General features: G+C 53.4%; 158 protein-coding genes, 1 pseudogene and 2 riboswitches. Of the genes and pseudogenes, 122 read left to right on the top strand and 37 right to left on the bottom strand.

Going from position 1 to position 188,676, the window contains the following annotated elements:
- From TY09_RS18495 to TY09_RS00785, 5 genes are all read left to right on the top strand, one after another.
- Positions 1–337, top strand: a 337-nt coding sequence (locus TY09_RS18495) for a hypothetical protein (RefSeq protein WP_042430105.1), incomplete at its 5' end; no start/stop codon positions are given.
- An 18-nt stretch (positions 338–355) separates the two neighbouring features.
- Positions 356–1,060 carry an ABC transporter ATP-binding protein gene (locus tag TY09_RS00800; protein WP_042430102.1) on the top strand — a complete coding sequence of 235 codons (705 nt, stop codon included), beginning with the start codon at positions 356–358 and terminating at the stop codon, positions 1,058–1,060.
- Complete coding sequence (locus TY09_RS00795; protein WP_042430099.1) at positions 1,060–3,438, top strand: ABC transporter permease; 2,379 nt, start codon at positions 1,060–1,062, stop codon at positions 3,436–3,438. Before TY09_RS00800 ends, TY09_RS00795 begins: the two co-directional genes overlap by 1 nt.
- Before the next feature lie 40 nt (positions 3,439–3,478).
- Positions 3,479–4,726 carry an efflux RND transporter periplasmic adaptor subunit gene (locus TY09_RS00790; RefSeq protein ID WP_042430097.1) on the top strand — a complete coding sequence of 416 codons (1,248 nt, stop codon included), beginning with the start codon at positions 3,479–3,481 and terminating at the stop codon, positions 4,724–4,726.
- Between the two features lie 61 nt (positions 4,727–4,787).
- Complete coding sequence (locus tag TY09_RS00785) at positions 4,788–5,819, top strand: TolC family protein (RefSeq protein WP_042430094.1); 1,032 nt, start codon at positions 4,788–4,790, stop codon at positions 5,817–5,819.
- A 200-nt stretch (positions 5,820–6,019) separates the two neighbouring features.
- Here the strand turns inward: TY09_RS00785 and TY09_RS00780 are convergent, their stop codons facing one another.
- The 8 genes and pseudogenes from TY09_RS00780 to TY09_RS00750 form a co-directional block, all read right to left on the bottom strand.
- Positions 6,020–7,126: an FAD-dependent oxidoreductase gene (locus TY09_RS00780; RefSeq protein WP_242841411.1), complete on the bottom strand. Its 1,107-nt coding sequence runs from the start codon at positions 7,124–7,126 to the stop codon at positions 6,020–6,022.
- Positions 7,113–7,334 (bottom strand): annotated as a pseudogene (locus TY09_RS18770) (dihydropyrimidine dehydrogenase); the annotation flags it as partial. The pseudogene TY09_RS18770 and the gene TY09_RS00780, both read right to left, overlap by 14 nt.
- Before the next feature lie 97 nt (positions 7,335–7,431).
- The gene (locus TY09_RS00775) at positions 7,432–8,274 is read right to left on the bottom strand and encodes a sulfide/dihydroorotate dehydrogenase-like FAD/NAD-binding protein (RefSeq protein WP_042430091.1); all 843 of its coding nucleotides are present in this window, start codon (positions 8,272–8,274) and stop codon (positions 7,432–7,434) included.
- A gap of 39 nt (positions 8,275–8,313) precedes the next feature.
- Entirely contained in the window at positions 8,314–9,747 is a 1,434-nt protein-coding gene (locus TY09_RS00770; RefSeq protein WP_052335529.1) for an amino acid adenylation domain-containing protein, read from the bottom strand.
- A 277-nt stretch (positions 9,748–10,024) separates the two neighbouring features.
- Positions 10,025–11,047: an electron transfer flavoprotein subunit alpha/FixB family protein gene (locus tag TY09_RS00765; protein ID WP_042430088.1), complete on the bottom strand. Its 1,023-nt coding sequence runs from the start codon at positions 11,045–11,047 to the stop codon at positions 10,025–10,027.
- Between the two features lie 13 nt (positions 11,048–11,060).
- A complete protein-coding gene (etfB, locus tag TY09_RS00760; RefSeq protein WP_042430085.1) occupies positions 11,061–11,846 on the bottom strand; it encodes an electron transfer flavoprotein subunit beta in 786 nt (261 codons plus the stop codon).
- 14 nt (positions 11,847–11,860) lie between these two features.
- Positions 11,861–12,994: an acyl-CoA dehydrogenase family protein gene (locus TY09_RS00755; RefSeq protein ID WP_009066433.1), complete on the bottom strand. Its 1,134-nt coding sequence runs from the start codon at positions 12,992–12,994 to the stop codon at positions 11,861–11,863.
- 329 nt (positions 12,995–13,323) lie between these two features.
- Positions 13,324–14,280: an NAD(P)H-dependent flavin oxidoreductase gene (locus TY09_RS00750; RefSeq protein ID WP_042430081.1), complete on the bottom strand. Its 957-nt coding sequence runs from the start codon at positions 14,278–14,280 to the stop codon at positions 13,324–13,326.
- Between the two features lie 243 nt (positions 14,281–14,523).
- Here TY09_RS00750 and TY09_RS00745 point away from each other — a divergent pair, with 243 nt between their 5' ends.
- The 15 genes from TY09_RS00745 to TY09_RS00675 all read left to right on the top strand — a co-directional run bounded on the left by TY09_RS00745 (position 14,524) and on the right by TY09_RS00675 (position 31,051).
- On the top strand, positions 14,524–15,315 hold the full coding sequence (locus tag TY09_RS00745) for an SDR family NAD(P)-dependent oxidoreductase (protein WP_042430080.1): 792 nt from the start codon (positions 14,524–14,526) through the stop codon (positions 15,313–15,315).
- Between the two features lie 39 nt (positions 15,316–15,354).
- Positions 15,355–16,641: a CoA transferase gene (locus tag TY09_RS00740; protein ID WP_042430073.1), complete on the top strand. Its 1,287-nt coding sequence runs from the start codon at positions 15,355–15,357 to the stop codon at positions 16,639–16,641.
- 25 nt (positions 16,642–16,666) lie between these two features.
- On the top strand, positions 16,667–17,485 hold the full coding sequence (locus tag TY09_RS00735) for an SDR family NAD(P)-dependent oxidoreductase (protein WP_009066318.1): 819 nt from the start codon (positions 16,667–16,669) through the stop codon (positions 17,483–17,485).
- 47 nt (positions 17,486–17,532) lie between these two features.
- Complete coding sequence (locus TY09_RS00730) at positions 17,533–18,483, top strand: 3-hydroxyacyl-CoA dehydrogenase family protein (RefSeq protein WP_042430069.1); 951 nt, start codon at positions 17,533–17,535, stop codon at positions 18,481–18,483.
- 300 nt (positions 18,484–18,783) lie between these two features.
- Positions 18,784–20,178: a sigma-54 interaction domain-containing protein gene (locus TY09_RS00725; RefSeq protein ID WP_042430066.1), complete on the top strand. Its 1,395-nt coding sequence runs from the start codon at positions 18,784–18,786 to the stop codon at positions 20,176–20,178.
- A 418-nt stretch (positions 20,179–20,596) separates the two neighbouring features.
- Positions 20,597–22,117, top strand: coding sequence for a 4-hydroxyphenylacetate 3-hydroxylase family protein (locus TY09_RS00720; protein WP_042430062.1), 1,521 nt, complete (start codon positions 20,597–20,599; stop codon positions 22,115–22,117).
- Between the two features lie 74 nt (positions 22,118–22,191).
- Positions 22,192–23,046 (top strand): 3-hydroxyacyl-CoA dehydrogenase family protein, encoded by an 855-nt coding sequence (locus tag TY09_RS00715; protein WP_042430058.1) that lies wholly within the window; start codon positions 22,192–22,194, stop codon positions 23,044–23,046.
- Between the two features lie 12 nt (positions 23,047–23,058).
- Entirely contained in the window at positions 23,059–23,847 is a 789-nt protein-coding gene (locus tag TY09_RS00710) for an enoyl-CoA hydratase/isomerase family protein (protein WP_042430054.1), read from the top strand.
- An 11-nt stretch (positions 23,848–23,858) separates the two neighbouring features.
- Positions 23,859–25,442 carry an acyl CoA:acetate/3-ketoacid CoA transferase gene (locus tag TY09_RS00705; RefSeq protein WP_042430052.1) on the top strand — a complete coding sequence of 528 codons (1,584 nt, stop codon included), beginning with the start codon at positions 23,859–23,861 and terminating at the stop codon, positions 25,440–25,442.
- A gap of 9 nt (positions 25,443–25,451) precedes the next feature.
- The gene (locus tag TY09_RS00700) at positions 25,452–26,387 is read left to right on the top strand and encodes a Clp protease/crotonase-like domain-containing protein (RefSeq protein ID WP_042430050.1); all 936 of its coding nucleotides are present in this window, start codon (positions 25,452–25,454) and stop codon (positions 26,385–26,387) included.
- A complete protein-coding gene (locus tag TY09_RS00695; protein WP_042430048.1) occupies positions 26,384–27,559 on the top strand; it encodes a thiolase family protein in 1,176 nt (391 codons plus the stop codon). Before TY09_RS00700 ends, TY09_RS00695 begins: the two co-directional genes overlap by 4 nt.
- A 67-nt stretch (positions 27,560–27,626) precedes the next feature.
- Complete coding sequence (locus TY09_RS00690) at positions 27,627–27,938, top strand: NifU family protein (RefSeq protein WP_042430046.1); 312 nt, start codon at positions 27,627–27,629, stop codon at positions 27,936–27,938.
- A gap of 293 nt (positions 27,939–28,231) precedes the next feature.
- Positions 28,232–29,431, top strand: coding sequence for an MFS transporter (locus TY09_RS00685; protein WP_042430045.1), 1,200 nt, complete (start codon positions 28,232–28,234; stop codon positions 29,429–29,431).
- A gap of 194 nt (positions 29,432–29,625) precedes the next feature.
- Positions 29,626–30,468, top strand: a complete 843-nt coding sequence (locus TY09_RS00680) for an N-acyl homoserine lactonase family protein (RefSeq protein WP_042430042.1) — start codon at positions 29,626–29,628, stop codon at positions 30,466–30,468.
- A 34-nt stretch (positions 30,469–30,502) separates the two neighbouring features.
- The gene (locus tag TY09_RS00675) at positions 30,503–31,051 is read left to right on the top strand and encodes a DUF1097 domain-containing protein (RefSeq protein ID WP_009066389.1); all 549 of its coding nucleotides are present in this window, start codon (positions 30,503–30,505) and stop codon (positions 31,049–31,051) included.
- A 296-nt stretch (positions 31,052–31,347) separates the two neighbouring features.
- On the opposite strand, the gene TY09_RS00670 is transcribed toward TY09_RS00675, so the two are convergent.
- A complete protein-coding gene (locus TY09_RS00670) occupies positions 31,348–32,115 on the bottom strand; it encodes a FadR/GntR family transcriptional regulator (protein WP_042430040.1) in 768 nt (255 codons plus the stop codon).
- Between the two features lie 341 nt (positions 32,116–32,456).
- On the opposite strand from TY09_RS00670, the gene ilvD (TY09_RS00665) reads away from it, so the two are divergent.
- The 6 genes from ilvD (TY09_RS00665) to TY09_RS00640 all read left to right on the top strand — a co-directional run bounded on the left by ilvD (TY09_RS00665) (position 32,457) and on the right by TY09_RS00640 (position 39,522).
- Positions 32,457–34,172 carry a dihydroxy-acid dehydratase gene (gene ilvD, locus TY09_RS00665; RefSeq protein ID WP_042430037.1) on the top strand — a complete coding sequence of 572 codons (1,716 nt, stop codon included), beginning with the start codon at positions 32,457–32,459 and terminating at the stop codon, positions 34,170–34,172.
- Positions 34,173–34,283: 111 nt separating this feature from the next.
- The gene (locus TY09_RS00660; protein WP_042430034.1) at positions 34,284–35,570 is read left to right on the top strand and encodes an ABC transporter substrate-binding protein; all 1,287 of its coding nucleotides are present in this window, start codon (positions 34,284–34,286) and stop codon (positions 35,568–35,570) included.
- A 147-nt stretch (positions 35,571–35,717) separates the two neighbouring features.
- Complete coding sequence (locus TY09_RS00655; protein WP_042430030.1) at positions 35,718–36,602, top strand: carbohydrate ABC transporter permease; 885 nt, start codon at positions 35,718–35,720, stop codon at positions 36,600–36,602.
- Positions 36,603–36,811: 209 nt separating this feature from the next.
- Positions 36,812–37,444, top strand: a complete 633-nt coding sequence (locus TY09_RS00650) for a carbohydrate ABC transporter permease (RefSeq protein ID WP_242841410.1) — start codon at positions 36,812–36,814, stop codon at positions 37,442–37,444.
- 22 nt (positions 37,445–37,466) lie between these two features.
- Positions 37,467–38,384 carry a nucleoside hydrolase gene (locus TY09_RS00645; protein WP_042430024.1) on the top strand — a complete coding sequence of 306 codons (918 nt, stop codon included), beginning with the start codon at positions 37,467–37,469 and terminating at the stop codon, positions 38,382–38,384.
- Between the two features lie 352 nt (positions 38,385–38,736).
- Positions 38,737–39,522, top strand: a complete 786-nt coding sequence (locus TY09_RS00640; protein ID WP_042430021.1) for a hypothetical protein — start codon at positions 38,737–38,739, stop codon at positions 39,520–39,522.
- A 280-nt stretch (positions 39,523–39,802) separates the two neighbouring features.
- On the opposite strand, the gene TY09_RS00635 is transcribed toward TY09_RS00640, so the two are convergent.
- The gene (locus TY09_RS00635) at positions 39,803–40,981 is read right to left on the bottom strand and encodes an ROK family transcriptional regulator (RefSeq protein WP_042430018.1); all 1,179 of its coding nucleotides are present in this window, start codon (positions 40,979–40,981) and stop codon (positions 39,803–39,805) included.
- A gap of 311 nt (positions 40,982–41,292) precedes the next feature.
- On the opposite strand from TY09_RS00635, the gene TY09_RS00630 reads away from it, so the two are divergent.
- The 6 genes from TY09_RS00630 (at position 41,293) to TY09_RS00600 (ending at position 48,484) form a co-directional block, all read left to right on the top strand.
- On the top strand, positions 41,293–42,873 hold the full coding sequence (locus TY09_RS00630) for a glutathione ABC transporter substrate-binding protein (protein ID WP_042430015.1): 1,581 nt from the start codon (positions 41,293–41,295) through the stop codon (positions 42,871–42,873).
- A 229-nt stretch (positions 42,874–43,102) separates the two neighbouring features.
- Positions 43,103–44,023, top strand: coding sequence for an ABC transporter permease (locus tag TY09_RS00620; RefSeq protein ID WP_009066362.1), 921 nt, complete (start codon positions 43,103–43,105; stop codon positions 44,021–44,023).
- Positions 44,024–44,041: 18 nt separating this feature from the next.
- The gene (locus TY09_RS00615) at positions 44,042–44,944 is read left to right on the top strand and encodes an ABC transporter permease (RefSeq protein ID WP_042430009.1); all 903 of its coding nucleotides are present in this window, start codon (positions 44,042–44,044) and stop codon (positions 44,942–44,944) included.
- A gap of 79 nt (positions 44,945–45,023) precedes the next feature.
- The gene (locus TY09_RS00610) at positions 45,024–46,019 is read left to right on the top strand and encodes an ABC transporter ATP-binding protein (protein ID WP_009066470.1); all 996 of its coding nucleotides are present in this window, start codon (positions 45,024–45,026) and stop codon (positions 46,017–46,019) included.
- Positions 46,016–46,975 (top strand): ABC transporter ATP-binding protein, encoded by a 960-nt coding sequence (locus tag TY09_RS00605; protein WP_042430006.1) that lies wholly within the window; start codon positions 46,016–46,018, stop codon positions 46,973–46,975. The genes TY09_RS00610 and TY09_RS00605 overlap by 4 nt, the downstream gene beginning before the upstream one ends.
- A 66-nt stretch (positions 46,976–47,041) precedes the next feature.
- Complete coding sequence (locus TY09_RS00600; RefSeq protein WP_042430003.1) at positions 47,042–48,484, top strand: leucyl aminopeptidase family protein; 1,443 nt, start codon at positions 47,042–47,044, stop codon at positions 48,482–48,484.
- A 131-nt stretch (positions 48,485–48,615) separates the two neighbouring features.
- On the opposite strand, the gene TY09_RS00595 is transcribed toward TY09_RS00600, so the two are convergent.
- A complete protein-coding gene (locus TY09_RS00595; protein ID WP_042430000.1) occupies positions 48,616–51,147 on the bottom strand; it encodes a transglutaminase domain-containing protein in 2,532 nt (843 codons plus the stop codon).
- Between the two features lie 29 nt (positions 51,148–51,176).
- Entirely contained in the window at positions 51,177–51,923 is a 747-nt protein-coding gene (locus tag TY09_RS00590; RefSeq protein ID WP_042429997.1) for a copper homeostasis protein CutC, read from the bottom strand.
- Between the two features lie 354 nt (positions 51,924–52,277).
- Between TY09_RS00590 and TY09_RS00585 the strand changes: the two genes are divergently transcribed.
- From TY09_RS00585 to TY09_RS00525, 11 genes are all read left to right on the top strand, one after another.
- Positions 52,278–53,450 carry an ROK family transcriptional regulator gene (locus TY09_RS00585; RefSeq protein WP_242841409.1) on the top strand — a complete coding sequence of 391 codons (1,173 nt, stop codon included), beginning with the start codon at positions 52,278–52,280 and terminating at the stop codon, positions 53,448–53,450.
- Between the two features lie 131 nt (positions 53,451–53,581).
- Positions 53,582–54,541 (top strand): ROK family protein, encoded by a 960-nt coding sequence (locus TY09_RS00580; protein WP_042430134.1) that lies wholly within the window; start codon positions 53,582–53,584, stop codon positions 54,539–54,541.
- A 31-nt stretch (positions 54,542–54,572) separates the two neighbouring features.
- Positions 54,573–55,334 (top strand): glucosamine-6-phosphate deaminase, encoded by a 762-nt coding sequence (gene nagB / locus TY09_RS00575; protein ID WP_042429990.1) that lies wholly within the window; start codon positions 54,573–54,575, stop codon positions 55,332–55,334.
- Positions 55,331–56,623: an alpha-L-fucosidase gene (locus tag TY09_RS00570; protein ID WP_042429987.1), complete on the top strand. Its 1,293-nt coding sequence runs from the start codon at positions 55,331–55,333 to the stop codon at positions 56,621–56,623. Before nagB ends, TY09_RS00570 begins: the two co-directional genes overlap by 4 nt.
- Before the next feature lie 14 nt (positions 56,624–56,637).
- Positions 56,638–57,804 carry an N-acetylglucosamine-6-phosphate deacetylase gene (gene nagA / locus TY09_RS00565; RefSeq protein WP_042429985.1) on the top strand — a complete coding sequence of 389 codons (1,167 nt, stop codon included), beginning with the start codon at positions 56,638–56,640 and terminating at the stop codon, positions 57,802–57,804.
- A 131-nt stretch (positions 57,805–57,935) separates the two neighbouring features.
- Positions 57,936–58,559, top strand: a complete 624-nt coding sequence (locus tag TY09_RS00560; protein ID WP_042429983.1) for a TetR/AcrR family transcriptional regulator — start codon at positions 57,936–57,938, stop codon at positions 58,557–58,559.
- A gap of 16 nt (positions 58,560–58,575) precedes the next feature.
- The gene (locus TY09_RS00555; protein WP_042429982.1) at positions 58,576–60,948 is read left to right on the top strand and encodes a PEP/pyruvate-binding domain-containing protein; all 2,373 of its coding nucleotides are present in this window, start codon (positions 58,576–58,578) and stop codon (positions 60,946–60,948) included.
- Between the two features lie 957 nt (positions 60,949–61,905).
- Positions 61,906–62,916, top strand: coding sequence for an FkbM family methyltransferase (locus tag TY09_RS00540; RefSeq protein ID WP_042429974.1), 1,011 nt, complete (start codon positions 61,906–61,908; stop codon positions 62,914–62,916).
- 227 nt (positions 62,917–63,143) lie between these two features.
- The gene (locus TY09_RS00535) at positions 63,144–63,758 is read left to right on the top strand and encodes a TetR/AcrR family transcriptional regulator (RefSeq protein WP_042430131.1); all 615 of its coding nucleotides are present in this window, start codon (positions 63,144–63,146) and stop codon (positions 63,756–63,758) included.
- A gap of 60 nt (positions 63,759–63,818) precedes the next feature.
- Entirely contained in the window at positions 63,819–66,479 is a 2,661-nt protein-coding gene (gene ppsA / locus TY09_RS00530; protein ID WP_042429971.1) for a phosphoenolpyruvate synthase, read from the top strand.
- A 120-nt stretch (positions 66,480–66,599) separates the two neighbouring features.
- Entirely contained in the window at positions 66,600–67,202 is a 603-nt protein-coding gene (locus TY09_RS00525) for a uracil-DNA glycosylase family protein (RefSeq protein ID WP_042429968.1), read from the top strand.
- Between the two features lie 183 nt (positions 67,203–67,385).
- Here TY09_RS00525 and TY09_RS00520 read toward each other — a convergent pair whose 3' ends face one another.
- The 5 genes from TY09_RS00520 to TY09_RS00500 all read right to left on the bottom strand — a co-directional run bounded on the left by TY09_RS00520 (position 67,386) and on the right by TY09_RS00500 (position 74,068).
- On the bottom strand, positions 67,386–68,414 hold the full coding sequence (locus TY09_RS00520; protein WP_042429965.1) for a Bug family tripartite tricarboxylate transporter substrate binding protein: 1,029 nt from the start codon (positions 68,412–68,414) through the stop codon (positions 67,386–67,388).
- Positions 68,415–68,485: 71 nt separating this feature from the next.
- Positions 68,486–70,012 carry a tripartite tricarboxylate transporter permease gene (locus TY09_RS00515; protein ID WP_042429962.1) on the bottom strand — a complete coding sequence of 509 codons (1,527 nt, stop codon included), beginning with the start codon at positions 70,010–70,012 and terminating at the stop codon, positions 68,486–68,488.
- A gap of 20 nt (positions 70,013–70,032) precedes the next feature.
- Positions 70,033–70,542: a tripartite tricarboxylate transporter TctB family protein gene (locus TY09_RS00510; RefSeq protein ID WP_009066455.1), complete on the bottom strand. Its 510-nt coding sequence runs from the start codon at positions 70,540–70,542 to the stop codon at positions 70,033–70,035.
- 725 nt (positions 70,543–71,267) lie between these two features.
- Positions 71,268–72,464, bottom strand: coding sequence for a CaiB/BaiF CoA transferase family protein (locus TY09_RS00505; RefSeq protein ID WP_009066383.1), 1,197 nt, complete (start codon positions 72,462–72,464; stop codon positions 71,268–71,270).
- Positions 72,465–72,511: 47 nt separating this feature from the next.
- A complete protein-coding gene (locus TY09_RS00500) occupies positions 72,512–74,068 on the bottom strand; it encodes an acyl-CoA carboxylase subunit beta (RefSeq protein ID WP_009066464.1) in 1,557 nt (518 codons plus the stop codon).
- 193 nt (positions 74,069–74,261) lie between these two features.
- Between TY09_RS00500 and TY09_RS00495 the strand changes: the two genes are divergently transcribed.
- The 4 genes from TY09_RS00495 to TY09_RS00480 all read left to right on the top strand — a co-directional run bounded on the left by TY09_RS00495 (position 74,262) and on the right by TY09_RS00480 (position 78,985).
- Positions 74,262–75,185 carry a LysR family transcriptional regulator gene (locus TY09_RS00495; protein WP_009066309.1) on the top strand — a complete coding sequence of 308 codons (924 nt, stop codon included), beginning with the start codon at positions 74,262–74,264 and terminating at the stop codon, positions 75,183–75,185.
- A gap of 684 nt (positions 75,186–75,869) precedes the next feature.
- Positions 75,870–76,235, top strand: a complete 366-nt coding sequence (locus tag TY09_RS00490) for a DUF4180 domain-containing protein (RefSeq protein WP_042429959.1) — start codon at positions 75,870–75,872, stop codon at positions 76,233–76,235.
- A gap of 369 nt (positions 76,236–76,604) precedes the next feature.
- Positions 76,605–77,795: a GGDEF domain-containing protein gene (locus TY09_RS00485; RefSeq protein WP_009066373.1), complete on the top strand. Its 1,191-nt coding sequence runs from the start codon at positions 76,605–76,607 to the stop codon at positions 77,793–77,795.
- Between the two features lie 131 nt (positions 77,796–77,926).
- Positions 77,927–78,985: a YdcF family protein gene (locus tag TY09_RS00480; protein ID WP_052335528.1), complete on the top strand. Its 1,059-nt coding sequence runs from the start codon at positions 77,927–77,929 to the stop codon at positions 78,983–78,985.
- Positions 78,986–79,259: 274 nt separating this feature from the next.
- Here the strand turns inward: TY09_RS00480 and TY09_RS00475 are convergent, their stop codons facing one another.
- The 5 genes from TY09_RS00475 to TY09_RS00455 all read right to left on the bottom strand — a co-directional run bounded on the left by TY09_RS00475 (position 79,260) and on the right by TY09_RS00455 (position 85,769).
- Positions 79,260–80,363: a uroporphyrinogen decarboxylase/cobalamine-independent methonine synthase family protein gene (locus TY09_RS00475; RefSeq protein ID WP_042429956.1), complete on the bottom strand. Its 1,104-nt coding sequence runs from the start codon at positions 80,361–80,363 to the stop codon at positions 79,260–79,262.
- Between the two features lie 565 nt (positions 80,364–80,928).
- Positions 80,929–82,866: an ABC transporter ATP-binding protein gene (locus tag TY09_RS00470; protein WP_042429953.1), complete on the bottom strand. Its 1,938-nt coding sequence runs from the start codon at positions 82,864–82,866 to the stop codon at positions 80,929–80,931.
- A complete protein-coding gene (locus TY09_RS00465) occupies positions 82,859–84,610 on the bottom strand; it encodes an ABC transporter ATP-binding protein (RefSeq protein WP_042429950.1) in 1,752 nt (583 codons plus the stop codon). Before TY09_RS00465 ends, TY09_RS00470 begins: the two co-directional genes overlap by 8 nt.
- 6 nt (positions 84,611–84,616) lie before the next feature.
- Positions 84,617–85,066 (bottom strand): MarR family winged helix-turn-helix transcriptional regulator, encoded by a 450-nt coding sequence (locus TY09_RS00460; RefSeq protein WP_009066274.1) that lies wholly within the window; start codon positions 85,064–85,066, stop codon positions 84,617–84,619.
- A gap of 310 nt (positions 85,067–85,376) precedes the next feature.
- The gene (locus TY09_RS00455; protein ID WP_009066341.1) at positions 85,377–85,769 is read right to left on the bottom strand and encodes a pyridoxamine 5'-phosphate oxidase family protein; all 393 of its coding nucleotides are present in this window, start codon (positions 85,767–85,769) and stop codon (positions 85,377–85,379) included.
- A gap of 139 nt (positions 85,770–85,908) precedes the next feature.
- Between TY09_RS00455 and TY09_RS00450 the strand changes: the two genes are divergently transcribed.
- The 8 genes from TY09_RS00450 (at position 85,909) to trpA (ending at position 93,296) form a co-directional block, all read left to right on the top strand.
- A complete protein-coding gene (locus TY09_RS00450) occupies positions 85,909–86,247 on the top strand; it encodes a winged helix-turn-helix transcriptional regulator (protein ID WP_009066267.1) in 339 nt (112 codons plus the stop codon).
- 570 nt (positions 86,248–86,817) lie between these two features.
- The gene (gene trpE, locus TY09_RS00445) at positions 86,818–88,305 is read left to right on the top strand and encodes an anthranilate synthase component I (protein WP_042429946.1); all 1,488 of its coding nucleotides are present in this window, start codon (positions 86,818–86,820) and stop codon (positions 88,303–88,305) included.
- The gene (locus tag TY09_RS00440; protein ID WP_042429944.1) at positions 88,289–88,855 is read left to right on the top strand and encodes an anthranilate synthase component II; all 567 of its coding nucleotides are present in this window, start codon (positions 88,289–88,291) and stop codon (positions 88,853–88,855) included. The genes trpE and TY09_RS00440 overlap by 17 nt, the downstream gene beginning before the upstream one ends.
- A gap of 14 nt (positions 88,856–88,869) precedes the next feature.
- On the top strand, positions 88,870–89,895 hold the full coding sequence (gene trpD, locus TY09_RS00435) for an anthranilate phosphoribosyltransferase (RefSeq protein WP_042429942.1): 1,026 nt from the start codon (positions 88,870–88,872) through the stop codon (positions 89,893–89,895).
- On the top strand, positions 89,892–90,674 hold the full coding sequence (trpC, locus tag TY09_RS00430; RefSeq protein ID WP_042429940.1) for an indole-3-glycerol phosphate synthase TrpC: 783 nt from the start codon (positions 89,892–89,894) through the stop codon (positions 90,672–90,674). The genes trpD and trpC overlap by 4 nt, the downstream gene beginning before the upstream one ends.
- Positions 90,671–91,312, top strand: coding sequence for a phosphoribosylanthranilate isomerase (locus tag TY09_RS00425; RefSeq protein WP_042429938.1), 642 nt, complete (start codon positions 90,671–90,673; stop codon positions 91,310–91,312). Before trpC ends, TY09_RS00425 begins: the two co-directional genes overlap by 4 nt.
- 23 nt (positions 91,313–91,335) lie before the next feature.
- Positions 91,336–92,520: a tryptophan synthase subunit beta gene (trpB, locus tag TY09_RS00420; RefSeq protein WP_042429935.1), complete on the top strand. Its 1,185-nt coding sequence runs from the start codon at positions 91,336–91,338 to the stop codon at positions 92,518–92,520.
- A complete protein-coding gene (gene trpA / locus TY09_RS00415) occupies positions 92,517–93,296 on the top strand; it encodes a tryptophan synthase subunit alpha (RefSeq protein ID WP_042429932.1) in 780 nt (259 codons plus the stop codon). The genes trpB and trpA overlap by 4 nt, the downstream gene beginning before the upstream one ends.
- 178 nt (positions 93,297–93,474) lie before the next feature.
- Here the strand turns inward: trpA and TY09_RS00410 are convergent, their stop codons facing one another.
- The gene (locus TY09_RS00410; protein WP_009066283.1) at positions 93,475–94,665 is read right to left on the bottom strand and encodes an MFS transporter; all 1,191 of its coding nucleotides are present in this window, start codon (positions 94,663–94,665) and stop codon (positions 93,475–93,477) included.
- Positions 94,666–94,753: 88 nt separating this feature from the next.
- The gene (locus TY09_RS00405; RefSeq protein ID WP_009066472.1) at positions 94,754–94,960 is read right to left on the bottom strand and encodes a ribbon-helix-helix domain-containing protein; all 207 of its coding nucleotides are present in this window, start codon (positions 94,958–94,960) and stop codon (positions 94,754–94,756) included.
- Positions 94,961–95,134: 174 nt separating this feature from the next.
- Here TY09_RS00405 and TY09_RS00400 point away from each other — a divergent pair, with 174 nt between their 5' ends.
- The 18 genes from TY09_RS00400 (at position 95,135) to TY09_RS00315 (ending at position 114,415) form a co-directional block, all read left to right on the top strand.
- Entirely contained in the window at positions 95,135–95,347 is a 213-nt protein-coding gene (locus TY09_RS00400; protein WP_042429929.1) for a hypothetical protein, read from the top strand.
- A gap of 146 nt (positions 95,348–95,493) precedes the next feature.
- Complete coding sequence (locus TY09_RS00395) at positions 95,494–98,952, top strand: pectate lyase-like adhesive domain-containing protein (protein WP_042429924.1); 3,459 nt, start codon at positions 95,494–95,496, stop codon at positions 98,950–98,952.
- A 260-nt stretch (positions 98,953–99,212) separates the two neighbouring features.
- The gene (locus tag TY09_RS00390; protein ID WP_042429921.1) at positions 99,213–100,049 is read left to right on the top strand and encodes an aldo/keto reductase; all 837 of its coding nucleotides are present in this window, start codon (positions 99,213–99,215) and stop codon (positions 100,047–100,049) included.
- 116 nt (positions 100,050–100,165) lie between these two features.
- Positions 100,166–100,834: a methyltransferase family protein gene (locus TY09_RS00385; protein ID WP_042429918.1), complete on the top strand. Its 669-nt coding sequence runs from the start codon at positions 100,166–100,168 to the stop codon at positions 100,832–100,834.
- A 37-nt stretch (positions 100,835–100,871) separates the two neighbouring features.
- Complete coding sequence (locus TY09_RS00380) at positions 100,872–101,738, top strand: EamA family transporter (protein ID WP_042429915.1); 867 nt, start codon at positions 100,872–100,874, stop codon at positions 101,736–101,738.
- A 331-nt stretch (positions 101,739–102,069) separates the two neighbouring features.
- Positions 102,070–102,795 carry a GntR family transcriptional regulator gene (locus TY09_RS00375; protein WP_009066351.1) on the top strand — a complete coding sequence of 242 codons (726 nt, stop codon included), beginning with the start codon at positions 102,070–102,072 and terminating at the stop codon, positions 102,793–102,795.
- A gap of 155 nt (positions 102,796–102,950) precedes the next feature.
- Positions 102,951–104,177: a BMP family lipoprotein gene (locus tag TY09_RS00370; RefSeq protein ID WP_042429912.1), complete on the top strand. Its 1,227-nt coding sequence runs from the start codon at positions 102,951–102,953 to the stop codon at positions 104,175–104,177.
- A 37-nt stretch (positions 104,178–104,214) separates the two neighbouring features.
- A complete protein-coding gene (locus TY09_RS00365) occupies positions 104,215–105,762 on the top strand; it encodes an ABC transporter ATP-binding protein (RefSeq protein ID WP_042429910.1) in 1,548 nt (515 codons plus the stop codon).
- 2 nt (positions 105,763–105,764) lie between these two features.
- Positions 105,765–106,841, top strand: a complete 1,077-nt coding sequence (locus tag TY09_RS00360) for an ABC transporter permease (RefSeq protein ID WP_042430122.1) — start codon at positions 105,765–105,767, stop codon at positions 106,839–106,841.
- The gene (locus tag TY09_RS00355) at positions 106,838–107,752 is read left to right on the top strand and encodes an ABC transporter permease (protein ID WP_042429907.1); all 915 of its coding nucleotides are present in this window, start codon (positions 106,838–106,840) and stop codon (positions 107,750–107,752) included. The genes TY09_RS00360 and TY09_RS00355 overlap by 4 nt, the downstream gene beginning before the upstream one ends.
- A gap of 43 nt (positions 107,753–107,795) precedes the next feature.
- Positions 107,796–108,371, top strand: coding sequence for a cysteine hydrolase family protein (locus tag TY09_RS00350; RefSeq protein ID WP_009066371.1), 576 nt, complete (start codon positions 107,796–107,798; stop codon positions 108,369–108,371).
- Positions 108,358–109,311 (top strand): carbohydrate kinase family protein, encoded by a 954-nt coding sequence (locus tag TY09_RS00345; RefSeq protein WP_009066355.1) that lies wholly within the window; start codon positions 108,358–108,360, stop codon positions 109,309–109,311. The genes TY09_RS00350 and TY09_RS00345 overlap by 14 nt, the downstream gene beginning before the upstream one ends.
- Positions 109,312–109,338: 27 nt before the next feature.
- On the top strand, positions 109,339–110,097 hold the full coding sequence (locus TY09_RS00340; protein ID WP_009066401.1) for a nucleoside phosphorylase: 759 nt from the start codon (positions 109,339–109,341) through the stop codon (positions 110,095–110,097).
- Positions 110,094–110,888, top strand: a complete 795-nt coding sequence (locus TY09_RS00335) for a BtpA/SgcQ family protein (RefSeq protein ID WP_042429903.1) — start codon at positions 110,094–110,096, stop codon at positions 110,886–110,888. Before TY09_RS00340 ends, TY09_RS00335 begins: the two co-directional genes overlap by 4 nt.
- Positions 110,889–110,957: 69 nt before the next feature.
- The gene (locus TY09_RS00330) at positions 110,958–112,100 is read left to right on the top strand and encodes an iron-containing alcohol dehydrogenase (protein ID WP_042430119.1); all 1,143 of its coding nucleotides are present in this window, start codon (positions 110,958–110,960) and stop codon (positions 112,098–112,100) included.
- Between the two features lie 5 nt (positions 112,101–112,105).
- Positions 112,106–112,828 (top strand): tryptophan synthase subunit alpha, encoded by a 723-nt coding sequence (locus tag TY09_RS00325; RefSeq protein WP_042429900.1) that lies wholly within the window; start codon positions 112,106–112,108, stop codon positions 112,826–112,828.
- A 303-nt stretch (positions 112,829–113,131) separates the two neighbouring features.
- Positions 113,132–113,827: an MBL fold metallo-hydrolase gene (locus tag TY09_RS00320; protein WP_042429898.1), complete on the top strand. Its 696-nt coding sequence runs from the start codon at positions 113,132–113,134 to the stop codon at positions 113,825–113,827.
- Positions 113,828–113,914: 87 nt separating this feature from the next.
- Entirely contained in the window at positions 113,915–114,415 is a 501-nt protein-coding gene (locus TY09_RS00315; protein ID WP_042429895.1) for a nitroreductase family protein, read from the top strand.
- Positions 114,416–114,832: 417 nt separating this feature from the next.
- Here the strand turns inward: TY09_RS00315 and TY09_RS00310 are convergent, their stop codons facing one another.
- The 3 genes from TY09_RS00310 to TY09_RS00300 form a co-directional block, all read right to left on the bottom strand.
- Positions 114,833–116,044 (bottom strand): GNAT family N-acetyltransferase, encoded by a 1,212-nt coding sequence (locus TY09_RS00310; RefSeq protein ID WP_042429893.1) that lies wholly within the window; start codon positions 116,042–116,044, stop codon positions 114,833–114,835.
- Positions 116,045–116,064: 20 nt separating this feature from the next.
- Positions 116,065–116,895 (bottom strand): aldo/keto reductase, encoded by an 831-nt coding sequence (locus TY09_RS00305; protein WP_042429890.1) that lies wholly within the window; start codon positions 116,893–116,895, stop codon positions 116,065–116,067.
- 243 nt (positions 116,896–117,138) lie between these two features.
- Positions 117,139–117,957, bottom strand: coding sequence for a MerR family transcriptional regulator (locus TY09_RS00300; protein ID WP_009060414.1), 819 nt, complete (start codon positions 117,955–117,957; stop codon positions 117,139–117,141).
- Between the two features lie 122 nt (positions 117,958–118,079).
- Between TY09_RS00300 and TY09_RS00295 the strand changes: the two genes are divergently transcribed.
- From TY09_RS00295 to TY09_RS00240, 12 genes are all read left to right on the top strand, one after another.
- Complete coding sequence (locus TY09_RS00295; protein ID WP_035316397.1) at positions 118,080–118,853, top strand: YitT family protein; 774 nt, start codon at positions 118,080–118,082, stop codon at positions 118,851–118,853.
- 462 nt (positions 118,854–119,315) lie between these two features.
- Positions 119,316–119,882 (top strand): glycerol-3-phosphate responsive antiterminator, encoded by a 567-nt coding sequence (locus tag TY09_RS00290; protein ID WP_042429885.1) that lies wholly within the window; start codon positions 119,316–119,318, stop codon positions 119,880–119,882.
- Positions 119,883–120,073: 191 nt separating this feature from the next.
- Positions 120,074–120,589: a flavin reductase family protein gene (locus tag TY09_RS00285; RefSeq protein WP_009060416.1), complete on the top strand. Its 516-nt coding sequence runs from the start codon at positions 120,074–120,076 to the stop codon at positions 120,587–120,589.
- Positions 120,590–120,632: 43 nt separating this feature from the next.
- Entirely contained in the window at positions 120,633–122,123 is a 1,491-nt protein-coding gene (glpK, locus tag TY09_RS00280; protein WP_009060408.1) for a glycerol kinase GlpK, read from the top strand.
- Positions 122,124–122,156: 33 nt separating this feature from the next.
- Positions 122,157–122,864 carry an MIP/aquaporin family protein gene (locus TY09_RS00275; RefSeq protein WP_042429881.1) on the top strand — a complete coding sequence of 236 codons (708 nt, stop codon included), beginning with the start codon at positions 122,157–122,159 and terminating at the stop codon, positions 122,862–122,864.
- Positions 122,865–123,021: 157 nt separating this feature from the next.
- Positions 123,022–124,470 (top strand): NAD(P)/FAD-dependent oxidoreductase, encoded by a 1,449-nt coding sequence (locus TY09_RS00270; RefSeq protein WP_042429877.1) that lies wholly within the window; start codon positions 123,022–123,024, stop codon positions 124,468–124,470.
- On the top strand, positions 124,467–125,738 hold the full coding sequence (locus TY09_RS00265) for an NAD(P)/FAD-dependent oxidoreductase (protein ID WP_042429874.1): 1,272 nt from the start codon (positions 124,467–124,469) through the stop codon (positions 125,736–125,738). Before TY09_RS00270 ends, TY09_RS00265 begins: the two co-directional genes overlap by 4 nt.
- A gap of 3 nt (positions 125,739–125,741) precedes the next feature.
- Positions 125,742–126,107, top strand: coding sequence for a DUF1667 domain-containing protein (locus TY09_RS00260; protein ID WP_042429871.1), 366 nt, complete (start codon positions 125,742–125,744; stop codon positions 126,105–126,107).
- Positions 126,108–126,275: 168 nt separating this feature from the next.
- Positions 126,276–127,754, top strand: a complete 1,479-nt coding sequence (locus tag TY09_RS00255) for an MATE family efflux transporter (RefSeq protein WP_042429868.1) — start codon at positions 126,276–126,278, stop codon at positions 127,752–127,754.
- A 233-nt stretch (positions 127,755–127,987) separates the two neighbouring features.
- Positions 127,988–130,138: a methyl-accepting chemotaxis protein gene (locus TY09_RS17535; RefSeq protein WP_052335527.1), complete on the top strand. Its 2,151-nt coding sequence runs from the start codon at positions 127,988–127,990 to the stop codon at positions 130,136–130,138.
- Between the two features lie 408 nt (positions 130,139–130,546).
- The gene (locus tag TY09_RS00245; protein WP_042429865.1) at positions 130,547–131,128 is read left to right on the top strand and encodes a nitroreductase family protein; all 582 of its coding nucleotides are present in this window, start codon (positions 130,547–130,549) and stop codon (positions 131,126–131,128) included.
- Between the two features lie 47 nt (positions 131,129–131,175).
- The gene (locus TY09_RS00240) at positions 131,176–132,099 is read left to right on the top strand and encodes an RluA family pseudouridine synthase (RefSeq protein ID WP_042429862.1); all 924 of its coding nucleotides are present in this window, start codon (positions 131,176–131,178) and stop codon (positions 132,097–132,099) included.
- A 77-nt stretch (positions 132,100–132,176) separates the two neighbouring features.
- Here the strand turns inward: TY09_RS00240 and TY09_RS00235 are convergent, their stop codons facing one another.
- The 3 genes from TY09_RS00235 to TY09_RS00225 are packed head-to-tail and all read right to left on the bottom strand — an operon-like array spanning position 132,177 to position 135,117.
- On the bottom strand, positions 132,177–133,181 hold the full coding sequence (locus TY09_RS00235) for an ATP-binding cassette domain-containing protein (protein ID WP_009060383.1): 1,005 nt from the start codon (positions 133,179–133,181) through the stop codon (positions 132,177–132,179).
- Positions 133,178–133,879 (bottom strand): GTP-binding protein, encoded by a 702-nt coding sequence (locus tag TY09_RS00230; protein WP_042429859.1) that lies wholly within the window; start codon positions 133,877–133,879, stop codon positions 133,178–133,180. Before TY09_RS00230 ends, TY09_RS00235 begins: the two co-directional genes overlap by 4 nt.
- Positions 133,876–135,117, bottom strand: coding sequence for an ABC transporter substrate-binding protein (locus tag TY09_RS00225; RefSeq protein ID WP_042430113.1), 1,242 nt, complete (start codon positions 135,115–135,117; stop codon positions 133,876–133,878). Before TY09_RS00225 ends, TY09_RS00230 begins: the two co-directional genes overlap by 4 nt.
- A gap of 439 nt (positions 135,118–135,556) precedes the next feature.
- Here TY09_RS00225 and TY09_RS00220 point away from each other — a divergent pair, with 439 nt between their 5' ends.
- Positions 135,557–136,174 (top strand): hypothetical protein, encoded by a 618-nt coding sequence (locus TY09_RS00220; protein ID WP_042429855.1) that lies wholly within the window; start codon positions 135,557–135,559, stop codon positions 136,172–136,174.
- 61 nt (positions 136,175–136,235) lie between these two features.
- Here the strand turns inward: TY09_RS00220 and TY09_RS00215 are convergent, their stop codons facing one another.
- Entirely contained in the window at positions 136,236–136,727 is a 492-nt protein-coding gene (locus TY09_RS00215; protein ID WP_242841408.1) for a hypothetical protein, read from the bottom strand.
- A gap of 91 nt (positions 136,728–136,818) precedes the next feature.
- On the bottom strand, positions 136,819–137,664 hold the full coding sequence (locus TY09_RS00210; RefSeq protein ID WP_042429852.1) for an Mrp/NBP35 family ATP-binding protein: 846 nt from the start codon (positions 137,662–137,664) through the stop codon (positions 136,819–136,821).
- Positions 137,665–138,083: 419 nt separating this feature from the next.
- Between TY09_RS00210 and rpoB the strand changes: the two genes are divergently transcribed.
- From rpoB to TY09_RS00080, 26 genes are all read left to right on the top strand, one after another.
- Positions 138,084–141,806 carry a DNA-directed RNA polymerase subunit beta gene (rpoB, locus tag TY09_RS00205; RefSeq protein ID WP_035316396.1) on the top strand — a complete coding sequence of 1,241 codons (3,723 nt, stop codon included), beginning with the start codon at positions 138,084–138,086 and terminating at the stop codon, positions 141,804–141,806.
- A gap of 14 nt (positions 141,807–141,820) precedes the next feature.
- Positions 141,821–145,366 (top strand): DNA-directed RNA polymerase subunit beta', encoded by a 3,546-nt coding sequence (gene rpoC / locus TY09_RS00200; protein WP_009060400.1) that lies wholly within the window; start codon positions 141,821–141,823, stop codon positions 145,364–145,366.
- 297 nt (positions 145,367–145,663) lie between these two features.
- On the top strand, positions 145,664–146,095 hold the full coding sequence (gene rpsL / locus TY09_RS00195) for a 30S ribosomal protein S12 (protein ID WP_009060375.1): 432 nt from the start codon (positions 145,664–145,666) through the stop codon (positions 146,093–146,095).
- A gap of 146 nt (positions 146,096–146,241) precedes the next feature.
- Entirely contained in the window at positions 146,242–146,712 is a 471-nt protein-coding gene (gene rpsG, locus TY09_RS00190; RefSeq protein WP_009060427.1) for a 30S ribosomal protein S7, read from the top strand.
- A gap of 76 nt (positions 146,713–146,788) precedes the next feature.
- On the top strand, positions 146,789–148,870 hold the full coding sequence (gene fusA, locus TY09_RS00185) for an elongation factor G (RefSeq protein WP_009060379.1): 2,082 nt from the start codon (positions 146,789–146,791) through the stop codon (positions 148,868–148,870).
- A 99-nt stretch (positions 148,871–148,969) separates the two neighbouring features.
- Positions 148,970–150,175: an elongation factor Tu gene (tuf, locus tag TY09_RS00180; RefSeq protein WP_009060439.1), complete on the top strand. Its 1,206-nt coding sequence runs from the start codon at positions 148,970–148,972 to the stop codon at positions 150,173–150,175.
- Between the two features lie 207 nt (positions 150,176–150,382).
- A riboswitch (FMN riboswitch) is annotated at positions 150,383–150,512 on the top strand.
- Between the two features lie 78 nt (positions 150,513–150,590).
- Positions 150,591–151,163 (top strand): ECF transporter S component, encoded by a 573-nt coding sequence (locus TY09_RS00175; RefSeq protein ID WP_009060418.1) that lies wholly within the window; start codon positions 150,591–150,593, stop codon positions 151,161–151,163.
- Between the two features lie 118 nt (positions 151,164–151,281).
- Positions 151,282–151,383: riboswitch (SAM riboswitch) on the top strand.
- 70 nt (positions 151,384–151,453) lie between these two features.
- Positions 151,454–152,635 carry a methionine adenosyltransferase gene (metK, locus tag TY09_RS00170; RefSeq protein ID WP_042429846.1) on the top strand — a complete coding sequence of 394 codons (1,182 nt, stop codon included), beginning with the start codon at positions 151,454–151,456 and terminating at the stop codon, positions 152,633–152,635.
- Positions 152,636–153,163: 528 nt separating this feature from the next.
- Positions 153,164–153,517 carry a glycosyltransferase family 2 protein gene (locus tag TY09_RS00165; protein ID WP_009060403.1) on the top strand — a complete coding sequence of 118 codons (354 nt, stop codon included), beginning with the start codon at positions 153,164–153,166 and terminating at the stop codon, positions 153,515–153,517.
- A 49-nt stretch (positions 153,518–153,566) separates the two neighbouring features.
- On the top strand, positions 153,567–155,783 hold the full coding sequence (gene recD2 / locus TY09_RS00160; RefSeq protein WP_042429843.1) for an SF1B family DNA helicase RecD2: 2,217 nt from the start codon (positions 153,567–153,569) through the stop codon (positions 155,781–155,783).
- The gene (locus TY09_RS00155) at positions 155,773–156,465 is read left to right on the top strand and encodes a ComF family protein (RefSeq protein ID WP_042429840.1); all 693 of its coding nucleotides are present in this window, start codon (positions 155,773–155,775) and stop codon (positions 156,463–156,465) included. The genes recD2 and TY09_RS00155 overlap by 11 nt, the downstream gene beginning before the upstream one ends.
- Before the next feature lie 98 nt (positions 156,466–156,563).
- Positions 156,564–157,589: a rod shape-determining protein gene (mreB, locus tag TY09_RS00150; RefSeq protein ID WP_042429838.1), complete on the top strand. Its 1,026-nt coding sequence runs from the start codon at positions 156,564–156,566 to the stop codon at positions 157,587–157,589.
- A 134-nt stretch (positions 157,590–157,723) separates the two neighbouring features.
- A complete protein-coding gene (locus TY09_RS00145) occupies positions 157,724–158,380 on the top strand; it encodes a pentapeptide repeat-containing protein (RefSeq protein ID WP_042429836.1) in 657 nt (218 codons plus the stop codon).
- Positions 158,381–158,418: 38 nt separating this feature from the next.
- The gene (locus tag TY09_RS00140; RefSeq protein WP_042429834.1) at positions 158,419–158,778 is read left to right on the top strand and encodes a hypothetical protein; all 360 of its coding nucleotides are present in this window, start codon (positions 158,419–158,421) and stop codon (positions 158,776–158,778) included.
- A 167-nt stretch (positions 158,779–158,945) separates the two neighbouring features.
- Complete coding sequence (locus tag TY09_RS00135) at positions 158,946–160,115, top strand: ABC transporter substrate-binding protein (protein ID WP_042429832.1); 1,170 nt, start codon at positions 158,946–158,948, stop codon at positions 160,113–160,115.
- Between the two features lie 75 nt (positions 160,116–160,190).
- The gene (locus TY09_RS00130) at positions 160,191–161,063 is read left to right on the top strand and encodes a branched-chain amino acid ABC transporter permease (RefSeq protein ID WP_042429830.1); all 873 of its coding nucleotides are present in this window, start codon (positions 160,191–160,193) and stop codon (positions 161,061–161,063) included.
- A 13-nt stretch (positions 161,064–161,076) separates the two neighbouring features.
- A complete protein-coding gene (locus tag TY09_RS00125) occupies positions 161,077–161,967 on the top strand; it encodes a branched-chain amino acid ABC transporter permease (protein WP_042429827.1) in 891 nt (296 codons plus the stop codon).
- Positions 161,954–162,718: an ABC transporter ATP-binding protein gene (locus TY09_RS00120; RefSeq protein WP_042429825.1), complete on the top strand. Its 765-nt coding sequence runs from the start codon at positions 161,954–161,956 to the stop codon at positions 162,716–162,718. Before TY09_RS00125 ends, TY09_RS00120 begins: the two co-directional genes overlap by 14 nt.
- 9 nt (positions 162,719–162,727) lie before the next feature.
- Positions 162,728–163,426: an ABC transporter ATP-binding protein gene (locus TY09_RS00115; RefSeq protein WP_042430108.1), complete on the top strand. Its 699-nt coding sequence runs from the start codon at positions 162,728–162,730 to the stop codon at positions 163,424–163,426.
- A gap of 40 nt (positions 163,427–163,466) precedes the next feature.
- Positions 163,467–165,128 carry a dihydroxy-acid dehydratase gene (gene ilvD, locus TY09_RS00110; RefSeq protein WP_042429822.1) on the top strand — a complete coding sequence of 554 codons (1,662 nt, stop codon included), beginning with the start codon at positions 163,467–163,469 and terminating at the stop codon, positions 165,126–165,128.
- A gap of 68 nt (positions 165,129–165,196) precedes the next feature.
- Positions 165,197–166,204, top strand: coding sequence for a LacI family DNA-binding transcriptional regulator (locus TY09_RS00105; RefSeq protein WP_009060166.1), 1,008 nt, complete (start codon positions 165,197–165,199; stop codon positions 166,202–166,204).
- Positions 166,205–166,217: 13 nt separating this feature from the next.
- Complete coding sequence (locus TY09_RS00100; protein WP_042429819.1) at positions 166,218–167,066, top strand: sugar phosphate isomerase/epimerase family protein; 849 nt, start codon at positions 166,218–166,220, stop codon at positions 167,064–167,066.
- Between the two features lie 103 nt (positions 167,067–167,169).
- Positions 167,170–168,546 carry an oxidoreductase gene (locus tag TY09_RS00095; protein ID WP_042429816.1) on the top strand — a complete coding sequence of 459 codons (1,377 nt, stop codon included), beginning with the start codon at positions 167,170–167,172 and terminating at the stop codon, positions 168,544–168,546.
- A 15-nt stretch (positions 168,547–168,561) separates the two neighbouring features.
- Positions 168,562–169,590, top strand: coding sequence for a zinc-dependent alcohol dehydrogenase (locus tag TY09_RS00090; RefSeq protein ID WP_042429813.1), 1,029 nt, complete (start codon positions 168,562–168,564; stop codon positions 169,588–169,590).
- 36 nt (positions 169,591–169,626) lie between these two features.
- On the top strand, positions 169,627–170,394 hold the full coding sequence (locus tag TY09_RS00085; protein WP_042429810.1) for a 3-ketoacyl-ACP reductase: 768 nt from the start codon (positions 169,627–169,629) through the stop codon (positions 170,392–170,394).
- A 65-nt stretch (positions 170,395–170,459) separates the two neighbouring features.
- Positions 170,460–172,427 (top strand): FAD-binding protein, encoded by a 1,968-nt coding sequence (locus TY09_RS00080; protein ID WP_042429807.1) that lies wholly within the window; start codon positions 170,460–170,462, stop codon positions 172,425–172,427.
- A 334-nt stretch (positions 172,428–172,761) separates the two neighbouring features.
- Here the strand turns inward: TY09_RS00080 and TY09_RS00075 are convergent, their stop codons facing one another.
- Positions 172,762–173,505, bottom strand: coding sequence for a GntR family transcriptional regulator (locus TY09_RS00075; RefSeq protein WP_042429804.1), 744 nt, complete (start codon positions 173,503–173,505; stop codon positions 172,762–172,764).
- Positions 173,506–173,837: 332 nt separating this feature from the next.
- Here TY09_RS00075 and TY09_RS00070 point away from each other — a divergent pair, with 332 nt between their 5' ends.
- The 6 genes from TY09_RS00070 (at position 173,838) to uxuA (ending at position 180,850) form a co-directional block, all read left to right on the top strand.
- Positions 173,838–174,869 carry a zinc-dependent alcohol dehydrogenase gene (locus tag TY09_RS00070; protein ID WP_207739139.1) on the top strand — a complete coding sequence of 344 codons (1,032 nt, stop codon included), beginning with the start codon at positions 173,838–173,840 and terminating at the stop codon, positions 174,867–174,869.
- A gap of 86 nt (positions 174,870–174,955) precedes the next feature.
- Positions 174,956–176,029 (top strand): TRAP transporter substrate-binding protein, encoded by a 1,074-nt coding sequence (locus TY09_RS00065; protein ID WP_042429798.1) that lies wholly within the window; start codon positions 174,956–174,958, stop codon positions 176,027–176,029.
- 68 nt (positions 176,030–176,097) lie between these two features.
- The gene (locus tag TY09_RS00060) at positions 176,098–176,676 is read left to right on the top strand and encodes a TRAP transporter small permease (RefSeq protein WP_042429795.1); all 579 of its coding nucleotides are present in this window, start codon (positions 176,098–176,100) and stop codon (positions 176,674–176,676) included.
- A complete protein-coding gene (locus TY09_RS00055) occupies positions 176,673–177,971 on the top strand; it encodes a TRAP transporter large permease (RefSeq protein ID WP_042429793.1) in 1,299 nt (432 codons plus the stop codon). The genes TY09_RS00060 and TY09_RS00055 overlap by 4 nt, the downstream gene beginning before the upstream one ends.
- 81 nt (positions 177,972–178,052) lie before the next feature.
- Positions 178,053–179,666: a mannitol dehydrogenase family protein gene (locus TY09_RS00050; protein ID WP_042429789.1), complete on the top strand. Its 1,614-nt coding sequence runs from the start codon at positions 178,053–178,055 to the stop codon at positions 179,664–179,666.
- A 110-nt stretch (positions 179,667–179,776) separates the two neighbouring features.
- Positions 179,777–180,850, top strand: a complete 1,074-nt coding sequence (uxuA, locus tag TY09_RS00045) for a mannonate dehydratase (protein WP_042429786.1) — start codon at positions 179,777–179,779, stop codon at positions 180,848–180,850.
- A gap of 399 nt (positions 180,851–181,249) precedes the next feature.
- Here the strand turns inward: uxuA and murC are convergent, their stop codons facing one another.
- A complete protein-coding gene (gene murC / locus TY09_RS00040; protein WP_042429783.1) occupies positions 181,250–182,641 on the bottom strand; it encodes a UDP-N-acetylmuramate--L-alanine ligase in 1,392 nt (463 codons plus the stop codon).
- Between the two features lie 237 nt (positions 182,642–182,878).
- On the opposite strand from murC, the gene TY09_RS00035 reads away from it, so the two are divergent.
- Together TY09_RS00035 and TY09_RS00030 are read left to right on the top strand one after the other, a co-directional pair.
- Entirely contained in the window at positions 182,879–183,736 is an 858-nt protein-coding gene (locus TY09_RS00035) for a dipicolinate synthase subunit DpsA (RefSeq protein ID WP_009060159.1), read from the top strand.
- A gap of 5 nt (positions 183,737–183,741) precedes the next feature.
- The gene (locus TY09_RS00030; RefSeq protein WP_009060153.1) at positions 183,742–184,320 is read left to right on the top strand and encodes a dipicolinate synthase subunit B; all 579 of its coding nucleotides are present in this window, start codon (positions 183,742–183,744) and stop codon (positions 184,318–184,320) included.
- A 680-nt stretch (positions 184,321–185,000) separates the two neighbouring features.
- Here the strand turns inward: TY09_RS00030 and TY09_RS00025 are convergent.
- Together TY09_RS00025 and TY09_RS00020 are read right to left on the bottom strand one after the other, a co-directional pair.
- Positions 185,001–185,324 carry a hypothetical protein gene (locus TY09_RS00025; RefSeq protein ID WP_009060132.1) on the bottom strand — a complete coding sequence of 108 codons (324 nt, stop codon included), beginning with the start codon at positions 185,322–185,324 and terminating at the stop codon, positions 185,001–185,003.
- 1 nt (position 185,325) lies between these two features.
- Positions 185,326–185,625, bottom strand: coding sequence for a DUF2089 family protein (locus tag TY09_RS00020; RefSeq protein ID WP_009060155.1), 300 nt, complete (start codon positions 185,623–185,625; stop codon positions 185,326–185,328).
- A gap of 513 nt (positions 185,626–186,138) precedes the next feature.
- Here TY09_RS00020 and TY09_RS00015 point away from each other — a divergent pair.
- The gene (locus TY09_RS00015; protein WP_042429775.1) at positions 186,139–186,822 is read left to right on the top strand and encodes a TetR/AcrR family transcriptional regulator; all 684 of its coding nucleotides are present in this window, start codon (positions 186,139–186,141) and stop codon (positions 186,820–186,822) included.
- A gap of 82 nt (positions 186,823–186,904) precedes the next feature.
- Positions 186,905–187,996, top strand: a complete 1,092-nt coding sequence (locus TY09_RS00010) for an Acg family FMN-binding oxidoreductase (RefSeq protein ID WP_242841407.1) — start codon at positions 186,905–186,907, stop codon at positions 187,994–187,996.
- Positions 187,997–188,275: 279 nt separating this feature from the next.
- Here the strand turns inward: TY09_RS00010 and TY09_RS00005 are convergent.
- The coding region (locus TY09_RS00005) for a peptidoglycan-binding domain-containing protein (RefSeq protein WP_042429768.1) at positions 188,276–188,676 on the bottom strand (401 nt) is incomplete at its 5' end.

Raw genomic sequence — 188,676 nt, 5'->3', positions numbered from 1 at the left:
AAATTCCCGCCGCAAAAACAGCAGCAGCGAAACATTTAAAATTTTGCTGCATTCCATCGACGTATCCAGGCAGGGGATGCGGGAGTTAGGGATCGACGAGACGGAGATTGAACGGCAGCTTATCAAGGCCATCTTTTTTGCAAGCCTGCCGGTGTTCACTTATACCACCCTGGGGGATAGGCTGGCGGAGGATTATGGGCTGAAAAAGGAAATGATGCAGGAAGTTTTTACGCAGCAGATCTATCACTTTTCGGAAGAATACGTGGAATTCATCAAGGAGTACAACCAGGGGGCCAAAAGCGCCGGGGAACAGGGGCTTTCTTCTTCCGGCGGCTGATAAAGGGAGGAATCGCATTTGGAACCGATCATTTCCATCAAGGACGTCGTAAAAGAGTATGTGATGGGGGAAGTGAAAATCCGGGCCGCAGACGGTGTTTCCTTTGAGGTGAACCGGGGGGAGCTGGTGATCGTTCTCGGGCCCAGCGGCGCCGGGAAAAGCACGGTTCTCAATATTTTGGGCGGTATGGATTTTCCCACCTCGGGGGAGGTATGGGTCAACGGAAAGGATATTTCAAAGTTCAATAAAAATGAGCTGACGATGTACCGGAGAAAGCATGTCGGCTTTGTGTTTCAGTTCTATAACCTGATGCCGAATCTGACTGCTTTGGAAAACGTTGAAATCGCCGCCCAAATCTGCGACGATCCCATGAATTCCACCACAGTGTTAACGGAAGTGGGGCTGGGGGAAAGAATGGCCAACTTTCCGGCGCAGCTTTCCGGCGGCGAGCAGCAGCGGGTTTCCATCGCAAGGGCGGTTGCCAAGAATCCCACGCTGCTCCTTTGCGACGAGCCTACCGGCGCGCTGGATTATATGACCGGAAAATCCATTTTAAAGCTGCTGCAGCATGTGAACCGCGAGTTTGAGAAAACCATAATGATCATCACTCACAACAGCGCGCTCGCCCCAATGGCGGATAAGGTGGTCAGAATCAAAAACGGGAAAGTAGAAGCGGTGGAAAGGAACGAAGCCCCGGTTCCGGTAGAAAGGATTGAATGGTAATGTGGATTTTTTTGAAAAAATTCTACCGCGATCTGGGGGAATCGAAGGGGCAGTTTCTGTCCGTTCTGGCTGTGGTCATGATCGGCGTCATGTTTTATACCGGGATGAATACCGCGCTGATGGGCGTTGAGGGAGCCGGGGAAAAATATTTCAGCGAATACCGATTGGCGGATATCTGGAGCACCGTCATCCGCGCTCCGGAAGGGGCGGTGGATCGGATTCGGTCGATCCCCGGGGTGAAAACGGCACAGGGCAGAGTCGTGCGGGATGCGAGAATCGACATTCAGGACAGAAACGCGATCGTCAGGCTGATTTCCCTTCCCGAGCAAAGAGGGGAAATCCTCAATGATATCCTGCTGACCTCTGGCAGCTATTTCTCGCCGGAAGCCGGAAACCAGTGCATCGTATCAGAGAAATTTTTCAAGGCCAACGGCCTTGTGATGGGGCAGACGATCGAACCAATCATCAATGGCAGCCGCGTCAAGCTGCGGGTGGTGGGCACGGCGAAAAGCCCTGAATATACCTATGAGCTACGGGAAGCCGGCGATCTGATCCCCGACCCCAAAAAATTCGGCCTGGTCTATGTGAAAAAGTCCTATCTTCAGACCGTGCTGGATATGCAGGGCACGGTCAACGACATCAATGTGATGCTGGATCAGAACGGTGACGCAAAGGCCGTAAAGGAAAAAATGAAAGAGATGCTCAAACAGTATGGAGAGAGCAGCACAATAGAAAAAAAGGATCAGCTCAGCTACAGCATGTTCAGCTCCGATGTAGATGGATTCAAGTCGATGGGAACGAGCTTTCCCATGCTGTTTTTCATCGCGTCGGCGGTGATCATCTATATCACGATGACAAGAATGATCGAGAACCAGAGAACGCTGATGGGGGTTCTCAAAGCGCTTGGCTACAGCGATTGGGACATCATGCTCCACTACGAAACGTATCCTCTCATGGTCGGGCTTCTGGGGAGCGTGATCGGGTCGCTGATGGGGATTTTTGTGGTCGGCAGCGCCATGATGGATCTTTACAATACATACTACAATCTCCCGATCGGCGATGCCGTGATCCACTGGGATCTGGTGCTGCCGGCCTCTTTGCTGGCCCTGTTTTTCTGCGTGGTGGCGGGCTACAACGCGTGCAGAAAAGAGCTGCGGCTGATGCCGGCCGAATCCATGAGGCCCAAAGCCCCCGCTTCCGGCAGAAAGATTCTTCTGGAAAATTGGAAGCTGTTCTGGAAGAGCATCAATTTCAGCTGGAAAATCATCATCCGGAACATTTTTCGGTATAAAAAGCGCTCCGCGATGGCCTCTGTAGGAATCATCTTTTCCACCGTGCTGATCCTGATGGCGATGGGCTTTCAGAATTCCGTCGATTACCTGATGGATATCCAGTTTCGGGAAATTCAAAAATTTGATCTAAAAGTCAGCTTTTCAAAAATATTGGATGCCAGCGCACTGAATGATGTGCGGAGCATCGAACACATCAAATCGGCAGAACCGGTTCTGGAAAGCGGGATGGAGATCACCAGCGGGTGGAGAAAAAAGGACATCGGCATCATTGCACTGGACAGCGGGTCACAGTTGTATGGGGTTCTGGATGCCGAGGGCAGGCGGGCGGTCATTCCAAAGGAAGGGATTTTGTTGCCGAAGCGCCTGATGGATACGCTGGGAGTGAATGTCGGGGACGGGGTGTTCCTGCGCTCGTTTTACCCGGGCAAGAATGAAGAAATCGACAAACGGCCGGTGATCATCCGGGGAAACACCATGGAGCTGCTGGGACAAAGCGCGATCTGCAGCACGGAATATCTGGATTACCTGCTCCGGGAAGGGACTGTGATCAATGCGGCATATGTCCGGCTGGAGGATCTGGAGCATGAAAAAGAGGTCGTGCGGGAGTTGAAGGACAGGATGAACGTCAACACCGTGCAGTCAAAGGCGGAGATCGTTTCCAATATGGAGCAGACCATGGGCACCATGAACAGTATGATTCTCATCATGATCTTAGGTGCGGGCGTTCTGACCTTCGCGGTGATTTACAACATTACTAATATCAATATTTTTGAGCGCAGGCGCGAAATCGCGACACTTTCGGTCTTGGGCTTTACGACGGGCGAACTGAAAAGCCTGGTGTTTTATGAGAATTTCTTTCTCAGTGCTTTCGGCGTTCTCGTCGGTCTTTTGCCGGGGAAGCTGCTGACCCAAGCAGTCCTTAACATGTCGGCCACTGAAACGATGTGGTTTCCGGCGGTTTTGAATCCCTCCAGCTATTTCATCACCGCGCTGCTGGTCGGCATTTTTACACTGACGGCCAATTTACTGCTGGGGAAAAAGGTTCGGGATATCGATATGGTGGAATCGCTCAAGAGCGCGGAATAAATGGATGGGATCATCTCACTGTGTAGGGGGTTGGGAAATCATGAAAAAGAAAAAATTATTACTGTTAGGGATCGGCGTTGTGGCGGCTGCAGCTTTGTCGGCGCTGTATTTTTCCGATCAGGGCACCGAAGTACCTGTCGCAGTCGCTCAAAAAGCGGATATCCGCAAATATGTGGAGGATATCGGCACCGTAAAATACAAGGAGCTTCGGAACGCCAGCGTCGAGGGGAGCGGCCTGATTCAAGAGATTCCCGTCGATGTGGGGCAGCAGGTCAAGCGGGGAGACCTGCTTTTGTCCATGGAGAAAGCAGATTTACAGCTCCAGCTCGAGAATCAGGACGCAAGGATCCAGGAGATAAAAGCTACCTTTCAGGGCAGAAGCGAAGTAAAAAATTACGCGAGCAGCATTGAAAAGCTGAAGCTCGCGGTCACGGCGGCGGAGGATGCGTATGCGCTGGCGACAGACGACTATCATTATGCAAAGCTTCTTGCGGATCAGGGTGCGTTGAGCGCAAAGGAGCTGAAGGCGAAGGAAACGGCCATGAAGAGCGCGCAGGCTCAAATTGAGGGCGCCAAAATCGATCTGGAGCAGATGCAGGCGAATACCCCCGCAAGCGTAAAGGCGGTTTATAACGCGCAGCTGCAGCAGGCGGAGCTGAGCCGGGAAAGCCTATCCCGCAGTCTGGAAAAGCAGGAAATCAGATCGCCCATAGACGGGGTGATACTGGAAAAAAAGGTGGAAGTGAATACGGTCGGCGCCCCGGGAACCGTTGCGTTCGTGATTGCGAATGTAGATAAAATGGAGCTGGAAGCCTATATTTTGGCGGATGATGCGGTCAATATCCAGCTGGGGGATGAGACCGAAATCATCGACAGATCAGAAAACAGGCAGACGACGACAGGCAAGGTGGCGGCAATCGCGCCGAGCGCCGTGGAGATGACCTCTTCCCTGGGCGTCAATCAGAAAAGGGTGAAGGTGACCATAGAACCATCCGGCCCACTCCCGCAGATGAAACAAGGGTATGAGGCGGATATCCGAATCATTACCCAAAAGAAAGACGATGTTTTGACAGTGCCGCTCGCCGCCGTATTCGACTATGAGGGCAAAAGCTGCGTCTTTGCCATACAGGACGGAAAAGCAGTGATCAGGGCAGTGAAAAAAGGCATTCAGGATCAGGAATCGGTGGAAATTCTGGAAGGGCTGAAGGAAGGGGAAACGGTGCTGTCGGAACCGGATGTCAGCATCAAAGAAGGGATGAAGGTAAAGCCGAATCCATCTAAAACCTAAACGCTTTTGCAGGAACAGTGCCGGAAAGAAACGGCCAAAGTGATTTCGGGAGGGAAAACACATGAAAAAGTGGATTGCATTTCTGCTGACAGCTGTTTTGGCAGCGAGTTTGCCGGTCACCGCTTTTGCGGAGGAAGCGGCACCGGCCGCGCCGAATCCGGCGGCGGAGGTTTCCATGAATACGATTCAGACCATTATGGAGGATTACAGCCTGGAGCTGCAAAACCTGCTGAACAACCTCAAAATTGCCAAGGAGAAAAAAGAAGATCCGGATTACTACAATCTGTCGGAGGACGCCGCGAAGTACCAGTATAAATTGGCGCAAAAAGAGTACGACAGTAAGGTGCAAAATACGGTGCTGAACGCAAAGCTGGCTTACCTTGCCTACTGCGCGGACAGCGAGCGCCTTACCGAGGCGCAGACGGCCGCGGACAACGCTCAAAAAGCGTGGGGTACCGCACTGCAGGCGTTTTCTTTGGGCTATACTTCGCAGAAGGAGGTCGACTCCCTTCGGCAGCAGGCAGATCAGGCGAAGAGCACGCTGACCCAGCTGAGCGATCAGCTCACGCAGAAAAAAGCGGTCCTGCGCATGCTGCTGAATCTGCCGAGGGATATTCCGATGAATGTCAGTCCTCTTTCAGCCACGGATCTGGATTTTAAAGAGATTGCGGCCGTTGATTATGGTGCAGACGTGATCGAGATGTGGAGAAACAGCGAGAAAATCAAGGCGGCAAGGCTGACCTATGATTATACAGAGGAAAATTACGATACGGATTATGAGCTGGACAACGCGGAGATCGCGCTCCAGCAGGTGCGGGCCTCCGAGCAGGTGACATTTCAAAAGCTGTACGATGCACTGAAAAATTCCTACACGGTTTATCAGCAGAATCTCATCAGTGTACAGCAGAAGGGAAACGAACTTGCGCTGGAACAGCAGGCCTTTTTGCTGGGTTACTCCAGCCAGAAGGCGGTGGACGGAAAGACACAGGGATTAAGGGCGCTCCGCAGTGCTCTTGCTGATAGCCTGAGCGCGATGCTTTCCAATTATTTGAGCTATACCAATATGAAAAACGGCTATTCAGCGGGAAACTGAACTCATAAAGCCAAAGCAGGGAAAATGGAAAGGTGTCACAGGCGGCATATGACCTCCTGTGGCACCTTTTGGGCAAAAAGAAAGACATCCGGATTTGTTGGCCCGGATGTCTTTCTTTTTCTATAGAGGAGATAAGATGGCGAAATCTGTTTTGTCCCATCAACACAAAGAATACAAATGCACCCGGCAAAGCGTATCGCTCAATTCAGGCTGTTTGATTCCACGGGATTCTGCTGTATGTATTGGTCCATTGCTTCCGCCGCTTTTCTTCCGGCACCCATAGCGAGAATGACCGTGGCAGCGCCGGTAACCGCATCCCCTCCCGCGTAAACACCCTTTCGGCTTGTTTCACCCGTTTCTTCCTGGGTGATGATGCAGCCGTGCCTGTTTACCTCAAGACCATCCGTCGTTTTTCGAATCAGGGGATTTGGAGAGGTTCCCACCGCAATGATTGCAGTGTCGATGTCGAGGAAAAACTCGCTTCCCTTCTGCGCGACAGGCCGGCGGCGGCCGGATGCGTCGGGTTCCCCAAGCTCCATTTTGACGCACTCCACACCCCTCAGCCAGCCGTTTTCATCCCCGATAAAACGAACCGGATTGGTCAGCAGATTGAACTGTACACCTTCTTCCATAGCGTGCTCCACTTCTTCCTGCCGGGCCGGTATTTCTTCCATGCTGCGGCGGTAGATGATGGATACGGACTCCGCACCGATTCTCAGCGCGCTTCTCGCGGCATCCATCGCGACATTGCCGCCGCCCACAACAGCCACGGATTTTCCTTTCAGAATGGGAGTTCCATAATCCGGAAGATAAGCCTTCATCAAATTGATTCTGGTCAGGTACTCATTAGCGGAATATACTCCGTTCAGACTTTCTCCCTCGATCTGCATAAAAGAGGGCAGCCCTGCCCCAGAACCGATGAACACCGCCCGCATTCCCTGCTCAAACAGCTCATCCACAGAGATTGTTTTGCCAATGACAATATCTGTCTGAATCTTTACTCCCAATTTCTTCAGATTTTCAATCTCGTACGCCACGATCTTTTTCGGGAGCCGAAACTCGGGGATGCCGTAAATCAGTACGCCGCCCGGCTGGTGAAGCGCCTCGAATACCGTGACCTCATATCCTCTTTTTGCCAGCTCGCCGGCACAGGTCAGGCCGGAAGGCCCCGCCCCCACAACAGCTACCAGAATGCCGTTCGACTCTACGGCCTCTGTTTCTTCTGAAAAGTGCTTGCATGTGGTAATCTGCCGCAAACCGTTCCAGACGCCCGATCGCGACCGGTTCCCCTTTGATGCCCCGCACACATTTTGCTTCACATTGCGACTCCTGGGGGCAGACCCTGCCGCAGACAGCGGGGAGCGCGTTTGTCTCGCGAATGGTCTGATAGGCGGCCTCGTATTCGCCGCTTTTTAATTGACTGATAAATTCAGGGATTTTGACGCCGACGGGACAGCCGGCAATGCATGGCTTGTGTTTGCAGTTCAGACATCTCTGCGCTTCTTCCAGGGCCATTTCTACGGTGTATCCCAAAGCGACCTGTTCAAAATTGTTTTTCCGGATATCCGGGGCCTGAACAGGCATCTCTGTTTTTTTTATTGTGACCGGCATCTTACTGAACTCCTTTCATCAGACGGCATTCCATCGCATGCGACCGTTCCTTTTCCTCGCCGGAATACAGCTTGCTGCGGCGAATCGCCTCGTCAAAGTCCACCAGATGCCCGTCAAAGTCGGGGCCGTCCACACAGGCGAACTTCGTTTGGCCGTCCACCGCGATCCTGCATCCGCCGCACATGCCGGTGCCGTCGATCATGATCGGATTCATGCTGACAATGGTTTTGATGTGATATGGCCTTGTGACGGCACATATCGCCTTCATCATGACCAGGGGGCCAATGGCGATCACGGCGTCATACTGATTTCCTTCCTCGATCAGCCGACTGAGCACATCGGATACAAATCCTTTTGTTCCATTGGAACCATCATCTGTTGTACAGAAATATCTGGTGCTGGCCTTTTTGAACTCCTCTTCCAAAATAATGAGCTCCTTGCTGCGAAAGCCGGTCACCACATCTACATGGGCCCCCAGCCCGAACAGCTTTTTTGCCTGAGGATAAGCAATCGCGCAGCCGACACCGCCGCCGATGACCGCGACTTTTCCCAGACCCTCCAGATGAGACGCGGTGCCAAGGGGACCTACGAAATCTGCCAGATGCTCGCCCTCCTGCTTCTGTGCGAGGAGTTTGGTGGTAGCCCCTACGATCTGGAAAATGATCGTGACCGTACCCAGCTCCCGATCATAATCCGCTATGGTCAACGGGATGCGTTCTCCCGTGTCGTCTACTCTCAAAATGATAAACTGCCCGGGCTGTGCTTTCTTTGCCACCAATGGAGCATCGATGACCAAAAGTACCACAGTAGGATTTAACACCTGCTTTTTGACAATTTGATACATGGGTATTCCTCCAATGACTGTAACAGTGATTTGCGGTAATCAATTGATTTCCGGCAAAAGACTCTTGTCTGTTTTATTGTTATGATTGCGCGGGAAGCTGTCCAGCTGCAGCATTTTTAAAGGGACCATATAGTAGGGCAGATGTTTTTTCAGAAATGCTTTCAGGTCCTCTATTTCTATTTTGCAATTTGCGGTAAAATATCCACATAGGATATTGGTTCCGCCGCAATCGGTACACGCGGTAACGGCCGCTTCGGTGATCCCGGGATATTTCAGCATCGACAGCTCTACTTCATGGGATTCCACGCAATAGCCCCTGATTTTCAGCATCCAGTCTTTGCGGCATACAAATTGGAGATTGCCGTCCGGAAGCTGTTTGACCAGGTCATTTGTTTTATACAGAATTCGATAGGGTTCTTCCTGAGTAAATGGATTTTGAATGAACTGCTCCGCGGTTTTTTCGGGATCGTTCAAATACCCTCTGGAAACCTGAGGGCCGGAAATACAGAGCTCTCCCGCTTCTCCTTCGGCAACCTCCTGGTTGTTCTGATCCATCACATAGTACTTTAAGGAGCTTTTGATTTTTCCGATCGGGTAGCACACGGCTTCTTCCGTGATCACATAGCTGGAAACAAAGCTGCACAATTCGGAGGAAGCGTAGATGTTCCGTATCTGATACCGCCGCGGCTGAAGGTTGCGCGCCGCCTCGCTGCCCACAAGCAGGGTTTTCAGCGTCGTGTTGTCGGCGTCCAATTTTATGTATTTTGCCGCCATATGGGGCGGTAAAAAGGTGATGGTGATTTGATGCTCGATGTAATATTTCGCCAATGCCCGAATGTCTTTCCGAATCTCATCCGGAACAATGTCTACGGTGGCCCCCAGTGCCAAAGGGGTAAAAATATCATTCAGAGCGGCCACAAAGCAAAAGTTTGCAAAGGCCCCGAAAATATCATTTTCATCCATTTCCAGCTCCGCGTAGCTGTTGATTAAGGCGGCCAGATTTTTGTGCTCGATCATAACCCCTTTTGGATTTCCCGTTGAGCCGGAGGTATAGATGATCACCGCCAGGTCTTCCGGGGTGTGAGGAGGCGGGACACGGCGTTCCATGGCATCCAGGTGATCCATAAAATCTTCGGTGAGGATCAGGGGACATCGACAGTGTTCCGTTATGTATTCCAATCTTTCCGCCGGGTATAAGGAATCCAAAAACACAAAGGCGGCGCCGGCTTTTAAGACGCCGATCATAGCGGCGATGGAATCAATGGAACGTCCCATTTGAATCGCTACGATATCTTCATGGCCCACGCCTTTTCCTGCAATACACTGTGCAACCAGAGTGGATTTCTCATCCAGCTCCCGATAGGTCAGGGCTTGTTCCTTCCACACAACGGCTGTTTTATTCCTGTGTCTGGTTACCGCATCTTGAAACAGCTCACAAAACATCGGATCGCTTTTGTAATAAAAAGCTCCCAATTCTAATCTTCCTTTCTGTTTCAAATTTTGCGGGTCAGGCATGTCACTCGGACATGCCCGTTTTGTTCCCCGCAGTTCACCTGAGAGCAGCATCTTGAAAAAGTGCCGGAAATATCGTTTGATATAAAGTTCCGTATCCCTTTGGGCAATCCGTTTGCAATATTTCCGCCCCTGCCGGCCTTTTGTGCGGAAAAGCGTCGTCGCCCCGGCACAAAAGAAAGGAGGGCAGAGGGCTGTCTGATTTTATTTTACATATCCGTCGGCGGCAAGAAAAGCCTTAAGCAAATTCTTTTTCCCCGTTGTATTGCGTAAAGGCCTCGATCAGCATGGGAACCACTTCGTTTACGTCGCCGACAATACCGTAATCTGCGATGTCGAAGATCGGGGCCATCGGATTTTTATTGATCGCGATGATGATATCGGATTCGGACATGCCGGCCAGATGCTGAATCGCACCGGATATTCCGCAGGCAAAATAGATGGTGGGCTTGACCGTTGTTCCCGTTTGCCCGACCTGATTTGCGTGGTCGATCCAGCCGGCGTCCACGGCTGCTCTGGAAGCGCCTACCGTGCCGCCCAGAACCTCCGCCAGCTGCCGGAGCATGGCAAAGCCGTCCGCGCAGCCCAATCCTTTTCCGCCGGAAACGATAAAGTTGGCGTCTACCAAAGAAACCATGTCTTTTTTATGCTTTACGATCTCGATGACCTCGGTTCTGATATCGGCCGGTTCCAATTGCATATCGACCTGAATGACGGAACCCTTGTTATCACTGTTTCTGGCTGCCTTTTCCATGACTCCCGGCCTTACGGTGGACATCTGCGGTCTGTGATCCGGGCAGACAATGGTTGCCATCAGGTTTCCGCCGAAAGCGGGACGCGTCTGCATTAATTTTTTATCCTCCGGGTCCACTTCCAGCTTTGTGCAGTCTGCGGTCAGCCCGGTATTGACTCTGGCCGCGATTCTCGGCGCAAGGTCTCTTCCGATATGGGTCGCGCCGTAAAGCACGATTTCGGGCTTGTATTCCTTGATCGCATCGGACAACACTTTCGCATATCCGTCTGTTGTATAATACTCCAACAACGGACTTTCCGCCAGGTATACTTTTTCGGCGCCGTATTCGATCAGCTCGCCGGCCAGCGAAGCCACATTGCTGCCGATCAGAAAAGCGCAGAGCTCAGAGCCGGTCTTTTCGGCGATCTTTTTGCCTTCGCCCAACAGCTCATAAACAACGGGAGTGATCGCGCCTTGTCTTTGTTCCGCGTATACCCATACATTTCGGTACTCATTTCTGTTTTCCATACGTAAGCCTCCGCTATATAATGTGTTGTTTCTGCAGGTTGTTGATCAGGTTGGCAACCTTTTCCCTGGCTGGGCCCTCAAGCATGACGCCTTTTCCCTTCGGGGCTGGAGTAAAGGACCGAAATACCTTCGTCGGGGATGCCTTGAGGCCGACAACCTCTTTCTCTACCGGGATGTCGTCGATGCCCCATACGGGAATCTCTTTTTTGTAGGCGTCGTAAATCCCTTTTACATTCATGTACCGGGGCTGATTCAATTCTTTCACCGCAGTGAGAAGCACGGGGGTTTTGACCCGGATTACCTCGTATCCATTCTCCAGCTGCCGTTGAACGGTCACGGTGTCTCCGTCAAGCTCAAAGCTCTGTACGTATGTAATCTGCGGCAATCCCAGCTTTTCAGCGATTTGAGGGCCTACCTGCGCGGTGTCTCCATCGATCGCCTGACGCCCGGCAAAGATGATATCAAAGCTGCCCGCTTTTTTGATCGCCGCGGAAATGGTGTTAGAGGTTGCCCAGGTATCGGCGCCGCCAAAAGCCTTGTCGCTGACGAGAACAGCTTCATCCGCCCCCATGGCAAGGCATTCCCTGAGCATGTCGTCTGCCTGGGGAGGCCCCATGGACAAAACCGTCACTTTGACGTCCTCGTATTGATCCTTGAGCCGGAGCGCCTCTTCCAGCGCGTTGGCGTCGTCCGGATTCAGAATGCTCTCCACGCCTTCCCGAATCAGAGTCCCTTTCACCGGGTCGATTTTGACCTCGTTCGTATTGGGCACCTGCTTTGCGCAAACTAATATATTCATGTCGTTCCTCCTGTTTATTTCCCTAAAATATGCCCTGAAATAACCACCTTCTGGATTTCGGACGTGCCCTCATAGATCGATACGATTCTTGCGTCGCGGTACATTCTTTCAATATCGTAATCCTTGATGAATCCATATCCGCCGTGCAGCTGCAGGGCCCTGTAAGTCACATCATTACACAAATCCCCGCAGTAATATTTGGCCATGGCCGCTTCTTGGGAATAAGGCTTTCCCGAATCCTTTTTCAGGGCGGCGTCATAGACCAGCAGTCGTCCGCATTGGATTTTGGTGGCCATGTCGGCAATCTCAAACTGCGTGTTCTGCAGACGGGAAATCGGCTTTCCGAATTGGATTCTTTCCTTTGTAAACTTTACGGCCTCATCGAGCGCTCCCTGGGCGATCCCCAGCCCCTGCGAGGCAACGGTGATTCTTCCCGAATCAAGGGTGGCCATGCAGATTTTAAAGCCCTGGCCCTCTCTTCCCAGAAGGTTTTCTTTGGGGACCCTGACGTTCTCGAGAACGATGTCACAGGTTTTTGAGCCCCTGATTCCAAGCTTATCCTCAACCTTGCCCCGGGAGAAACCCTCCCAGGCTGCCTCTACGATGAAAGCGCTGATTCCGCTGACGCCCTTCGCTTTGGTATCGGTTTTTGCAAACACGGTAATGAAGTCGCAGACAGGGCCATTGGTGATGAAGCATTTTCTGCCGTTTAAAATATAATCATCGCCGTCTTTTTCCGCTGTGGTCACGATCGACGCGGTGTCGGACCCCGCTCCCGGCTCCGTGATCCCAAAGGAGCCGATCATGGTTCCTTCCGCCATGCCTCTCAAATATTTCTGCTTTTGCTGTTCATTGCCGAACAGCATCAAAGGTGTGCCGGAAAGCGAGTTCGGCATAATCTGTGACACAGAAGAAGCGCATACCCTTGCAATTTCTTCTGTTACAATCGCATTGGATCTTGTGTCGCCGCCGCATCCGCCGTACGCTTCCGGAATGGTGACGCAATGAAACTTGCACTCAATGATTTTTTTCGCAAGTTCTTCGGGATAATGGCCCGTTTGGTCAATTTCTTTTGCGTAAGGAGCAATTTCATTTACGGCAAATTCCCTGACTAATTTTCTGAGCAGCTCGTGCTTTTTTTCAAACATATCCTTTCCTCCGTCCCGAATTCGCTGATTTTTGAAGCTGTGTGTACCTTGTTTCGAGCATTGTGTTTTCCTCCGTACCTTGTTGTGATAAATTCCCCTCGGTTGGATCAATCTCTTTTATTAGCAATAGATGTGCCAAATGGAAAACACGCTGAAACAGGCCGGAATCCCTGTTTTTGGGAGGAGCTAGAAAAGGGTTGTATATTACATACACATTAAACCGGACGCATCTTTCGAAAACTATATATTAAGTATACACGAAAGTGCCCTGCCCGTATATGTAACTGTGAGACAGCGTGCCGGGTTGTCCCGCGGCAAAAAATTTGTTGTCAAGGTTTAAGCTTTTTGAGACAAGCCTCATACTGGATGATGACGGTATCGATCAATTCCTTGCAGGAAACGATGCGGTTGATTAACCCGCTCGCCTGGCCGATCGGGATCAGAATGTGGTCCGCGTCGCCTTCCCGGTAACCGTTTCTCGCGTGGGATTTTTTCAAATAATCAAAGATAGCTTCAGAGGGAGCGTTGTTTTTTTCAAGCTCCATGATTTCAAAGGCAAAGTCGTTTTTCAGGCAGCGAAAGGCGTTTCTGACCGACTTGAACAGCACCACAGTGTCTGTTGCACTGGCCTGCAGGATTTTGTTTTTGATATTCGGATGATAAGGGGATTCTTCTGTCATCGCAAAGGCGGTGCCCATCAGGATTCCCTCTGCTCCCAGCAGAAAAGCAGCGGCCATGCCCTCTCCCGTGCAGATTCCGCCCGCGGCGATCACGGGGATCTTTACGGCACGTACCGTTTCCGGTAAATTGACAAACAGTCCCACTTCTTCCATGCCGGGGTGCCCGCCCGCTGCGTATCCCACCAGTATAATGCCGTCGGCTCCCGCCGCTTCCGCTTTTTTGGCGTGCCTGGCGGTCACCGCTTTATGGAGCACCGTGACCTTTGCTTCTTTCAGCCGCTTGATATATTCCGCCGGGTTATTCCCGGCAGTTTCCACAACGGGGACCTTTTCCTCCACGATGACGTCGATGTAATTGTGGGTGAAATTTGTTTTGGATTCCGCCAGAAGAGAAATGTTTACGCCAAAGGGCTGGTTTGTCAGCTTTTTTGTCTGCCGGATCTGTTCCCGAAGGGCCTCTTTACTCCCCAGATGGTTGGAAGATAAAAAGGCGAAACCGCCCGCGTTGCACACGGCGGAAACCAGCTCTGCTTCAGAAAGGCCATACAGGCCGCCGCAAAGGATCGGGTATTTGCTCCCCAGCATTTCCGTGATTTTTGTTTCCATAAAAGCACCTCCTGTTGTTTCTGTGCTTTGTATATAGCAAAAACCGTACCATGCTGAAATGGGATAGGAACCAGACCGTTTTTTCACAGAGCAGGCAAGCCGAAAACAAGTGCTTCCGGGAGGCGTTTTGAAAAGGGAAAGGGAGATAGGTTGGCATGAATTTTGCTATATCATCCGAGTGAAAAAGGTTCCCCTCGGTAAGTTTCGTTGTACTAAAATTGATTTATTAAAGGAGGTATACAAATGAACGAAAATGCAAAATTGCCGTTTCCAATGCCCAATTACGATCTAACCGGAAAGGTGGCCATTGTAACAGGCGGCACAAAAGGGCTTGGATACGGCGTCGTAATGGCACTGGCGTACTATGGCGCGAAGGTAGTCATTACCAGCAGGCATCAGGATGACTGCGACAGGGTGGCGAAAGAAGTTACGGAGCTGGGCGGCGAAGCGATCGGGATCAAAACCGATGTTCAGGTGAAGGAAGAGATCGATTCGCTGGTGGCAAAGACAGTTGAAACCTATGGAAAACTGGATATTATGGTGAACAACGCGGGCGTGGCCATCACCAAGTCAATGCTGGAGATGAGCGAGGCGGAGTATAGTACCGTGATGGATTCCAATTTGAAAAGCGTGTTTTTCGGTTCTGCCGCCGCCGCAAAGGAAATGATCAAACAGGGCACCGGCGGAAGGATCATCAACATGGCCTCGATCGGCGGACTGATCGGCACCAAGAACATTTCTACATACGGAGCCTCCAAGGCCGCTGTTTTGAACCTGACAAAGGGCATGGCGATTGAATTCGGCAAATACGACATCACGGTGAATTCTGTTTGCCCCGGCTATGTGAAAACGGCGCTGAACGCAGAAGCGCTGGAGAATCCACAGTACCAGGAAAAAATGTTTAAAAAAATCCCGCTCAGAAGATGGGGAAAAGTCGAAGAGGTCGCGGCCATCGTGCTGTTCCTCGCGTCGGATTTTTCAGGGATCATGACAGGCTCCTATATCGTGGCAGATATGGGCACCACCAGCGGCTGATTGTTTTTTCTATTTTAAAATTTAGGGAGGATTTCGATTGTGAGCAGATGGGAAAAAATCGAACGCAAGCCCGCACCGCTTCTGATCCCCGCATTTGGGCCGCTGAGCGGGATTCGGGTTTTACTCAACGGAACCGTGGTGGCGGCGCCTTTTTCCGCCACGATGATGAGCGATTTCGGAGCGGAAGTGATCGCTCTGGAGCGGCCGAAGGTGGGCGGAGACCCGGCAAGACATCAAAAGCCGCAGATCACGTATGGGGACAAATCCATCAGCGGCTCGTGGATGCAGAACGCAAGAAACAAGCTCAGCGTCTCACTGGAAACGAATTTGAATGTTCCCGAATCCAAAGAGATCTTTTTGTCCCTGATCAAAAACTCGGATGTCTGGATCGAGAATATGGTCTGGCTGAATAAGCTGGGGATCAGCGATGAGATATTGCTTGAGGTGAACCCCAAGCTGGTCATCTGCCATATCAGCGGGTTCGGCACCTCCGGCTTTGGCGGCGAGGAAAAGCACATCAACCGGCCGGGCTATGATCCCCTGGGACAGGCCGAATCCGGGTGGAGCCTGCTGCAGGGCTGGCCGGATCGGGAGCCGTATTACGCCCAGCAGTATGTGGGGGATTATTTGAACGGACTGTTTGCGGTCAACGGCATTTTGATGGCATACATGAACGCTCAGAGAACCGGCAAGGGCCAAAGCGTTGAGGTCAGCCTCACGGAAGGCTGGATGAGGGTAATGGACGACAACTTTACCCTCTGGACGGAGAAGAAGCTCCTAAAGCAAAGACAGGGGATCAAGCAGACCACCTATCAGCCCGGCGGCATCTTTCCGACCAAGGACGGAAAATACATCAATCTGGGGTCTTATGGCAAGGCCGCGTATGAGAAGGTTCTGAAAGGCTTCGGTATAGACACCGAGAAATTCAGCTACGAAAAGGCGGGCGGGAATGCCGAAGCGGTAGCCAGTCCGCTGGGGCAGGAGCTGGACGCCACGTTCCAGAAATTTTTCCTGGAGCATACCGCCGACGAAGCGCTGGAAATCTGTATCGCCAATAAAATCGGCGCGGCCGTCGTGCGGGATGCCGGGGATGTGTACGAACAGACCCATTGGCGCGAGAGAGGGGATTGGATCAAATACACAGACCAGACGCTGGACAAGGAAATCGAAGCGTTTGGCTTTGTGCCGAAATTCTCTGAAACGCCGGGGCAGGTATGGCGCGGCGCGCCCGCTTTGGGGCAGGATACGGAACTGGTTCTCAGGCAGCTTCTGGATTACAGTGAAGAGGAAATAGCAGCGCTGAAGGGAAAAGGCGTTATCGACTGAAATTCATGGATTAGGAGGAAAGGTCATGGGAAAATTATCGGGCAAAAATGCAATCGTAACGGGCGCGGCAAGAGGGCTTGGCAGAGAATACGCATTGCGGCTTGCGTCCCTGGGTGCCAATGTAGGGGTTATCGATATCAATCTGAAATCCTTTGAGGAATACACGGCGGAAAAAGAACTGCTCACAGCAGATACCGTGATGGATGAAATCAAAGCGCTGGGGGTCAATTCGGTCGGGGCAGTGGCCGATATCGGAAACCGGGAGCAGGTTTTCGCGGCGGTCGAAACGATCGCCAGGGAGCTGGGGGATATCTCTATCCTGGTCAGCAATGCCGGCGGCGGAATGGGCCCGATGGATGGGAACAAAGCCTCTCAGCTCAATTGGGAGCAGTTTCACGCCGTTGTGGAGAGAAACTTTTTTGGGACCGTCTATACCTGCAACGCCGTTGCCCCCATCATGAAAAAGCTTGGGTACGGAAAAATAGTGAACGTGGCCTCTGTGGGCGGGCTGATGGCAAACAGTGACGGCAGCTATTCTCACTATGCTTCTTCCAAGGCTGCCATTATCCATTACACCAAATTGCTGGCACAGGAGCTTGGCCCGTACAATGTCACCTGTAATGTCGTCGCTCCCGGATTTATTTCAACCGCGCGCCTGGTGGCGGGATATCAGGCCGTAGGCGAAGAAAAATTCACCCGCAATATCGCTCTGGGCAGATTCGGCACCCCCGAGGAATGCGCCAATGCCGTCGAGTTCTTGGCGACGGATTTATCCTCCTACGTCAGCGGAGCGGTTTTGGAGGTAACGGGCGGCACCGTGGGCCGTATTCTGATGAATCAGTGACCGAAAAAGAATAGGATAGAATGGCCGTTCGCCGAAAGGAGTAAAACATGGAAAATCGCTGGAATATTTTGATGGTAGGCGCAGGTACGATGGGGCGCGGAATTGCCGAGGTATTTGCCTCCAAAGGGATTCCGATCACCCTTTACGATGCCTTTCCCGAGCAGCTGCCCAAGGCAAAAAAACTGATTGAAACCGACATGCAGTATTATCAGGAGGAGGGCCTTGTCACACCGGAAGAGATCGAGAATACCAGGAGTCTGGTGTTTTATGAGGAGGATTTGGAAAAAATCGTTCCCAAGGTCAACCTGGTGATCGAAGGCGTGTTTGAAAAGGCTGATATCAAGCGGGATATTTTCAATAAGCTCGATCAGCTCTGCCCGCCGGACTGTATTTTCTGCAGCAATACCTCTGCCTCCAATATTTTTGAAATCGCGCAGATCCAAAACCCGGAGCGCCTGCTGATCACGCACTTCTTTAATCCGCCCTATGTCATGCCCCTGGTCGAAGTGGTGCTGGGGCCGAAAACCTCTCTGGAGGTTGCGGAGCAGGTGCGGCAGCTGCTGATTTCAGCGGGCAAAGAGCCTGCGGTTATCAAGCATTACATCCCCGGCTTTATTGTGAATCGTCTCGACAACGTACTCTGCCGGGAAATCGGGTACATGATCAAACAGGGCTGGACCACCGCGGAGGATGTGGAGCGGGCCATCCGCTATACAAGCGGAACAAGGTATTCCTTTGAGGGGCCGTTGTCCCTGCACGATGTGGTGGGATGGGACCTGACGAATACCGTTTCCGGCGATGTCTACAAAACCCTTTGCAATGACACCGGAGAGGATCAATTCGGAAAAGAACTAGTCGACAAGGGCCACCTGGGCATCAAAACCGGAAAAGGCTGCTACGATTACAGCGGAATCGATATTCCGAAATTTATGAACAAAAGGTCCCATCGGATCATCAAAATGTTAAAGGCAATTCGAGCTTTGGACGATCCCGAATAAATCCGAACATAAATTTTTGGCATCGTGGGTTCGGCTTCTGCCGCATTCCATAAAAGGCGTCCCAAATGTTGTGATGGATTCAACATTTGGGGCGCCTTTGTGATTGCCGGGGGAAATCGGGTAGTCCGGATCACCCGCACGGTTCTGAACGCGAGCGATTGTTTCCTTTCTGCACTATGGACCAAAAAACTGAATAAATTTTTTGGATCAAAAAAATAAAAAGTAGACACAATATACTTGTTGGTGAAGATGGCCCGTGATACAATGTATATATAATATACATAAGGGGTAACTGTGATTATGGAGAAACATAAAGCAATTACGACCAAAACGATTCAAAATTGGGACAAGGAATTTCTGTTCGATATTTTAGAGAATATCTCGGACGCGGTGATGATAAACGACGCAGATACCACCATCGTTTATGTGAATCACGCGTATGAAGTGATCCTTGGGACACCTGCGGAAAAAGCCGTCGGCAAAAGGCTGAGGGATATTGAACCGGATGCGATCGCGATCAAGGTGATCGAGACAGGGAAGCCGTCTCACAACATTGTGGATTATCTGCGGACCGTGAACATCCACGCGGTCGGGATGAGCTTTCCTATTTATAAAAACGATGCGGTTTCCGGCGCCGTTTCTATTTTTAACGATGTGTCGGAGATCGACAAGCTGACAAAGGAATTGCAGAGAACGCGGGAAATCAACAAGTATTTTCAGCAGGAGCTGGAAAAGAAGCATCTACCCCAGTCGTTTTCAGAATACATTTATTCCAACAATAACATTAAAGACATGCTGTTCCTTGCCTCTAAGGTGGCGAAAACAGACGCTACCGTTTTGATCCGGGGAGAAAGCGGTGTGGGAAAAGAAGTGCTGGCCCGGGCCGTTTATAAAGAAAGCAAGCGGAATAAAATGCCCTTTATCAAAGTGAACTGTGCCTCTATCCCCGAAAATCTTCTGGAAAGCGAATTGTTCGGCTATGAGGACGGCGCGTTTACAGGGGCGAAGCGGGGCGGGAAAATCGGCAAATTTGAGCTTGCTCAGGGCGGAACGATCTTTCTGGATGAAATCGGGGACATGGCGTTCAGCATGCAGGCCAAAATCCTGCGGGTGCTTCAGGAGAGGGAGATCGAACGGGTGGGCGGCACGAAAACCATCGCTTTGGATGTAAGGGTCATCGCGGCGACGAACAAGAATCTGGAAGAGATGATCGAGCAGGGAACCTTTCGAAGCGACCTGTATTACCGGCTGAATGTGGTTCCTCTCAACATCTCCCCTTTGAGGGAGCGGAAGGATGATATCATTTTGCTTTCCAGAAGCCTGCTGGAAAGGCTGAATAAAAACAGCGAGGAAAAAGTGTCCCTGTCCTCAGACGTGATCAAGGTGCTGCAAAAATATAACTGGCCCGGCAACATCAGAGAACTGCAGAATGTGCTGGAGCACGCGAATATCATCAGGACGGGCAATCAGGTGGAAGTAAAGGACCTGCCGAAGTACATCGTTCCAAAAGAACACAAGCTGGATGTGAAGCATTTGGAAACATTCAACCTGAAGTCCAATATTGAAATGATGGAAAAAGAGCTGATCCGGGAATCCCTGCTGAGAAATCATAACAATAAAAGCAGGGCGATCAACGAGCTTGGCATATCGAGAAGGACATTCTATGAGAAGCTGAGCAAATATGGATTTGAATAATGAGCGGAAGAGGTAATTCCCCGAAAAGAACCGGCAAGCAGTGCTTGCCGGTTCTTTTCGTCTTCGAACGCCCGGATGCCGTTATTACAAACAATTGGTCTCTTCGTCGTCGGCTTTTTTGAAAGTATAGAATCTATACAATCTTTTTCAGGCTGCGGCGAAATGTTATTTATACTTTATACACCGTCCGGCACCGCGTTCTCAAGAAAGGATTCGCGGTGCCGGATTTGCCTTTTTAAGGTCATTTCTCTGTTCACGATATGGAACAGGCGCGGCATTTGTCCGGTTCATGGAGGAAAAACGACAAAGGTCTGGGAATCATTGTCTTTTCCGGGCCGATTGGCACGCCAATTGCTTATCTATCCATTGAACGATGGGGAACAAAGCCTTTATTACAGAATCGAAAGGAGTAAATAAAATGCCAGTAGGAACATTTGAGCAATACCACGAAAGGCTGTTGAAAATGCGGCCTAACATTTATGTAGGGGGGAAAGTGATCGACCGTTCCAGTCCGTTGATCGATTCGGGCCTGTATGTGATGCGGCAGACCTTTGATTGTGCCCATGACGAGAGGTACAGGGAGTTCTGCACCGCCACCTCTCATCTGACAGGGGAAACGATCAACCGGTTTACCCATATTCACCAGACCGAGGATGACCTGTTAAAGAAGCAGAAGATGACAAAGCTTTTGTCGCACAGAGTGGGCGGATGTATTCAGCGGTGCATGGGAATCGATGCCCTGAACGCATTGTCCGTTGTTACTTACGAGATGGATCAGGCTTTGGGAACCACATACAACGAGAACTTTTTAAAGTATCTGGCATGGTGTCAGGAGCACGATATCGTCGCCAACTGCGCCCAGACGGATGTGAAGGGCGACAGAATGAAACGACCCTCCGAACAGGCGGACCCGGATATGTACCTGCGCATTGTGGAAACGAGACCGGACGGAATCATTGTCAGAGGGGCCAAATCCTGTAACTCTTCGGCTCCCTATGTGGATGAGATCATCGTGACGCCCACCCGCTTCATGGGGCCCTCCGATAAGGACTACGCGGTGTCCTTTGCGATCCCCGCGGACTGGGAGGGGGTCAAACTGGCGGCTCTTCCGGGCGTAAGGCACAAGAGAAACTATATCGATGCGCCGATCGCGCATGTTGGCGATATGGAATCCCTGACCATCTTTGACGATGTTTTTGTTCCGACCGACCGAATCTTCATGAACGGCCATGCAGACCCCAGGCAGACGCCCTACGCCGGATTTTTGGCGCTGATGTTCGCCCACTTCCACCGGCATTCCTATACGGGCTGCAAGCCCGCCACTTCGGAGGTATTGGCAAGCATGTCCGCGCTGGTCGCCGAGTACAACGGGATCGAAAAGCAGTCCCATGTCAAGGGAAAGCTGGCGCACATTATCGGGATCGCAGAGGTGGTTTTTGCCTGCGGAATCGCAAGCGCCATCAAGGGCCAGAAATCGCCCTCCGGAACCTATATCCCCGATGAAATTCTGACGAATGCCGGCAGAAAGCTTGCCGGTGAAGAAATTTACAACGAGAATAAAATCCTTGCGGATCTGGCCGGCGGCCTGATCGCGACGATCCCGATGGAAGCGGAGTACTATTCCGATGAGGTCGGCGAGCTCCTGAACAAATATATTATGAGAAATCCCAATATCTCTGCGGAAAATGTCCACAGATGCTTCCGGATGATCGAGGATCAGATGCTCTCTGAATTCGGCGGCGGCATGATCGTCGCGGGTCTGCACGGCGGCGGGTCCCCCGTGATGGAAGAAGTGGCGATGATGTCCAGATATCCGCTGGAGGAACTGAAAGGCATCGCGAAGTACCTTGCGGGCATCGAGCCGGAAATTCCTGTGTTTGACAGGCAGTATGTGACACCCAGAAAAATGCTGGAGAAATTTGCGAAGTATACCAAGTAAGCCAAATGAAATGAGATTGTTTTGAGCGATATATAAAGTCTTTATATATCGCTCAAGCACTATGGAGGCAACGTATGGAAATGAAAACGATAGGAGTCGTTGGCGCCGGCACCATGGGGACCGGGATTGCCCAGACAGCGGCTGTCATGGGTTATCACGTCATCCTGAGAGATATTGAAATGGAGTTCGTCAACGCTTCTGTAAATAGAATGGATCAATATTTTACGAAATCGGTCGCAAAGGGCCGGATGACCGATGAGCAGAAGGAAGAGGCGTTGGGGCGGCTTACAAAGACCGACCGGCTGCAGGATCTGGAAGAGGCCGATCTGGTGATTGAAGCGGTACTGGAGAATATGGAACTGAAAAAAAGCGTCTTCCTGGAGCTGAATCAAATCTGCAAAAAGGAAACGATCTTTGCGTCGAATACCTCCTCTATGTCGATCACGGAAATCGGGAAAGAATCGGGGCGTCCAGACCGGTTCTGCGGAATCCACTTTTTCAATCCGGTTCCCGTAATGAAGCTGGTAGAGGTGATCCGCGGACTCAATACGTCCGATGAAACGATGGAAACCGCGCTGTATTTCGCGCTCTCCCTGGGGAAGACCCCGGTGGAAGTCAAAAAGGATTCCCCGGGCTTTATCGTCAACCGGCTTTTGCTGCCTTATCTGAATGAAGCGGCCAAAATGCTGTCGGAGGGGGTGGCAACCGTCGAGGATATCGATACCGCGGTCCGGCTGGGGCTGAATTATCCGATGGGCCCCTTCCAGATGATCGACTTTGGCGGGATGCAGCTGACGGTGGATGTTCTGAATTATTTCAAAGAGGAATTCAACGACAATTCTTATGCTCCGCAGCCCCTTTTAAGGCAAATGGTCCGTGCGGGAAAGCTGGGGCCGAAAGCGGGAGAAGGCTTTTACAAATACGAATAGGGGCGAACTGTCATGCAAAAAAAATTTGAGAATGTGATTTTGAACCTCGATGAGGGGATCGCCACCATCATGCTGAATCGCCCTCAGGCAATGAACGCCTTGTGTGATGCCCTGAATACCGATCTGCTGGAAGCAATCCGTTCTGTCTATGCGGACGGCATGGTAAGAGCATTGATCATCACCGGCAGCGGCAAAGCGTTTGCGGCCGGCGCCGACATCAAAGAAATGATGAACGCAAATCAGTTCGATGCGGAACGAACGGCGAGAAAGGCCCATTCGATCAACGATATTTTGGAGGCTCTCCCCATCCCGGTGATTGCCGCGGTGAACGGGCCCGCACTGGGGGGCGGCTGTGAAATCGCGCTGTCCTGTGATTTTCGGGTCGCGGGCGAAAGCTCGGCGTTTGGCCTGCCCGAGGTGGGCCTTGGGATCATCCCCGGGGCCGGCGGGACGCAGCGCCTTACCAAAATCGTCGGCCCTGTCAAGGCAAAAGAAATCATAATGGCCGGCAAAGTCGTGAAGGGGAAAGAAGCGTATGAAATCGGCCTGGTGACAAAATGTGTTCCCGATGAAAAGGTTCTGGAGGAGGCTTTCGCGCTGGCGGAAAAAATCAGTCAGAAACCGGCGGCCGCCCTTCAGTATGCCAAGTCGGCGATCAACTACGCGGTGGACAACAATGTCCATACGGGCAGCCAATACGAGAAATCCTTATTCTCTCTCTGTTTTGAAACGGAGGATCAGAAGGAAGGAATGAAAGCGTTTATCGAAAAAAGAAAACCCGATTTTACCAATAGAAGATGAGGGGAATCAGGATGAAACAGATCATTCAGTCCAGCGAAATCAAGAATTATGTCAAAGACGGAGATACGCTGTTTATTACCGGTATCACCCTTGGGGGATATGCGGATGAGGCGGTCAAGGAAATCGAAAAAAGCTTTTTGGAAACGGGGCACCCGAGAGATTTAACGGCATATTGGACTTCGTCGATCGGGGACAGAGATACCACCGGAATGGCACACCTGGCCCACGAGGGACTTTTGAAAAGGGGAGTCGGGGGCCATTTAAAGGGCTGCGGGCGCAATATGGTGAACCTGACGGCCTCGAATAAAGCGGAAATCTTCAATTTTCCCCAAAGCGTTACCGCGACGATGGCGAGGTATATCTCTGCCAAAAAACCCGGCGTCATCACCAAAATCGGCTTGGGCACGATGATGGACCCCCGCATGGAGGGCGGCGCGATGAACGACAGGGCGAAAAATGCCGAGCCGCAGGTGGAGCTGATCGACATTCACGGCGAGGAATGGCTGCTTTACAAGCTCCCGAAAGTGAATGTCACCTTGATCCGGGGCAGCGTTGCGGATGAAAAGGGCAACATCTCTATCTATCGGGAGGGCTACAAGCTCAACCAGCTTTCCGCCGCTTCGGCGGCAAAAGCCTGCGGCGGCATCGTGATCGTTCAGGTGGAAAGAATCGTGAAGGCCGGGAGCATCGCGCCAAAAGATGTGGCGGTTCCGGGCGTCATGGTGGATTACATATTTTGCGCCAAACCGGAAAACCACTGGCAGACAGGAAAATCGTACTATAACCCGTCGTTCAGCGGGGAATTCAGGGTACCGCTGGAAAGTGTGGAAAAAGAAATGCTGAGCGCGCGCAAGGTCATTGCCAGAAGAGCCGCGATGCTGATGCGCAGGGGGGATGTCTGCAATTTGGGGGTGGGAATCCCGGAGGCCGTGTCTTCCGTTGCCGCGGAAGAAGGTGTGCTGGACGAAATCACCCTTACCACGGAAGCCGGGAATATGGGCGGCATGCCGGCAAACAAGCACGACTTCGGCTGCTGCTGGAATCCGGAAGCGACCATAGAAATGGCGGATAATTTTGATTATTACGACGGCGGCTGTCTCGATTACGGCTGTCTTGGAATTCTGCAGATAGATGCCGACGGGAACGTCAACGCCAGTAAATTAAATGGCGGGGGAATCGGCGTGGGCGGATTTATGGATGTTGCGGCCGGCTCCAAAACGATCGTCTTTACCACCATCTTTGTCGGCGGTGTGGAGGTCGAGATCAAAGACGGGAAACTGAAAATCCTGAAAGAAGGGAATATCCGAAAATTCCTGTATAACATTGAACAGGTTTCCTTCAATGGGGAGCTGGCCCTAAAAGATGATAAACAGGTGTATTACGTCACAGAAAGGGCTGTGTTCCGGCTGATGCAGGAAGGACTTGAGCTGATCGAAATCGCTCCGGGGATCGATCTGCAGCGCGATATTCTGGACCAAATGGATTTTGAACCGATCATGAGAGATGTTCAGATGATGCCGTCAGAGCTGTTCAACGAGCAATGGGGCGGGCTTGCCGAAAGTATGGAAGGCAGCCATCAGAAAAAGGAAGGGTGAGAAAAACAGATGCATCAGGACAAATGGAAGGAGAACTATCCTGTTCTTGCCCAAAGCGAGGGGGCCTTTTTGCTCGATTTGGGGGATGGGATCGCCGCTCTCGGCTTTGCAGGGCAGGACGACCGGATCTGTTCCGAAACAGCGGGATGGGCGGCAGAAATTTTAAAGGAAGTAGAAGCAGAATGCAGCGGCGTCGTGGTGTTTGGTGCTGGTGAGAATCTTTGCTGTGGGAATACCGCGGAATCGGCTGAAAATTTAGCCGATATTTCAAAGGCCTTTCAAAGCCTGACGACAACGATCCGGCATTATAGCAAGCCGGTCGTCACATTGCTGACGGGCCAATCCGTCGGCTTTGGCTATGAGGTCGCGCTGAACAGCCATGCCGTTATTGCAAGCCCTGCCGTCACCAGGTTCGGGTATGATTTCTCTCAGGGCCTGCCGCCCATGGGCGGCGGCCTGACGGCGCAGATTTTAGATGTCTATTCCATCGGGGACAACGTCCCCGGGCACGATATCATACCGTTTTTAAAAGCTTTGCTGAATACGGTATATGTCCCTAAAAAATACGAGAATCTATTCGAAGCGAAGGCAAAGGGACTCCTTCCCCAAAACGCCGCGATCCTTGCGGAGGGGGAAGATATTCTGGAAAAAGGGAAGCAGAAGGCGCTTCATCTGTATCAGGAAGGATTCTGCAAAACAGAAGAAAAGCTTGTGGCCGTTTCCGGAACCACTGGCCGGGCCGCTATGGAAATCACCATCGTGAACGGCTATGAAGGACTGTTTGTGTCTCAGCAGATGTACCCGATCGCTCTGAAGATTGCGGGGATCATAGGGGGCGGGAATGTTCCCAAAAAGACTTTCGTTGCGGAAAAGCAGTTCCTGGAGCTGGAAACGAGGGCCTTTGTTGAAATGGCGGAGCAGAAGAGAAACGGGGGAAGCATATGAGAGAAGCAGTCATTGTCAGTTATGCGCGCTCCGCGGTCGGAAAAGCGCCGAAAGGGAGCCTGAAAAACACAAGGCCCGAAGATTTGGCGGCTCAGACCCTGCGCGGACTGATGGCCAGAACGCCGCAGGTTTCTTACGGGGATGTGGAAGACATTATTATGGGGAACGCGTTCTCTGAGGCGGAGCAGGGCCTGAATATTGGCAGAACGGCCTCCGGCCTTGCGGGTTTTCCAAACGAGGTTCCCGCGCAGACGGTCAACCGGTTTTGCTCCTCAGGGGTTCAGACCATCGCGACGGCCAGCAACGCCATACTGGCCGGCAACATCGATATCGCCATCGCGGGCGGAGTCGAGAGCATGAGTACCATTCCCGGCGGCGGAAATATGCATTTTCCCGAACCGAATTTGTTATGGTCCAACCCGGGACATTATCTTTCCATGGGGATCACGGCTGAAAAGGTGGCGGAAAAATTTCAGATCAGCCGCGAAAAGCAAGACAAACTTGCTTTGAGAAGCCACCATCTGGCGGAAGCCGCACAGAAAAACGGGTATTTCGCCGAGCAGATCGTAGGGATTCAGGCGACCAGGGCGCTGGAGGACGGTACGGGTCAGGAGACCTTTTTGTTCGATCAGGACGAAGGAATCCGATACGGGCAAACCATCGAAGCTTTGCAGGGCTTGAAGCCTGTCTTTAAAAAGAACGGTACGGTAACGGCGGGCAATTCCTCCCAGACCAGTGACGCGGCGGCGTTTTTGCTGCTGATGACAAAAGAAAAGGCAAAAGAGTTTGGGCTCAGGCCGATCGCGAAGGTCAGGGGATTCACGGCTGTGGGCGTGGCGCCGGAAATTATGGGGATTGGGCCGATGTTTGCGATTCCCAAGGTATTGAGGCAGACGAATCTGACCATCAAGGATATGGATTTGATCGAACTGAACGAGGCGTTTGCCTCACAGGCAATTGCGTGTATGGAAGGGCTGAATTTGCCGGAGGAAATCGTCAATGTCAACGGCGGAGCCATTGCGTTAGGTCATCCGTTGGGCGGGAGCGGGGCATTTTTGACCTGCAAAATGCTCAGTGAACTCAGGAGGAGAAAACAGACGCTGGGATTGGTCAGCATGTGTATCGGCGGGGGCATGGGGGCGGCCATTGTATACGAAATGCTGGAATCATAGAATGGGCCTTTTCAAAGCCGAAAGCAGAAAAGAAAAACAGTGATACTATTACGAAAGGAGGGGTATTATGGCTGAAATGGGACGCGAGCCGTCAGAAGAAATGGAAGAACAGGTGCGCAGCGTGATCGAAAATACGATCAATCCGGAGCTGTTAAAGCACAATGGGTGGATTGAACTGGTACAGGTCACGGGGGATACTGTCTGCGTCAGGTATCGGGGGGCGTGCAGCGGGTGTCTGTCTATTTATGAGACGCTGGATGCGATCGTGAAACCGAAGCTTATGGAGAAGGTGAAGGGAATACGGGATGTGATGGTTTCAGATGAAGTCAGCGAGGAACTCATTGAATTTTCCCGCAGTCTATTTACTCATCAGAAATGATCTGCAGAAAGACCGGTTCCGTTTTAGGACCTTTATGCTCAGAGCGCCGCGGGCGGCGCATCAGAAGACGATGTGCCTCATTTCAGATGGTCTTTCAGACATGCGGGAAGAATCGCCGGAATCCATTGCAGCAGCCGAACTCAAATGTGTTCTGCGTCCAGCAGACGGCAAGCAATCACCGCTCTTTCCGGATCTGTGGCTTTGGTTCCCATTCGGTACGAAACCGACAGCGCATTCATTGCTTTCAGGTAAAACATTCAGTCAACAAATCGTAATGAGGAGGAGAGTCATTCATGGATGTTAAGGAAAAAAGGGCCAATCGAATCGCAATTGTATCCGGCTCGGTCATGCTGATGTCGTCGCTGATCATTTCTTCGATTTTGGCAGATATTGCAGAGGTTTACCCCAATGCAAGCGTTGACTCCGTTCAGATGGTGTTAACGATTCCAAGCCTTATGGGGATGCTGTTTGCTTTTATTGCGGGGCCTCTGTCCATCAAGTTTGCTCAGAAAAATCTGCTGCTGGGGGGAATGTTCCTGGGTCTTATCGGCGGCCTGATCGCGTTCTTTTTCGGTGCAAAAAGCCTGACTATTTTATACATATCCAGCCTGCTGATCGGAATCAATCAGGGGATGAACGGAGCATTGACAAAATCGCTGGTCTCGGAATTTTTCGACGGGCAGGAGAGAAACGACATGATGGGGTATCAGGCTTCCTCCTCCACCGGGGGCAGCATGGTCATCACATTTTTTGCCGCAATCCTCGCCGGAATCGCCTGGAATTATTCTTATCTGATTCTGCTGCTGTTTATCCCCGCGCTGATTCTCGTAAACAAAAATCTGACCTATGTCGCTCCCACACCGCTGCAAAAGGATGACAGGACGGGCACGAAAGACAGACTCAATGGTGCGGTGTACTTTACCGCCGCAATCATCTTTTTTACGTATTTGTTCCTTTATACCTATCAGCTGAATATCGCCATGTTCATCAAGTCCACCGGGCTGGGCAATGCCACTGTCAGCGGATATGTCAACACCGTTTTCCCGATCACGGGGATGCTGACGGGCTTTGTCTTTGGAAAATTCAGAAAAGTTCTGGGGTATAAAACCATACAGCTGGGGCTGCTGGTGCTGGCGGCGGGCTTTATGGCGCTGAATATTTTCGGAACACTTCCCGCGGCATTTTTCGCCAGCTTATGTACAGGCGTCGCGCAGGCGTTCCTGATCTCGAGCTGCATGCTTGCCACCTCGGAGTATGCTCCCGCCTCCCTGAGAGCGACGGGCATTTCCCTCGCGATGGGGATGCTCAATTTGGGAATGTTCTGTTCTCCGTTGGTCATCAACAGAATTTTCAACGCGTTCGGCGCAAGCGAGGTTGCGTTCAAATTTATGATTTCGGCAGTCGGACTGATTTTATTGGCGGTTGCTTATACGGTGCTGAGTCCTGTATTCTATAAAAAGAAGAAGGAAAACGCAGAAAATGCACCCGCGTAAATTTACCGCTTGGTTTTCGATTTTCGAATTGTTTTTACAGGAAACCGATTGGCACGATAGTTCCGTTTATCGCTTGCTTGCGGAAATACAGTCGAATACAAAGGGGTGCATGCGGGCCTGCGGCTGACCGGCCTTCCCGGCAAATGAATCAAAATAACGGTTCTCCCCAAAATCAGGATTAGGAGGCTTTTCTTATGAATCGGTATTCCATACAAATTTTAGAGTATGCAAACACAGACAGCGCTCCTGTTTCCGGTCAAATCGCAAGCGCCCACAATGGCGGCTTTATGAATTTAACCATGTCTTATCAGTTGATTGAGGGCAACGGCCATAAGATATTGGTTGATTGCGGCGTGAATTACGAAGAGCCCGCTTCAAAGGGCATTTGCGAAGCCTACGCGTTTCAGAATACGAAAATGCCGAAAGAGGTGTTAGCGCGGGTCGGCCTGACGCCGGAAGACATTGATACGGTTATCGTAACCCATTGCCATTTCGACCATATGGGCGGGCTGAAGCTTTTCCCCAACGCGCATTTTTATATTCAGAAGGATGAATTGCTGAACTCGCTGGCAGCGTTATCTCTGCCAAAAAAATTCAATCGAGCGAAAAATGCGTTTCTGCCCTGCGACATCAAGACCGCCTGCGAATATGTCTGCGACGGCAGAATGACCTTACTCGACGGTGATCAGCAAATATTTGACGGCATACGGGTGGTCGCTCTTCCCATGGGCCATTCCTACTGCGGCCAAATCATATTGGTAGAGGTGGAAGAGGACGGCAGGAAAGTCGAGAAGATTTTAAGCGGCGATGTTGCCTACGTTCAGGAAAACGTACTCGGCCTGAATAACGACGGCGTTTATGTCCCGTTTACGGCGGTAGGCTCCCCCGTCACGGTCGTCGAGCAGATCGACAAAGCGTATGCCTTGGCCGGATACGACATCAAGAACCTGATTTTTAACCACGAGGTAAGAAACTATAAGACATATGAATCCACAACGTATGAAGATGGACTCCATGTTGCCACTGTCGTTCGTTAAATCATCCGGAGTATATAGGAAATGAGGTTTTGATATGGGAAAGGCATTGTGGCTGTTCAGCCTTTGGGTTTCGTTTACCTGTGCCGTTTTCTTTTTCCTTTATGGTTTCACAGGCCTTCAAATCGGTTGGATGAGTTTTGTCATATTAGCTGTCTTTTTTGGAATGGGAGCGAAAACGAAAGATGTACCGGCGATTTTTTGCAGCATTCTGGCAGGCCTGATTTGGGGACAGCTGAATTTCGCTTTCCTGAATTGGGAGACCGCGATCGGTATTCCTGCCCAAGCCGCCATGTTCATCGCAATTACTCTGCTGACGACCGTTACAATGGGTCTGCACCTCACGGTGCTCGGCAAGACTCTGTTTAACAGGCTGCCGTTCATTTTTGCCGGCGTCGCGTTGACCTTCTCTCAAGGGGGGGAGAATGAGCTCGGGCTGGCGTTTACTCTCGTAGCCGGTTTATTGCTGGCCTTTGTTTGCGGCTTGGGAGAAACCTTTATATTCGCACACTTTGCAAAACAGCAGCCCACGGAAGCTCCCAAAACACAGGAAGAGGCCGAAAAGCCCCTGGAGTATGTGGAGTGACAGCATGTAAAATTCCCTGCCGTTCCGTCGGGTGGAGAACAAGCGAAGAGATCGATTCATTACAATGTCCGGAATGCGATCCCATGGGATTGCACCTCAAAATTTGCGAGAACCCCTGAGTGATACAAAAGATCAAAGGCGTCGGAAGTTTGATTCCGGTGCCTTTGATCTTTTCTAATTTTTAAAAATTTTAACATCGCTGCTGCCAGGCCGATTCCCTTGCCCGGAATGCTCGCGTTTACGCCGCGGCATCGCAGCACCGCAGAACAGGGCAATCTTCCAAGGTCCGTCGGCAGTCAAATGTTTTTTTCTTCGGGGGGAAGTCCCTGCGGCCGCATGGCCTGTTCGGTGTCCATATGGCGGAGCCGAATATCCCTGCGGTTGTAAATCAGATGCAGTACCATGGCGTCCCGTGCAGCAATACTGTTGTGCTCTTTGATGGCATTGAAGATTTCACGGTGTGTTTCAATCGTTTCCTGAGCGAGCTGACGGCGCGTCAGATCCATAAAAATTTGAATGGAAGAATTTATAATGGGGATCAAATTAGCTACAACAGTGTTACGGCTGCATTCCGCTATTTTATTATGAAATTCAATATCTTTTTCGGTGTGATCCTGGTTGCTGTAAATTAAATCTTCAATGCTGGCGCAAAGATGTTCCAGCTCGGCGATATCCTCCGGCGTGGAATAACGAGCCGCCATGGCGGCGATATCGGGCTCGATCATCATTCGAACCTGCACCAGATCCATGGCCAGCTTATATTTGTCCTGCATGAACGCAAACCCCAGCGGATCCGATTCCATTCCGTATTTTCGCACAATAAAGGTGCCGGCGCCCCTGCGGATCGTAAGGATTCCTTTGGCAATCAAAAAGCGCACGGCTTCCCGCACGGTTCCTCTGCCTGTTTGCAAAAGAGCCACCAATTTGTTTTCACTGGGGATTCTTTCGCCTACCTCCAGATTATGGTCGGCAATATACTGCAAAATTTCTTCAGCCGCTTTCTCCACAAGCGGCTTTTGATTGTATTCTTCTGTGTTCAAAGCCGATGACTCCCATCTTTCCATTTACAGCAGCTCCCGTTCGAGCGGCTGCGCAGGTGTAATAAAAACAAATCAAAAACAAGCTTGTGACGGTTTTATTCTATTATAAATTCCATTAGATTGCAAGGCAAAACACAAGGGCGCCTGCTCATCCTGAAAGGAAAAGACAAATATCCTCTTTATTAAGATACACATCATATGTCAATTGGACAAAACTTACATTAAATTATATTTGAAACAAAAAATTTATTATAATATTGACTTCGATACGGAGATATACTATAATAAAAATCAAAAATACATCATACGTGTAAGGTCTCCAAGATCAAAGGCCTTTTCATGATTGTACATATGGAGGATAATGCATGATTAGTCAGGAGATTCGTAAAATCGCACCGGAAATGGATCCTCTGCGGCTGGGAATGGGATGGATGCCGGAGGACCTGGAAAAACCGCAGATTATCATTGAGAGCACCTTTGGCGACAGCCACCCGGGCAGCGTTCATCTGCTGCAGCTGTGCGACGATGCCGTCGGCGGAGCAACAGCGGCCGGAGGAAAAGCAAGCCGCTTTTTTGCCACGGATATTTGCGACGGTATGTCACAGGGCCACGACGGAATCAATTATTCTCTGGCCTCCCGCGACAGTATCTGCAATTTGATCGAGATCCACGCCAATGCCACCCCGTTTGACGCAGGCGTTTTTATCACAAGCTGTGATAAAGGTGTTCCTGCGCACCTGATGGCGATTGGAAGAATCAATATTCCCTCTGTTATGGTGACCGGGGGCGTCATGAAAGCGGGGCCAGACCTGCTGACTCTGGAGCAAATCGGCATGTACAGCGCCATGCAGCAGCGCGGTGAAATCACAGATGAACAGCTTACCTATTATAAAAATCATGCCTGTCCTTCCTGCGGAGCCTGTTCTTTTATGGGAACGGCTTCCACCATGCAGATCATGTCGGAATCCCTGGGACTGATGCTGCCCGGCAGTGCTCTGCTTCCCGCAATCTGTGAGGATTTGAAGGACATCGCCCGCGCGGCGGGGCGGCAGGCGGTTCAATTGGCACGTATGGGGCTCAAGCCCAGGCAAATCGTTACAATGGATTCTTTTGAAAATGCCGTTATGGTTCACGCGGCTATTTCCGGCTCTACCAATGCCCTGCTGCATCTGCCGGCGGTCGCCCACGAATTTGGAATCGAGATGGATGCCGATACCTTTGACCGCCTGCACCGCGACGCTCATTATCTGCTGGATGTCCGTCCGGCAGGGCGCTGGCCCGCCGAGTATTTTTACTATGCCGGGGGCGTGCCCAGGATTATGGAAGAAATCAAATCCATGCTCCATCTGGATGTTTTGACAGTGACGGGAAAAACGCTGGGTGAAAATTTAGAAAACCTGAAGAGCAGCGGATTTTATGAGCGCTGCGAAGGATATTTAGTGAAAACGGGTCTGAAACGCACCGATGTTATCCGTAATTTTAAAGATCCGATCGGCAGGAATGGAACGGTCGCTGTCCTGCGCGGCAATCTGGCTCCGGACGGTGCGGTGGTAAAGCACAGTGCTGTACCCAGGGAAATGTATCGGGCTGTTTTGCGCGCAAGACCTTATGACTGCGAAGAGGACGCCATTTCGGCAATTCTAAATCACCAGATACAGCCCGGGGACGCCGTCTTTATCCGATACGAAGGCCCCAAAGGCAGCGGAATGCCGGAAATGTTTTATACCACAGAAGCGATTGCGTCTGATCCGCAGCTGGGAAAAAGCATCGCTTTGATTACCGACGGCCGGTTTTCCGGAGCATCCAAGGGTCCGGCAATTGGACATGTATCGCCCGAAGCCGCTTCGGGCGGCCCCATTGCGTTGGTAGAACAGGACGATCTCATCCAGATCGATATTGAGAACCGCGTGCTCGCAATCGTTGGGATCAAAGGGGAGAGGAAGTCCCCCGGTGAAATCGACGCCATCCTGAGGGAGCGCCGGACGCTCTGGATTCCTCCGGAACCCCAATATCATTCCGGCGTGTTAAAGCTGTTTTCGCAGCACGCCGCAGCTCCAATGAAGGGAGGATATATGGAATAGCATTGGTTCCTGTGAGATAATCAGACCCCAAAAGATTTATTCAGGCTACCGCATCCGCGGCGGTTTGATTAGATGAATACATACTAAAATTATATTTTGGGAGGATTTACAATGAAAAGGTTAGCAGCAGCAGCCCTTGCAGTCCTGATGCTTGGAACCTCATTGGCGGGGTGCGGGAATCCTCAGCCAGCGGCTTCCGGCGGCGATTCCAGCGCAGCGGACAGCGTGATCGAACTGACCTTCTGGCAGGAAGCGGGACGGGCCGCCTGGGCCGAGGAAGTCCTGAAGATTATGGAGGAGAAATACCCGAACATCAAAATCAACATGATTACCAACAGCACCACAGACCAGAAAAAGAATTTGAAGATCGCGGCGTCGTCCGGCACATTGCCCGATATCTGGTACAACTGGGGCGGAAGCCTCGCTTCCTATTATCCTGAAAATGACCTGTGCTACGATTTGACCAGCTATGCCAAAGAAAATAACTGGTCTGAAAAGTTTTCCGAACAGTGCCTGAAGCTGGCGACCTTCGACGGCAAGCTGGCCGGCTATCCTACCAGCATCACCACAATGGGCGTTATTTTCCGCAAAGACCTGCTGGATCAGGTCGGTGTCAAGGTGCCCACTACTTTTGAGGAATTTGAGAACGCCTGCGCCAAAATCAAGGAAGCGGGCCTTACCCCGCTGGCTTTGGGCGGAAAAGGCGGCTGGCATACGATGCGCCTGGTGGAAATTTTAATTGAAATGTATGCCGGTTCCGATAAACACGATTCCCTGAATTCCTTTGAAACGCCCTGGACAGATGAGGCGGTAGTAAAAGCGTTCGCGAAATATAAGGAATTCGTAGACAAGGGTTATTTCCCCGACGGCTTCGTTTCGCTGGAGCCCAACGACGCCCGTATGCTGATGTACAACGGCAGCGCGGTCATGACGCTGGACGGTCCCTCTCTGCTGACCGCGATGCTGCAGGATGGACAGGATATTTCGATGTATGATTACTTTAAGCTTCCCACCGTCGGCGGCGGAGAGCGGATGTCCTCTTTCATCGACATGATGCAGTTCCGCAGCGATTTGAGCGACGAAAAGCTGGATGCCGCAATCAAATTTGTAGAAACCTACATTTCTGATGAAACCATTCAAAAGCTGGGGAATCTGGTCAAACAGCCCCGTGCGTACAAGGACATGACCGTAATCGGCGAGGCTCCGTCCTATGTTCCGAATATGATGTCCGATATGAGCAAATTCGGCAGCTTCACCATTTCCGATCAGGCATTGCCGCAGGAGGTTGTAAACTCCCTGTTCTCCGTTCAGGATTCCGTCGCGCTGGGAAGCATGACGCCCCAGCAGGCCGCGCAGGCTATGCAGAGCGCCGTGGATTCTTATAAGGCAGCCGGCTGATAAAATCCGGCTGATCGTCTCGACCGATTCTCCGGCGCTGTTCCGAAAGGACGCCGGAGGATCGGATCAATGCCGAAGGCTGCGGGAATTACGGCGGATATCCGGCGCGGATTTTGACCGCACATTTCAGGAAAAGAGAGTGGACGAATGAAGACAAAAAGGCTTGAAGCACCAGGCGGTATATTCCGGTATTTGTTTTTGTTGCCTGCCGCCGTCATCTATTTGAGCGTGATCGTATTTCCCGCCTTCTACTCGTTTTATCTGAGCTTTTTTAAATGGAACGGGATTAACCCCAACAAAATATTTGTTGGATTCCAAAACTACATACAGCTTTTTACGCAGGATCAGGTGTTTCTTACTGCGCTGCGCAACAACATCATATGGATTGTGCTCACGGTCTGTGTGACCGTAACCATTTCTCTGCTGCTGGCCCTGCTGGTGAATCAGCAGTTTAAAGGGAGAACGGCGGTAAGGGGCATTTTATATTTTCCTTATATTTTGTCGGGAGTCATGGTGGCCATCATTTGGTCCTGGGTATATCAGCCGCAGCTGGGCCTTCTGAAAGGTCTGATGGATGCCGTTGGCATTGCGAACATATCCACCGCCTGGCTTTCGAACCCGTCTACCGCGTTGCTGGCCGTGTTTTTTGCGGCTCTCTGGCAAGGGGTGGGCGGCCCTATGACATTGTTTTTAGCGGGTCTGCAGACCATTCCCGCCGATTTGAAGGAGGCCGCGTTCATTGACGGTGCAAGTAAAATCCAGACCTTTTTCAAAGTTACGCTGCCCATGCTCAGAGAAACCCTTGTCATCGTGCTTGCTACGCAGATCATCGCTTCGATGAAGGTGTATGACGTCATCTATGCAATGACTGGGGGCGGGCCGGCAAACAGTACGCAGACTCTTTCTACATGGATGGTGTCCCAAACCTTCACCTTCTCTAACTTTGGTATGGGCACGGCCATCTCCACCATTATGGTTGCGGTCATGATGATTATCATCGTACCCTATGTGTCGCTGATGTCTAAGGAGTAAGGAGGAGAAAAATGCAGTCTAATAAAATAATTCAAAAAACAACTTTCTATTTTTTTCTCCTCATTCTGTTGTGTATCTGGGTATTCCCGCTGCTGTTTCTTCTTTTTTCCTCGCTGAAAACCCGGCAGGATTTTTTCGGGAATCCCGCACTTTCTCTTCCGACTTCCTGGTTCTGGGAAAATTTTAAAGAGGCATGGGCGAGAGGAAACATGCACACCTATCTGAAAAACGGCGTGATTATCTGCGGACTGAAGGTACCTCTGGGAATTTTGATCGAGGCCCTTGCCGCGTTTGCGATTACCCGCTTGAACATACGCCACAGCAACAAAGTATTTATGATCTTTTTGATCGGGATGATGCTGCCGATGCAGGCGGCTCTCGTTCCCATCAATCTGGCGATGAGCCGGCTGAATCTGACCAACACCTATTTCGGATTGTTCTATGTCTATCTGGGGTTTGGCATCCCGTTCGGAATTTTGATATTGCGGGGATTTTTCCGCAGCATACCAAAAGAAATCGATGAAGCAGCCCGCATTGACGGATGCACCAACTGGAAGCTATTCTGGAACGTGATCCTGCCGATCTCGAAACCGGCCATAGCCACACTGGTCATCCTGGACTTTCTGTCCACCTGGAACGAGTTTTTACTGGCGAGCCTTTTGATCACCGAGGACAAGATGCGCACGGTGCCGGCGGGGCTGATGAACTTTTTCGGGGACCACGGCGCGGATTACCCGCTGCTTTCTGCCGGCGTTTTGATTTCTGTTATCCCTATTTTTATTGTATATCTCGTTTTCCAGAAATATTTTGTAGAAGGAATGTCGGGCGCTGTTAAGGGCTGACAGGCGGAAAGGAAGTCTTTTCATGAGGTACACAGATTATCGATTCAGAATCCCCCCAGGGAAGGAAATCCGGGTCATTACAGACACGGATGCCAAAAACGAGGCAGATGACCAGTTTGCGATCGTACACGCGCTGCTCAGCCCCCGGTTCGACAACCGCGGGATCATCGCGGCGCACTTTGGCACGGAAAAGTCCGCTACCAGCATGCAGGACAGCTATGATGAAGTAGTGACCATACTGAACTACATGGATTTTGACAAAAGCATTTTGCGCCACGGGGCGCCCCATGCGCTGACCTACGCTTCTGTGCCGGTAGAATCCGAAGGCGCTCGGCTGATTATAGAAGAAGCCATGAAGGACGATGACCGCCCGCTGTACGTTACCTTTTTAGGACCCTTGACGGATATGGCCTCCGCCCTGCTGATGGAGCCAAGAATCGCCGATCGCCTGACCTGCATATGGATCGGGGGCGGTACATATCCCTCCGGCGGCAGCGAATACAATTTGAGCAATGATATTATCGCCGCCAACGTTGTTTTTGAATCTCAGGTACCCGTTTGGCAGGTGCCGCGCAATGTTTATCAGGAGGTCATTGTGTCCCTAGCGGAGCTGGAGCTTCGGGTATATCCCTGCGGCGAGCTGGGCAGATATTTATTTGAACAGCTTGAAGAAAACGGCCATACCTCGGAGGCTCTGCGAACCACCAGAACCGGTGAATATTGGTGCCTGGGCGATTCCCCTGCCGTCGGTTTGCTGCTGTTCCCGCATCCTCACACCTTTGACTGGGTGCCCGCACCGCACATCACGGACGAAATGTTTTATGTACAAAATGGAACCAATCGCCCCATTCGGGTATACCGGCATCTCGAGGCCCGGTTCATTTTAGAGGATTTTTACGCCAAGCTGCAGCTATTCACACAGAAGCAGCGAAAACAGTAGTCTCCAAAACTTTGTTTTTCAATATTCCTCCCATAGCTTTTGAACCATATTTTGAAATAGGCCGGGGCAGTACCGCTTTTCAATAGCGGAGCCCCGGTCTGCTTCATTTGATGAGTTAAAAGCGGCGGCTTTTCTTGATTCATAACGGTTTCATCAAAACAAACTGTAAAGCAAATCAAATCTTGCTCTTTAGGCATTAAAGAACCAACATGGAACAGGCGTGCAGAAGCGCTTGTTTCCGGTTGACTGATACGGTATACTGAATTCATTCGATCATTTCAAACTGAGACTGCACAGGGAAGTATACTGTTAAGGCAGTAAAACAGACAGTGGGAAAGGTGGTTTTGAGAATATGAAGGTAGAAAGAGACGGCGAGGTTATCCGCTATCAGGATGATCAAGAAAACATAGCGGGAGTGATTGCACCGCTTGTCGCTGTACAAACAATAGATGAAGAAATGTTGGATCATTACTGGGAGTATTGCGCCGGCATCATCAGGCCCGGCGGGCATTCCATTCAGGACGCAATCAAGTGGCTTGAGGAAAACTGGGATTTGGAGCCCCTGTCATCCGATGATAGGCAAATGATTGTCCAGCGGGCCAATATAGCGGCAAACAAATTTCCAGATCAATATGGAACTCCGGACATCTTTCAGGAAATGGAGGATGAGGAAGTAGAACAGCGGATCAGGGAGGGACATATCCGGCAAAAAGCGGCGGAAGAAACAACAGATGAGCAGTTGGGGATTCGGCTGCGTGGATATCACATTCCGTATACGGTGCGCAACCAGTCGTTCTATGATGAGGGTTATGCGGAATTTGAAAAGCGTATGTCAGAGCATCGTCGTTGGATGCAGAAGAATCATCCGGATCACAGTACTCCGCCTCTGCCAAGCGCAGCTCGAGAGAAGCGCAAGGCGAATGCCTACCTGTTCATCGAGGAAATAGAAGCGCACATATTCGGCAGCGGAGTGGGCGCGGAGCCACTGTGCAGGAAGCTGAGAAAATATATCGGCATCTCAAAAGAGGACATTGAAACCCGTTCGCATCGATTCATGGGCTATGTGCATTGCATGGCCGAGGAAGGTGAGCTCCCCACGTTGCAGGAGTTTTGCGCCACAAATTCCCCCGATAAATGAATCCCCATGATAGGGGTTCTCAGCATAATTTCAGCTTTCTCAAAGATTGCGTGCTGATGACGGAACGAGTCTTTACGCTTCCATTTTTAAAATAAAATACTGAAAATTTGAAATCAGCTAAGAAAGTGTTCGACTTCCCTTAGCGGGCTTCCTTTTCTATAAACACAGAACTGCAAACAAGGACCGTCATTTTAAAAAATGACGGTCCTTGTTTATTTTATAATTGTGAAAAAGAATTGAAATGTAAGCGGCGTGCAGCCTTTCCCGATGCTGAAACCCTTTACGTACTGACTGCAAGACGATCCAGAATCGCCTCGCAGGAAAGGGAAAGCAACCCCTGCAGGGCGGCGTCCTTCCCCAGCGAAGAACCGACAACGGGGACGGGATCGAAGGCTTCTTGCAGAAGAATCCTGCGCAGGATGTCCAGAATCTGCGTCTGGAAAACCAGATATTCCCCGCCGAACACCACCCGTTCGCTGTTCAGCACGGATACCAGTGCGGCTGCCATTTTGCCCAGCGCGACCGCAATATCGCGGATGCAGCTGCGCGTGAACGGGTCCCCGGCCCGCCAAAGCCGGACGACATCCTCAAAATTCAACTGCTCGGCGGGTTTCCAGAGCGCGCGCCGGGTCGCCTCGGGTGCCTGGGTCCGTATTTTCTGCAGCAGGGCGTTCATTTCCACGCGGGTCCGCAGGGGATCGCTGATTCCCGGAATCGGTACCCGGGCAATTTCACCCGCACTGCCGGAGGTTCCCGAATAAAGCCGGCCGTTCAGAACGATTCCTGCGCCCACGCCGACTCCGCAGCTGAGATAAACTATGTTGCGAAAGCCCCTCGCTGCGCCCTGGTGCAGTTCCCCCAGTGTTGCGGCTTTTACATCGTTGATCATCATGACCTCGGTTTCAAAACACCTGGCCAAATCCTCCCGCAGATGGGAAAAATCCCAATCCTCAAATTCGGGATTCAAAAGATAGACCCCTTCGTGTCTGCTGTAAGCGCCCGGCGAAGCCAGCGCGATCACCGCCAGACGATCCCGGCCGATTCCTCCGCGCTGTAAAAGCTCGTCGATTTTCTCGCATACCGCTTTCAGGCGCTCGGTGTAAGAGGCGTCTTCGGCAACGGAGAGCGTCAGTCTGTGCAGAATACGCCCTTCCAGGTCCGCCAGCGCAAAAAGCGGCGCCCGAAAGCCAAGCTCAATCGCGACAATGTAGCTGTACGCTCCGTTGAGCTTGAGCAGAACCGGGGGCCTGCCTCCCAATGACTGCGAAAGGCCCACCCCAACCTCCTGTACAATGCCTTCGCGGAGCAGGGGGGTAATATTGTCTGTTACGGTCGATTTGCTCAGGTGCAGTTCCTGTGCGAGCTGCACCCGGGAAACAGGGCTTTCCTGCCGGATTTTTTCCAGCAGCGCCCGCCGGTTCGATTCGCGGATCCACTCATCAGCACCACAGTTTTGCATTGTACCTCCTTGTGATTTCGCCAGATATTTTTCACCCCCGCAACTGCTTGCAGGGGCTTGTCTTGTGATTTATCATAGCATGGATAATGGATGAATTCAACAAAAAATTAGAAAAAGCGAGAGGATTTGTTTTGAAATCGATGAAATTTTATTGACAACCCACAAAGCGAATGCTATACTAATTCTAAATTTCAGACGTAGGTTCGGCAGCAGAACAAACCTGCTCCAAAGCAAATTCACTCTTGCCGCCGACCCTGATCTGATTCTGTTTTCGGGATTCAACATAAAGAAAAGGGAGGAATTCTTGTCGTATGAAAAAGAAAATCATCGCGTTGTTTCTTGCTGCGGCGATGTCCCTGTCGCTGGCAGCCTGTGGAGGCAATGCTCCCGCATCATCTGCTGCGCAGGAGGGGAGCGCGGCATCCGGGCAGACGCAGACCGCTGCGCCGGATCAGGACCTTGTGGTCGGCTTTAACCTGGATATCCAGTCTCTGGATCCGCATCAGGTTTCCGACACGCTGTCCATGTCTGTACTTGGCACCATGTACGAGCAGCTCGTGACATTTGATGAAAATCAGAAGATCGTTCCAATGCTTGCGGAAAGCTGGAAAGTCGATCCGGATAACCTCACCTATACCTTTACCCTTCGCAAGGGAGTCAAATTCCACGACGGAAGCGAATTCAACTCGGCCGCCTTCAAAGCGAATTACGACCGCTGCATGAAGGATGAGAAGCTGCGCCAGTACCGCACCGTTTCCAAATGGGAGTCGGTAGAGACGCCGGACGATTCCACTGTGGTCATTAAATTAAAGACCCCCAACGTTACCTTTATCAATAAGGTGGCCTTATTCTCCATCGTGAGCCCGAAAGCGCTTGAGCAGGGCGCCGCTGCTCTGGTAAAGAATCCGGACGGCACGGGTGCTTATCAGTTTAAAGAGAGAGTGGAAGGCGATCATGTGACGGTCGTTCCCTTCGCCGATTACTGGAACGGCAAACCCTCCGTCAACAGCGTTACCTTTAAAGCGGTGCCGGAGGACGGCGCGCGCGTCGCAATGCTGCAGACCGGCGAAGCCGACTACATTTATCCCATGCCGGCCACACAGGCTCCCACCGTTGACGGAACGAAGGACATCAAGGTCGTTACCGCTCCTTCCGCCATCATGCGCTATGTGACCCTGAACACCAATTTGCCCCAGCTCAAAGACGCGCGGGTGCGCCAGGCCATGAACTACGCGATCGATAAAAAAGCCTACATCAAAACGATCTTTAACGGCTACGCGAGCGAGGTGCATTCCTGCTACCCGTCCACCGTGCAGTATTACAGCGAGCAGACCCCTTATGATTTCAATCTGGAAAAGGCAAAGTCCCTGATGAAGGAAGCCGGCTTTGAAAACGGCTTTGAGCTTACCCTTTGGGGCGATAACACCACCAACGAAATGAAGGGCATGCAGTTTGTCCAGCAGCAGCTGGCGCAGATCGGCATCAAGGTTGAGGTTGTGCCCATGGAGCCCAACACGCTGAGCGGCATGATCTATGTGGAGCCGGATAAGGCGAAGATCAACATGTGGTATGTCAACTGGTCTCCTTCCTCCTTTGATGCGGACGGTGCTGTGCGCAATATTCTTTCTTATCCCATGATTCCGCCCACCTCCGCAAATACTGCGTATTACAACAACCCGGAATTTGACAAGGCTTTGGATGAAGCTCTTGTCACAACCGATACCGCCAAGCTGACCGAACTCTACGCAAAAGCGCAGAAGATGGTCTGGGAGGATTCCCCGTGGCTGTTCCTTGGCAGCGACCAGGTGATCGCCGGTGAGAAGACCTATGTCGGCGGCATCTACCTTGGCCCGGACGGCAAGCTGGATCTGACAAAGGTAAAGCTGTCCTGATGCTCTGTTGTTTCCTTGCGGAGTCCGCAGAAGAAAAACGGGCTGCCGCTCTGAAACGGAGCTGTATCAAAATAGTGCAGGCGGATCCGGCAACAGCCAGGCTGCTGCCGGATCTTGTTATCAAAACCGCTTTTATCACAGCTTTTTACCAGATCCGGATTCTGAACTTCACGTGGAAACTGTTTTAGCATAAGGGAATTGTTTCCTCGCGGCAAAGGAGGCTGAAATTTTGGGCCGTTATTTTGTAAAGCGGGTATTGGGCACCATCCCGATGATGTTCGTCGTTTCGATTCTGATTTTTTTGTTTCTCCACATGATCCCCGGCGACCCCGCGCGGCAGATGGCGGGAAAGGAAGCCACCGAGCAGGAGCTGGTGCAGATCAGGCAGGAGCTTGGCCTGAACGACCCGCTGCCCAACCAGTACATAAATTACATGGATGATCTGTTCCATGGGGATCTCGGCACTTCCTACAAGACGGGCCTGCCGGTATCGGAAATGCTGCTGGGGCGGCTGAAGCCCACGATCCAGCTGATGTTCAGCGCGATGATATGGTCGGTACTGCTCGGGATCGCCATCGGTGTTCTGTCTGCCGTCAAGCGAGGAAAGGTCGCCGATTACGTGGGAATGTTCCTTGCCATTTCCGGCATCTCGATCCCGGGGTTCTGGCTCGGGCTTGTGCTGATCCAGATTTTTTCCGTCAACCTGGGGCTTTTGCCCACCGGGGGGCTGGATAGCTGGCAGAGCTATATTCTGCCGTCGCTGACGCTCGGGTGCGGCATCATGGCGGTGCTGGCGCGCTTTTCCCGATCCTCCATGCTCGAAACCATGCGGGAGGATTATGTGCGAACGGCCCGCGCGAAAGGGCAGCGGGAGTGGCTGGTGGTACTGAGGCACGCGTTCCGCAACTCGCTCGTGCAGGTGGTGACGGTGGCGGGCCTGCAGATCGGCGGTCTGCTGGCGGGCTCCGTGCTGGTGGAAACCGTCTTTTCCATTCCGGGAATGGGTCGGCTGCTGGTGGATTCCATTGCGTTCCGCGATTACAAGGTGATTCAGGCGGAACTGCTGTTTTTCTCTTTGGAATACATCGTCATCAATTTGATTGTCGATCTCCTTTACGGAGTGTTGAACCCCAAAATACGCTATCAGTGAGAGGAGTGGAGTTTACATATGCCGGAATGGAAAGAGACGGTGCGCGCGCCGGAAGAAGAGGCGGAAGGCCCCGTTGTTCAGGCGCAGAGCAAATCAAAGGCATTTTTCAAAAAATTCATGCAGCGAAGGACTGCGGTTGCGGCCGCTGTGTTTCTGCTGATTCTGCTGATTATCACAGTCGTCGGCCCGGAGCTGGCGCCCTATGACCCGTCCGCGCCCGATTATGACAACCTGCTGAGCGGCCCAAGCCCGGCGCATGTGCTCGGAACCGATGAGTATGGCCGCGATGTGCTGAGCCGGCTGATGGCCGGCAGCCGCCTGACGCTCGGCGTTTCCTTAAGCTCGGTGATCATCGGCGCGGCGATCGGCACCTTTTTGGGCGTTCTGGCCGGCTACTACGGCGGCATTCTCGAAACCCTCGTGATGCGCGGTTCCGATGTGCTGTTTGCTTTCCCGGATATTCTGCTCGCCATCGCCATCGTCGCAATGATCGGCCCCGGCATCATCAATGTTGTGATCGCGGTGGCTGTTTTCACGGTACCCTCGTTTGCACGCATCATGCGCAGCGCGACCCTGTCTGTAAAGGAATCGCTTTATGTGGAGGTCGCGCGGTCCATCGGGTGCAAAAACGGCCGAATTCTGAGCATGTATATCTTTCCGGGAACGATGCAGGCGATGATCGTCAACTTTACCATGCGCGTCGGCACCGCGATTTTGGCGGCGGCTTCGCTGAGCTTTCTCGGCTTCGGCGCCAACGTGACCGAGCCGGACTGGGGGGCGATGCTCTCTTCCGGGCGCAACTATATCGGCGTCGCATCCCACCTTGTGTACTTTCCGGGGCTTTTGATTTTCCTTACTGTGCTGGCCTTTAACCTTTTGGGCGACGGCCTGCGGGACACGCTGGACCCGAAAATCAAATAGGGTTCGGCCTGTATTTCGATCTTTTATTTTCATACGACAGAATTCCCAAAGGGGTTCGATCGAAAAGGAGGGTATCAAAATGCCTGAGAAACTGCTCCTTGACGTGCGCCATCTGCGCACGGAGTTTACACAGGGGAAAAAGGGTTCGGTAGTGGCTGTGAATGACGTCACATTTCAAATTGAAAAAGGAGAGATTCTGGGGCTGGTGGGGGAGTCGGGCTGCGGGAAATCCGTGACGGCGCTTTCCATCATGAGCCTGCTGAAGGATACTCCGGGCAAGATCACGGACGGAGAGGTTTACCTGGAGGGCAATAATCTGCTCCGGTGTTCCGAAGAGGAAATGCGAAAAATCCGGGGAGAAAACGTCTCGATGATTTTTCAGGAGGCCATGTCGTCCCTGAATCCGGCAATGCGCGTCAACGCCCAGCTGGTGGAGGCGATCCTCCTGCATACGGACAAAACCAAGCGCGAGGCGGAGGAGCATGCCCTGAAAATGCTGGGGCAGGTCGGTATTCCCGACCCCGCGCGCGTGGGCCGCAGCTATCCCCATCAGCTTTCGGGCGGCATGAGCCAGCGGGTGATGATCGCGATGGCAATGTCGTGCGATCCGCATCTGCTGATTGCAGATGAGCCGACGACCGCGCTGGATGTCACCATTCAGGCGCAGATTCTCGATTTGATGCGGAAAATCCAGCGGGAGATTCACACCGGGATTCTGCTGATTACGCACGATCTTGGCGTTGTGGCGGAAATGTGTTCCCGGGTCATTGTGATGTATGCCGGCCGGATTGTGGAAGAAGCGCCGGTGCAGCACCTGTTTTATGAGCCGATGCACCCGTATACCAAAGGGCTGATCGCCTCTGTACCGAAGCTCGGTTCGGGGGTGACGAGCCTTCCGTCCATCCCCGGCAGCGTGCCCGATCTTTCGATGATGCCGCCCGGGTGCAAATTCGCGCCGCGGTGCCGCTATGCGCAGGACCGCTGCCGCGAGGAGGAGCCGCCGCTTGTGGAACTGAGCGGAGGACGAAAATGCCGCTGTGTGCTGGTACAAGACAAGGAGGCGACTGTGGAATGAGCCCGTTGGTGCAGGTCAAAAATGTAACCAAAACCTTCTCCGCGGGGAAGAAGCTGCTCGGGAAAAAGAGTGTGGTGCACGCGGTCAACCGTATCTCGTTTGACATGGTTCAAGGGGAGACCTTTTCGATCGTGGGGGAATCCGGGTGCGGAAAATCCACCACGGCGCGTCTGGTCAACCATCTTCTCACGCCGGGCAGCGGCGAAGTCTGGTTCGACGGAAAACAGATTTCCGCGATGAATGAAAATCAAATGCGCCCGCTGCGGGCGGATATGCAGATGATCTTTCAGGACCCGAACGGTTCTTTGAACCCGAGAATGCGGGTAGAGGATTTGGTTGCCGAGCCGCTGCTGGTACATACAAATCTTTCCGCACAAGAGCGGCTGCGGCAGGCCCGCGAGCTGCTGGAGATCGTCGGTCTGAGCGCAAAGCATGCGCGCCGCTACCCGCACGAGTTTTCCGGCGGGCAGCGCCAGCGCATCGGCATTGCGCGCGCGCTGACGGTGCGGCCGAAGCTGATCATTGCCGATGAGCCCGTTTCCTCGCTCGATGTATCGATTCAGGCGCAGGTGTTGAACCTGATGCAGCGTCTTCAGGCGGAATTCCAGCTCACCTATCTTTTCATTTCGCACGACTTGAGCGTTGTGGAAATGATCTCGGACCGCATCGCGGTGATGTATCTTGGCTGTATCGCGGAAATCGCGCCCAAAGCGGAGCTGTACAGCAATCCGCGGCACCCGTATACAAAAGCGCTGCTTTCCGCCGTTCCGGTTCCGGACCCCGCCGCCAAGCGGGAGCGCGTGCTGCTGCAGGGCGATATTCCAAGCGCCGTCCATCTGCCCGAGGGGTGTCTGTTTCACGCCCGCTGCCCCCTCTGCACGGATATCTGCCGTCAGCAGATCCCGGAGCCGCAGGACCTTGGGGGCGGGCATGTGGTCGCCTGTCATCATATCTGATCCCGCGGGAATGCTTCCGGCCATCTGCCGGGGCGTTCCCGTTTGTCTGAAAAGGAGTATTTTCTAATGAATATCTGTGTTTCAAACGGGGAAGCCGTTCAGTTCGAGCTTCGCTTTGCGTGCGAGGGGAAAGTGCAGGAAGACGTTCCCTTTACAGGCGAATTCCTTTCCAAGTGGATTACCTTTGACGGCGGAATACCGGTTTTGCTGATGGGACTTGGAAAGCGCGCCGAGCTGGACCGCAAACGCGCGCGCCGCGCTGCCGCAAAGGGGGTAAGCACCCTTATAGAGATGGAGGTTTCCTCCATTGGGATTGATGTTTCTCTTATTCTGGGTGTGTTGGGGGAAGGGAGTCTGCGGGCGGTTGCCGAAAGCGCTCTGCTTGCCCTGTATCGGCTGCCCGGCTGGCATTTTGAGGAAAAGGCCCGGCGGGAAACCGCGCTTTTCATCAAGGGGGCAGAAGAGATCACGGACGCGCAGGAGCAGCTGGAAGAGGCTCGTCGGCTGGCAGAGCAGGTCTGCCGCGCACGCGATTTGGTCAACGCGCCCTCCAATCTGCTTTACCCGCAGACAATGGCGGAGGAAATGGTCCGCCTTGGCCAAAAAGTTGGCCTTTCCATGTCTGTGCTGGATGAAAAACAAGCGGCGGAATTGGGCATGGAAGCCTTTTTGACTGTCGGAAAGGATGCCGCCCAGCCGCCGCGCTTGATCGTTGCCCGCTATGACGGCGACCCGGAGAGTTCGGAGCGGATCGCGCTGGTCGGCAAGGGGATTACCTGCGACACCGGCGGCTACTGCCTGAAGCCCGCCTCCTCCATGGGTGGGATCAAGGGGGATATGGCCGGCGCGGCCGCTGTGTTCTGCGCTTTGTGCGCGTTGGCCGAAAGCGGGGCCAGGGTAAACGCCACGGTGGTGATTCCCGCGGCGGAAAACCGCATTGCCCCCGGCAGTTTTCTGCCCGGGGACATCATCGGCTCAATGTCCGGTAAAAAAATCGAGATCGGCAACACCGACGCAGAGGGGCGTCTTGTTCTGGCCGATGCGGTGACTTACGCCATTCGCCGGGAGCACGCCACCGCTGTTTTGGATATTGCGACCCTGACCGGTGCCGTTGTCAGCATGTTTGGCTTTACTACTGCCGGTCTGCTCTGTGACGATGAGGAGATGTGCGCTGATTTCCTGCGGGCGGCGGAGCTTTCGGATGAACAGTACTGGCGGCTGCCGATTTTCCCTGAGTACGAAAGGATGATCGACGGCAAGCTCTCCGACGTCAGCAACGTCAGCACGGACGGGTGCGGTACCATTACTGCGGGGCTTTTTATTCGCCGGTTTGCCGAAGGGCTGCCCTGGATGCACTTGGATATCGCCGGAACCGCCTGGACCGATCCGCCGCGCTGGGAATATCAATCCAAAGGGGCCACGGGCGCGGGCGTCACGACGATCTATCATTTTTGCAGGCGATGGGGTGAGGCGCACAGAAACAGCGCGCAATCAGGTGCCGAGAACTGAAATTAGTATCGTTTGAATTCTGCCGCCACTTGCCGGTTGTTTTGTTCTGTCCGTCCACTGCTTTGCAAAGCGGGGTATAAAAAAACCGGAAAACACTGCCTTCCGGTTTTCTGATATGTTGCATGCGGCTGTCAGCAGTCCGCGATTTGCAGAAGCAGCCCCGCCGTGCCGACATTGTAATTGGAAAAGGCGAATCTTGCGTGCATGCTCTTCTCCAGTACGGCGGCAAGCGGAAGCCTGCGGTCACCGAGCTGTAAATCGGCGCAGAGCCGTTCCTCGAATTCCCGTTCATCGCAGGTAAACAGCCGAATCGAAGGGATTACCTTCAGGGTGTGCCGAAGCGTTGGATTGTCCGTGCCAGGGGAAGGAACGATCAGGATCGTGTTTTTGTCCCGGTAGGAATCGCGAAGCTCGATCATCTCATTGAGCAGGTGCTCGGTTGGCTCGGCGCCGGGCTGCAGTGCCGCAAGAATCGTTGTGGGAGCCTGCACCGCGAGAGCACTGAGCGGAACGTGCCCGCCATCTGGGGCCGTGAGCAGATATTCCCCGATCGGCATGTGCCGCAGACGAGAGGCGATCTGGCTTTCGCGCAGGCGCACGGTTTTTTCTGCGGTTTCGTTTGCAGAAAGCCGCACCGTTTCTGCCCGCAGCAGAACGGAGCCGTCGATCTGCCGGTTCGCGGTCAGAATGCGGTATTCGCCGGGTGGAAGCTCCATCCGCAGCGCTTTGCCATTCCAGTTCGTGCCGTATTGGAGCGTTTGATAAACGCCGCCGCACAGCCTTGCCACGGTGAAATGTTCGCCGTAGCGGAGCGGTTCACCGCCCGCGCTCTTTAGCAGCAGCACGGCGCTGTCGCTGTTTTCAGGCTGGCCTCGGCGGGGATCGGCCCAGACGGAGCCGGTGTAAAACTGGGGCTGACCAAAGACCGGATCAAGCCGCGCGGGGATGCCGAGCGTGCGGCAAATGGCTACAAACAGAATGTTTTTGGAGCGCTTGGAGCCAAAGCCCATTTGCAACAGCCCGCGCGGGTCAGCGGAAAGCGCGCTGTAATCCCAATCGCCGCAGTCGGCGATCTGCTCGTCGATGGCTTTTTGAATCAGCGCGGGGCTGCGGCGGAATTCCTCTTTGGTTTTGGTGCTGAAAAAGTCCGTGAGAAATGCCCGGTAGGGGACGATCCGTTCGTTTTCAATCCGCGGGCAAAGTACATAACGCCGGAAGAGTTCGGCGTCGGTTTCCCGCTCAAACGGCTCCGCATAGCGCAGGTGTTCGAGCAGCGTATCGGCGTTCAGGTCGGCCAAATCCTTTTCGCTCAGTGTTTCAAGCATGCGGACTTTCAGTTCCGACGGTTCGCCATCGCGCAGAAAGCGTTCTACCTCCCGCCGGTTGCCCCCTGCCTTTTGCAGAAAATCGAGGACTTCATTCTGGAATAAGGGGTACCTCTGCGCTGTTTCTTCCGCTTTTTTGCGGACGAAATAGCCCGCACATCTGTTTTCCCGCGCGGCCGCGGCTTGATTCAGCTTTGCCTGATGGACGCTGCCTGTTTCTTCAGACAGTAAGGGTTCCGGGCGGATCATCCCCTCCGGCGGGAAGAAGTCGGCTTCCCATTCCTTTGGCAAATCATCGGCGGATCGCAGAGTGACAGTCACGCTGCCGCTGGAGCACAGGTCTGCCCGCTGCCAGCCAAACAGGCTGCCGCGGCTTGCGAACACCATCAGGCAGCCTTTTCCGGTCGTGAAAAATACCCGGCCGCTGTCGTCGGTGGAAAGAGCGGCAATCGGGTAAAGCTCTGCGCCGTTCGGAACCTGAAACTGCACCTGCGCGCTTGCGGCAGGCTGGCCGTTCTCGTCGAGTACCGTAACGGTCAGGGGTGTTGTTTCCGCATAGGAGGCCAAGTGATTGATTTCCGTTACGCAGCCGCTGCGCCCCGTGATTTCCCCGCCGGAAAGCAGGGGTGAAAACACCCGGGAATGAACCAGCATTGCCTTGCTGGCCGCGTAGGTGAACCAGCCTTTGTCCAGCACAGGTTCTGGTTCGCACGCACCGAGATAATGCCAGCGCCCGTCCACCCAGATTTCCACCCAGGCATGGTTGTCGTCGCAGTGCGACCATCGCGGTACATAGCATTGCCGCGCGGGAATCCCGGCACTGCGAAAGGCGGTGACAGCCAGGGTCGATTCTTCCCCGCAGCGTCCGAAGCACCTGCGCACTACGGTCGAGGGCGAGGCCGTGCGGTCATCTGTCGGGCGGTAGGTCGCCTGTTCAAAGCACCAGTAGTTGATTTCCAGCGCGGCCTCGGCCATGGATTTTCCGGAGATTCTCTCTTGCAGCTCGCGGTAAAATTCCTCCCGGCAGAATTCAATCGCCTCGTTATTAACGCGATAAGACAGTATGTAGTTCAAAAACAAATCGTCCGGAATCTGCTTTCCCCACGGTGTGTTTTCTCGCAGGAACAGCGCGTGCCGCACAAATTTCAGCAGCAGAGTGCTGTCATAGCTTGCGATATCGCTGGCAGGCAGCGACGCGGCCAGAAACTTCATGCAGAAGAGTTCGTCTCCGCTCAGAGTTTCCATCGGCCCTAAAAAGGCGTCCGCTCTCTTTCCCATCCGCTGGGTTGCCTGATGAAACGCCTGCTCGATAAAAGCTTGCTCCGCTTGATTCAGCATGGATTTTTCCTCTTTTCCTTCCGATTCGTTCAGTCCGCGCAGGCAAGGCTGCGCATCTTTTCAAATTCATCCGCATCAAGGATTTGGTAGCGGTCCTCATGCGAGCCGGGCAGGCCGAAATGGATTTCTGGGTTCCCCAAAGCGGAGGGATCAAGGCAAACCCGATGAGGGGAAATGTGAATTTGGGTACAGCCGGTTTTGGAGACGATTTCCCGCACGTTGTGCGTGCGAATCCCACCCCCGGGCAGGATTTCGATTCTGCCGTGCGCGTAGCGGATCATCTCGGCCACCGTGGCCGCTCCGTCAAAGACGGATGCGCGCTGCCCGCTGGTCAGAATCCTTGTTACGCCAAGCTCGCAGAGCAGATCAACTGCCGCCCGCCAGTCGGGCACGACATCGATGGCGCGGTGAAATACGGTCTGGCTTTTGCCCGCAAGGCGCAACATCTCCCGGCAGCGGCCTGCATCGACCGTGCCGTCTGAGTTCAGAAAGCCGAATACGATTCCGTCTGCGCCGTTTGCCAGCAGCGCCTCCGCGTCCAGCAGTGCAGTGCGAAATTCGGCGGCGGTGTAAAGAAAAGCGGACTCCCGCGGGCGAACCATCGCCATGATGGGAAGCCCCGTCTCTGCCTTTGCAGCCTTCAACGTGCCGAGGGAGGGAGTCAGCCCGCCCAAAGAGAGGTTGGAGTTCAGCTCCACGCGGTGTGCGCCCGCTTTCTGCGCCTCAATCACGTCGTCTGCAGAGCCGCAGCAGGCTTCTACGATTAGTTTGGGCATGGAATATCCATCCTTTCCGTCTTGTTATGAATGGAACAGTACCGTCCCCACAGTTCGGGAAGCGAAAACGGTACGGCCCGCTTTTTCGCCCGATCTTTCCTTTTTGGTTGACTTTACCGCCCATATCTGCTATAACGAAATTATTAACATAAGTATAGTAAATTGGAAGTAAATCATAATGATTCTATCGAAAAAACGGAAATAAATTTCTAATAAAGGAATTTAATTTCTGAAATCACTTGATTTCAATCACATGATGTTAATAATGAAAAGATAAAAATCATCTGCCTGTTTGGGTAGCAGATAAAACAGTGGATTGATGGTATGATTTCCAATGGAGAGAAAGGCGAATCGATGGCAAACACGAGCGGCAAGCTGGATAAATTTATTATGAAACGGCTGAACCAACGTCTGGTTTTTTCCATTATTCTGCGCGGCGGCTCCGTTTCGCGGCAGCAGATTGCTGCGCAGAGCCGCATGAGCCAGATGTCGGTCGGGCGGATCATAGAGGAACTGGAAAAACTCGGAATTGTGGCGGAAGAAAATGGGGATGAACCGGATGCGGGGCCGGGCCGCAGGGCGAAACGGCTTCGGGTTTCTTCCACTGTTTTCTTATGCGTCGGGGTCGAGATGCACCGCGACGGCATCAATGTCGGCATTATCAACCTTCACGGCCGGGTTCTGCGGCAGATTCAGCACAGAAAGGATCTGAGCGCCTGTCCGCCCGGGGAGGTGATCACTCTTATCGGTACTTTGATCGGCAGAATTCTTTCCGAAAATGCAGACCTGTCTGTGGAACCTTTTGTCGGCATCGCGTGCCCGGGGCTGATTGCGGACGGGGTGATCCGCTTTTCGTCGCAGCTGAAATGGAAAAATGTAGAGATTCTTCCGGCGCTGCAAAAGCAGACCGGAATTCGGAATATCTTTATTGAAAACGAGGTCAAAGCCCGCGCGGTGGCTGAAGACCTGTTTGGGGCCGGCAGGGATTATGAGCGCAGCATTGTGCTGAGCATCGGTTCCGGTGTCGGTTCGGCGGCCGTATTCTGCCACGAGCTGTACCGCGGCAAGCTGAATATGGCCGGTGAAATCGGGCATATCTGCGTCAGCCCCGGGGGAAATATGTGCGAATGCGGGCGCAGAGGATGTCTTCAAACCTACATTGCCGACTGGGCGATCCTGCGGGAGGCCAGAACCGTGCGCGAAGACATCACGATGCAGGGCCTGCTTGAGGCGAACGCGAACGGGGAACCCTGGGCGATCAATCTGATGAACCGGGTTCTGGAATACGTTTCGATCGCCATCAGCATTCTGGCGAACACATACGCTCCGGATGTCATCATCCTGTGCGGAAGGCTCATTGAAGAGTACAGTACACTGAGGGACCTGATTCTGAAAAATTACAAAAGGGAGATCAGCGATTATGTGCTGAGTTCCTTTGATTTAAAAGCCTCTGATTTCGATTCGGACGGCACTTTGGTAGGGGCAGGCACGCTTGCCGCCTATCGGCTGCTCGACGAGATTTTGTAGGCATTTCCCCGGCGAGCCGGGGAGCGGGGCGCGATGCCCCTGAACAAATAAACAGCCGGGGCCAATGGCGGTGACCGAAAAGAGTTTTCTGGGAGAAAAGCGCCGTTTGTCCTGTGGAAAAGGTGGATGCGATGTATTATCTTGGAATCGATCTTGGAGGCACAAACATCGCGGCGGGCGTTGTCGATAGCGACGCCCGGCTGATTGCGAAGGCCAGCCGAAAGACACAGGTTTTGCTCGGCCCGGAAGGGATTTGCCGGCAGATGGCCGAGGCCGCCGGCGAAGCGATGGAAAAGGCCGGTGTTTCGGAGCAGGATGTTTGCGGGATCGGCGTCGGGACGCCCGGTACAGTAGAGCGGGATTCCGGAATCGTACGGTTTTCGAGCAACCTGAACTTTAAAGATGTCCATCTGCGGGAGCTGATGGAACGGCAGACGGGAAAACCCGTCCGTGTTGAGAACGACGCGAATGCGGCGGCGTATGGGGAATACCGCGCCGGTGTGCTGAAAGGGGCGAAAAACGCCATCGCCATCACGCTGGGAACGGGAATCGGCAGCGGCATTCTCATCGGCGGAAAAATCTATGCGGCAAGCAACTCGGCCGGCGGGGAATTCGGGCACACGGTTATCGCGTTTGGCGGCCGCCCGTGCCCCTGCGGGCGGTGCGGCTGCTGGGAAACCTATGCTTCCGCAACCGGGCTGATCCTTACGACAAGAGAGATGATGCGCGAGGGCAGCCGGGATTCCCTTTTGTGGCAGCTCGCGGATGGAAATCTGGAAAACGTAAACAGCCGGATGGCCTTTACCGCGATGCGCGCGGGGGATCCTTTGGGGAAAGCGGTTGTAGATCGGTATATCGCGCATTTGGGATGCGGGCTTGTCAACTGCATCAATATTTTTCAGCCGGATATCCTGTGCATCGGCGGAGGGGTCAGCGGCGAGGGGGAAGCCCTGCTGCGGCCCCTGACGGAATATGTGGACAAAGAAGCAAACCCGATGAATGTGGGGAATAAAACGCTGCTCTGCCTCGCAAAGCTCGGCAACGACGCCGGAATCATCGGCGCGGCGCTGACAGGGGAGCAGGAACCGTAACAGAACATCAGCAAACGGAGGGACAGTAGCCTTGAAAATTCTGCAAACATCCAATTATGAAGAGATGAGCCGCAAAGCGGCAAACATTCTGGCGGCGCAGGTGACCCTGTTTCCGCAGAGTGTGCTGGGGCTTGCAACAGGCGCTACGCCGCTTGGCATCTACCGGGAACTTCTTTGCCGGTATAAAACGGGGGAACTCGATTTTTCCGGGGTTCGCAGCGTCAATCTGGATGAATACTGCGGGCTTTCCGCCGAGGACCCAAACAGCTACCGGGAATACATGAGAAAGAACCTGTTCAGCCACATCAATATCCGGCCGGAAAACGTACATATTCCCGACGGAATGGCTGCGGACGCACAAGCGGAATGCCGGCGCTACGACGAGTTGATCTCCGCGCTGGGCGGGATCGACCTGCAGCTTCTCGGCCTTGGGATGACTGGGCACATCGGCTTTAACGAGCCGAACGATTCCTTTGACCGGCACACGCACAAGGTGCGCCTCAGCGAAAGGACGATCGCGGCGAACGCCCGCCAGTTCCGCAGCATCGACGAGGTACCGCGCACAGCGTTTACGATGGGGATCGGTGCGATCATGCAGGCGAAAAGAATCCTGCTGGTGGTCAGCGGCAGACACAAGGCGGCTATTCTGAAAGAGGCGCTGTTTGGCCCGGTCACACCGCGGGTGCCGGCGTCGATTCTGCAGTTCCATCCGGACGTCACCGTTGTGGCGGATGAGGAGGCGCTGAGTTTTTCGGTTGGGTTGTGGAACGGGCAGAAGGAGGAAGTGCTGTGACGGCACCAGATCGGCTGACGGGATTTTTAAACGACCGCTTCGGCCTGTTCCTCCATTTCGGGCTGTACTCGATTCCCGCGCGCGGCGAGTGGGTGCAGAGCAACGAGCGGATCACCGCCGAGGAGTACCGCCGGTATTTCGAGCAGTTCAACCCCAGGGAATACTGCCCGCGGGAATGGGCAAAGCTTGCGAAAGAATGCGGCATGCGGTACGCGGTGATGACCGCGAAGCACCACGATGGATTCTGCCTGTTCGATTCCAAGCTAACCGATTTCAAATCCACAAACACCCCCGCCGGGCGCGATTTGATCCGCGAATATGTAGAGGCGTTCCGAGCGGAAGGCATCCGGGTGGGGCTGTATTACTCCCTGCTTGACTGGCATCATCCGGATTACCCTGCCTACGGCGATAAACAGCACCCGATGCGGGATGAGGAAGTGTACCGCGGAATCCCGCAGGATTTTTCGAATTATCTGCGGTACTTTCACGGGCAGGTGCGCGAGCTGCTGACGAATTATGGGAAAATAGATTTGATGTGGTTTGATTTTTCCTATCAGGATTCTATCAACGACATGACGGGCGAGAAGTGGGGCGCGACGGAATTGATCCGGATGATTCGCTCGCTCCAGCCGGATATCGTGCTCAACGACCGCATGGGCGGGCACACCGGCTCGATCCACCCCACCCTGCAGTACGGCGATTTCGTTTCGCCGGAGCAGTACCTGCCCCCAAAGGGGATGACGGATGAAAACGGCAGCCCGATTCCATGGGAAGCGTGTGTTACCCTGAACGATCACTGGGGCTACTGCGCGGCGGATCGGAATTACAAGCAGCCAAAGGAAATCATCCGCGCGCTCGTGGAATGCGTCAGCAAAAACGGAAACCTGATTGTGAACGTGGGCCCGGACGCACAGGGTGTGATCCCGGAGCCCGCCGCCGACATTCTCCGCAGAGTCGGAGCGTGGATGCGGAAAAACGGAGAAAGCATTACCGGCTGCCGCGCAGCGGAGTACGAAAAGCCGGAGTGGGGAAGATTTACTCAGGGCCGGGATCGGCTGTATGCGCATATTTTCGACAGGGGAATTGGCCCGGTAATTCTGCCGGGAATGGCGGGCAGAATCCGTTCGGCGCGCCTTCTGTGCGATGGATCGGAGGTCAGCGTCGCCCGGCCGTGGAACCAGCCGGACAATGACTCGGATGCGTTTCTGAATCTGCCCAGCAGCCCTTTGCCGGACGAAAGCGATACCGTTGTTGTGCTGGAACTGGAAAAAGGCGAAAGCCTTTTGTAAAGGAGGGAATCAGCTTGATTTTAAAAAATGCAAAGCTCTTTAACGACAGCTTTGAGGTCATACGGGCCGATGTTGAGACAGACGGGGAGAAAATTGCGCGGATCGGCCCCGAACTGCCCGGGACCGGGCACAGTATCGACCTGAGCGGGTGCGTGATCCTCCCGGGTCTTGTGGATATCCATATCCACGGCTGCGCGGGGGCGGATACCTTCGACGGTACGCGGGACGCCATCGAGCGCATGGCCGCGCATCTGGTGAAAAAGGGAGTGACCGTCTTCTGCCCGACCACCATGACGGGCAGCTCTGAACAGATCGCCGCCGCGCTTTCCGCTGTTCGGGATTGTATGGATCGCCCGCCGCAGGGCGCGGCCGTTCTCGGCGCGCACATGGAAGGGCCCTATCTCTCCGCGGGGAAAAAGGGCGCACAGCGGGGCGATGCGCTCCGTTTGCCGGATTTTGCGGAATTCCTGCGGCTGTATCATGGCTGCGGCGGTGCCATTCGCTTGGTGGACGTTGCCCCGGAATGCGAAAATGCCCGCGATCTTATCACCCGGGCCTCTGAGTTCTGTACGGTGTCCGTTGCCCATTCTGAAGCGGACTACGATACGGCGATGCAGGGCTTCCAGTGGGGGATCACCCACGCGACGCATCTGTTCAACGCGATGACAGGCTTTCACCATCGGCAGCCGGGGATTGTCGGGGCTGTGTTCGATTCCCCGGATGTCCGCGCGGAGCTGATCTGCGACGGGCTGCATCTCCATCCGGCGGTGCTGCGCACGGCCTTCCGTCTGCTGGGGGAGAAGCGGAGCATCATCGTCAGTGATTCCATGCGTGCGGCGGGCCTGCCGGACGGGGAATCGGAGCTGGGAGGGCAGAAGGTTTTTCTCAAAAATGGAGAGGCCCGCCTGGCGGACGGAACGATTGCGGGTTCTACGACAAACCTGCTGGACGAAATCAAAAACCTGGTGCGGTTTGGCATTCCGCTTCGGCAGATTGTGCGGTCGGCTACGATCAACCCCGCCGCCGCAATTGGAATGGACGGCGAGATCGGCTCGATCCGGGAAGGAAAACGGGCGGATTTTACCGTTCTGAACGAAGCGCTGAATCTGCGGCTGGTTGTTGTCCGCGGAAAAGTCGCTTATGAAGCGCCGCCTGTCGGTGCCGTTTCAGTGGGTGACTGAAAAAATCCCGCGTCCAATAAAATAATCTGAAAATAAGTATTGACTATTCTGGTCAATTGCGTTAAAATGCCAATTGACCAGAATAGTCAATTTTGTTTTGTGTTCACTTCATTAAAATGGAGGATCGATTTATGTTTTCAAAATTTCAAAGCCTGAAGCCCGAAAAGCAGCAGAGAATCTTAAACGCGGCACTTCGGGAGTTTGGGGAAAAAGGGTATAAAAAAGCGGCGACGGACAACATCGTTCGGGAAGCTGAAATTTCAAAAGGTGCGCTGTTCCATTATTTTAACAGTAAAAAGGATTTATTTCTGTTTTTATATGATTATACCTTAGAGACGGTTATGAAGGGGTTCTTCGATAAAATCGATTTAGAGGAAACAGATCTTTTGAAAAGGCTGCGGCAGGTTTTATTGATTGAATTCATGCTGATCGAAAAGCACCCCGATATGCTGCACTTCATTCAAACCGCCAACGCGGAAAACTGTGATGAAATAAAACATGATCTGGAGTCCCGGAATGCGGACTACATTACCGATGGCTACCGTAAGGTACTCAGCGGTTTTGATATCACTCAATTCAAAGAGGGAACGGACATCGAAAGAGCCGTGAATATCATCATTTGGTCGATGGAAGGCTTTGCGGCGAAAGAACAGGCAAAGCTGAAGGCGCATTCTGTCACCGAACTCCATTTTAATGAAATATTATCAGAAATGGATCTTTATTTTGAACTGCTAAGAACCTGTTTTTATCGGTAAAGAGGAGGGGAAAATCATGAAAAATACGGTCAGACATTTTAAAGACTTGCCCCCGGAGCTGCAGGCGTTTGCAGGGGGGAAGGGCGGCACGCTCGCAAAACTGTTTCAGGCGGGGTACCCGGTGCCGGAAGGTTTTGTAGTGCTTTCATCCGCATTTGAGCGGAACCAATTGGATGATGCGGCCTGGGATGAGATCAGGGCACATCTGAATGCCATCCGAAAAAACCATGCAGGAGCGTTGTTTGCGGTAAGATCCTCCGCTTTGAGTGAGGATTCGGCGCAGGTCTCTTTTGCCGGGGAATTTGAAACCGTTCTGAACGTGAAGACGGACGAGGAAATCCGGAAAGCAATCGACACGGTTTTTCGGTCAAGAGAGTCTAAAAGGGTAAAGGCGTACAGTTCCGTTCAGGGAATGGAACAATCCCATCAGATCTCCATTGTCATCATGCTCATGGTTCCCTCTGATATTTCGGGGGTCTTGTTTACGGCCGACCCGATCACCGGCAGCCACAAAAGCATGGCGGGCAATTTTGTCTATGGTCTGGGGGAGCAGTTGGTATCGGGAGAGGCGAACGCGTATCCTTTTCAGCTGACGAGGCCAAAGGGCAGCTATGAGGGGCCGGAGAATTTTCGGCGCTATGCCGCAAAGCTGTATCAATATGCCTCCAGGCTTGTGGAGGAACTGGGCGGCCAGCAGGATATTGAATGGGCTGTTGCCGAGGGAAAGCTGTATCTCCTTCAGGCAAGGCCCATTACGACCCTGAAAACCGGCAACCCGGACACCTATGAATGGAACGATACCCTGGACGGAGATTACCTCTGGAGCAATACCAACGTGGGGGAAGCGATGGCCGATGTTTTTACGCCGCTTAGCTGGTCCGTCCTGCGGGCTATTGATGAGGAACAAACGGTGATTCCCGGATATTATTTATTTTCCGGCAACGTCTGTGGAAGAATGTACTCGAATATCAGTCTGGCGCTGTCCATCTATCCGGCTTTCGGTAAGGATTATCAGCCTGCGCTGAAAAAGATGAACGAAGTATTCGGAGCAATGCCTGAGAAAATGGAGATCCCCATCTACCCGTATTCGGGGCTGAAATTGGTGAAAGCAATGCTGCCGGGTATCAGAAAGACCTCGAAAAAATCGAGAGAGGCCATGAAGGCGGCGCCGGGCTATCTGAAAGATGCGTCCGACTGGTGCAGGGGAATGAGAGAGCGCGTTCGGGGAGCGGAGACGGGCAAAGAATTGCTGAACCTGTGGAAAGAAGAGCTTTGGCCGCGCAACTGCAAAGCTTTTTGGGTGAACCGCTTTGCTCCGAGAAAAAAACTGATGGCATTATTCAAACTCAATCAGCAGCTTCCGAAAATTCTGAATCAGGAAGACGCGACTGCACTGCTGTCAAATTTAAGAGGAAGTGGCGGGCTGGAAAGTCTCGGCCCGGTCGTCGGTATCTCAAAAATTGTCAGAGGGGAAATGAGCCGGGAAGAGTACCAAATGAAGTACGGCCACCGGGGCCCTCATGAATTCGAGCTGTCCATCCCCGACCCTGCGGAGGATGATACCTGGCTCGAAAAGCAGATCAAAGAGTTTCAGGAGTCGGGTGTGGATACGGAAGAACTGTTAAAGAAGCAGCACGCCCGCTTTGAAAGCGCTTTCCAAAAACTGGAGAAGCAGGCTCCGGAAAAAGCGAAAAAGATGAACCGGCTGATTGCAGAAGCTTCGGAAGGCAGCCGTCTCAGAGAGGCTTTCCGTTCCGAATGGACCAGAGTTTTCCGGGTGAACCGCGCTTTTGCGAAGAAAGCGGGGGAACTCACGGGAATTGGAGACGATGTTTTTTTCCTTTACCTGGATGAGGTTTTGAATTTGCTTTCCGGGGAGAAAGCGGCGCTGCAGCATATTCCGGCCAGACGCCGGACTTTTGAAAAATATCAATCGTTGCCTGCGCTGCCGTCCATTATCCGCGGCAGATTGAATCCGTTTCAGTGGATGCAGGATCCCAACCGAAGAGCGGACTATTACGATCCCTCTTTAACGCTCGAAGGCGCGCAAGACTCCGAAGCGCTAAAGGGCTTTGCCGGCGCGGCGGGCCGGGTGGAAGGCATTGTGCGTGTTTTGAACGGCCCTGAGGAGGGGGAAAGCCTGAAAACGGGTGAAATATTAGTGGCGTCAACCACGAATATCGGCTGGACCCCTCTTTTTCCCAGAGTCGCGGCAATCGTGACCGACATTGGGGCGCCTTTGTCCCATGCCGCCATTGTCGCAAGAGAGCTTGGCATCCCCGCGGTTGTTGGCTGCGGCAACGCGACCGCGCTGCTTAAGACCGGAGACAAAGTCCTTGTTGACGGCGGTCAGGGGATTGTGCGCATTTTGCCTCGTGACTGTCCCTGAATAAGAGAAAGAACTTGCCGGATCTTTCCGCAAGTGTGCGGAGAGTGCCGGCAGTTCTTTTTCTTTTGTCCCATGCATGAGATGAAACACGGTTGGTCCTCTTTACGGCATCATGGAGGATAATGTCATTCGGGCAGATATTATGGTGCGGCGGCTTTATCACAATGTGGTGGATGCGGCGTACCGTTGGCTTGCGTGGTTGGCCAACTATATTGATTCTCTCTTTTTCGATCTTGCGGATTTCCTCGATAAGAGAAAGAACGACGCGTATTGCGGTTTTTATTGCAAAAAATAAGTTTTTTGCTGAATTTTAGTGCATCGCAGTCCGAGATTGAGCGCACGATACGGGTCGGCAATGTAGGTGAAATCTGCCAAAAAGATTATTGCGCCATGCTGGAGGCCCGGGCTGCAATTTTCGATATTCTGCGGCCCGTGTTCTCTTTAAAGAGCTTTCTTTTGCGGCTGCGAATGTGTTTTTCTTCGCATGGGTTTGAAAACATCCTGCCCGGCCGGTTGGGCATGGAATTGAAAATTCGGCCAATGAATTTTCTTCCCTGGCACACAGCAGCAAGCTGGAGCTTGCCCCGGTATGGCAATTACAGTAAAACTGGACTGATGGATAAGAACTGACGGTATTCGGACAGCGTACTGATGACGGAAACGGCGATGAAACCCTGACGCAACTGGATGCAGGATATCTTAAAGATACAAAGTGAAGAGATATCGGCCGCGCGATGGGAGGGCTGACATTTTTACGTGTCGGATATGATTTGAATCAATACACTGAACTGCCGCGGATAGTTATTTTGCTATTCGCGGCATATATTTTACAGCGCGTCAATTCTGACAGAAATATAGCATAGTCCATGCCGCCTTCCATCAAAACCGCGCCACACCATTTGCTTCAAAGCCACATATGATAACAAGAATACACAATTTTAAGGAGAATGATAGAGAATGTCCACTCAGTCAGAATCTTCAGCAGCGAATGATTTTAACGATATCGATCATGCTTCCTCACCGGAAACACCGAACCAAATCGATATGGAATTTGAAAGCCTGATGGAGTTTATGGAAGGAAAAGACGTTTCTCAAATGGCGGAGGCCATCAAACGAAATTTAAAGTATTTCAGCACAACAAATAACCGGGTATACAATAACACGGTCAACTTTATTAATGAGCATAAGCTCTGGGGGACTTATTACCCGGAGCAGGAAGATTATGAGCTTGCAGAAAACAGAGCCCATGCCTTTGTGGAGCACAGGGAGGATTTCAAATGGCTTTATCAAATCCTGAACGATTATCGCTCCAAACGGATACTTGTCAATATCCTTTACTACTGGCTTATGTCAGATCCCAAAAGAATCGATCAGATATATGACAAAACCTTTTCCCAGTATTTTGATCTCGATATTGTAAAATGCAGCAAAGATGAGGTCTTTGTAGATGTCGGGGGATTTATCGGAGATACCCTCGTCAGTTATGTACAGACTTTCGGAAATGACTGCTATAAAAAACTGTATTGCTACGAGATAGCGCTCGCAAATATTGAATATATCGAAAAGAATATCGAGCTTTTCCATATTGATCATGTTGAGATCAAAGAAAAAGGCGCGAGCGACAGAAACGGTACGATGTATCTTTCTTCCAACGAGCTGTCTTCCATCAACCAGCTTTCTGAAAGCGGAGAGATGACCGTCCCGATTGTAAAAATAGATGATGATATTGAGGAAGACATAACCTTCATTAAAATGGATATTGAGGGCGGGGAAGAAAAAGCCCTTTTGGGATGCTTGGAAAAAATAAAGAAAAATCATCCGAAGCTCGCGTTAAGCGTGTACCACAATCACAAAGACCTTTGGAAACTGACACGCATGATTTATGAAGCCGACCCATCCTACCATTTTTATTTACGTTACTATGGGTCGCCGGTGTTTCCCACCGAATATATTCTGTACGCAGTTTAGGCAAATTCTTTGCCATGGAAAGAAGCAGAGAATAAATGCTTCAACTGCTTTAAGGCCCTATTACTTTCCCGTAATCATCAAGCGGATGCAAGTGGGGGAAAGAGAACGAAATAGCATCACAACAAATACAAAAATATTTTTATCAAATCCATTGACCGAATCGGTTTATAGTGCTATCTTTAGCATTATAAACCGATTCGGTCAATTGTGTTTGGGGGTAAATGGATTTGGAACGATTTTTTTGTTTGCCGGAAGAAAAACAGAATAGTATCATTGATGCGGCGCTCAAAGCGTTTGGCATCAATGGATATAAAAAAACTTCCGTCAGTGATATCGCTGCCGCGGCGAGGATTTCAAAGGCGATGGTATTCCATTATTTTGGCACAAAGAAGGCGTTATATCTGTACCTGGTCGAGCTGTGCGGCAAGACGATGATGGCTGAGATCGATCGTCATTTCGACAACAGCGTTACGGATTTTTTTGACAGAATGAAGATATCGTCGAACATTGAATTTTCGGTGATGAAACAGCATGCTGCGATGCCTGCTTTTTTAGCCGGTATGTATTTTGAAAACGACGAAGAAGTAAAGGCCGATATCAAGAATATCATTGACGGCGGGGAAGACTTTAGAAATAGAATCGTTCTTGAGGGCGCGGACGTTTCAAAGTTCAAGGATACCGTAAACCTGAAATCTTTGATCAGGATGCTTCAATGGATTGCGGACGGCTTTACAAAGCAGCTGAACGTGTCGGAGCCTGATTTTAACAAATTTGAAAAAGAATTTGATGAATGTCTGGATATGCTCAGAAACAACTTTTACAAAGAAGAATATGTGGGCTGAACGTAAGTCACTCTGCGGAATCCACATCGCTTTCCGCCGGTAATCGTGAGGAGCATCTGTATGAAATCATATGTATTCAGTTTGAAAGACATAGATAAAACGCAGCTGGCAGTAGCCGGCGGTAAAGGCGCGAATCTGGGGGAGCTGTCAAGAGTCGAGGGGATTCAGGTTCCCGAGGGCTTCTGTATCACCACCGACGCCTATGTCCGTGCTGTAGAGAGCAGCGAGGAATTCAATGCTTTGGTGGGGGAGCTGTCAGCCCTCAGCGCCGGGGAGCTGGTAAAAGTAAGCGAGATGAGCGGGAAAATCCGCGGATTGATCGAAGCCCTCCCGATCCCCGCGGAGATAGAAGAAGAGATAACGGCATTTCTTGAAAAGTTTGGGGAGAAGAACGCCTATGCGGTTCGTTCCAGCGCAACTGCGGAGGATTTGCCGACCGCTTCTTTTGCGGGGCAGCAGGATACTTATCTGAACATCATCGGCAGGGACGAAATCTTAAAGCACGTAAGCAAATGCTGGGCCTCTCTCTTTACGGACCGCGCGGTGATTTACCGCATGCAGAATCAGTTCGATCACCGTAAAGTATCTCTTTCTGTGGTGATTCAAAAGATGGTTTTTCCGCAGGCTTCGGGAATTCTGTTCACGGCAGACCCTATCACGATGAACAGAAAGGTCACGTCCATCGATGCGAGCTTCGGGCTTGGCGAAGCATTGGTTTCCGGTCTCGTAAACGCAGATAACTATAAGGTGCGTGACGGCAGGATCATTGATAAGAAGATACCCACTAAGAAGCTGGCGATCTATGCCCTAAAGGAAGGCGGCACGGAGGAGAAAAAGGTCGCGGCCGAAAACCAGAACCGGCAGACGCTGACAGACCAGCAGATTCTGGAGCTTGAGAAAACGGGCAGACGGATCGAGGCCTATTTCGGCCGTCCGCAGGACATCGAATGGTGCCTGTATGAGCATCAATTCTTTATCGTCCAAAGCCGTCCCATCACCACGCTGTACCCCGTTCCGGACAGAAAGGACGGGAAAAACCATGTCTATATGTCCTTCAGCCATCAGCAGATGATGACCGATGCCATGAAACCATTGGGACTGTCCTTTTTCCAGTTAGGGTTTCAGGATAAGCCGGAGAAAAAGTCCGAAGAGGCTTTGTTCCTTCCAATCGGCGGGAGGCTTTATTTCGATCTGGCACACGATTTGTCTTCTCCCGCAGGACGAAAAATTGTGCTCGCCTCTATGGGCAAGATCGACCCTCTCGTGCTGAATATGCTCAAGAGCCTGGTGAAACGGAAGGATTTTCTGAAATCATTGTCGCGCAGCGGGAAAGGGTTCTTCAGCATGGGCACAGGGTACTTTTCCTGGGGGCTGGTCGTTCAGTCGATCAAGATATCCCGCGACAACGATGCATCCATCGTTCCAACATTAATGTCTCAAAATGAGGCATCTATCAGAGAATTGCAGCACAGGATGGAAAGCCTATCCGGAGAAGAATTGTTTGCCGCTGTTATAAGAGAGCTCAAGCACATGAAAGAAGCGGTGTGCGACCCCAAAAGCATGGGAGCGGTTTATGCCGGAACATTGGCGTCCAGCTGGATCAATAAGAACATGGAAAAGTGGCTCGGTGAAAAAAATGCTGCGGATTCTCTTTCCAAATCGGCAGCCAACAACATTACTTCCGAAATGGGTCTGGAGCTGCTGGATGTGGCGGACGTCGTTCGGCAATCCCCGGCAGTGATGGAGTATTTGGGGCACGCGAAAGATCAAACCTTTTTTGAGGACCTGAATGGGCTGGAAGGCGGAGACGCCGTCAGTAAATCCATACAGGCGTATCTTGAAAAATACGGCATGCGCTGTCCGGGCGAGATCGATATTACCAGACCTCGTTTCAGCGAACAGCCGACCGCCCTCGTCCCTTCCATTCTCAGCAACATCAAAAACTTTGGGCCGGGCGCTCATAGCACCAGAACGGAACAGGGCCAACTGGAAGCAAAACGGAACGAACAGGATCTTCTGAACCGCTTGGAACAATTGCCCGGCGGAAAACAAAAGGCCAAGAAAGCCAGGGAGAAGATCAGCGTTTTGCGCAACTTCATCGGCTACAGGGAATACCCGAAGTACCTGATGGTCAGGTATTACTGGATTATTAAACAGGCCCTGCTGAGGGAGGCCGATAAACTCGTGCAAAAGGGCGTGCTCCGGGAAAAGGAGGATATCTACTATCTGTCTTTTGAGGAACTTCGTGAGGCCGTTCGTACCAACCGGGTGGATTACGATATCATCACGGAGCGGAAAGAGGAATACGAAACCTACACAAAACTGACGCCGCCCCGCGTCATGACTTCCGAAGGAGAGGCGCTGTCTGGTGAATACGATACCGGGAATATCCCGAAAGGGGCTTTGGCAGGCATTCCCGCTTCCTCCGGAACCGTGGAGGGACGGGCGCGGGTTGTTCTGAAAATAGAGGATGCCCACATGGAGGATGGCGATATTCTGGTCACGACGTTTACCGACCCAAGCTGGACGCCGGTGTTTGTGTCCATCAAGAGTTTGGTGACAGAAGTGGGCGGGATGATGACCCATGGTTCCGTGATTGCCAGAGAATACGGTCTGCCCGCGGTTGTGGGTGTGGAAAACGCTACTAAGCTGATCAAAGACGGGCAAAGAATCCGGGTAAACGGAACAGAGGGATACGTGGAAATTCTATCGCAGGAATGAACCAATATTGAGAGAAGCCCGAAATCCCGGCGTTCAGAGATCGATTTTCTATTGCCGGTGCCGAAGAACTTCAAACGATCTGAAAGCATTGCTTATTTTTAAGAGAGAAAGAGGAAAGAGATGGAGCAAAAAGGAAATAAAAACAAGCTGATTCACTTGCAAAATCAAATCTTGCAGTGTCGCTCGTGTCAGAACGTATTCGGGTTCGAACCGCATCCCATCGTGCAGGGAAACCACAACGCCAAAATCATGCAGATCAGCCAGGCTCCGTCCAAAAGTGTGCATGAAACAGGCAGGCCGTTTAATGATGCCAGCGGAAGAAGGCTGCGCGGGGAATGGTACCGCATATCGGACGAGGATTTTTATAATCCGGATCATTTTTACATTGTGTCAATGGCACATTGTTATCCCGGCAAGGCTCCGGGCGGCGGAGACCGTCGTCCGCCCAAGATTTGCTCTGAACAGTGGCTGTTGCGGGAGATGGAGCTTGTCGATAACGACATTTATATTATCATCGGCGGAATCGCGGCAGAGTTTTTCTTCCCTCGTGAAAAAATTACTGCATTGGCTTTTGAAGATAAACAGATCAACGGGAAGCCTGCCTATGTACTGCCGCATCCGTCCCCGCTGAATATGAAGTGGTTTAAAGACTATCCCGAGTTTACAGAGAAAAGAATTTTCGAGGTGCAGAAAGAAGTGCATAGGGTACTGGGGATTTCATAATAAAGAGCCCGGATCCTCAGGGACGTAATGCCGCGGTATTCAAATTGAGAATAGAAAAAGCTAATTGGAGTGCTTCAAAAGAAGCACTCCAATTAGCTTTGCAGGGAATCTTCCAATAATGGGGGAAGGACAGAACGAAGAGAATCTGTTTTCCATCTGAGCTTAAGAGTATAGAGCGGAGGATTACTTCTTTACCAGGCTCAGGTAAGTGGTGTACTTCTCTTTCAGTCCGTTGGAAAATTCGGCATATTGTTTGTAGTCCATAAAGGAGTTTGTCATATTGTTGCTGTTGATGAACTGCTTCCAATCCTCGGTCTCTGAGACGCGCCTGAACAGGTCGGAATAGTAGGCCTGAACGTTCTCGTCCAAATCTGGGTTCATTACGATACCGCGGCTCTGCTGATGATTCATGTCGACACCCAGTTCAAGGAAGGTCGGCACATCCGGCAGAAGCGACAGGCGTTCATCTGCAGAAGCGGCGTGCGGTGTTAAGGTCCCGCTTTTCATATGCTCTATAGATTCTGCGGGCGTGAGCACGGCCAGCTCCACTTGCCCGCCCAGCAGCGCAGTGAGCATTTCCCCGGCGGAATCATAGGGCACATAAACCAGATTGATATCGTACAGGTCGTTGAGCATCGCCATGATGATTGCGTCGTCGGAGGCAATCCCGGTACCGGCATATTTCAGCTCGCCGGGGTGTGCTTTTGCATAGGTCACAATATCGTCCAGGGATTTGAAGCCGAGGGAAGCGACAGAAGTCAGCACAACGGGGTCCTTGCACAGGTGCGCCACGAAAGAGAAGCTTTTTTCATCCGGGGTAAAGGGGGAGTTGCCGGTCAGGGGTTGGGTGTAAAAGCTGGCGGATGTCGAGGCCAGCGCATACTCATAGCCCTTGCCCTTTGAGGACAGATAGGTATAACCGACCACGCCGGATCCGCCGGGCTTGCTGACGGGAACAACATTCACGGGGCACAGTTTGTTTCTTTGAATGATATCAATGATCTTTCGCACCATAATGTCGTTGCCGCCGCCGGCAGCGAAGGGAATTACAAACTCGATGTCTTTTGTGGGAACCCACTCCTCAGCGGTACTTGCCTCCGCAGCCTGTGAGCCGCCGCTTTGATTTGCAGTCTGAGCACCGCCGCAGGCAACCAAAGACAGCATCATGGAAACAGCCAGCAGTAAAAGTAACCCTCTTTTTATCCTTTTCATCTTTGACTCCTCTCCTTTGTAGGGGACAAATTTTTTATATACACAGTTAGAAATCAAACTGTATATAGCGTTCAGGAATGGACGGCATTTTTATTCTTGCGATTCAAAAACAGGTTTTTCAGGGGAGCACTGAAGGCCATGAGGACAACGAGTACCAGAATGACGGCCGTAATCGGGCGGGAGAGCATGTTCAGGAAATTGCTGTCGGCGATAATCAGCGCGCGGCGCAGGCTGGATTCGGTGAGGGCGCCCAGTACCAGCGCAAGAACCATGGGGGCTGCAGGAACACCCAGCTTCTTCATAAAATAGCCGAGGACGGAGAAAAAGACGGTCAGCCCTACTGTGAACATGGAGTTCTGCAGTGTATACGCGCCGATCAGGATAAAGGCGAGAACAACCGCGTTGAGCGTATGGGGCTTGACGTTGAGGATCTTGACGAACAGACCCAGGCAGACGCAGGCCAGAACGACCATGATGATGTTGCCGATATACATCGAGGCGATCAGTCCCCAGGCGGTTTCGGGGTGATCACTGAACAGAAACGGACCGGGCGTTACATTCATCATCATCAGGGCGCCCATCAGAACCGCGGTTGCAGCGGAACCCGGGACGCCAAGCGTCAGCATGGGGATCAGGGCGCCCGAAACGGCGGAATTGTTGGCGGCTTCCGGTGCTGCCACTCCCTCAATGCAGCCGGTGCCGAACTCTTTGCCCCGGTGCGAGGTGCGCTTGGCAAGATCATACGCAAGAAATGAGGCGACGGTGGCGCCGTTGCCGGGGATCATACCGAGGCCAAAGCCCAGAAACGTGCCGCTCATGATATGCGGCATACAGATCTTCCACTCTTTCTTATTGGGGAACAGGTTCCGAATCTTGAGTGTCGCTTTGTCCACGTCGATGTGGATTTCGTCCGCCTTGCTGGTCAGCATCAGTTCGGTCATGCCGAACACGCCCATGGCCAGGGGAATGAAGTCGATGCCGGAATAAAGGTTGACGTTCCCGAAAACGAACCTTTGCTGGCCGGTAATCAAATCCAGACCGATGACGGAAATGAACAGGCCCATCAGCGCTGCCAGAAACGCTTTGGAGAGGGACTTGCCCGCCATGCCGGCAACGGAAGTCAACCCCAGAAGCATCAGTGCGAAAAACTCAGACGCACCGAAGGTCAGCGCATATTTGGCGATGAAAGGCGCAAGAAACATGAACATAATCGTTCCGATGGTGCCCGCGATGAAGGAAGAAAACGCCGACATGCCGAGCGCCTTGCCGCCTTCGCCTCTGCGGGCCATCGGGTAGCCGTCCAGCGTCGTGCAGACGGAAGCCGCGTCGCCGGGAACGTTGATCAGAATAGCGGTGATGGAGCCGCCGTACATAGCGCCATAATAGATGCCGCACAGCATGATGATTCCGGAGGTAGGGTCCATGCCGTAGGTGGCCGGCAGCAGGATGGCAATACCGCAGGATGGGCCAAGGCCGGGCAGGGCGCCGATGAAAGCGCCGAGCACAACGCCGGCGAAGCAGTAAAGCAGGATGATGGGGTCGGCCATGAGCTGGAAGCCCATGCTCATATTGGAGAAGACTTCCGATATGTAGTCCATTTCATAAACCTTCTTTCTCTTTATATTCCGATAAGGCTATTCGGCATGGGAATGTTCAGCCCAACCACAAAGCACAGATAGAAGGCAATCAATGTGCCCGCAGCGACAAGGAGGGACTTCTTCCATGTCTCCTTGCTCAGAAACCGGCAGACCACCAGTACCACAACAAACAGGCAGACAAGCAGGCCGATCCATCGGTAAGCGATCAGCGTAAAAACAGAGAGGCCGGTCACAAACAAAAAGTTTGTCAGCTCGTTTTCATCAACAAGATTCTTTTCCAGCTCTGGGTCCTGCGCTCTGATGCGCCGCAGCGTGTTGACTAGGATGCCGATCCCGCACAGGGTGATGGCCGCACCGCACAAAACGGGGAAGAATCCGGCCCCGGGCAGTCCTTTGCTGAACAGGCTCAGGCTTTGAAACTTCGTAAGGATCAGGATCACGCAGCCACCCAGCATGGCAACGATACTCAGAGCAAGGTTTCCGGTCTTTGCAGTGACCTTCAACTGGATTTTTGGTACTTCAAATTTCATAGTGCCGCCCCCTTTTTTTGATTGGGCATGAGGTGAAAGCTCAAAACCATGTTGAGGGATGCTTTCATTATGTAACTCATTTTTGCATCAATCTCCTTTCTCCTTATTTTCCGCTGCCAGGCAAAAAGTGGATATCACCGCATAAGCATCTGTCACGCCCCCATAGAATAAAAATCAAAATCCAAGAAATATGTTTCTAAGACAGGAGCAAGCGCAGCCATCCTTTGCTCAAATTGAGAATCAAGACAATGTCCGGTTGCCGCAGATGTTCTCTGCTGTCAGCGAAGCTGCCGCAAGCGCACGGTATCTGGTCGTAGTCAGCCGCCGCCAAGGGTAAGAACCGTTGAAACAAGCTTTCTAAGATTTAAACAGATCCTTCGAAAGCTGGACAGGGCTTGGAAAACGATGCGGAGAAGCAGCGTATCAGGGGGATTCCAAGCCCTGTCTGAGCAGGCGACCGCATACCAAATTATGTACAGCCTACCCTTCTGAAAAATGGAAGCGTTGTGCTTTTTTAAAATGCTTTCATTCGGCAGGTATCCAATCGTTTCGCCGGTTTTCTTCATCTTAATCGGGAAAAACTTACCTCGTCAATCAGTTTTTTCATATCGGGGTTACCAATTTTTTTCTGTATCCACGCTTTCGTCTTTTTACGCAAATTGGCTTGCCCAAAAACCGCAGGTGCTTCCGTCAGGCGATGTCCCTTTCGGGAAAGATCGTGCGATTTATTTGCACAAAGGCTGATGACCGGCCAGCAGGTCGTCAATTTCTGCCTGCGGCATGTGCAGATACTCAGTGAGAACCTGACGGGTATGCTGACCCAGCGTAGGGGCCGGCCCATATTGAGTTAGCGGGTACTGGCTGAATTTGATGGGGTTGCCGGCCATTCTATATTTGCCTGCCACGGGATGCTCCGCCTCTACAATCATTTCCCGTGCAGCGATCTGTGGGTCGGCGCAGATCATGGTCATCGTGTTGATGCGGCCGTTGGGTACATCGAATTTCTCCAGCATTTTCTCGCATTCATCCAATGTGTATTGGCTGGTGATTCTGCTGATCTCCTCGGTCAGCTGCGCCCTGTTTTGCCGGCGGGCTTCCGCTTTGGAAAAGCGCGGGTCGTCAATCATATCCTCGCGGTTCAGGGCTCTGCAGAGGTCATAAAATGCGGCATCGCGCGAGCAGGTGATGATGATCTCACCATCCAGAACGGGAAAGGTGCCGAACGGAACGCTGGTAGGATGACTGTTGCCCACCCGTGTGGGATTTTTACCGGTGATGCAGGTGTTGATTACGGCGTTTTCCAGACAGGAGAAGGTTGCGTCCAGCATCGCTACATCGATAAACTGACCATTGCCGGTCTTTTCCCGGTCATACAGGGCGGCCGCCATGGCCCCGAAAGCATACAGACCGCTGACCACATCGCTGATGGAGGTTCCGCAGCGCATGGGGCGGCCGTCCGGCTCGCCGCTCAGGCTCATCAGGCCGCTCATGCCCTGGATCACCATGTCCAGCGCACCCCGCTCACGGTATGGCCCTGTATAACCAAAGCCGGAAATCGCCATGTGGATGATGCGGGGATTGATGGAGGATACCACATCATAGCCGAAACCCATCCGTTCCATGGTGCCGGGCTTAAAGTTTTCTACCAGAATGTCCGCCTGACGAATCAGCTTCATCAGGACGCGTTTGTCCTTTTCCGCTTTCAGATTTAAGGTGATGCTTTTCTTGCTGCGCTGGATGGACAGGTCGTAGATCCGCTCGCCGTTCAAAAACGGGCCGCTGGCTTTTGGGCGGTCGGGACGTTCGATCTTGATGACCTCGGCGCCCAAATCCGCCAGGATCATCGTGCTCAGGGGGCCGCTCAGGAACTGTGTTAGATCCACCACCGTAATGCCACTGAGCGGGCCGTGTTTTCCAGTCATAAGGATTCCTCTTTTCTGTATCGGTTTCTTCTGCTTGCGCAGTGCTTTCACAGGGGAATGTTGCCGTGCTTGCGTGCCGGCAGAACAACTTTTTTGTTGCGGAACATCTCCAGCGCACGGATGATGATGTGCCGGGATTGTGCCGGCTCAACGATATCTTCGAATTTGCCGAATTCCGCCGCCTTATAGGGGTTGACGAACTCCCGGGTATATTCTTCAATATACTGCCGGCGCAGGGCGTCCACGTCCTCTCCGGCCTCCCGCGCGGCTTTCAGCTCCTTTTTGCGGCAAATATCCACGGCACTTTCTGCGCCGACCACGATCATCTGCGCGGAAGGCCACGCAAAAATGATGTCCGGATGCAGCTCCCACGAGCACATGGCTGGGCGTGCACCGCCGACGACCTTGCCCACCGCCATAACGATTTTGGGAACTGTGGCCTCAGACCACGCGTAGAGCATCTTGGCGCCGTGGCGGATGATGCCGCCGAATTCCTGATCGATGCCGGGCAGAAAGCCGGGTACGCTTACGATGGACAGCAGAGGAATATTGAAGCAGTCGCAGGTGCGGATAAATCGGGCCGCCTTGTCAGAGGCGTTGATGTCGATGCAGCCTGCCAGACTTTGCGGCTGGTTTGCCACAACGCCTACGGATTTTCCGTTCATACGGATAAAGCCGGTGACAATGTTGGTGGCATACATGGCCTGTCTTTCAAAAAAATCGTGGTTATCGGCGATCTCCAGAATAATATCCTTGATATTGTAGGTTTTTCTCTCGTTGTCTGGAATAAAGGTATTGAGCATCTCGCAGCGGCGGTCGGGAGCGTCGGTACAGGGATAGGCCGGCGGCGGCTCCCGGTAGTTGGGGGGCAGATAGCTCAGCAGAACCTTGATCTGTTCAATGCAGTCGACGTCGTCCTCGCAGAAATAGTGGGAAACGCCCGAAAGTGTGTTGTGCGTTCTGGCGCCGCCCAGCGTTTCCTCGTCCACGGTTTCGCCGGTCACGTTTTTGATCACGGAAGGGCCCGTAAGAAAAGAGCGGCTGGTCCTGTCTACTGAAAAAACGAAATCCGTCAGGGCGGGGGAATAAACCGTGCCGCCTGCGCAGGGGCCCATAACAGCGGATATCTGTGGGATCACACCGGAGGCCATCACGTTGTTGTAGAAGATCGCGCCGTAAGAGGTGGCGGGGCCTTCCTGAATGCGGCCGCCGCCGGAATCGTTCAGACCGACGAAAGGGACGCCGGCATCCAGCGCCAGCTCCTGTATGCGCTTGACCTTCATGCCCTGCATTTCTCCCATAGCGCCGCCCAGAACGGTAAAGTCGTGCGCAAAGGCAAACACGCCGCGGCCATTGACCAAGCCGTATCCGGTCACAACGCCTTCGGCGGGTGTGTCGACCTTTTCCATTCCAAAATCATGGCAGCGGTGCTTCATGAAAATGTTGTATTCCTGAAAAGTGCCGGGGTCGAACAACAGGTCCAGGCGTTCCCGGGCGGTCAGCTTTCCGGCGGCGTGCTGCTTTTGAACGCGCTGCGGACCCCCGCCCTGCATGATTTTCGCTTTTTTTTCCAACATTTCCTGAATCCTGGTTGTGTTTTCCATATGTAAGCAACTCCTTTGCGGCAGTTCATCTTCCGGATCATTGCTGCAACTTCAGCAAGAAACCAAGGAATCTTTTTGCATTTTTATTATAAATAACGGTTTGATAAGTTGCAATTTCAATTTTCTTATATTACAATAACGTCAAAGTTATCAATTCGAACATCAGATAAAGTACTATGAGGGGTGCTATCCAATGGAATTGACGCAGCTACGCTATTTTCAGGTTGTCGCGCGCTATCAGCACATGACTCGGGCAGCGGCGGAACTAAACATCTCTCAGCCGGCGCTGAGCACCGTGATCGCACGACTGGAGCAGGAATTGGGAATACCGTTGTTTGATCGCAACAGCCGGGCCATTTTCCTCAATCAAAATGGGGAAGCCTTTTTACGCCGTGTCAATCGCATCCTTATCGAGGTGGACGATTCCAAGCGCGAATTGCAAAACATGGCGCAGGATTCGGACATGCTCATCTCTTTGGCGGTGACCAGCCCGCAGTTTTTGCAGGGGATGGATGTCTTTATCCGGCAGCATCCTGATTTCAAATGGCAGCAGCGAGTGGAAGAGATTCAGAATATCCGGTTCATGCTGCTGAGCGGCCAGATCGATCTGGCCGTGTCATCCCCCGGAATTTACGACGAGGACTTGATTTCTACCCTGCTGCTGCGCGATAAATTCATGATCGCCGTGCATCCGGATCATCCCTTGGCCAATCGTAAAAGCGTCTGCCTGACAGAGATCGCCAACGAGCGTTTTATCATGCTGCAAAAGGGGCTGCCCTTTCGCACGCAGACAGATCAGCTGTTCGCTGACCTGGGGATCACGCCCAACTATATCATGGAATGCGACCATCTGCTGCGCAGGGAGCTGATCAATGCCAATGTCGGCATCGGCATTGCCTCCAGTTCAGCTCAATTCCGCCATCTGTACGATCCGCAGGTCCGCTTTTTGGAGATTGAGGACGTACGACGCACCCGCAACGTGGTCTTGACCTGTCGAAAGAACAAATATATGACCAGGGCCGCCCGCGAGTTTGCCGCTTATCTGCAAAATAAATTTCAGGGTTACCGTAAACAGTCTCTGCAGCAGTTTCAAACGGAAGAGGAAGCATCTTTATGACAGATTTGGCGCGCGCTGTTTGAAGCAGTTTAATAACTTTCAAGTTATGGATTCATTTGAAAAACCAGATGAAATTCAGGTTTGTTTATGTCATAGCAATGCATAAAAATAAGTTTGTCAGTACCTGATGGCACCGGCAAACTTATTTTTATACCTTCTTATCTGTTTTTCGCAATGCAGCCCAATATAGAGCTCTCTGACTGGGGGCATCCTATCTCTGGCTATTTCTATCGATTTGACCCCGTCGGGTTCTCAGCTAATTCGATCGGTGAAACCCATTGGTTCTTGATGTCATCTGTCATTTATCCGCTGAGGACGGATATCAGAAAACCGGATTAAAAAGGATTCGTTATACCCGCCGTGGCTTGAATCCCGCTCTGCTCTGCCAGAAAGCTTCTGCTTTCCAATTTGTCATCCCCATTTTTATCACTGTTTTATGATTTTGAAACTGCGTTTTTGAAATAAACAGCGTATTTCCTCCCGCAATTGACTTTACGCGAAAAAAGTGACATGATAAAATCATCCTACCAATTTGCGCGGCAGGGCCGGAGACAGCCCGTACTTGACCAAGAAATCGATGTGCTCTAGGGGAAGCTCAGCAGTGGGCCAAGGAATTCTTTCCTCATGAGCCGAAGAAAGCCTTTGGCGCAGGAGCAAAAAAAGTTATAAATCAAAGGAGAAGTTATGAACATTCAAAGAAAAGAGCTTAACGGGCAGGACTATGCCCTGATTAATTCACAAAACCAGCTGATTTCGGATGTGCAGTCTGCGCTGGACCTGATGATGACGGTACAGTACGAGACCGGGTGTAACCGTATCGCAATCTCGAAAGAAGCCTTCCCGGAAGAGTTTTTTCAGCTCAGCACCCGTCTTGCCGGGGAGATTCTTCAAAAATTTGTCACCTACCATATCCAGATCGCGATCATTGGTGATTTTTCAAAATATACCAGCAAGGCCTTAAGGGATTTTATTTATGAGAGCAATCAGGGCCACAGTGTCTTTTTCGTCGCGTCGGAGGAAGAGGCGGCACAAAAGCTGTGCAGAGTGTAGGTTTGTGTGCTGCTATGCTCTCGCATTTTATTGATCAATTATTATTTTCTGGAAATTTCTGGAATAAATGAAGATTAACAATCGATTTTCTGTTGAAAATTTGGAAAATAATGGATATAATAAGAATCGGTTTTATTTCTCTTTCCAAAGGAAGAATTTGCATCATTTGCTGCTGCAAAGTGCAGAGCAGGCTTTGAATCTGACCTTAGACCGGTGAAGGTGATTCGCGGTATGAAAGACAGTGGTGCACAGCGCCATCAGGCGGCAGCCGGATCAGAAAACAGCCTTCCAAAAACGCAGCACAGGCTGCTGAAACGCATGTTCAGATGAGAGCGTGCGGTTTTCAGGGCCTGGCCGGGAGGGAACAAAGTGGGGACACGTTTTTTGCCATATGGGCAGGAAGAGAAGCAGGATAGATCGAATATAGAAGAAATCAAAAAAGAATACTCGAAGGTGGACCATGACTGGCTTTTGCTGCACTATCAAATTTCCTTTGCGCTTGTGGTGTTCGCAATGCTTTGTGAGTGTGCGGCGGGTGTGATCTTGTTCCATTACGACCTGATTTCGATTTCTGTGCAGCGCTATGTCTACAAGTATGTCGTTTTGCCCAGTGCGGCGAACCTTGCCTTCATTGTACTGGAGACAGTGGTGGTAAGGTCAGAGAAAATTTCACAGATCAAGAAAATCTATACGGTGTCGCTGACGTATGTTGCGATTTCGTTTGTTCTGTATACGGTGCACTGTGTCTTCCCGGCAATGTACTACACCTTTGCGGGCGCCATTATGCTGACCATCATTTATGCCCGTTACCGCGTAACCGTGGTCACGGCGGTCGTGGGAATAGGTTGCTTTGTGTTTTCCGAATTCTTTACGGAATGGGACCCGGATAAGGTCAATGCTCTTTCAGACTCCTCACGGATGGGCAATGTTTTGACCGCTCTTTTCGTTCTGCTGGCGTTTTCCGCCGTGTGCATGGTGACGATTCGTTTTGAAAAGGAACGGAACCAGATCAGCATCCAGAATTCGGTGGAGCGTTACCAGCTTTGGGAGAGCGTGCGCACCGATGATATGACGGGGATTTTTAACCGCAAGGCGCTGCACAATGCGTTTAAGGACATGGAGGACAGCACGGAGGAAAAGGTCTATATTCTGGCTGTGGTGGATATTGACCATTTCAAGCAGATCAACGACTGCTGGGGGCACCGTGTCGGCGATAATGTTCTGGTCAGCTTTGCAGAGGTGCTTCGGGAAAACTGCGGGCCCTCCACGCCGTTTCGCTACGGCGGGGATGAATTCTGCCTCTTGTTCTGCGACGTCAGTATGACGGAAGCGGTAAACACCTGCAAAAAGATACAGGCAATGCTTGATCAGATGCCCTTTCCCGGTCATCCGGAATTAAAGCTGACGGCCAGCTTTGGCTTGGCGCCCTATTCTCTTCATATGGATGCGGTGCGCCTGTTTCTCAATGCGGATTATGCACTGTATGAGGCAAAAAAGAAGCGTGATTCCATTCATGTATACGAGCAGAGCAGCGATCATTCCGGCCGCTTTTTTGAATGACCGGTGAAATAGAAAACCGACGGGGAATACTATATTATTTGGACTTTTGCTGTCGCGGCGGACCGTTTTGGCCGCCGTGATTTTAGGTTAGAGCGGTGGTACGATGTGGACCGCTGGACAAGGAGACTTTTATGGATACCAGACTGATTCTTCTGCTCCCGATTTTGCTGGCTGCCGCTGCGGGAACGGCGTGGTTTTTGTGGCAGTACCGAAAGGAAAAGAGAAGCCTTTGGCTGGGGATTTCCTTTCTGGCGGCATTGCTGCCGGTATTGGGGCTGTGCGCCGTCATTTTACTGATGCTGGAGAACCAGCCGTTTGCATGGGGAATTCTTGTCATCGGCGGGGTTGCGTTTTTGGCGGCAATTTTGCTGTTCCCGTTTGCGCTGATCACCACTCTGCTGATTTCCGGCATTCAGCTGATCCGCAGGGAGGGCTTTTCTCTTTCTCATCTGCTTTCGCTTGGATTTGGGGTGTGCTACATTGCATACCTGGTGGGTTGGCCCATGCTGAGCGATATTCGAAAGGATGATTTTTGGAACTTTCTGTACGCCTATCTTTCGTTTGTATTCTTTGTCACCCTTTCGATTTTTGCGCTGTATACGATCAGCAGCTTTTTGAATTTGCTCCGAAACCGCCGGAAAACATACCGGTATATCATCGTGCTGGGCTGCGGATTGATGAACGGCACCGAGGTAACGCCGCTTCTGGCAGGCCGGATCCAAAAGGGGATAGAGGCATACCGTCAGAATCCCGGCAGCCGGCTGGTATTTTCCGGAGGAAAGGGAAGCGACGAAGCTCTCCCGGAGGGAGAGGCGATGAAGCGCTATGCTATGGAGAAAGGCATTCCGGAAGAGGATATTCTGGTGGAAGACCAGTCTGTAAACACCAGAGAGAACCTGCAGTTTTCTGATCAGCTGATTCAGAAGGACGCACAGGGGGATACGGGGAACCTGCTGGTGGTCACAAACCGCTACCACGTGTTCCGCGCGCTGCTTTTGGCCAAGCACCTGGGGATTCCCTGCGATGGGCGCGGCTCACGCACGAAGCTATATTTTGCGCTCAATGCCTTTATCCGGGAATGGATCGCTTATCTGGTATTCTGGCGCAAAACATATGTTACTGTTCTGGGTGTTTCTTTTTTTGCGCTCGGTGCAGGCTATCTGCTGAGCTGGTATCTGCGGCACCTGTAACCGTATGGAAGAACAACAAAAATTCTGTTTTAAGACTTTAGAACAAAAAGATTAGGAAGGCATCTGCCTTCCTTTTTTGCTGGGAGAGATGAAGCTTCCCCTGAACGCATTTCTGCCGCTGTGATATAGAAAATGCCGTACATACGCTTTGAGGGATGCGTCAAAAAAAACGCGGGGTCTTTCCGAAAGGAAGAGACCCCGCGTTTGTTACTGCACTTTTGGTTTGTTCCAGCTCGAATGTATCGCTGAAAAATCGATCATGCGTTTCAGAAAATTATAAGAAATCCTTGCAGGAAACGAGCAGGTCTATCTTTTTCCACTGCGTTTCCTCGTCGATACAATTGCCTTCCTCAACAGAAGCAAATCCGCACTGTGGGGATAAAGCGATATTGTCGCCCACAACGGCCTTTGCCTCTAAATATCTTCTTTTGATGTCATCGTAGCTTTCCAAAACGGGATTCTTTGTGGAAATCAGACCCGCTACAAAGGTGGCGCCAGTTCCCTTCAACACCGACCAGGGGGCAAAGGAGCCGGAACGCTCGTCGTCATACTCGACGAAAAAGCCGTCATAAGGAATCTGACTGATAATCGGCGCCACGGAATCGTAAAAACCATTAAAGAGCGGATGCCCTTTAAAATTGCCTTTACAGAAGTGATTGGCAATGATCATGTCGGCGGGCTTTCCCTCAAGAGCTTTTGTAGACACGCGCTTGAACCACTCCAGAACCTCCGCCTTTTCATACCCCAGAGAAGACACTTTCTTTAAGAAGTTTTCATCAATCATATAGGTCCAGGAGGTATCGTCGATTTGCAGATATCTGCAGCCATGCGCATATAGATCCTGAATGGCGCACTGATAGGCGAGGGCAATGTCCTCAATGAGCGCATCGATGTTGCTGCCGTAGTATGGAACTTCTTTGATGCCCATCTGCAGGTAATTATCGACGAGGATCATGTTGGGGCCGGAAATGCATTTTTTTGCTGTGACGCCCGGGTACTTCTTTGCTTCCTGAGCCAGGAAGTCGAAGGCTTCAATCTCTGCGTGAGCGCGTTCCGCATTATAAGAAATCTTTCCGTTAATATAGCCCAATTCAATGTGATTGATAACGCCGTTGCGCTCTTTTTCCAAGTGCTGGGTGGTAAAGCCCTCGAACTCCTTGAGCCAGTCCAGGTGCCACCACCTGCGCCGGTATTCGCCGTCGGTTACAAATTTCAGGCCATGGGCAACTTCTTTGGCAACCAGCTCCGCAATCGCCGTATCCTCAACCTTTCGCAAATCTGCCAAAGAGATTTCTCCGCTCGCAAATTGGGATCTTGCCGTTTTAATCTGCGCAGGTCTTAAAAAAGAACCCACGATATCGTATTTGATGTTTAACATAAGTACCCCCTGTATTTGATCTTCTTGGGTCATGATAAAAGAGAAACTGCCGGAGCGGCTTACCCGCGACCGGGAGCTTCCAATCGCTTTCTCAACGTAGCTTTTATTGTTATTCATTATATCATAGAGAGATGATTTCACGGTAATACAAATAAGATATGGATAGATATAGTTTTATGCTTTATAGGAACGAGCGGCGAAAGTGCAGCACCCCTGCCGCCGCAAGGGAGAAAGAGGCTGTAAGACTTCTTTTCCCCTCATCGTAATCCCGCAGTATTTCGTTGGAGCCGAAGATGTCCCTGGAATCATTGGAAAGAGCGTCCCCCGAATCGCTCCCGAACCGGATTCCGTCACTGGACGGGAGACGGCAGGGAATAGATCATCAATGGGCCGGTTTCTGTCAGGGATGGAAAACAACCTGCGCAGCGCCAGCTGCTGCCGGAAAAAGCACAGACTGAGCCACTGCTTCAGCTCCTCCGAACAATAATATATTCTTATAACGCGATATGCAAAAACCGGGGCCGCTTCTAAGGGAAGCGGCCCCGGTTTTTTTTCTATGTGTGCTTTATTCCAGCTCGAATGCACCGGTGTAAAGCTGATAATATTTGCCGCGTTCGGCAATCAGCTGATCATGGCTGCCGCGCTCAATGATGCGGCCGTGCTCCAGCACCATGATCACATCGGCGTTCTGAACGGTGGACAGACGGTGGGCAATGACGAACACCGTGCGCCCCTTCATCAGGGCATCCATACCCTTTTGCACAATGGCCTCGGTTCGGGTGTCGATGGAGGAGGTCGCTTCGTCCAGAATCATCACGGGCGGATCGGCCACCGCGGCGCGCGCGATGGAAATCAACTGCCGCTGCCCCTGCGAAAGACCGCTGCCGTCGCTTTCCAGCACGGTCTGGTAGCCCTTCGGCAGCATCCGGATAAAGCCGTCCGCGTTCGCGAGCTTCGCGGCCGCGATGCATTCCTCATCCGTCGCATCGAGCTTGCCGTAACGAATATTCTCCATCACGGTGCCGGTAAACAGGTTGACGTCCTGCAGAACAATGCCGAGCGAACGGCGCAGGTCTGCTTTTTTGATCTTGTTGATATTGATGCCGTCGTACCGGATCTTCCCGTCGGCAATATCGTAAAAGCGGTTGATCAGGTTGGTGATCGTCGTTTTACCGGCGCCGGTCGCTCCAACGAACGCCACCTTCTGGCCGGGCTCCGCATATAGCGTGATGTTGTGCAGTACCGGCTTGCCCTCTTCGTATTCAAAATCCACGTCGTAAAAGCGGATATCGCCGTTCAGGGGAGTGTAGGTGATGCTGCCGTCGCTGTGCGGATACTTCCAGGCCCACATTTCGGTGCGCTCGCTGCATTCGGTCACCTCTCCGTCAGTTACGCAGGCGTTCACGAGCGTAACGTACCCGTTGTCCTGCTCGCTTTCTTCATCCATCAGCTCAAAAATACGGGAGGCGCCGGCCAGCGCCATGATGACCATGTTGAACTGCATCGAAATCTGGCCGATGGGGTTGATAAAGCTGCGGGAAAGGGTCAGGAACGAAACGATGGTACCGATCGTCAGCACATTGACCCCGGCCAAGCTCAGGTTCGGCAGACCGGCGATTCCCGCCGCGCCGCCGATCACCGCCAGCAATACATAGAGCATGTAGCCCATGTTGCCGACAACGGGCATCGTGATGTTTCCGTATTTGTTCGCTTCGGTTGCGCAGTAGCGCAGCTCGTCGTTTCTAAGGTCAAAATCTTCTTTTGTTTTGTCCTCGTGGCAGAATACCTTGATGACCTTCTGCCCGTTGATCATTTCTTCAATGTAGCCGTTTACATTGCCCAGCGCCTGCTGCTGCTTGACAAAGAACGTACCGCTGCGCCCGACCAGGGTTTTGATGACCTTGAGCAGGAGCACGGCGAATACGGCGACAAACGCGGTCAGACCCACGCTGAGGTACAGCATGGAGAAAAACGCCGCGGCAACGGAAACGACAGAAGAAAGCATCTGCGGAAAGCTCTGTGAAATCGCCTGACGCAGCGTGTCGGTGTCGTTTGTGTAGCGGCTCATAACATCGCCGTAGGGGTGGGTGTCAAAATAGCGGATCGGCAGGCTCTGCATGTGGGTAAACATACTGTCGCGGATTTTTTTCAGTGTGCCCTGCTCCACGATGACCATCACCCAGTTATAGAACAGGGTGGAACAGATGCCGATCAGATACACGCAGCCGATGGAGAGAACCGCGCGGAACAGGCCGGAAAAGTCCGGGTTGACCTGCCCCAGCAGCGGAACAATATATTGATCGATCAAAGTCTGCAAAAACAGCGCAGAGGCCGCACTGGCGGCGGCGCTGATCAGAATGCAGATGCCGACGAGAATCAGGCGAAACCGGTATTCCGACATGTAAGAGAGCAGACGCTTGATGGTGCCGGGCTTAAAGCGCTGCATCGGCGGGTGCCCGGCCGGCTTTCTGCCGGTTTTGGCAGCGGCGGATTGGTTATTCATGAAGGGTTCCCCCCTTGTTCTGAGATTCATAAACCTCGCGGTAAATCGCGCAGGTTTCGAGCAGCTGCTCGTGCGTGCCGATCGCGTTGATGCGGCCGTCGTCCAGCACGATGATCTTATCCGCGTCCTGTACGGAGGAAACGCGCTGCGCGATGATGATTTTGGTGGTGTTCGGGATGTTCTCCCGGAACGCCTGACGAATCAGGCTGTCGGTTTTGGTATCGACAGCGCTGGTAGAGTCATCCAGAATCAGAATTTTCGGTTGCTTGAGCAATGCGCGTGCAATACACAAACGCTGGCGCTGACCGCCGGAAACGTTCGTGCCGCCCTGCTCAATATACGTGTCGTACCCGTCCGGGAACTCGCGGATGAAGCCGTCGGCCTGCGCAAGCTGACAGGCATGGATCATTTCCTCGTCTGTGGCGTTTTCATTGCCCCAGCGAAGGTTCTCTTTGATCGTGCCGGAGAACAGCACGTTCTTTTGCAGCACCATGGCTACCTCGTTGCGCAGTGCTTCCAGGTCGTAATCCTTTACATTGACTCCGCCGACGGTTACAACGCCGCCCATCGGGTCATACAGGCGGGGAATCAGCTGCACCAGGCTCGATTTGGACGAGCCCGTTCCACCGATGATGCCGACGGTCTGGCCCGACGCGATGGAAAATGTGATATCGTCGAGTACCGGTTTGTCGGTTTGCCGTGCATAAGAGAAGGTGACGTCCTCAAAGGTAATGGAGCCGTTCGGCACGGAATAAACCGGGTTCTCCGAGTTTTTCAGGTCGCTTTCTTCGGTCATCACCTCTACAATTCTTTCGGCGGACGCGCGGGAGATGATGATCATGACGAATACCATCGAGAGCATCATCAGGCTCATCAGAATCTGCATGGCATAGGTAATCAGACTGGCCAGCTCGCCGGTGGAAAGGCCGATCGCCGCATTGTTTCCGCTGGCAATGATCTCTCTTGCGCCAAACCACGAGAGCAGCAGCATGCTGGCGTAAAGACACAACTGCATCAGCGGCATGGTAAAGGCCAGACGTTTTTCCGCTTTTGTAAAGTCATTGAAAATCGTTTGAGAAACGTCGGCAAACTTCTTCTCTTCAAAATCCTCGCGGATATAGGATTTGACCACACGAATGCCGTGCAGGTTTTCCTGCACGATGTTATTCAGCCGGTCATAGGTGCGGAACACCCGCACAAAGATCGGGTGAACGCGCGACATAATCACGAACATGCCCAAACCGAGCACCGGGATAGTCGCAAGGAAGATCAGCGACAGCTGCGCGTCGATCCGGAACGAAAACATGAGCGCGAACACGATCATCATGGGTGCGCGCACGGCAAGACGCACCAGCATCTGGTATGCGTTCTGCACGTTGGTCACGTCGGTGGTCAGGCGGGTGATGATGCTCGCGGTCGAAAACTTATCGATATTGGAAAACGAAAAGTTTTGTACATTGTAAAACATGTCGTGGCGCAGATTTCTGGCAAAGCCTGCCGAGGCGACAGCCGCGCTGCGTCCGGCCAGAATGCCCGTAACCAGCGAAAGCGCCGCGGCCAGGATGAGAACAAGACCCATCTTGAGCACGTAGGACATGTCCTTTTGATTGATTCCGTTATCAATCAGAAATGCCATGATGGTTGGAATCACAATTTCGAGGATGGATTCCAAAGTAACGTATATCGGTGCGAGAATCGTTTCCTTTTTATATTCCCGCACACTGGACAGAAGTGTTTTGATCATGGATTGTTATTGCTCCTCCTGCAGATTGGTTATGTTGGTTTTCATGCGTTCCAAATAAGAAAGCAGCGTTTTGATTTCCTCCTCCGTAAAGCCCTGGATGAGGGTATACTCCATTTTTTTGGCATCCTCCAGCATCAGTCCCCGGATTTCCAGCGCCTTTGGGGTCAGCACAATTTTTTTCAGGCGTGCGTCCTGCGCAACGGCCTGCCGCTCGATCAGCCCCTTTTGCTCCATCAGGCTCAGCACCCGGGAAGCGGTGGAACGGGTAATGGTGAAATAGTCCTCAATGTCTTTCTGGTAGATGTCTTGGCCGGCTCGGTCGGCGACAAAACTGATGATCCAGCCGTTATTGCCGGTAACGGTTTCAATCTCCTTCCGGTGAGATGAAAATTCAAAATAACGCCGGATCATATTGTTCAGAGAGCGAAGCTCCCGGCCGACCCTCATTTTATTCATGGGGCATATCCTTTCCAAAGTAAATTGTTTGATATAAAACTGTTGTGTGTACAACATTATATTCAAAATCAAATCATGAGTCAAGAGAAAAAGTGATAAAACATACGCCCCAAAATGAATTCTAATTTGTCGAAATAATACTGAAACGCAGAAGAATTCAGCAGGCTGATACAAGCAAAATCGGGTCTGCAGGGAGATGATGATTTTGCACAGGAAAATCAGGCTACTTTCTAGGATTACCGAATTGTTCCAATAAAAAACAGCAGGCCAATTTGGCCCGCCGTTTTTTATTGGAACATCGAAATGATGCTTAGAACTGAATCACTTTCGGCTCTTCGGTAAAGGAGCAAATGGTGGCGGTGGCATTTTCCAGGTAGAAAACAACCGTGTTGCCGTCATCGGCACTGTACATTTTTTTCAGAGAGGGGTATGCGTCCAGCATGTGCTGCCTTGCCTGTACGCGGTCATCTTCTACCGCGGTCGCTGTAAGGCGAATCCAGTTTCCGCCCGCCATGCCGCTGATTTCAATTTTGGGATTCTCTTTCATCTGGCGGTACACGTTTTTTACCTTGCCGGTTTGGATGTACAGCTTGCCCTCAAAAATCTCCGCCGTGCCAAAGGGGCGCACGCGCGGCTGATCGCCGTCAGTGGTAGCCAGATAATAGGTGCTGCATTGTTTCAAAAATTCGCATACTTCCTGCATGAGTCATGCCTCCGTTTTCTTTTGATTGACTTATGGTTTATTTCCTGCTACCATTGAAACATAGTACAAAACAGAATTCAAGTACGATCATTTTGTATCGTAAGTATCTTTTTAGATACTAAAAGGGAGCTTTGATAAAATGGATCAGGATTTGTTCGGCATCTGCCCTTATGTGACAGTGCAAAAGCTGCTGACGGGGAAATGGACGCTGTTGATTTTATATCATTTGAGCATGAAAACGATGCGCTTTAACGAGCTGCAGCGGGCACTGCCGCGCCTGACGCAGGCCACGCTGACAAAGCAGCTGCACATGATGCTGGAAAACGGCCTGATTGAGCGCACGGTGTACAATCAGATTCCGCCGAAGGTAGAGTATTCGCTCAGCCAGCTCGGCCGGGATTTTGAGCCGGTTCTGGACGCTGTGGGTGTGTGGGGGAAAGAGTATATCGCCTGCATCAAAGAAAAAGAGCTTCAGTAACAGTATTTCCAAACTCTGCGAACTATCTTTGGGTGTTATTTTCGCGTTTTTTTGATTTTCTTTTACTTTGTGAAAGATGCAGAGAATCAATCGAAGATTTTTTTCTGGATTGGTCAATGCGTTACAGAAAAACTGCCCATGGAACAAAAAGCGGGGTTTTGAATATTGTATTCAAAAGAGTTCTCACTTCTCTTTTGTGAAACAGACTATTGACAGGGTTGTATTTTTGTGTTACTTTAAGTAAAAATTTGATAACCAAACCGTTGATGCGGAGATAACGGTGATCATGTTCTTACAGAGAGCCTGCGATGCTGAGAATCAGGCAGAAAACAAGTCATCAAATGGACCGCTGAGGGCGCAGTCAAAGGGGCAACCCGAGTATTCTGCGACGAGAAGGCATACGTTAGTTGCCGGGGATATGTTAGTATCCTGCTAAGAGCACGGTCGTTGTATCGTGAATCAGGGTGGCACCGCGAGCCTTTTAGCTCGTCCTTGACAAAGTAATTGTCAGGGGCGGGCTTTTTTGTCGTCTCTGGCAGAAAGTAATCTGACAGAAAGGCATGATGAAACATGGCAAATCCCGCGTTTTCAGAAGCAAAACGGCTGGCGCAGTCGGGCAATTTTAAAATCATCCCAATCAGCTGCGAGCTGTACGCCGACCGGATCACCCCCATGGAAGCACTGCGAAAGCTGAAAAATGTCAGCAGCCACTGCTACCTGCTCGAATCGGCGGAGAGCAGCCGCGTGTGGGGCCGGTACACGTTTCTTGGGTTTGACCCCGCGCTGGAGCTGAGCTGTACAGACGGCATGCTCACCCTGCGGGCCGGTTCCTCCATCACGATGGAAACAAAGCACCCGAAAGAGATCATCCGGCAGGTGCTCGCGGATAACCGCAGCCCGCGTATGGAAAACCTGCCGCCCTTTACCGGCGGGCTCGTCGGGTATTTTTCCTACGATTACATCAAATACGCCGAGCCGTCCCTTGTGCTGGACGCAAATGACGAAGAGGGCTTTCAGGATGTGGATTTGATGCTGTTCGACAAGGTGATCGCATTTGACCATTTCCGGCAGAAGATCATCCTGATCGTGAACGCGCGGTGCGACCATATGGAAACAGAATACCGCCGGGCTGAGATGGAGCTGAAAAAGCTTCGCGAGCTTCTTCTGAACGGTGCGCCGAAGCAGGAGGCCCCCGGGCGGATGACCTCGCCGGTGCGCGCGTTGTTCGATGAGCCTGCCTACTGCGCCATGGTCGAGCGGGCGAAGGAGTACATCCGCGAGGGGGATATTTTTCAGGTGGTGCTCTCGAACCGGCTCGACGCGGATTTTGAGGGAAGCCTGCTCGACACCTACCGCGTTCTGCGCACAGTGAACCCTTCGCCGTATATGTTCTATTTTTCGAGCGACGACATCGAGATCGCCGGCGCTTCTCCCGAAACGCTGGTGCGCCTGCAGAACGGCGTGCTGCATACCTTCCCGCTGGCCGGTACCCGCCCGCGCGGCAAAACGGACGAGGAAGACAAACGGCTGGAACAGGAGCTTCTTACGGACGAAAAGGAATGCGCCGAACACAACATGCTGGTCGATTTGGGGCGCAACGATATCGGCAGAATCAGCGAGTTCGGCAGTGTGCAGGTGGAGCAATACATGCAGATCGAACGCTTTTCCCACGTGATGCACATCGGCTCCACCGTGTGCGGAACGCTCCGAAAAGACCGCGACGCGGCGGACGCGATCGATTCGATTCTACCCGCGGGCACGCTTTCCGGCGCTCCCAAAATCCGCGCCTGCGAGATCATCAATGAGCTGGAAAACAACAAGCGCGGCATCTACGGCGGGGCCATCGGCTACATCGATTTTACCGGGAATCTCGATACCTGCATCGCGATCCGTATCGCCTACAAAAAGAAGGGTAAGGTGTTTGTCCGCTCCGGGGCCGGAATCGTGGCCGACAGCGTGCCGGAGAACGAGTACCGGGAATGCATTCAAAAGGCCAGAGCCGTCATCGGCGCACTGGAGGCCGCACAGGGAGGTCTGAAACATGATTCTGCTGATTGATAACTACGACAGCTTTTCGTATAACCTGTATCAGTTTGTCGGTACAGTCAACCCCGACATCCGCGTTGTGAGAAACGACGAACTTTTGGTGGAACAGGCAAGGGAGCTGTCCCCCTCGCACATCATTCTCTCGCCGGGGCCGGGCTACCCGGGAGACGCCGGCATCTGCGTCGAGGCCGCGAAAGAGCTGGGGCAGACGATCCCGCTGCTCGGCGTGTGCCTGGGGCATCAGGCAATCTGTGAGGCCTATGGGGCCACGGTCTCCCACGCGAAACAGCTGATGCACGGCAAACAGTCCGTCGTTACACTCGATACGGATTGCTCGCTGTTTTTGAGGCTTCCAAAACAGATCAAAGCGGCGCGCTACCACTCGCTTGCCGCCATACACGATACGATGCCGGAATGCCTGGCCGTTACCGCCGAAACCGACGACGGAGAAATTATGGCCGTGATGCACCGCGAGTTCCCGATTTATGGGGTGCAGTTCCATCCGGAATCGATCCTGACCGAAAACGGCATGCAGATCATCCGTAATTTTCTTGCGCTGTGAAAGGAGCGTTCGTCATGATTAAAGAAGCAACCTCGAAGCTGATCGACCGAAAAGACCTGACCTACGACGAGGCCCGGGCCGTCATGGATGAAATCATGAGCGGCGGCACATCGCCGGTGCAGACCGCGGCGTTCCTTGCGGCGCTCTCCGCCAAGGGCGAAACCATTGAGGAGATCACCGCCTGCGCCGCCGGAATGCGTGCACGCGCGCTGCCCGTGGAGTATACGGATGACCTGCTGGAAATCGTCGGCACCGGCGGGGACGGCTCGAACTCGTTCAATATTTCTACCACCTCCTCCATCGTCATCGCGGCGGGCGGGGTTCGGGTGGCAAAGCATGGCAACCGCGCGGCGTCCTCCCGCAGCGGCGCGGCGGATTGCCTGGAGGCGCTGGGCGTGAACATCAGCCTCTCTCCGGAACAATGCGTTTCGCTGCTGCAAAATGTCGGTATCTGCTTTTTGTTCGCGCAGACCTATCATTCTTCGATGAAATACGTCGGCCCCGTTCGCAAAGAGCTGGGCATCCGCACGATTTTCAATATTCTCGGTCCGCTGACAAACCCGGCCCACGCGAACCTGCAGGTGCTCGGGGTGTACTCCGAAGAGATGGTGGAGCCGCTGGCCCATGTGCTGCACAATCTGGGCGTGCGGCGCGGCATGGTGGTCTACGGGCAGGATAAGCTCGATGAAATTTCCCTGTCCTCGCCGACCACTGTCTGTGAATTCAACGGCGACGAGTTCACCACTTATGTGATTCACCCGCAGGATTTCGGCCTGACCCCGTGCGAGAAATCTGAGCTGGTCGGCGGCACACCGCAGGAAAACGCGCAGATCACGCTCGATATTTTAAATGGGGCAAAGGGCGCAAAACGCGATGCGGTGCTGCTCAACGCGGGCGCGGGGCTGTATGTTGCGGGCAAGGCCGCTTCCCTCGAGGATGGAGTCCGTTTGGCGGCAGAGTTGATCGACAGCGGCAAGGCGATGGCAAAGCTGCAGGAGTTCATTCTGGAATCGAACCGGAAGGAAGAGGCGGCGTCATGATTCTGGATGAAATCGCGGCCTATGCCGCCCAGCGCGTGGCACACGCCAAGAAGCTCGTTTCACCCGGGGAATTGCGTGAAGCGGCACTGAAACTGCCCAAAGGCGATTTGAGATTTACAAAGGCCCTGCAGGCGGATGGGATGTCCCTGATCTGCGAGGTGAAAAAAGCCTCCCCCTCCAAGGGGATTATTTCAGAGGAGTTTCCGTACCTTGCCATCGCAAAGGAGTACGAGGCTGCCGGGGCGGATTGCATCTCCTGCCTGACGGAGCCAAAGTGGTTTTTGGGGTCGGATGATATTTTCCGCAACATTCGAAATATGGTTTCCACCCCCATGCTGCGTAAGGATTTTACGGTGGACGAATACCAGCTTTACGAAGCAAAGGTTCTGGGGGCTGATGCGGTGTTGCTCATCTGCGCGCTGCTTGATACGAAAACCATTGAGTGGTATCTTGGAATTTGTGATACATTGGGACTCTCCGCTCTGGTAGAGACACACGACGAAACGGAAATCGAGTCGGCGGTACAGGCCGGCGCAAAAATCATCGGCGTGAATAACCGCAATCTGAAAAACTTTACAGTTGATTTTTCGAACGCCGCCCGCCTGCGGGAGAAGATCCCGGCAAGTGCCCTGTTCGTCGCGGAATCCGGCGTTACGGTAGCGGCGGACATTGCCCGGCTGAAAGCGTCGGGGGCCGACGCGGTTCTGGTGGGCGAAGCGTTGATGAAAGCGCCGGACCGCCGTGCGGCGCTCTGGGAATTCCGGAGGGCTGCACAATGACGAAGATTAAAATCTGCGGGCTGTTCCGCCCATGCGATGCCGAATACGTCAACGAGGCCATGCCGGATTACGCGGGCTTTGTGTTCTTTGAAAAAAGCCACCGCAACGTAACAATGCAGCAGGCTGCACAGCTCAGAAAGAGCATTCATCCATCCATACCGGCTGTCGGAGTATTTGTGAATGCCTCGCAGGAGCAAATCGTATCGCTGTGCCGCGAGGGAGTGATCCAGATCGTCCAACTGCATGGCGGCGAAAGCGAAGAATATATCGGGCGGCTGAAAGCGCGGATTCCCGGCGTGTCCGTCTGGCAGGCGTTTCGCGTGCGTACGCCGGACGATCTGGCGGCGGCACAGCAAAGTACGGCCGATTTGATTTTGCTGGATAACGGCTACGGAACCGGCGAAACGTTTGATTGGTCGCTGATTTCGGGCATGACCCGCCCCTTCCTTTTGGCAGGGGGATTAACACCGCAGAACATCCCCCAGGCGATTACCCGCTTTGCACCGTATGCGGTGGATATCAGCTCCGGCGTGGAAACGGAGAAGCAGAAAGACCGCGATAAAATCCTCGCCGCCGTCGCTGCGGTGCGCGAAGCAGAGAAAATCGATATAGAGCAGTCAGAAAACCGGCCGGAGTAATCCGGCGAAAAGGAGTGAGCAGAATGTCTAAAGGAAGGTTCGGAGTTCACGGAGGCCAATATATTCCCGAAACGCTGATGACCGCCGTTATCGAGCTGGAGCAGGCTTATAACCATTATAAAGACGATCCGCAGTTTAACGCGGAGCTGACAGAGCTATTCAACAATTACGCGGGGCGGCCTTCTCTGCTGTACTTTGCAGAGAATATGACCAAGCGCCTCGGCGGCGCGAAGATTTATCTCAAGCGCGAAGATTTGAATCACACGGGCGCGCACAAGATCAACAACGTGCTGGGGCAGGTGCTTCTGGCGAAAAAAATGGGCAAAACACGCGTGATCGCCGAAACAGGTGCTGGCCAGCACGGCGTCGCCACCGCCACCGTAGCCGCGCTGATGGGCATGGAGTGCGAAATCTTCATGGGTGAAGAGGACACGAAGCGCCAGGCGCTGAATGTGTACAAAATGCGCCTGCTCGGGGCGAAGGTGAACCCTGTCACGAGCGGCACGGCAACACTCAAGGATGCCGTTTCGGAAACGATGCGTGAATGGGTGGGCCGGATCGCCGATACACACTATGTACTCGGCTCTGTGATGGGCCCGCACCCGTTCCCCACGATCGTGCGCGATTTTCAGGCGGTGATTTCCAAAGAGATCAAGGAACAGATTCTGCAAAAGGAAGGACGCCTGCCGGACGCGGTTCTGGCCTGTGTAGGCGGCGGCTCCAACGCGATCGGCGCGTTTTACCACTTTATCGGGGATTCCTCCGTACGGCTGATTGGCTGCGAGGCCGCTGGGCGCGGCGTGGAATCCTTTGAAACGGCGGCGACGATCGCCACCGGCAAGCTTGGGATTTTCCATGGAATGAAATCATATTTTTGCCAGGACGAATATGGACAGATCGCGCCGGTATATTCGATTTCCGCCGGGCTCGATTACCCGGGTATTGGGCCGGAACACGCGCACCTGCACGACATTGGCCGCGCGGAATATGTAGCGATCACCGACGACGAGGCCGTGGAGGCATTCGAGTACCTCTCCAGAACGGAGGGCGTGATTCCCGCCATCGAGAGCGCGCACGCCGTCGCGTATGCGATGAAGCTTGCGCCGACGATGGCAAAGGATCAGATCATCGTCGTGAATCTTTCGGGCCGCGGCGATAAGGATTGCGCGGCCATTGCGCGGTACAGAGGGGAGGAGCTGAGCGAATGAGCAGATTAAAAGAGGCATTTTCGGGTGGAAAGGCATTTGTGGCGTTTCTCACCTGCGGCGATCCCGATTTGGAAACGACAGAGCGGCTGATTCAGTCCATCGCCGAAGCGGGCGCGGATGTGATCGAGCTGGGGATTCCCTTTTCCGACCCAACGGCGGAGGGCCCCATCATTCAGGCGGCAAACCTGCGCGCGCTGTCAAATGGAGTAACTACGGATGACATCTTTCAGATGGTGCGCCGCGTGCGAAAGACAGTTTCGGTTCCGCTGGTGTTCATGACTTACGCGAACGTGGTGTTTTCCTACGGCACGGAGCGCTTTCTCAAAACCGCCTCCGAAATCGGGATGGACGGCCTGATTCTGCCGGATGTGCCGTTTGAGGAAAAGGAAGAGTTTGAACCAGTCTGCAAACAGTACGGCATGGATTTCATCTCGTTCGTTTCACCCACCTCCCACGACAGAGTCAAACAGATTGCAAAAGAGGCCGAGGGCTTTTTGTACTGCGTATCCTCTCTGGGCGTTACGGGAGTCCGATCAGAGCTTTCGTCTGGGATTGGCGAAATTACTGCTCTGGTTCGCGAGGTGACGGATACCCCGGTCGCGATCGGCTTCGGAATCTCCACCCCCGAGCAGGCGGAAAAAATGGCAGCGATCTCCGACGGTGTGATCGTCGGCTCGGCCATTGTCAGAATCGTAGGGCAACATGGAAGGGGAGCCGCTCCACACGCGGCAGAATATGTAAGACAAATGAAAGAAGCGGTTCGCCGTTTGGGCTGAACTGCCTTACGTTCCAAACGCGTTGCTGTAAAACAAGGTTTTTATAAAAAGAAAATGCAAGAGAAAAAAGCATGCCCCGATTCGGCGGATAAAGCCGTTTCAGGGCATGTTTTTTTGCCACAGCGGGCAATGTGTTTTGAAAACGACCGTTACCGATCGATCCCGTAATCAGCCTTTTTTAGGAATGCGAATTCTGTGCAACTTTTTCTTTTTTGTCCTCTTTCGACAAAGTGTACGACATCACCGCCGGTATAATAGAAATCGCAGTGATGGCATAAATTGCCGCCATCAGGCCGAATTTGTCGGCCAAATGCCCCAAGAAGGGCGCCACCATTCCGCCGATGCTGACCGAAAGGCCCAGGGTAATTCCCGAGGCCAGGCCCATGCGGTTCGGCAGATATTTCTGCCCCAGTACCACCGTCAGGCTGCTGGGGGAATACAGCGCGTATGCAACCGGAATCAGAAGCAGAACCGCCGGCGTAATAGCACGAACCATTGCCAGAGCAGCCAGTGCCGGCAGCAGCAGGGTGAAGCCGATACGTGTAATTTTAACAAATCCAAAGCGATCGCCCAGCCGGCCGCCAATCAGTGTGCTGGCGGCTCCGATTATAAAATAGAAACTCAGCAGAGTGCTGCCCATAGATTCGGACTGCTGCAGTACCTGAATAAAAAAGAGCGGAAGAAACGTGTTCAGTCCGCAGAACACGATGGAACGGCCAAACAGCAGCAGACTGAGCAGAGTAAAGGGAACCCATCTGTCCGGCTCGGCCGGTTTTTCGGGAATGATTTCCGAAGAGCCCTGTTCCGATGGGGCCTGATTCATTTTCTTGATCTGAGACAGAATCGTGATCGCCATCAAAACACAGGGAACCGCAAGGATCGCTGTCCCCTTGAGCCCAAACAGCGAAATCGACACCGTAGCCAGAATTGGCCCTACGGCAAATCCTGCGTTGCCGCCGAACGAAAAGATGCTGACGCCCGTTCCCTTTTTTTCGCCGGAGACCTTATTCGCCATTCGGGCGCCTTCCGGGTGGAATGCCGCAACGCCAACGCCGCTGATCATAATCGACACGAACAGAAGCCGAAAGTCAGAGAGAAAACCGGCTGCCGCCATTCCTCCGCCGGCCAGCAGTACGCCGATTGCCATCATCCATGGCCGGGGAGTTTTGTCGGCAAGATTCCCAAATACCGGCTGTATGATAGACGAAACCACGGTGGAAGCCAGTACAAGCGTTGCGACCTCCGCATAGTTAAAATGGTAAGCCGCAATTAAAAAAGGAAGAATCGCAGGAAGCGCCCCCTGGTTCATGTCGGTAAATAAATGTCCTGCGGAAAGTAAATATATGTAGCGGCTGTGATTCTGCTGCAATAAAAGACCCCCTTTTGCTGATGAAATACGAAAAAACCAATTCCTAAAGCCATCACTTTGCCTTGCGGCAAAGTGATGAAGATAAGAGTTATTTTGATTGGTCGGTTTCTGATACCTCAGGAACTGCTTTTTGTTGCTTTTCACGCTCTTTCCGCAAAGATTCCAGACCCAGGCGAATGAGCTCTACAGTTGCTTCCGAACGGGTCTGAAAGCGGTGCTCAAAGCGAAAATCTTCAATTTGCTTGAACAGGTCATTGTCAACAGAAACAGAGTACCGCGGCCTGTCAGTAGCCATTTTGATCACCTCATGCTGATTATACACCAGTGAACCAAAGCTGTAAAGATATCTGGACTTCTCTGGAATAAGTTGGGAAGATACCACACCAATAGTTGACAGTGAATCAGTGAACCTATATAATGAGAAAGAATTATAGGTTCAGTGAACCACCGGCGAGAGGGGGTGGTAGATATGGCTGTGGAAAGAAAGCGCTACACGATTTCTGTTCCTCTGGAGGTAGAAGTGGAATTAAATGAACTCAAAAGGGACAGGTACTGCCAGACAACAAGAAATGAGATGTTTCGCGATTTACTGGTACGTGGATTAAGCACCTTGCAAATGGAAGAAATAGGGGAAAAGACGATTCAGGAAAGAATGCCTGAAAACAAGATCACCGAAAGGTGAAATCAACTGCTGCAAAAGAAGCTTGCTTTTGTATGAATCATTTTGTTCGTGTTCTAAGGAACACGGATATAATCTGCACGTTTTATTTTTGATGAAAATGCTACTCTTCGGCAATGCCGAAAAAATAAAAGCAAGGAGTGTGTTAAATGAAGAAAAAATTGGCCAGGCCGCTGTCAGTGCTTTTGGCAGCAGCTATGGTGGCAGGTGTCGCCCAGACGGGCTTCCCTCGTGTTTATGCGGCGGAAGGGGAAGACAGTGGAGAAGTCTTTGCAAAGGTAGAACCTACAAAGGACTGGGACGGCCCGGCAGGAAAGTTAGACAAGATTTCTGAGAGTTCCAAACAGCAGTTTTCTTTTTTCTTTCAGGCAACCGATGCTCAGCTGACAGAACTGGAGCTTGATGTTTATCTAGGGAAAGATGGTGAAAATGCAGGGAACGATAAACGCGATTATAGCACCGCGGTGCAGTTTGACCTGGAAGCTGACAAAAACGATCCGATTATTTTTGATGCTGAAGCTATCGAAGCTTCGCTTAGTTCTTTAAAACCTCAGGAAATCGCTTTTTATGAAGCTGCAGGAGTAAAATTTGGTTATGATGATGGGGAAGTAACATCGGTAGATAAAAATTCATTGGAGAAGGTAAAAAAGACTATCTTTTATAATGCAGTTTCTCAAAAAGGGACCTGGAGGTTTTCACTGAATACCGCTTTGCTGTTGGAAAAAGGATATAGCGATATTGAATTCCTTGTTGCTGCGCACGCGGAAAACCCGGACGTATCCTGGGGAAACAATAATTATGTGACACATGGAGAAGATACCCAAGCATATCTTTACACCATTGAGAAGGTTTCCTCCGGGGAAGTATTCACCGAGCAGGGTTTGCAGGACGCCTTGAACGACGACAGTATTAAAACGATTACACTGGCAAACGATATTGAAATTTCAGAGGGAAATATTTATCTGACACGTCCGGTAACAATTGATGGCAAAGGTAATATGCTGAGCTTTACCGGGTTGGAGAGTATTTCATCGACAGCCAACGACGCAGTAATTATCGGTCCGGACGCAAAAGGCTCCGTATTTCAGAATCTGACTGTGGACGCGGGCTTAGATCATCCTGAAGATTGGGGCGACGTGTCTGGCATTTATGCCATTCATGCTTGGAACACGTCAAATGTGGTTTTGCAGGATGTAAAAGCAACCGGCGCCAATGCTGGAATCTATGTCAACAGTTCCACGGTTACACTGAAAGGAACGATTGATGTTTCCGGAAACGGCTTTGGTGGCGTCGAGGTTTCAAAGGGAAAGAGTCCAGAGGGAGATCTTAAGCTAACAGTAAACGGTGAGGTTAGAAATGATTCGGAAAAATATGGACAACCCACAATATGGGTAGACGGTATTTCGAAAGAAGAGGCCGGTAAATGGCTGGAACTAAAGGATAATATCTTTGTATCGGTTTCCGAGCCAGATAAAGGCGATAAGGGGCAGACTCACTATTATCTGGATTCATCCAATGCGGTTGCTCCGACAGAAGTCAAAAATGAGCAGGAGTTTCGCGATGCACTGGATAATGAAGCGATCAAGAGCATTTTGCTTACAGATAGCATCGACATTTCATCGGGTAAAAGTCTTGAAGTAAACAGACAAGTTGCGATAAATGGCAACGGATGCACGCTGACCTTTGAAGATCTAGAGGAAACCTCTGGCACAGTAGATGATGGCTTGATTCTTTATCAGCCAGTAATTGTAAAAAATCTGACTGTGGATGCGGGTTTGCAACCTTCCACGGCTTGGGTCGGCACTTATGCGATTCATGTGTATAATACTAAAGATATAACCCTTAAAAATGTTGCCGCCACCGGGGCGAACGGCGGTATTTTGGTCAATGGCTCCGAGGTTACGCTCGAAGGAACGATCGATGTTTCCGGTAACGGATTCGTCGGTATCGATGTTTCAAAGGGAGAGGGCCTTACAAGCGAACCTAAGCTGAACGCTAGCCTTGTAGACGAAATTTATGCGGATGATGTATTCGATATTTCGGATCCGGAGGATGTAGAATGCATTCCTGCTATTTGGGTAGACGGCATCAAGGACATCGCTGAAGCGGCGAAATTGGTGAAGCTGCCCGAGTTGGAAGAAGACGAAGAGTCTGAGTTCCTGCCTTTGTCCGTTGAAATAGGGAATATGCGGCAGGTTCAGTATTATTCCGCAGATAATCTTGAAGGGGAAATTTATTATCTTACCGTGAAGAGCATCAACGGTACGAATACCTTCCACGGCAGCTATCTTCTGAAGCAGGATGTGGCAATTGATGCCGGTACCCGCAGCGGATATACCTTTACTGGATGGACTGTTTCTCCGAGTGATGCGGGAACCTTTGTGAATAAGTCAGCAGCAAAAACTACCTTTACGCTCAAGGATGACGTAGAGGAGAAATTTCTCTCTGTCACCGTCACAGCAAACTGGAAATCCAACAGCAGTTCCAGAGACGATGACGACAGCAGTTCCGGCGGCTCTTCCTCTAAACCGTCTGCCGGTAATCAGGATACCTCCGGCACAGTAACCACGAACCCTGCCCCGGGCGGCGGCACAGTAACGACTGTTACCACTCAGCCCAGCAGCACGGTGGTAACCGGCGGTACGGCACAGATTACCGCAGCGGTGCCCGACAGTGCGGCAGCTGCAATTGCTTCGGCCACACCGCAGAGTCCCGCGCAGGTAAGCATTTCCGTTCCCACAGCCGCTGTAACGCAGCAGCTGCAGAATGCAGAAGTGACCAGAGCTTCTCTTACGATTACCGTTCCTCCCGCTGTTGCGAACAACACCAACGCCAGCGCACAGGTTGTTGTGAATGCCGATGCGGGTCTTCTGAACGCGGCGCGGGTTGCTGGGAAAGATCTGGAAATTACCATTCAGAACGCACAGACCGGCAGAACGGCTTATGCGTGGAGCTTTAATGGCTCCGCTTTGGCACAGGCCATGGAAATCAGAAGCCTGAATCTGGCGCTGTCGGTACAGCCGACCTCCAGCGTTCCGGCTGCGCAAAGTGCTGCCCCCTCCAGTGCGGGAATTGTGCTGCGTTTTGCGAATAACGGTCAGCTGCCGGCTCCGGCCACCGTTACGGTCGATGTCAGCAGCCAGGGCTATCAGCCCGGCCAGGTGCTGTATTTCTATTACCTGAATCCCAATACAGGCAGGCTGGAGGCAATGAACAACGCTCAGCCGATCACTGTGAATGCGCAGGGGTATGCGGCCGTTACGGTTACGCACAATTCTGATTTCGTTCTGCTGCCGAAGAAGCCAGGCTCTTTGACGCTGGATACAGTCAGCTATACCCTGCCCAAGGGAAAAGCATACGAGATCGGAGCAAAACTGGCAGGGGAGGGTGCGACTTTGAAGGTGACACCCTCCAGAAGCGGAATCGTGAAGATCGAAAATACAAAGAGCGGCAATTATAAGGTGACCGGCCTGACAAACGGAATCACGTATGTGTCGTTTGATGTGTATTCCAGCGGGAAGCTGGTTTCCCACTCTTCCGTTAAAATTACGGTACAGAGCAGCGGCAAGGCCCAGGGCGTGGCCGGCCGCCGCGTAATGAATTTCTAAATTCCATTCAAAGCATTTGATTCAGGCAGGCCCTCCCGAACACCCGGAGGGCCTGCCTTCTGCTTGACCAGAACGGCAGCGTTTGAAAGAAAAGGTAAAATTTCAGCAGAGGTTGGAATCCCCTTTTCAAATTCTTTCCGTTCAATTTCCAATTTCTGTTATGTTTGCTCGTTGACAAACGCTTTTCTCGTTATTATACTGAATGTGAAAAATGGATGTGGCTCCCAAAAGGGAGACAAACAATTCAGGAGGTGTCTGTTATGAAAGCAAAAGAGTTTATCCTGAACGACGGTCTGAAACTTCCGCCCATCGGCCTTGGTACTTACAGGCTCAACGGAAGAGAGGGTGTGAAGGCGATTCAGCATGCTGTGGAAATCGGTTACCGCTTGCTGGATTCTGCATTTAACTATGAAAATGAAGGTGCTGTAGGCGAGGCGGCCAGAACTAGCTGTGTGCCGAGAAGCGAGCTGATCGTTACCTCGAAGCTCCCCGGTCGTCACCAGAAATACAGGGAAGCCCTGCTGACCATTGAGGAATCGCTTTACCGCGGGGGACTTGATTATTACGACATCTACCTGATTCATTGGCCGAACCCGAAAACGGGCTTGTACGTAGAAGCCTGGCAGGCAATGATCGAGGCGAAAAAGCGCGGCATGATCCGTTCGATCGGCGTGTGCAATTTCCTGCCGGAGCATCTGGAGCGACTGACTAAGGAAACAGGAGTCACGCCCAGCATCAATCAGATCGAGCTGCATCCCTATTTCAATCAGGAGGAGCAGCGCAAGTGGGATGCGGACCACGGCATCGTGGATGAGTCGTGGAGCCCCCTCGGGCGCGCGAACAGCGTTTTGCAGGACCCGGTGATCGGGGAAATCGCGAAAGCGCACGGCAAGAGCATTTCGCAGATCATCCTGCGCTGGCACGTTCAGCTCGGTGTGCTGCCGATCCCGAAGTCATCCGACCCTGCCCGTCAGAAGGAGAATCTCGAGGTGTTCGATTTTGTCCTTTCTGAGGAGGAGATGCAGAAAATCTGCGCGCTCAGCCGCCCGGACGGCCGAACCGCCAATCAGGACCCCAGCGTCTACGAGGAATTCTGATTTCACTGGGAAACATAGAAAACGCCGCACAGGGGCATGCTTTTGCCTGCGGCGTTTTCGTTTTCTTTCTTACTCAAAAGGATAAATTCGTACAGAAAAAGAGGGGGGGTGAAGAATTGGTTGGAAAAGCGTTTTGCGGCGCCTTGTTTCTGCTTGCTGTTCTGGGGGCACTGCTGTTTGTTCCGGCGGGCACCTGGAACTACCCGGCCGCATGGATTTACCTAGCTGTATTTGCTTTGTCCGTACTGTGGATTACCGTGTATTTGTTCCGAACCGATACCAAGCTGCTCGAGAGCCGGCTTCATGTGGGGCTCATGGCGGAGCAGGAAGCAAGCCAGAAGGTGATTCAAAGCATTTCGGGCTTGTGCTTTTGCTCCGTTTATCTGCTGGCCGGGTTTGACCACCGATTTCACTGGTCGGCGCTTCCTTTGGGTGTCAGTATCGTGTCAGAGCTCTTTGTCCTGCTCGGATTCGGGATCGTTTTTCTGGTGTTTCGGGAAAACACCTATACCTCTGCGGTGATTGAAATACGGCAGGATCAGAAGGTGATTTCTACCGGCCCCTACGGCGTGGTGCGCCACCCGATGTATACCGGGGCCAGCCTGATGATGCTGTTTTCCGCGCCGGCGCTCGGCTCGCTTTGGGCCCTGGCGGGAGTTTTGGGGCTGATTGCCGCGATCGTTGTGCGCCTGTTGGACGAGGAGCGGTTTTTGCTCCAAAACCTGCCCGGCTACCGGGAATACTGCCAAAAAATACGGTACCGTCTGATCCCCGGGCTTTGGTGAGCCAGGCGATGCTTTCGCATGAAAGGGAGAAAATACCATGTGGGTTCTATTCGCATTTGGTTCCGCTCTGTTTGCGGGCATGACGGCTATTCTGGCAAAGATGGGTCTGCAAAAGGTGGATTCCGACCTGGCCACGGCCCTGCGCACGGTGGTTGTGCTGCTGTTTTCGTGGCTGATGGTTTTTCTGGTCGGTTCTGAAAGTACGCTCACGCTCGTTTCGGGGCGCAGTCTGGTATTTCTGATTTTGTCCGGCGGCGCAACCGGGGCTTCCTGGCTGTGCTATTTCAAAGCGCTGCAGCTTGGCTCTGTCAACCGGGTGACACCGATCGATAAAAGCAGCACGATCCTTACCATCGTGCTGGCGTTTTTATTCTTGAATGAAGTGCCCGGAACGTGGAAGCTGATCGGCCTTGCGCTGCTGGCTGTCGGAACGATCCTGATGGTTCAGCGCACAGGCGGGCAGGAAGCAGAACAGGCCAGCACGGGGAAATCGTGGATTTTTTATGCCGTGCTTTCCGCTGTGTTCGCCGCCCTGACGTCGATTCTGGCCAAGGTGGGAATCCAGGGGATCGAATCGAATCTCGGCACGGCGATTCGCACGATTGTGGTTCTGATCATGGCGTGGGGGATCGTGTTGCTGCGCAAAAAGCAGGAGCATCTGCATACGATCGACCGCCGCAGCTGGCTTTTTATCGTCTTCTCCGGCCTTGCCACAGGATTTTCCTGGCTGTGCTATTACCGCGCTCTGCAGGAAGGCCCCGCCAGTGTGGTTGTACCCATCGACAAGTTAAGCATCCTTGTGACAATCGCTTTTTCACGCGTATTTTTGCAGGAGCGCCTGCCGAAAAAGGCGCTGGCTGGTCTGGTGCTGGTGGTTGGCGGAACTCTTTTGATGTTATTTTGAATCTATGCTCGCAAAAATGCCCCAGTGGTGAAAATTTTCACCACTGGGGCATTTTTGTCTGATAGGTACTATAGTACCACCCGCAGCAACGCTGGGAAAATCGGCGGATTTTAGAAAAGCAACAGGATATAGAAAGGCGGATTTTGGGAAATTAAGCAGCGGTTTTCATGGTTTTAATTTGCTTTTGCGATCTTTTCTATAAAAATATTACAAAAACATATTGACTTTTTGCATCTGCTTTACTATAATAAGCCCATACAACTGGTCATGACAACATGACGACATATCAGCATAATATGGCAGATTACAAAGGCGGAACAGAGGGGTTTCTATGAGTGAGAGAGCGCTGAAATATTCGGTACTGAAGCATACCATCGTGGAAAATATCAATAACGAGGAATATAAAGTCGGGGAGCTGATCCCCAGTGAACGCGAACTGATGGAGATGTTCTCCGTCAGCAGGATCACTGTGCGCAAGGCGATCGACGACCTTGTGAATGAAGGCTATCTGTATCGGGTGCAGGGCAAGGGCACCTATGTCAAAAGCGAAGAGATGTCGCACGACCTGTTCTCCATCACCAGCTGTACGGAGGATATCAAGGCCCGCGGCATGACGCCCAGCACCAAGGTGGTCAGCGCTGTGGTGCTCCCGGCAGACCGCCGGCGCATGCGCACGCTGCAGATTCCGCAGGACAGCCTGGTGTTTCGGCTTGAGCGCATCTATTATGCAGACAATTCCCCCATCAACTACACGACCACCTGTCTGCCGATGGACCTGTTCCCAGGGCTGGATCAGTATGATTTCGGCAAGGAATCGCTGTATTCCGTCATCGAAAAGAAGTATGGGGTGAAAATCACCCACGCCCGCCGCATGCTCGAAGCGGTTCTGGCGCATGATAAAACCGCCGAGTATCTTGGGGTAAAGGCGGGCGAGCCTCTGATTCTGTTCCGATGCAATACCTATGGGGAGATCAATGGACAGGAACGGGTGATCGAGACCTTTAAGTGCGCGTACCGCACCGACCTTCATAAGTTTTATATCGATCAGGTCCGCTAGCAGAAAGCGGAAAGATCATCCGGAATCCTGGCAGCTTTGTGGAAATCGGGCCGTTAAAGTAGAGTATCTCGGGGAGGCGTGCTTTGGCGGCCGTTTTCATATTTTCACGGCATACATAAAACAAATTGAATTGATGTTCAGGAGGTTATGAGAGAATGAAACGCAGTAAAAAAATCCTTTCCGCAGTTCTTGCCCTTGTAATGACTGCCTCGGTAGGCTTTACGGGGTGCGCTTCTCAGTCGGGTACGGCATCCTCCGGAGGAGCTTCCTCCACAGCAGCACCGGCCGCAGACAAAAAGGTGGCCCTTCTCTGCTCCGCAGCGGGCGCAAACGACAACGGCTACAACCAGACGGCGATCAACGGCCTCAATCAGCTCAAGGATGAGCTTGGTGCGGACGTCAAGGTTGTCGAAGCGACCACAGACTACCCCGGTACACTCAAAACCCTTGCACAGGCCGGTTACAAGCTGATTTTCTCCCTGGAATACGACTTTACGGCGCTGATTGAGGGCGTCGGCGGCGAAAAGCCCCTGGCAGAACAGTTCCCCGACACCACCTTTGTGGTATTCAACGCCAACCCCAACCTGGATAAAGACGGCAAGGCCATTCACAAGAACGTGATCTCCGTCATGTTCAACGTCAACGAGGCTTCGTTCCTGGCCGGCGTTCTCAGCGTGGCGGTGAACGAGAATGCTTCCGTTCTGCTTGATCCCTCCAAATACTCCTTTACCGCTGTGCCCGACGGCCGTAAGGTCGGCTTTATCGGCGGCACGCAGTCTGCCGGTATTGAGGTATTCAGTTACGGCTTTGCCGAGGGCGTAAACTACGAGGCGAAAAAGCTGGGCAACGACGTGATCTACACCATGTATTCCACCTTTGATGCCGGTTTCTCCGACACGGCGAAGGGCGCCACCACAGCCGGTACCTATTACGGTGAGGGAGCCAACATTGTCTATACGGTAGCCGGTTCCGTCGGCGACGGCGTGGACGCTAAGGCCAAAGAAGTCAAGAAGCTCTCCATTCAGGTAGACGCCAACAAGGATGCGTCGCAGCCCGGATACGTGATGACCAGCGTGCTCAAGAACACCAACGTTCCCGTTTATGAGCTGGGCAAACAGTATGTGGAAGGCACCATCGGCGAAAACGGCGGCAAAGAGATTTCTTACACGCTGTCCTCCGGCGCGACGGGAATCACAGACCTTTCCACATTTGAGGCCGCTCTGAAAACAGACGACGCCGCAAAAGCCAAATGGAGCGAGATCAAAGCGGAGCTCGCGGATGCAGCCAAGAAGATCACCGACGGTTCGATCAAAGTGACGAACGCGCAGATCGGCGAAAAACTGGATCTGTCCACGCTGAGCAACGTGAAGCAGCCGAAGTAATTCCGTTTAAGTCGATACTGGAAAGGGCGGAATCAAAATGAACGTCATTGAAACGGTAGGCATCACCAAAAAGTTTGGGGAGTTCACCGCGAACGACAGCATCGATCTCGCAGTGAAAAAGGGTGAGATCAAGGCGATCGTCGGCGAAAACGGCGCGGGCAAAACCACCCTGATGAACATGCTCTACGGCCTTCTCACGCCTACCAGCGGCAAAATACTGATCCAGGGACAAGAGGTTCATTTTTCATCGCCCCTTGACGCGATCAAAGCCGGTTTAGGGATGGTGCACCAGCATTTTAAGCTGGTGCCCAGCCTTACGGTGTGCGAGAATATCGTTCTGGGCATTGAAATGAATCGGGAAGTAAAAGGGGTGCGGCTGCCGTTCCTCAACGGCAAAAAGCAGCTGCAGCAGGTACAGCAGGCAATCGACCGGTTCGGCTTTGCGCTGAACGCCGCCGACCGTGTGGAGGATTTGTCTGTTGGACTGAGGCAGCGGGTCGAAATTATGAAGATGCTCTATCGGGATGTGGATATTCTGATCCTCGACGAGCCGACCGCGGTGCTGACGCCGCAGGAGGCCGAGGAGCTGATCCAGAACCTGAAGGAGCTGAAAAAGCAGGGCAAAACCATTATTGTCATTACCCATAAGCTCGGCGAGGTGATGAGCCTTTCCGACAGCGTTACCGTGATCAAGCGCGGTAAGGTGGTGGGGAATGTGGATACGAAAGACACCAGCGAGCGCGAGCTGGCACAGATGATGGTCGGGCGCGACGTGGTGCTGCGTGTCAGCAAGGAACAGCACGAAATCTCCTGCGAGTCGGTGTACGAGATGAAAGACGTCACCACCACCGATTTGTCGGGAAAGGAAATCCTCAGCGATATCAGCCTGTGTTTACATAAGGGCGAAATCCTCGGCATCGCCGGGGTGGAGGGCAACGGCCAGAGCGAGCTGCTCAAGGTGCTGACCGGGCTGATGACGGTGACAAAGGGCCAGATTCTGCTGGAATGCGGTGATATTACCAACTGGTGGCCGGCAGATATCCGCGGGGCGGGCGTGGGGATGATCCACGAGGACCGCTACGCACAGGGACTGTGCCGCACCATGAATCTGAAAGAAAATGCGATTGCAGGCTACCACTGCCGCGGCGATGTGTGTACGCCCTCGGGGCTTTTGCGCGACCGCGCGATCTGCTGCAAGCGTGACGATATGATCCGGGATTACGACATCCGTGTGGCAGACCCCGAAGGCGCGGTTTCACAGCTTTCCGGCGGCAATGCCCAAAAGCTGATTATTGCCCGGGAGTTTGCCTCGAACCCCAAGGTCGTGATTGCGTCCCAGCCTACCCGGGGCGTGGATGTGGGTTCGATCGAGTTTATCCACAATAAGATTCTTGATCTGGCAAAAACGGGGGTCGGCATCATTCTGATCTCGAGCGAGCTTTCCGAGGTCATGAGCCTTTCCGACCGCATCGCCGTGATGTATAAGGGCCGTATCATCGGCCAGGTGGATGCCGCGGGGGCGACCAAGGAAGAAATCGGCCTGCTGATGGCGGGCATTACGGGCAAGGAGGCGAGCAGCGCGTGAAGATGGAGAAAATCGTTCGGCAAACGTTCAATACGCTGCTGCCTGTGCTGTGCGCGTTTTTTGTCGGCGGAATCATCATCGTCTGCATCGGGGAAAACCCGCTGACGGTGTATGGGCTGATGCTGAAAAATACCCTGTTCGAATGGAAGGGCCTGATCAAAACACTGCATTTTGCCTCGCCTTTGATCCTGACCGGCCTTGCCATCGGCATTACCTTTAAAGCAAACATCTTTAATATGGGGGTAGAGGGCCAAATGCTTGGCGGGGCCTTTACCGCCTGCGTTCTGGGGTTCACGCTCCAGGGCTTGCCGCCCGTGGTGCATATCGGCATCTGTCTTTTGGCGGGCGTTGTCTGCGGCATGCTGCTGGCGGTGATACCGGCGCTGCTCAAGGCGTATCTGCATGTGAACGAAATGGTCGTCACCCTGATGCTCAACTACGCGATCATCGAAATTCTGCGGGTACTGTCGCAGACGATCTACCGCGACCCGGCCTCCGGGTATGTGTCCACTCCGCCCGTGCTGTCCTCCGCCATGATGAACCGGCTGGACGGCACAAGCCTGACGGCGTTCTTCCCGGTGACGATGGTCGTGTTTATCCTGATGTATCTGGTGTTCAACAAATCCCGTTTGGGGTATGAAATCAAATCCATCGGCAGAAACCCGGAATTTGCAGAGGCCAGCGGCATGAACGTGGCGAAGAAGATCGTCGTGATGATGCTCATCAGCGGTGCGCTCAGCGGCCTTGCGGGCTCGGGCTTTATGCTCAGCGAAAAATTCAAGTACACCCTCGATTTTTCCGGTACCCCCGGCCTTGGATGGGACGGCATGCTGATCTCTCTGCTGGGCGGGCACAGCCCCATCGGCATTTTGGTTGCTGCGATTTTTTACAGCGCGCTGAAAACCGGCAGCGATACCATCGGCATCTTTACAAATGTACCGAAAGAAATCGTGGGCGTCATTCAGGGCCTTTTGATTCTGTTCTTGTCCATCCGCTTTATCGATGAACATACGACGTTATTCTCGCGGCTGAAAGCAAAGTTTCCCTCCCGCGGCAAAAAGGAGGCGACCAGCGCATGAATTTTGAAAGAATGCTCTACGACATGCTTTCGTACAGCGCGCCGATCATCCTCTGCGTGCTGGGCGGCAACTTTGCGCACCGGGCGAACGTGCTGAACATCGCGCTGGAGGGCATGCTGCTGATGGGGGCTTTTACCTCCGTGCTGTTTGTGATGCTGACGAAAAATATCTTCCTCGGCATACTGGGCAGTATTATTATTTCCCTCCTGCTGGGGCTGGTTTTCAGCTTTATGAGCGTGACAAAGAAGGGCAACCCGATCATCGCCGGTCTGGCCATTAACCTGATTGCGTCCTCGGTCAGCGCCTTTATTCTGAAAGCGATGAGCCTGCCAAATTTGAATGTGAACAGCATCGTGGATGTTGCGGCGCTGAAAATCCACATTCCGATCATTCAGAGCGTCCCGTTTTTGGGGAAGGTCCTCAGCGGCCATCCGTTCCTCACTTACTTGAGCTTTTTCGGTATTTTCATCATGTGGGTGATCATGTACCGCACAAAGTTCGGCGTGTATGTGCGCGTTGTCGGTGAAAACGAAGAGGCTGCCGTCAGCGTGGGAATCCGCACCAACCGCATCAAATACGCCGCGATCCTGATCGGCGCGGTCTGCTGTGCGCTGGCCGGGGCAAACATGGCGCTGGAGAAAATGGCGCTCTTTACCAATAACATGAGCGCCGGAATCGGCTTCATCGCCATCGCCGCCATTTTCTGCGGCAAGGGGCAGCCGGTCAGAACGTCCCTGTATGCCATGCTGTTCGGCCTGATGCAGGCGCTGGCAATCAATCTGAACATTTCCGCCGGGCCGGCTTCGGGCCTGCTGAATACGCTGCCGTATTTTATGATCATCATGATTTTGGCGGTCGTTTCGGCCATGCAGCTCCGGAACAACCATGTGCGTGGATTTAAGGCGGAATGATCACCCCAACCGGTGAAAAAAGCAAAGCTGGGAGTGAAGCAGTATGAAGAAAACCGCGATTCTGGTCGTGGATATGGTATATGACTTTACCAACGAAAACGGGCTGGTGTATTACCCGCAGAACAAAGAGATTCTGCCGAGAATCCGGCAAGCGGTAGACATCTGCCGGCAGTACGGAGCGCTGGTGGTGTATTTGCAGCACTGCTACCGCAAGGGCAAGCCCGACAAAAATCTGACCTCGATGCGCCCGAACTGCATTGAGGGAAGCGGAGGGGAAGAAATCGACCCATCGCTTGAGGTTCTGCCGCAGGATTATGTGATCAAAAAGCGGCGTTACAGCGCCTTTTTCGGCACAGACCTTGATCTGGTGCTGCGCGAGCACGACATCCGCCGGGTGATTGTGGTCGGCACGAAAACAAACTGCTGTATCCGCGCCACGGTGACGGACGCCTATAATCTCGATTACGAGGTGCATGTGGTCCGCGACTGTGTGGCAACAAACGACCCGGTGGTCAACGAGGTGCACCTGACGGATATCCACAAGTATCTGGGGCACGTGCTGCCGCTGGGGGAATTGGAGGCGCTGCTCGCCCGGGAGGAAGCCGATGAAACAGTATGATGTTCTGACGAGCGGTTATGTCAGCATGGACCGCATCATCAAGGTGCTGTCGCCGCTGCGGGTGGGCTTTACCTCTCTGGTGGAAAACGCGGATAACGCGAAAATCTATTATGGCGGCTGCTCGGTGAATATCGCCTATGAGCTGGCACGCCTGGGAATGAAAGCGGTGCCTTATATCCGTGTGGGTGAGGACTGGCGGGAAATCGGGTTTTACGATTACCTGCATAAGGGCGGCGTCTGCATGGGCGCGATTGCTGAGGTGCCGGGCGAAACAACCTCGAACTGCTATTTGCTGGAAGACGCGGAGAAAGACCATGTTACGGTCTTTTATCCCGGCGCCATGCACGCCAAATATGCCGGGCCGATGGAGGACCACTGGTTTCAGGAAAGCCGTCTCGGCGTGATGACCGTCGGCTCTTACCCCGATAATCTGGAATTTTTGGAGCGCTGTGAGAAAAACGGCCTGCCGCTGGTGTTCGGCATGAAATCGGATTTCGACGCGTTTCCGCCGGAATTTCTGCGCAGGGTTCTGCGGTACAGCCGGGTTATCTTCGCCAATAACGCGGAGCGGGAAACCATTGAACGGCTGTACTCCATGCGTTCCATCACGGAGCTGTTTGAGCAGGGGAACGCGGATGTGATCGTCATTACCCTCGGCAGCCGGGGCAGCATCTGCTACCGAAAAACGCCGGAGGGCTACGATATGGCCGAAATGCGCATCGCGCGCTGTGAGCATGTCATAGACACCACCGGCTCCGGCGACGCGTATCTATCGGGCTTTTTATACGGGTATTTAAATGGCTATGAGCCCGTGGAATGCTGCAATCTGGGGAGTATCCTCTCCTCCTTTGTGGTGGAAAAAATGGGCTGCAGCACCAACGCCCCCGATCTGCAGCAGCTTTTGCAGCGGTACCGGGAGTTCCAGCAGCGGCAGCGCTGACGGAAAAGAGAAAGGAGCAACGATTGCGTGAAATCATTGTATTTGAAAGCAGATGAAAGCATCGCCCCCTACGTGATTTTTTCCGGCGACCCGTGGCGGGTGGAGGTGCTGGCCAAATATCTGGAAAACGCGGAGCATGTGGCCTTTTCGCGGGAGTTCAATACCTATACCGGCGAGTACCGCGGGATGCCCGTGACCGTGACCTCTACCGGTATCGGCGCGCCGTCGGCTGCCATCGCCATGGAGGAGATGTATGCCTGCGGCATGAAGGTCGCCGTGCGCATGGGAACAGTGATGTCGCTCAAAGACGAGCTGCTGGGGCAGTTTATTATTCCATCGGCGGCCATGCGGGAAGAGGGCACCAGCCAAACCTATGTGCCGGAGGGCTACCCCGCCGTTGCGGATATCGGCCTGATCGACTGCATGAACCGCACGGTGGCAGAGCACGGCAAGGGATACTATAACGGCATCAACTGCACGATGGACGGTTTTTATTCGCAGATGAAGGAGTCGCGCCTTTCAAAAGAGCGCGGCGTGGAAATTCCCGACACCTTTGCCCGGCTCAAACGCTTGGGCATCGCCGGGATCGATATGGAGAGCAGCTGCATTCTCACTCTGGCGTCGCTGATGGGCGTTCGCGCCTGCATTGTCACGCTGGTTACGGTGCTGGAGAATCTGAAGGATGAGCTGCGCGGACAGGAGAGAACCGACGCGGAGGATCTTCTCTGCCGCGTTGTTCTGGAAGGACTCTATAAGCTGCATCAGGAAGGAGCGCAGAAAGCATGAGCAAGCTGGATTTACTGGGAAAAGGACACCCGTTTATTATTGGTATGGTGCACTGCCGCCCGCTGCCGGGGAGCCCCCGCTACGAAGGCGATATGCAGAAGATCATACAGCTCGCCGTCGAGGACGCTGTTACGCTGGAAAAGGCGGGTGTGGATGCCCTTATCGTTGAAAATATGGGCGACGATCCGTTTTTGATCGAGCTCGAAACGGCACAGAGCACGGCGATGGCCGCCGTGTCGATGGCAGTGCGGCAGAGCGTGTCTCTGCCCATCGGGATCGACGCTGCCATGAATGACTACCGGTCTGCCATTTCGATTGCGCAGGCTATCGGCGGGGAGTTCGTGCGCATCCCCGTGTTTGTGGATACGGTGCATTACGGCGGGGTCGGCATCATTCCGCCCTGCGCGTCGCAGGCCGTGCGCTACCGCAAGGATCTGGGCGCGGAGCACATTCGCATTTTTGCCGATATTCAGGTCAAGCACACCACCGTGGTAATGCCGAACATCAGTCTGGAGGATTCCGCCCGCGCCGCGCAGGACAGCGGAGCGGACGCGCTGATCGTCACCGGCACGCGCATCGGGCAGGAAACACCGATCGAGATCATTGAGCGTGTGAAAAAGGTCGTCGGCCTCCCGGTTCTGGCGGGCAGCGGCGTCAACACGGGGAATGTGCGCGAGCAGATGAAGATCGCCGACGGCGCGATTATCGGCAGCGGCCTGAAAGAGGGCGGCGTGCTTACCAACCCGATCTCTTATGAGCTGACAAAAGCGCTGACAGACGAGCTGCGGTAACACGCTCCGCCAAACGGTGCCGGGGAAAGGCCCCGGCCCCAAAAAAGAAAGGATGAGGCATATATGGCAATCATGAGGGCAATGAAGCTTGCGGGCAGCGAGCTGATGTTCGGGAAAGGCTGCCTGGAGCATGTAAAAACGATCAAGGGAACCCGTGCGATGATCGTGATGTCGGGCGGCAGCCTTGCGAGAAACGGCATTTTAGATAAAGTATGCGGCTACCTGAAGGAAGCGGGCCTTGTGTCCGAGGTATTCCAGGGCGTAGAGCCCGACCCGAGCTTTGCCACCGTGATGCAGGGCGCAAAAGCCATGCTGGAATTTGAACCCGATGTGATCGTGGCGCTGGGCGGCGGCTCCGCCATGGACGCGGCGAAGGGCATGTGGATTTACTATGAGCATCCCGAGCTGACCAGCCTTGCGGACATCATGGCTCCGAACCCGTTTCCACCACTGCGCACGAAAGCGAGGATGGTCTGCATTCCGTCCACCAGCGGCACCGCGAGCGAGGTCAGCCGCAGCATCGTGATCACCGACGAGCACAAGGTAAAGCACGGCATCGGCAATATGGAGATGATGCCCGACATCGCGATCTGCGACCCCGAGGTAACGGCCTCGATGCCGAAAAAGATCACAGCGGAAACAGGTATGGACGCGCTGACCCACGCCGTGGAGGCGTATGTTTCGCGCAGAGCCAACTATGTCAGCGATACGCTGGCCGCACAGGCGGTACGGGATGTGTTTGAGTATCTGCCCAAAGCGTATGAAGAGGGCGAAAATCTCGATTATCGCGAGAAAATGCAGAACGCTTCCATGGTCGCCGGCTTGGCGTTTACCAACGTTTCGCTGGGGATCGTCCATTCCATCGCGCATACGCTCGGCAGCTATTTCGGCTTGGCGCACGGCCTGGCCGACGCGGTGGTTCTGCCGTATATTATCTCGTATAACTCCGCGGACCCGGAAGCGGCCCGGCGCTACGGCGAGCTGGCGGCGCTGGCAGGCAAAACAGATTTTGCTGCCGCGGTGCGCGAGCTGAATCAGCGGCTTGGAATCCCCGCTTCGATTGCGGAGCTGGTTCCCGATCAGGCGGCGTACGAGGCGGTGCTGGCCCCCATGGCCGAAATGGCCCTTGCGGACGGCTGCACCAAAACGAATCCGATCATTCCGGATGCTTCCGGCTTTGCCGAGCTGTTCCAAAGAATTTATAAAGGATGAATGCCATGAAATTGATTTGCTACCTCTCAAACGGGTACCCCAATCTGGAAGAGAGCGCTAAAATTGCCGGAATCTACGCCGAGGGCGGCTGCGATATCATTGAAATCGACCTGCCCTCCCGCAATCCGTATCTGGAAAGCGAATACATCGCGGGGCGAATGGCATCCGCGCTGAGCGCATGCGACGACTATGAGCGCTACATGGAGAACATCCTGAAAATCCAAGCGGAACACCCCGAGGTAAGGCTCATCGTGCTTTGCTATGAGAATACCGTACTTGAAATCGGCGTGGAAAAATTCGCAGATTTCTGCCTGAATAATGGTTTGGAGGACCTGATCTTCGTAGGCCTTTCGGATGAAACCGCGAAAAACCGCCTGATCGAGCGGGGAATGCGTGTTTCTTGCTATGTGCAATTCCCAATGCACCCTGAGGAAGTAGAATCCGCCAAACAGTCGAATGGCTTTGTTTATATGCAGGCAAAACCCGGCCCGGGGCAAATCAACCCCGAATATCCCACGCTGGCAGACTGCATCCGCCACCTGCGCGAAAGCGGCATCAGCCGTGAAATTTACTGCGGCGTTGGTGTTTCCACGCCGGAGGATTTCAAAATGGTGCAGCAATCCGGCGGCGACGGCGCCTTTGTCGGCAGTACCGTCTTAAAGCTCTACAATAAGCCTGAGGAGCTGAAAGCAACGATTCAAGCGTTTAAGCGTGCGGATCAGCACTAAGCTCCGGCCCGCTGCGGTAAAGCTCCGCACGGGCTGGCACGCAGAACACTGAACATCCCCCGATGCCTCGCGATCCGCGTGCCGAAATTTTGATCGAGCTCCCTGCTGCAGTGCTGCGGCAGGGGGCTCTTGTTGTTTCAAAGCGGGCCGCACGGGTAAAGTGCTCAAAAAGGGAGCTTGTTTGTGGGCGCAGTTTCTGAATCGACAGAAATGCTTTTGGCGGGTATAATAAAGACGGTCGGAAACGGCGGGCAGTGGGGTACATCAAAAGAATTTTAGATAGAAATAAAGAGGAATACGATTATGAACCAATTGACTGTATTCAATATCAGCGCCCAGTTTGGAGGGGCCCATGAAGTCATTCACCCGGTGGTTTTGCAGGATGCTTCTCATCTGGTACTAATAGACTGCGGCTATGTCGGGTTTCTTCCCCAAATCGAGCAGGCGCTCACGGAAGGCGGCTTTTCCGCCCGGGATTTGACCCACGTTTATATTACGCATCAGGACCACGACCACATGGGCGCGCTGGCGGATCTAAAAAGCAAATATCCGGGTGTTCAGGTGGTGGCCGGCAGGGAAGAGGCCCCGTATATTTCCGGTGCAAAGAAATCCCTGCGTCTTGCACAGGCCGAAGCCATGCAGGAGCAGCTCCCGCCGGAACAGCAGGAATTCGGCAGGGCGTTCTGTGCGCTGCTGAAAAGGGTGCAGCCGGTTCCGGTAGATGTAGAAGTAAAGGATGGCGACGTGCTGGATTGGTGCGGCGGCTGCATCGTACTGGCGACGCCGGGCCATACGCCGGGGCATACCTCGCTGTATCTGCAGGAATTCCAGACACTGATCACCGGGGACGCCATCGCGCTGGAAAATGGCGCGCCGGTACTCCCGAACCCGCAGTATACACTGGATATGCCCCGGGCACAGGAATCGATGCAAAAGCTTCTGGAATATGGAGCAAAGGAACTCATCTGCTACCACGGCGGCCGGTGGATTCCTGCCTGAACGCGAAGGCTTGCCGTGGTCCCGCCCATTCGGCGCGCGGAGCTTCGGTGTAAAATGGTATGACACACGGAATAGGAGGAAACGAGTATGAACGCAATTTTTCAGCGCAGGAGCATTCGAAAATACACCTCGCAGCAGGTTTCGGAGAAAATGATCGAGCAGCTGCTCAGGGCCGGCATGGCCGCGCCCTCCGCGGGCAACGAGCGGCCGTGGGAATTCGTCGTCATTCGCGATCGTGCGGTGCTGAACGAAATCCCGAAGTTTCATGCTTTCTCCAAAATGCTGCTGGAAGCCGGTTGCGCCATTGTGGTCTGCGGCGATTTGAACCGTGATCAGCTCAACGGCTTCTGGGTGCAGGACTGCTCGGCGGCTGCACAGAACATTCTGCTGATGGCGCAGGAGCTGGGGCTCGGCGCCGTCTGGCTTGGCGTTTACCCGGAGCAGGGCAGGGTACAGCCGCTTGCAAAGCTGCTGCATCTGCCGCAGAATATTGTTCCGCTGTGTATCCTTTCCGTAGGCCACCCGGCGGAAAGCCGCGGTGAGATCGATCGGTTCGATCCAGGCAGAATTCACAAAGACAGATGGTAAAAAGACCGGGCCGGGGAAGCACACGCTTCCCCGGCCCGGTTTTTTTCATGAAGAAAGGAAAAGCAGCGCGACCCGGACGATTCCGGCTTCACGCTGCTTGGTTTAATTGGTTCTTTGGAGCCTTGGACTGTCGGGCACAGCCAAGGCATTCTGGCGGTAGAGAAAGGAACAGAGCTTCTTACTTGCCGCCGGGATTCCCGTCAAGCGATTCGGGCAATTCCAGCGCGGTCCTTGCAAGGGAATTTGTATGCAAAAAGCTGAATAGTAATCTCTGTCTTCAGGAAGGGGAAGCTTGTCTACCCCAGGTTCCGTTTCTCTTTGTCATAATAATACAGAAAAAATATGTGTAAGTTGTTTATAAAATATGAATTTTTTTAAAACAAAAATAATTCCTATTTTTAGAAACCGGATTTTGAATTAAAAATAGTCCGAAAAATAGGGTGTTTGCTGCTCAATAGCGTCCTCCAGCATGTCTACCGTTTCGGGGCTGCAGTGAATCCGGCCGATTTTATGCAGGTAGTCGGGCCGCTTATAGCCCAAAAGCATTGTCGTCATGGTCTGAATATCGATTCTGTCGCCGCTTTGCCGGGTGCTGTGCGCAATACTTCCCTGGCCCTCCGGGGTGATGCTCAGCGTGAAAACGCCCTGATTCCACGAAAACATCGGGTCGTCGAGCGTAAAAGTCCATTCGCGTACGCCGGTGTCCGGTTTGAAAGGGTACTGGGCGATGAACTGCTCGATGTCTACAATGCGCGCCATAATGTAAGGGGAAATCGTCTCTTTGATGTCCGCGTCCTCCAGCAGGAATGCCAGTGGTTCATCGGTGTAAATGTCGCCGATCACCTTCGAGATCATGGAAAAGTGTGCGCTGATAAAGTTCCACAGGCCGCTGCGGGCCGCTTCGTCCACAAAGATCATGTCCTTGATGCGAAAGACCTCGTCCGAAATCCAGTACAGCACATAGCCGTCCGGTTCTCCCTTTTCATTGTAATAGATCGCCGCCATCAGGTCGTCCAGATCCCATCGCCAGTATTCGTCCCAGGCCAGGTCGTCGCGCAGCATGGCGCCGTGCGTCTGCATCGCATAGCGGTGGTAAGCCTGCCGCAGCTCTTTGCTTTCCGGGTCTACGCGCTCCACCTCGCCGGGAACCTGTTTGTTTTTCGGCAGCTGGTAGTCGTTGATTTCATAGGTGATGCGGTCAGAGACGATCTCCCATCCCTTTCTGCGGTAGTAGGGAATGGAGTAGGGGTACAAATAAGAAATGGACTGCTTTTTGTTCCGCATGTTTTCCAGCGCCTTGTACAGCAGCTTGTGCATCAGGCCCTGATTCGAATATTCCGGGTAGGTGCCGACGCCCGTCAGGCCGCCCATGTCGTAGGTGCGGTCAAAAATGCGCACCTGAAACGGGTACACCGCCACCTGTGAAATCAGCTTGTCGCCATCAAACCACCCCAGCACGTCGGCCCGCTGCAGCACGGGAAATTTGGTTTTCATAATTTCTTCGTCTTCCCAGCCTGTCTGGTGCAGCTCCCGGTCAGTGACCTGAAAGACATACCGCAGCAGCTGATTGTATTGCTCCAGGTGTTTCACGCTCACCGGCTTCATTTTCAGCTGTTTTCTTCTGCTCATAAATGCTCCTTTGTCTTTGCTTACAGCATATCCAGTTCGGTTTTTTCCGTCGGCGGGGCAAAATCCAGATCGATCCGCCGCAGCTCCTCCGGTGCCAGCCGGATATTCAGGCTGTTCAGATTTTCCGCTACATGCTTTACATTCGAAGCTTTTGGAATGGCGACGACATTTTCCTGCCGGGCCAGAAACGCCAGCATGATCTGATAAATGGAAACGTCGTGCTCCTCGGCGATTTCCCGGAGCGCGGTGCTCGACGCAATCGCACTGCGGTAGCGCGTGCTGTGCGCCAGAGGGGAATAAGCCATCAGCGGAACATGGTGCCCGCAAAGCCAGGGCAGAAGATCGAACTCAACCCCGCGCGAAGCGATGTGGTACAGCACCTGGTTCGCAGCGCAGGCGTTCCCGCCCGGCACGCTCCAAAGCTCCTCCATATCGGCAACATCAAAGTTCGAAACGCCCCAGCGCCGGATACAGCCCTCCCGCTGCAGCTCTTCAAAGGCCGAAACGGTTTCTTCCAGCGGCACATTGCCGCGCCAGTGCAGCAGGTACAAATCAAGGGTATCGATGCCCAGACGACGCAAGGACGCGTGGCACGCCTCTTTCATTTTCTTCCGTGATGCGTTATGCGGGTAAACCTTAGAGACCAGATACAGGGAATCCCGGCGTACGGGGCGGATAACCTCGCCTACCAGAGTCTCCGAACTGCCGCTGCCGTACATCTCGGCGGTGTCGATCAGCGTCAGGCCGTTTTCGATTCCGAAAGAGAGCGCCCGGCGTTCTTCCAGGTCGGGGGTGCGGTTTTCTGCCATCTGCCAGGTACCCATTCCCAGTTTATAATCGCTCAGCTCCATGTGTGTTATTCCTCTCTTTCCGTTTGTTCTTTCAGGAGTGATTTGCTTCTGGAAGCATTCCTTCTCAAAAAAGCCTCCGTACTCCTTTCCCGCCAAAAGCGGGAGAAGAATCGCTGTTTCATGGAAAAGTGCTTTTCCAATGATTTGATTCTATTATAACCCTTTTCGGGTGGTCTGCGTCAATTGAAAAATAGATGCGAAAGGAAAAACTTTTGCCGGAATCTTCCGATTTTGGTTTTACCCTTACAGCGCAGCGCCTGTTTCCACAGGAATCTGAATCTCTGTGAGAAACTCCTGCGGCAGGATCGTGTCGCGGTTGTCGATGAGATACAGCTCAAACGGGTCGCCGGTCACCCGCAGCCGCGCCGCTTCGGCATGGCGCAGCGCTTCCCAGATTTTGCCGGGGCTCTGCGCATATTCGCCGCGGTAGCAGCACGTCAGGTACAGCCCGGCGGGCAGAATAAAATCGGATTCCTCATCACCCGGCGGCAGCAGAAAGAACACTGAGCGGAATACATTTTCCAGTCCGTTGTCCAAATCCTCCCGCGAAACCTGTGCGCCGATCGCCTGATTCCCAAAATCCTGAATGCGGCTTTCGTGTGTTCGGTGCAGCTTTTTGATGGCAAAGTCCATTTCCTCGTCGCGGGTGATGTATTCATTCAGCCGCAGGCATGGCCGCGCGGGGAATTCCCGAACCTCGAATACGCCGGGTGTGACTCTCTGCGCCTCGGTGAGCGAGCGGATGCGCTTTTGCAGGGATTCCTCCCGGTTCTTCAGCTCCTGCAGCTGCCGGTGCAGCAGCTGGTGCTCCTCCTCCAGCATCGTCAGCGTGTGGCCAACGCTCTGCTGCTCCAGGTATTCCCGAATCTGCGGCACCGAAAAATCGAGCCGCCGCAGATCGCGCAGGATGCTCAGCTTGTAAATATCCTTCAGGCCGTACATGCGGTAGCCGTTCTCGGCGCGCCGGGGCCGCAGCACGCCGATCTTTTCATAGTAGCGCAGCGAATCCGCACCGATTCCGTACAGCTTTGCAATTTCACTGATTTTATAATATTCTTTCATAGCAGCGCCGCCTTTCGGAAAAACTGGGCTTGACATTCGTATTGTACCAGAGTTTATACTGAAAAGGTAGTGAATGCGGAAGGATGAAATGCGCGACTCTATTTTTAGAAAGGCAGATTACGATGACGGTTACGAATAGACTGAGAGAGATTTATCAAAAAAATAAGGAATTATTTACCGCAAAGCGGATTCTATTGATTATGCTCGGCACTGCGATCGGCTCCTTTGGCATTACGAATATCCACCAGAGAGTAGATATCACCGAGGGCGGCGTGTTGGGCATGATTCTGCTTTTGAACCACTGGACGGGTCTTTCGCCGTCCATCCTTTCCCCATTGCTCGATCTGCTGTGCTACGCGCTGGCGTTCCGGCTGCTGGGGTGGGATTTTATCAAGGTCTCTGCGGTTTCCACCGTCAGTCTGGCGGCGTTTTTCCGGTTGTGGGAGCAGTTCCCTCCCCTGCTGCCCGATCTGTCCGGCTATCCGCTGCTGGCGGCGGTGCTGGGGGGAATGTTCGTCGGCATCGCCTGCGGGCTGATTTTGCGGCAGGGCGGCTCGAGCGGAGGAGACGACGCTCTGGCGCTCATCATTTCAAAGCTGACACGCTGCCGGATTGCGCGGGCCTATCTTGCGACGGACCTCAGCGTGCTGCTGTTTTCTCTTTCCTATATTCCGCTTGAGCGCATCGCTTATTCGCTCGTGACGGTAACGGTGTCGTCTTTTTTGATCGACTTTGTGCACAACGCGGGCCGCAGCCCGGCTCATCAGGAGAGTGCGGTCTGCGGGGAAGAGGAACCGACGGAAGCTGAGGAACCGGTGGAAGCTGAGGAACCGATGGAAAACACGGAAGAGCCGGATTCCTTTGATCAGGCGCTGGAGGAAGTATCGGAGTGCTGACCATACACGGCTGGTGTACCCGGTCATTTTGCATGGGGATTTCTGAAAAATTCAGCAACTTTTTCATACGGGAGAGACAGCTCCGCTGCCCGGCAGCCAAGGGAAGAGGGGACGGAAAAGGAGAGCCGATTACTTTGTGAATAAAAAAGCAATTTATGTGAATAATTTATCAAACGTCAGGAAAGGCCATTTGCTCTAATTTATGGTAATAGCACCAGAGGAACTCTGTGTATTTTGTATGTTTTGTGTCTTGCAATTCAAATGGAAACAGGGTATAATGCTTAAAAGATAAGAAATACATTGTGTATAGGTACCAAATGTCTGCGTTGAGAATTGTGACGTGCAGAAAACGGCCTGGCCGTTTTTTGTGCGCTTTTTTATTCAGTTTTTCTTTCTTTTTGCATATAAATAGTACCGAGATGAAATGTAGGGAAAATAGAAAGAAAACCATGAGGTAGATGAATGAATCAGGAATTTGTAGAAGCACTGGAACGAAACCCTGTGATTGCAGCGATCTTTGACTCTTCCGACCTGGAGGAAGCGCTGGCGTCGCCGTGTGAGGTGATCTTTCTTTTATCCGGGAATATCTGTGAGCTGAAAGAACTGATCCATAGAGTACATGCGGCGGGAAAGAAGATGTACATACATATCGATCTGTTGGAGGGAGTCGCGAACGACCGCAGCGCGATTCAGTTTTTGAAAACACATTTCTATCCCGACGGGATCATTACGACCAAAGCCGTTGTGGCAAAACATGCGAGGGAAGAGGGTGTGTTCGTCATTCAGCGCTTTTTCCTTCTCGATTCCAAATCCTATGAAACCGTGCGCAAAACCGTGAAGAACGGCGATGCGGACGCGATTGAGATTCTGCCGGGAATTTTGCCGGAGATCATTCATCAGATCAGTCAGTGTTCGTCGGTGCCGGTGATTGCAGGCGGCTTGATCCGAACCAAAAAGAACGCGGTGGACAGTCTGGCCATGGGGGCCATGGGAGTTTCCACCAGCTGTAAAACGCTTTGGAATATGTAGCGCCCTTTTATCCGGAAGGCCGCTGCGTTTGACAATTGAATCAAAATGCGAGAAATGAGAGCAGCAAAAAACGAAGGGGGCAACCCCTCTGGTTTTGCTGCTCTTTTTGCAAATCTTGCAATATGACAGGGAACCCGCGTTTGCAGAGCAAACGCATGGTATATAAAAATATGGAAATAGGAGGTATCAGCATGAATTATGACGGACTTTCCAAATTGGGGTACGGCGTTTATCTGGTAGGCGCGCCGGACGGCAAGGGAGGAGGCAACGCGCTGCTGGCGAACCTTGTGATGCAGGTTTCCAGCGAGCCGCTCATGGCTTGTGTATGCATCGGGAAAGAAAACCTGACGCATGATCAGATCGCTGCCGCCGGGAAGTTTAACATTTCGGTTGTGGGGGAAATGGCCGATATGGAATTTTTACAGTTGTTTGGATTTTCAAGCGGACGCGATACCGACAAACTGGCGCAGACAGAAAACAGGGATTACAACGGCTTCCCGACCGTAGTACAGAACTGCGTGGCCCTTTTGGAGTGTGAGGTGACCGGTCAGACAGACTGCGGCGCTTCCACCGTGTATTTTGCGAATGTACTGTCCACCCGCACCCTGGCACCCGGAAAAGCGATGACCAGCGCCTATTACCACGATGTAATGGAAGGCAAGGCCTCTCAGAAAGCCCCCGCTTGGGCGGCACGATATGAAAAGTAATAGACGCATCAATGGCTGAATCAATAAAAGGAGGAGTTTGTAAATGGGCAAATACTTAATTGCATTGGATCAGGGAACCACCAGCTCGCGCTGCATTATCTTTGATAAGCAGGGCAACATCATCAACGTGGCGCAAAAGGAATTCACTCAGATTTTCCCCCATCCGGGATGGGTGGAGCATGATCCAATGGAGATCTGGTCCAGCCAGCTTGCGGTGCTGACCGAGGCGAAGGCCAGATGCAACGTCGACGTTTCCGACATCGCCGCCATCGGTATTACGAACCAGCGTGAAACAACCATTGTATGGGACCGCCACACCGGTCAGCCGGTTTACAACGCAATCGTATGGCAGTGCCGCCGCACCGCAGAATACTGCGACCAGCTCAAGGCCAAGGGCTTAGAGAAATCAATCAAAGAAAAGACCGGTTTGATTGTGGACGCGTATTTCTCGGGCACAAAGGTGCGCTGGATTCTGGAAAACGTGGAAGGCGCCAGAGAAAGAGCGGAGAAGGGCGATCTGCTGTTCGGAACGGTAGACAGCTGGCTGATCTGGAAGCTCACGAAGGGCAAATGTCATGTAACCGACTATACCAATGCTTCCCGTACGATGCTGTTCAATATACATACTTTGGAATGGGACGACGAAATCCTGAAGGAAATGGGAATCCCGAAGAGCATGCTGCCGGAGGTAAAGCCGTCCAGCTATGTATACGGCAATGTGGACGCAGAGTTCCTCGGCGGAGAAATCCCGATCGCCGGTATCGCGGGCGACCAGCAGGCCGCTTTGTTCGGCCAGTGCTGCTTTGAGTCCGGCCTTGTGAAGAATACGTACGGAACGGGCTGCTTTATCCTGATGAATACCGGAGAAAAAGCGGTGGATTCCAAGAACGGCCTGCTCACTACCATTGCCTGGGGACTCGACGGCAAGGTGGAATATGCCCTGGAGGGCAGCGTGTTCGTAGCCGGCGCGGCAATTCAGTGGCTGCGCGACGGACTGCGGATGATCGACAACGCGGCCTTTACCGAAACCTACGCGAACAAGGTACCGGACAGCGCCGGTGTTTATGTGGTTCCGGCCTTTGTTGGCCTTGGCGCACCATATTGGGATCAGTATGCAAGAGGCATCATTGTCGGCCTGACCCGCGGCGTGGAGAAAGAGCATTTTGTCCGTGCAACGGTGGAAAGCCTTGCGTATCAAAGCTATGACGTCATGAAAGCGATGGAAGCGGACGCGGGCGTCGTGCTCAAAGAGCTGCACGTAGACGGCGGCGCGTCGGCCAATAACTTCCTCATGCAATTCCAGTCGGATATTCTGGGGATCGACGTGCTGCGGCCGAAGGTCATCGAGAGTACTGCTCTGGGCGCCGTGTATCTGGCCGGCCTTGCGGTAGGGTATTACAAAGACAAAGAGGATATTCGCCAGAATGTGGCTCTTGACAGAACCTTCAGGCCGAAGATGGAGGAATCCACACGGCAGGAGCTCGTGGGTGGCTGGAAAGAAGCTGTCAAGCGTTCCTTTGGCTGGGCCAAGTAATTCCCGAAAGCAAATTGCGGAGGAGGATTTGTTATGCAAAACTATTTGTATGAATTTTTGGGCACGGCCCTTCTTGTTCTGTTAGGCGACGCGGTGGTTGCCAACGTAGTACTGAATAAAACCAAAGGCCAGAACGCCGGCCTGATTGTCATTACTTTCGGATGGGCCTGCGCGGTGCTCATCCCGGCGCTGATCTTCACCGCCAGCGGCGCGGTATTTAATCCTGCTCTGGTGCTGGGCCTTGCGGCGATCGGCAAGCTGGACTGGGCGGTCGTTCCCGGTTACATCCTTGCTGAAATGCTGGGCGGCTTTGTCGGCGCGGTATTGGTGTGGGTTATGTACAAAAACCATTTCGATGCCACCGAAGACGGCAACTCGAAGCTGGGCGTATTCTGCACCGGCCCTGCGATCCGCAGCTATGGAAGTAACTTTATCAGTGAAGTCATCGCCACTTTTGTGCTGGTGTTTGCTATTCTGGGCATCTCGCAGACTTCTGTGGGCGATGTAGCGGCAGTGGGTACCTTTGGCGTTGGCAGCATTATCCTTGCCTGCGGCGTCAGCCTCGGCGGCACCACGGGTTACGCGATGAACCCGGCTCGTGATCTCAGCCCCCGTATTGCGCATGCCGTTCTGCCGATCCCCAATAAGAGAGATTCCGACTGGAGCTATGCCTGGATTCCGGTAGTAGGCCCCATTTGCGGCGGTCTTCTGGGCGCCTGGCTGGCAGCGGCAATCTTTTAACCCCTTTGAATTACCACTTGACAATGACCTTACAATGGCATAAACTGAAATTTGCCGAGAATTGAGAGAAAGAGCCGGGCAAACTAGACTCATGTAGAAGTGGGTCTGCTTTGCTTGGCTCTTTTTGCTCAAATCGATACTTTTAGGAGGTTTACAGATGTTTGATGTAGCAATCATCGGCGGTGGGGCGTGCGGCTGTTCGCTGCTGTATGAGCTGAGCCGCTACAAGGTGAACGCGGTGCTTTTGGAAAAGGAAAACGACGTAAGCGTCGGTACTACCAAAGCAAACAGCGCGATCGTGCACGCGGGATACGACCCGGAACCGGGTACCTTGATGGCCCGCTACAACGTGGAGGGCAACCGGATCATCGAGCAGCTTTGCGCGGATCTGGATATTTTATATGATAAAATCGGTTCGCTAGTCCTTGGATTTTCCGAAGAAGACCGCGCGACGGTGGAAGCTCTGTACCGAAGAGGCGTTGAAAACGGAGTGCCGGGATTGCGCATTGTAGAAAAAGAAGAGCTGCACCAGATGGAGCCGGCACTGAGCGAGAACGCTTTGTTTGCTCTCTGGGCGCCCAGCGCGGCGATTATCAACCCATGGGAGCTGGCGATTGCGCAGGCCGAGGTAGCCGTGCAGGGCGGCGCCAAGGTGATGCTGGATGCGGAAGTGACCGGCATTGAGAAAAACGGAGATGTGTTTACCATCGAGACCTCTCAGGGTCCGGTGCAGGCCCGGTTTGTCGTCAATGCTGCCGGCGTGCATACAGACCGCATCGCGGCGATGGTGGGCGATAACAGCTTTCAGATCATACCGAACCGCGGCGAGTATTTTGTGCTCGATACCACGCAGGGCAAGCTGGTCAGCCGCGTGATCTTCCAGTGTCCTACCAAAGTGGGCAAGGGCGTGCTGGTTTCTCCCACAGTACACGGCAACCTGATTGTGGGGCCGAACGCGGAAGATGTTTCTGTGGACGACGCCGATACCACGTCGATGGGGCTGCACAATGTGCGTCAGGCGGCGATCAGAAGTGTGCCGAACATCAATTTCCGCGATTCCATCCGCAACTTTGCGGGAGTACGCGCCATTTCCACACAGGATGATTTTATTGTGGGACCGAGTGAGGCGTGCGAGGGCTTTTTCAACATCGCGGGCATCAAGTCCCCGGGGCTGACCTCCTCCCCGGTGATTGCGCGCGACATGGTGCAGATGCTGCACCGCGCCGGTCTGGAGCTTTCGCCGAATCCGGACTTTGTGTCAAAGCGCCGCGTGCTGCGGTTTAAATCCCTCAGCCCGAAAGAGCGCGGCGAAGCCATTCTCCGCAACCCGCTGTACGGCACCATCGTGTGTCGCTGTGAAACCGTAACCGAGGGTGAGATCGTAGACGCGATGCACCGCCCGCTTCCGCCGCGTTCGGTAGACGGCATCAAGCGCCGCTGCACGCCCGGCATGGGCCGCTGCCAGGGCGGCTTCTGCGGGCCGAGAGTACAGGCGATCATCGCCCGCGAGCTGGGAATTCCGGAGAGCCAGGTGCCTCTGGACCGCGCGGGGATGCATATCATCCTTGGCCGGACGAAAGAGCAGAAGGAGGCGGGCAAACAGTGAAACAGGAATATGATGTGATTGTCGTTGGCGGCGGCCCGGCCGGTTTGGCGGCGGCGCTTTCCGCACGGCAGAACGGGGCCGAAAGCGTGCTGCTGCTTGAACGCCAGGCAGATCTCGGCGGTATTCTGAACCAGTGTATCCACAACGGCTTTGGGCTGCATTATTTTAAACAGGAGCTCACCGGCCCGGAATATGCCGAACGGTTTGTCGACGAATTAAAAAAGAGCGATATTGAGGTGCTGACCGGCACCATGGTGCTGGAGCTCGATTTGAGCGAGCGCCGCACGGTATATGCCATTAACCCGCAGCGCGGGTATCTGGAGCTGCGGGCCAAGGCGATCGTTCTGGCCATGGGCTGCCGCGAAAGAACGCGCGGCGCGATCGGCATTCCCGGCAGCCGCCCGGCAGGCGTATTCACGGCGGGTGCGGCACAGCTGTATATGAATCTGGAGGGCGACCGCGTCGGCAGCCGCGTGGTGATCCTCGGCTCCGGCGACATCGGCCTGATCATGGCCCGCCGCCTGACGCTGGAAGGAGCCAAGGTGCTGGGCGTCTACGAGGTGATGCCGTATTCCGGCGGGCTGATGCGCAATATTGTGCAGTGCCTGAACGATTATGATATTCCGCTGCATTTGTCGCACACCATTACCGAAATCCGCGGCGATAAGCGCGTGGAGCAGGTGGTTGTACAGAAGGTAGACGAGAACCGTGTCCCGATTCCGGGAACGGAAGAAGTGCTCGACTGCGATACCGTGCTGCTCTCTGTCGGACTGATCCCCGAAAATGAGCTTTCGCGTCAGGCCGGGCTCGAGATCGACCCGCGCACGAACGGCCCGGTGGTGTATGAGAATATGGAAACCAGCACCCCCGGTATCTTTGCATGCGGCAACGTGGCGCATGTGCACGATCTGGTGGATTTCGTCACTGCGGAAAGTCAGCGCGCCGGCAAATCCGCCGCGCTGTGCAGCAAGAGCGGCAGCCCCTCCGAGGAGGGAATGCTGCGCCTGAAAAACGGATTCGGCGTCGGGTATACCGTGCCGCAGAAAATCCGCCCGCAGGGTGTGGAGAAATCCGTAGACGTTTTCTTCCGTGCGAATCAGATTTTCCGCGGCGCACGGATTATGGTAAAAAGCGGGGAAACCCGTATTGCTTCGTATCCCCGCGAGCATATCGCTCCGGGTGAGATGGAGAAAATCACCCTGCCGCTGGCCCTTTTGAAGAAGGCGGAAAACGGCGAGCTTACTGTTTCGATTGAAAAGGAGGAATGACGCATGACAGAGCTGGTTTGCATTGTTTGTCCCAAAGGGTGCCGCCTGCATGTGGATGAGAAGAACGGCTACAAGGTAACGGGCAATTCCTGCCCGAGGGGAGAGGTTTACGGCAAAAAGGAGCTGATCGCCCCCACCCGCACCGTCACCTCCACCGTGAAGATCAGGGGTGCTTCCATCGCGCGCGTGCCGGTGAAGACAGACCGTGAAATCCCGAAAAAGGATATCTTTGCAGCCATGCGCCTGCTGGACGGCATCACGCTGCAGGCCCCGGTGCATGTGGGCGATATTGTAGTGCCGAATCTTTTGGGGCTCGGCGTGAATTTTGTGGTAACGCGCAGCCTTGCCAAGGTTTCGGACGCAGGGTAAGCGGTTTGGCTGCAATCAACTGAATTCGTTTGTATCGGCAGGCGGCCCCGTTTGGGGTCGTCTGCTTTTGTTATAATTGTATACGAATGTTGTCATAGTGAAAAAAGTACTTATCGAAACGAATGATTTCCGGTATAATGGAGCTATTCCTAATCCCGGGAGGTTGTCATGGCGTCAAAAATTACCCTGTCGGAGGGAAAGATACAGCCGCTTTTGGTGCGGCTTGCGTTTCCGCTTCTGATAGGCAACATTCTGCAACAGTTTTATAATATCATTTCTTCCATCATCGTGGAGCGCTACCTTGGCGAAACCGCATTCGCGGCCATCGGTATCGCAGGCACGGTGATGAATCTGTTTATTTTCATTTTGGGCGGCTGCTGTACCGGCATCGCCGTCATTATGGCCTCGCTGTATGGCAAGGGGGATCACCCGGCCCTGCGGCAGGCAATTTTTCTGTCGCTGGTGTTCGGCGCATCGTTTACGCTGCTCATCGGCCTTCTGGGCCTGACCTGCACACCCTTTCTGCTCCGGCTGATTCAAACTCCGCCGGCCGTTTCCGCTTTGGCAGTGGAATACCTCAATACGATCTTCCTCGGGCTTCTGGCTTGTTTCTTCTATAACTTTTTTGCGGCGGTGCTGCGGGCGATCGGCAATACCAGCGCCGCGCTGCTGTTTTTGCTCGTCTCGATTGTGATCAGCCTGTTTCTGGCGATCCTGTTTGTGGCGCATCTTGGCCTCGGTGTGTGCGGCGCGGCGCTTGCTACCGTGCTGGCACAGATTCTGTCGGCGCTGCTGTGCCTGCTGTACATCCGCAAAACGCTTCCGTTTCTGCGGGTGGGGCGTGAGGATATGCGCTACGACGGCTCTCTGATCGCAAAGATCACCCGGTTTTCTCTCGTGTCGGCGCTGCACCAGTCCAGCCTGTATATCGGCAAGCTCTTGGTACAGGGCGCGGTAAACACCATGGGTCTGGCGGCCATTTCAGCCTACACGGCCACCACCCGCGTAGAAGGAATCGTTCTCGCCGTCGGCGACAGCGGGGCAGAGGCGATTTCTGTCTTTGTGGCGCAGAACACGGGGGCGGGCAAGCGCCCCCGCGCAAGGCAGGGCTTTTTCATCGGCCTGCGCGGTCTGCTGGCAATCGCGGCGCTGCTGTCGCTCATTCTGTTCTTTTCGGCGGAGGCGCTCATGCGCTTTTTTGTTCCCGACGGCAGTGTGCAGACCATTTCCTATGGAACCTCGTATCTTCAAATCCTTTGCTTCTTCTACTTTTTGAGCTATACGGGCAGCGCGTTCGTGGGCTTCTACCGCGGCAGCGGCCTGGTAAACATTCCGCTGATCGGCACGACCCTTCACATTTCGCTGCGCGTGATTTTATCGTATCTGTTTGTTTCCAGCTTGGGAATGGACGCGGTGTCTTACGCAACCGGCATCGGCTGGATTGTCATCGTAATTTTCCACAGCCTGATGTTTGTGCACCTGAAGAAAAAAGAGGATCTGCTGTCGCCGAGCGGATCGGTTTCCGTAACGGAAGAACCGGCTTCTCCGGTGCCGGAGGCTCCGGCATCTGAGCTGACGCAAGGACCGTTGGATACTTTTTCGGGATCGGAACAAGGGGATGCAGCAGACCCGGAGGAGCCGGCCTGATCAATCCGGCAGAATATTTTTGGCACCTTCACCCGTGGAGTTTTCTCCACGGGTTCTTTTTTGTGCAGATGTTTTGCCACAGGCAGCACTAACTATAAAACCGTTTGAAAAAGAGCGGTAAAATCACATTTAAAATACAGAGATCAAATAACCTTTTTCCGTCATTTGTCGATATAGAATATAGAAAGAGCGTTGTCTGGAAGTGTATTTTATCAAAAGGGAGATGTGAATCCATGCCCGGAAAAAAAGAGAAAAATGCTTCACAGGAAAAATCGTATTTAAAAGCGGTGCCGCTCACCCGCCGTCTGACATTCCGCATTCCCGCAAGACTTCTTTTGATGACCGCTGTTGTCATCTCGATCATGGTGGTTGTTCTTGGAACGCAGACGATTTCGATGGTGCAGGATATGACAAGAGTTGAAATATCCACACTGGCAAAAAACAACGCGGCGCTTTCCTCCGACTACCTGAACACCATGCAGGCCCGTGCGCAGGCTTTGGCCAGTTCCCTTACCGACATGAACGACGCATCCATTCAGATGGAGCATAAGGTCGATCTTACAAAAAAGATGATGGAAAGCGTGCTGGAGGATGACCGCATTTTTTCCGTTTATACCGCATGGGAGCCGAATGCGTTCATTCCGGATACGCCGAACGGCCAGTCGTATTACTATTACCGCAACGGCAGCAGCATCCTGCTGGATGAACTGAATGATTACAGCACCTACGGCGACAGCGACTATTACGCGCCCGCAAAAACCAATCAGAAACCCCATATGACGGAGCCGTATTCTTACGACCTGAGCAACGGGAAGCGGGTATGGCTCATTACGATCAGCAATCCGATCCTTTCCTCCTCCGGGGAGTTTCTGGGGGTTGCCAACTGCGATATTGTGGTGGATACCATCAACAGCCTGTCGTTCGAGATGGGGGAGTACAGCGAGGCTTACACCTATCTGCTCTCCAGCAAAGGCGTGTATCTGGCCAACTCAAAGGATCCGTCGCTGATGGGTACCGAGCTTGCCTCCGGTGGGATCAATGACGAAATCCTCTCCGTTACAAAACAGGGGCAACAGCAGCAGTGGGAAGAGAAGGATTCCCTTTTCGGCAAAGAGTGTTATATCGTACATATCCCGGTTACCATTTCGGGCATAGATACTCCGCTTTCCAGTGCGTTTGTCGTGACGAAGGACGATGCCCTGCGGGAGGTATATTGGATCCTTGCGTTGCTGATCGGAATCGGTGTTCTCGGCATCATCGGCATCGGCATCGGGATTGTGATTACACTCCGCCGGGCGCTGCGGCCGATCGGCACGATCATTTCCGCGGCGGAACATATGGAGCAGGGGAACCTGCATGTGGACTATCATGTGAATTCCTCCAATGAGCTTGGGTATTTGAGCGAGGTATTTCAGCGCACGGCGTTTGTGCTGCAGGGATATATTCAGGAGATTTCCGCGCTGCTGACCAGGCTGGCCGAGGGGGATATGCGCATCTCTGTTGAACAGGAGTATGTCGGCGATTTCGCGCCGATCCGCGGGGCGCTGGAGCGCATTTCGGAATCACTCAACAGCACTTTGAGTCGGATCGGGCTGGCGGCAGACCAGGTAGGGGCCGGTGCGTCGCAGGTTTCAGACGCGGCGCAGGCGCTGGCGTCCGGCGCTACGGAGCAGGCTGCGACCGTGGAACAGCTTTCCGCCTCCGTCGTCAAAATTTCGGAGCAGGCCGAAGAGAACAGGAAGAACGTTGAGGGCGCCTCCCGGCTGGTCGATGAGGCCAACCAGAGCTTTGATCTGGGGATTTCCTACATGAAGCGTCTGGAGGAATCCATGCGGGGAATCGACGACGCTTCCTCGCAGATCAGTACGATTACAAAGGTGATAGAAGATATTGCGTCCCAGACCAATATTCTGGCGCTGAACGCCGCCATTGAAGCGGCGAGGGCCGGTGCCGCGGGCAAGGGCTTTGCCGTAGTGGCCGACGAGGTGCGTGTGCTGGCCGCAAAATCCTCAGAGGCGGTCAAGCAGACCGAGCTGCTGATCCAAAAATCGGCTGAGATGGTGGCGGAGGGAACGAAAATTACCGACGATACCGCCGCGATTCTGAAAGAGATCGTTGAGAATGCCGGGAAGATCGGGAAAATCACAAACGAGATCGCCAGAGCCTCGGAGGAGCAGACCTCTGCGATCGAGCAGGTATCGACAGGGCTTTCGCAGGTGTCCGCGGTGGTTCAGACGAACGCCGCCACAGCGGAGGAGAGCTCGGCCTCCAGTCAGGAGCTGTCCGCTCAGGCCGAAACGCTGCGCAGTGAAATCGGCGGCTTCCGGCTTCGGGAAGAGCATCCCTCCGAAAGCATTATCAAAGAAGAGGAAATTCATTTGTAAGCGTTCTTCGCTTCTGCGTGTATTTATTGAAATGGTAACAGCGGCAGAAAGCCGGAGCTGGGTGAGATTTTTCACCCAGCTCCGGTTTTCTTTTGATGGGAATCGCAGGTGCTCCAATCAAATATTGGGGTTTTAGCGTCAGCGCGGTTTTCGCCGTATACTATGTAGAGGAAAGCGGTGTTCAAAATAAAAATAATTTTTATTTTAGGGGCTTTTTGAACAGCGCTACCAGGCGAAAAATCTGCTGTGGGCTTACTGTGAGCGGGGGACTTGCCTTCCGGGAAGAGCTTGTTAAGAGAAATACAGGTGTTCTACTTTTATCGACAAGATTTACGATCTGCGTTATAATAAAATGAAACTAAGAGCAGCACGGCCTGTGTCGTTTGCCGTGCGGGAGGGGCAGTCCATATGAATCCGGTGATGGAGAACATTCTTACCAGACGCAGTATCCGTTCTTATGAGGAGCGGCAGATTCCGGCGGAAAGCCTGGATCAGATCCTTCTCGCCGGCACCTACGCGCCGTCGGGCAGAAGCCTGCAAACCTGGAAGTTTACCGCCGTACAGAACCCGCAGGTGCTGGCGCGCATCAATACCGCACTGCGCGAGGCCCTGCGCACCGTTTCGGTCGGGCCCGATACCCACCCGTATGTAGCCCACCTGAAACCGAAGGCAGAACGGGAGGATTCGGAATTTCTGTTTCACGCCCCTACTTATGTCATTGTTTCGAACGACCGAGAAAATGTCAATGCCCTTGCCGATTCCGCCGCGGCGATGGAAAATATGATGCTGGCGGCCCATTCCTTCGGGATCGGCTCCTGCTGGCTCAATCATCTGCCCGGCCTGACACACCATCCTGTGATTCGCAGTTTAATGACAGAACTGGATATTCCGGATCATCACGATATTTATGGAACCCTTGCGCTTGGCTGGCCGAAAAATCCTTCCCCGGCCGCCGGCCCGCGCAAGGATGCAATTCACATCATCCGTTGACCGGGCGGTGATCACTGCCGCCCTTTTTAAGAAAGAAAGGGGACCCCATGATAAAAAAAGAAAAGTCCCGAGGGAAGAATCCGCATGCACCGGTGGTTTTACTGGTGAATGAGCCTGGGATTCTGATTGATTTCCTGCGCGATAATCTACGGGGAAAATCGCGAAACAACATCAAATCGCTGCTGGCCCGCGGCGCAGTACTGGTAGAGGGCCGTGTAGCGACCCGCCATGATTACCCCCTGCGTGCGGGGCAGTCCGTACAGGTCCGCTGGGCGCCGCAGGTTCCTGCCGCCGGAGGCCGCGCGCTGGAGATTCTGTATGAGGACGACGAGCTTTTGGTCATCAATAAGCCTGCCGGCCTGCTGTCGATCGCCAATGAGAAGGAAAAGGAGCGCACCGCGTATCATCAGATGACGGAGCACGTGCGCCAGAGCGACCCGGACGCACGGATCTTCATTGTGCATCGGCTCGACAGAGATACCTCCGGTGTGCTGCTGGCCGCTAAAACCGCAGAGATGAAATACGCTTTGCAGGATCAGTGGGGAACGCTCGTTAAAACCAGAGCGTATACCGCTGTGGTGGAGGGGTGTCCGCAGCCGCTGAGCGGACGGATTCATACCTGGCTGTATGAAACAAAAAACACGATGGTCTATTCCGGCGAGCAGGGCGACGACGGCCTGGAAGCCATTACAGACTATAAGGTGATCGGTATCTCTCCGGAGTATTCGCTGGTGGACATTCGCCTGCAGAGCGGCCGGAAGAATCAGATTCGCGTACACATGACAGAAAAGGGCTGCCCCGTTGTGGGGGACAAAAAGTACGGGGCGAAAAGCAATCCCCTTAAACGGCTTGGCCTGCATGCCGGAGTTCTGGAACTGCGCCACCCCGAAACCGGAAAGCTCCTGCGGTTTGAGGCAAAGGTGCCCGCCGTGTTTTTATCGATCTCGTTCCAGCGTACCAATATAAAGTAAAGAAAACGCTTTGTTTTTCTTAGAATACAGCAAAAAGCGCGCGGATTTTTCCGCGCGCTTTTTGCATTGATAACGAGTTATTTCAAATCTTCCACAGAAAGCGTCTGGCCGTCCCGCAGCTTGTGGCGGGCGCCCTGAATCACCGCGTCCATCCGCTCCAGCTCTTCCAGAAGCTGGCGCTCCTGCTCGCTGGTCGAAAGCACTCTGTGGATTCCGCCGTTGCGGATCACGATCCGCCGGTCGGCGATCAGCGCGAGGAGCGGGTCGTGGGTGGCCATCAGCACGATTTTATCCTCCGCCACCAGCAGCTTCAGCGCTTTCTTGCGGTCGATGCCCGCGTTTTCGATCTCGTCGATCAGAACGATCGGCGAGGTGCTCAAAATGGCGGTGTCGGCGATCATCAATGCGCGGGACTGTCCGCCGCTCAGGCTGGTGACGGGGGTATCCATGCGGAACTGCTCCCCGGCAAGATGGTTTGCTTCCTCAATAATCCGGGCGATCACCGTATCGGCGTTGTCGCACAGGCGGCTCTGGGCATGCAGCTCCAGAAACTCCTGCACCGTCAGGTCCATGACAAAGTTCATATTCTGCGAAAGCTGGGCCACGAGCTTATTGCCGGAGGAAAACCGCCATTTGTTGTCCGGCTTTTCTTCGTTGATGAGAATGCTGCGCCCGGTTGGGGTATCGCCCTGCGCAACCCATTCAATGTCCGCCAACAGGCGGCTTTTGCCGGAGCCGGTCGGCCCCACGATCGAAATGATCTGCGAGCTGCTGACCGTCAGGCTCTCAAAGCCTTCCGGTACGCCGGTTTTGTCGTGCCCCGGCAGAATCGTCAGAGAGTGGACAAGCGAAGAAGTGTCCAGCCCCAGAAAATCATTCATCTGCTGAATGAACACCGGTAGATCGGCCAGCAGGCGTTCCTTGTCGATCGCCAAATCCTCCAGCTCGATCGGGGAAAAATGCTCTAAAAACAGGGGAAAGGTCATCGATTCGTATCCGGTCACATCCAGCTTGTTCAGCGTAAAGTAATCGGATACAAACGGGTATTCCGTCAAAATCTGTGCGATGGTTTTCTCATTCATGCCGGGTCCTCCCCCAAATCCATTTTCTTGACGTTCCCCAGCTGGTAATTCTCGCCGATTCTTGTTTCACCCAGGCAATACGAACACAAGGCCGCCGGCATGGGGAAGCGCAGCTGCACGCCCTGTACCGAATCGACGCGTTTGGATTCATCATATACGAGCGTTCCCAGCTCGTAGGCGCCCTGGCCCGTCAGGCCGTTGACGTGCATTACGACGGCGCGGGGATTGACCGAGCTGACGCGGGAGGCAAACACCTCGCGCTCCGCCTGTGATACAATGTCGCCCTTGGTGATGACGACGACGTCGGCAGATTTGAGCAGCGGGCCGATTTTTTTCGGGGTGTTGATGCCCGAAAGGTTGTCGATCACACAGATGCCCTTGATGTCCTTCAGGTAAGGGGAGCAGCGGTTGCACAGCCCAGCGGATTCGCTGATGAGCAGATCGAGGCCGATGCGGTTGCCCCACCGCACGATTTCCTCAATGTTTGAGGCGAAAAAGTGGTCGGGACAAAGCGCGCCGGAAAGACCTTTTTTGACGGGAACGCCTGCCTTTTCATAGGCGACGTCATCGTCGGTATACAGGCAGTCGAACTTCACGACGCCCACCTTGATGCCGCGGTTTTGAAGCGCGGCGATGGTTTTCAGAATCACAGAGGTTTTGCCCGACGAGGGAGGGCCGGAAAAAATCGTGAGGTTCATAACTGCTCCCTTCCGGCGGCAGCGAAAAAGTCACGTTCTGTTTCGCGGATCAGCGCGCCGATGTCATTCTCGTGAATGTAATCCCAGCCCAGCCACAAAAAGTGCTGGTCGGGGCGCAGGCCGTTGTCCACCAGCGGATTGGTCGAGGGGAATTTGCCGTTCAGTGACATCAGCTCGCCCACGTCTTTGGAGAACAGGAAATCCACAAACGGCTTGACCTTTTCCTTGGCGCTGGCCTTTGTCAGCAGGAAAATGGGGCTGATGATCGCGCCCTCTTTGGGCCAGACCGGTACGAGAGGGCTTTTTGCGTCGAGCATCTGCGTGAAAAAGTATGGAGTGATCGAGATGGCCGGGGCCTGCTGCTGGCGTCCCGCTTTGACCATCTGTGCCGGGTGCATGCCGCTAAGCAGGTTGAGCCCGAGTTTTTCAATGCCCTCTTTGCCATAGAAGCGGCGGATGTGCAGAGTCAGTGCGTTGAACATATCCAGATCGCGCACCGGCAGGGAAATGCTGTTCTCGAATTCGGGGCTCAGCAGATCCTCCCATCCGGACGGGAACGGGCGGTCGCCCAGTACGGCGGTGTTTACCATGAACACGCAGGCCACCACGCCGATGATCGTGTACTGCCCCAGCGGGTCTCTTAAATTGATGCGCTCGTTTTCAAAATCGGGATTCAGATGAGCAAGGCCCGAAATATCCTCGAATACGCCCGCTTCGCGGTAGCGGCCCATCAGCTGGCGGTCAAAGAACAGGTCAAAGCCCGCGGAAAGGTACAGATCCGAAAGCTTTTCGGCGTCTCCGTTTGCGGCGAGCACGCGCTCCTTTGCGGTATCGAGCCCCATGCTGGCGGCTTTCAAGTCGTAATCGGTGCGTGCGGCCAGCTCGTCGTTTTCTTTCAGCCAGGCTTCCAGCCGTTCCAGCAGCGGAATGCGGATGGGGCAGGGCAGAACGCCCTCTACATGGATTTCCGCGCCGCTGTTCCGCTTCATTGCGGAAAGTCCGGTGCCGGCGGCATACTGACCCTGCTCGATCGTATCCACGAGTTTCTGCTCAAACAGCTCTGGGTTGATTTTTCTGCTTTTGAGAGCGGTTTCGAGCGAAATGGTTCTGCCCATGGTCTTACGCATCAGGTCGTTGCTCAGCTGCTCAAATCCTTGCGAGATCAGCAGTTCTTTTGCCTCCGGGTATTTCTCTGTTATATCGTAAACAGTGTCGGTGAGTTTAAAATGGTTGTTCATATTCATTCCGTCCTTTCCATTCGGTCACTTTGGCGGATTTTTTTCTTGATGGTGCTAGTATACCAAAAAGAGAGGCGTTTGTACGTTGTAAAAGCAACGGAAATCGATGAGAAATTATTTTAAAAAATAATTTGCATTTTGTATTGTCGTGTGACTGCAGAGCGGCATTTCGAAAAGCTCAACCGCATACAACAAGAGTGCTTCTTCCCCTGCTGCGTTTATTGTTTGTTCTGCGCAATTTTTGACAATTTTATATTTTTTGCGAGTCGAAAAAACAATATTGTGAATTTTTTAGCGTTGACAGTCCCGGTTCATGGCGATATAATACGGGGAATATCAGTCGTTAAACTGTTTGGCAGTCAGGCGGGTTCGCGCAGGCGTTGTCCGCATATTATGAAAATGAGCGCGAAAGCAGGCGAGTTTCAGTGGAGGTGTCGCTATGGTAGTCCATGAATTGCCGTTTCCCATCGTGTGGGAAAACGGCGCACAGGCCGGGTACGGCGGAAACCAGGAATGGTTTTCGCAGGCGTTTCAGCGCACGGCGGGCTGCGCCAGCGTCACAGGTGCGAACCTGGCGGCATATTACGCGTCCCGGACTGCCGAGAGCCGCGGCCTGTATTCCGGGGATACGGAGCGGTTTTCCAAATCGGAATATCTGCGGGTCATGGAAGAGGTGTACCGATACATGACACCGGGGCCGATGGGGTTCCCGGTAGCGGGGCGGTTCGTACAGAAATTTTTGCAGTTTGCAAAGGAGCATGGGAGTACCTTTCGGGCGCACACGATGTTCCACCGCTGCGGCTGTGAGGAGCGGATGACATTTCTCAAAGAGGCAATCACCAAGGGAAACCCGGTGGCGTTTCTGGTTCTGAGGCACCGCGCGCCGGAGATGAGGGAAAATAACTGGCATTGGGTTACTATTACCGGCTGGATCGAGGATGCCGGCGGCGAGCAGGTGATCGTGTCGAACTGCGGCGAACGCGAGGTGTACCCGGCCGAAATGCTGCTTGAGAACCATCGCGGGAATGTTCTTCGGATGGTATGGTTTTCTCGCTGATGATAGACAACAAAATCTCCCTCCCCTGAAAAGGGGAGGGAGATTTTGTTGTAATCAATTTTTATTTGTCAATCGATTTTCTTTTTCCGTCCACCCAATCGCGGATAAAGTCCCGCGGAACAATACTCTCAATCAGTGCGCTCAGTAAAACAGTATCGGTAAAGATAACCATTCCATACACACGCTGGTCGACCCAGTAGTAATACAAGGCGTAAAATGCGAAAAACAGGGTGAGAATCAAAACCAGACTGGCCACGGTCTGAATGACGCTTCCGCGCGTAACCTTGGCGCGTGGCTTCGGTTCCAATTCTGCATCGGGGCTGCGTCTTTGCACAAGCGCCTGCTGGATGAAAATGGCCAGAATGACGAACAAATACAGCACCCAGTCCAGCCAGGTCAGGTTTCCGTAGTCCATCGTGACTCCGCTGGGGCGAAAATACAGGTATCCATGAAAGGCAAGGAAAAGCAAAGTGATAAAGGCGGGGCTGATCAAGTACCTAGAAATTCGCGTGCTGGATTTGTAATCAGCAAAGTCCTGTCCGTTTTTTTCCATGCGGTACGCACCTCCTTTTCGACATTTCCGCAGTAGATATAGAAATCAGTGCGCAAGAGCATCTGAGGATACGGGCTTTGATACCGCACCCTTATTGCTTTACGGGCTTTTCCCACCCGGCAATCAGGTCGGCTGTCGATTCCAGCGCGGCCGCGGGGTAGCCTTCGATGCTGCCGCTGTCGCAGGCCGCAGCCAGAGCCGGATCGATCGGCAGTTTGGCCAAAACATTCAGATTGTGCTGCTGCGCGATTTCTTCCACATGGCTTTCGCCGAACACGGCAATCTTCTTGCCGCAGTCGGGACACTCCACATAGGACAGGTTTTCGATCAGGCCCAGAATGGGAATGTTCATCATCTCCGCCATCTTTACCGCTTTCGAAACGATCATCGAAACCAGCTCCTGCGGAGAAGTGACCAAAATGATTCCGTCCAGCGGGATCGACTGGAACGTGGTCAGCGCCACGTCGCCGGTTCCGGGCGGCATATCGAGGAACAAAACGTCCACGTCTCCCCAGATGACGTCCTTCCAGAACTGCTTGACAACGCCCCCGACGATCGGGCCACGCCACAGCACGGGGTCGGTCGGGTTATCCAGCAGCAGGTTGACGGAAATCAGCTTGATTCCCGTTTCGCTCAGAACGGGAAGAATGCCGTTTTTGTCCGCCAGCGCTTTTTCCGTGACGCCGAACAGCTTGGGGATTGAGGGGCCGGTAATGTCTGCGTCCAGTACGCCGCTCACCAGGCCCATCCGGTTCGCGAGTACCGCCAGCATTGCCGTTACCGAAGATTTGCCTACGCCGCCCTTGCCGCTGACAACGCCGATCACCTTTTTGATCCGGCTCAGGCGGTGGGGGGCTTCCAGCAGGCTGGATGGTTCGGTGCGGCTGGAACAGTTGGCGCTGCAGCTGCCGCAGGAATGGTTGCAGGTTTCGCTCATAGCTTTTACTCCTTTGTCCGTTTCGCTTTATTCCTGTACAGTATACTCTGTTTTGGTCGAAAGTCAACCGCGCCGCCGGGGGAGCGCGGGCAATAAAAAAATCCCTTTCGCAGCGCGAAAAGGATTTGACAGCAGCTTTTGATTTGAATAAAGTACTAGAATATGATTAATTGAGCAGAAATATTCCAATTATCTTTAAGGATATACTTGACAATCACAATATATTGTAATAAAATAGTATACTGCATCATCATGGAAACGTATACTTTTTTCCTTAACTTTAGGTCTATTCTAACATGCTTTTTGGAAAAAGGCAAGAGCATCTTTTAAAATTTTACCGAAGCGGTGGTGTGCGCCGGCAGTTAAAGTTTGTTTATCCGACAAAGATGGTGAAATATATGAATGGAGTGATTGAGCCAATGGTGAATGTCAAACCGGTACAACTAGGCAAGAATACTCGCATGAGCTTCTCCCGGATTGATGAAGTCCTGGACATGCCGAACTTGATCGAGGTGCAAAAGAATTCCTACCAGTGGTTTTTGGAAGAGGGCCTGAAAGAGGTTTTCCGCGATGTTTCCGGCATCACGGATTATACCGGAAATCTGGTACTCGATTTTGTAAACTATAAACTGGATGACAAGCCTAACTACAGCGTAGAGGAATGCAAGGAACGCGATACTACCTACGCTTCGGCTCTTCGGGTAACGGCCCGCCTGCTGAATAAGGAAACCGGCGAGATCAAAGAATCCGAGGTTTTCATGGGCGACTTTCCGCTGATGACAGACAGCGGTACTTTTGTAATTAACGGTGCGGAGCGCGTCATCGTATCTCAGCTCGTGCGTTCTCCCGGCGTTTACTATAAAATGGATTACGACAAAACCGGTAAAGAGCTGTTCAGCTCTACGGTAATCCCGAATCGCGGCGCCTGGCTGGAATATGAAAACGATGCGAACGACGTGTTCTATGTGCGTATCGATAAGAACCGTAAAATCCCGATCACGGTGTTTATCCGTGCGCTCGGTCTTTCCACCGACGAGGAAATCCGCGAGTACTTTGGCGAGGATGACCGCATTCTGGCCACCATTGAGAAAGACCCCTGCAAAAACACAGAAGAGGCCCTGTTTGAGGTATACCGCAAGCTGCGCCCCAGCGAGCCGCCCACGATCGAAAGCGCGCAGGCGCATATCAACGGGCTGTTCTTTGACGCGAGACGCTACGATCTTTCCCGTGTGGGCCGCTATAAATATAATAAGAAGCTGAATCTGGCCGGCAGAATCACCGACCAGCAGCTGTCGCGCCCGATTGTCAACCCGCTGACCGGTGAGCTAATGGCCGAGGCCGGCGAGGTGCTCTCTCACGATAAGGCGATGCAAATTGACAACGCCGGTGTGTCTACTGCCTATGTGCAGCAGGGCGAGCGCGAGATCAAGGTGATTTCCAACGGCATGGTCAACGCGAGCGACTTTGTTCCGTTCGACGTGAAGAAGGAATGCGGCATCAACGAGCGCGTCCGCTTCAGCGTTCTGGTAGAGATTCTGGAAAGCTGCGAGGGCGAAGAGGAACTGAAAGAAGTTCTGCGCGCCCGCGCCGACGAGCTGGTACCGAAGCACATTATCATCGACGATATTTTCTCGTCCATCAACTATATGAACTGCCTGGCGATGGGCCTCGGCCACACCGACGACATCGACCATCTGGGCAACCGCCGCATCCGTTCCGTCGGCGAGCTGCTGCAGAATCAGTTCCGCATCGGCTTCTCCCGTCTGGAGCGCGTCATCCGCGAGAGAATGACCCTGCAGGCGCAGGATCTCGAGATCCTGACGCCCCATTCGCTCATTAATATCCGTCCTGTTGTGGCGGCGATCAAGGAATTCTTCGGTTCCTCCCCACTGTCGCAGTTCATGGATCAGAATAACCCGCTCGCAGAGCTCACGCATAAGCGTCGTCTGTCCTCTCTCGGCCCCGGCGGTTTGTCCCGTGACCGCGCCGGATTCGAAGTCCGCGACGTTCACTACAGCCACTACGGCCGCATGTGCCCAATTGAAACGCCTGAAGGTCCGAACATCGGTCTGATTTCGTACCTTGCAACGTTTGCGCGCATCAACGAGTACGGCTTTATTGAGGCGCCGTTCCGCCGCGTGAATAAGGCGACCGGCTGCGTTACGGAAGAAGTCGAGTATATGACCGCCGACGTAGAGGATGATTACATTGTGGCGCAGGCCAACGAGCCGCTGGATGACGAAGGCCATTTTGTACATCCGAAGATCAACGGCCGTTACCGCGACGAGTTTGTGCAGGTGGAAAGCGCCCGCGCGGACTTCATGGACGTTTCGCCCCGCATGGTGGTTTCCGTCGCGACCGCGATGATCCCGTTCCTCGAGAACGACGACGCCAACCGCGCTCTGATGGGTTCGAACATGCAGCGGCAGGCAGTTCCGCTGCTGAAAACCGAAAGCCCCATCGTCGGTACCGGCATGGAATACAAGGCCGGTGTAGACTCCGGCGTCTGCCTGCTTGCAAAGCGCGCCGGTGTGGTGCGCAGTGTCAGCGCCGATGAAATCCGCATTACCGCGGACAACGGCGAGGTGGATACCTACCGCGTTACCAAGTTTATGCGCTCCAACCAGGGTACCTGTATCAATCAGGTTCCGGTGGTGGACCGCGGCCAGCAGGTGGAGGCCGGTGAAGTCATCGCCGACGGCCCCGCGACCAGCAACGGCGAAATCAGCCTCGGTAAAAATGCCCTGATCGGCTTTATGACCTGGGAAGGCTACAACTACGAGGACGCCGTTCTGATTAATGAAAAGATTGTTCGTGACGACGTTTATACGTCCATTCATATTGAAGAATACGAGATCGAAGCCCGCGATACGAAGCTCGGGCCGGAGGAGATCACTCGCGACATCCCGAACGTCAACGAGGATCTGCTCAGCGACCTGAACGAAAACGGCATCATCCGCGTCGGTGCGGAGGTTCGTGCCGGCGATATCCTGGTCGGTAAGGTAACGCCCAAGGGCGAAACTGAGCTGACGGCGGAAGAACGCCTGCTGCGCGCCATCTTCGGCGAAAAGGCCCGCGAGGTGCGCGATACCTCTCTGCGTGTGCCCCACGGCGAATACGGCATCGTGGTAGACGTCAAGGTGTTTACCCGCGAAAACAGCCACGACGAGCTGAGCCCCGGCGTCAACAAGGTGGTTCGCTGCTATATTGCCCAGAAGAGAAAAATCTCGGTCGGCGATAAGATGGCGGGCCGTCACGGAAACAAGGGTGTTGTATCCCGCATTCTGCCGGAAGAGGATATGCCCTTCCTGCCCGACGGGCGCCCGCTCGATATCGTGCTGAATCCCCTGGGCGTTCCGTCCCGTATGAACATCGGCCAAGTGCTCGAGGTTCATCTGGGCCGCGCAGCTAAGGCGCTCGGCTGGAAGATCATGACCCCCGTATTCGACGGCGCGCATGAAGACGACATTCGTGCCTGCCTGAACGAAGCCGGCATGAGAGAAGACGGTAAGGTAGAGCTCAGAGACGGCCGTACCGGCGAGCTGTTCGACAACCCCGTCACCGTCGGCTATATGTACTACCTCAAGCTCCATCACCTGGTTGATGATAAGATCCATGCCCGTTCCACCGGCCCGTACTCGCTCGTTACCCAGCAGCCGCTGGGCGGCAAGGCGCAGTTCGGCGGCCAGCGCTTCGGAGAGATGGAGGTTTGGGCGCTCGAGGCTTACGGCGCCGCTTATACTCTGCAGGAAATCCTGACCGTCAAGTCCGACGACGTGGTCGGCCGTGTCAAGACGTATGAGGCCATCGTCAAGGGACAGAACATTCCGAAGCCCGGCGTGCCGGAGTCCTTCAAGGTTCTGATCAAGGAGCTGCAGTCGCTGGCTCTGGACGTAAAGGTGCTTGACTCCAACAATGAAGAGGTCGATCTCCAGGTAAATTACGACGACGATGTCGGATTTACTCCGTCCAGCGATGCGTTTGATGAGCCTACTGTTGCCACACAGGATAATTTTGACGGATACACGATGGAAGATCCCGACCTGGACGATTCCTTTGAGGAGGAGCCGGATCTGTTCTCGGACGAAGAAGATGAGGAGGATCCCTTCGACAGCGATTCTAACAGCGAAGATATGGAATAACAGGGGGTTGCAACATGGAATTTAACGTTTTTGAATCAATGAAGATCGGCCTGGCTTCTCCGGATACCATCCGCGAATGGTCACACGGTGAGGTAAAAAAGCCCGAAACGATCAACTACCGCACCCTGAAACCCGAACGCGACGGACTGTTCTGCGAAAGAATCTTTGGGCCGCAGAAGGACTGGGAGTGCCACTGCGGAAAATATAAGAGAATTCGTTATAAGGGTAAAATCTGCGAACGCTGCGGCGTTGAAGTGACCACCGCAAAGGTTCGCCGCGAGCGCATGGGCCACATTGAGCTGGCCGCGCCCGTCTCCCACATCTGGTACTTTAAGGGCATTCCTTCCCGCATGGGCCTGATTCTCGACATCTCGCCCCGCATGCTGGAAAAGGTGCTGTACTTTGCTTTGTATATCGTCACCGATCCGGGCAATGTGCGTGAGCTGCAGAAAAAGCAGATGCTCAATGAAAAAGAATACCGCGATATGCGCGAAAAGTATGAGGATGATTTCAAGGCGAGCATGGGCGCTGAAGCGATTCAGGCCCTCCTTGCGGAAATCGATCTTGATAAAGAGTCTGAGGAGCTCAAGGCGGAGCTGGAGAATTCCTCCGGTCAGAAGCGTGTGAGAATCCTGAAAAGACTCGAGGTTGTCGAGGCATTCCGCCTTTCCGGCAACCGCCCCGAATGGATGATCATGGATGCTGTTCCGGTGATTCCGCCGGATCTGCGCCCGATGGTACAGCTCGACGGCGGCCGCTTTGCGACCTCCGATTTGAACGACCTGTACCGCCGTGTGATCAACCGCAACAACCGTCTGAAAAGACTGCTGGAGCTCGGCGCGCCGGACATCATCGTGCGCAACGAAAAGCGCATGCTGCAGGAAGCGGTCGACGCTCTGATCGACAACGGCCGCCGCGGCCGCCCGGTCACCGGCCCGAACAACCGCCCGCTGAAATCCCTTTCCGACATGTTGAAGGGTAAGCAGGGACGTTTCCGTCAGAACCTGCTCGGCAAGCGCGTTGACTACTCCGGCCGTTCCGTTATCGTTGTCGGCCCTGAGCTGAAAATGTATCAGTGCGGTCTGCCGAAGGAAATGGCTCTGGAGCTGTTCAAGCCCTTCGTGATGAAGCGCCTGGTCGAAACCGGCCTCGCGGGCAACATCAAGGCGGCGAGAAAAGCTGTGGAGCGCGCGAAGCCCGAGGTTTGGGACGCGCTGGAAATCGTGATCAAGAACCACCCGGTTCTGCTCAACCGTGCGCCTACGCTGCACCGCTTGGGCATTCAGGCTTTTGAGCCGGTGCTCGTTGAGGGCCGCGCTTTGAAGCTCCACCCGCTGGTTTGCACCGCGTACAACGCCGACTTCGATGGCGATCAGATGGCCGTCCACGTGCCGCTTTCCGCAGAAGCGCAGGCCGAGGCCCGCTTCCTGATGCTGGCTGCCGGCAACCTGCTCAAACCTTCCGACGGACGCCCGGTTACCGTCCCGACACAGGATATGGTTCTGGGTTCCTATTACCTGACGCTGGATAAAGACGGCGAGCAGGGGGAGGGCAAAATCTTCCGCGATGTGGATGAAGCTCTGATGGCCTACGATACCGGGGTAGTTCAGCTGCACGCCAAAATCAAGGTGCGCCGCTCTCTCATGATCGACGGCCATATCGTGACCGGTCTGGTGGATACCACCGTCGGCCGCATCATCTTCAACCGTCCCATCCCGCAGGATCTGGGCTATGTGGATCGCTCCATTCCGGAGAACCGCCTGAAGTTCGAAATTGATTTCCTCGTGGGCAAAAAGCAGCTCGGGAAAATCATCGACCGCTGCATCCGTGTGCACGGAACCTCTAAGACGGCTGAAGTGCTCGACAGCATCAAGTCGCAGGGCTATAAATACTCCACTAAGAGCGCCATTACCGTTGCCGTCAGCGATGCGACCATTCCTGAGGCGAAGAAAACCCTCATCAAAGAGGCCGATCACCAGATCGACATGGTCACGGATGAGTACAGAAACGGTCTGCTCTCCGAGTCGGAGCGCTATAACGCCGTTCTGAAAATCTGGGAAAAGACGACAGGTGAGGTTACCGATGCGCTGCAGCACGCGCTGGATCGCTACAACCCCATCTTCATGATGGCGGACTCCGGCGCCCGTGGTTCGATGAGCCAGATTCGTCAGCTCGCCGGCATGCGCGGCCTGATCGCCAACACCTCGGGCCGTACGATCGAAATCCCCATCAAGGCCAACTACCGTGAAGGTTTGAATGTTCTGGAATACTTCATTTCTTCCCGCGGCGCCCGAAAGGGTCTGGCCGATACCGCTCTGAGAACGGCGGACTCCGGTTACCTGACCCGCCGTCTGGTCGACGTTTCGCAGGAGGTCATCATCCGTGAGGACGACTGCGGCACCAGCGAAGGCCTTGAGGTATTTGATATCCGCGAGGGCAAGGAATCCATCGAGCCGCTCACCGAGCGCTTGCAGGGTCGTTACCTGGTGGAAGACTTCATCGACGAGGAGACCGGCGCGGTGCTGGTGTCCAAGGATAAGCTGATGGATGAGCAGGATGCCGAACTGATCGTTTCGAAGGGCACAACGCACATCAAGATCCGTTCCATCCTCAACTGCCACGCCAGACACGGTATCTGCAAGAAGTGCTACGGCGCCAACCTTGCGAATGGCCAGTCGGTCGATGTCGGCGAGGCTGTGGGTATCATCGCGGCGCAGTCCATCGGTGAGCCCGGTACGCAGCTGACCATGAGAACCTTCCACACCGGCGGTGTTGCCAGTGCTGAGGATATTACACAGGGTCTGCCGCGTGTTGAAGAACTGTTTGAGGGCAGAAAGCCGAAGCATCTGGCCATCATTAGTGAAATCTCAGGCGAGGTTTCCTTTGAGGAGATCAAGAAAAACCGCCATGTCGTGATTACCAATAAAGAAACCAGCGACCAGAAGTCGTATCTCGTCCCGTTCGGCTCGCGCATCAGCGTGAAAGAGGGTCAGGAGATCAAGGCCGGCACAAGGCTGACCGAAGGCTCCGTCAATCCGCATGACGTGCTCGCCATTAGCGGTCCGCAGGCGGTGCAGGACTACCTGATTCAGGAAGTACAGCGCGTTTACCGGATGCAGGGCGTTGATATCAACGATAAGCACATTGAGGTTATCGTTCGCCAGATGATGAAGAAGGTCCGCATTGAAGAGGCGGGCGACACCAACCTGCTGCCCAGCGCGCTGGTGGATAAGAGTGATCTTGAGGCTGAGAACGAGGCGGTTCAGAAGCGCATTGACGCCGGTGAAGCCGACCTGCAGCTCGCCACCTTCACTCCTATGCTGCTTGGTATCACGAAGGCCTCTCTGGCTACCGATTCGTTCCTGTCGGCCGCGTCCTTCCAGGAAACCACCCGTGTTCTGACCGACGCCGCCATCAAGGGCAAGGTCGATCCGCTGCTTGGCCTGAAGGAGAACGTGTGTATCGGTAAGCTGATCCCCGCCGGTACCGGCATGAAGTGCTACGGCGACGTTGAGGTTGAGACCGAAAAACCGGTATTGACAAACGACGCAGTATCGTGATAAAATAACCAATTGTGATGATTTGTGAAAAGAACAGCGAAAATCCTGCTCAAAGCATCGTAAAAAAGAGCAGGATTCCGCTGTCTACTTGTGGAGTTTTTACAAATTGTAGTGCGGTATTTCCCGGTTTCTTCCAGCGTTTTTTTCGCCGGGAGGCGGAGAATTCCGCAGTTGTTTTGTGAAAATTTTACTTCTTTGCGTCCTGCAAAGACAAGCCGTCTATCTTAAGTATCAATTCGGTTAATGCGGGAAATATATTCCTGTTTAACATATTAAATTTCAGTGAGGAGGTGTCATATGCCCACGTTTAACCAGCTGGTCCACAAGGGCAGAGAAGTCAGCGAAAGAAAGGCCAAGGCCCCGGCGCTTCTGAAAGGTTGGAACTCCAAGAAACGGATCGCTATCGATCAGGATTCCCCCCAAAAGCGCGGCGTTTGTACTTCTGTCAAGACCGCTACCCCGAAGAAGCCTAACTCAGCTCTCAGAAAGATCGCCAGAGTGCGTCTGTCTAACGGCATTGAAGTCAGTGCTTATATCCCGGGTGTCGGCCACAATCTGCAGGAACACAGTGTTGTAATGATCCGCGGCGGTCGTGTAAAGGACCTGCCTGGCGTGCGTTACCACATTATCCGCGGAACTCTGGATGCCCAGGGTGTTGCGAAGCGCATGCAGGCCCGTTCCAAGTACGGTGCGAAGCGTCCGAAGCCCGGCGCTGCGAAAAAGGGCTAAAAACCGAATATGACAGAAACCTTACGGCTGCGTGCGTATGCACAACTGCGGCGTTTTTATAAAATAGATAAGAGCGTCTCTTCGGCCCACGGGAGTTTGTCCTTTCGAGTACCTATGATATCATTTATGTGAAGGAGGGAAGTAAAGTGCCAAGAAGAGGTTCTATTGCGAAACGTGATGTTTTGCCCGATCCGCTTTACAAATCCAAGCTTGTCACCAGACTGATCAATAATATTATGCTGGACGGTAAAAAGGGAGTTTCCCAGAAGATCGTTTACGGCGCGTTTGATATTGTCAGTGAAAAAACAGGAAAAGACCCGCTCGAGATGTTCGAGCAGGCGATGGAAAACGTAATGCCTGCTTTGGAGGTTAAAGCCCGCCGCGTGGGCGGCGCGACCTACCAGGTTCCTATGGAGGTTCGTCCTGAAAGAAGGCAGACGCTGGGTCTGCGTTGGATCACCCGTTATTCCAGACTGAGATCCGAAAAGACCATGAAAGAAAGACTTGCCGGGGAAATCCTTGATGCGATTAATGGTGCCGGTGGCGCTGCCAAGAAGCGTGATGATACGCATAAGATGGCGGAAGCCAACAGGGCGTTTGCTCATTACAGGTGGTAATTTTCCGGCGTTGACCGAAAGATTTTCCGTGTTAGCATAATGAGCGGATACATTTTTCAGAATTAAGGAGGAAACTATGCCGAGGCAGGTATCGCTTCAAATGACAAGAAATATCGGCATCATGGCCCATATCGATGCTGGTAAAACAACAACAACAGAACGTATTCTGTATTATACGGGAATTAACCATAAGATCGGTGAAACCCACGACGGTTCCGCGACAATGGACTGGATGGCACAGGAGCAGGAGAGAGGTATTACCATTACCTCCGCTGCGACTACCTGCTTTTGGAAGGGTCATAGAATCAACATTATTGATACTCCCGGCCACGTTGACTTTACCGTAGAGGTAGAGCGCTCCCTGCGTGTGTTGGACGGTTCCGTTACCGTCTTCTGCGCGAAGGGCGGAGTAGAGCCTCAGTCCGAAACCGTATGGCGCCAGGCTGAGGAATATAAGGTTCCCCGTATGGCCTACGTCAATAAGATGGACATTATGGGCGCCGATTTCTACCGCGTGGTACAGATGATGAAAGACCGCCTCAAGTGCAATGCGGTTCCGATCCAGCTGCCGATCGGCAGTGAGGACACTTTCCGCGGTATCATCGACCTGGTAAACATGAAGGCTTATGTTTACTACGATGATCTGGGCAAAGATATCCGCGAGGAAGAAATTCCGGAGGATATGAAAGAGCTGGCGGAAAAATACCACACCGAGATGGTAGAGCATGTGGCAGAGCAGGACGATGTCCTGTTTGAGAAGTACCTCAATGGGGAAGCTCTGACAGAGGCTGAAATCAGCGACTGCATCCGCAAGGCGACCATCGCGAACCACATGGTTCCGGTTACCTGCGGTACATCCTACAAGAACAAGGGTGTGCAGAAGCTGCTCGACGCGATCGTGGCTTACATGCCTGCTCCGACAGACATTGAAGCGATCAAGGGCGTAAATCCCGACACCGAAGAGCCGGAGGTTCGCCATTCTTCCGATGAAGAGCCTTTCTCCGCTTTGGCGTTTAAGATCGCTACCGACCCCTTTGTCGGTAAGCTGTGCTTCTTCCGCGTATACTCCGGTATGCTCACCGCGGGCTCCACTGTTTACAATTCCACGAAGGATAATAACGAGCGCATCGGCCGTATTCTGCAGATGCACGCGAACCACCGCCAGGATATCGAAACCGTGTATGCGGGTGATATTGCCGCGGCGGTCGGCCTGAAGAACACCATCACCGGCGATACCCTGTGCGATGAAAAACACCCGGTTATCCTCGAGTCCATGGAGTTCCCGGAGCCTGTTATCCGTGTTGCGATCGAGCCGAAAACAAAGGCCGGTCAAGAGAAGATGGGTATTGCTCTTGCGAAGCTCGCAGAAGAGGACCCTACCTTCAAGGCTTATACCGACGAAGAGACTGGCCAGACCATCATCGCCGGCATGGGCGAGCTTCACCTCGAAATCATCGTAGACCGTTTGCTGCGTGAATTTAAGGTAGAGGCGAACGTTGGTAAGCCCCAGGTTTCTTACAAAGAAACCATCCGCAGAAATGCCGAGGCAGACACCAAGTATGCCAGACAGTCCGGCGGTAAGGGCCAGTACGGTCACGCGAAGATCCGTATTGAGCCGAACCCGGGCAAGGGCTACGAATTTGTCAACGCTGTTGTCGGCGGCGCGATCCCGAAGGAATATATTCCTGCTGTTGATCAGGGTATTCAGGGCGCGATGCAGACCGGTATTCTGGCGGGCTACAACGTAGTTGACGTAAAGGTTACGCTGTATGATGGCTCATATCATGAGGTCGACTCCTCTGAAATGGCGTTTAAGATCGCCGGTTCTATGGCGTTCAAAGAGGCTATGAGAAAAGCTGACCCGGTTCTGATGGAACCCATCATGAAGGTTGTTGTCACTGTTCCGGACGAGTACATGGGCGACGTTATCGGCGACCTGAACTCCCGCCGCGGAATGATTCTGGGTATGGACGCCGTTTCCGGCGCACAGCAGATCAATGCCGAGGTTCCGCTGTCCGAAATGTTCGGTTATGCAACCGACATGCGCTCTAAAACACAGGGCCGCGGCCAGTATGTTATGGAGCCCGCGCACTACTCTGAAGTGCCGAAATCTGTATCGGAAGGCATCATCTCCGACCGCAGCAAAAAGAACGACTAACAGGCGCAAAAGGCTTGATTTTTCATACCCGACTTGTTAGAATAGGCGTAGTCTTACTATGATAAAATTGATTTATGAAAAATAAAAGGAGGATTTCCAATGGCAAAGGCAAAGTTTGAAAGAAACAAACCGCACGTAAACATTGGTACCATTGGCCACGTTGACCATGGTAAAACCACATTGACCGCCGCTATCACCAAGGTTCTGAACCTGAACGGCACTTCCGAGTTCGTTGATTACGCGAACATCGATAAGGCCCCCGAAGAGAGAGCGCGTGGTATCACGATCAACACTTCCCACGTTGAGTACCAGACTGCTAACCGCCACTATGCGCACGTTGACTGCCCTGGCCACGCCGACTATGTGAAAAACATGATCACCGGCGCTGCTCAGATGGACGGCGCTATCCTGGTTGTTTCTGCTGCGGACGGCCCCATGCCCCAGACCAGAGAGCACATTCTGCTGTCCCGTCAGGTAGGCGTGCCTTATATCGTAGTGTTCATGAACAAAGCTGACCAGGTTGACGATCCCGAGCTGCTGGATCTGGTTGAAATGGAAATCCGCGATCTGCTCAACGAGTATGAGTTCCCGGGCGACGACACCCCGATCATCCGCGGTTCTGCTCTGCAGGCGTTGGAATCCACCTCTAAGGATGTCAATGCTCCCGAGTACAAGTGCATTCTCGAACTGATGGATGCAGTTGACAGCTTTATCCCCACTCCTGAGCGTAAGGCTGACCAGCCCTTCCTGATGCCTGTTGAAGACGTATTCACCATCACCGGCCGCGGCACTGTTGCTACCGGTAGAGTGGAGCGTGGCCAGCTGAGAACTTCTGAGGAAGTTGAAATCGTTGGTTTGACCGAAGAGCGCCGCAAGGTTGTTGTTACCGGTATCGAAATGTTCAGAAAGATTCTGGATTACGCTGAGGCCGGCGATAACGTAGGCGTTCTGCTCCGTGGTATTCAGAGAAATGAAATCGAGCGCGGCCAGGTTCTGGCGAAGCCCGGTACCATTCATCCGCATACCAAGTTCAAGGGCCAGGTTTATATCCTGAGCAAAGAAGAAGGCGGACGTCATACTCCGTTCTTCAACAACTATCGTCCCCAGTTCTATTTCAGAACTACCGACGTTACCGGCGTTATCTCTCTGCCCGAGGGCACCGAGATGTGCATGCCTGGCGATAACGTTGACATGGATGTTGAGCTGATTACCCCCATCGCGATTGAAGAGGGTCTTCGCTTCGCTATCCGTGAAGGCGGCCGTACAGTTGGCTCCGGTGTTGTTACCGGCGTTGTAAAAGCCTGATTTCAGGTTTTAACTTGTCTGATTGCCCCCGACCATTTTGGCCGGGGGCTTTTTGCATAACCAGTGTTGATGTCAGCCGTTTTTGTGTCCCTTGTTTGGGCATGGGAAAAGAACAGTTTCCTTTCTTTTATGATTAGCAAAGGGAATTTACAATCCCCTATTGACAAATTAATATCAAGTGAATATAATAAAAATATCAATTAAATAAGCTGTCTTCGGGGCGGGGTGTGATTCCCCACCGGCGGTAATGCGGTTTTTGGCCGTTAGCCCGCGAGCATGTGCTGATTTTGGTGAGATTCCAAAGCCGACGGTATAGTCCGGATGGAAGAAGAACTGCGCGTTTGCGTTTGTTTTGTCCCGCAGATTTTCTGCGGGATTTTTTTCGTTGACAGCGAAAAAAGGAGAGACAATAGAAATGAATAAATCCATGACCCAAAAGAGCATTATTCAGATGACCCAGCTTGCCGTGCTGGCGGCAATTTCTGTGGTGCTGGTCGCTTTCGTCCGTATTCCTCTTATTCCCGCGGCGCCGTTTCTGGTGTACGACATGGCGGATGCTCCCATTTTGATCGCAGCGCTCCTGTTTGGTTCGAGCCCGGCGCTTCTGGTGCTTTTTGTGGTTTCTGTCATTCAGGCGGTTTTCTTCGGCGGCAATGGATGGGTCGGCCTGGTGATGCATTTTGTGGCGTCCGGCGCTCTGATTTTCCTGGTAGGCGAGTTTTATAAGAGAAAGCATAAGTTTTCTGACGCGGTGGTCGGCATGGTGCTTGGCACGCTGGCGATGACAGCGCTGATGATACCGATGAACTACATCTTTACCGTACATTTCTTCGGCATGCCGAAGGCGGCGCTCGACGCGCTGATTCTGCCGGCGATCATTCCGTTCAATCTGCTCAAGGCTTCTCTCAACAGTGCGATTGCGGCAGTATTGTTTAAGTCTTTGCAACCATTTGTTCAAAAAAATCGTGAAATGATTCATCCGGTTTAGCAACTATTTTTTCGACTTTTATTTTGTATTCTTCATATAATATGTTATAATAATCTCATCACAGATGCCGGAGCATTGTTTCTGGTGCCTGAAAGATGTTGGTTTACAACAGAATAATTCCTTATCAAGAGTGACGGAGGGAACAGGCCCTGTGATGTCCGGCAACCTGCGCAATGTGCGAAAGGTGCCAAATCCTGCGGATAAAGCCGGCAGATGAGGTTGCTTTCCACCGTTTGGCTTCTCCGAACGGTGGATTTTTTCATTGTCTTATTGTATTAGGAGGCGTAATTATGTCAAAATATTTTTTTACATCTGAATCGGTAACAGAGGGACATCCCGATAAAGTTTGCGATCAGATTTCCGACGCCGTTCTGGACGCCATTCTGGCACAGGACGAAAAAGCCCACGTGGCCTGCGAGGTTACGGCGACCACCGGACTGGTGCACGTAATGGGCGAAATCTCGACAGAGTGCTACGTTGATATTCCCGCGATCGCCCGCGAAGTGATCCGCGAGATCGGCTACGATGACCCCCAGTATGGCTTTGATGGCAATTCCTGCGGCGTGCTGACTTCGATCGATATGCAGTCGCCCGATATTGCGATGGGTGTGAACCAATCGTTTGAAGCCCGCGGCGGCGCCACAGATGAAAATGATCTGATCGGTGCGGGGGATCAGGGCATTATGTTCGGTTTTGCCTGCAACGAAACCACAACGCTGATGCCGCTGCCCATTTATCTTGCTCACGCGTTGGCCAAGCGCCTGGCGGCTGTGCGAAAAGACGGTGCCCTGCCGTATCTGCGTCCCGACGGAAAAACGCAGGTAACGGTGGAGTATGAGAACGGTAAGCCCACCCGTGTGGAGGCAGTGGTCGTTTCTACTCAGCACGACCCCGACGTGACCCAGGAGCAGATTCACAAGGATATTCTCGAGCAGGTGATCCGCCCGGTGGTTTCTGCCGATCTGCTGGATGAGAACACCAAGTATTATATCAACCCCACCGGCCGCTTTGTGGTCGGCGGCCCTGTCGGCGACAGTGGCTTGACCGGCCGGAAGATCATCGTCGATACCTACGGCGGCTTCGGCCGTCACGGCGGCGGCGCGTTTTCCGGCAAAGACCCGACGAAGGTAGACCGTTCTGCGGCATATGCGGCACGCTATGTTGCCAAGAACATTGTTGCCGCAGGCCTTGCCGAAAAATGCGAGGTGCAGCTCGCCTATGCCATCGGCGTAGCGCGTCCGGTTTCCATTTTAGTGGAAACCTTTGGCACCTCCGTTTATACCAGCGCCCAGCTGGAAGCCGCGATTCAGAAAGTGTTCGATCTGCGCCCGACCGCGCTGATCAAGTCGCTCGGCCTCAATCAGCCGATCTACCGCCCGCTGGCGGCTTACGGCCACATGGGCCGCGAGGATCTGGGTGTCGCGTGGGAGAAGACAGACAAAACAGAGCAGCTGAAGGCCGCGCTGGCTTAATCAGTATTTTTATAGGAAAGAGGAAGGCCTTTGTGCTTTCCTCTTTTTTGTGCTGTGCATGTGATTCTTCCATGGCGCACGCATGGGATTTTCTTTGTGTAGAAGCGATTCTTTATATCAATTTTTAATACTTATAGTATAAATTTTGCAAAATATAACGTTTTCTGAGATATAGCGAGAAATTTCTCCTGGCGCAGGGTTTTCCTTTCATGCAGGGGCAGATAGTTTTCTTTGTTCGGCAAAAGTTATTTGTTCGCGATAGATTAGGTTGTTTTCTCTGCGAATTTTTTGATGCGCCAGCAGAGTTCACACAGGAACCCGTAAAGACAAAATAATTATATTTGAAAGGCTGTTTTTGCGTGAAAGCAGCCAGCGTACACGTGACGAATGGAGCGCGGAGGGGATGGTTTCCTTGCGCTACTCCGTGACGTATATGCAGATTTAACCTGCCGCGACGCGAGTGCAGGCTCAGCCTGCCGACTGTCATTTTTTCCTTTTTCGCATATCATAGCAATGAGGTGATTACAAATGGAAGATATGATCGGCAGAATTCTGGTGGCGTTTTTTGCGGTGGTTGGCCTTACGGAGCTGTGCCGTTTTGTATTGTTCTGGCTGACCCGTCCGGGCTGGGAAGAGAAAATCACGGTTTTGGTGTGTGTTTCAGGGAACGATAACAGGGTGGAATACCGGCTGCGCGGAGCGCTCGAGCGTTTGCGCTGGCTGCGCCATACCGGGCACAGAGAGCTGATCTGTGTGGACTGCGGGATGGATCGCGAAACAAGGGCGATCTGCGAAACATTTGCCCTCGCGAACCCAAGCGTCCGGCTATGTATGGCGGCGGATCTGCCGGAAACACTGAACGGGGAATTTGCAAATACATAGAAAAAGAGGTATACTGAAATCAACAGCAAACACAGCCGAGGATGAGAATATGCAGGAAAAACAATTGCTGGAACTGACCGGCACAGTGGAAGAAATCGTCTTTAGCAATGAGAATAACGGGTATAAAATCCTGGAGCTGAAAGCAGGGGAGGAGCTGATCACAGTGGTCGGCACCCTCCCCTGGGTCGGTTGCGGGGAAGAGCTGCGCGTCATCGGTACTTGGATTCATCACCCAAGCTTCGGCCAGCAGTTTAAGGCGGAAGCATTCGAGCGTTCTGCGCCCAAAACAGCAGATGCCATCCTGCGGTACCTGTCCTCCGGCGCGGTTAAGGGAATCGGCCCCGCCACAGCAACGCGTCTGGTAGAGGCATTCGGCGAGCATACGCTCGAGGTGATGGAGCAGGAGCCGGAGCGCCTTGCCGGCATCAAGGGTCTCACCCGCGCTAAGGCGGAAAAAATCGCGCAGGAGTTTCAGCGCATCTATGGCATCCGCGAAATCATGCTGTATCTGGGCGGGTTTGGGATCACGCCGGAAGAAGCCCTGCGGGTCTGGAAGCAGTACGGCCCATCCTCCGCAGAGCTGATCCGCACCGACCCGTTTCTGCTGTGCGCCGACGGCGTCGATATCGATTTTGGGCGCGCCGATCTCATTGCGGAATCCGCGAGCGTGGATCAAGACGACTTTTCGCGCCTGCGCGCGGGGCTCCACTATGTGCTGCGGCACAACACGAACAACGGCCATACCTGCCTGCCGAAGGACAAGCTGATCCCCGCCGCCGCGCGCATGCTTGGAGTGGAGCCGGAGATGCTTTTCTCCGTCCTCGAAGAATTGAAGGAAGAGCACGTACTGATCCCCCAACTGCTCGGCGGGCGGGAATTTATCTTTCTGCCGCGCTATTACCAGTCCGAATCGTATTGTGCGGGTCGGCTGCTGATGCTGCTTCGTTATCCGGCGCAGTCGCTGCGGAATGTTGACGGACATATCGCGGCGGTGGAGGAGCGCCTTGGCATTGAGTATGCCGAGGGGCAGAAGCAGGCGGTGCGGCAGGCGCTCGAGCAGGGCATGCTGATTTTGACCGGCGGCCCCGGCACCGGAAAAACGACGGCCCTCAACGCCATCATTTCCATTCTGGAGGAGCAGGGCGAAAAGGTGCTGCTCGCAGCGCCCACCGGTCGGGCGGCGAAGCGCATGTCCGAGGTGACGGGCAAGGAGGCGAAAACCATCCACCGGATGCTTCAGGTGGAGTGGAACGACCGCGATGCGCCCACCTTTGCGCGCAACGAAAAAAATCTGCTGGATTGCGATGCGCTGGTGCTGGACGAGCTTTCGATGGTGGACGTTCAGCTGTTCGAAAGCGTGCTGCACGCGCTCCCGCTCGGCTGCCGGCTGATTCTGGTGGGCGACTGCGATCAGCTTCCGTCCGTCGGCGCGGGCAACGTGCTGGGCGATCTGATCCGCTGCGGCAAATTTCCTGTCGTGCAGCTGCAGGAGGTATTCCGCCAGGCGATGAACAGCCTGATCGTTCGCAACGCGCACCGCGTGGTGGCGGGCGAACTGCCGGAGCTGCATGACCGCACCGGGGACTTTTTCTTTCTCCCGATGCGTCAGGCCGACCGCATCGCAGATACGGTTGTGGGGCTGTATACGGAACGTTTGCCCCGCACCTACGGTTACGACCCCACGGTGGATATTCAGGTGCTCTGCCCCGGCAAGCGCGGCGCTGTGGGGACGGAAGAAATGAACCGCCGTCTGCAGGAGGCGCTGAATCCTCCCGGACCGCAGAAACGCGAGATCAACGTAAACCGCGCCGTCCTGCGCACGGGCGACAAGGTGATGCAGGTACGCAACGATTATAACCTGACCTGGCAGCGTCCGGACGGAAGCACCGGCGAGGGCGTGTACAACGGCGACGTCGGCATCCTGCTCGAAATCGATAAGCGCGGCGGTACGCTCACAGTGCAGATGGACGACCGCTATGTGCTATATCCGCTCGAAAGCGCGTCAGAGCTTGATCTGGCGTACGCCATGACGGTCCACAAGAGCCAGGGCAACGAATTTCAGGCGGTGGTCATCCCGCTGTATACCGGGCCGTCGCAGCTGAATTACCGCAACCTGCTCTACACGGCCATCACCCGCGCAAAATCGCTTTTGATTCTGGTGGGCATGGAACAGGTGATCGAAGCCATGGTCAATAATAATCGAAAGACACTGCGCTATTCGGGGATGGGCTGGTTCCTGTCGGAGGAAAGCGTACATGAAATGTAAAAGCCTGTGGAATGGCATATTAGAATTTTTTTATCCGCCGCGCTGTCTGTTTTGCCGGAAAATCGTGCCGCCCGGGCGTGAATGCTGCGAGGCCTGTGAGAAATCGCTTTTGTCTGAGCACTGGAGCGCGCGCATGATCGAGCCGCAAACCGGGAAGACTCTTGTTTGCATTGCTCCCGATCAATACGACGGCCCGCTGCGAAAGGCGATGCTGGATTTTAAATTTCACAACATGCCAAAGCATGCACATTTTTTCGCGCAAAGAATCTTTTCGCAGCTGCAGCAGAGCTCGTTTCTCACCCGTGCGGATTTCGTCGTCAGTGTGCCGCTGTCGCGGGAAAGGCTGCACCAGCGCGGCTATAACCAGTCGGAGCTGATTGCCCGGGAGCTGGCCGCACTGGCCGGGCTTCCATATTTCACCGTGCTGGAAAAGCATGTGGAAAACCAGGAGCAGCACCGGCTGCACAAAAAAGACCGCCGTCAGAATGTGCGCGGCGTGTACCGGATTCTTCCGGGCGCTCATCAGGTGGAAAACCAACGCATTCTGCTGGTGGATGACATTCTCACAACGGGCGCCACGCTTGGCGAATGTGCCGCGGTGCTGTACGCCGCCGGTGCAAAAGAGGTGCTTTGTGCTGCGGCGTGCCGCGTCCCCACACAACCGGAATCCATTTCCTGTTGAAAAAAGGGGCAAAATGTTCTATAATAATATATTAAATCTGCCGTATGCGGGCAAATCAGCCCGCGGCAGAAATGCGATAAAGGCAGGTGACCTGAGCGGTGCTTGGAACAGACATTGCAATTGATCTCGGAACATCGTCGGTAAAAATATATTTGGATGGCAAGGGAATTATCCTGAATGAACCATCCGTTGTGGCATATGAGCAGGACACAGATAACATCGTAGCAATCGGGCATGAGGCCTACGCCATGGTGGGGCGCACCTCTTCGAAGATCGCGGTGGTGCATCCGTTGTGCAACGGCGTTATTTCTGATTTTGCGCTGGCTCAGTACGTGATTCAGCATTATTTAAAGAAGATCAACGGCAGCAAGGTGGTAATGCCCCGGGTAGTCGTCAGCGTCCCCTGCGGCATTACAGAGGTGGAAAAGCGTGCGGTGGTCGACGCGATCAGCGCGTCGGGCGTGCGCAAGATCTGCCTGATCGAAGAGCCCGTCGCGGCAGCGATGGGGGCCGGGGTCGATATTTCCATTCCCCACGGCTGCTTTGTGATCGACATCGGCGGCGGCACCACGGACATGGGCGTGATTTCGCTCAGCGGCGTCGCGATTGCCCGGTCCATTAAAATGGCGGGCGACGCCTTTGATGAAGCGATCATCAAGATGGTGCGCCGCAAGTACAATCTGCTGATTGGCACCCGCATGGCAGAGGAAGCCAAAATGGCGATCGGCTGCGTGTACCCGCGCAAAGAGATCGTCACGCACCGCGTAAAAGGACGCAATATGCTCACCGGGCTCCCCCAGTGGGCAGACATCAGCTGCGACGAAGTACTGGAAGCGCTCCTCGAGCCGGCGATGCAGATCATCCGCACCGCGCAGGAGGTTCTGGAGAAAACGCCGCCCGAGCTGATGGGCGACATCGATACCGACGGTATCATCCTTACCGGCGGTTCCGCGCTGCTTTACGGCTTTGACACGCTGATCAGCAAGAAAACGAAGATGAAGGTCTTTGTGCCGGAAACCCCCGAAAACTGCGTGGCAGTGGGGGCCGGCAAAGCGATTTCGTTTATTGATGATATGGAAAACAAAAATTACGGTGTGCTGAATCCTTTGAACGCAGCCTACTAAAACAGGAAATGAAAGCGCAATACCGGTGTCGTTTTGATACGAGCCGGTATTTTTCTGTACCGTGATTTTGTCAGATACAGCGGCTTGTATATTGCCAATCAGTTTTTTAAAAACAAAAGGAAGAGGGAAGGCGTATGGAAATAGCGGAACCAAAGCTGGCAAAGGAGCTTTTGTACATAGAGGATTTTGCCACTGCCATTTTGCGCTATCTGGAGGAGGAAACGCCGCTCACCGCCGTTCGGTGCGGTGGAGTACGGGCTGATGGCGGCGATTTTTCCGGTTTGGATCTGCGGGCCAGCATCATGGAAAACAGTGCGTTTCGCAATTGCAGCTTTGAGAACGCCTCGTTTACCGATGTTGTTTTTCAGTCCTGCGATTTTTCAAACAGCGATTTCAGCGGCGCTTTCTTTGAGCGCTGCCGATGGAGCGACTGCAAATGCGTCGGCGCGAATTGGAACGATTCGGTGCTGCGGCAAACTGTTTTTGAGCAGACGCTGCTTTCTTATTCCAGCTTTGATCAGACAAGGATCACGGACGTGCGGTTTCACCGCGTGGATTTTACGGAGGGCTCTTTGTCCGAAGCGAAGCTGAAAAACTTTTCGGTTACGGAATCCAGGCTGATCAAAAATAATTTTTTCCGAACGCTTTTGGCCGGTGTGAATTTGACGACGGATGAGCTGGCCGGGCCGATTGTCTCATCCACGGCGGAAGAGCTGAAGGGCGTGGTGATTACCCCGTTTCAGGCGGCGGATCTCATCGGCCTCTGGGGGATTCTGGTGGACCGGGGCTGAATTTTATTTGTCCTTCGATAGAAAAAAGAGGGTGTTCTGTGCTTTGCACGGAACACTCTCTTTTTTTGCTTTGCTTTCACGGGCTGGCTCGGCAAATGGCGGGCGGTTTTCTTTCTGTAATGTTCAAAAAGCTTTCTCATATGAAAAAGCGTATGATTTCTGTTTCTCGGGAAAAAATGGAAGAGGGAGAAAGGCTGTGGCTTATGATAAAATACGCCTGTTTTGACGGTAAGCGAACGGAAAAAGGGATTTTCTGCAAAGGTTTTCATATGAAATACACAGCAGAAAGCACAGAAATCATAAATAAAATTAGTGAACTATTCAAAGCAATCGGTATTCTGCAAACCTTTTCATATCTATATTTATATAAAACGGGGAAAAAACGATTTCAAGATTGACAAGATGTGAACACAAATGGTAATATACACTTAAAATTCATCGTTTTATTTAAAGATTATCACTAATTATTCTATTTTTATGGATGCGGCACCAGTGTAAAAACGTTTTCAGAGTGGTTATTGCCTGCACCCGCAGGACAGTACATAAATTTAAGGAGGAAATCGAAATGAAAAAAGTACTCGCATTTCTCATGGCAATTGCTATGGGACTGAGCGCGACGGCTTGCAGCAGCCCGTCTACCTCTTCCGGGTCCTCATCGAATCAGGGAGGAGAGATCTTGATTGGCTGTCTCCAGGACGTCACAGGGCCGACTTCTTCTCTGGGCCAGATGGTTCAGGCCGGCGCTCAATGGGCTGTTGACGAAATCAATGAAAATGGCGGCATTGACGGCAAGAAGATCAAAATGAACAGCTACGACACCAAGGGTGACGTTACCGAAGCTGTAAACGCCTTCACCAAGGCTGTTACCGTTGACAAGGTAAGCGTTATTGTTGGCCCGCCTGTTGCGAACATCGCGCTGGCGATCAAAGAGATCAGTGAGCAGTATGATGTGCCGGTGATGGGCTTGGCGATGGATAAGAACGCCCAGCTCAAGCAGGACGGCACCCCCTATAAGAACATGTTTACCTTCCAGCCCAATGCGGATCAGCAGGGCGCCATTATGGCAAAGTATGCGATCGAAAACGGCTTTAAGTCCTTCGGCGCAATTTACAACGAGAGCAACTCTTACTCCACCTCTCTTCTGGCTCCGTTCGTTCAGACCGTTGAAGGCGCCGGCGGCACGATTCCGAAGAATCTGCAGGTAGCCTACAATGCGAACGACACAGACTTCAAAACCCTGCTTTCCCCGATCGTAAAAGCAAATGTGGATGCGATCTTTGTTCCCAACTACACCAAAGACCTGGTTAACATCACCACAGCGGCCCGTGCGCTCGGCTATGAAGGCGCTTTGATCTGCGGCCTCGACGCCTGCCCGCCCTTCAACACCATGATGGGCACCAGCTGCGACGGTGTGTACTACATCAATAACATCGACGACACCACTCAGGCTCTGCAGGACATGATCAAGACGGTAAAGGAAAAGACCGGCGTTGAAGCAACCAACAAGTTCTTCCTCGGCTACGATATCGTCAATATCGCTGCAAAGGTTCTGAAAGAAAACGGCACCAGCGATCCTGCGAAGATCCGCACTGCTTTGGAGAACATCACCGATTATGCTGGCATGACCGGCAATATCTCGATCGATCCCAAGACTCATATGACAAAGAGCATGGAGATGTTCATGTTCACCTATGAGGGAACGACTCCGAAATTCCTGCAGAAATTCGCTGCCTGATTACCGAATAGGCTATTCATTAGGATGGGGATTCCTTCGCTCTGAAGGAATCCCCATATGAAAGGAGGACATCCCGTGTCACTGCAGATCATTGTCAACGGACTGGCGACCGGCTCTGTTTATGCCCTGATCGCCACCGGATTTTCTTTGATTTTCAATGTGCTGAAGTTTTCAAACTTTTCGCACGGTGCATTAATGACCCTGAGCGCTTTTTCCGGGTATTTCGTCGCAGCGCAAAGCGGGCTGGGGCTGGTTCCCACCATATTGGTGGCAGTCGTGACCGGCGCCCTGGTTGCGCTGGCGGGAGAATTCGTTGCGTTTCGGCGCATCACCTTAAACAACTCTTCTCCCGTTTACTTTTTCGTATCCTCTATTACACTGGGAACCATGTTTGAGGGGATCATAACGGTAAAGGTTGGAGCAAACTTTTACAACTACCCGCAGTTTTTTCAAAATTCGACCATTAAGTTCGGGGGCGTGGTCATCTCCACATCGGACCTGCTGATGTTTTTTTGCAGTGTGATCACGCTGTTGATACTTGCTTATATTCTACAGAAGACCCGTCAGGGACGCGGCCTTCGCAGCGTCAGCTTTGACCGGGATACCGCAAGCCTGATGGGCATCAACGTGACCCGCACCATTCAGTTCACCTTCATCGTTTCGGGTGCGCTGGCCGGCCTGGCGGGCGTGTTCCTCGGCATCAACTACACGCTGTATCCCACGCTCGGCAGCCTTGTTGTCAAAGGCTTTATCGCATCGGTCATCGGCGGCCTCGGCTCTTTGACCGGCGCAATCATCGGCGCGGTTCTGCTCGGCTTTATGGAAACCATCCTCATCAGCCTTGTGGGCTCCGGATATACGCCGGTATTTACATTCCTGCTCATGCTGGTATTCCTGCTGGTACGCCCCAGCGGCATTGCAGGCTCGAATATTCAGGAAAAGGCATAAGGGGGGGGCCGGCATGACTTTATATCTTTCGATTCTGACTCAGATTTTGATTACGGTCGTTGCGGTCTGCGGTGTTTATGTACTCACCGGCCTGACCGGTATGTTCAGCCTGGGGCAGGCGGCCTTTATGGCGGTTGGCTCCTATGCCTCGGGTATTCTGGTGGTAAAATGCGGCTTTCCGTTCTGGCTGGCCTGTATTCTGGCGGTGCTGATCGCAGTGGTGATCGGCTACCTGGTAGGCTTTCCGACGGTTCGTCTGCGCCGCGACTATATTTCGCTCGTTACGCTCGGCTTCGGTGAAGCGATCACCGCCCTGCTCAACAGAGCGACTAAGCTGACCGGCGGCGCCTCCGGTTTTATCGGAATTCCCAGAAAAACAACCTTCCTGCTCGCTCTGGTTTCGGCCATTGCGGCAATCGCGATTGTCAGCTGGTTCAAGACCAGCAAATACGGCCGCCAGTGTATTGCGGTGCGCGGCGATGAGCTGGCCGCCAAGGCCATGGGCATCAATGTGCCGAAAATCAAGATGAACGCGTTCCTGCTCAGCGTGGCGGTTACGGCATTCAGCGGCTGTCTGTATGCGTTCTTCATTACTTATGTGGACCCGACCATTTTCGGCTGGAAAAAGAGCGCGGACTGGGTCATCATGGTGTTCTTCGGCGGCGTCAACAGCCTGACGGGTTCTGTTGTGGGTGCGTTCATCCTCAGCGGTCTGCCCGAGGTGCTTCGTTCGCTCGACCAGTACCGCAGTATCATTTACGCAATTTTGGTTCTGCTCATCATCAACTTTAAGCCCTCCGGTATTTTTGGAGAGTGGGAGCTTTCGCCCCGCAACCTGAAAGCGCTGGGAGAGAAGCTGGCAAAAAGATCCCGGAAGGAGGAAAAGACGGATGGCGCTGCTTGAGGTAAAAAACATCAGTAAGTCCTTCGGCGGACTCAAAGCGATTCAGGATTTTTCTCTGGAAGCGGAAGCGGGCGAGATTCACGGAATCATCGGCCCGAACGGAGCCGGTAAAACCACCATTTTCAACGTTATCTCCGGTGTGTATACGGCGGACGAGGGTTCAGTTACCCTCAAAGGCAAAGACATCACCAAAATGGAGCAGTATCTCATCACCCGCGAGGGCATGGGGCGCACGTTCCAGAATATCCGCCTGTTTAAGGGCCTGACGGTGCTCGAAAACGTATTGTGCGCGTTCGACCCGCAGTCGAAGTACGGCATTGTGGGAGGACTGCTCCCTACGCCGAAGCGCCTTTCAGAAGAAAAGCGCGGCCGCGAGATTTGCGAGCAGTATCTCGAGCTGGTCGGCATGGCCGATTATAAAAATGAACGTCCGGAAAACCTGGCTTACGGCAAGCAGCGCCGTGTGGAAATCGCACGCGCACTCACCTGCCACCCCAAGGTGCTTCTGCTCGACGAGCCCGCAGCGGGCCTGAACCCCACAGAGGTTTCGGAGCTGACCGATTTGATCCAGCGCCTGTCGGTAGACATCGGCTTTGCGATTCTGCTGATTGAGCATCGTCTGGAGCTGGTCATGAGCATCTCTCACAAAATCCATGTGCAGAATTTCGGCAAGACCATTGCCGTCGGCACGCCGGATGAGGTGCGCCAGAACCCCGAAGTAATCGAAGCCTATCTGGGAAAGGAGGAGTAAGCAATGGCAATGCTGGAAGTAACGGATCTGAGCGTGGACTACGGCCACGTAAAGGCATTAAAGCATGTCAGCGTCGAGGCCAACGAGGGCGAAATCGTCAGCATCATCGGCTCGAACGGCGCGGGAAAGACAACGCTGCTGCGTACGATCTCCGGCCTGAAAAAACCGCAGGGCGGCAAGGTTCGCTTTTTAGGAGAAGCCCTGCCGAGCCAGCCGCACAAGATTGTGGCCAGAGGGATCGTGCATGTGCCGGAAGGCCGCAAAACCTTCTCCGGCCTTACCATCCGCGACAACCTGCTGGTTGGCGGGTACCTGTTTAAAGGCAAGGATCTGGAGAACGATCTGCAGGAGCAGTACTGCCAGTTCCCCATCCTGAGAGAACGTCAGGATCAGTTTGCCGGAACCCTGTCCGGCGGCGAGCAGCAGATGCTTGCGATCAGCCGCGGGCTGATGGCCCGGCCCAAGATCATCCTGCTGGATGAACCCAGCCTTGGTCTGGCTCCTCTGATCGTCAATCAGGTGTATGATCTGATTAAAAAAATCCGCGATTCCGGAATTACCGTGCTGCTGGTAGAGCAGAACGCCCGCAAGGCGCTTTCCATCTGCGACAAGGCGTATGTTCTGGAAAACGGCATGATCAATATCAGCGGCACCGGCGACGAGCTGCTGCACAGCGACACCGTGCGCAAGGCGTATCTGGGCGGCTGATGAAGGTACTTTGGAAACATAGATTGAGAGGCGAACAATCATGATCCGTGAATGGAATGAAGAATCTCTGGACCACCGCAACGCACTGCTGTATGCGATGGGAGTTTCGGAGGAGGACGCAAAGCGCCCTGTGATCGGACTGGTCAATTCCTGGAATGAAATGAACCCCGGACATTTTCCGTTTAAGGATGTCGTTGCGGAAATGAAGGAAGAGATCTACAAGGCCGGCGGCCTTGCGCTGGAGCTTCCCGTTACCGGCATCTGCGACGGCATCTGTTCCAACACCCCCGGCGACCGCTACACGCTGCCCGCGCGCGACCTGGTTTCGAGCGAGGTGGAAATGGTCGCCGAGCTGAACATGCTCGAGGGCATGGTCATTATGTCCACCTGCGACAAGGTGGTGCCCGGCATGATCATGGGCGCTCTGCGGGTGAATATCCCCACCGTGATGCTCACCGGCGGTTTTATGGCGGCCGGACATACCGAGGAAGGCAAAATGCTGACCCTCACACACACCAAACAGGCTTACGCCGCTTACATTGCGGGTGACATCGACCGCGATCATTACAAGATGGTCGTCCGCAACGCGTGTCCCACCCCGGGCGCCTGCCCGTTTATGGGAACTGCGAACACCATGTGCGCTCTGGCCGAAATTCTGGGCCTGTCTCCGCACGGCAACGCCAGCGTGCGCAGCCAGACGCCCGAGTGGCACGAAATGGCCCGCAGCGCGGCACACAGATTGGTGCAGGCTGTCCGCGACAACATCCGTCCGCAGAGCTTTATCACGCAGGAAAGCTTTGAGAACGCGGTTCGCTACATGATGGCGACCGGCGGCTCCACCAACAGCCTGCTGCATATCCCGGCGATCGCGCGCCAGATCGGCTGCGAGATTTCGCCCGAAACCTTTGACCGCATCAGCCGCGAGGTTCCGGTCATCAGCGCGATTTACCCGAATCACCCGACCTATACCATGGAGGAATTCTCTGCGGCAGGCGGCCTGGGCGCCGTTGTGAAGGAGCTGGCGAAGGCCGGCAAGATCAACACGAAATGCGGCGGCATGTTCGGCACCATCGGCGAAAAGGCCGAGCTTGCGCATAACAGCAACACGGATGTGATCCGTCGGGTCGAAGAGCCGATTCACGAGCAGGGCGGCCTTGCGGTGCTGCACGGCAACATCGGCAGCGAGAGCGCCATCGTCAAATTCAGCGCCGTAGACCCCGAGGCGTGGAAATTCAGCGGCCCCGCCAAGTGCTACGATTCGCAGGACGACGCGTGGAACGCGATTCTCCGCGATGAGATCGTACCGGGCGACGTGGTGGTCATCCGCTACGAAGGCCCGAAGGGAAGCCCCGGAATGCCCCATATGGAAACCTTCATGGCTGCCGTTTTGGGCAAGGGAATGGGCAAAGAGATCGCGCTTGTTTCCGACGGACGCTTTTCCGGCGCAACGGGCGGTCTGGCCATCGGTCATGTCAGCCCCGAAGCCTACGAGGGCGGCAATCTGGCCCTGATCGAAAACGGGGATGTCATCCATATCGACATTGAGGGACGCACCCTCACCATCGATGTCAGCGACGAAGAGTTCGACCGCCGCCGCGCATCGTGGAAGCCGGTGGAGAAACCCGCGATCGGCTGGCTGGATCTGTACCGCAGAAACTGTACCTCCGCACATAAGGGAGCCACGGTTTACTGGAAGAAATGAGCATATCGATCTGAAAACGGTTGCAGGTGCAGGGAAAGAATGCTATGATTCATTTGAGGTGATTGACTTTGACCAACATCAAGGATGTCGCAGCGGTGGCCGGGGTTTCGGCCAGCACTGTTTCCAGAGTGCTCAGCGGCAAGAGCTATGTGAATGAGCAAACCCGCCAGCGCGTGCTGGAGGCCGTGAAGAAAATGGATTACAGCCCGAACGTGCTTGCAAAAGGGCTGAAAATGGGGCGCAGCAATACCATTGCGCTGATGGTCCCCAGCATTCAGAACCTGATTTTCCCAGACATTACCCGCGGTGTGGAGGACACCGCCCGTAAAAACGGTTTTACGGTGGTTCTCTGCAATACCGACGAGGATGTCGAGGTGGAAAAATCCTATATCAATAAGCTGAAAAAGCGCTGGATCGACGGCTTTATCGTCTGCTCCATGCTGCCCGGCTCCGACCACATCCGCGCTCTGCGCGACGAGGGCTTTCCTCTGGTGCTGGTCAACCGGTGCGCGAAAGAGGAGCATCTGGACGCGGTGATCGTCGACAACTACAAGGCGTCGTACGACGCGGTCAACTATCTGGTGCGCACAGGGCACAGCCGCATTGCGCTGGCGCTCGGGCGCGAAGAGGTGATTCTGTACCGCGACCGCCTGGAGGGCTACCTGGCCGCTCTGCGCGACAATCAGCTTCCCGTGGATGAACGGCTGATCCTGCGGGAAACGAACGGCAGCAACAGCTTTTATTATCTGACGCGGAACATGCTTTCGGTACAGCCCTGGCCCGACTCAATTTTTGCAACGAGTGACCCCAAGGCGATCGTGATCCTGCATGCGCTGCACGATATGGGCGTGCGCATCCCGCAGGATATTTCTGTGCTGGGCTTCGATAACGTCGGCTTGTCCGCGCTGGTGGAGCCTCCGCTTTCCACCGTGTCGCAGCCGCTGTACGAAATGGGCGTCGTTGCGGCCACAAAGCTGATCAACCAGATTCGATATAAGGATAAAACCGGCGGCCTGCCGGAGCCTGCAGTCGATATACTGAATACCGATCTTGTGATCAGGAAATCGACCCGATGAAAGGGTGAACCAAATGAACCCACTGGGCATTAATCTTTGGAACTGGACCAATGCGCTGGGCCCCGATTGTCTGGGCCTGCCGACGAAGATCGCCGAAATGGGCTTCGATGCTGTGGAAATCCCGATGACCCAGCCGGAGCTTTCGAAGCCTCTCGCCGAGGAAATCCGCAAAACCGGCCTTCGCGTTTCGCTCTGTGCGGCGATGTCGCCGGGGCGTGATCTTTCGAACTTTGACCCGCAGGTTCGGGCCAATACGATGGAGTACCTGACGAAATGTCTTGAAACCGGGGCAAAGCTCGGGGCCGATGTGTTCGCCGGCCCGCTGTATGCGGGCGGCGGAAAGCGCCATCTGCTGCCGCCGGACGAAGCCGAGCGCGAGTGGGAGCTCGCGGTGCAGGGACTGCGCGCCCTTAGTGCCCGTGCGCGGGAATACGGGGTGCGCCTTGCGATCGAGCCGCTCAACCGCTACCGCAGCAGTGTGGTCAATACGGCGGAGCAGGCTCTGCGCATGGTAAACGATGTGGACGACGATTTTCTTGGAATCCATTTCGATACCTTCCACGCAGGCATCGAAGAAGAGGATCTGTGCGGCGCGGTCGAGCGCGTGCTGGCCGCCGGGAAAATGTTTCACTTTCACGCCTGCGCCAATCACCGCGGCGCACCCGGGCAGGGATTTTTCCCGTGGGAGCAGATTTTCGGTCTGCTGCGCAGCCACGGCTATCAGGGACACGTCACGATGGAAACCTTCAAGCCCGGCGGGCTTGACAGCGGCTGGGTGCAGCTCGGGGAGTCCCCCGATGCGCTGGCACTGGCCGGGCTTCGTTACCTGATCGGCGCGTTCCGTGAAAAACAAGCAATCTAAAAAATAGTACGCCGGTTCATTTTTGAATGGGCCAGTGCGACCTAATATTGCAAACGATTGCATAAAATCATTCGCTTACAGAATGAAAGAAAGGATGGATCAAATGGCTTCGCATGAAAAGTTTCATTTTCAGTCGATCGAAGAGTTGAAAGAGAAAATCGCCGAGCTAGGGGCGAATATTCATCTGAGTGAGGACTTGTCTCCTCTCGCACATCCGGTGAAGGTCGGCAGCAAAACCTCGCCGAACGCAATTGCAGTGCTCCCTATGGAGGGCTGCGATTCTGAGCCGGACGGTTCGCCGAGCGAGCTGGTAGAGCGCCGGTATACCCGTTTTGCCGAGGGTGGAGCCGGGCTGCTGTGGTGGGAGGCCTGCGCTGTTGTGCAGGAGGGCCGTGCAAACCCGCTGCAGATGATGCTCACCAAAGAGAATGTAGGCAAATTTGCCGAGCTGCTGAAAAGAACCAACGCGGCCGCCGCGGCTGCAAACGGAGCGGATCACCGGCCGCTGAACATCGTTCAGCTGACGCATTCCGGCCGTTACTCCAGACCGGAGGGCCACAAGGGCGCTCCGCTCGTGCCGCAGCATGATCCTCTGCTCGACCCCCGCGTGGGCCTTGATCCCGACGCGCCCGTTATCACCGATGAATACCTCGACGCACTCACCGGAAAGTATGTGCAGTCCGCGCTTCTGGCCAAAGAGGCCGGCTTTGACGGCGTAGACATCAAGAGCTGTCATCGGTATCTGCTCAGCGAGCTGCTGGCCTCCCACACCAGAGAGGGAAAATACGGCGGCAGCTTTGAAAACAGAACGCGCTTCCTGCGCCAGACCATCCGCGCTGTGCGCGAGGCCGTGGGCGACGATTTCCTGATCGCCTGTCGGTTCAACGTGTTCGATGCGCATCCCTATCCCTACGGTTTCGGCGTGGATCAGGACGACGTGTGGAAGTTTGACCCCACCGAACCGATGATGCTCGTGAAGATGCTGGTGGAAGAGAGCGTAGACCTTCTGAGCAATTCCGCCGGCAACCCGTACTATATTTATCCGCAGGTGACGCGCCCGTTCGATCAGTCCAGCATGGGCATTCCCGTGCCGGATGAGCATCCGCTCGAGAGCGTTTCCCGCCTGTTTGACTTTACCCGCCGCATTCAGGAGGCCGCCGGAGACGTTCCTGTCATCGGCAACGGCTACACCTGGCTGCGCCAGTATGCACCCTACGCAGGCGCCGCGAACATCGCGGATCACAGCTGCAGCTTTATGGGTCTGGGCCGTTCCAGCTTCGCTTACCCCGAGGCCCCGCGCGATATTCTCACCAAAGGTGAGATGGACCCGAAGCAGTGCTGCATCACCTGTTCCAAGTGTACGCAGATCATGCGCGACCACGGCCGCACGGGCTGCGTCATCAAAGACAGCAAGCTGTATGCCCCGCTGTACCGCGAGGCCAGAGAGGAAGCGCAGCAGCGCGAACACAGCTTTCAGTAAAAGGGGGAACCTCACTTGAAAGAATGGAACAGCAGAGTCGGCCGTGTGGCCGAACCGATGAAAACAGATTTTATGCAGAGAACTTTTTCCGAGCCCGCAGAGGGCCAGGTGCTGATCCGCGTGGTATCCAGCGCGATCTGCGGCAGCGATCTGCATATTTTTAAAGGCCGTCACCCGGCAGTTCCGCTGCCGGTGACGATCGGCCATGAATTTTCCGGCGACATCGTCGCGGTAGGCCCCGGAGTTACCGGGCTTTCCGAGGGCGACCGGGTCACGCTCGAGCCCTGCATCGTCTGCGGCACGTGCGAAGCCTGCCGCCACGGCAATTACGGGTACTGCGAGAACATCAGCTTCTCTTACCGCAAGGGCGACGGCGCGATGGCGGATTATGTGATGGCACAGGCCGAGCATGTGTTCCGCCTGCCGGATGATCTGAGCTACCACGCGGGCGCGCTGATCGAGCCGCTTTCCGTTGCGACGCATGCCGTTCGCCGGGCAGACATCAGGCTGGGCGAAACTGTGCTGGTCATCGGCGCGGGCGCGATCGGTCTTCTGATCGCAGCAGTATGCCGCAAGAGCGGCGCTTCTCAGGTCATTATCGCCGACCATTCCGACGCCCGCCTCAAGCTGGCGCTGGAGCTCGGCGCAACGGCGGCGGTCAATTCCGGCAAAGAGCCGCTGGAAGATGCCCTTCACCGCCTGACCGGCGGCAAGGGTGTGGATAAGAGCTTTGAGTGCGTCGGCCTTGAAGCGACCTTCGTGCAGGCCATTTCGTCCATCCGTCAGAACGGCCTTGCAACGATCGTGGGTATTTTTGAAAACCCGAAAATCAATATCCCGGCGGATCTTTTTGTCTCCCGTGAAATCCGGGTGCAGGGAGCGCAGGGCTATTGCTGGGATTTCCCCGTGGCCATCGAGCTTTCCCGCGAGCTGAATCTGGAAAAACTGGTGACCCATGTGTTCCCGCTGGATGATTTGCAGAAGGCGCTGGAAACCTGCCTCGACAGAAGTGCCGGCAGCGTAAAGGTGCTGCTGGAGCCGTAACCGGCGTCTGATCAAATTAGAACAGGAGAGAACAGTATGAAAAAGACCGCAATTGTGACTGGAGGAAGCCGGGGAATCGGTTTTGCGATTGCCCGCCGGCTTGGGCTGGACGGCTTTTCCGTTGTGATATTCGCGACCACTCCCAAAGAGGCGAATCAGGAAAGGCTCGATCAGCTTTCCGCTGAAGGAATCGAATATCATTATGTTCAGGGCAACCTCGGTTCTTCGGAGGATCGCCAGAGACTTGTGCAGGAGGCGGTGGATCGCTTCGGCGGAATCCATGTGCTCGTCAATAATGCGGGCGTGGCTCCCAAGGTGCGCGCTGATCTGCTCGAAATGAGCGAAGAAAGCTTCGATTTCGTGGTGGGCGTCAATACCAAGGGCAACATGTTCCTCACCCAGGCCGTGGCAAAGCAGATGCTCCGCCAGCCGATCGAGGGCAAAAAGCGCGGAACCATCGTGAACGTTTCGTCCTGCTCGGCTGAGGTATCTTCCACCAATCGTGGGGAATACTGCGTTTCCAAAGCGGGTGTATCGATGCTGACCACCCTGTACGCGGACCGTCTGGCCGCCGAGGGCATTCTGGTGAATGAGGTGCGCCCAGGCGTGATTTTCACCGACATGACCTCCAGCGTGCAGGAAAAGTATGAGTCGCTCATCGAGCAGGGGATTTTCCCGATCGCCCGCTGGGGGACCCCGGAAGACGTCGCCAACGCTGTCGGCGTGTTCTGCGGCGACGAGTTCCTGTATACCACCGGGAATTATATCGACATCGACGGCGGATTCCACATCAAACGGCTGTAAAAAGAATGTTCTCTCCCCTGCCTGCGGCAGGGGAGAGAACGATAAAAAAATACAGGGAGGCGGCCATGAACACATCTTCATTGCAAACCCCGCAGGGGACTTACCGGCAGATCACGGTGAACACCGTGGTTGTGGGTTCCGGAGCGGCCGGCTTTAATGCCGCCGACCGCCTCTGGATGCTGGGGCAGCACGACGTTGCCATTGTGACCGAGCACGTTAAGGCGGGCACCTCCAGAAATACCGGTTCAGACAAACAAACCTATTATAAGCTCACGCTCTCCGGCGGGGACCCGGACAGTGTGCGGGAAATGGCGGAAACGCTCTTCTCCGGCGAGTGTGTGGACGGCGACATCGCATTGTGCGAGGCGGCGCTGTCCGCGCAGGGCTTCCTGCGCCTTGCGGAGCTGGGCGTTCCGTTCCCGAAAAATCGATATGGGGAATATGTAGGCTACAAAACAGACCACGATCCTCGCCGCAGGGCGACCAGCGTCGGCCCGTACACCTCCAAGAGAATGACGGAGGCGCTGGAGAAATCGGTCAATGAAAAGCAGATTCCGATTTTTGACCGCATGCAGGTCATCCGGATTCTCTCTGACCGCAGCAGGGTATATGGCCTGCTCTGCCTCGACACCTCCGCGCCAGAGGATGCGGACAGCCGCTTTGTGGTGTTCCGCTGCAAGAATGTGATTTACGCCACCGGCGGCCCCGCGGGCATTTATGCGGACAGCGTGTATCCCTTTGGCCATTTCGGCGCGACGGGCATTGCGTTCGAGGCCGGCGTGCGCGGCAAAAACCTGACGGAATGGCAGTATGGCCTTGCCTCCACCCGGCCCCGCTGGAATGTGTCGGGCACTTATATGCAGGTCATGCCGCGGTTTCTCTCCACAAATCCCGACGGCTCGGATGAGCGCGAATTCTTATTTGACTTCTTTACCGATCCGGGCGACATGCTCACCAAGGTGTTCCTGAAAGGCTATCAGTGGCCGTTTGATGTGCGCAAGGTGAAGAACGGAAGCTCGATCATCGATATTCTCGTCTATCTGGAAAGCTGCAAGGGCCGCAAGGTGTTCCTTGATTTCCGCTCGAATCCGGGCGGCGGCGAGCTGGATTTCTCCGCTCTGGGAGCGGAAGCACGCGACTATATGGAAAAAGCGGGCGCCTGCTTCGGCACGCCGTATGATCGCCTGCTGCATATGAACACCCCCGCGGTGGAGTTTTACCGCGGACGCGGCGTAGACCTTGCGAAGGAGCCGCTGGAGATCGCCCTTTGTGCCCAGCACAATAACGGCGGTCTTGCGATCAACGCATGGTGGCACACGAATCTGGAGGGCTTTTTTGCCGCCGGAGAGGTCAGCGCCAGCCATGGCGTGTACCGTCCGGGCGGCAGCGCGCTGAATGCCGGTCAGGTGGGTTCATCCCGCGCGGCCGAGTATATCGCGGCCCGCAGAACCGGCGAGCCGGAGGGGGAGCAGGCGTTTTTGGCTTGCGCTCTGGAAGCCGCCGGGCAGATGAACGCCCTTGCGGACGAAGCAGTGCACAATACTGCCGGTACGCCCGTGCAGCAGCTGTGGGACACCGCCGCCGTGCGGATGAGCCGCTTTGGCGCAGCCATTCGCAGCGGTGAAGGAATTGACGCCGCCTTAGAAGAAACGCGCCGGGAGCTTTCCGAATTTTCCGGCCTGGTTTCCGTTGCTTCCCCCGCGGAGCTTTCCAAGCTCTTTCGCCTGCGCGATGTTCTGATCTGCCAGCAGGTGTATCTTTCCGCCATGCGCGATTATCTCGAGCGGGGCGGCAAAAGCAGGGGAAGCGCCCTGTACACTGACCCGGACGGAGAAAAACCATATGCCGTTCTGCCGGATACCTTTACCTTCCGGCTCGATAACGGAGCGGGGGGCGGCGTGATTCAGGAGGCCGTTTATCAAAACGGCGCCTGCAAGATCAGCTGGCGACCCGTACGCCCGATTCCGGAGGACGACGACTTTTTTGAAAACGTCTGGCGTTCCTACCGCGAAAACGGAAACATTGATGAATAAGTAAATTTCGCACCCAGTTTGGAATAAGCCGCTGCCTCGCGCGGCCGGTGCATTTGTGCAGCCCAAAGCGGGCCCACCCTCCCGCTTTGGAACTGCGTTTGATTCATCCCCTTGAATATGACTTTGCCGGGTGTACGCTCCACCGTACATCCAAATAGGCTTCCTGTGGAAAAGCAAGAGAAAAGCCGAAAGTCTCCATGTGTAACGCGCGCATGGAGGCTTTCGGCTTTTTATACTGATTTTTCACTGAACAGCAGAAACAAGGTTTCGGTTTCCCCCTCACCGTTGGAGGGGGAGAAACGTCCCTTTTCGCCTGTTTCGTGAAGGCTTTGTGTTATACTGTCATCAGAAAATCTTCTTCCCAGATTTTGCCCTTGAGCTGGTCGGATTCCTCAATCGCGGTGAACAGCTCCGGGTATTTGCGCTTCATGCGGGTTTCTTCATCCTGCTTATCCACAATGTGAAGATCAATCAGCGTTCGGATTTTTGAAACGTCCCTCTCCTGGATCAGCCGCAGGATTTCTTCGTGCTGCTCATAGGTTTGCTGACGGATGTCCGACTCCGAAAGGGACAGCAAACGGATCCGGTAATAATGGCTCGACATGTTCAGAACGTTTTCCAGACAGAACGGGTGGTTGGTCGCCTGAAAGAAAACCGTGTGAAAAGCGTCGTCCGTACGCAGAAAATCGCGGGCATCCTTGTTTTCCAGCGCCTTCTTCTGCTGCCGCAGCAGATCCTTTAAAGCTTTAATGTCAGATTCCTGGTAGCTTTCTAAAAACTCCCCCAGAACCCTTTCTTCGATGCAGGACCGCATAAAACGTTCGTCTCTCACTCGCTGGATGTCGATTTTAGAAACGATCGTGCCCTTTTGCGGCGTGGTCGTCACCAGACCGTCCTTTGCCAGCTGAATCAGAGCGTCACGGATGGGGGAGCGGCTCACCTTTAAAAAGTCACTCAATTCGTTGATGTTGATGGTCTGGCCGGGTTTCACCTGCAGCCCAATGATGCTGCTGCGAAGGTACTGATATACATTTTCTCCCGCTGTCTGAGAGTCCTTGGGTTGCTTCTGATTGGTCACAAATGCCCCTCCTAAAATGAAAGTGGACGACGGAATAGGAAGAAATAATCTCTAACATATTGATCTAATATATTGTAGTGCAATACTGACTGTAATACAAGAGGAAATAAAAAATATTGTGCGGCTTCGCGCTATATCTATGTTAAAAAATGACTTTTTGACCAAATTCATAAACGGTTGACTGGCATTTTGTAGAATATACTCATAGACTGATGCGTTTTACTATGCTATATTTAACATGGCAGACAGTTATATTAGGTTAATATATTAACGTAATATTTAACATAGTATATATCAGATGGAAATGTGCATTTTGAAGGGTGGTCACAATCTTGAAAGAAGTAGTCATTACCGGGCCCCGGCAGTTTGAAGTACGACAGGCTCCTGTGCCGAAACCCGGTGACGGAGAAGTGTTGATTCAAATGAAAGCGGCCGGCGTGTGCGGTTCCGATTTTCATTTGTTTTTAGGAGAAAACCCCAATGCGGTATATCCCCGCATTCCCGGTCATGAGAATGCCGGTGTGGTGGTAGAGGTAGGCAAAGACGTAACCTCCGTTCAGCCCGGCGATGCCGTGGTGGTCGATCTGGTGGTTGCCTGCGGTCACTGCCCGCAGTGCCTGAGCGGACGAAGGAACATCTGCCGAACGGTAAAGGCGCGCGGCGCCGCGATCGACGGCGGCTGGAGAGAATACCTTGCAGTGCCGGAGCACGAGGTTTATATTTTGCCCAAGGGAATTACATATCGTGAGGCGGCACTGATCGAGCCCTTTGCCATCGGCGGCCACTGCACCAAGCGGGCTGGGATTCAGGGCGGCGAATCGGTGCTGGTGCTGGGCAGCGGAACCATCGGCGCGGTGATTCTGCAGACCCTAAAACAGAAGGGCTGCCGGGTGATTTGTGCCGATATCAATGAAAGCTCTTTGGAGCGTGCGAAAGAATACGGCGCCGATTCTGTTGTCAATACGAAGATACAGAATCTGAAGGAATGCGTACAGGAGTTTACAAATGGAGCCGGGGTCGATGTGATTTTCGATTCCGCGTGCTATCCGGGCTCGCTCACCGCGGTGCTGGAACAGGGTATTCCCACAAATGGGGCGACCATTGTCCCTCTGGGCTTCTGCACAGAGCCGGAAGGGATCACGCAGGCGATGATCAACGCGCGGGAGCTTTCCATCATAGGCACCAGAATGTCCAGCGGTCAGTTCGAGCCCACCATCCAGAACTTTGCACAGGGGAAATTCCAGCTCGACGGCATGGTCAGCCATTACATCCCCTTCGATCAGGTGGATCAGGTATTTGAGAATATGCTGCACCCGGTGAAGGACATGAAGAAGATGGTCATCGTGTTTGGGGAGCAGGAATAGGCTTTTTTCAGAACAGGAATTTAGCGGCGGGGAAATTTCGGAGCCGCTAAAGATAGAATGTGAGAAAAAACAGGAGGAGTTCAAGAATGAAAAAGTTTTTTGAGAATTCGGGAGGAAAACCGACGGTGAAGAGGTTGTTTTCAAGTATCCTGGCGGTCGCGATGATCGCTTCTGTTGCGACGGCGTGCAGCGGCAGCACCGGAAGCACTGCAAGTACGGGCGGCAACGCCGAGGAAAAAGAGTTCAGCCTGAAAATCGGCGACAACTGGGGAGCCACACACCCCATGGCGGCAGCTCTTGACAACGTCTTTAAGAAACAGATCGAAGAAAAGTCCGGCGGCAAGATTAAGGTGGATGTCTACCATGACGGTCTGCTGGGCGACGAAGCCGCTCTCTGGCAGTCTGTCCGCGACGGTTCCGTAGACTTTACGGTGGTCGGCACTCCGATGAACCAGGAGTTCCCGATGATGCTGATTTCCGACTGGCCGTTCCTGTATCGTGACCTTGATCACGCGAAAAAGGTCTGGACGGGTCCGATCGCAGACGAAGTAAGCACAAAGTTCCATGAAAAATTCCCTGAGGTCGAGCTGCTCGGCTGGGGCCCCAACTCTGCGCGTACCTTTACATCAAACAAGAAGCTGACGAGCGTTGAAGACTTTGTGGGTCAAAAATTCCGTATGCCCAACAACCCGATTCACGTCGGTATCACCCAGAACCTTGGGGCTTCCGCGACGGTCATCCCGCTCGGCGAGCTGTTCACCGCGCTGGAAACCGGCACCGTAGACGGACAGGACAACGGCATGGTGACAGTGCTTGCCCAGAACTTCCAGGAAGTTCAGAAATACCTGTATGAAACCAACCATATTGTTGCCACCCTCGAGATCGTTGCGAATACGGATAAGCTTGAGGAAATGTCCGAGAATCAGCGCCAGATCATCCGCGACGCGGCCAAGGCCACCGCTGCTCAGGCGTGGGAAGACTACATTGCCTCCGTTGATAAAGATCGCCAGACTCTGATAGACGCCGGCGTGACCGTAACTGCCTGCTCCGACGAAGACCGGGCGAAAATCATCGAGAAAATCCAGCCCACCATCGACAAGCTTCTTGCTGAAAATGACTGGGCAAAAGATCTGACCGAGAAAATCAAAGCGGTTCAGTAATTTCATCTGAGCAAGACCGTGCCCTTTCATCGGGGTACGGTCTTGTGTATCAAAGAGGAGGGGGATTTATGTCCGACAGCAGTCATAAGTCGCGAGGGATCGGGAAGATCGTAGACAAACTGTTTCAGGTCATAGAGATTGTCATCGCGATCTTTCTGGGTGTCATGATTTTTTTCACCTTTTTAAATGTGATATTGCGTCAGTTCGATTTGGGCTTTGCGTGGACGGAAGAAGTAGCGCGCATCTGCTTTATCTATTTGGTCTATTTGGGCTCGATCATAGCCGCACGCGAAAACCGCCATCTGATGATCGACACGCTGATCAACAAGATTCCTCCCATGTCTCAGAAAGTTCTGTACGTGGTGATTCAGAGCACGATCATTTGGCTGATGGGTGTGCTGGCGACGGGCGCGTTTCAAAACGCGTGGAAGAACCGCAACGACTTTTGGGTTGCGACACACTTCCCGGTCTTTATGGTGCATTTTGCCGGCGTCCTGCTGGGCGTTTCGGTTATCATTATCTCACTGGTAAACCTGTACCGTATGTTCTTCCTGAAAGAATCCGTATTGGAGCTGTTCGGGGATCATGGTGAGGACGACGCTCTGTCCAATGACGGAGAATTAGGGGAAGGAGCCGGTCTGCAATGATTATTGCTATCTTTATTGCTTCCATGCTCGTAGGGATCGTCATCGGACTGCCGATCGCCGTAGCATTGCTGCTGTGCGCTGTGGCGACAGCGCTGGCGCTCGGCGGCGGCGACGCAAACCCGACGATCATCGCGCGCACGCTGATGCAGGGCTCGGATTCCGTTACCATGATGGCGCTGCCGTTCTTCGTGCTGGCGGGCGAAATCATGAATCGCGGCGGACTGACGAAGCGCATCATTGCGTTCTGCAATATCTTTATCGGGCGTGTGCGCGGCGGATTGGGTTATGTTACGATCCTCGCGTGTCTGATGTTTGCTTCGCTTGTCGGCTCTGCTGTCGCGGCCTGTGCCGCGCTGGGCGCGATTCTGATTCCCATGATGGCGAACTCCGGCTATAATCGCGAGAAAGCCGCCGCGCTCACCGCAAGCGCGAATCTGGTCGCGCCGATCATGCCGCCGTCGGTGCCGATGATTGTGTACGGCATTGCGGCGGGCGTTTCAATCAAGTCCCTGTTCATGGGCGGCATTGCGCCGGCCGTTTACCTTACGATCATCGCCAGTGTGGTGTGGTTTTTTGTTTCCCGCAAAAAAGGTGTTGTGCCGGATACGGAAACCGTATCGAAACCATCGCCGAAAGAAGCGGTGAAAATTATCCTCGATGGTCTGTGGGCGCTGTTCCTCCCGGTGATTATCCTCGTTGGGCTGCGCTCTGGTTATTTCACAGCGACGGAAGCGGGCGTGATCGCCTGCGTCTATGCGATCCTGATCGGTCTGTTCATCTACCGCGAGCTGAAAATCAAGGATTTGATGAAAGCGTTCGTCGCGTCGGCAAAGATGTCCGCCGTGGTGATGTTCCTCGCGGCAGCCGCCAACTGCGCCGCCTACTTTATGACGATCTCACGCATTCCGCAGATGATGACGTCCGGTCTTGAGGGCCTGGTGGAAAGACCGACGCTCCTGATGTTCGTACTGATGTGCATTGTCGTCGTTGTGGGTCTTGCCATGGACGTGGTGCCGAGCATTCTGATCCTCACGCCGATCATGCTCCCGCTGGTGAAGGCCGCGGGGATCGACCCGGTGTATTTCGGAATCGTGTTTGTACTGATGAACGTGCTGGGTTTGACGTCTCCTCCTGTCGGACCTGTTTTGAATGTGGCGTGCGCTACCGGCAAGGTGAAGATGGACAAAATCATCCTGCCGACCATGCCGTATTTTATAGCGCAGACGATCCTGTGTTTCCTGCTGGCGCTTGTGCCGGCACTTGTGGAAGTCCCCTTAAGATGGCTTGGGGGATGATCCTGTAAAAGCAGGGCTGATCGAAAAAAACTGGCGAGCTGAAATTCGCAGGCTGTTATGAAGCCAAAAGGAGAGATTAGAATGAAGCTAAACAAAGAGGGAATTCGTCAGCAGGGAGAATGGGAGAGGGCCGGTATCCGTCTGCCTCGATTTGACATCGACGCGATGCGCGCGCAGACCGAAGCCACGCCGCAGTGGGTGCATTTCGGTGCGGGCAATATTTTTCGCGGCTTTATTGCCGAGCTTCAGCAGCGCCTGCTGGAAAACGGCTCCGCCGGCACCGGGATCATCGCGGCGGAAACCTTTGACGACGAGATCATCGAGAAGATTTATCAGCCGTATGATAATCTGGCGCTTTTGGTGCTGATGAACCCCGACGGCCGCCTCGACAAGACCGTGGTGGGCAGCATTGCCTGCGGTCTTTCCGCCGCGCCGCACAAGGAGCAGGACTGGAACGAGCTCAAGCGGATTTTCCGCAGCCCGTCGCTGCAGATGGTCAGCTTTACCATCACGGAAAAAGGCTACAGTCTGCGCGACATGAAGGGGGAGCTTCTTCCGATCGTGCGCGAGGATTTGCAGGCAGGCCCCAAGGCCCCGCATCACGCGATGGCCATCGTGGCTGCTCTGGCCTATGAGCGCTACCAGGCGGGCGAGCTGCCGGTTGCTTTTGTCAGCATGGATAACTGCTCACACAACGGAGAAAAACTTTCCTCCTCCGTATTGGAGATCGTCCGGTTCTGGCAGCAGAACGGTCTTGTTCCGGCAGAGTTTGCCGCGTATATGAAAAATCCGGAAAAGGTGGGATTCCCATGGTCGATGATCGATAAGATCACCCCCCGTCCCTCCCCGGTAGTGCAGCAGGCTCTGGAGCAGGATGGGGTGGAGGCGATGGCCCCCGTCATTACCGAGAAAAAGACCTTTATTGCTCCGTTTGTCAACGCGGAGGTTCCGCAATATCTGGTGGTGGAGGATCAGTTCCCGAACGGCCGTCCCGCTTTGGAGAAAGCGGGAGTCTATTTCACAGACCGCACTACCGTGGAAAATACCGAGCGCATGAAGGTGACCACCTGTCTGAATCCCCTGCATACCGCTCTGGCGGTGTACGGCTGCCTGCTGGGCTATGATTCCATCGCGGCGGAAATGGCTGACCCGCAGCTCAAGAAACTGGTCGAGCGAATCGGCTACGACGAGGGAATGCCGGTCGTTGTAGACCCCGGCATCATTCATCCCATGGATTTTATCCATGAGGTGATCGACCAGCGCCTGCCGAATCGCTTTATTCCCGATATGCCGCAGCGAATCGCCACGGATACCTCCCAGAAGGTCGCGATCCGGTTCGGCGAAACCATCCGCGCGTATCAGAGCCGCGAGGGACTCAATCCCGGCGATCTGGTTTACATTCCGCTGGCGCTTGCCGGCTGGTTGCGCTACCTGCTGGCCCTTGACGACAACGGACAGCCGATGGAGGTCAGCGCCGACCCCATGCGCGAGCAGCTGCAGCAGTATTTACATGGAATCGAGCTGGGCAATCCCGCATCGTATCACGGCCAGCTGCGCCCGGTGCTGGAGAACGAGGCGGTGTTCGGTGTCAACCTGTACCAGGCGGGCCTTGGCGAAAAGGTAGAAGGCATGTTCCAGGAGCTGGTTGCAGGGCCTCACGCGGTACGCGAGACTCTGAAACGTTATATCCTTTAAAAAGGGCGATTGATGTCTTTCCCCGCCGCAGGTGGGGAAAGACATGGTTGTACTTGCATCAGTTAATTGGAAAGTGAATCAATTCTGAAAAAAGAAGGAGAGAATAAGGCATGAAAATGACATTTCGCTGGTACGGCAGCGGCTTTGACCCGATTCCCCTGAAATACATCCGCCAGATTCCCGGTGTAACTGGTGTGGTCGGCACCCTGATGGACGTCCCCGCCGGGGAGCTCTGGCCGCTCGAAAAGATCAAGGCGCTTCAAAAGGAAGTCAACGATGCCGGCCTCGAGCTGGAAGTGATCGAGAGCGTCAATGTTCATGAGGACATCAAATTGGGCCTGCCCACTCGTGATCGTTATATTGAGAATTACAAGCAGACTTTGCGCAACCTGAAAGAGATCGGCGTAAAGGTCGTCTGTTACAACTTTATGCCGGTGTTCGACTGGACCCGTTCCGATCTGGCCAAGGTGCTGCCCGATGGCTCCAATGTGTTGTCATACGATCAGTCCATCATCGACAAGATCACCGACCCGCAGAAGATGGCCGATGAAATCCAGAAGGATTCCGGCGAGTTCGAAATGCCTGGCTGGGAGCCGGAGCGCATGGCCAGCCTGAAGCAGCTATTTGAGCAGTATAAGAATGTTTCTCACGAAGATCTGTTTGCAAACCTGAAATATTTTCTGGAGCAGATCATTCCTGTGTGTGAGGAATGCGATATCAAGATGGCGATTCATCCTGATGACCCGCCGTGGGATATTTTTGGTCTGCCCCGCATTGCAACCAATGCGGAAAATCTGGAGAAGATTCTGGGTCTTGTCGACAGCAAATACAATGGCCTGACCCTCTGCTCCGGTTCGTTCGGCTCAAACCCGGATAACGACGTCCCCGCGGTAATCCGCCGCTTTGGCAACCGGATTCATTTCGCGCATGTGCGCAATATCAAGATTCACGAGCGCGGTAAGTTCGATGAAAGCTCACACCTGAGCTCCGACGGTTCTCTCGATCTGTTCGAGATCATGAAAGCCTATTACGATGTCGGCTTTGAGGGTTACGTACGTCCCGACCACGGCAGAATGATCTGGGATGAGAAGGGCCGCGCCGGTTATGGCTTGTATGACAGGGCGCTTGGCATCACATACCTGAACGGCTTATGGGAAGCCATTGAAAAAATGAGTGCAAAGTAATATTCGAGCATATGGAACAGCGGATGGGCCATGCTTCCCGATTGGGAAAGCGGCCCATCCGCTGTTTTGCAGGCTGAGCCTGCACACACGTCGCGAATCAACTCGGCAAGGGAAAGTGTTTTTTCCGTCGCGGAGGGAAACTTTTATGAAACCTTCTAAAACTTATTATTTTTTAATAGTTTCCCCTGTATAGGGTTTCTGCTGGAGCAGGGCCTGCCCCGGCACGAGGGCAAATCCTGCGCTAGCAGGCAGATCATGTTTGCACTCACATTGTGAGGAAACCGGCAGAAAAACAATCGATTCCCCGCAAAAAAGTTTGATCAAATATAAAAAAGCCTGCCCCAGCTTGAAGGGCAGGCATTAATAAAATTGCGTCTGTAGAAAACTCTCTAAAAGTTCTTACGCTTTCAATAGAGAATCTTTCTTCTGGCACTTTTCCACAATCAAATTCGCACATTTGTAAATATCGCCGCCGCCCAGCGTCAGGATCAAGTCCCCTGGCTGTGCGTGCGACATGGCGTAGTCCGCCATCTCTTCAAAAGAAGAAAGACAGACGCTGCCGGGAACCTTTTCCGCAAGGTCCTTGGAATAAATATTGTAGGTGTTGGTTTCGCGCACCGCCAGAATGGGAGAGAGCACCACGTGCTCCGGGATAGACAGCGCCTTTGCAAAGTCGTCGAGCAGCAGATAGGTGCGCGAATAGGTGTGCGGCTGGAACAGTGCCCATACCGCGTGGAACCCCATGCGGGAGGCTGCCGTCAGCGTGGCGGTCAGCTCAGTGGGGTGGTGGGCAAAATCATCCGCGACTGTTATGCCGTCGAATTTGCCCAGTATCTCAAAACGGCGGTGGACGCCGGTAAAGCGGCCGAGGCTTCCCGCCGCTGTTTTCGGGTCGATTCCAAGGTAATCCGCCACAGCGGCTGCGGCCAGCGCGTTCATAATATTGTGCTTGCCCGGAACAGACAGCGTAACGTCGGAAAGCTTTTCGCCGTGCTTGTAAACCGAGAAGCTCTCACAGGCTTTCGGCAGATCAGAGATTCCGCCCGCGGCATAGTCGTTGTCGGGGTTCATGCCAAACGTGATGATCCGCGCGTTCTGGATTCCCTCCACCGCCTTGCGGCAGTTCGGGTCGTCGCCGTTGATCACCAGCAGACGGCTGGTCTGCGAAGAGAACTGATGAAAGGATTTGATGATGTTTTCCAGCGTGCCGAAGTAATCCAGATGATCGGCGTCGATGTTCAGGATCACAGAGATCGCCGGGGTCAGCTGAAGAAAGGTGTCCACATATTCGCAGGCTTCGCAGATGATCGTCTGGCTTTTGCCGACACGGCCGTTCCCGCCGATGGCAGGCAGCTTCCCGCCAATGATTGCGGATGGGTCCACGCCGCCGTCAATACACACCTGGGTGATCATCGCGGTGGTGGTCGTTTTGCCGTGCGTGCCCGAAACGGCGATGGAGTTCTCGTACCGGCAGGTGACGATTCCCAGCATCACGGAGCGTTCTACCACGGGGATGCCGCGCTCTTCGGCGGCTACCAGTTCGGGATTGTCGTGCTTGACCGCTGCGGTATATACCAAAAGCTGTGCGTCGCCGATGTTTTCGGCCTTGTGTCCCATCGAAACGGGAATTCCGTAAGAGCGGATTCTATCAAGTGTATCGGATTCGTTCACATCGGACCCGGTCAGCTCAAATCCTTCATGGTGAAGAATCTCTGCCAGAGGGCACATGCCCGACCCGCCGATACCGACAAAATGGATGCGTTTGACCTGATCTAAAATATCCTGCTTCATAAAATAAGGACTCCTTTTATCCTGAAATCGCCGTACAAACGGCGCGAAAAATTGAAACTTCATTGCTTTTAGCGTCCAGAAGGCTTACCTATCTATTATATTGCTTTCGTCACATAAAATAAACAACTTTTTTCATTTTCCGGCGGAAAAAACCAGCCGGATATTCTTTTGCGCAATCACAACCACAAGCAAAAATCCATACTATATTTTAGCAGACGAAATAGGAGGTTATGAAGCTTGGAATGGAACAGCTTTGGAGTGATCGGCGGCGATCAAAGGCAGATAGCGCTGGCAGAATCCATGGCAGCTGACGGATATACGGTATATGCCTACGGTTTTGATAAAGCGGCAGAGCTCAAGGGAGTTCGGCCGGCAGAACTGAGAGATCTGGCACTGGTTTGCGACACGATTGTGCTGCCCTTGCCGGTAACGCGGGACGGGCAGCATTTGAATACGCCGTTGGGCAGCGAGCTGATCCCGCTTGACGAGGAGTTTGCCCAACTGATGCGGAACAGGAGAGTGTTTGGAGGCATGATGGATCGGCTGTATCAAACCAGCGAGCTGTGGCAGGAAATAGACACCCGCGATTACTTTGCCAGAGAAGAGCTGGCTGTGCGCAACGCAGCACTGACAGCAGAGGGAAGTATTGAAATCGCCATGAAAGAGTACCCCGGCGCAATCGGGAAATCCCGCTGTCTGGTGGCGGGGTTTGGGCGTATCGGCAAAGCGTTGGCACATATGCTGCGGGGGCTGGGGGCCAGAGTGTCCGTCAGCGCGCGCCGTCCCGAAGATTTTGCCTGGATCGAGGTTTACGGCTACGAGCCGGTGCACACCGGCAGTATCTGTCAGAAAGAACAATACGATATCATCTTTAATACCATCCCGGCCCGGGTGTTTACCAGGCGGGTTCTGTCCGCCATACCCACGGATACGATTTTGATCGATTTGGCGTCTGCTCCGGGCGGTGTGGATACAGAAGCGGCAGAAAAGCTGGGCATTCACGTGATTCCAGCGCTTTCTCTTCCGGGGAAGGCTGCCCCCAAAGCGGCGGGAGAGGTCATTAAGGGGACTATTTACAACATGATGGAGGAGTGAGAGCCTTGAGCGGATTGACCATAGGCTATGCATTGACAGGCTCGTTCTGTACCTTTGAAAAATCGGTGGAACAAATGCGCCGTTTGATAGACGAAGGACACCGGCTGATTCCGATCATGTCGGAAACCGCCTTTTCAACAGATACGAGGTTTGGCCGTGCGCAGGATTGGAATCAAAAAATTGAGGAACTTTGCGATCACGAAATCTGGCATACGATCGTTCAGGTAGAGCCGATCGGCCCGAAGCGCCTGGTCGATTTGATTTTGATTGCCCCCTGTACGGGGAATACCCTGGCCAAGATGGCCCACGGAGTAACGGACACCGCCGTAACAATGGCGGCAAAATCTCATTTGAGGGTAGGAGGACCGGTACTTCTGGCCATTTCCACAAACGATGCGCTGAGTGCGGCAGCCCAGAATGTAGGCCGCCTGATGAACACGAAGCACATTTATTTTGTTCCCATGGCGCAGGACGACCCGGAGAATAAGCCGAATTCCGTTGTGTCGGATTTCAGCCTGCTGCCTGCCGCAGTGCTCAGTGCGGTACAGGGCAAACAAATGCAGCCGGTACTGCTGCAAAAATAAAAGGAGGGCGTTTCCGATTGGAAAACGCCCTTTTTTGCGGGCATGAAAAAACAGAAGCTAATTTTTGTCTTAAAAGAAATAGAATCAACCGTTGAGTTAAAAGGATGATACATACTTCTTACGGATGATTCTATAAAGAAATCGTAAGGTAAATGGATACTTTTGAATCTGAATTTGATATACTGCAGGTTGTTTTTTCTTTCCGGATGAAACCGGAAAGCTTCTATCACGACGCAACGCATTTTGAAAGGATCATTCCATGAACCGTTAGGATCAAATTGCAGAAATGACGGCAAGTAAAAAGAGCTCCTCATTCTGCGGGCGCTGTTCCATTCCTGTTTGCTGATGAACTCGGTGAAGATCACAGGGCCAAGAGGATTGATCTTACCGCGATTCTGTTTTTCTGATCGTGGAACTTTCCTTAGCCCAGAATATCACAGATTATAGATATCCGCAAATCGAAAAATCACCGTAAAGGAGCGGCTATAGCATTTTCTGAATGCTGAAACGAAAAACATACAATCAAAAAGGGACACATCGAATCAATCGGTGTATCCCTTCGCTGTTGGTTTGATTCGCGGTTTCATGGTGAGCTGCTGCAATACGGTATAATTTCTTAAAAAGTAAACCCATGGGGTTCTGTAAATACCCGGATTTCTCATCCTGCCTTTTACAGAAAGCTACTTTAAGTCCTGTATGCTCATTTTTTCAAGCTCCGCACGAAGCTTCATTTTTTCGCGGCAGCCAAAATAAATGCCAAGCAAAACGATCGTCGGAATATTGCTGAGCAGGAATGTGGATGCAATGAGAATGAATATTTCCCTGCCGTCCATCCCATCATATACAGCCAACCCTAAAACCATCAGTAAAGAATACAGAAACGTAATTGCCGGGAGGATCAGCCCAAACCATTTGCTGTTCTTTTTCGATAAGAATATCTGAAGAAAAACGCCCCCCACCAATAAAACCAATACCAAAAATAATGCGACTGTTGCATTGGCCACGTTATTCGCCTCCTTTTAGTTTTTTATATTCCGAAATCAGAACCTTAGCTGTGTCAAAATCGATCTTATCATTGACAGCCAGTCGCTTGATCAGTGAAATGTATGGTTCATTTGAAATATCTTCGTTTATTTGAATCTTCTGGATTAATTTATCCAGCCGAAGTCTTACGGTTGGATAAGTGACGCCGTATTGATTGGCGATTTCTTTCAGTGAGCCCGACGCTAACAAAAAGTTCTTCATAAAAGACACATCTTCTTGATCAAGGCCGACCATCCATTCAGGAACAATGTCTATTGCCATATAGCACCTACCTTTCTTTAACTATATTCAGTATATGCTTTAATTTTATTTAAGTCAATATCAAAAACATTTTACATATAATAAAGCCAGTGCCTACAAAGCACTGGCTTTTGTATCGTTTTATTAGAAAATAAGGGAAATGGAAAATCTGCCCAAAATCTGTTTTCTCTTTTTTTCGCGTCCGAAAAGTCCAGCTTGGTGATTACGTCCGGGTTAGCAATGCTGGTTACGTCCATTGTGTTCAGATACTTGAAGTCCTTATGGCCTGCTCTATGTCTGCGTTGTATTCGCCGTTGATTGTGGTCAACAGATACCTCCAGCTGAATCGCTCTTGTCACTCCATTTGTAGGTGCCGGAGGGAACAGAGCCCGCCGACTGGCCGGACGAAGTCGGAGTCTTGCGCAGCAATCGCAGATAATAGATGAAAGCTATTGACAAATCAGCGAGGAGGATTTATAGTTTAAGTAAACTGTTAGTTTACTTAAACGCACTGCAATGAAACGGAGAAATGACATGGGACGAAAAGAACGCAGCCAAAAGGAAAAAGAGCTCAGGCGCGGCGATATCATCGACGCCGCCGAACGGGTTTTCTTTTCCAAAGGATATGAGAATTCCTCGATGGATGAAGTTGCAAAGGAAGCGGAATTCAGTAAGCGAACCGTTTACATGTATTTCAGCGGCAAAGAGCAGATTTATTACGAAATCATGATCCGAGGGTACCGGCTGCTGATCGATATGCTGGAAGCCGGTTTTGAAGAGAAAAAGCCTCAAAATGCAGTCGAAGAGCTGCGCTGTATCTTCTTCTCTTTCTTCCGGTTCAGCCAGGAACATGCTGCGTATTTTAAGGCGATCATGGAATATGAGACCAGGGATTCTGACCAATACGCTGGTCTAAAGGATACACTTGTCGAGGAATGCTACCAGTTGGGCGAGCAGATTTTTGACTATCTTTCGCGGGCACTGCAAAAAGGCATACAGGAGGGAAGCTTGCGCAAAGGACTTGACAGCGAAAAGGCTGCGTTAATCTTGTGGGCGTGTACCGTTGGCGTTTTTAATACCAGAGAGAAGAAGAAAGAATATTTAAGAAACTACCACAGCATCAATCCTGAAGAGTTCGTAACGGAGGCTTTCGATATGATGATGCGTTTGATTGCAGACAAGGGAGAAACCGAAAATGAAAGGAAAAAAAATTCGTAAATACGTGGTTAGAGGGCTTACCGGCATTGCCAGGGCGTGTCTTCTTTTATTAACCACTCTTTTTGTAATCAGCGGAGGTTTTATGAAACAGCATTATCTGGAACCATGGTCGAAGGAGTATGCCGCACAATATGACGATGCAAGAATACGCCTTGCGGCTGGTGGAATTCTTGCCGCCAGCGGACACAACATGCAGCCGTGGATCATTCGGCTCGATCCTTCCGATCCCATGACATTCCATCTTTATGCCGACAGCAAGCGCATGACAAAGGAAGTGGATCCTTATGCGCGTCAGATGATGATTTCGCAGGGCACTTTTTTGGAATATGTCGCCGTAGCCGGTAAAAAAGAAGGATGGGATACCAGAATCGAGCCTTTCCCGGATGGAGAGTATGACGAGGGTGATCTTGCCCACAGCATGGATACCCTGCCGGTGGCAAAGATCACGCTGGTAAAAGCGCAGCCGCAGGAGATTCCGCTCTATGGCTCCATGTACCTGCCCGATACTAATCGGGAGCCGTACCGTGCCGAGGGGCTTTCCGTTCCGCAGGTCTCTGCCCTGGAATCGCTTTCGGATGCCGCTGGAATCTCTATTCAGGTGTATCAGGAGCAGGCCGAGCTTTCGAAGATCGGCCAGTATGCCCTGAAGAGCGCGGAAATAGAAGCTGGCGTCTCCCGTGTCATGGAGGAGTCCAGTGCGATTTTTCGCGCCAGCGAGTACCAGAAAAATCGATACCGTTACGGCTTCTCTGTAGAAGGTCAGGGCGCGTCCGGGCTTAGGATGCATGTTTTGCAGGGAATACTCACCGTTTTTCCGTCTTTGAATTCCGGTGAAGCTGCCGCCCGCAATTTTATCAGCTATGCCAGCGCGTCGGTTCACAGCACGCCGGCTTACGCAATGATCGTCACGCAGGACAACAGCAGAGCTTCTCAGGTAGAAAGCGGAATGCTCTACAGCAGGCTGGTGCTGACAGGGCATACGTTGGGCCTTGTTATGCAGCCGCTCAGTCAGGTTCTGGAGGAATACCCTGAGATGGACGGCCCCTATACAGAATTCAAGCAGGCCTACGCGCCGGGCAGCGGCACCGTGCAGATGCTGTTTCGTATGGGATACCCGACCAAGGAAGTGCCGCTGAGCATGCGGCGGGACGTAATGGATTTTGTTGAGAAGTAATCGCGATGTGAAAACGCCGTCTCGAATTCGGGCCATGTTGGGTTTGCTGGCAAAAGAGACTTCTGATTGCAGAATTAGGATAAAAGCAATAAAGGCAGGGCGGACGGCGAAAATGGATTGCGTCTTAATTATTTAGATGGTATATGAAAGCTGTCGCGGCAAAATAGAAAGGCTTGCTGTCTGTGTATCACAGGCAGCAAGCCTTTCTGGTTGCTTGTAAAATATTATTTGACTTTTGTATCGCTTTAATTGGAAAACGCTGTCTCCCTGTTTGCTGGCTCAGTTCTCTCTCTTCTTCGCGTCCGAAGAGTTCAGTTTGACGATCGTGTCCGCGTCGGCAATGCCGGTTACTTCCATTCCGTTCAGGTACTGAAAGTCCTTGACGGCCTGCTCCGTGCCCGCGGTGTATTCGCCGTTGATGGCGGTAAACATATACCCCAGCTGATCTAGGCGGGTTTGCAAGGCCTTGACCGCGTCGCTCTTGTCACCCCGTTTGTAGGTACCGGAGGGAACAGAGCCAGCCGACTGGCCGGACGAAGCCGGCGCCTTGCTCGATGCAGCGGAGCTGCTGGAGGAAGACGAGGAGGACGAATTGCTGCCGGAGGAAGCGGGAGCTGACGAAGAGGATTCAGACGGCTTGGAAGAGGGGAGGTTCCCCTCCAGCAGCTCAGGGTATACGG

The organism is Faecalispora jeddahensis, assembly GCF_000577335.1.
GTDB lineage: Bacteria > Bacillota > Clostridia > Oscillospirales > Acutalibacteraceae > Faecalispora > Faecalispora jeddahensis.
This window is presented reverse-complemented; position numbering and strand designations above follow the sequence as displayed.

Excerpts from the sequence above, each read along its gene's own strand:
- TY09_RS00795 (WP_042430099.1), top strand. The coding sequence starts at position 1,060 with ATGTGGATTTTTTTGAAAAAATTCTACCGCGATCTGGGGGAATCGAAG.
- TY09_RS00790 (WP_042430097.1), top strand. The coding sequence starts at position 3,479 with ATGAAAAAGAAAAAATTATTACTGTTAGGGATCGGCGTTGTGGCGGCT.
- TY09_RS00785 (WP_042430094.1), top strand. The coding sequence starts at position 4,788 with ATGAAAAAGTGGATTGCATTTCTGCTGACAGCTGTTTTGGCAGCGAGT.
- TY09_RS00775 (WP_042430091.1), bottom strand. The coding sequence starts at position 8,274 with ATGTATCAAATTGTCAAAAAGCAGGTGTTAAATCCTACTGTGGTACTT.
- TY09_RS00765 (WP_042430088.1), bottom strand. The coding sequence starts at position 11,047 with ATGGAAAACAGAAATGAGTACCGAAATGTATGGGTATACGCGGAACAA.
- etfB (WP_042430085.1), bottom strand. The coding sequence starts at position 11,846 with ATGAATATATTAGTTTGCGCAAAGCAGGTGCCCAATACGAACGAGGTC.
- TY09_RS00755 (WP_009066433.1), bottom strand. The coding sequence starts at position 12,994 with ATGTTTGAAAAAAAGCACGAGCTGCTCAGAAAATTAGTCAGGGAATTT.
- TY09_RS00750 (WP_042430081.1), bottom strand. The coding sequence starts at position 14,280 with ATGGAAACAAAAATCACGGAAATGCTGGGGAGCAAATACCCGATCCTT.
- TY09_RS00745 (WP_042430080.1), top strand. The coding sequence starts at position 14,524 with ATGAACGAAAATGCAAAATTGCCGTTTCCAATGCCCAATTACGATCTA.
- TY09_RS00735 (WP_009066318.1), top strand. The coding sequence starts at position 16,667 with ATGGGAAAATTATCGGGCAAAAATGCAATCGTAACGGGCGCGGCAAGA.
- TY09_RS00730 (WP_042430069.1), top strand. The coding sequence starts at position 17,533 with ATGGAAAATCGCTGGAATATTTTGATGGTAGGCGCAGGTACGATGGGG.
- TY09_RS00725 (WP_042430066.1), top strand. The coding sequence starts at position 18,784 with ATGGAGAAACATAAAGCAATTACGACCAAAACGATTCAAAATTGGGAC.
- TY09_RS00720 (WP_042430062.1), top strand. The coding sequence starts at position 20,597 with ATGCCAGTAGGAACATTTGAGCAATACCACGAAAGGCTGTTGAAAATG.
- TY09_RS00715 (WP_042430058.1), top strand. The coding sequence starts at position 22,192 with ATGGAAATGAAAACGATAGGAGTCGTTGGCGCCGGCACCATGGGGACC.
- TY09_RS00710 (WP_042430054.1), top strand. The coding sequence starts at position 23,059 with ATGCAAAAAAAATTTGAGAATGTGATTTTGAACCTCGATGAGGGGATC.
- TY09_RS00705 (WP_042430052.1), top strand. The coding sequence starts at position 23,859 with ATGAAACAGATCATTCAGTCCAGCGAAATCAAGAATTATGTCAAAGAC.
- TY09_RS00700 (WP_042430050.1), top strand. The coding sequence starts at position 25,452 with ATGCATCAGGACAAATGGAAGGAGAACTATCCTGTTCTTGCCCAAAGC.
- TY09_RS00695 (WP_042430048.1), top strand. The coding sequence starts at position 26,384 with ATGAGAGAAGCAGTCATTGTCAGTTATGCGCGCTCCGCGGTCGGAAAA.
- TY09_RS00690 (WP_042430046.1), top strand. The coding sequence starts at position 27,627 with ATGGCTGAAATGGGACGCGAGCCGTCAGAAGAAATGGAAGAACAGGTG.
- TY09_RS00685 (WP_042430045.1), top strand. The coding sequence starts at position 28,232 with ATGGATGTTAAGGAAAAAAGGGCCAATCGAATCGCAATTGTATCCGGC.
- TY09_RS00680 (WP_042430042.1), top strand. The coding sequence starts at position 29,626 with ATGAATCGGTATTCCATACAAATTTTAGAGTATGCAAACACAGACAGC.
- TY09_RS00675 (WP_009066389.1), top strand. The coding sequence starts at position 30,503 with ATGGGAAAGGCATTGTGGCTGTTCAGCCTTTGGGTTTCGTTTACCTGT.
- TY09_RS00670 (WP_042430040.1), bottom strand. The coding sequence starts at position 32,115 with ATGGAAAGATGGGAGTCATCGGCTTTGAACACAGAAGAATACAATCAA.
- ilvD (WP_042430037.1), top strand. The coding sequence starts at position 32,457 with ATGATTAGTCAGGAGATTCGTAAAATCGCACCGGAAATGGATCCTCTG.
- TY09_RS00660 (WP_042430034.1), top strand. The coding sequence starts at position 34,284 with ATGAAAAGGTTAGCAGCAGCAGCCCTTGCAGTCCTGATGCTTGGAACC.
- TY09_RS00655 (WP_042430030.1), top strand. The coding sequence starts at position 35,718 with ATGAAGACAAAAAGGCTTGAAGCACCAGGCGGTATATTCCGGTATTTG.
- TY09_RS00650 (WP_242841410.1), top strand. The coding sequence starts at position 36,812 with ATGCACACCTATCTGAAAAACGGCGTGATTATCTGCGGACTGAAGGTA.
- TY09_RS00645 (WP_042430024.1), top strand. The coding sequence starts at position 37,467 with ATGAGGTACACAGATTATCGATTCAGAATCCCCCCAGGGAAGGAAATC.
- TY09_RS00640 (WP_042430021.1), top strand. The coding sequence starts at position 38,737 with ATGAAGGTAGAAAGAGACGGCGAGGTTATCCGCTATCAGGATGATCAA.
- TY09_RS00635 (WP_042430018.1), bottom strand. The coding sequence starts at position 40,981 with ATGCAAAACTGTGGTGCTGATGAGTGGATCCGCGAATCGAACCGGCGG.
- TY09_RS00630 (WP_042430015.1), top strand. The coding sequence starts at position 41,293 with ATGAAAAAGAAAATCATCGCGTTGTTTCTTGCTGCGGCGATGTCCCTG.
- TY09_RS00615 (WP_042430009.1), top strand. The coding sequence starts at position 44,042 with ATGCCGGAATGGAAAGAGACGGTGCGCGCGCCGGAAGAAGAGGCGGAA.
- TY09_RS00610 (WP_009066470.1), top strand. The coding sequence starts at position 45,024 with ATGCCTGAGAAACTGCTCCTTGACGTGCGCCATCTGCGCACGGAGTTT.
- TY09_RS00605 (WP_042430006.1), top strand. The coding sequence starts at position 46,016 with ATGAGCCCGTTGGTGCAGGTCAAAAATGTAACCAAAACCTTCTCCGCG.
- TY09_RS00600 (WP_042430003.1), top strand. The coding sequence starts at position 47,042 with ATGAATATCTGTGTTTCAAACGGGGAAGCCGTTCAGTTCGAGCTTCGC.
- TY09_RS00595 (WP_042430000.1), bottom strand. The coding sequence starts at position 51,147 with ATGCTGAATCAAGCGGAGCAAGCTTTTATCGAGCAGGCGTTTCATCAG.
- TY09_RS00590 (WP_042429997.1), bottom strand. The coding sequence starts at position 51,923 with ATGCCCAAACTAATCGTAGAAGCCTGCTGCGGCTCTGCAGACGACGTG.
- TY09_RS00585 (WP_242841409.1), top strand. The coding sequence starts at position 52,278 with ATGGCAAACACGAGCGGCAAGCTGGATAAATTTATTATGAAACGGCTG.
- TY09_RS00580 (WP_042430134.1), top strand. The coding sequence starts at position 53,582 with ATGTATTATCTTGGAATCGATCTTGGAGGCACAAACATCGCGGCGGGC.
- TY09_RS00560 (WP_042429983.1), top strand. The coding sequence starts at position 57,936 with ATGTTTTCAAAATTTCAAAGCCTGAAGCCCGAAAAGCAGCAGAGAATC.
- TY09_RS00555 (WP_042429982.1), top strand. The coding sequence starts at position 58,576 with ATGAAAAATACGGTCAGACATTTTAAAGACTTGCCCCCGGAGCTGCAG.
- TY09_RS00540 (WP_042429974.1), top strand. The coding sequence starts at position 61,906 with ATGTCCACTCAGTCAGAATCTTCAGCAGCGAATGATTTTAACGATATC.
- ppsA (WP_042429971.1), top strand. The coding sequence starts at position 63,819 with ATGAAATCATATGTATTCAGTTTGAAAGACATAGATAAAACGCAGCTG.
- TY09_RS00525 (WP_042429968.1), top strand. The coding sequence starts at position 66,600 with ATGGAGCAAAAAGGAAATAAAAACAAGCTGATTCACTTGCAAAATCAA.
- TY09_RS00520 (WP_042429965.1), bottom strand. The coding sequence starts at position 68,414 with ATGAAAAGGATAAAAAGAGGGTTACTTTTACTGCTGGCTGTTTCCATG.
- TY09_RS00515 (WP_042429962.1), bottom strand. The coding sequence starts at position 70,012 with ATGGACTACATATCGGAAGTCTTCTCCAATATGAGCATGGGCTTCCAG.
- TY09_RS00510 (WP_009066455.1), bottom strand. The coding sequence starts at position 70,542 with ATGAAATTTGAAGTACCAAAAATCCAGTTGAAGGTCACTGCAAAGACC.
- TY09_RS00505 (WP_009066383.1), bottom strand. The coding sequence starts at position 72,464 with ATGACTGGAAAACACGGCCCGCTCAGTGGCATTACGGTGGTGGATCTA.
- TY09_RS00500 (WP_009066464.1), bottom strand. The coding sequence starts at position 74,068 with ATGGAAAACACAACCAGGATTCAGGAAATGTTGGAAAAAAAAGCGAAA.
- TY09_RS00495 (WP_009066309.1), top strand. The coding sequence starts at position 74,262 with ATGGAATTGACGCAGCTACGCTATTTTCAGGTTGTCGCGCGCTATCAG.
- TY09_RS00490 (WP_042429959.1), top strand. The coding sequence starts at position 75,870 with ATGAACATTCAAAGAAAAGAGCTTAACGGGCAGGACTATGCCCTGATT.
- TY09_RS00480 (WP_052335528.1), top strand. The coding sequence starts at position 77,927 with ATGGATACCAGACTGATTCTTCTGCTCCCGATTTTGCTGGCTGCCGCT.
- TY09_RS00475 (WP_042429956.1), bottom strand. The coding sequence starts at position 80,363 with ATGTTAAACATCAAATACGATATCGTGGGTTCTTTTTTAAGACCTGCG.
- TY09_RS00470 (WP_042429953.1), bottom strand. The coding sequence starts at position 82,866 with ATGAATAACCAATCCGCCGCTGCCAAAACCGGCAGAAAGCCGGCCGGG.
- TY09_RS00465 (WP_042429950.1), bottom strand. The coding sequence starts at position 84,610 with ATGATCAAAACACTTCTGTCCAGTGTGCGGGAATATAAAAAGGAAACG.
- TY09_RS00460 (WP_009066274.1), bottom strand. The coding sequence starts at position 85,066 with ATGAATAAAATGAGGGTCGGCCGGGAGCTTCGCTCTCTGAACAATATG.
- TY09_RS00455 (WP_009066341.1), bottom strand. The coding sequence starts at position 85,769 with ATGCAGGAAGTATGCGAATTTTTGAAACAATGCAGCACCTATTATCTG.
- TY09_RS00450 (WP_009066267.1), top strand. The coding sequence starts at position 85,909 with ATGGATCAGGATTTGTTCGGCATCTGCCCTTATGTGACAGTGCAAAAG.
- trpE (WP_042429946.1), top strand. The coding sequence starts at position 86,818 with ATGGCAAATCCCGCGTTTTCAGAAGCAAAACGGCTGGCGCAGTCGGGC.
- TY09_RS00440 (WP_042429944.1), top strand. The coding sequence starts at position 88,289 with ATGATTCTGCTGATTGATAACTACGACAGCTTTTCGTATAACCTGTAT.
- trpD (WP_042429942.1), top strand. The coding sequence starts at position 88,870 with ATGATTAAAGAAGCAACCTCGAAGCTGATCGACCGAAAAGACCTGACC.
- trpC (WP_042429940.1), top strand. The coding sequence starts at position 89,892 with ATGATTCTGGATGAAATCGCGGCCTATGCCGCCCAGCGCGTGGCACAC.
- TY09_RS00425 (WP_042429938.1), top strand. The coding sequence starts at position 90,671 with ATGACGAAGATTAAAATCTGCGGGCTGTTCCGCCCATGCGATGCCGAA.
- trpB (WP_042429935.1), top strand. The coding sequence starts at position 91,336 with ATGTCTAAAGGAAGGTTCGGAGTTCACGGAGGCCAATATATTCCCGAA.
- trpA (WP_042429932.1), top strand. The coding sequence starts at position 92,517 with ATGAGCAGATTAAAAGAGGCATTTTCGGGTGGAAAGGCATTTGTGGCG.
- TY09_RS00405 (WP_009066472.1), bottom strand. The coding sequence starts at position 94,960 with ATGGCTACTGACAGGCCGCGGTACTCTGTTTCTGTTGACAATGACCTG.
- TY09_RS00400 (WP_042429929.1), top strand. The coding sequence starts at position 95,135 with ATGGCTGTGGAAAGAAAGCGCTACACGATTTCTGTTCCTCTGGAGGTA.
- TY09_RS00395 (WP_042429924.1), top strand. The coding sequence starts at position 95,494 with ATGAAGAAAAAATTGGCCAGGCCGCTGTCAGTGCTTTTGGCAGCAGCT.
- TY09_RS00390 (WP_042429921.1), top strand. The coding sequence starts at position 99,213 with ATGAAAGCAAAAGAGTTTATCCTGAACGACGGTCTGAAACTTCCGCCC.
- TY09_RS00380 (WP_042429915.1), top strand. The coding sequence starts at position 100,872 with ATGTGGGTTCTATTCGCATTTGGTTCCGCTCTGTTTGCGGGCATGACG.
- TY09_RS00375 (WP_009066351.1), top strand. The coding sequence starts at position 102,070 with ATGAGTGAGAGAGCGCTGAAATATTCGGTACTGAAGCATACCATCGTG.
- TY09_RS00370 (WP_042429912.1), top strand. The coding sequence starts at position 102,951 with ATGAAACGCAGTAAAAAAATCCTTTCCGCAGTTCTTGCCCTTGTAATG.
- TY09_RS00365 (WP_042429910.1), top strand. The coding sequence starts at position 104,215 with ATGAACGTCATTGAAACGGTAGGCATCACCAAAAAGTTTGGGGAGTTC.
- TY09_RS00360 (WP_042430122.1), top strand. The coding sequence starts at position 105,765 with ATGGAGAAAATCGTTCGGCAAACGTTCAATACGCTGCTGCCTGTGCTG.
- TY09_RS00355 (WP_042429907.1), top strand. The coding sequence starts at position 106,838 with ATGAATTTTGAAAGAATGCTCTACGACATGCTTTCGTACAGCGCGCCG.
- TY09_RS00350 (WP_009066371.1), top strand. The coding sequence starts at position 107,796 with ATGAAGAAAACCGCGATTCTGGTCGTGGATATGGTATATGACTTTACC.
- TY09_RS00345 (WP_009066355.1), top strand. The coding sequence starts at position 108,358 with ATGAAACAGTATGATGTTCTGACGAGCGGTTATGTCAGCATGGACCGC.
- TY09_RS00335 (WP_042429903.1), top strand. The coding sequence starts at position 110,094 with ATGAGCAAGCTGGATTTACTGGGAAAAGGACACCCGTTTATTATTGGT.
- TY09_RS00325 (WP_042429900.1), top strand. The coding sequence starts at position 112,106 with ATGAAATTGATTTGCTACCTCTCAAACGGGTACCCCAATCTGGAAGAG.
- TY09_RS00320 (WP_042429898.1), top strand. The coding sequence starts at position 113,132 with ATGAACCAATTGACTGTATTCAATATCAGCGCCCAGTTTGGAGGGGCC.
- TY09_RS00315 (WP_042429895.1), top strand. The coding sequence starts at position 113,915 with ATGAACGCAATTTTTCAGCGCAGGAGCATTCGAAAATACACCTCGCAG.
- TY09_RS00310 (WP_042429893.1), bottom strand. The coding sequence starts at position 116,044 with ATGAGCAGAAGAAAACAGCTGAAAATGAAGCCGGTGAGCGTGAAACAC.
- TY09_RS00305 (WP_042429890.1), bottom strand. The coding sequence starts at position 116,895 with ATGGAGCTGAGCGATTATAAACTGGGAATGGGTACCTGGCAGATGGCA.
- TY09_RS00300 (WP_009060414.1), bottom strand. The coding sequence starts at position 117,957 with ATGAAAGAATATTATAAAATCAGTGAAATTGCAAAGCTGTACGGAATC.
- TY09_RS00295 (WP_035316397.1), top strand. The coding sequence starts at position 118,080 with ATGACGGTTACGAATAGACTGAGAGAGATTTATCAAAAAAATAAGGAA.
- TY09_RS00290 (WP_042429885.1), top strand. The coding sequence starts at position 119,316 with ATGAATCAGGAATTTGTAGAAGCACTGGAACGAAACCCTGTGATTGCA.
- TY09_RS00285 (WP_009060416.1), top strand. The coding sequence starts at position 120,074 with ATGAATTATGACGGACTTTCCAAATTGGGGTACGGCGTTTATCTGGTA.
- glpK (WP_009060408.1), top strand. The coding sequence starts at position 120,633 with ATGGGCAAATACTTAATTGCATTGGATCAGGGAACCACCAGCTCGCGC.
- TY09_RS00275 (WP_042429881.1), top strand. The coding sequence starts at position 122,157 with ATGCAAAACTATTTGTATGAATTTTTGGGCACGGCCCTTCTTGTTCTG.
- TY09_RS00270 (WP_042429877.1), top strand. The coding sequence starts at position 123,022 with ATGTTTGATGTAGCAATCATCGGCGGTGGGGCGTGCGGCTGTTCGCTG.
- TY09_RS00260 (WP_042429871.1), top strand. The coding sequence starts at position 125,742 with ATGACAGAGCTGGTTTGCATTGTTTGTCCCAAAGGGTGCCGCCTGCAT.
- TY09_RS00255 (WP_042429868.1), top strand. The coding sequence starts at position 126,276 with ATGGCGTCAAAAATTACCCTGTCGGAGGGAAAGATACAGCCGCTTTTG.
- TY09_RS17535 (WP_052335527.1), top strand. The coding sequence starts at position 127,988 with ATGCCCGGAAAAAAAGAGAAAAATGCTTCACAGGAAAAATCGTATTTA.
- TY09_RS00245 (WP_042429865.1), top strand. The coding sequence starts at position 130,547 with ATGAATCCGGTGATGGAGAACATTCTTACCAGACGCAGTATCCGTTCT.
- TY09_RS00240 (WP_042429862.1), top strand. The coding sequence starts at position 131,176 with ATGATAAAAAAAGAAAAGTCCCGAGGGAAGAATCCGCATGCACCGGTG.
- TY09_RS00235 (WP_009060383.1), bottom strand. The coding sequence starts at position 133,181 with ATGAATGAGAAAACCATCGCACAGATTTTGACGGAATACCCGTTTGTA.
- TY09_RS00230 (WP_042429859.1), bottom strand. The coding sequence starts at position 133,879 with ATGAACCTCACGATTTTTTCCGGCCCTCCCTCGTCGGGCAAAACCTCT.
- TY09_RS00225 (WP_042430113.1), bottom strand. The coding sequence starts at position 135,117 with ATGAACAACCATTTTAAACTCACCGACACTGTTTACGATATAACAGAG.
- TY09_RS00220 (WP_042429855.1), top strand. The coding sequence starts at position 135,557 with ATGGTAGTCCATGAATTGCCGTTTCCCATCGTGTGGGAAAACGGCGCA.
- TY09_RS00215 (WP_242841408.1), bottom strand. The coding sequence starts at position 136,727 with ATGGAAAAAAACGGACAGGACTTTGCTGATTACAAATCCAGCACGCGA.
- TY09_RS00210 (WP_042429852.1), bottom strand. The coding sequence starts at position 137,664 with ATGAGCGAAACCTGCAACCATTCCTGCGGCAGCTGCAGCGCCAACTGT.
- rpoB (WP_035316396.1), top strand. The coding sequence starts at position 138,084 with ATGGTGAATGTCAAACCGGTACAACTAGGCAAGAATACTCGCATGAGC.
- rpoC (WP_009060400.1), top strand. The coding sequence starts at position 141,821 with ATGGAATTTAACGTTTTTGAATCAATGAAGATCGGCCTGGCTTCTCCG.
- rpsL (WP_009060375.1), top strand. The coding sequence starts at position 145,664 with ATGCCCACGTTTAACCAGCTGGTCCACAAGGGCAGAGAAGTCAGCGAA.
- fusA (WP_009060379.1), top strand. The coding sequence starts at position 146,789 with ATGCCGAGGCAGGTATCGCTTCAAATGACAAGAAATATCGGCATCATG.
- tuf (WP_009060439.1), top strand. The coding sequence starts at position 148,970 with ATGGCAAAGGCAAAGTTTGAAAGAAACAAACCGCACGTAAACATTGGT.
- TY09_RS00175 (WP_009060418.1), top strand. The coding sequence starts at position 150,591 with ATGAATAAATCCATGACCCAAAAGAGCATTATTCAGATGACCCAGCTT.
- metK (WP_042429846.1), top strand. The coding sequence starts at position 151,454 with ATGTCAAAATATTTTTTTACATCTGAATCGGTAACAGAGGGACATCCC.
- TY09_RS00165 (WP_009060403.1), top strand. The coding sequence starts at position 153,164 with ATGGAAGATATGATCGGCAGAATTCTGGTGGCGTTTTTTGCGGTGGTT.
- recD2 (WP_042429843.1), top strand. The coding sequence starts at position 153,567 with ATGCAGGAAAAACAATTGCTGGAACTGACCGGCACAGTGGAAGAAATC.
- TY09_RS00155 (WP_042429840.1), top strand. The coding sequence starts at position 155,773 with ATGAAATGTAAAAGCCTGTGGAATGGCATATTAGAATTTTTTTATCCG.
- TY09_RS00145 (WP_042429836.1), top strand. The coding sequence starts at position 157,724 with ATGGAAATAGCGGAACCAAAGCTGGCAAAGGAGCTTTTGTACATAGAG.
- TY09_RS00135 (WP_042429832.1), top strand. The coding sequence starts at position 158,946 with ATGAAAAAAGTACTCGCATTTCTCATGGCAATTGCTATGGGACTGAGC.
- TY09_RS00125 (WP_042429827.1), top strand. The coding sequence starts at position 161,077 with ATGACTTTATATCTTTCGATTCTGACTCAGATTTTGATTACGGTCGTT.
- TY09_RS00120 (WP_042429825.1), top strand. The coding sequence starts at position 161,954 with ATGGCGCTGCTTGAGGTAAAAAACATCAGTAAGTCCTTCGGCGGACTC.
- TY09_RS00115 (WP_042430108.1), top strand. The coding sequence starts at position 162,728 with ATGCTGGAAGTAACGGATCTGAGCGTGGACTACGGCCACGTAAAGGCA.
- ilvD (WP_042429822.1), top strand. The coding sequence starts at position 163,467 with ATGATCCGTGAATGGAATGAAGAATCTCTGGACCACCGCAACGCACTG.
- TY09_RS00100 (WP_042429819.1), top strand. The coding sequence starts at position 166,218 with ATGAACCCACTGGGCATTAATCTTTGGAACTGGACCAATGCGCTGGGC.
- TY09_RS00095 (WP_042429816.1), top strand. The coding sequence starts at position 167,170 with ATGGCTTCGCATGAAAAGTTTCATTTTCAGTCGATCGAAGAGTTGAAA.
- TY09_RS00085 (WP_042429810.1), top strand. The coding sequence starts at position 169,627 with ATGAAAAAGACCGCAATTGTGACTGGAGGAAGCCGGGGAATCGGTTTT.
- TY09_RS00080 (WP_042429807.1), top strand. The coding sequence starts at position 170,460 with ATGAACACATCTTCATTGCAAACCCCGCAGGGGACTTACCGGCAGATC.
- TY09_RS00065 (WP_042429798.1), top strand. The coding sequence starts at position 174,956 with ATGAAAAAGTTTTTTGAGAATTCGGGAGGAAAACCGACGGTGAAGAGG.
- TY09_RS00060 (WP_042429795.1), top strand. The coding sequence starts at position 176,098 with ATGTCCGACAGCAGTCATAAGTCGCGAGGGATCGGGAAGATCGTAGAC.
- TY09_RS00055 (WP_042429793.1), top strand. The coding sequence starts at position 176,673 with ATGATTATTGCTATCTTTATTGCTTCCATGCTCGTAGGGATCGTCATC.
- TY09_RS00050 (WP_042429789.1), top strand. The coding sequence starts at position 178,053 with ATGAAGCTAAACAAAGAGGGAATTCGTCAGCAGGGAGAATGGGAGAGG.
- uxuA (WP_042429786.1), top strand. The coding sequence starts at position 179,777 with ATGAAAATGACATTTCGCTGGTACGGCAGCGGCTTTGACCCGATTCCC.
- murC (WP_042429783.1), bottom strand. The coding sequence starts at position 182,641 with ATGAAGCAGGATATTTTAGATCAGGTCAAACGCATCCATTTTGTCGGT.
- TY09_RS00020 (WP_009060155.1), bottom strand. The coding sequence starts at position 185,625 with ATGGCAATAGACATTGTTCCTGAATGGATGGTCGGCCTTGATCAAGAA.
- TY09_RS00015 (WP_042429775.1), top strand. The coding sequence starts at position 186,139 with ATGGGACGAAAAGAACGCAGCCAAAAGGAAAAAGAGCTCAGGCGCGGC.
- TY09_RS00010 (WP_242841407.1), top strand. The coding sequence starts at position 186,905 with ATGAAACAGCATTATCTGGAACCATGGTCGAAGGAGTATGCCGCACAA.